Annotated in this window: 189 protein-coding genes and 4 pseudogenes (1 of these 193 cut by a window edge); 102 read left to right on the plus strand and 91 right to left on the minus strand. The window is 44.8% G+C overall.

The genetic code is table 11. From position 1 onward, the window contains the following. Positions 1 to 66: 66 nt before the first annotated feature. The gene (locus OH460_RS00005; RefSeq protein ID WP_171762518.1) at positions 67 to 504 is read right to left on the minus strand and encodes a MarR family winged helix-turn-helix transcriptional regulator; all 438 of its coding nucleotides are present in this window, start codon (positions 502 to 504) and stop codon (positions 67 to 69) included. A gap of 127 nt (positions 505 to 631) precedes the next feature. Between OH460_RS00005 and OH460_RS00010 the strand changes: the two genes are divergently transcribed. Then, a complete protein-coding gene (locus tag OH460_RS00010) occupies positions 632 to 1,054 on the plus strand; it encodes an organic hydroperoxide resistance protein (protein WP_008216630.1) in 423 nt (140 codons plus the stop codon). A 90-nt stretch (positions 1,055 to 1,144) separates the two neighbouring features. Here OH460_RS00010 and OH460_RS00015 read toward each other — a convergent pair whose 3' ends face one another. Beyond that, on the minus strand, positions 1,145 to 3,124 hold the full coding sequence (locus tag OH460_RS00015; protein ID WP_269993828.1) for a methyl-accepting chemotaxis protein: 1,980 nt from the start codon (positions 3,122 to 3,124) through the stop codon (positions 1,145 to 1,147). 394 nt (positions 3,125 to 3,518) lie between these two features. Here OH460_RS00015 and OH460_RS00020 point away from each other — a divergent pair, with 394 nt between their 5' ends. After that, positions 3,519 to 3,692, plus strand: coding sequence for a hypothetical protein (locus OH460_RS00020; protein ID WP_008216632.1), 174 nt, complete (start codon positions 3,519 to 3,521; stop codon positions 3,690 to 3,692). Here the strand turns inward: OH460_RS00020 and OH460_RS00025 are convergent. Both OH460_RS00025 and OH460_RS00030 read right to left on the minus strand, forming a co-directional pair. Next, complete coding sequence (locus OH460_RS00025; RefSeq protein WP_269993836.1) at positions 3,689 to 4,573, minus strand: SDR family oxidoreductase; 885 nt, start codon at positions 4,571 to 4,573, stop codon at positions 3,689 to 3,691. The genes OH460_RS00020 and OH460_RS00025 overlap by 4 nt on opposite strands. A 36-nt stretch (positions 4,574 to 4,609) precedes the next feature. After that, a complete protein-coding gene (locus OH460_RS00030; RefSeq protein ID WP_269993838.1) occupies positions 4,610 to 5,209 on the minus strand; it encodes a hypothetical protein in 600 nt (199 codons plus the stop codon). A 202-nt stretch (positions 5,210 to 5,411) separates the two neighbouring features. Here OH460_RS00030 and OH460_RS00035 point away from each other — a divergent pair, with 202 nt between their 5' ends. Together OH460_RS00035 and OH460_RS00040 are read left to right on the plus strand one after the other, a co-directional pair. Further along, complete coding sequence (locus OH460_RS00035) at positions 5,412 to 5,957, plus strand: TetR/AcrR family transcriptional regulator (RefSeq protein ID WP_269993840.1); 546 nt, start codon at positions 5,412 to 5,414, stop codon at positions 5,955 to 5,957. A 168-nt stretch (positions 5,958 to 6,125) separates the two neighbouring features. Further along, positions 6,126 to 6,710, plus strand: a complete 585-nt coding sequence (locus tag OH460_RS00040) for a TetR/AcrR family transcriptional regulator (protein ID WP_171731375.1) — start codon at positions 6,126 to 6,128, stop codon at positions 6,708 to 6,710. A 122-nt stretch (positions 6,711 to 6,832) separates the two neighbouring features. On the opposite strand, the gene OH460_RS00045 is transcribed toward OH460_RS00040, so the two are convergent. After that, positions 6,833 to 8,698 (minus strand): fructose-specific PTS transporter subunit EIIC, encoded by a 1,866-nt coding sequence (locus OH460_RS00045; RefSeq protein WP_269993846.1) that lies wholly within the window; start codon positions 8,696 to 8,698, stop codon positions 6,833 to 6,835. A gap of 305 nt (positions 8,699 to 9,003) precedes the next feature. On the opposite strand from OH460_RS00045, the gene OH460_RS00050 reads away from it, so the two are divergent. Next, entirely contained in the window at positions 9,004 to 9,306 is a 303-nt protein-coding gene (locus OH460_RS00050) for a PTS fructose transporter subunit IIB (protein ID WP_269993848.1), read from the plus strand. A gap of 7 nt (positions 9,307 to 9,313) precedes the next feature. Continuing rightward, on the plus strand, positions 9,314 to 10,087 hold the full coding sequence (locus OH460_RS00055; protein ID WP_269993850.1) for a PTS sugar transporter subunit IIA: 774 nt from the start codon (positions 9,314 to 9,316) through the stop codon (positions 10,085 to 10,087). Between the two features lie 148 nt (positions 10,088 to 10,235). On the opposite strand, the gene OH460_RS00060 is transcribed toward OH460_RS00055, so the two are convergent. Next, positions 10,236 to 12,014 (minus strand): sodium:solute symporter family transporter, encoded by a 1,779-nt coding sequence (locus OH460_RS00060; protein ID WP_102320883.1) that lies wholly within the window; start codon positions 12,012 to 12,014, stop codon positions 10,236 to 10,238. Positions 12,015 to 12,618: 604 nt separating this feature from the next. After that, on the minus strand, positions 12,619 to 13,458 hold the full coding sequence (locus tag OH460_RS00065) for a helix-turn-helix transcriptional regulator (protein ID WP_061033873.1): 840 nt from the start codon (positions 13,456 to 13,458) through the stop codon (positions 12,619 to 12,621). A gap of 378 nt (positions 13,459 to 13,836) precedes the next feature. Between OH460_RS00065 and OH460_RS00070 the strand changes: the two genes are divergently transcribed. From OH460_RS00070 to OH460_RS00085, 4 genes are all read left to right on the plus strand, one after another. Beyond that, complete coding sequence (locus OH460_RS00070) at positions 13,837 to 15,741, plus strand: PTS fructose transporter subunit IIABC (RefSeq protein WP_269993857.1); 1,905 nt, start codon at positions 13,837 to 13,839, stop codon at positions 15,739 to 15,741. A 93-nt stretch (positions 15,742 to 15,834) separates the two neighbouring features. Next, entirely contained in the window at positions 15,835 to 17,052 is a 1,218-nt protein-coding gene (gene manA / locus OH460_RS00075) for a mannose-6-phosphate isomerase, class I (protein ID WP_269993859.1), read from the plus strand. A gap of 246 nt (positions 17,053 to 17,298) precedes the next feature. Continuing rightward, positions 17,299 to 17,739 (plus strand): PTS sugar transporter subunit IIA, encoded by a 441-nt coding sequence (locus OH460_RS00080; protein WP_269993861.1) that lies wholly within the window; start codon positions 17,299 to 17,301, stop codon positions 17,737 to 17,739. A gap of 13 nt (positions 17,740 to 17,752) precedes the next feature. Next, on the plus strand, positions 17,753 to 19,180 hold the full coding sequence (locus tag OH460_RS00085; protein WP_269993863.1) for a fructose-specific PTS transporter subunit EIIC: 1,428 nt from the start codon (positions 17,753 to 17,755) through the stop codon (positions 19,178 to 19,180). Between the two features lie 75 nt (positions 19,181 to 19,255). On the opposite strand, the gene OH460_RS00090 is transcribed toward OH460_RS00085, so the two are convergent. Continuing rightward, entirely contained in the window at positions 19,256 to 20,032 is a 777-nt protein-coding gene (locus OH460_RS00090; RefSeq protein WP_050651339.1) for a transporter substrate-binding domain-containing protein, read from the minus strand. A 124-nt stretch (positions 20,033 to 20,156) separates the two neighbouring features. On the opposite strand from OH460_RS00090, the gene OH460_RS00095 reads away from it, so the two are divergent. Beyond that, positions 20,157 to 20,897 (plus strand): amino acid ABC transporter permease, encoded by a 741-nt coding sequence (locus OH460_RS00095; RefSeq protein ID WP_176678858.1) that lies wholly within the window; start codon positions 20,157 to 20,159, stop codon positions 20,895 to 20,897. 145 nt (positions 20,898 to 21,042) lie between these two features. Here the strand turns inward: OH460_RS00095 and OH460_RS00100 are convergent, their stop codons facing one another. The 8 genes from OH460_RS00100 to OH460_RS00135 all read right to left on the minus strand — a co-directional run bounded on the left by OH460_RS00100 (position 21,043) and on the right by OH460_RS00135 (position 30,443). After that, the gene (locus OH460_RS00100; protein ID WP_269993871.1) at positions 21,043 to 22,173 is read right to left on the minus strand and encodes an ABC transporter ATP-binding protein; all 1,131 of its coding nucleotides are present in this window, start codon (positions 22,171 to 22,173) and stop codon (positions 21,043 to 21,045) included. A gap of 57 nt (positions 22,174 to 22,230) precedes the next feature. Then, positions 22,231 to 22,965, minus strand: a complete 735-nt coding sequence (locus OH460_RS00105; protein ID WP_269994671.1) for an HAD family hydrolase — start codon at positions 22,963 to 22,965, stop codon at positions 22,231 to 22,233. Next, the gene (locus OH460_RS00110) at positions 22,955 to 24,424 is read right to left on the minus strand and encodes a CehA/McbA family metallohydrolase (protein ID WP_269993873.1); all 1,470 of its coding nucleotides are present in this window, start codon (positions 24,422 to 24,424) and stop codon (positions 22,955 to 22,957) included. The genes OH460_RS00105 and OH460_RS00110 overlap by 11 nt, the downstream gene beginning before the upstream one ends. 104 nt (positions 24,425 to 24,528) lie before the next feature. Continuing rightward, a complete protein-coding gene (locus tag OH460_RS00115; protein ID WP_269993875.1) occupies positions 24,529 to 25,809 on the minus strand; it encodes an extracellular solute-binding protein in 1,281 nt (426 codons plus the stop codon). A gap of 6 nt (positions 25,810 to 25,815) precedes the next feature. Next, positions 25,816 to 26,763 carry a carbohydrate ABC transporter permease gene (locus OH460_RS00120; RefSeq protein WP_269993877.1) on the minus strand — a complete coding sequence of 316 codons (948 nt, stop codon included), beginning with the start codon at positions 26,761 to 26,763 and terminating at the stop codon, positions 25,816 to 25,818. A gap of 23 nt (positions 26,764 to 26,786) precedes the next feature. After that, positions 26,787 to 27,671, minus strand: a complete 885-nt coding sequence (locus tag OH460_RS00125; RefSeq protein ID WP_017064953.1) for a carbohydrate ABC transporter permease — start codon at positions 27,669 to 27,671, stop codon at positions 26,787 to 26,789. Between the two features lie 84 nt (positions 27,672 to 27,755). Next, positions 27,756 to 28,658 (minus strand): LysR substrate-binding domain-containing protein, encoded by a 903-nt coding sequence (locus tag OH460_RS00130; protein ID WP_239848877.1) that lies wholly within the window; start codon positions 28,656 to 28,658, stop codon positions 27,756 to 27,758. Between the two features lie 159 nt (positions 28,659 to 28,817). Next, positions 28,818 to 30,443: an ABC transporter substrate-binding protein gene (locus tag OH460_RS00135; RefSeq protein ID WP_269993883.1), complete on the minus strand. Its 1,626-nt coding sequence runs from the start codon at positions 30,441 to 30,443 to the stop codon at positions 28,818 to 28,820. 144 nt (positions 30,444 to 30,587) lie between these two features. Here OH460_RS00135 and mpaA point away from each other — a divergent pair, with 144 nt between their 5' ends. Further along, positions 30,588 to 31,298 (plus strand): murein tripeptide amidase MpaA, encoded by a 711-nt coding sequence (gene mpaA, locus OH460_RS00140; protein WP_269993885.1) that lies wholly within the window; start codon positions 30,588 to 30,590, stop codon positions 31,296 to 31,298. A gap of 667 nt (positions 31,299 to 31,965) precedes the next feature. Here the strand turns inward: mpaA and OH460_RS00145 are convergent. From OH460_RS00145 to OH460_RS00155, 3 genes are read right to left on the minus strand one after another with little or no spacing between them, the layout of a single operon-like run. Then, positions 31,966 to 32,463, minus strand: coding sequence for a DUF4865 family protein (locus tag OH460_RS00145; RefSeq protein ID WP_269993887.1), 498 nt, complete (start codon positions 32,461 to 32,463; stop codon positions 31,966 to 31,968). Further along, the gene (locus OH460_RS00150; RefSeq protein WP_269993889.1) at positions 32,460 to 32,864 is read right to left on the minus strand and encodes a tautomerase family protein; all 405 of its coding nucleotides are present in this window, start codon (positions 32,862 to 32,864) and stop codon (positions 32,460 to 32,462) included. The genes OH460_RS00145 and OH460_RS00150 overlap by 4 nt, the downstream gene beginning before the upstream one ends. Beyond that, positions 32,855 to 33,190: a carboxymuconolactone decarboxylase family protein gene (locus OH460_RS00155; RefSeq protein ID WP_102431748.1), complete on the minus strand. Its 336-nt coding sequence runs from the start codon at positions 33,188 to 33,190 to the stop codon at positions 32,855 to 32,857. The genes OH460_RS00150 and OH460_RS00155 overlap by 10 nt, the downstream gene beginning before the upstream one ends. 106 nt (positions 33,191 to 33,296) lie before the next feature. Here OH460_RS00155 and OH460_RS00160 point away from each other — a divergent pair, with 106 nt between their 5' ends. Further along, complete coding sequence (locus OH460_RS00160) at positions 33,297 to 34,166, plus strand: LysR substrate-binding domain-containing protein (RefSeq protein ID WP_269993893.1); 870 nt, start codon at positions 33,297 to 33,299, stop codon at positions 34,164 to 34,166. Between the two features lie 160 nt (positions 34,167 to 34,326). On the opposite strand, the pseudogene OH460_RS00165 reads toward OH460_RS00160, so the two are convergent. The 3 genes and pseudogenes from OH460_RS00165 to OH460_RS00175 all read right to left on the minus strand — a co-directional run. After that, a pseudogene (locus tag OH460_RS00165) lies at positions 34,327 to 34,426 on the minus strand (QacE family quaternary ammonium compound efflux SMR transporter); the annotation flags it as partial. A 108-nt stretch (positions 34,427 to 34,534) separates the two neighbouring features. Next, complete coding sequence (pflB, locus tag OH460_RS00170; RefSeq protein ID WP_269993895.1) at positions 34,535 to 36,832, minus strand: formate C-acetyltransferase; 2,298 nt, start codon at positions 36,830 to 36,832, stop codon at positions 34,535 to 34,537. Positions 36,833 to 37,066: 234 nt separating this feature from the next. Then, a complete protein-coding gene (locus OH460_RS00175; RefSeq protein WP_269993897.1) occupies positions 37,067 to 37,411 on the minus strand; it encodes a DMT family transporter in 345 nt (114 codons plus the stop codon). A gap of 322 nt (positions 37,412 to 37,733) precedes the next feature. Between OH460_RS00175 and OH460_RS00180 the strand changes: the two genes are divergently transcribed. From OH460_RS00180 to OH460_RS00200, 5 genes are all read left to right on the plus strand, one after another. Further along, positions 37,734 to 38,882, plus strand: coding sequence for an S-(hydroxymethyl)glutathione dehydrogenase/class III alcohol dehydrogenase (locus OH460_RS00180; RefSeq protein ID WP_269993898.1), 1,149 nt, complete (start codon positions 37,734 to 37,736; stop codon positions 38,880 to 38,882). A 167-nt stretch (positions 38,883 to 39,049) separates the two neighbouring features. Further along, on the plus strand, positions 39,050 to 39,889 hold the full coding sequence (gene fghA / locus OH460_RS00185) for an S-formylglutathione hydrolase (RefSeq protein ID WP_269993900.1): 840 nt from the start codon (positions 39,050 to 39,052) through the stop codon (positions 39,887 to 39,889). A 149-nt stretch (positions 39,890 to 40,038) separates the two neighbouring features. Beyond that, complete coding sequence (locus OH460_RS00190) at positions 40,039 to 40,371, plus strand: DMT family transporter (protein WP_008218062.1); 333 nt, start codon at positions 40,039 to 40,041, stop codon at positions 40,369 to 40,371. 186 nt (positions 40,372 to 40,557) lie between these two features. Continuing rightward, a complete protein-coding gene (locus tag OH460_RS00195; protein WP_239936642.1) occupies positions 40,558 to 40,959 on the plus strand; it encodes a hypothetical protein in 402 nt (133 codons plus the stop codon). A gap of 187 nt (positions 40,960 to 41,146) precedes the next feature. Further along, entirely contained in the window at positions 41,147 to 41,884 is a 738-nt protein-coding gene (locus OH460_RS00200; protein ID WP_269993910.1) for an NUDIX hydrolase, read from the plus strand. Between the two features lie 83 nt (positions 41,885 to 41,967). Here OH460_RS00200 and OH460_RS00205 read toward each other — a convergent pair whose 3' ends face one another. The 3 genes from OH460_RS00205 to OH460_RS00215 all read right to left on the minus strand — a co-directional run bounded on the left by OH460_RS00205 (position 41,968) and on the right by OH460_RS00215 (position 45,457). Next, positions 41,968 to 42,669: a DUF1028 domain-containing protein gene (locus OH460_RS00205; RefSeq protein WP_269993913.1), complete on the minus strand. Its 702-nt coding sequence runs from the start codon at positions 42,667 to 42,669 to the stop codon at positions 41,968 to 41,970. A 21-nt stretch (positions 42,670 to 42,690) separates the two neighbouring features. Next, entirely contained in the window at positions 42,691 to 44,082 is a 1,392-nt protein-coding gene (locus OH460_RS00210) for a YfcC family protein (protein WP_269993915.1), read from the minus strand. 121 nt (positions 44,083 to 44,203) lie between these two features. After that, the gene (locus OH460_RS00215) at positions 44,204 to 45,457 is read right to left on the minus strand and encodes an allantoate amidohydrolase (protein ID WP_269993917.1); all 1,254 of its coding nucleotides are present in this window, start codon (positions 45,455 to 45,457) and stop codon (positions 44,204 to 44,206) included. 237 nt (positions 45,458 to 45,694) lie between these two features. Between OH460_RS00215 and OH460_RS00220 the strand changes: the two genes are divergently transcribed. Further along, entirely contained in the window at positions 45,695 to 46,441 is a 747-nt protein-coding gene (locus OH460_RS00220) for a FadR/GntR family transcriptional regulator (protein WP_268664329.1), read from the plus strand. Positions 46,442 to 46,596: 155 nt separating this feature from the next. Here the strand turns inward: OH460_RS00220 and exaC are convergent, their stop codons facing one another. Continuing rightward, the gene (gene exaC / locus OH460_RS00225) at positions 46,597 to 48,117 is read right to left on the minus strand and encodes an acetaldehyde dehydrogenase ExaC (RefSeq protein ID WP_060468983.1); all 1,521 of its coding nucleotides are present in this window, start codon (positions 48,115 to 48,117) and stop codon (positions 46,597 to 46,599) included. Between the two features lie 327 nt (positions 48,118 to 48,444). Between exaC and OH460_RS00230 the strand changes: the two genes are divergently transcribed. From OH460_RS00230 to OH460_RS00240, 3 genes are all read left to right on the plus strand, one after another. Beyond that, positions 48,445 to 50,232: a sigma-54-dependent Fis family transcriptional regulator gene (locus OH460_RS00230; protein WP_269993923.1), complete on the plus strand. Its 1,788-nt coding sequence runs from the start codon at positions 48,445 to 48,447 to the stop codon at positions 50,230 to 50,232. 112 nt (positions 50,233 to 50,344) lie between these two features. Beyond that, the gene (locus tag OH460_RS00235) at positions 50,345 to 51,838 is read left to right on the plus strand and encodes an FAD-binding domain-containing protein (RefSeq protein WP_269993925.1); all 1,494 of its coding nucleotides are present in this window, start codon (positions 50,345 to 50,347) and stop codon (positions 51,836 to 51,838) included. Positions 51,839 to 52,216: 378 nt separating this feature from the next. After that, positions 52,217 to 54,331: a methyl-accepting chemotaxis protein gene (locus tag OH460_RS00240; protein ID WP_269993927.1), complete on the plus strand. Its 2,115-nt coding sequence runs from the start codon at positions 52,217 to 52,219 to the stop codon at positions 54,329 to 54,331. A gap of 101 nt (positions 54,332 to 54,432) precedes the next feature. On the opposite strand, the gene OH460_RS00245 is transcribed toward OH460_RS00240, so the two are convergent. Continuing rightward, on the minus strand, positions 54,433 to 55,284 hold the full coding sequence (locus OH460_RS00245) for a LysR family transcriptional regulator (protein ID WP_269993930.1): 852 nt from the start codon (positions 55,282 to 55,284) through the stop codon (positions 54,433 to 54,435). A 98-nt stretch (positions 55,285 to 55,382) separates the two neighbouring features. Between OH460_RS00245 and OH460_RS00250 the strand changes: the two genes are divergently transcribed. Next, positions 55,383 to 56,030, plus strand: coding sequence for a glutathione S-transferase family protein (locus tag OH460_RS00250; RefSeq protein WP_269993932.1), 648 nt, complete (start codon positions 55,383 to 55,385; stop codon positions 56,028 to 56,030). Between the two features lie 71 nt (positions 56,031 to 56,101). On the opposite strand, the gene OH460_RS00255 is transcribed toward OH460_RS00250, so the two are convergent. Both OH460_RS00255 and OH460_RS00260 read right to left on the minus strand, forming a co-directional pair. Continuing rightward, positions 56,102 to 56,335, minus strand: a complete 234-nt coding sequence (locus tag OH460_RS00255; RefSeq protein ID WP_116870996.1) for a helix-turn-helix domain-containing protein — start codon at positions 56,333 to 56,335, stop codon at positions 56,102 to 56,104. 10 nt (positions 56,336 to 56,345) lie between these two features. Next, positions 56,346 to 56,894 (minus strand): DUF2975 domain-containing protein, encoded by a 549-nt coding sequence (locus OH460_RS00260; protein WP_269993936.1) that lies wholly within the window; start codon positions 56,892 to 56,894, stop codon positions 56,346 to 56,348. Between the two features lie 303 nt (positions 56,895 to 57,197). Here OH460_RS00260 and OH460_RS00265 point away from each other — a divergent pair, with 303 nt between their 5' ends. Further along, positions 57,198 to 58,640 (plus strand): N-acylglucosamine 2-epimerase, encoded by a 1,443-nt coding sequence (locus OH460_RS00265; RefSeq protein WP_269993938.1) that lies wholly within the window; start codon positions 57,198 to 57,200, stop codon positions 58,638 to 58,640. 71 nt (positions 58,641 to 58,711) lie between these two features. On the opposite strand, the gene OH460_RS00270 is transcribed toward OH460_RS00265, so the two are convergent. Further along, the gene (locus OH460_RS00270) at positions 58,712 to 59,119 is read right to left on the minus strand and encodes a hypothetical protein (RefSeq protein WP_102425500.1); all 408 of its coding nucleotides are present in this window, start codon (positions 59,117 to 59,119) and stop codon (positions 58,712 to 58,714) included. Positions 59,120 to 59,505: 386 nt separating this feature from the next. Between OH460_RS00270 and OH460_RS00275 the strand changes: the two genes are divergently transcribed. From OH460_RS00275 to OH460_RS00285, 3 genes are all read left to right on the plus strand, one after another. Then, positions 59,506 to 61,347: a carotenoid oxygenase family protein gene (locus OH460_RS00275; RefSeq protein ID WP_269993941.1), complete on the plus strand. Its 1,842-nt coding sequence runs from the start codon at positions 59,506 to 59,508 to the stop codon at positions 61,345 to 61,347. A 62-nt stretch (positions 61,348 to 61,409) separates the two neighbouring features. After that, positions 61,410 to 63,023 (plus strand): FAD-binding protein, encoded by a 1,614-nt coding sequence (locus OH460_RS00280; protein WP_269993943.1) that lies wholly within the window; start codon positions 61,410 to 61,412, stop codon positions 63,021 to 63,023. Between the two features lie 80 nt (positions 63,024 to 63,103). Next, positions 63,104 to 64,174, plus strand: coding sequence for a hypothetical protein (locus OH460_RS00285; RefSeq protein WP_269993945.1), 1,071 nt, complete (start codon positions 63,104 to 63,106; stop codon positions 64,172 to 64,174). Between the two features lie 99 nt (positions 64,175 to 64,273). Here the strand turns inward: OH460_RS00285 and OH460_RS00290 are convergent, their stop codons facing one another. Then, the gene (locus OH460_RS00290) at positions 64,274 to 65,605 is read right to left on the minus strand and encodes a ferredoxin reductase family protein (protein WP_269993946.1); all 1,332 of its coding nucleotides are present in this window, start codon (positions 65,603 to 65,605) and stop codon (positions 64,274 to 64,276) included. A gap of 261 nt (positions 65,606 to 65,866) precedes the next feature. Between OH460_RS00290 and OH460_RS00295 the strand changes: the two genes are divergently transcribed. The 3 genes from OH460_RS00295 to OH460_RS00305 all read left to right on the plus strand — a co-directional run bounded on the left by OH460_RS00295 (position 65,867) and on the right by OH460_RS00305 (position 67,889). Further along, a complete protein-coding gene (locus OH460_RS00295; protein WP_269993948.1) occupies positions 65,867 to 66,532 on the plus strand; it encodes a flavin reductase family protein in 666 nt (221 codons plus the stop codon). A 135-nt stretch (positions 66,533 to 66,667) separates the two neighbouring features. Further along, positions 66,668 to 67,459 (plus strand): CLCA_X family protein, encoded by a 792-nt coding sequence (locus tag OH460_RS00300; protein ID WP_269993950.1) that lies wholly within the window; start codon positions 66,668 to 66,670, stop codon positions 67,457 to 67,459. A 106-nt stretch (positions 67,460 to 67,565) separates the two neighbouring features. Beyond that, positions 67,566 to 67,889 (plus strand): DUF4144 domain-containing protein, encoded by a 324-nt coding sequence (locus tag OH460_RS00305; protein WP_269994673.1) that lies wholly within the window; start codon positions 67,566 to 67,568, stop codon positions 67,887 to 67,889. A 135-nt stretch (positions 67,890 to 68,024) separates the two neighbouring features. On the opposite strand, the gene OH460_RS00310 is transcribed toward OH460_RS00305, so the two are convergent. Beyond that, positions 68,025 to 69,353, minus strand: coding sequence for an anaerobic C4-dicarboxylate transporter (locus OH460_RS00310; protein ID WP_061033029.1), 1,329 nt, complete (start codon positions 69,351 to 69,353; stop codon positions 68,025 to 68,027). Positions 69,354 to 69,765: 412 nt separating this feature from the next. Here OH460_RS00310 and OH460_RS00315 point away from each other — a divergent pair, with 412 nt between their 5' ends. The 9 genes from OH460_RS00315 to guaD all read left to right on the plus strand — a co-directional run bounded on the left by OH460_RS00315 (position 69,766) and on the right by guaD (position 80,188). Further along, positions 69,766 to 70,425 carry an HAD family hydrolase gene (locus OH460_RS00315; RefSeq protein ID WP_269993954.1) on the plus strand — a complete coding sequence of 220 codons (660 nt, stop codon included), beginning with the start codon at positions 69,766 to 69,768 and terminating at the stop codon, positions 70,423 to 70,425. Positions 70,426 to 70,621: 196 nt separating this feature from the next. Then, a complete protein-coding gene (locus tag OH460_RS00320) occupies positions 70,622 to 71,248 on the plus strand; it encodes an HD domain-containing protein (RefSeq protein WP_269993956.1) in 627 nt (208 codons plus the stop codon). 53 nt (positions 71,249 to 71,301) lie between these two features. Further along, entirely contained in the window at positions 71,302 to 71,817 is a 516-nt protein-coding gene (locus OH460_RS00325; RefSeq protein ID WP_269993958.1) for a GNAT family N-acetyltransferase, read from the plus strand. A gap of 125 nt (positions 71,818 to 71,942) precedes the next feature. Beyond that, positions 71,943 to 72,629, plus strand: a complete 687-nt coding sequence (locus tag OH460_RS00330) for a DNA-3-methyladenine glycosylase I (protein WP_061033026.1) — start codon at positions 71,943 to 71,945, stop codon at positions 72,627 to 72,629. 193 nt (positions 72,630 to 72,822) lie between these two features. Then, complete coding sequence (locus OH460_RS00335) at positions 72,823 to 73,557, plus strand: GntR family transcriptional regulator (protein WP_269993961.1); 735 nt, start codon at positions 72,823 to 72,825, stop codon at positions 73,555 to 73,557. A gap of 459 nt (positions 73,558 to 74,016) precedes the next feature. Further along, on the plus strand, positions 74,017 to 75,462 hold the full coding sequence (gene xdhA / locus OH460_RS00340) for a xanthine dehydrogenase small subunit (RefSeq protein ID WP_269993963.1): 1,446 nt from the start codon (positions 74,017 to 74,019) through the stop codon (positions 75,460 to 75,462). Next, positions 75,455 to 77,845, plus strand: coding sequence for a xanthine dehydrogenase molybdopterin binding subunit (xdhB, locus tag OH460_RS00345; protein WP_269993965.1), 2,391 nt, complete (start codon positions 75,455 to 75,457; stop codon positions 77,843 to 77,845). Before xdhA ends, xdhB begins: the two co-directional genes overlap by 8 nt. A 67-nt stretch (positions 77,846 to 77,912) precedes the next feature. Further along, positions 77,913 to 78,794: a xanthine dehydrogenase accessory protein XdhC gene (xdhC, locus tag OH460_RS00350; RefSeq protein WP_239940647.1), complete on the plus strand. Its 882-nt coding sequence runs from the start codon at positions 77,913 to 77,915 to the stop codon at positions 78,792 to 78,794. A gap of 59 nt (positions 78,795 to 78,853) precedes the next feature. Further along, positions 78,854 to 80,188 (plus strand): guanine deaminase, encoded by a 1,335-nt coding sequence (guaD, locus tag OH460_RS00355; protein WP_269993971.1) that lies wholly within the window; start codon positions 78,854 to 78,856, stop codon positions 80,186 to 80,188. Positions 80,189 to 80,238: 50 nt separating this feature from the next. Here the strand turns inward: guaD and OH460_RS00360 are convergent, their stop codons facing one another. Together OH460_RS00360 and OH460_RS00365 are read right to left on the minus strand one after the other, a co-directional pair. Further along, entirely contained in the window at positions 80,239 to 81,066 is an 828-nt protein-coding gene (locus tag OH460_RS00360; protein WP_269993973.1) for a DUF3037 domain-containing protein, read from the minus strand. Continuing rightward, the gene (locus OH460_RS00365) at positions 81,066 to 81,860 is read right to left on the minus strand and encodes a hypothetical protein (RefSeq protein ID WP_269993975.1); all 795 of its coding nucleotides are present in this window, start codon (positions 81,858 to 81,860) and stop codon (positions 81,066 to 81,068) included. Before OH460_RS00365 ends, OH460_RS00360 begins: the two co-directional genes overlap by 1 nt. 282 nt (positions 81,861 to 82,142) lie before the next feature. Here OH460_RS00365 and OH460_RS00370 point away from each other — a divergent pair, with 282 nt between their 5' ends. From OH460_RS00370 to OH460_RS00385, 4 genes are all read left to right on the plus strand, one after another. Beyond that, entirely contained in the window at positions 82,143 to 83,024 is an 882-nt protein-coding gene (locus OH460_RS00370; RefSeq protein ID WP_269993977.1) for an AEC family transporter, read from the plus strand. A 241-nt stretch (positions 83,025 to 83,265) separates the two neighbouring features. Further along, positions 83,266 to 83,793: a hypothetical protein gene (locus tag OH460_RS00375; protein WP_116871013.1), complete on the plus strand. Its 528-nt coding sequence runs from the start codon at positions 83,266 to 83,268 to the stop codon at positions 83,791 to 83,793. Positions 83,794 to 83,952: 159 nt separating this feature from the next. Beyond that, positions 83,953 to 85,332 carry a metal-dependent hydrolase family protein gene (locus tag OH460_RS00380; RefSeq protein WP_269993980.1) on the plus strand — a complete coding sequence of 460 codons (1,380 nt, stop codon included), beginning with the start codon at positions 83,953 to 83,955 and terminating at the stop codon, positions 85,330 to 85,332. A gap of 108 nt (positions 85,333 to 85,440) precedes the next feature. Further along, positions 85,441 to 86,073 (plus strand): DUF3299 domain-containing protein, encoded by a 633-nt coding sequence (locus tag OH460_RS00385; RefSeq protein ID WP_269993981.1) that lies wholly within the window; start codon positions 85,441 to 85,443, stop codon positions 86,071 to 86,073. A 154-nt stretch (positions 86,074 to 86,227) separates the two neighbouring features. Here the strand turns inward: OH460_RS00385 and OH460_RS00390 are convergent, their stop codons facing one another. From OH460_RS00390 to puuE, 14 genes are all read right to left on the minus strand, one after another. Continuing rightward, positions 86,228 to 86,662, minus strand: a complete 435-nt coding sequence (locus OH460_RS00390; RefSeq protein WP_061033019.1) for an META domain-containing protein — start codon at positions 86,660 to 86,662, stop codon at positions 86,228 to 86,230. A 21-nt stretch (positions 86,663 to 86,683) separates the two neighbouring features. Further along, positions 86,684 to 87,340: a hypothetical protein gene (locus tag OH460_RS00395; RefSeq protein WP_269993984.1), complete on the minus strand. Its 657-nt coding sequence runs from the start codon at positions 87,338 to 87,340 to the stop codon at positions 86,684 to 86,686. Positions 87,341 to 87,796: 456 nt separating this feature from the next. Further along, positions 87,797 to 88,450: a hypothetical protein gene (locus OH460_RS00400; protein WP_269993985.1), complete on the minus strand. Its 654-nt coding sequence runs from the start codon at positions 88,448 to 88,450 to the stop codon at positions 87,797 to 87,799. A gap of 155 nt (positions 88,451 to 88,605) precedes the next feature. Then, a complete protein-coding gene (locus OH460_RS00405) occupies positions 88,606 to 89,079 on the minus strand; it encodes a GNAT family N-acetyltransferase (protein WP_269993987.1) in 474 nt (157 codons plus the stop codon). Between the two features lie 48 nt (positions 89,080 to 89,127). Further along, complete coding sequence (locus OH460_RS00410) at positions 89,128 to 90,363, minus strand: MFS transporter (protein ID WP_239931761.1); 1,236 nt, start codon at positions 90,361 to 90,363, stop codon at positions 89,128 to 89,130. Between the two features lie 40 nt (positions 90,364 to 90,403). Beyond that, positions 90,404 to 90,907, minus strand: a complete 504-nt coding sequence (locus OH460_RS00415; RefSeq protein ID WP_269993991.1) for an RDD family protein — start codon at positions 90,905 to 90,907, stop codon at positions 90,404 to 90,406. 343 nt (positions 90,908 to 91,250) lie between these two features. Then, complete coding sequence (locus OH460_RS00420) at positions 91,251 to 91,724, minus strand: GrpB family protein (RefSeq protein WP_269993993.1); 474 nt, start codon at positions 91,722 to 91,724, stop codon at positions 91,251 to 91,253. Positions 91,725 to 91,756: 32 nt separating this feature from the next. Continuing rightward, positions 91,757 to 91,996 (minus strand): hypothetical protein, encoded by a 240-nt coding sequence (locus OH460_RS27360; RefSeq protein WP_333482700.1) that lies wholly within the window; start codon positions 91,994 to 91,996, stop codon positions 91,757 to 91,759. Positions 91,997 to 92,106: 110 nt separating this feature from the next. After that, positions 92,107 to 92,493 (minus strand): hypothetical protein, encoded by a 387-nt coding sequence (locus tag OH460_RS00425; RefSeq protein WP_269993996.1) that lies wholly within the window; start codon positions 92,491 to 92,493, stop codon positions 92,107 to 92,109. Positions 92,494 to 92,738: 245 nt separating this feature from the next. After that, positions 92,739 to 94,058, minus strand: coding sequence for a urate hydroxylase PuuD (locus OH460_RS00430; RefSeq protein WP_269993998.1), 1,320 nt, complete (start codon positions 94,056 to 94,058; stop codon positions 92,739 to 92,741). Between the two features lie 14 nt (positions 94,059 to 94,072). After that, on the minus strand, positions 94,073 to 94,633 hold the full coding sequence (locus OH460_RS00435) for an ureidoglycolate lyase (RefSeq protein WP_102425350.1): 561 nt from the start codon (positions 94,631 to 94,633) through the stop codon (positions 94,073 to 94,075). A gap of 14 nt (positions 94,634 to 94,647) precedes the next feature. Then, positions 94,648 to 95,634 carry an allantoicase gene (gene alc, locus OH460_RS00440; protein WP_017069066.1) on the minus strand — a complete coding sequence of 329 codons (987 nt, stop codon included), beginning with the start codon at positions 95,632 to 95,634 and terminating at the stop codon, positions 94,648 to 94,650. Between the two features lie 122 nt (positions 95,635 to 95,756). Beyond that, positions 95,757 to 96,272, minus strand: coding sequence for a 2-oxo-4-hydroxy-4-carboxy-5-ureidoimidazoline decarboxylase (gene uraD / locus OH460_RS00445; RefSeq protein WP_061033009.1), 516 nt, complete (start codon positions 96,270 to 96,272; stop codon positions 95,757 to 95,759). A 23-nt stretch (positions 96,273 to 96,295) separates the two neighbouring features. Beyond that, entirely contained in the window at positions 96,296 to 97,216 is a 921-nt protein-coding gene (gene puuE / locus OH460_RS00450) for an allantoinase PuuE (RefSeq protein WP_105058770.1), read from the minus strand. 411 nt (positions 97,217 to 97,627) lie between these two features. On the opposite strand from puuE, the gene uraH reads away from it, so the two are divergent. From uraH to OH460_RS00480, 6 genes are all read left to right on the plus strand, one after another. Continuing rightward, entirely contained in the window at positions 97,628 to 97,981 is a 354-nt protein-coding gene (gene uraH / locus OH460_RS00455) for a hydroxyisourate hydrolase (protein WP_061033007.1), read from the plus strand. A gap of 244 nt (positions 97,982 to 98,225) precedes the next feature. Then, positions 98,226 to 99,569 carry an NCS2 family permease gene (locus tag OH460_RS00460; RefSeq protein WP_017065002.1) on the plus strand — a complete coding sequence of 448 codons (1,344 nt, stop codon included), beginning with the start codon at positions 98,226 to 98,228 and terminating at the stop codon, positions 99,567 to 99,569. 224 nt (positions 99,570 to 99,793) lie between these two features. Then, positions 99,794 to 101,245: a nucleobase:cation symporter-2 family protein gene (locus OH460_RS00465; protein ID WP_269994009.1), complete on the plus strand. Its 1,452-nt coding sequence runs from the start codon at positions 99,794 to 99,796 to the stop codon at positions 101,243 to 101,245. A 161-nt stretch (positions 101,246 to 101,406) separates the two neighbouring features. Continuing rightward, the gene (locus OH460_RS00470) at positions 101,407 to 102,771 is read left to right on the plus strand and encodes an 8-oxoguanine deaminase (RefSeq protein ID WP_269994011.1); all 1,365 of its coding nucleotides are present in this window, start codon (positions 101,407 to 101,409) and stop codon (positions 102,769 to 102,771) included. A gap of 688 nt (positions 102,772 to 103,459) precedes the next feature. Beyond that, positions 103,460 to 104,698, plus strand: a complete 1,239-nt coding sequence (locus tag OH460_RS00475) for an alpha-xenorhabdolysin family binary toxin subunit A (protein WP_136984156.1) — start codon at positions 103,460 to 103,462, stop codon at positions 104,696 to 104,698. Positions 104,699 to 104,865: 167 nt separating this feature from the next. Further along, a complete protein-coding gene (locus OH460_RS00480; protein WP_269994017.1) occupies positions 104,866 to 107,262 on the plus strand; it encodes a hypothetical protein in 2,397 nt (798 codons plus the stop codon). A gap of 95 nt (positions 107,263 to 107,357) precedes the next feature. Here the strand turns inward: OH460_RS00480 and OH460_RS00485 are convergent, their stop codons facing one another. From OH460_RS00485 to gcl, 6 genes are all read right to left on the minus strand, one after another. Then, positions 107,358 to 108,794 (minus strand): amidohydrolase, encoded by a 1,437-nt coding sequence (locus tag OH460_RS00485; RefSeq protein ID WP_269994019.1) that lies wholly within the window; start codon positions 108,792 to 108,794, stop codon positions 107,358 to 107,360. A gap of 268 nt (positions 108,795 to 109,062) precedes the next feature. After that, the gene (locus OH460_RS00490; RefSeq protein WP_269994021.1) at positions 109,063 to 109,671 is read right to left on the minus strand and encodes a TetR/AcrR family transcriptional regulator; all 609 of its coding nucleotides are present in this window, start codon (positions 109,669 to 109,671) and stop codon (positions 109,063 to 109,065) included. A gap of 147 nt (positions 109,672 to 109,818) precedes the next feature. Continuing rightward, positions 109,819 to 111,129 carry a glycerate kinase type-2 family protein gene (locus OH460_RS00495; RefSeq protein WP_269994023.1) on the minus strand — a complete coding sequence of 437 codons (1,311 nt, stop codon included), beginning with the start codon at positions 111,127 to 111,129 and terminating at the stop codon, positions 109,819 to 109,821. A gap of 258 nt (positions 111,130 to 111,387) precedes the next feature. After that, on the minus strand, positions 111,388 to 112,284 hold the full coding sequence (locus OH460_RS00500) for a 2-hydroxy-3-oxopropionate reductase (protein WP_008220968.1): 897 nt from the start codon (positions 112,282 to 112,284) through the stop codon (positions 111,388 to 111,390). 37 nt (positions 112,285 to 112,321) lie between these two features. Beyond that, positions 112,322 to 113,098, minus strand: coding sequence for a hydroxypyruvate isomerase (gene hyi, locus OH460_RS00505; RefSeq protein WP_269994027.1), 777 nt, complete (start codon positions 113,096 to 113,098; stop codon positions 112,322 to 112,324). Between the two features lie 114 nt (positions 113,099 to 113,212). Continuing rightward, positions 113,213 to 114,985 (minus strand): glyoxylate carboligase, encoded by a 1,773-nt coding sequence (gcl, locus tag OH460_RS00510; protein WP_061032996.1) that lies wholly within the window; start codon positions 114,983 to 114,985, stop codon positions 113,213 to 113,215. Positions 114,986 to 115,299: 314 nt separating this feature from the next. On the opposite strand from gcl, the gene aceB reads away from it, so the two are divergent. Next, positions 115,300 to 116,925: a malate synthase A gene (aceB, locus tag OH460_RS00515; protein WP_269994030.1), complete on the plus strand. Its 1,626-nt coding sequence runs from the start codon at positions 115,300 to 115,302 to the stop codon at positions 116,923 to 116,925. Between the two features lie 84 nt (positions 116,926 to 117,009). Further along, positions 117,010 to 117,450 carry a GlcG/HbpS family heme-binding protein gene (locus OH460_RS00520; RefSeq protein ID WP_017631066.1) on the plus strand — a complete coding sequence of 147 codons (441 nt, stop codon included), beginning with the start codon at positions 117,010 to 117,012 and terminating at the stop codon, positions 117,448 to 117,450. A gap of 83 nt (positions 117,451 to 117,533) precedes the next feature. Here OH460_RS00520 and OH460_RS00525 read toward each other — a convergent pair whose 3' ends face one another. Next, the gene (locus OH460_RS00525) at positions 117,534 to 118,016 is read right to left on the minus strand and encodes a MarR family winged helix-turn-helix transcriptional regulator (RefSeq protein WP_004737459.1); all 483 of its coding nucleotides are present in this window, start codon (positions 118,014 to 118,016) and stop codon (positions 117,534 to 117,536) included. A 123-nt stretch (positions 118,017 to 118,139) separates the two neighbouring features. Between OH460_RS00525 and OH460_RS00530 the strand changes: the two genes are divergently transcribed. Together OH460_RS00530 and OH460_RS00535 are read left to right on the plus strand one after the other, a co-directional pair. Then, positions 118,140 to 119,033 (plus strand): DMT family transporter, encoded by an 894-nt coding sequence (locus tag OH460_RS00530; RefSeq protein ID WP_004737458.1) that lies wholly within the window; start codon positions 118,140 to 118,142, stop codon positions 119,031 to 119,033. Between the two features lie 216 nt (positions 119,034 to 119,249). Beyond that, the gene (locus OH460_RS00535; protein WP_269994037.1) at positions 119,250 to 120,770 is read left to right on the plus strand and encodes a DUF1254 domain-containing protein; all 1,521 of its coding nucleotides are present in this window, start codon (positions 119,250 to 119,252) and stop codon (positions 120,768 to 120,770) included. Between the two features lie 102 nt (positions 120,771 to 120,872). On the opposite strand, the gene OH460_RS00540 is transcribed toward OH460_RS00535, so the two are convergent. After that, positions 120,873 to 121,781, minus strand: a complete 909-nt coding sequence (locus OH460_RS00540; protein ID WP_269994039.1) for a LysR family transcriptional regulator — start codon at positions 121,779 to 121,781, stop codon at positions 120,873 to 120,875. 382 nt (positions 121,782 to 122,163) lie between these two features. Between OH460_RS00540 and OH460_RS00545 the strand changes: the two genes are divergently transcribed. From OH460_RS00545 to OH460_RS00555, 3 genes are all read left to right on the plus strand, one after another. Further along, positions 122,164 to 123,081, plus strand: coding sequence for a DMT family transporter (locus tag OH460_RS00545; protein WP_269994041.1), 918 nt, complete (start codon positions 122,164 to 122,166; stop codon positions 123,079 to 123,081). A 239-nt stretch (positions 123,082 to 123,320) separates the two neighbouring features. Continuing rightward, entirely contained in the window at positions 123,321 to 124,163 is an 843-nt protein-coding gene (locus OH460_RS00550; RefSeq protein WP_032498301.1) for a helix-turn-helix domain-containing protein, read from the plus strand. Between the two features lie 100 nt (positions 124,164 to 124,263). Continuing rightward, the gene (locus tag OH460_RS00555) at positions 124,264 to 125,610 is read left to right on the plus strand and encodes an MATE family efflux transporter (protein ID WP_269994044.1); all 1,347 of its coding nucleotides are present in this window, start codon (positions 124,264 to 124,266) and stop codon (positions 125,608 to 125,610) included. A gap of 81 nt (positions 125,611 to 125,691) precedes the next feature. Here OH460_RS00555 and OH460_RS00560 read toward each other — a convergent pair. After that, positions 125,692 to 126,198 (minus strand): annotated as a pseudogene (locus tag OH460_RS00560) (MFS transporter); the annotation flags it as partial. A gap of 136 nt (positions 126,199 to 126,334) precedes the next feature. Here OH460_RS00560 and OH460_RS00565 point away from each other — a divergent pair. Genes OH460_RS00565 through OH460_RS00580 form a run of 4 tightly spaced genes read left to right on the plus strand, consistent with a single transcriptional unit; the run spans position 126,335 to position 131,936 of the window. Then, on the plus strand, positions 126,335 to 127,594 hold the full coding sequence (locus OH460_RS00565; RefSeq protein WP_269994046.1) for a tyrosine-type recombinase/integrase: 1,260 nt from the start codon (positions 126,335 to 126,337) through the stop codon (positions 127,592 to 127,594). Next, the gene (locus OH460_RS00570) at positions 127,587 to 129,236 is read left to right on the plus strand and encodes a hypothetical protein (RefSeq protein WP_269994048.1); all 1,650 of its coding nucleotides are present in this window, start codon (positions 127,587 to 127,589) and stop codon (positions 129,234 to 129,236) included. The genes OH460_RS00565 and OH460_RS00570 overlap by 8 nt, the downstream gene beginning before the upstream one ends. After that, positions 129,233 to 131,530, plus strand: a complete 2,298-nt coding sequence (locus tag OH460_RS00575) for a hypothetical protein (protein ID WP_269994050.1) — start codon at positions 129,233 to 129,235, stop codon at positions 131,528 to 131,530. Before OH460_RS00570 ends, OH460_RS00575 begins: the two co-directional genes overlap by 4 nt. A 1-nt stretch (position 131,531) precedes the next feature. After that, positions 131,532 to 131,936 (plus strand): hypothetical protein, encoded by a 405-nt coding sequence (locus OH460_RS00580; RefSeq protein ID WP_269994052.1) that lies wholly within the window; start codon positions 131,532 to 131,534, stop codon positions 131,934 to 131,936. Positions 131,937 to 132,203: 267 nt separating this feature from the next. Here OH460_RS00580 and OH460_RS00585 read toward each other — a convergent pair whose 3' ends face one another. Beyond that, positions 132,204 to 133,205: a WYL domain-containing protein gene (locus OH460_RS00585; RefSeq protein WP_269994054.1), complete on the minus strand. Its 1,002-nt coding sequence runs from the start codon at positions 133,203 to 133,205 to the stop codon at positions 132,204 to 132,206. 177 nt (positions 133,206 to 133,382) lie between these two features. Between OH460_RS00585 and OH460_RS00590 the strand changes: the two genes are divergently transcribed. From OH460_RS00590 to OH460_RS00605, 4 genes are read left to right on the plus strand one after another with little or no spacing between them, the layout of a single operon-like run. Next, positions 133,383 to 134,789, plus strand: coding sequence for a Wadjet anti-phage system protein JetA family protein (locus tag OH460_RS00590; protein ID WP_269994056.1), 1,407 nt, complete (start codon positions 133,383 to 133,385; stop codon positions 134,787 to 134,789). Further along, the gene (locus tag OH460_RS00595; protein ID WP_269994057.1) at positions 134,779 to 135,450 is read left to right on the plus strand and encodes a DUF4194 domain-containing protein; all 672 of its coding nucleotides are present in this window, start codon (positions 134,779 to 134,781) and stop codon (positions 135,448 to 135,450) included. The genes OH460_RS00590 and OH460_RS00595 overlap by 11 nt, the downstream gene beginning before the upstream one ends. Beyond that, entirely contained in the window at positions 135,434 to 138,946 is a 3,513-nt protein-coding gene (locus OH460_RS00600) for an SbcC/MukB-like Walker B domain-containing protein (RefSeq protein WP_269994059.1), read from the plus strand. The genes OH460_RS00595 and OH460_RS00600 overlap by 17 nt, the downstream gene beginning before the upstream one ends. Position 138,947: 1 nt before the next feature. Beyond that, positions 138,948 to 140,186, plus strand: coding sequence for a Wadjet anti-phage system protein JetD domain-containing protein (locus OH460_RS00605; RefSeq protein WP_269994061.1), 1,239 nt, complete (start codon positions 138,948 to 138,950; stop codon positions 140,184 to 140,186). Positions 140,187 to 140,481: 295 nt separating this feature from the next. Here OH460_RS00605 and OH460_RS00610 read toward each other — a convergent pair whose 3' ends face one another. The 3 genes and pseudogenes from OH460_RS00610 to OH460_RS00620 all read right to left on the minus strand — a co-directional run. Further along, the gene (locus OH460_RS00610) at positions 140,482 to 143,310 is read right to left on the minus strand and encodes a hypothetical protein (RefSeq protein WP_269994064.1); all 2,829 of its coding nucleotides are present in this window, start codon (positions 143,308 to 143,310) and stop codon (positions 140,482 to 140,484) included. Further along, complete coding sequence (locus tag OH460_RS00615; protein WP_269994066.1) at positions 143,303 to 144,223, minus strand: SIR2 family protein; 921 nt, start codon at positions 144,221 to 144,223, stop codon at positions 143,303 to 143,305. Before OH460_RS00615 ends, OH460_RS00610 begins: the two co-directional genes overlap by 8 nt. A gap of 452 nt (positions 144,224 to 144,675) precedes the next feature. After that, positions 144,676 to 145,024, minus strand: a pseudogene (locus OH460_RS00620) (transposase); the annotation flags it as partial. Positions 145,025 to 145,425: 401 nt separating this feature from the next. Between OH460_RS00620 and OH460_RS00625 the strand changes: the two are divergent. The 5 genes from OH460_RS00625 to OH460_RS00645 all read left to right on the plus strand — a co-directional run bounded on the left by OH460_RS00625 (position 145,426) and on the right by OH460_RS00645 (position 150,954). Further along, on the plus strand, positions 145,426 to 145,995 hold the full coding sequence (locus tag OH460_RS00625) for an SLATT domain-containing protein (protein ID WP_269994068.1): 570 nt from the start codon (positions 145,426 to 145,428) through the stop codon (positions 145,993 to 145,995). Positions 145,996 to 146,040: 45 nt separating this feature from the next. Continuing rightward, a complete protein-coding gene (locus tag OH460_RS00630; protein ID WP_269994070.1) occupies positions 146,041 to 147,249 on the plus strand; it encodes a hypothetical protein in 1,209 nt (402 codons plus the stop codon). Further along, complete coding sequence (locus tag OH460_RS00635; protein WP_269994072.1) at positions 147,246 to 149,051, plus strand: ATP-binding protein; 1,806 nt, start codon at positions 147,246 to 147,248, stop codon at positions 149,049 to 149,051. The genes OH460_RS00630 and OH460_RS00635 overlap by 4 nt, the downstream gene beginning before the upstream one ends. Before the next feature lie 92 nt (positions 149,052 to 149,143). Next, positions 149,144 to 149,881: a hypothetical protein gene (locus tag OH460_RS00640; protein WP_269994074.1), complete on the plus strand. Its 738-nt coding sequence runs from the start codon at positions 149,144 to 149,146 to the stop codon at positions 149,879 to 149,881. 35 nt (positions 149,882 to 149,916) lie between these two features. After that, positions 149,917 to 150,954, plus strand: coding sequence for a hypothetical protein (locus OH460_RS00645; RefSeq protein ID WP_269994076.1), 1,038 nt, complete (start codon positions 149,917 to 149,919; stop codon positions 150,952 to 150,954). Positions 150,955 to 151,200: 246 nt separating this feature from the next. Here OH460_RS00645 and OH460_RS00650 read toward each other — a convergent pair whose 3' ends face one another. Then, positions 151,201 to 152,211, minus strand: coding sequence for a DUF2971 domain-containing protein (locus OH460_RS00650; protein ID WP_269994078.1), 1,011 nt, complete (start codon positions 152,209 to 152,211; stop codon positions 151,201 to 151,203). Positions 152,212 to 153,051: 840 nt separating this feature from the next. On the opposite strand from OH460_RS00650, the gene OH460_RS00655 reads away from it, so the two are divergent. Continuing rightward, positions 153,052 to 153,366, plus strand: coding sequence for a hypothetical protein (locus tag OH460_RS00655; RefSeq protein ID WP_269994080.1), 315 nt, complete (start codon positions 153,052 to 153,054; stop codon positions 153,364 to 153,366). Here the strand turns inward: OH460_RS00655 and OH460_RS00660 are convergent. Beyond that, positions 153,352 to 154,020: a hypothetical protein gene (locus OH460_RS00660; protein WP_269994082.1), complete on the minus strand. Its 669-nt coding sequence runs from the start codon at positions 154,018 to 154,020 to the stop codon at positions 153,352 to 153,354. The two genes, OH460_RS00655 and OH460_RS00660, sit on opposite strands and share 15 nt — an antisense overlap. Before the next feature lie 129 nt (positions 154,021 to 154,149). Between OH460_RS00660 and OH460_RS00665 the strand changes: the two genes are divergently transcribed. The 3 genes from OH460_RS00665 (at position 154,150) to OH460_RS00675 (ending at position 157,259) form a co-directional block, all read left to right on the plus strand. Continuing rightward, complete coding sequence (locus OH460_RS00665) at positions 154,150 to 154,377, plus strand: hypothetical protein (RefSeq protein ID WP_269994084.1); 228 nt, start codon at positions 154,150 to 154,152, stop codon at positions 154,375 to 154,377. 376 nt (positions 154,378 to 154,753) lie between these two features. Beyond that, entirely contained in the window at positions 154,754 to 155,926 is a 1,173-nt protein-coding gene (locus tag OH460_RS00670) for a nucleoid-associated protein (RefSeq protein WP_269994086.1), read from the plus strand. Continuing rightward, complete coding sequence (locus OH460_RS00675) at positions 155,910 to 157,259, plus strand: hypothetical protein (RefSeq protein WP_269994088.1); 1,350 nt, start codon at positions 155,910 to 155,912, stop codon at positions 157,257 to 157,259. Before OH460_RS00670 ends, OH460_RS00675 begins: the two co-directional genes overlap by 17 nt. Before the next feature lie 128 nt (positions 157,260 to 157,387). On the opposite strand, the gene OH460_RS00680 is transcribed toward OH460_RS00675, so the two are convergent. From OH460_RS00680 to OH460_RS00690, 3 genes and pseudogenes are all read right to left on the minus strand, one after another. Further along, a complete protein-coding gene (locus OH460_RS00680) occupies positions 157,388 to 157,975 on the minus strand; it encodes a hypothetical protein (protein ID WP_269994090.1) in 588 nt (195 codons plus the stop codon). Between the two features lie 63 nt (positions 157,976 to 158,038). Further along, positions 158,039 to 158,761, minus strand: coding sequence for an HNH endonuclease signature motif containing protein (locus OH460_RS00685; protein ID WP_269994092.1), 723 nt, complete (start codon positions 158,759 to 158,761; stop codon positions 158,039 to 158,041). Positions 158,762 to 159,235: 474 nt separating this feature from the next. Next, positions 159,236 to 159,910, minus strand: a pseudogene (locus OH460_RS00690) (MFS transporter); the annotation flags it as partial. Between the two features lie 328 nt (positions 159,911 to 160,238). On the opposite strand from OH460_RS00690, the gene OH460_RS00695 reads away from it, so the two are divergent. Then, the gene (locus OH460_RS00695) at positions 160,239 to 161,453 is read left to right on the plus strand and encodes a multidrug effflux MFS transporter (protein ID WP_269994094.1); all 1,215 of its coding nucleotides are present in this window, start codon (positions 160,239 to 160,241) and stop codon (positions 161,451 to 161,453) included. A gap of 55 nt (positions 161,454 to 161,508) precedes the next feature. Here the strand turns inward: OH460_RS00695 and OH460_RS00700 are convergent, their stop codons facing one another. Next, the gene (locus OH460_RS00700) at positions 161,509 to 163,500 is read right to left on the minus strand and encodes a hypothetical protein (protein ID WP_269994675.1); all 1,992 of its coding nucleotides are present in this window, start codon (positions 163,498 to 163,500) and stop codon (positions 161,509 to 161,511) included. A 265-nt stretch (positions 163,501 to 163,765) separates the two neighbouring features. Between OH460_RS00700 and OH460_RS00705 the strand changes: the two genes are divergently transcribed. The 18 genes from OH460_RS00705 to dsbD all read left to right on the plus strand — a co-directional run bounded on the left by OH460_RS00705 (position 163,766) and on the right by dsbD (position 184,081). Next, positions 163,766 to 168,598, plus strand: coding sequence for a DUF1566 domain-containing protein (locus tag OH460_RS00705; RefSeq protein ID WP_269994677.1), 4,833 nt, complete (start codon positions 163,766 to 163,768; stop codon positions 168,596 to 168,598). Positions 168,599 to 168,666: 68 nt separating this feature from the next. Continuing rightward, positions 168,667 to 168,849, plus strand: coding sequence for a Flp family type IVb pilin (locus tag OH460_RS00710; protein ID WP_239833161.1), 183 nt, complete (start codon positions 168,667 to 168,669; stop codon positions 168,847 to 168,849). A gap of 30 nt (positions 168,850 to 168,879) precedes the next feature. Continuing rightward, complete coding sequence (gene cpaB / locus OH460_RS00715; RefSeq protein ID WP_269994097.1) at positions 168,880 to 169,761, plus strand: Flp pilus assembly protein CpaB; 882 nt, start codon at positions 168,880 to 168,882, stop codon at positions 169,759 to 169,761. Continuing rightward, entirely contained in the window at positions 169,754 to 171,148 is a 1,395-nt protein-coding gene (locus OH460_RS00720) for a type II and III secretion system protein family protein (RefSeq protein ID WP_269994098.1), read from the plus strand. Before cpaB ends, OH460_RS00720 begins: the two co-directional genes overlap by 8 nt. A 7-nt stretch (positions 171,149 to 171,155) precedes the next feature. Further along, positions 171,156 to 171,779: a CpaD family pilus assembly lipoprotein gene (locus OH460_RS00725; RefSeq protein WP_269994100.1), complete on the plus strand. Its 624-nt coding sequence runs from the start codon at positions 171,156 to 171,158 to the stop codon at positions 171,777 to 171,779. Continuing rightward, entirely contained in the window at positions 171,776 to 172,936 is a 1,161-nt protein-coding gene (locus tag OH460_RS00730; protein WP_269994122.1) for a P-loop NTPase, read from the plus strand. The genes OH460_RS00725 and OH460_RS00730 overlap by 4 nt, the downstream gene beginning before the upstream one ends. Then, positions 172,936 to 174,282, plus strand: coding sequence for a CpaF family protein (locus OH460_RS00735; RefSeq protein WP_269994124.1), 1,347 nt, complete (start codon positions 172,936 to 172,938; stop codon positions 174,280 to 174,282). Before OH460_RS00730 ends, OH460_RS00735 begins: the two co-directional genes overlap by 1 nt. Next, positions 174,279 to 175,193, plus strand: a complete 915-nt coding sequence (locus OH460_RS00740) for a type II secretion system F family protein (protein WP_269994126.1) — start codon at positions 174,279 to 174,281, stop codon at positions 175,191 to 175,193. Before OH460_RS00735 ends, OH460_RS00740 begins: the two co-directional genes overlap by 4 nt. Beyond that, positions 175,190 to 176,041, plus strand: a complete 852-nt coding sequence (locus OH460_RS00745; RefSeq protein WP_269994128.1) for a type II secretion system F family protein — start codon at positions 175,190 to 175,192, stop codon at positions 176,039 to 176,041. The genes OH460_RS00740 and OH460_RS00745 overlap by 4 nt, the downstream gene beginning before the upstream one ends. Continuing rightward, positions 176,038 to 176,778 carry a tetratricopeptide repeat protein gene (locus OH460_RS00750; protein ID WP_061032980.1) on the plus strand — a complete coding sequence of 247 codons (741 nt, stop codon included), beginning with the start codon at positions 176,038 to 176,040 and terminating at the stop codon, positions 176,776 to 176,778. Before OH460_RS00745 ends, OH460_RS00750 begins: the two co-directional genes overlap by 4 nt. Further along, positions 176,778 to 177,221, plus strand: a complete 444-nt coding sequence (locus OH460_RS00755) for a TadE/TadG family type IV pilus assembly protein (RefSeq protein ID WP_269994134.1) — start codon at positions 176,778 to 176,780, stop codon at positions 177,219 to 177,221. The genes OH460_RS00750 and OH460_RS00755 overlap by 1 nt, the downstream gene beginning before the upstream one ends. After that, a complete protein-coding gene (gene tadF / locus OH460_RS00760) occupies positions 177,211 to 177,771 on the plus strand; it encodes a tight adherence pilus pseudopilin TadF (protein WP_269994136.1) in 561 nt (186 codons plus the stop codon). Before OH460_RS00755 ends, tadF begins: the two co-directional genes overlap by 11 nt. After that, positions 177,764 to 178,969 carry a VWA domain-containing protein gene (locus OH460_RS00765; protein WP_333482701.1) on the plus strand — a complete coding sequence of 402 codons (1,206 nt, stop codon included), beginning with the start codon at positions 177,764 to 177,766 and terminating at the stop codon, positions 178,967 to 178,969. The genes tadF and OH460_RS00765 overlap by 8 nt, the downstream gene beginning before the upstream one ends. Positions 178,970 to 179,040: 71 nt before the next feature. Continuing rightward, the gene (locus OH460_RS00770; RefSeq protein WP_105058739.1) at positions 179,041 to 179,505 is read left to right on the plus strand and encodes a TlpA family protein disulfide reductase; all 465 of its coding nucleotides are present in this window, start codon (positions 179,041 to 179,043) and stop codon (positions 179,503 to 179,505) included. Further along, complete coding sequence (locus tag OH460_RS00775) at positions 179,505 to 180,005, plus strand: DUF4266 domain-containing protein (RefSeq protein ID WP_269994679.1); 501 nt, start codon at positions 179,505 to 179,507, stop codon at positions 180,003 to 180,005. The genes OH460_RS00770 and OH460_RS00775 overlap by 1 nt, the downstream gene beginning before the upstream one ends. An 89-nt stretch (positions 180,006 to 180,094) precedes the next feature. Beyond that, the gene (locus tag OH460_RS00780) at positions 180,095 to 181,321 is read left to right on the plus strand and encodes a DUF3570 domain-containing protein (RefSeq protein ID WP_105058737.1); all 1,227 of its coding nucleotides are present in this window, start codon (positions 180,095 to 180,097) and stop codon (positions 181,319 to 181,321) included. After that, a complete protein-coding gene (locus OH460_RS00785) occupies positions 181,311 to 182,288 on the plus strand; it encodes an FAD:protein FMN transferase (RefSeq protein ID WP_269994144.1) in 978 nt (325 codons plus the stop codon). The genes OH460_RS00780 and OH460_RS00785 overlap by 11 nt, the downstream gene beginning before the upstream one ends. Further along, entirely contained in the window at positions 182,285 to 184,081 is a 1,797-nt protein-coding gene (gene dsbD / locus OH460_RS00790; RefSeq protein ID WP_269994146.1) for a protein-disulfide reductase DsbD, read from the plus strand. Before OH460_RS00785 ends, dsbD begins: the two co-directional genes overlap by 4 nt. Before the next feature lie 77 nt (positions 184,082 to 184,158). Here the strand turns inward: dsbD and OH460_RS00795 are convergent, their stop codons facing one another. Both OH460_RS00795 and OH460_RS00800 read right to left on the minus strand, forming a co-directional pair. Next, the gene (locus OH460_RS00795) at positions 184,159 to 185,271 is read right to left on the minus strand and encodes a phosphotransferase (RefSeq protein WP_269994148.1); all 1,113 of its coding nucleotides are present in this window, start codon (positions 185,269 to 185,271) and stop codon (positions 184,159 to 184,161) included. A gap of 11 nt (positions 185,272 to 185,282) precedes the next feature. Continuing rightward, entirely contained in the window at positions 185,283 to 185,567 is a 285-nt protein-coding gene (locus OH460_RS00800; RefSeq protein WP_269994151.1) for a GNAT family N-acetyltransferase, read from the minus strand. 272 nt (positions 185,568 to 185,839) lie between these two features. Between OH460_RS00800 and OH460_RS00805 the strand changes: the two genes are divergently transcribed. Then, positions 185,840 to 186,586: a PilZ domain-containing protein gene (locus tag OH460_RS00805; RefSeq protein WP_061032969.1), complete on the plus strand. Its 747-nt coding sequence runs from the start codon at positions 185,840 to 185,842 to the stop codon at positions 186,584 to 186,586. 102 nt (positions 186,587 to 186,688) lie between these two features. Here the strand turns inward: OH460_RS00805 and OH460_RS00810 are convergent, their stop codons facing one another. Next, positions 186,689 to 189,049 (minus strand): Lon protease family protein, encoded by a 2,361-nt coding sequence (locus OH460_RS00810; protein ID WP_269994155.1) that lies wholly within the window; start codon positions 189,047 to 189,049, stop codon positions 186,689 to 186,691. Positions 189,050 to 189,290: 241 nt separating this feature from the next. Between OH460_RS00810 and OH460_RS00815 the strand changes: the two genes are divergently transcribed. Together OH460_RS00815 and OH460_RS00820 are read left to right on the plus strand one after the other, a co-directional pair. After that, positions 189,291 to 189,785 (plus strand): hypothetical protein, encoded by a 495-nt coding sequence (locus tag OH460_RS00815; RefSeq protein WP_008218112.1) that lies wholly within the window; start codon positions 189,291 to 189,293, stop codon positions 189,783 to 189,785. Between the two features lie 12 nt (positions 189,786 to 189,797). Next, positions 189,798 to 191,426 carry an ABC transporter ATP-binding protein gene (locus OH460_RS00820; RefSeq protein WP_269994156.1) on the plus strand — a complete coding sequence of 543 codons (1,629 nt, stop codon included), beginning with the start codon at positions 189,798 to 189,800 and terminating at the stop codon, positions 191,424 to 191,426. Positions 191,427 to 191,611: 185 nt separating this feature from the next. On the opposite strand, the gene OH460_RS00825 is transcribed toward OH460_RS00820, so the two are convergent. Together OH460_RS00825 and OH460_RS00830 are read right to left on the minus strand one after the other, a co-directional pair. Further along, positions 191,612 to 192,625 carry a LacI family DNA-binding transcriptional regulator gene (locus OH460_RS00825; protein WP_116871047.1) on the minus strand — a complete coding sequence of 338 codons (1,014 nt, stop codon included), beginning with the start codon at positions 192,623 to 192,625 and terminating at the stop codon, positions 191,612 to 191,614. Between the two features lie 94 nt (positions 192,626 to 192,719). Continuing rightward, positions 192,720 to 195,794, minus strand: coding sequence for a GH116 family glycosyl hydrolase (locus tag OH460_RS00830; protein ID WP_269994159.1), 3,075 nt, complete (start codon positions 195,792 to 195,794; stop codon positions 192,720 to 192,722). A gap of 64 nt (positions 195,795 to 195,858) precedes the next feature. Here OH460_RS00830 and OH460_RS00835 point away from each other — a divergent pair, with 64 nt between their 5' ends. Then, positions 195,859 to 196,806, plus strand: a complete 948-nt coding sequence (locus tag OH460_RS00835; protein ID WP_269994161.1) for an aldose 1-epimerase — start codon at positions 195,859 to 195,861, stop codon at positions 196,804 to 196,806. Positions 196,807 to 196,852: 46 nt separating this feature from the next. On the opposite strand, the gene OH460_RS00840 is transcribed toward OH460_RS00835, so the two are convergent. From OH460_RS00840 to OH460_RS00885, 10 genes are all read right to left on the minus strand, one after another. Then, complete coding sequence (locus OH460_RS00840) at positions 196,853 to 199,267, minus strand: GH36-type glycosyl hydrolase domain-containing protein (RefSeq protein WP_269994163.1); 2,415 nt, start codon at positions 199,265 to 199,267, stop codon at positions 196,853 to 196,855. Positions 199,268 to 199,375: 108 nt separating this feature from the next. Next, positions 199,376 to 200,467 carry an ABC transporter ATP-binding protein gene (locus OH460_RS00845; protein WP_269994165.1) on the minus strand — a complete coding sequence of 364 codons (1,092 nt, stop codon included), beginning with the start codon at positions 200,465 to 200,467 and terminating at the stop codon, positions 199,376 to 199,378. Beyond that, the gene (locus tag OH460_RS00850) at positions 200,467 to 201,816 is read right to left on the minus strand and encodes a GH1 family beta-glucosidase (RefSeq protein ID WP_269994167.1); all 1,350 of its coding nucleotides are present in this window, start codon (positions 201,814 to 201,816) and stop codon (positions 200,467 to 200,469) included. Before OH460_RS00850 ends, OH460_RS00845 begins: the two co-directional genes overlap by 1 nt. A gap of 17 nt (positions 201,817 to 201,833) precedes the next feature. Then, the gene (locus OH460_RS00855; RefSeq protein ID WP_017061568.1) at positions 201,834 to 202,682 is read right to left on the minus strand and encodes a carbohydrate ABC transporter permease; all 849 of its coding nucleotides are present in this window, start codon (positions 202,680 to 202,682) and stop codon (positions 201,834 to 201,836) included. Positions 202,683 to 202,728: 46 nt separating this feature from the next. Then, complete coding sequence (locus tag OH460_RS00860; RefSeq protein ID WP_050647510.1) at positions 202,729 to 203,715, minus strand: carbohydrate ABC transporter permease; 987 nt, start codon at positions 203,713 to 203,715, stop codon at positions 202,729 to 202,731. Between the two features lie 67 nt (positions 203,716 to 203,782). Further along, a complete protein-coding gene (locus OH460_RS00865) occupies positions 203,783 to 205,030 on the minus strand; it encodes an ABC transporter substrate-binding protein (protein ID WP_017631102.1) in 1,248 nt (415 codons plus the stop codon). Between the two features lie 18 nt (positions 205,031 to 205,048). Further along, on the minus strand, positions 205,049 to 206,056 hold the full coding sequence (locus tag OH460_RS00870; protein ID WP_269994172.1) for a LacI family DNA-binding transcriptional regulator: 1,008 nt from the start codon (positions 206,054 to 206,056) through the stop codon (positions 205,049 to 205,051). Between the two features lie 605 nt (positions 206,057 to 206,661). Further along, a complete protein-coding gene (locus OH460_RS00875; protein ID WP_269994174.1) occupies positions 206,662 to 208,002 on the minus strand; it encodes a carbohydrate porin in 1,341 nt (446 codons plus the stop codon). A 373-nt stretch (positions 208,003 to 208,375) separates the two neighbouring features. Then, positions 208,376 to 210,436 (minus strand): prolyl oligopeptidase family serine peptidase, encoded by a 2,061-nt coding sequence (locus tag OH460_RS00880; protein WP_269994176.1) that lies wholly within the window; start codon positions 210,434 to 210,436, stop codon positions 208,376 to 208,378. 11 nt (positions 210,437 to 210,447) lie between these two features. Further along, a complete protein-coding gene (locus OH460_RS00885; RefSeq protein WP_269994178.1) occupies positions 210,448 to 211,365 on the minus strand; it encodes a LysR family transcriptional regulator in 918 nt (305 codons plus the stop codon). Positions 211,366 to 211,599: 234 nt separating this feature from the next. On the opposite strand from OH460_RS00885, the gene OH460_RS00890 reads away from it, so the two are divergent. The 3 genes from OH460_RS00890 (at position 211,600) to OH460_RS00900 (ending at position 217,908) form a co-directional block, all read left to right on the plus strand. Next, positions 211,600 to 213,294 carry an L-lactate permease gene (locus OH460_RS00890; RefSeq protein WP_128163335.1) on the plus strand — a complete coding sequence of 565 codons (1,695 nt, stop codon included), beginning with the start codon at positions 211,600 to 211,602 and terminating at the stop codon, positions 213,292 to 213,294. A gap of 202 nt (positions 213,295 to 213,496) precedes the next feature. Next, positions 213,497 to 214,636: an FMN-dependent L-lactate dehydrogenase LldD gene (gene lldD, locus OH460_RS00895; RefSeq protein WP_269994183.1), complete on the plus strand. Its 1,140-nt coding sequence runs from the start codon at positions 213,497 to 213,499 to the stop codon at positions 214,634 to 214,636. A 416-nt stretch (positions 214,637 to 215,052) separates the two neighbouring features. Beyond that, entirely contained in the window at positions 215,053 to 217,908 is a 2,856-nt protein-coding gene (locus tag OH460_RS00900; protein ID WP_269994185.1) for an FAD-binding and (Fe-S)-binding domain-containing protein, read from the plus strand. Between the two features lie 106 nt (positions 217,909 to 218,014). Here the strand turns inward: OH460_RS00900 and OH460_RS00905 are convergent, their stop codons facing one another. The 7 genes from OH460_RS00905 to OH460_RS00935 all read right to left on the minus strand — a co-directional run bounded on the left by OH460_RS00905 (position 218,015) and on the right by OH460_RS00935 (position 225,921). Then, positions 218,015 to 218,257, minus strand: coding sequence for a hypothetical protein (locus OH460_RS00905; RefSeq protein ID WP_012601190.1), 243 nt, complete (start codon positions 218,255 to 218,257; stop codon positions 218,015 to 218,017). A gap of 113 nt (positions 218,258 to 218,370) precedes the next feature. Beyond that, positions 218,371 to 220,107 (minus strand): ABC transporter permease subunit, encoded by a 1,737-nt coding sequence (locus OH460_RS00910; RefSeq protein ID WP_269994191.1) that lies wholly within the window; start codon positions 220,105 to 220,107, stop codon positions 218,371 to 218,373. 4 nt (positions 220,108 to 220,111) lie between these two features. After that, the gene (locus tag OH460_RS00915; protein ID WP_269994193.1) at positions 220,112 to 221,641 is read right to left on the minus strand and encodes an ABC transporter substrate-binding protein; all 1,530 of its coding nucleotides are present in this window, start codon (positions 221,639 to 221,641) and stop codon (positions 220,112 to 220,114) included. A 47-nt stretch (positions 221,642 to 221,688) separates the two neighbouring features. Then, positions 221,689 to 222,540: an ABC transporter ATP-binding protein gene (locus tag OH460_RS00920; RefSeq protein WP_269994195.1), complete on the minus strand. Its 852-nt coding sequence runs from the start codon at positions 222,538 to 222,540 to the stop codon at positions 221,689 to 221,691. Next, positions 222,537 to 223,295, minus strand: coding sequence for an ATP-binding cassette domain-containing protein (locus OH460_RS00925; protein WP_269994197.1), 759 nt, complete (start codon positions 223,293 to 223,295; stop codon positions 222,537 to 222,539). Before OH460_RS00925 ends, OH460_RS00920 begins: the two co-directional genes overlap by 4 nt. 213 nt (positions 223,296 to 223,508) lie before the next feature. Then, positions 223,509 to 224,843 carry an MATE family efflux transporter gene (locus tag OH460_RS00930; protein WP_269994199.1) on the minus strand — a complete coding sequence of 445 codons (1,335 nt, stop codon included), beginning with the start codon at positions 224,841 to 224,843 and terminating at the stop codon, positions 223,509 to 223,511. A 208-nt stretch (positions 224,844 to 225,051) separates the two neighbouring features. Next, positions 225,052 to 225,921: an AraC family transcriptional regulator gene (locus OH460_RS00935; protein WP_269994201.1), complete on the minus strand. Its 870-nt coding sequence runs from the start codon at positions 225,919 to 225,921 to the stop codon at positions 225,052 to 225,054. A 115-nt stretch (positions 225,922 to 226,036) separates the two neighbouring features. Between OH460_RS00935 and OH460_RS00940 the strand changes: the two genes are divergently transcribed. The 3 genes from OH460_RS00940 to OH460_RS00950 all read left to right on the plus strand — a co-directional run bounded on the left by OH460_RS00940 (position 226,037) and on the right by OH460_RS00950 (position 228,849). Next, positions 226,037 to 227,185: an aminotransferase-like domain-containing protein gene (locus tag OH460_RS00940; RefSeq protein WP_102426002.1), complete on the plus strand. Its 1,149-nt coding sequence runs from the start codon at positions 226,037 to 226,039 to the stop codon at positions 227,183 to 227,185. A 260-nt stretch (positions 227,186 to 227,445) separates the two neighbouring features. After that, positions 227,446 to 228,435 carry an oxygen-dependent tRNA uridine(34) hydroxylase TrhO gene (gene trhO / locus OH460_RS00945; RefSeq protein ID WP_269994205.1) on the plus strand — a complete coding sequence of 330 codons (990 nt, stop codon included), beginning with the start codon at positions 227,446 to 227,448 and terminating at the stop codon, positions 228,433 to 228,435. A 156-nt stretch (positions 228,436 to 228,591) separates the two neighbouring features. Beyond that, complete coding sequence (locus tag OH460_RS00950; protein WP_032498145.1) at positions 228,592 to 228,849, plus strand: YdcH family protein; 258 nt, start codon at positions 228,592 to 228,594, stop codon at positions 228,847 to 228,849. 54 nt (positions 228,850 to 228,903) lie between these two features. Here OH460_RS00950 and OH460_RS00955 read toward each other — a convergent pair whose 3' ends face one another. Together OH460_RS00955 and OH460_RS00960 are read right to left on the minus strand one after the other, a co-directional pair. Continuing rightward, positions 228,904 to 230,178 (minus strand): sensor histidine kinase, encoded by a 1,275-nt coding sequence (locus OH460_RS00955; protein ID WP_269994209.1) that lies wholly within the window; start codon positions 230,176 to 230,178, stop codon positions 228,904 to 228,906. Continuing rightward, a protein-coding gene (locus tag OH460_RS00960; protein WP_269994211.1) for a response regulator transcription factor crosses the window boundary here: on the minus strand, positions 230,150 to 230,686 show its 3' portion. The gene runs 132 nt beyond the window's last position; 537 of the gene's 669 nt are visible here — the last part of the coding sequence; the start codon falls outside the window, past its right edge — the gene reads right to left on this strand; it ends in the stop codon at positions 230,150 to 230,152. Before OH460_RS00960 ends, OH460_RS00955 begins: the two co-directional genes overlap by 29 nt.

Below are 230,686 nucleotides of genomic sequence, written 5' to 3' on the forward strand. Positions count from 1 at the left end.
TAACAGTAGATACTCACTGGCTTTTTCAGTATTTGAACGTTATTACTGAGAATTAAAGAGACGTTCTTATTGAGTTAAGTTGTCAAGTAACTGCTCACATTGCGCTTTGAGCGATGTAAGTTCGTTTTCATTCATCTTAGACAAACAAAATATCTCTTCTGGGACAGTTTGCGCGCGCTCTTTAAGTTCAGTCCCTACAGGAGTTAGCGTAATTACTCGCACTCGTTCATCTTCAGCACTACGTTTACGAAGCACATAACCTTTTGCTTCTAAACGCTTAAGTAATGGAGTCAAGGTTCCTGAATCTAAATGTGTTTTAGCGCCTAACGCTTTGACATTTATCTCTTGTTGCTCCCAAAGCACCATCATCACAATGTACTGTAAATAAGTAAGATCAAGCGCTTTCAGCAGAGGTTGATAAGCTCGACTCATTGCATTTGAAGCACTGTAAAGTGCAAAGCACACCTGATTATCTAACTTTAGATATTCATCTTGGTCGCTCACGATCACCTCATCAATAAATTAAATTGCACACAATATACTTGCACACATAAGTTTTATCAATTAAGCTCACCTTAAAATAAAGTTGCGCGCAATTTAATTTTACACAACTATTTTAAGGATTAAGACAATGACAACACTCTACACTACTTCTGCTACTGCAATTGCTGGTCGTAACGGCCAAGTTTCTACTGACGATAATTTGCTTTCTGTTGCATTAAGCTACCCGAAGGAAATGGGCGGTTCAGGTGAAGCAACGAACCCTGAGCAACTGTTTGCTGCGGGCTACTCTGCGTGTTTCTCAAATGCTCTACTTCACGTAGCGAAAGAAATGAAAATCAAGATTGCATCGGCGCCAACAACTGCAACGGTTGGTATCGGTCCAAATGAAAATGGTGGTTTTGCTTTAACCGTTTCATTAGCGATTGAGCTCGACTTGGCTCAAGAAGAGGCTGTTACGCTGGTAAAAACCGCTCACCAAGTTTGCCCATATTCAAATGCGGTTCGCGGCAACATTGATGTGAAATTGTCGGTTAACGGACAAGCGCTTTAGTCGCTTTACCCAAAAATATCCCACTAAAAAAATGTCCCGCATTAGGCGGGACATTTTTATATAAGATGGAAAACTTTTAACTCTGAAAGATTAGCTCTTAAACGTACTAGCGATCTCTTTCAATGAAGCCGCCAGTTCAGCTTGTTCTTTGGCGGTTGCTGCAATTTGAGTTGCGCCTGTGGTCGACTCCGTCGATTTCTGCTCAACCGCCATCACGTTTTGCGCGATATCTTGAGTCACAACGGCTTGCTCTTCCGTTGCTGTGGCGATCTGTTCGGTCATGCTAAATATCTCGCTTACCGATGCTGAGATACCTTGTAAGGTGTGCTCAACCTCTTTTGAATCCTCAACCGCTTTAGACGACATCTTCTGGCTGTTATCAATAACATTGAACGCCGTCTGCACATCAGACTGTAGCGAGCTGATAAAGCCTTCAATTTCAGCTGTCGATTGCTGGGTGCGCTGCGCCAGTGTACGAACTTCATCGGCTACGACCGCAAACCCACGACCTTGCTCACCCGCTCTTGCCGCTTCAATTGCCGCGTTCAATGCTAACAAGTTAGTCTGTTCAGCGACGGACTTAATCACATCAATCACACTGTTAATGTTATTACTGCTCTCATGTAAGTGCGTGATCTTTTCCGCTAGATCATTAATTTCAGATGCCAGTTTTTCAATCGAGTGATAAGAATCCTGAACTGTACTCAAACCTTCTTGTGACTGCTCATCGACCATTTTAGCAGAGCTGGCTGTCTGCTGAGTTTTTGCCGCGACTTCATTTACCGTAGCCGATAACTCTTCTGTCGCCGTCGCAACTAAACCGATTTGATCTTGTTGTTGAACCAGCGTATTCGAGTTGTAATGGCAAGTTTGTGAGGTTTCTTCAGCGGCTGAAGCCAAAGTAAGGCTCGAGTGAGACAGGTTGTCGATAACGTTTGAAAACTTCTCTAGAGTTTCGTTCAGTGCCGAAGAGATCTGTCCAAGTTCGCTGTTACCAACGTACTTAGCACGAACCGTTAGATCGTTGTCATTACGAACTTTAGACAACATCACTGTCAAGTCTTTCACTCTCATCGTCAGGTCGCTGATCGCTTTAAAGCTCACGAAAGTCGCAAACAACGTAATCAAAGCAAATAGACCGATACTCATCATCATCGCAGATTGCGCCTGTGACATCTTTTTCTCAGTCAACGCAATCAGTGACTCAGCAAGGTGGTTTTCTGTTTTCTTTAGCTGAACAATACGAGCGGTAGATTGAGAGAACCAGTACACAGGGTCGACATCAAAGCCACTCATCTTAGATTCAGCCAAACTACGAAGTTTTTCTACTTCTGCTACAGAGCGATCGTTTAACTGTTGCTCAAAGAAACGAACGTTCGCTGGGTTGCTCAACACTTCAAAATTCGAAAAGTAGGTATTTTGCTCTGTCACCAAAGAGATGAATTTCACCAGCATACCCGGGCCAAATTCATTTTTAGAAAAGGTGTTATTTAGGACAGCACGCTCGATACCCGCTCGCTCTTTACCTTGCAAGAAGTTGTAATAAGCGATGGTTTCTGTAGTGATAGTAGCATCAGAACTTAGCTCAGCAATTAATGCCGATACGCTAAGCAACTTTGCATTCAATTGGGTGTAGTAACCCAAGGCCTCAGAAAGTGGTATCGACTGAGAATCCACTCGATTTCGAATCGTCGTTATCTGATTAAGGCTTTGGCTTATCTCTGTGTTCAGGCGATTGATCTGTGGCAGATTGATATTGGCAGACTGCCAGTAATCGTTTCTTTCATTACGTCGGTTGTCAGCGTTGTTTCTCTGCGCGGCTAATTCACTGACAAACTTAGTTCCTTGAGAGCCAATAAAGCCAGCTGTCATGCCTCGCTCTTTTTGTAACTCATGCACTAACTCACTGTACACAACCGAAAGGCGTGTCAGTTGATTTAATGAGGACATTTCAGTCTTTGTTTCTACGCCTTTGGATATCGCAGAAACACTGAGCCAGAGAAACCCTAAGATCGGTAAAATAAGCAAAGTGATGATTTTTTGCTTAAAAGACATATCGGTTAATTTCATTTTTATTTCCTAGCGGCTAACGAATCTTTATCTATCGTGTAATTAGACACACTTCTAAAACGGTGTACCTTTACTGAGATCATAATAATATTTAGTTTTATCAATTACCGTGCCATATTGGACGACAATCGATAACGCTAGCATTTAACCTTACAAAATTCATTGACTTATTTATAAAACTGTTAGCTATGCAACTTTAGAAAACACAAAAAACGTGCAACAACATTTTTCCGACGCAAGTGACTGAAAAATGACAGTTTTTCATAACCCTAAAGAGGTACAAACACACCCTTTATCACCTCAGTTGTCGCTACATGTTCAGCGCCAACTATGTATAATGCCGGACTCAAAAAGTTACGAATTCAACTAACGTAGAAGCATAATTAGAGGTTTTATGGACTGTCCCGCTTGCGAAGAACATATTGGATGGGAATGGGTAGAAGAAGCAGCAATCGAACCCAATGAAGAATTCGATTGCCCAGAGTGTGAAGAAACATTGATGTACACTATCGATGAAGGCACCTATTACGGCGCGCAGCATAAAACCGTCGAAGTGGTCGACGACTAGCCCTTATTTGACTCGTTATTAAGCTGGGAAAAATGGTCACTTAAATGATGTTTTCCCACGCATGGCGCAATGGCATCACTTTCCATTGCGCTTAAGAAAAACTCCGCAGGCCCAACCCGACTTTCCGGTAGCCGCCTTATCACCCATAAAGCCAGTTTCCTCACCCAATCGGGAACATAAGTCATTCGCGCTGTTTTACCCTGAGATTGAAAAGCAAGCTCAGCTATTTGTGTTGCACTGAGGATATCAGGACCGCCCACATCCAATTCTTTTTCGTCATTAGGTAACGAAGCCAAGATAAATTCGGCTAGATCTATGCCATGAATTGCATTCAAACGAACATCTCCTGAACCAAAAAGGTGCACCCTTCCCGACTTAGCCATATTGTAGAGCTCTTCGATGTCAGCAAAAAATCCATTCGGACGAATCACACAAGGCGCTAAATGTTCTGATGCCAATAATCGCTGAGCAAAGCGCTCTTTGGCTTCAAGTAAACGAACATTTTTGATCACGTTCGCCCTAAATGCCGATACATAAACAAACTTCTTAACGCCTGCTCTCTCCGCTTCTTCCAACAAATTCAGGTTGGCTTGATAATCGACATCCATGTAACTCAGGCCCTCTTTCTGACGTGTAATACCAACGCAAGAGATGACGATATCCACTCCATCGCAGCACCCTTTTAGGCTCTCGGCATCGGTCACTTGTGCGATCTGAATTTGAGAATCGTTCAGACCGAGATCCTTCAACTTCAAAGCACTACGAGCTTGTGCTTTGAAGTCAGCATCACGCGCTTGGAGCGCTTCGATAAGGTGGCGACCTAAGTACCCTGTCGCCCCAGCCACTAGAATTCGGCTTTTGGGCTCATTCGTTACGTTCATTTATAGATAACCCCATTTATTACAAAGCTTCATTGATTAGATAGTTTCGTTTTCCGGACGGTAAGGCTCTTCTCGTAGAATATGGCTGATTAATAACTTCAAATAGAACACAGGTAAGAACCACTCTAAGCCGACCGGTGATTCCACAACATAAAGCGATAAGATCAAACTCAGTGTATACAGAATCAAAGCAACTGGACGTTGTAGATAGAGTGCAGTTTTCAATACCAAGGCACACGCCAACATCATGTAACCACCGGTCACCGCTACCCACATCAGGTTCATATCCAAAAACAGCCAACTGAATACTGTTAACTGAATAAAGTGAATAGCGATAAAGGTCATGTGTTGCTTAAAGCCTTCCCCTTCTCTGTGAAACCAGCGCTTGGCACTTGATGTCGCGTTGGTGATCACGCCACCCAACATGTCGATGGTTAACAGAACCGCTGCTAGATATTGTCCCCAAGACCAGCCCAACTCGGCATGATTGGCATACGCGGCAATCAATGCGCCCGCTATAAACGGTATGTACAGTTGCAGGTTCTTCTCTGCTGATGTCGCACCGGGACCGATAAATTTATCTAGCCCGCCTAAGAAGCCCGCTCTGAATGGGGGCAGGTTCCAATCAATTCTCATAGTTACCTCGAATAATCGTCGTTTGATTTTTATTTAGAACACTTGGTCTTTTTAAATTAGAACGAAGTTTAACCACTGTAAAGAATTATTTTGACCACTTGGACTAATTTAAACTAAGATGGCACTCATCAGCTGCATTAAGCTATTGCTTCAGTTGCCTAAATTGACTGAACCTTCAACTAACTAACTCCGAGGAAGACTCATGCCAAAGATCGTCGATCATGACAAAAGACGCGAAGAGATCGCTCTGAAAGCCGCTGGTGTGTTTTTGGAGTTCGGTTATAAAGAATTGGGAATGAGACAGCTGTGCTCACACCTCAACATGAGCAAAAGCGCGGTTTATCACTATTACAAAAGTAAAGATGAGCTGTTCAAGGCGGCGACCGAAGCCATTGTTCGACACGATAGCGGTAACCTCGCCGACTTGCCTCTAGCTGTGGATGCCACAACTGAGCAGAAGATTGAAAACTTCGTCCATATCTTTCAAGCGATAGAGTCACGCTACTTCCAAGAGATGAAATTGGTCTTTGATTACATTGATGTGATTGGTCAAGAAGCTGTGGCTGAAGATGCCAGCATCGAAATTGCCAACAATAAGTATCAACAACTGCTCGCCCAATACATCGATGCCGAGAATGCGATTGAGCTGTATAGCATCCTTATCGGCCTGCTGACACACCAAACCTTATGTGGTGGCAAGCTTGAACCTGAGTATGTGCGTTCCGTGGCAAGCAAATACTTAGCCTAACCGGTCTCTCGAAAAGTAAGAACATAGCTAAACAGTATCAAAGGCTTAGTTACTTTAAGACGCTCAAGTAAGATCGATTGCCCTCAAGCGGATCTAATCACCGCTTTACTAGAACGAACGTTCAGCATAAAATATTGAACATATGTTCAGATTAATGAAGTAGATGTTATGGCCAAGACCGCGAAATTCGATAGACAAGACGTAGTAGATAAAGCAACGAACCTATATTGGGAAAAGGGCTTTCACGCGACTTCTATGCGTAACCTGCAAGACGTGATTGATATGCGTCCGGGTAGCATCTACGCGACATTTGGCAGCAAAGAAGGTTTGTTTAAAGAGACTCTTGCTCGCTATACCGAACTTGGCATTCTCAACCTGAACCGCTTTCGCAGCGAAACAGACTCACCAATCAAGGCGCTTGAAAGCTTCGTAAAACGTGCTGTGGTCGAATCAAAACAAAGTTCGCCAAATGGCATGTGTATGCTGGCAAAAACGGTAGCAGAACTGACTGATGAACACGCCGAATTATTAGAAGAAGCGAAGAAATCACTGAAGATCATGGAAGGTGAGTTCGCTAAGCTGATTGCCGAGGCTCAAGAGCTCGGTGAGATAAACAAAGAACGTGAACCGACTCAACTTGCTCGACATGTTCAAGTTCAGATCGCAGGCCTGCGTACCTACGCGAAAACCTGTGACGACATCGATCTACTTAACTCAATGGTTGAAGACGTATTTAAGTATCATCCTTTTTAAAAACTGAACTTGTTTTAGAAGCCATACAAAAAGACTCCACTGTTAGCCTAGAGCGCTAGAGCGGAGTCTTTTTAGTTTTGATCTAGTTAACTTAATAGATGATTAACTTTCGTGTTTAAGGGTTACACCTTTCTCATGATCAACGCCTGCGCATTAAGCATCGCCTCTTTGGTGCTGACATCTAACGTTTTGACGTTCGCAAAGCGCTCGACTTCTTTAATCGCCACATCGTGAGCGAAGATCACCAACCTCGCCCTTTCGATGTCTTTTGGTGTGATGCGATTACCAATCCCGTTAGCACCTTGTGTTTCGACTTTAATCCGAACCCCGAGATGATGCGCCGCTTTTTCTAAAGACTTAGCCGCCAAGAAAGTATGAGCAACACCTGATGGGCATGAAGTAATTGCCAACACATCCGCTTGCCCTTCTTCTGTTACCGAACCACCGGCAGACTGATAAGAAAGTTCGTCACCTTCTACCACATTCTTTTTAAGCAGTATCACGATGAATGCCGTGGTTAGCGCCCCCGCAAGTGTGCCAATAATGTAGCCAAGTTTGCCATCAACCACAGGCAGAACAATCCAACCGCCCCATGGTGCATGGTTTACCACATGGAACATAAAACCAACCACATTACCGACAATGCCACCAGCAACCACAGCAGGCAGCACTCGCGCAGGGTCGGCGGCAGCAAAAGGAATCGCACCTTCACTGATACCGATCATACCCATGATACCTGCGGCTTTGCCTGCTTCACGTTCGTCTCGCTTGAACTTCTTCGGTGAAAGGAAAGTCGCCAAAGCCATACCCAGTGGCGGCGTACAAATCGCAATGCCAACGCCACCCATCAACCAAGGCTGAGTATTCACCTGCGTTTGAGCAAACAGTGTAGCGACCTTGTTGATTGGGCCGCCCATATCAAAGGCCGTCATCGCGCCTAAAATACTACCGAGTACCATTTTTCCTGAGCCAGCCATACCCGTCAGCATTTGATTCATCTCAAGCATCACTTGGGCTATCGGGGAACCAATCACCCACATCACAGCACCACAGGTTACAAAGGTGCCAACTAACGGATAAATGAAAATAGAGCTCAGCGAGATCATGCTGTCTGGCAGCTTGATCCTTTTAAGTAGATTCACCACAAAGCCAGCAAAGAAGCCGACCACTATCGCCCCAAGAAAACCAGTGTTGTATTGGTTCACCGCCACCCAAGAACCAATCATACCGGGCGCTAAACCCGGTTTGTCGGCCATTGAGTACGCAATGTAGCCGCCTAGAACCGCAGTAAACAAGGTTAAACCTGCAATGCCCATCTGTGCGATATCTGCCAGAACACCGCTCTCTGGTACTGCACCATGACCTGAAATCATCACCGACAAAGACAACAACACACCGCCCGCGATCACGAACGGAATCATGTGCGAAGTGCCATACAGCAAATGCTCTTTCAAGCGATTAAGAGACTGCGCCCAAGGACTGAGCGGCTCAACGTACACTTCATGATGGCTAGAGGCATAGCTATCGAAAGAGTCGGAATTGGCTTCAAGAAACAGCTCTTGAGCCTCTTCGACCGACTCGACAGCCTTTAATTTTGTAACAAAGTCATCTTCAATCAGTTTGGTCGAGATCTGAGCCAGCACCTCGATATGGTGATCGTCATTGTTGTCTGGCGAAGCGAGCATAAAAAACACATCAGACAGCTCACCGCCATCGGCACCATAATCAATCCCCGTTCGGCTGATACCTACAGCAACAGCAGGTTTAGCAACGGCAGTACTTTTCGCATGTGGAATCGCAATACCATCATCAAATCCCGTATTGCCAATCGCCTCACGCTTCCAGATATCATCAAGGAATTCACTTTTATTCGAGAGCTTACCAGCACGATCGAGTAGTTCGACAAGCTCTTCAAATACCGCCTGTTTAGAGTCTGCTTGTAGTTCTAAGCAGATGATCTCGGGCTCGATAATGTTAGTGATATCCATGGTTTACTCTGCCTCGCCTGATTTCAGACTGAAGTAATTAGGTTCTTCCGACCTAAATTAAAATTCGATGTTAGTAGGATGAAAAGATTAGCGGTGTGTCGTTGATCATCATATAGGACGAAAGGTGCATTAACTGGATTATTGTAACCAAGAGCTCAGAGTGTGACTTTCACCTTGGAATAAAAAACGGCAATCCATAAAATCCACAGAACCCATAAACGTATCGCCCCTACGGTATGCTCCCGGTCTATACTGGGTTTTCCCATACCAAGTAGTAAAATGACGACATTAAGCCGAGAATAATAATGAGAATTGTAGCGGTAACTGCGTGCCCTACAGGCATTGCACACACCTATATGGCAGCTGATGCATTAAATAAAACAGCCCCTAAATTCAATGTTTCAATCAAGGTTGAAACACAAGGTGCTATGGGTATTGAAAACTTACTCTCTGCACAGGACATTACTCTCGCAGACAAAGTGTTGATCGTTTCAGATATCGACATCGAACAACCAAGCCGATTCGACCCAGTTAAAACCGTATTCATTCCTATGGAAGAAGTATTATTGAGTGTCGATAAGGTTTTCATCAAGTATTGTCGGGCTTAAGCCTTTCATGAACGAATATCAGATCACCTTCTTTGTTGCCGACCCAACGGCGAACTCACATGTCGCCCAGCCGCTTGCTCGCTTAGCGAAAAAGTTCAAAAGCAACATCCGCATTATCAACATCACTCAAAACCGAACGGCCGATCTCTCCAAATCGGTCGCGATGTTGCAAGTGGGTTTACTTCGTGGCGATTTGTGTCAGATAACCGCAGTCGGTATTGATGCCGAGCTGGCCTGTTTCGTTCTTAAAGATGTGGTTGCAGAGCATTACACCATGGTTGGCTCACAAGTGAACCATGAGTTCTCGAACGACTTAATCCAGCGCATGCCGCAGATATGCCCACCTTGTGACATCAAGTGGCACCATGCCAAAGCACAAACTCAACTGACCAAGTTTGAATGTCTAAAAGGGCTTGCTCATCTCGTGTATCCAGAAGATCCGGATGAACTGATTCTTGCATTTATTAAACGAGAGGAACGCTCGTCTACGTGTGTATCCCCAGGGATCGCATTGCCCCATGTGATGTTTGAATCGACCCAAGATCTCTCGATCGCAGTCATCGTCAGTGACGACCCGATTGATTGGGCTTCACGCATTGGTGAGGTGCACGTTGCCATCGCTTTGGTACTGCCTACCAAGCCACAGCGAGAACATATTGTGGCGGCCACCAACCTAACCAGAAACCTGCTTCACGATCAGGTCAATGAGCGTTTACAAAAGACTCGAAGCAGTGTCGACCTACAAGCTTTGCTCATGTACATCTCTTCTCGTCTGATTTAGTTCATTTCGCCCTTTTAAATTCATCTCCTTAATCAACTAAGTGACTCACTCCATTGGTTGTAACTCCATGGTTCACATAATAAAAAACGGCTGAGCAATCACGCTCAGCCGTTCTATTTTCAATGGCTCATCGAGTGGGTTTAGTTACCTAAGCCGTTTTGTTCTCTTGTTTCGCATCTTCCACCGAGTCGTCCACGGCTTTCACCAGCATCAGACCGACGATGAACACGATACCGCCACACAGTACGAACATCATTCTTCCCCAGAATGGGTTCGGTAGAGCAAACATCGCCATCACTGCCACACCAGACACTGCAATCAGTGAGCCCAGCATGTGACGTTGTTTGTTATCCAGTTTCTTCTGCGCTGTTGATTCAGAAACCAATGGCGTCGCAAGATTGTTGAAGAAGGTATCCACATCTTTCTGACGAGACGCCTCTAGTGGTTTGTAGAACAGAGTCGAAAGAACAAAGAAGCCGCCCGTAAACACTAGGTGTGCAATCAGACCTACTGCTACTTTCAAGTCAGACCATTCGCGGCTCGTTAGCGGCTCTAGGTTAAACAAGTTCTGTAGCATTTCGGCGGTAATCACGAAGCCAACGATGTAAGAAACAATCGCACCGACTACTAGCGTACCCCAACCTGCCCAGTCCGGAGTCTTCTTAAGGAAGAAGCCACAGAATGCTGGAATAGTCATTGGGAAGCCAATCAACGCACCCACATACATCATGGTGTCGAACAAGCTCAAACCTTTTAGCGAGTTAATGAACAGCGCGATAAGGATGATGGCAAGACCGAAGAAGGTAGACATCAACTTAGACACTATCATCAGCTCTTTCTCTGTCGCGTTTGGACGAAGAATCGGTTGGTAGAAGTTGATTACAAAGATACCTGAGTTACGGTTTAAGCCCGAGTCCATTGAAGACATGGTTGCTGCGAACATTGCTGCGATCAGAAGCCCCACCATACCTGCTGGCATGTATTGCTCTACGAAGTATAGATAAGCAAAGTCACCTGCTTTAGAACCTGCATCTGGGTAATGTGCTGCCAGGTCAACGCCTTGTCCTGCTACAAACCAAGGTGGCATGAACCAAATAATTGGACCGATGGTCATCAGGATACACGCCAACAGAGCCGCTTTTTTCGCGTTCTTCGAGTCTTTTGCCGCTAGGTAACGGTAAGAATTCAACATGTTGTTGGTGATACTGAACTGTTTGAAGAAGATGAAGAATGCCCAGATTCCGAAGATGCTTACGTAGTTCAGATTGTTACCAGAAACGAATGAAGCGCCTTCAGCTACTGGGAAGTCTTTAACGATTTCAGTAACGCCACCACCTTGCACGATAGCCACCGCAGCACACGTTACGGTTACCGCCATGATGATAACCATCTGCATGAAGTCAGACGCGATAACTGCCCATGAGCCGCCTGTCACCGACATAACAAGTACAACAAGACCAGTCAGAACGATGGTTGTCGTCATATCGAAGCCAAAGATGCCCGATGCGATGATCGCCAAACCGTTCAGCCAGATACCCGCAGAAACGATACTGTTCGGCATACCAGACCAAGTAAATACTTGCTCGTTGAAGCTACCAAAACGCATACGGATCGCGTCAATTGGTGTTACCACACGTAGTTGACGGAATTTCGGAGCGAAGTACAGGTAGTTCATCAGGTAACCAAATGCGTTCGCTAAGAAGATAACCGCGACAGCCATACCATCGGCATACGCTTTACCCGCTGCGCCAGTGAAGGTCCAAGCACTGAACTGAGTCATAAACGCAGTCGCACCAACCATCCACCAAAGCATGTTACCGCCCCCGCGGAAATAATCACTGGTTGTACTGGTGAACGTTCTAAACATCCAACCTATTGCTATAAGGAAAAGGAAATAAATTCCTACGATCAGAGTATTGAGTTCCATGTATAAGTCTTCTTTATTATTAATATCTGAAGAGCATATTATCCGTAGAAATTTTAATTTGTAGTATTATAAGTCAAGGTTGTGATAGACCGTATAAACTTGAATATTTGATTTTTAGGCATGAATGAAACATTAATAAATAAAGAATAGAGCACCATGAACTAAGCATTAAAAATCAATACCTTACAAACATTTAAATCAATAACCCAGCCAGAAACAATTAACTTTTGTCGTCTCGATAAATAGATTTTAATTTACTTAAAATTAATTTAATGCATCCAACTAATATCTGAATTATTAGACGTTTGATTCAATAAATAGAGCGAAAAAAACAATAAATAGCTCGCAAAACCACCTCTTATTGTTATTAATCGGCGTTATCTAGAGAATCGCGGAAAATACACAAACCATGAGAGTCGGTTTAGTAATAGATAAGAGAAAGCCGTTGAAAAGAGGAAACTTAGAGGAAAGCAAAAATCAAATTGATTACCACAACACAGGGTCAGTTACGGTAATCAAGTCATACAAAATACGGTCGTATAAGACCAGTTCGAGAAGCTAGTTTGAAACGGATAATTTGAAACAGTATCAGATTAAAACGGTATCAGATTGAACCGCGGTATTCGGTTGGGGTTCTTCCAGTACGGTTTTTAAAAACTCGGCAGAAGTAGTTCACGTCTTTAAAGCCGCAACGTACCGACACTTCATTGAGTTTGAAGTTGTATTTCTTAAGCATGAACTTGGCGCGGTCGACTCGCACGCGCGTGATGTACTCGGCCAACGTCATATGCCCTTGCTGGCGGAACATTCGTGACAAATGGTTGGATGAAATGCTAAAGCGCGAGGCGATACTGTCACGGGTGATATGGCGGTGGAAGTTCTCTTGAATGTAGATACAAATTCCCTGATACACATCCTGTACTCGGCTGTGAGATTTCTCGACGGGCGCATCTAGCATGGTTTTGCTGTATTGCAGCAGCGCTTGCAGTAATAGCTCATCCATCGGCTGCTTATTACTCTCCCTCGCGAGTGAGCTGAGCGCCTCTAGAATGTTATCAATCGCAAAACCCGAGCGAGTCTGAATACTGTGTTTTTGAATATCGTAAAAGCTCTCTTCTCCTTTGCGCTTGCTCACCAAACTTAAACCAAGCTGACGACGTCCAAACAACATACTCAGTACCGAACAATCAGTATCCCAGTTCGGCTTGTTCCAGCAGTTAGGCGGGATGAAAATCGCATCTCCTGCTTTCGCGACAACGTTGGTGATCTTACGATCATGACTCTCCATTTCATTAATATACTCACCGTCAAGCACCAGCTCTAAGCGCGGAAAGTTCACCTGATAGCTGAATGCTGATGGCGTGTGAAAATCTCCCGCAAACCAGATGTTGTGAAACGGTTCTCGCTCGTTTAATACCGACGAGATTAAGTCATGAAAAATCATTTATTCGAACTCTTATGGGCAGCAATAAGGCTACGGGAATAGATATACTCCTTAGTGAAACATAGCGCTATTGAGCAAAATCACAATTTGAGATCTAGGTTACAAAAATCCAGTAGTGGGAATAAATCTCCAGTCGAAAATCTGATATAGCACATTGTTCCCCCGATAACTCTACACGCCAAACCCCTTGTAAATAAAAGCCTCAAACAAGCTCAACCTATGTCAATAGAGGCCGAAAAACGCGCCACTAACCGATCAAAATCACACTCCATTTATAAGGCAACAATCATCCAGTAAATGCGTTTTTTCTTCACTACAGAAGGCAAGTAATCAATTTCAGAATACCCCTAACAAAATAAAAAAGAGTAGGGGTTCATTATGATCACAACATTGATCAATCAAGATTTGATTAAGCTTTCGCTTAGCGCCAATTCCAAAGAAGACGTATTTAAAGAGCTGATAGACGTGCTGTACGCACAAGGTCGCATTTCAAACAAAGCGCAGTTTCTTGCCGACATTAAAGCGCGAGAAGAACAAGGCAACACAGGGTTTGAAGAAGGCATCGCCCTACCACACGCGAAAAGCAGCGCAGTGATCAAACCTGCAGTTGTTATCGGTGTCCACAAAGAAGGGATCGAGTACGGTGCCGATGATGGTCAGCCATCAAAACTGTTCTTTATGATTGCCTCTCCCGATGGCGGCGACAACCACCACATCGAAGTATTGGCAGAGCTTTCTTCAAAACTGATTGAAGAAGGTTTTATCGAAAACTTCATGAATGCCGACTCTGAACAAGCGGCGTTAGAGCTACTGCTTACCAAACCTGAACCTGCTGAAACAGAAACCAATATTGAGAAACAAGGCTTCATCATTGGTGTGACAGGCTGCCCCGCTGGCGTCGCACACACCTATTTAGCAGCGGAAGCGCTAGAGAAAGGCGCAGCGGCGCTTGGTTACGATGTTAAGGTCGAAACCAACGGCTCTATCGGCGTTAAAAACAGCCCTACTCAAGAAGATATTGAACGTGCTGACGCAATTGTTGTGGCTTGTGACAAACAGGTCGACATGGCTCGCTTTGCTGGCAAACGCGTCATCTGCACTAACGTAAAAGCGCCAATCAAAGACGCACAAGGCTTGATCAAACAAGCTCTCAACGCACCAAGTTATCAAGCAGAACAAGCTCCAACCAACCAATCCGTTGCCGAAAAAGCATCACAAGCGCGTTCAGACCTTTATCGTTACTTGATGAATGGCGTATCACACATGATCCCATTCGTAGTGACGGGCGGCCTTTTGATTGCCCTAGCCTTAGCGATTGGTGGCGAGCCAAGTGAATCTGGCATGGCGATTCCTGCTGGCAGCATGTGGAACCAAATCCTAGAAGTGGGCGTGGTTGCCTTCACCCTAATGATCCCAATCTTGGCTGGCTACATTGCTTACGCGATTGCTGACCGTCCAGCTCTAACTCCAGGTCTAATTGGCGGTTGGATTGCCAACAACGGTTCTTTCTATGGCGCTGATGCTGGTACAGGCTTTATTGGCGCAATCATCGCAGGTCTATTAGTCGGTTACTTTGTTAAATGGATTACCTCGTTTAACTACCACAAGTTCGTTCAACCGCTTGTGCCTATCATGATCGCTCCGATCACTGGCTCTCTGTTTATTGCTGGTCTGTTCATCTTTGTTATCGGCGCTCCAATTGCTGGGCTGATGGATGCTCTTACTGCGCTACTTACTAGCATGAGCACAGGCAACGTGGTTTTGCTTGGCATCGTACTGGGTGGCATGGCTGGCTTTGATATGGGTGGCCCGTTCAACAAAGTGGCGTTCCTATTCTCAGTCGGCATGATTGCTAGCGGTCAAACTCAATTCATGGGTGCCATGGCGTGTGCAATCCCTGTCGCTCCACTGGGTATGGCTATCGCAACCAGACTCGGCCGTAAGTTCGACCTATTCGAATCTTCTGAAATTGAAGCGGGTAAAGCAGCAGGCGCGATGGGCTTAGTCGGTATCTCTGAAGGTGCGATTCCTTTCGCGGCTCAAGATCCAATGTCAGTTATCCCAGCCAACGTGCTTGGCTCAATGACTGCTGCGGTTATGGCGTTCTCATTTGGTATTACCAACAGTGTTGCTCACGGTGGCCCAGTAGTCGCTCTACTTGGCGCAATGAACTACCCAATGCTGGCGCTTCTGTGCATGGCATCAGGTGCGGGTGTTACTGCGGTTACTTGTATCGCGCTTAAAAATCTACGCAAAGCCAAGCTGACAGCAGCAGCGGCTTAAGCCATTTCAACTCCAATGGCTTGAGCCCTTCTACTCTTGAATTTCAGTAAAACAAGTAGAGCTCAAGCCATGTTTCCCTTCATGGTGATTTCGATGTCTGATTTTTCTTTAGCGAACGATTCGTTCGTACAACGCTTTTTCTACCCTATGACCAACGTGATTCAAAACTACGCATGGGGTAGCCCTTCTTCGTTCAGCCAATTGTTTGGTATTGATAACCAGTCTGGTGAGCCGCAAGCGGAGATCTGGATGGGCGCTCACCCGAATGGTTGCTCTATGGTCACTGACAACGGGCAGCAGACCACATTATCGAGCTTGATTTCTAAGAACCTAAACCTGTTTTTAAGCGAGAAAGTGGCGAGTCGTTTTGGCGAACTGCCGTACCTATTCAAAGTGTTAGCGGCGGAGAAAGCACTCTCTGTTCAAGTTCACCCAAACAAGCAACAAGCCGAATCTGGCTATGCTCTAGAAGAGCAGCAAGGCATTCCGATGACAGCGGGAAACCGTAACTACAAGGATCCTAATCACAAGCCAGAACTGGTGTATGCCCTAACCGACTACACGGCGATGAATGGCTTTAGGTCGATCAGTGAGATCCTTGAGCATTTTCATTACCTCGACATTCCTGAGTTATATTCGATGGTAAACGATCTCGCGGGCGATCAAACACCCAATGGCTTAGCCTGTTTTTTTGCAAGCTTATTGTCTTTGGAAGGTGAACAAAAAGGCATGGCGCTTACCATGTTGATCATGAAGGCTAAGCTTTCTGATAAACGTGTATTCCAATTGATTTCAGAACTGGAAGATCAATACCCAGGTGATGTCGGCCTGTTTGCTCCGCTACTATTGAACGTGATTACGCTAAAGCCGGGGCAAGCCATGTATCTAGATGCAGAAACGCCCCACGCTTACATCAAAGGCACTGGCCTAGAGATCATGGCGAACTCCGATAATGTACTGCGTGCCGGGTTAACGCCTAAGTACATGGACGTGAACGAGCTGGTTTCTTGTACTCGATTTAATGAAAAGCCTGCGGATAGATTACTGCTAAGCCCGATTGAGCAAGGTGATGTGATGGAGTACGAAATTCCAGTCGAGGATTTTAAGTTCTCTATCGTGCAAAATTCGCAGCAACGCCTGATCACAACCGAAGGCGCCGAGATCCTATTGCCGCTCGACGAATCTATGGTGCTCACTCATCAATGTGGTGAAACCTGCGTGATAGAGAAAGGCCAATCCGTGTTTATTCCTGCTTATGCTGAGAGTTACAAACTGGATTGCGTTGGACGCGTAGCGCGCGCTTACAGCTAGCTCCATCACCACTAATCACACTATCTATGCCCTGCTTTTGCGGGGCATTTTTGTTCCTACAGAAAGTTATTTCAACACCGAAATACACCATCAAATATGACCCATCTCACACTGGATGAATGATGCAAATCACACTTAATTTTGCTGGATACAAATGTACAGTGAAGGGCTTTTATTTGCTATTTCGCGAATCGGATTAATCCATTAATTTTAATTCAAGAACTTCAATAGTGAATGAGTTAATAAATGATCACACAACTAACTAACGTCAACTTAATTAATAACAACCTTCAAGCGAATAATAAAAAAGAACTGTTTGAAGAATTGGCAGGCATGTTATTTGAGAACAACCGAATCAGTAATAAAGAAGCCTTCTTGGCAGACATCGAAATTCGTGAATCTCAAAGCATCACCTCAATGGACGGCATCGCTTACCCACACTCAAAAAGCAAGGAGGTAACTGAGCCGGCAATCGCTGTCGGTGTTAAACGAGAAGGCATTGAGTATGGCGATGAAGACGGCATTAATCCAACCGTATTTTTTATGATTGCCTCTCCGGATAACGGTGCTGACCATCATATTTATGTACTACAAGAACTATTTGGAAAATTCAGCGATGAATTTATTCAAGATATCCATAACGCAAAAGATGAACATCAAATCCTTAATATTTTAATTAATTCATAAGGCGTAGACAATTATGAGCACCCTAGCAAACCAAGCTACGAATACCAGTAGCAATTCTAATAACAGAAATAGCAGTAGCGACTATAAAAAACTCCTTAGTACCATGAAAGGCCACCTGCTTTTCGGCACATCACACATGCTACCTTTCATTGTAGCCGGTGGTGTTCTGTTGGCGTTGGCGGTAATGGCATCGGGTAAAGGTGCGGTTCCAGCAGACGGCTTGCTGGCAGACATCTCCAACATCGGTATCAAGGGCCTTGTTCTTTTCCCAATCATTCTTGGCGGCTTTATTGGTTACTCAATTGCGGATAAACCAGCACTAGCACCAGCAATGATCTCTTCTGGCATCATGGCAGACATGGGCGGCGGCTTCCTTGGCTGTATAGTTGCTGGCTTCATCGCAGGTGGCGTGGTTCTTCAACTTAAGAAGATCCCGCTGTCTACCAACATGACAGCACTAGGTGCTTACTTCATCTACCCGCTTGTTGGTACGCTAATCTCTGCAGGTATCGTATTGTGGGGCATCGGTGAACCAATCAAACTGTTCATGGCTTCAATGAACGAGTTCCTAGCGTCAATGGCGGGTGCATCTAAGATGGTTCTTGGCACAATCCTTGGCGGTATGACGGCATTCGATATGGGCGGTCCAATCAACAAAGTAGCAACCCTATTCGCTCAAACTCAAGTAGACACGCAACCATGGCTAATGGGCGGTGTAGGCATCGCGATTTGTACACCACCTCTAGGTATGGCATTAGCGACATTCCTATTCAAAAACAAGTTCTCTAAACAAGAACAAGAAGCGGGTAAAGCAGCCGCAATCATGGGTTCTATCGGTATCTCTGAAGGTGCAATCCCATTCGCGGCAAACGACCCAATGCGCGTTCTTCCTTCAATCGTTGCTGGTGGTATCGTTGGCTGTGTGTTCGGCTTCATGACAGACATCCTACTTCACGCACCGTGGGGCGGCCTAATCACAGCGCCAGTATCAAGCAACATTCCAATGTACGTTGTGGGTATCGCACTAGGCTCTCTAACCACAGCGGTTATCGTTGGCTTCTGGAAACCAGTCGCAGTTGAAACCGAAGAAGAGACGGTTGAAGCAGCGCCAGTACAAGCTCAAACAGCACCTGTAGCAGGCGAAGGCGAGTATGACATCGTAGCTGTAACTTGTTGCCCATCTGGCGTAGCACACACCTTTATGGCAGCGAAAGCACTGGAAAAAGCAGGCTTAGCGGCAGGCCTTAAGATTAAGGTAGAAACACAAGGTCAAAACGGCATTCAAAACCGTATTACCGACCTAGATGTGGCGAACGCGAAACTGGTTATCTTGGCTCACGATATTCAAGTGAAAGACGCTCACCGCTTTGCAAACGCAAACGTGATTGAGTGTTCAACCAAAGAAGCGATGAAGAAAGCCGCAACACTGGTCGTCGCATAACCCAACGTCAAGTTAGCTCCCAACTCTAGAGCCCTACCCCCTAAGGGCTCTATTTTTCTCTTCTCTATGAGCTCGTTACATGCTCTTCAGTCCCCACTTCTCAGCGGTTTGCTTGAAGAAACCTTGCGTCTTTTTCAATTCAACCCAGTGGTTAATGTAGTTAATCCAAACCTGATCATCTTGTGGTAGTAGCATCGCAATTGGAGTTGGTTTACGTGGCTCTTTCACCGGAACTATCGCGAGTTGTTTAAACTTCTCGACTAAGGTTGCAGCCTCTACGTTTGAAGTCACGGAGACATCGGCGCGGCGAGCTAAAAGCTCTTGGAAATCCCGTGCTGGCGCTTCAATCACGATGTGTTGTGCCGATGGGAAAAAGTCCTTCACCATTTTTTCTTGTACTGTGCCGAGCGTGGCGGCAACTTTGATTTCTGCTTTGTCAAAGTCACTCCAATCAGAGAACTTCTCTATGTCTTTCTTTTGCACAACAGGGACGAAAGCCAGATAGAAATAGGGTTGGCTGTACCCCGCGACTTTTGCTCGAGACATGTTGAGCGATGCGCTGCCAGTCACGTCGTATTTGTTGGCTGTGATGCCATTCACCAAGGTTTTCCAGTCTGTTGCGACGTATTCCACTTTAACGCCTAGGTCCTTAGCCAACTCAGTCGTGACATCGATATCAAAGCCGCGGTAGCTATTGGTCGCTGGATCCTTCATTGTCATTGGGTTCCAATCCCCAGTTGTACCAACGCGAAGAACTCCGGCATCGAGTATCTCCTGCAAACGACTTTGTGCATGTGCAATTTGTGTAAAAGCAAGTAAGCACATTCCTAATGCAATTAAGCTTTTCTTCATTTTTTATTCCTTCAAAGAATGCTGATTTCTAAGTGATGAATGTAGATATTCTTCTTAATTATTAACCATTAAACAGATTTGGTTGTTAACATAGCAATAACAAATGGAGTTTTTGGGAGTAAATGTGAACTATCGTCACTTATCGCTAGTTTCTCTGCTGTTTCTGACAGGATGTTCAGACTACCAATGGGGATGGTATGTACTCGACCCGTCGACGGAGCAGGGGCGAACTAACATTCAGTTTTTGATGGCTGGTTTTAGCGAGACTATTCAGGTTTCGTTGCTAAGCATGTTTTTTGCTATGGCTCTGGGTCTATTGGTCGCCTTTCCAGCGCTTTCTAGTTCTCCAATACTCAGGGGGATTAATCGACTTTACGTAGAGGTGATGCGTTCTATCCCTGTATTGGTATTGCTATTGTGGGTGTATTACGGAATGCCGACATTACTCGATGTCTCTTTGAACCACTTCTGGGCAGGGGTAATCGCATTGACCATTGCCGAGAGCGCCTTTATGGCAGAAGTGTTCCGTGGGGGGATTCAAGCGATTAATCGTGGCCAACATGAAGCGGCCAAATCCTTGGGATTAACCTATTGGCAAAAAATGCGATTCGTTATCCTACCGCAGGCATTCCGTCAGATACTGCCGCCCTTGGGCAATCAGTTTGTTTATATCCTCAAGATGAGTTCGCTAGTGAGTGTGATTGGTTTGAGTGATTTAACAAGACGAGCAAATGAGCTGGTGGTGAACGAATATTTACCTTTAGAGATCTATACGTTTCTGGTTTTGGAGTACCTTGTTCTTATTTTGGTCGTATCACAAGCGGTTCGTTGGCTAGAAAAAAGAATTGCGATTCCGAGCCATTAAATGGTTCTAACCCTCAAGAGTGTTTAGCTATCTCCAACAAAAAAGCCTCGGGTACAGTCCCGAGCTCCTGTTGATACTCCTCCTAAGAAAAATCCCCACTCATCTGAGCGGGGATTTCTTTATTATGACTCTTCGACACATCAACTTATTCAGTCAGTGCTTCTTCTGTCTCTAAATCAAACAGGTGACACTGTGAAGTGTTGAAGTGAAGCATTGTCTCTTCGCCACTGTTTGCCGTGCGATCTGCATCGAAAGGTACGCGAGCCACCAGCTTATCAGCACCTAATTTGAAGTAGAGATACAGCTCATTGCCCATCGACTCAACCACATCAAGCCTGTGCGTTTGGGTATTCACCTCAGACAACGGCGCATCGTGATTAGCCAGTTGAATGTGCTCAGGACGAACACCGAACCACACCCACTCGCCCATCTTTTCACGAGCGATAATCTGCTTGTCTTGTGGCAGCATCCAACGAGTACCACTTTCAGAAACCACGTTCATCACACCATCAATCTCATCCAATCTCACCTTGAGAAGATTCATCGCTGGCGAACCAATAAAGCCTGCGACAAACTTGTTTGCTGGGTATTGATAAAGGTTCATTGGCGTATCGACCTGCATGATCTCACCTTGATTCAATACACAGATGCGATCGCCAAGGGTCATGGCTTCCACCTGATCGTGTGTCACGTAGATCATGGTGGCGTTCTGCCCTTCTTGCTTCAGGTTGTTATGTAGCTGCGCAATGCTGACTCGTGTTGAAACACGCAACTTTGCATCCAAGTTAGATAAAGGCTCATCAAACAAGAACACATCTGGCTTACGAACCATCGCACGACCAAGCGCCACACGCTGCCTTTGACCACCCGACATTTCACCCGGCTTATTATTTAGCAGGTGTTCGATATCGAGAGTCTTGGCTGCATCTTCAATACGCTCATTGATTTCATGCTTTGGTAGCTTCTGTTGTTTCAGGCCAAAAGCCATGTTTTCGTACACCGACATGTGCGGATAAAGCGCGTAGTTCTGAAACACCATCGAGATACCACGATCTTTAGGTGGCAATTCGTTTACACGCTTATCGCCAATGTAGACATCGCCTTCTGAGATATCTTCAAGGCCTGCGATCATACGAAGTGTGGTGGATTTTGCACAGCCAGACGGCCCAACAAACACCATGAATTCACCTTCGCGAATATTCAGATCGACACCGTGCACGGCCTTAAAACCATTTGGGTAGGTTTTTTCTACCCCTCTCAGTGTGACTTCAGCCATAACCTGTCCTTAAATCAATTCGTTAAATACTATCTTTGCAATCTGTCGTGAAACGTTTTAGCCACGTTCTTGCAGTTGATTGAGCTCAAAGTGGGCAACCGATGCGATGACCAGATCCGCCACAGGCTCTAACTCGCTGTGTTGTGCTGTGCCCGTCAGAACACCGACATTGATTGCGCCTGCGTTACGGCCAAACTCCATATCCGAAACCGTGTCCCCAAACATGATCACTTCGTGTGGCTCAATCCCGCACTGTTCGCAGAAGGCATTGAGCAGTGCTGGCGCTGGTTTAGGTTCGATATCGCCATCGGAATAACCAACATAATCGAACATCTCGCTCAAACCCGATTGCTCTAGTGTGTAGATCGTTGAGTCTTTGGTATCCGCTGTAGCGATGCCTAAAATCATGCCTTGTTGCTTGAACAGACCCAGCTTTTCGGTCACACCCGGTAGGGCTTCAATCCAACTTGGGTTCTCTTCCACTTCGTCATTGAAAGCGGCTTTGGTTACCTTAGTGAACTCAGCGAGTGAGACATTAGGTTGCAGCATGTTGAACCACGCTGTCGCGGTATCTTCCACTGGGTTTGAGGCTAATAGTCCATAGTTATCAACCACATCACCTTCCACGCCGATGGCCAAGAGTAACTCAGCAGGTGTGACAGTTTGATTACCTTGGTGCTGGTCACTGTAAGATTTCACACGCTCACAAGCACCACGAGAAACGTTAAGCCACATCTTGTGGAACTCTAACAATGTGCCGTCTTTATCAAATAACATCGCCTTAAACTTCATCACGGCTCATTCGCTCCATTAGTTCTCCCCAAGTACGCACTAGGGGTTGGTTAAATTCTGGTTGTTTGCCGTCGAATACGGCATTGATGCAGCCTTCAAACTCACGTTCGTCAGATGCAGGTTGAGTGCTGCTCATTAATGCTGAATAAAGCGCTCCGCGACGAATATCGACTCGGCACCAACGGTAGCCTTCATCAATATGGATACTTTGCAGCTCATCATTCAAAGTGATTCGATCGACAATCTCGCCATCCACCACGCACTCCGCGTAGTAAGGGTTTTCTGAGTCAGAGACAGCAATTCGGTATGTAAGCGCTTGTCCTTGAGAATCGTTGCCCGGTAACAAGTCCCCTAAGTTGATATCAAACTTCAAGCCGCAACGGCGCTCTAGGTAAACTTGCCCATTACGCAGACCAGACAAGATACCTTCGCCACTCAAACCATGGCTGTAAACGAAGGTGGATGGGTCGCCATAGATGGAAGGCTCATCCGATTTAGGATTGCGCTCATGCGGCTCAAGGTGTGAATCACTGCCGCCAATCGCGGTAATACGCTGACCACAATTCCACATTTCATTAAGAACCAATAACGCCTCTTCGGTCGCTTTTGGTGAAGTTGACCAAGTAGGGTCACAACACACTTCAAAGGTAGACACTTGGCTTAGATCCACTTGATCGTAATGCCAGTGCCACGGCTTCATCATTGGGTGATTAATGCCAAGAGAGCTGTGTCCGCTTTTGGCTAAATTCAATCCTGCTTCCATGGTCGCTTGGCTGCTGTGTTCAACGTCTCTAAGGTCCAAAGACTTAACCGGACCATGCACATTGAAGTGCCCGAGATCGGTTGTGACTTCTAACGCAGGTAAGAACAAGCACTGCTTTGATACTGGCAATTTAGGCTGGCAGATGTTGTGCTCTGTAAAGAAGAAAAAATCGAGCCCTTGTGATTCCACAATGTCTTTAGCCGCCGCTAAGGTATTGTGACCATCAGAAAGCTGAGTGTGAGCGTGTAAGTCACCACGATACCAACGAGAATCAGAACTCAGCATGTGGCTGTAATCAAACTCGCTATCGTGATCACTTGTCACCGTTGGGTTCAGTTCTAACTCAACATCGTTATTAACTAACTCATCAGAGCTAAGTACATCGACTTGATACTGCATCGCACGCTCGGTGCGAAACTCACCTTCAAGGTTATAAAGCTCTAAGAACCACTCGCCAGATGGAATCACGCCATCAATCGCGCCTAGGCCTGAGTTTTTCGGTTGGATAGTGAGTGACTTGTGCGCCTTTTCAAATAGCACTTTGCCACGAAATGCTTGGTTGGCATCATACGCCGCTGCGTACAAGAATCCTTTTGTCACCGTTGTGCCGATAATCGTTACGCTGTGAGAACCTGCTGGCACATCAAAGGGGATACGTACTCTGCCAAACGGCAGCTCACCTTGAAATTGGGTCATTGTCTTCACCAAGTTCGTCCTAATTGAAGGACTGGGTCAAAAAGAGGCCCACCCGAATAGATGGGCCTTGATGCATGCAAAGATAGTTTTGTTATCTTTACGGATTAAGAACGATTCGCTCGGTCTAGTGCACGTTGCGCTTTCTTAGCCGCTTGTTTTAGCGCTTTGTCAGCAGGCACGTTTTGGATTTGAATCTGATCCGCAGCCACCTTAAGAGCATCCATGATCTTACCGTTGGTAGGATCTAGGAAATCTTTGGTCGCCGTGTTCGCTTGCTTCAAAGGGATCAGAGCTTGTGGGTTATCTTTAGTGAACGCTTGGTATTCTGGAACTTCAGAAACACTGTTGCGCACTGGGATGTAACCTGTGAACATTGACCAAGCTGCCGTGTTTTTCGCGTTGGTGTAGAACTCAACAAACTCAAATGCACCTTTCGCCGCTGCGTCGTCTGTGCCTTTTGGCATTACGTAAACCAGCGCACCCGCTTGTGGTGCCGAAGGATTTGAGCCCCAACCCGGTTGTGTGGTTGCTGAAAGCTTAGTGAAGTCCAAGTCACCTTGATCACCCGATGAACCGGTGTAGCCTAGTGCGTTGTCTTTCATCACATCATCAATGGTTTTGTACCAGTATTCCCAGCCTTGACCACCGTAGTGAATACGCATGATTTGATCATCGTGGATCCACTTACGGAAGCTGTCCCACACCTCAACCCACTCAGGAGAGTCAATCAGCACTTTCTTACCGTCATCACTGATGATCTTAGCGCCGTTAGAGAATGCCGCGTCAATCATGTTGTCTTGACCCCACATTGGTTCCCAGCCGTAGAAGGTCACGTTACCTTTCTCGTCACGCTGTGTAACTTTCTCTGCGACCTTAGCCACACCTTGCCATGTGTTTAGGTCTTGCTCGGTAAAGCCGTTATCTGCCAACACCTGCTTGTTGTAGTAGAACACTTGAGTTGTACCGTAAGCAGGTAGGCCGATGATGGTGCCATCGTCTGCTGTCACTTGGTCTTTAAACGCGCCAATGAAATCAGAGAAGTTGAACTCTTCATCCATAAACGGCGTTAGGTCACGGCTCAAACCACGCCCATGCATCGCTTCCGCACGGCCTGAATCTAGCAGCACAAGTTCAGGTGCAGTTCTAGACGCTAGGCCTGCTTGCAGCTTCTGGTAGGTTTCTGTGTAGTTACCTTGCAATGCTGGCTTCACCACATACTCATCTTGGCTCGCATTGAACTCTTCGATGAGCTTAGTCATCATTTGCTGTGGCTTAGTACCACCGGAATACCAAAAGTTAACTTCGGTTGCGGCAAGAACACTGCTAGAGAACATAGACGCGCTTGCTGCGCCAGCACACACTAGTGCGAGAGTTTTTAATTTCATTTCCGTTTACTCTTTTACGCCGTTATCGGCGATACCTGAAAGAATCGTCTTTTGACAAATGACGAATAGAATTAACAAAGGCAAGACTGCAATGGTGCTCGCCGCCATGATTTGCGACCAGTTCAACCCATAGTTACCTTCGGCAATAAAGTAGTGACGAATACCAGTAGCGATCAGATTTAAATCCTGAGTTGTTATCACTAGGCTCGGCCACATGTAGCTGTTGTAATTGGTAATAAAAGTGATGAGGAACAGTGTTGCGACTGCTGCTCGGCATTGCGGTAAGATGATTGCCCATAAGATCTTGAGCTCACCTGCACCATCAATTCGTGCCGCTTCAATCAGCGACGGGTGCACCTTGATAAACACTTGGCGTAGATAGAACACACCGAAAACCGACGCCGCGTTCGACGCGACTAAGCCCATGTGAGAATCCAACAAACCCAGTTTTGCCAAGGTGATATAAGACGGAATGTAAGTCACTGCGCCCGGCAGCATGTAACAACCCATCACGATGAAATAGAGCACGGTCTTCGAACGAAACTTCAGCTGAGTCAACGCATAAGCAAACATCGCTGAGTTCACAATCACCAATAGGGTCGTGAACAAAGCCACGCTAAAGCTGTTGAAGATGTACAAACCAAACGGCGCGCTGTGAAAGGTTTCGACAAAGGTTTCCCAGCGGAACTGCTCTGGAATCAAGTCCAGTGGGTTAGCAAAGATCTCATCGTTGCTTTTCAGTGAACCAGACAGCATCCATAAGAACGGAAACACCATTATGGTTCCGCAGGTTGCCAAGAACAGGTGCTTCGCCAGTGCGATAAACGAGCGGCGATCCACTGAAGCTTTCTTTGACACAACCTCTGATTTAGTCGCTTTGGTTTGGGCTCTAACTTTGGTTTTCGCTGCGCTCTGATTTAATACTTGATTGGCATCCAATACTTGCGTGGTCATAAATCTGTCCTTTCAAAAATCGACTAGTAGTACACCCAGCGCTTGCCGATGTAGGTATTAATAAGTGCCAGCAATCCAGTAATCAGGAATATCACTAACGATGTCGCGGCCGCAGGTCCCATTTCGTAACGTTCGAACGCCTGTTGGTAGAACAAGTACAGCAAGGTACGTGTCTCACCACCCGGCCCGCCTTGCGTCAGGATCTGGAACTGATCGAACGCCTGCATTGCCGTAATAATGTTGACCACCACCAAGAAGAATGTGGTTGGGGAAATCAGTGGCAGCGTTATCTTCAAAAAGCGCGTTAAGCTGCTGCAACCATCAATCAAAGACGCCTCATACAGTGACTCTGGAATCTTGTTAAGCGCACTGATGTAGAACAGCATCGTCCAACCAATCGCCTGCCACACCGTCACGATAATCACCGCAATCAAGGCTGTGTTTCCGTTTTCTAACCATGGAATCGCGCTAAACCCTGCCGACTCCAATAAGTGGTTTGCCAAGCCCGACTTGGTCTCGAATACCCAAGACCACACAATCGACACCGCGACTGTGGGTGTGATCCAAGGGGAGAAGATCACCGCACGGTAAAATTGGCTGCCCTTGAAGTTTTTGTGCAGCAACATGGCAAACACAAGGCCAAGAATGATGGTTGGAATCACCACACCAACAGAGAACCAAAACGTGTTGAGCATCGCTTGGATGAACTCGTAGTCCTCAACCATGTACTCGTAATTTTCTAAACCGATGAACGAATAATCTGGCGAGATGTAATCCCAATCGGTGAAGCTGATGTAAATCGAATAACCAAATGGTACGAGCCAAAAAGTAAACAGTGGCACCAACAACGGTGCAGTAAATAGCAGTACCTTTAAGCGGTTTTTCATTGGTTCTGAGAAAGCACTCATGGTGACCTCGTCCTTATTTGTATGCGGTTAAATTAAGGGGTTTGTGTGACAGGTTAGTAAGAGCGCCCTTCATTTTTTTTATGGCTATCCATTAGAAAATCTTTCTTCCAGTTCACCGTCTTCCATCTGGTGATAAAGCCAATCACAGAAAAAGTTCACTTTGGCACTACGTCGGTGTTTGGTAATCAAATAATGGGCAGATTCAGCAGGCATCGAGGATTCCGTCGCCAAAACAAGATCGTTTTTCTCTAACAACTCAGACACCGCAAGCGAACGCACCAACAACACGCCAATGCCATGTTTGACCGCCTCTAAAGCGTGCAGAGAGTTACTCACTTCAAGTAGCACCTTCGGTAAAGTCATCTCGAATTGGTTGTGACTCAGCCATTGCAACCAGTTCTCTCGATAGCCTTTTACTTGCACGGTCGGCAGAGCAGAAAAATCATGTTCAACCAAGGAGTCTTGATATTGTTTTTTAAATTCTGGGCTACACACCAACTGCCAATGTTCTTGAAACAGTCGCTCACTATGAGTGTCTTCGCTTTCAACCTTGCCGTTGGTCAATTCGATATCGACATTCTGACAAGGGTTGGTTGATGGCCAGTCCACCAGCTGAATATCGAGCCTGATAAAAGGGTATTTTTGATAAAAAGACGGCAGGCGAGGTAACAGCCAGTTATGGCAAAAGGTGTGATTAACGCGCAGGCTCAACACGTCGGTTTCTTTTTCCCCGAACAGGATTTGAGTCTGTAATTTCAGGTGTGCTAATGAACCCGCAACAATCGGTTGATAATGCTGGGCAGCCGACGTCAGCTTTACGCCTTTGGAGCTGCGTTCAAACAGTGTGGTATCGAGAAAGGTTTCTAAACTTTTAAGCTGCTGACTCACCGCAGCTTGCGTAACACAAAGCTCTCGCGCAGCTGCGCCAATAGAACCGAGGCGGGCAACAGCTTCGAACGCAACAAGGGCACGTAGAGGGGGTAACATGGCTTCACCTGATTGAAATAAAAGTGAAAAATACTTCAGTCAGGTTTCAGTTTTTTGCGCTTACCGTTACAGATTAATGACGAAGGGACGTTAATCAGATATTTATGATCAACGTCCCTTTTCTCTATTTCAGGCTTTTTTGATATGTCAGAAGATCAATTACTCTTTGATGTAGAGATCCTTAGAGTAGATACGCCCTTCAACGTTGTTCTTCGCAAAACCACCAACACTTGGTCGCACTAAGCGAGCCTGCATGTAGTAGTAAATTGGCGCGATAGGCATGTCTTCTGCCAACAACTGTTCAGCTTGATCATAGAAACCTTGGCGGTCTTGTTCACTGGTTGCGGCCAATGCGCTGTCCATCGCTGCGTCGTACTTGTCATTGCTGTAGCGAGCAAAGTTACCCGAAGAACCAGAACGCAACAGGCTCAAGAAGGTTGATGCTTCGTTGTAATCACCACACCAAGAGGCGCGCATTACATCAAAATCACCTTGGCGACGAGAGACCAAGTAAGACTTCCACTCTTGGTTTTCCAGTTCAACTTGTGCACCTAGGTTACCTTTCAGCATTGACGCAATCGCCACTGCAATCGACTTATTCGACTCACTGGTGTTGTAAAGCAGTTTGAAGTCCAACGGATTAGACGCATCGTAGCCCGCTTCTTTCAATAGCTCCTTAGCCTTTTGGTCGCGCTCCTTCTGAGTCCAAGTACTATATTCAGGTTGTGTCGCATCAAAACCAGCCGTGTACTCGTGAGCAAAGGTATAAGCCGGTAAGTTGCCCACCTGAGTAACACCATTGGTGATGACGTCACGCATCATAGAATACGACACGGCTTTACGTACTCGCGCATCATCAAAAGGTGGTCGTGTGGTATTGAATGCGTAGTAGTAAGTGCACAGCAAAGGCACGGCGGTAAACGCATCTTGGTATTTGGTTTTTAGCTGCTGCGCCATATGTGTAGGCACATCTGAAGTGATATCGACCTCGCCCACCGCATAACGGTTAATCGAGGCATTCTGATTCTCAAACGGAATGTAAGTCACTTCAGTTAAATGCGTATCTGAACTGTCCCAGTATTTCGGGTTCTTCTTCAATTCAATGCGCTCGTTCACCACCCATTCGTCTAGCACAAACGCGCCGTTACCGATAAATTGCTTAGGGTCGCTCCACGGCTTGTCGCTACTTTCTAGGGCTGATTTATGCACTGGCATCATGGATGTGTGACCTGTCATTGCTACAAAGTAAGGCACTTTACTATCGAGTTCGAACTTAACCGTGTGTTTATCAACAGCCGACACGCCTAGCTCTTCAATCGGCTTCTTACCTTCTGCCACATCAGCAATATTGTTGATTTTGGTGAGCTTTAGATACCAAACATTCGGCGATGCCGTTTTAGGGTCTACCGCTCGTCTTATCGCATACACGAAATCATCGGCCGTCACCGGATCGCCATTCGACCATTGCGCGTCTTTACGCAGGTGGAATACAAAGGTCTGGTTGTCTTCGGTTTCCCAAGATTCCGCTACACCGGGGGTGATATTGCCATCGCGATCTTGAATCACTAAACCTTCAAACAGGTCACGTAGAATGTGCATTTCTGGCAGGCCTTCTGCTTTCGCAGGATCAAGTGTCGCAGCTTCCGCATCATTCGCACGCACTAAGTGTTGCTCTTTCGCCAGAGAAGTTCCCGCAGGCAATGTGTCAGCAACGGCAGTTACTGAGATAAAAGGGGTCAATAGAGATGAAATGAGTAAAGCCGTTGAATGTTTCTTAAAATCCATATGTTTTTGCTCTCCTAGCCTATCTTTGAAGCAAGTAATAAAATTAACAATGCGACTGTTGACGAGTTTTAACGCTTTAGTTTATTTAAGTAAGTTTGTGTAATCGTTAATACTTGATAGTACTTGATCAATCAGGAGATAAAGGTGAGTTTAATTCCAAGAACGGAAAGAGCTGCATTTTCAATAAAGCCGCTACCATATGGAAAATCGGTATTGGGCGCACCCTTGCTCTACTTCCCCGCGCAAGTAGAAAGCGAATCTCGAGGTCTCATCATAGCAGGCACACACGGTGATGAAACCGCATCTATCGCAGGTTTGTCTTGTGCGCTAAGAAGCCTGCCAGCCGCCAACTTACGACACGATGTGATTCTGTCGATGAACCCAGATGGCAATCAACTAGGCACTCGCGCTAACGCTAACCAAGTCGATCTAAACCGCGCCTTTCCGACTCAAAACTGGACAGAAGACGGCACCGTTTATCGCTGGAGTTCCCATACACCAGTCAGAGATGTAAAAGTGAAAACGGGACAAGCCGACCAGGTGGAACCGGAAGTGCAATCACTCATTAACCTTATCGAGCTGCGCAAACCCAAGTTCGTCATCTCTTTCCACGAACCACTCGCCATGGTCGACGACCCAACCCAATCAGAACTTGCCAATTGGTTAGGCAAGCAGTTCAACCTACCGCTCGTCGAAGACGTGGACTACGAAACCCCAGGCTCATTCGGCACCTGGTGCCAAGAAAGAAACCTACCGTGTATTACCGTAGAACTGCCACCAGTTTCTGCAGATCTGACTATCGAACAGTATTTAGATGCGTTTGTGGCTGTGTTGGGGTGTGAGAAGGTTGGTTAGACAAACTCGTTTTTGGACAGAAGCGAGTCAGTTACTTTTCTAATTTAGCTGCCCATGGATAACTTTTTGTATCACAAAACGCAACCAGGTACCGCTTAACGCAGTACCTGAGATGGAAGGAAGTGGGCAAAAGTATTTTACCACTTGCCGTAAATGAGCAGTTCACTGATGACAACAATAATCGAAAGTCGCTCAATTTGATGTCTCAATACAGCAGACAGTTTAGCTACATAATTTTCGAGTGGTGCACTGTTGATTGAAACCAGCGTATGAAGAAAAAGCCTTTTTATAAGCTGTAACTAGCTAGCGATTCCGATCTGGAGTAAAAAGTAAAACTAAGTTCAAAAGTAGAAATGCTAAAGATAATAAAAATAAAACAATGTTATCTGCATACATATCTAATCCGGCTAAGGATAATCCGCCTGGAATGATGGACATGACACCTAATAGACTTCTCCATTGCCATTTAATGAGAAAGTGAACCAGAGTGGCAATTACAGTCAGAATAAAAATCATCATTTACTACTTTTAATGCGTACCTTTACTTGGGTTTATTCGTACATTCAGCAATTTATAAAATCTTCTTGGTGACGAGCTTTTGGACAAAAGTGTGTTTTGGCTTAGGTCAAAACACACTTAATTATGTTAGTGAACCTAATGCATCTCATTACTCAATATTATTTTGACCATGAGCAACATACCCCATAGAGTAAACTTCACCGCTACTATCATCAATACCTTCTGAGCTACTCAACCACGTTAAACCGAGCGTTTCCCACGAGATATAATCTAAGCCGTGTACATCTGTATGTTGGTTGACTTTATTATGAACACACGCAAGAGAATGGTGCGAATCAGGAACGTTTGGCTCGTCGTCAACGAACCAAATATCAACCTTTGGGCGACCGAATTGTTCGCAAAGAGCTTTGAATCCATCACTTTGGAGAAATAAGACCATTGCGTGATGATCTCTCCAAACATAAAACGGGGCGTAGCTATTCATCTGATTTTCATAACTTTTCGCGTCTTTACGCGAATAAAGATAGGCTTTAAAAATTAACCCTGGGAACCCGTCTAATAAGTGACCTTTTTCCTTGATACGAGCTTCTATTTTTTCCATAGGATAATCAGACGGGAGAACGATTTTATATTGCATTGCTATCATTGTATTATCTCCATTTCATCTTTCCATGACTGACCAGAGGAAAAAGACCAGTCTTCTGGGCCATTGAATTGAACAATGACCATGATATCTTCTTTACGAATGGGGGTTTGGGCCTGAAGTTGCTCACACAACGCTTTGTACAAGGCTCGCTTTTGTTCATGGTCACGTGATTTTCCAGCGAATATGTGAAATAAAATTCCAGATTCACTACGACTTTGAGCCAGATTTGGATAATTCGAATTAAAAACCTTTTGCTGTGGGGCATGAATGTCGAATATTTGAAAACAGTCTCCATTCGGTACTGCAAAATAAGCTTCTAAACATTGCTGGAGAATGTATGAGATTTGATGCTTATATTTTTCAAATAACTCATTACCTATAGAAATTCGTGTCATTGGCATTTGTCATTCCTCTTGTGGTCCATCTCATCTAACCGCTCAAGTGCAGAAGCCGTTACAGGCCAACCTGCATAAAAAGCAAGATGAGTCATTGTTGCACTCAGTTCTTTTACTGTCAGCCCGTTGCTGAATGCCCGAGCTAAATGACCCGGTAGTTGTTCCACACGATTTAAGACCACTAACGCGGTGATGGTTATCAGACTTCTATCACGAGTGCTCAGACTCTCATCACGCCATATCTGTCCAAATAAGATATCTTCCGTAACTTTATGAAATTGTGGAGCAATTTCAGCAAACAGTTTCATTAAGTATTGCTCTTTTGTATCCATATATTTCCCCTGTTTTTTCGTCTACTGGAAAAGAATAAGTTGATTTTTTAATATAAAAAATCAAAACTATTTTGATATACAGTTTTGATTTTCAGGATGGTTGAACATGCGGAGTCTGGATTTAGATGCCTTACGATGTTTTGTCTTAGGAATTGAGTTAGGCAGCTTTGCAGCTGCAGCTGAACGACTTAATCGTTCACCCTCTGCGGCCAGTGCCCAGTTAAAAAAGCTCGAACAGCAGTGCCACACGTCATTAGTGACCAAAATCGGCCGCCATCTAGAGCCGACTGAAGCAGGTGAAATTATTCTGGCTTATGCCCGTCGCATGCTTCAGTTAAATGACGAAGCTTTAAACCAGTTAGTGGAAAATTCATTGACGGGGAAAGTGGTTTTTGGCTTACAAGAAGATTTTAGTGACGTACTATTGCCTCAGTTGCTAGGTATATTCTCTCGCTCACATCCAAATTTACAATTGCAATCCATTGTTGGGCGCCATCAGGAGTTGATGGATGGCATTCAATCTGGTGAGTTAGACTTTTCATTGGGCTGGAGAGGTGAAAAATCGGCGCCATATAGTGAACTTCTGGCAGAATTACCACTGTACTGGTATGGGCCATCAAATAAATATCTTAAAGAATCCATTAATATTTCTAAACCTGTACCACTAGTCATGCTTGATGGTTCTTGCATTATCAGACAACAAGCCATAGCAGCATTAGATCGCGAGGGGATTCCATGGAAAATTACCTTTGTTGGCCGAAGTCTGAGTAACTTATGGAGCGCTGTTGATGCTGGCTTAGGAGTTACGGTTCGCTCTTCTTTCAGTCACCCAGATACTATTAGTAAGTTGGATGGTTTGCCGGTCCTTGGAAAACTTAGGTTGTGCCTCGATCGTAATCAATATAAGTTAGAAAAAGTACAGGAACAATTGTATGACGAATTAAAACAACAGCTTACACTCTATATCAAAAAGTAAAGTGATTGAATTGCTGACAGAATTGTGGACATAAAAGTCCACACTATGAGCAAGCCTGGGTCAGATCTAATGATTAGGTAAACTAATCTAAAATCACATTAATTCGATGTGAATGAGTATTTGCTCTAACAAGCTTTGGGGCAAAAACGAGCTAGATACCCTAATGACTAACCGACGTCGAAAACAAATTAATAATCACCACACCTGCCAGAATCAAAGCAATGCCTATATCGGTTTTGCCCGAAGACCAACCAAGACAACTACTTGACGCCCAACAACATCATTACGCTATATTCGACGCACAAAAAGCGCGAGAGACTGATGTCATTCTCGCGCTTTTTTAGAACCGTATAACTCGAAGTTTTCGGTTAGATCTTAGCAGTAAACGTACGACTAATTACATCTTGTTGCTGCTCACGTGTTAGTGAGTTGAATCGCACAGCGTAACCCGATACTCGGATGGTTAACTGTGGGTACTTTTCAGGATGTTCGACGGCATCCAACAACATGTCACGGTTAAGCACATTCACGTTAAGATGTTGCCCACCCTCAACACGAATCGAACCTGCACTTTCCTCGTGGTGGAAGTAACCATCCATTAGTGCTGCCAGGTTCACTTTTTGGCTTAGGTCATCTTTACCTAGTGCATTTGGTACGATTGAGAAGGTGTAAGAAATACCATCTTTAGCGTATTCGAACGGCAGTTTGGCAACTGAAGACAGTGACGCCACCGCACCTTTCTCATCACGACCATGCATTGGGTTTGCACCTGGACCAAATGGCATACCAGCACGGCGACCATCCGGCGTGTTACCGGTTTTTTTACCATATACAACGTTTGAAGTAATGGTAAGAATAGACTGCGTTGGAACGGCCTCACGATAGGTATTCATTTTCTGAATTTTCTTCATAAAACGTTCAACCAAATCGCAAGCAATATCATCAACACGTGAATCGTTGTTGCCGAATTTCGGATATTCGCCGTCAATTTCAAAGTCGACTGCAATACCATCTTCGTTACGCACAGGTGTTACCTTCGCGTATTTAATAGCCGCTAGTGAGTCAGCAACAACCGATAACCCTGCAATGCCACAAGCCATTGTACGATGAACATCGCGATCCATTAATGCCATTAATGATGCTTCATAACTGTAACGGTCATGCGAGTAATGGATCACGTTCAATGCAGTGACGTATTGCGTTGCAAGCCAATCCATCATGTCATCAAAGCGAGGCATTATGCGGTCAAAATCGAGAACTTCATCTTCGATACGAGCAACTTGAGGACCAACCTGCATGTTAGATTTTTCATCAACACCACCGTTAATGGTGTAAAGCAACGCTTTAGCAAGGTTTGCACGAGCACCAAAGAACTGCATATGTTGGCCAACCACTTGCGGGCTCACACAACACGCAATCGCGTAATCGTCGTTATCAAAATCCGCACGCATTAGATCGTCGTTCTCATACTGAAGTGATGAGGTTTCGATAGACACTTTAGCCGCGTATTGTTTAAACGCGATAGGCAGTTGTTCAGACCATAGAACCGTCATATTCGGCTCTGGTGCTGGGCCCATCGTGTGCAATGTGTGCAAGTAGCGGAAAGTCGTTTTGCTAACAAGAGTACGACCATCAACGCCCATACCAGCCATTGCTTCTGTTGCCCAAATTGGGTCGCCAGAGAACAATGAATCGTATTCAGGAGTGCGTAAGAAACGAACCATACGAAGCTTCATGATGAAATGGTCAATCAACTCTTGCGCTTGTTTTTCATCAATCAGACCAAGTTTAAGGTCACGCTCAATGTAAACATCTAAGAAAGTTGATGTACGGCCTAGTGACATCGCTGCGCCATTTTGAGACTTAACCGCAGCTAAGTAGCCAAAATAGGTAAACTGGATTGCTTGTTGTGCAGTACGAGCAGGAGAAGACATATCAATGCCGTACTTCAAACCCATTTCTCGCATTTCATCAAGGGCACGAATTTGATCAGTAAGCTCTTCACGTAGGCGCAATGTCTTATCTAAATCCCCCCCTGTTTCAAGCATTTTCTGAGTCGATTTTAACTGCTCATTTTTGTCTGATTTTAGGAAGTCGATACCGTACAAAGCAAGACGACGATAATCGCCAATGATACGTCCACGACCATAAGCATCTGGCAGACCAGTAATAATCCCAGAACGGCGACATGCTTTAATTTCGTCAGTATAAAGATCGAACGCTACTTGGTTATGCGTTTTGCGGTACTCAGTGAAGATCTTTTCTATTTGTGGTTCTAATTCACGACCGTACACCTCGCACGACGTTTTCACCATCCGAATACCACCGTTAGCGATAATGCCGCGTTTCAGTGGTTTATCGGTTTGTAGACCCACGATTTTTTCGAGGTTTTTTGCAATGTAACCTGCATCATGTGAAGTGATAGTAGAAACGATATCAGTATCAAAATCGACCGGGGCATGAGTGCGGCTTTCTTCTTTAATACCCTCTAGCACAGATTCCCATAGCTGTGTCGTCGAATCCGACACGTCCGCAAGGAAAGATTCATCACCTTCATAAGGGGTGTAGTTTCGCTGAATAAAATCACGTGTATTAACGGATGTTTGCCACTCGCCAGCTTGAAATCCCGCCCAAGCTTCCATCATATCGGTTGTCGGAATAGTCATAATGACCTCCTAAGTTATTGATAAGCAGATAATATTGATGATTATTTATAATCATTGGTTTCTGCTGGCTATACTAAACCGACCAATCTATGAGTAAAGTGAGCTGTTTTCATGAAATGTATGCATGAAATGCATTTATTAAAATTACTATATTATATTCAATACCTTAAGTTGAATATTAACAATTTCTAGTATTCCAATTCGTTTGTTGTTTTAGAAGTAGGGAATTGTCTCTTAATGACTCACCGAACTCGAAAACAAGTTGATAATCACCACACCTGCCAGAATCAAAGCAATGCCGATGACTGCGTAGATATCGAGTTTTTGTCCGTAGACCAGCCAAGACAAAGCTGCGACTAGCACGATCCCTGCCCCACACCAAATCGCATACGCCACACCCAAAGACATGGTTTGCACTGTGAGAGACAACAGATAAAAAGCGCAACCGTAGCCAACTAGTACAGCGACAGTGGCAGGTAAAGAAGTAAACTGCTGCGTTTTAGGTAATAGAGAAGTGGCGACAACTTCGAGCACAATGGCAAGCGATAGCATTACAGGAGGTGGGAGAGAGAAAAGCATGTTCAAACCTACAACTAGAAAATAGGCGGCAAGCTTATGCTCTATTTATTTCCAGCAAATGTCCCTTCTACTTAGTTACTGTTTAGAGTCTCGATAGATTCTCTTAGCAACACCTTTCCTTTCACTCCCCCTTCAAACCCCATTAATTATTACAAATGCGTAATAATCATTTTCTATTTAAGGGGATTATCAAAACCTGTAGCCGCACATATACTAGCTCCAACAAAACGAGAGAGCGGAAACAATTAAGCTCGACTACGCTTAACGGGTTGAACTTAATTGCAAAGTTATCCGCTGTACTGACATATAAAGGAAGCATCCAATGACTATCGAAATCAAACTTGGTCAAACTCATATCCAATCCAAAGCTATGGTTGCTTGGAAAGCGGGCGAGCCACTAAAGCGTGAAACGGTTGACGTTGAACTGCCAAAGGCTGGTGAAGTACTTGTTCGTATCGTTGCTACTGGTGTTTGTCACACTGACGCATTCACATTATCAGGTGACGATCCAGAAGGTATCTTCCCTTCTATCCTTGGTCATGAAGGTGGCGGTATCGTTGAAATGGTTGGCGAAGGCGTAACAAGCGTTGAAGTTGGCGACCACGTTATCCCACTTTACACAGCTGAGTGTGGCGAATGTAAATTCTGTAAGTCTGGTAAAACTAACCTTTGTCAAGCGGTTCGTGAAACTCAAGGTAAAGGCCTAATGCCAGATGGCACAAGCCGTTTCTCTATCAACGGTGAGACAATCTTCCACTACATGGGTTGTTCGACTTTCTCTGAGTACACAGTACTTCCAGAAATTTCACTAGCGAAAGTAAGTAAAGAAGCACCACTTGAAGAAGTTTGTCTTCTAGGTTGTGGCGTTACAACTGGTATGGGCGCGGTACTGAACACAGCTAAAGTTGAAAAAGGCGACAACGTTGCTGTATTTGGCCTTGGTGGTATCGGTCTTTCTGCAATCATTGGTGCTCGCATGGCTGGTGCTGACCGCATCATCGGTGTTGACATCAACGAAAGCAAATTCGAGCTAGCGAAACAACTTGGCGCGACTGACTGCATCAACCCAATGAACTACGACAAGCCAATCCAAGACGTTATCGTTGAGATGACAGACGGTGGTGTTGAGTACTCTTTCGAATGTATTGGTAACGTAAACGTGATGCGTCAAGCGCTTGAATGTTGTCACAAAGGTTGGGGCGAATCTGTAATCATCGGTGTTGCAGGCGCAGGTCAAGAGATCTCAACTCGTCCATTCCAACTAGTAACAGGTCGTGTATGGCGTGGTTCTGCTTTCGGTGGTGTTAAAGGCCGCTCTGAGCTTCCAGAAATCGTAAACCGTTACATGGCGGGTGAGTTTGGTCTTCAAGAGTTCATCACTCACACAATGAGCCTTGACGAAGTAAACGACGCATTCGACCTAATGCACAAAGGCGAGTCTATCCGTACTGTTTTACACATGGACAGATAATTCTCCTTGGTCTCGGCACCTAACTGTCGAGACCACAGTTCTGACTTAAACGTCAGAGCGAAACTGTCTTCACCACCTCCTGCCCGGTGGGTGGTGAAACCTCTAGCTTAAGCTATAGAAAACAAATACATAAATTCCGAAACCATCAACCTAACGGAGCACAATAAATGACAATCGAAAACATTAGCCAAGCAAAGGTTGCTGGTGGTTGGCACAAACAATACACCCACTTTTCTGCAACGCTTGACTGCGATATGCGTTTCGCGATTTTCTTGCCACCCAATGCAAGCAAAGAAAACCCAGTTCCTGTTTTATATTGGTTATCAGGCTTAACCTGTACCGATGAAAACTTTATGCAAAAAGCCGGCGCATTTGAAGCTGCGGCTGAGCAAGGCATCGCTATTGTTGCACCAGATACAAGCCCACGTGGTGAGAACGTTGCTGACAATGAAAGCTACGACTTAGGCCAAGGTGCAGGCTTCTACGTGAATGCTACTCAAGCGCCATGGGACAGCCATTACCACATGTACGATTACGTGGTAACAGAGCTTCCTGCACTGATTGAGTCTTTCTTCCCTGTGACATCAGTGAAATCAATTTCTGGTCACAGCATGGGCGGACACGGTGCCCTTACGATTGGTATCAAGAACGAAGATAGCTACCGTTCTATCTCTGCGTTCAGCCCAATCAGTAACCCAATGCAATGTCCTTGGGGCCAAAAAGCATTTAACCAATATCTAGGCTTAGATATTGAAGAGTGGAAGCAGTACGACGCCTCTGAGCTTCTAAAAACCAAAGGCACTAAACTGCCAATGTTGGTTGACCAAGGCGAAGCGGATAACTTCCTAATTGAACAACTGAAACCTGAACAGTTAGTTGAAGCCGCTAAAGTAACCAATGCTGATTTAGAGCTACGTATGCAGCCTGGTTACGACCACAGCTACTACTTCATCTCTAGCTTTATTGATGAGCACATTGAGTTCCACGCAGCTTACCTAAACAAGTAGTCACACCTATTTAGCCTGCACCTTGCAAAAGCGTGAGGTGCGGGCTTTTTTGTGCCTGCTGTTTGGCTGCAACTATCTTAAACAACGATTAACACTTTTAAACTCCAACGCTATACCAACATAAACAATACAAAGATAAAGGTACGAATATGAGCTGGTTTTTCTTGATGATGGGCGTAATGGCTGAAGCACTTTCTCACGTTGCACTTAAAGCCACTGACGGGTTTAGTTTGTCTAAGCCAGTTCCCGCATTGCTGGTGATCTCAGGGCACTTGGCAGCATTTCTATTCTTAAGCCAAGCGATGAAGGGAATGCCAGTTGGTGTGGTGCACTCTCTATGGGCTGGATTAGCCATTTTGACAGTGAGCTTAATCTCGACCTTCGTTTACAGCCAACATCTGGACACTAAAGTTTGGATTGGCATGGGGCTTGTTGCCGCAGGCGTCATGTTGATCAACCTATCACAAGGCCACGCTCATTAATTGAACTATGAGTTGTCGTAAGGGGCTTACCCGTTCAGATTTACAAGCCACAAATTATGAACAGTGAGTCAATTTGTTCAAATTTCCTAACAGAGTGGTGCCGCCTTCACTTATTCATACTCTTACAATCAACAAATCAAACCTGTTACCATAGCGCCTTCAACATCACCTATTTTGAAGGTTGCTATGAAAGCAATTAAGACTCTTTTCTTCCTGATGGTTTTGGCTTGCGGCCTGTTTACCGCTTGGTTGTTTATTCCAATCCCCGCGACGATGGACAAGCAAACGCTCGATACTCCATTAACGGAACCGTTCAAGCTTGTGGCGTATCGCAGCAACCCAAATGACGCGAGCAAGCCATTTACTTATCACTACTACGTGATATCCGATGCCGTTGGTGTCGATGACATGGACCCGTTTTTGATTACGACCGATCAGTTTGTGAAGCTTGGTGACTTCGATGAAAACACATTCAAGTTAACGGTAAACGGCAAGATAGAGAGCTACACCAACGATTTGTGGATTGAAAAATCTGACGGTAAGCTTCAACACTGGTATGTCAGCGTTGATGCGAACTACGTTCGTTAGAGTCGAACTCAAATAACTCCAACTTTAAAACTGCGCTCTGGTTTCCAAGCGCAGTTTTTGTTTCTTACCTACCGCTTTCCCCAGCAATCTGCATGTCACCGGCTTTTCGGGTGTCATAACCTCTACATCTGTTATAAGCTCCCTCTATAAAAGGCTCTCAATAAATCAAAACAACAAAGGACCAACCGTGGAATTTACGCTCGACAAATTTAACGGCATCATCATCGACCCGCTGACAGCACCACACGATGCCGACTCATTCCACGCTGAGCTCAGCGAAATCACCGAGTTTTCAAAGCAAAATAACAAAGGCATTATCTGGATCAGTTTACCTATTTCACTGTCGCATCTTATCCCAGTAGCAACTGAACTCGGCTTTGTGTTCCACAACTGTTTAGAAGACGAGATAACGCTGATCCACAAATCCGAGATCGTCGAATTTGTACCTTTCATCCCTACCCATACTTTGGGTGCTGGCGCATTGATCACCAATGAGCATAACCAAGTGCTGATGATCAAAGAGCACGGTATGAAGGGCTACAAACTACCTGGCGGTCACATTGAACTTGGCGAGGGTATTGAAGAGTCTGTGGTTCGAGAGACAATGGAAGAGACAGGCATAGAAGCCACGTTCGTTTCAGTGGTTGGCATGGCAACGCGCCACCCATATCAATTTGGTAAATCGAACCTCTACTTTGTTTGCCACCTCGTTGCTCAAACTCAAGAGATTGAGATTCAAGACACGGATGAAATTGCAGAAGCTAAATGGGTGGATGTGGAAGAGTTCATCAACAACGCTGAGAACTACCCTTTCAACCGTCAGATGGTCGCTTCTTTGGTCGGCAAACAAGGTTTGCAGCTGACTCAACTCGAAGGCAATTCAGGTCCAACTCATAAGCCAGAAATTTTCTTTTCGAAGCACTAATGCTTAGTCGCCCAATGATTGAAAACAAAAAAGCCAAGTGGTTTGAAACTCACTTGGCTTTTATTTCGATTGAACCTTCATCCTTACCGGTTTGGTAGATTGTTTAGAAAATCTTGAAAGCCTGCCTCACGGACACGCCCCAGTACTTTTCGCAATTCACCAATTAAGCACCCATCAACCCAATCAACACGAATATCAATCGGCGCTTTAGTCAGGCTTTCTACTCGGAGTGATGCGGAAAAGGTTCCTCGCTTGTCTCCTCCCGCTTGCAACGCGGCTTCCAAGGCTGTTATCAATATTTCTGGTAGCTCTGCTTCATAGTTATCTCTATAAACAGGCGCTCCATCTTCTAAGATTGAGCTTGGATTCTGCGTCGTTTGAGCGATAAAGCTGTCAGAAAATGCCTGTAAAACCTTGTCACTTTCTAGCATGTTTCCAGCAACGGCAATCGTAGGGTAAGCAATCGCGCCAACATAAGGGATGTTGTCATCCCCATGAATGAAAGCGCTGTCGCCATTTTTATCCATCACCATACATTGGCGTTTTGAATATTCGGCATCGCCCGCTTTTAAAGACTCGACAACCTGAGCAGCCGTCTTACCGAGAATAAAGAACTCACGCGCCTTATCTGCATACCAAGGGTTAGTAAATAACCCTTGAGTTGCACACGCCCCGACACCTCGCCAGCTATGGTTTACATAGCCTCCGACTGAAACACCTCCTGTCGCAGAGATAGAAGCCGATAAACCGGTATTGGGATTAACGTGAATAAGTGAAATTGTCATAGATGTTCAACACCAAAAAAACTAGTAACCAATCATTTGTCCAATGAACAGTGCCACCCAACATAGGGCATAAACCACCAGCATAAATGGCACAATCGCTTTCAACCACTGCTCGTAAGAAACTCGACCCAGCGCAAGCATCGCTAGCGTGCCGCCAGAGGTTGGTACAATAAGGTTTGTTAGGCCATCACCCACTTGGAATGCAGTAACCATCAGCTGGCGACTCATACCTGCTAAGTCAGCAACCGGGATCATGATCGGCATGGTCACCATCGCCTGACCAGAACCACCAGGAATGAACAAGTTGATGATGCCTTGAACCACACTCGCCACAATGGCAGCTAACGCGATTGGCATATCTTGAATCAATGAACTCAGTGCGTTGACGATGGTATCGATGATCGACGCTTGGTTGAGGATCACTTGAATAGAGGCAGCAACACCGATCACCAATGCACCAGAAGTAACGCCCGACGCACCTTCCATCATCTGCTTAACAATAGCGTTTGCACCCAAGCCGTTCACAATACCAATCGCAATCGCCATCAATAAGAAGAGACCTGCGATCTCGTTGATGTACCAACCGTTAGCGAACACCCCGTAAAGCATGATACCTAAGCCAATAAGAAAAACGCCCAAAGTCATTTTGTCTTTCTTATTGAGTTGGTATTCTGAGATGTCTTTGCTTAGGCCACCAGCTGTCTCAGGCTCTTTGAACTCCATTTTAGTTACACGAGAACAAATGTAGTAAGACAGTAATGCCAAAGAAGACAGCACCATAACAGTACGTAACCAAGCACCAGAGAAGATTGGAAGCTCCGCGATACCTTGTGCAACACCAACTGTGTACGGGTTAATCGGTGACAGAGCGAAACCCACGCCGATACCACCTACTGCCATCACCGTGCCAACTAAGCTCGAGTATCCAACCGCCGCAGAGATCAGGACCGCAACAGGCACTAAGGCGATGTTGTTTTCAAAGCCAACCGCTACACCAAAGAAACCATAGATGAACGTGCCTATCGTAATGATTAGGTTACGGTTTTTAATTCCAGCTTTGTTGACTGCAACACCGATGGCATTTTCTAATGCGCCAGTGCGCTGCAAAATATGGAATAGACCGCCCGCGATAAACACAATAAACAAGTAAGGTGCTGCGCTAATCAATCCTTTAGGGATAGAGACGAAGATATCGAAGAAATGTACCGATGGTACACCTTCAATATAAGTAAATGAATCAGCAACAACTGTTGTTCTACCATCAACGATAACGCGCTCAAACTCACCGGCTGGCACGATAAAAGTAAGAAGGTAAGTGGCTACCAGTATAAAAAAGATAAGAACCATTGGGTCTGGTACGTTTTTATACCACGCCCTCTTCTCTGCTGTTTCCATTTTCTCTGTCATATCCATAACCAAATCTCTCCTTAGTATAGGGAGCGCCTAAGAGCTGCGCTCTGTGTTATTTGTAGCAGGCGATAACCAGAACTTTGTTCAGATACCGTTAAAGACTGCTACCAAAATCTCGAATCGTTTATTTTTGCTCTGCTTTCATCAATAGACAGAAGTGGTTTAACACTTCGACTGCGGCAACCAAATCTTGCTGAAGAATGGCTTCATCTGGGTGGTGGCTAATGCCATCAGTACAACGCATAAACAGCATCGCAATATCGGTGAGCTTACTCACTGCCAACCCGTCATGGCCTGCACCGCTGTATAGGTGTTTAGGTGTAATACCCGACAAACTTACCGCGTTACTTAAAACCGACGACAAAGATTCAGCGCAGGTCACGGCTGATTGCTCATAAGTCTGTTCATGACGGTAAGCCAAATTGTATTGATTCATCAGGCTTTCGATATCTGCCAGCATCTCTTCTCGTGCTTTAACACGAGAAGCATCATTTGGTGAACGAAGCTCAATCGTAATGTCTGTTTGTTGAGGGATTACATTGACGCCATTCGGGTAGTTAGCAATTTTGCCAACAACACCAACTAAGTCTTCTTCTCGCTTACACAGTTGGTCAAACATATGGATCACTTGAGCAGCACCCACCAAAGCATCTTGGCGTAAGTTCATCGGTACTGTGCCCGCATGGCTCGCTTTACCAATGATCGACAAGGTATGGCGCTCGATCCCAGTCATTGCCGTCACTACCCCTACAGGCAGGTTGGCTTGCTCTAACTGCGGGCCTTGCTCAATGTGCAGTTCAACAAAACCAAGCACATCTTCTTTCTCATAAGCGTCTTCACTGATGAGGTCTGGATTACAACCGAAAGACACCAAAGCATCTCGCATGCTTACGCCGTTTGCGTCTTGTGCTGTCAACATCGCAGGATCGAAGATGCCTGAAATCGCTTTTGAGCCTAACAGTGTCGATTGAAAGCGCGTGCCCTCTTCGTCACTAAAAGCAATCACATCAATATGAAACGGGAACTCTAACTGGTTGTTGTGAAAGTAATTAACCAATGCGATTGGCAGTATTACGCCCAAAATCCCATCATATTTACCCCCATTAGGCACCGTATCTTGGTGTGATCCAAAGATCAGTGTTTTGGCATATGGGTTAGCACTTGGGTAACGACCAATTAAGTTTGCCGCGTTGTCCATTCGAACTTCCATACCAGACATTGTCATCCAGTCATGCAGCTTTCGGTTTGCCTCTTCATGCTCTTTAGACGCACATAAACGCGTAACCCCTTCTTTATCGGGATCGGATGTTTGGCTGCATTGAGCAATAGACTCTAGCCATTCCCACGTTAAGCTGGCGGTTTCTTCGAATTTACCCATCTAAAATCATTCCATTCTGATCATGTACACCTAGGCAATTTATCATGATAAATATCAAATAAAAGCTATTTATCATGATAAATAAATATTTTGTGACTAAGATTCGATCAATAATCGGAGTGTTTCATAACCGAGCACTCCGATTTTTCCGGGGTTTTTAGGGCAAGAAAACAAGTGACATTCAGAGGAATTCCGTCAGAATTCAATAGGTACGGATAACACCCCAGCGAGGATAATGTGGCAAAAAGCGCGAAGAGACGTAGAACACAAGAATTAGCAGAATCGATCAAGAACTGGATCGTCGAACAAGCACTTCAGCCTGGGGATCGTTTACCTAACGAACTTGAGGTTATGGAGAAGTTTGACGCTTCAAAAGGAACGGTTCGTGAAAGTATGCGAATCTTGGAAGCACAAGGCATTTTGTCGACCAAAACCGGCCCGAATGGCGGTGTGTTCGTTAGTGAGATGAGCGAAAACAAAGCGCAATCACTCTTAAGTAACTACCTGTTTTTTAAGAACACTTCGATATCAGACTTATACCAAATGCGTTTGTCGCTTGAGCCCGAGATTGCGGCTTCCCTCGCGGGGAGACTAAACGAATCGCAACTGCAAGCACTGAGCGACCAAATCGACAAGTATCAAACGCCACCGGAAGATATTTATCAAGAACGCGAACACCACATCGCATCGCTAGAGTTCCACAGCTTACTGGCGAGCTATTCAGATAATGAGCTATTAAAGTTTGTGGTACGTTTTACCGCGCAAATGCTCACTGAGCTGACGATTTATCACAAGCTTTACGAGCCAGGAAACCACAAACTGTGGCGTACCGGCGTGCAAAGCCAACGCGACCTTGTGCAAGCGCTGAGCAAAAGTGACGCAGTAAAAGCGAAACAAATCATGCAGCAACACATGCTGACGGCACACCAACTTATGATTAAGCAAGAAGCACAAATCGCTAATAGCTTTATCGCCGAAGAGTAAATCCGAGCACATTCAACTTACCTAGCCCCCCTTACAAACACTAAAAAACGCCAAGCTCATAAGAACTTGGCGTTTTTCTTTTCATTTTACTTATATTAGTTAAACCAACTCGTTGTTAGTGACTCCTTGATAAAGCGCTTTAGAACATATCTATTTTAGAAAAAGCCTAGCGGATTAGTATCGTAGCTGATCAGCAGGTTCTTGGTGTTTTGGTAGTGATCGAGCATCATCTTATGTGTCTCACGACCAATTCCCGATTTCTTGTAACCACCAAACGCTGCATGTGCTGGGTAAGCATGGTAACAGTTAACCCAAATACGACCCGCTTCGATATTACGACCCATGCGGTAAGCAAGGTTGGCATCACGCGTCCATACACCTGCACCCAAACCATATTCGGTATCGTTGGCAATCTCTAGCGCTTCAGCCTCATCTTTAAAGGTAGTCACCGCGATAACTGGGCCAAAGATCTCTTCTTGGAAGACACGCATCTTATTGTTGCCTTCGAGCATGGTTGGTTGAATGTAGTAACCATTACCCAGGTCGTCTGGCTGCTGCGCAATCTCCCCACCAGTTAGCACTTTCGCACCCTCTTGGCGACCAATCTCTAGATAGCTAAGAATCTTATCGAACTGCTCTTGAGAAGCTTGTGCACCAACCTGGGTATCGGTATCTAGTGGGTTACCTTGTTTGATGGTTTGAGCGCGCTCGACCACTTTAGTGATGAACTTGTCGTAGACCGATTCGTGGATCAACACACGTGATGGACAGGTACACACTTCACCTTGGTTGAAGAACGCAAGCAGCATGCCTTCGACACACTTATCTAGGTACTCGTCTTCATGGTCAAAGATGTCTGGGAAGTAGATATTTGGAGATTTACCGCCCAGTTCAACGGTTGATGGAATCAAGCTTTCAGCCGCACATTTCAAAATATGGTGGCCGACTTCTGTTGAGCCCGTAAACGCCAACTTCGCTAAGCGATCACTGGTTGCTAACGCTTGACCCGCCTCACTACCAAAACCATTAACGATGTTGACCACGCCAGCAGGCAGGAGATCTGCAATTTTCTCCATCATAACCAAAATAGAAGTTGGAGTTTGCTCAGCAGGCTTCATCACCACACAACAACCTGCCGCCAGTGCGGGGGCCAATTTCCAAGCCGCCATTAAAATCGGGAAATTCCAAGGAATGATCTGCCCTACTACGCCAATTGGCTCTGGGAAGTGGTAGCTTGCAGTGTTTGAATCGAGCTCGGCTGCGCTGCCTTCTTGCGCTCGAATACACCCCGCAAAATAACGGAAGTGATCGACAACCAAAGGAATATCTGCCGCCAGAGTTTCACGAACTGGTTTGCCGTTTTCCCACGTTTCAGCGACTGCGATCTCTTCTAGGTTCGCTTCAATGCGGTCAGCAATTTTAAGTAGGATGTTCGAACGCTCTGTCACACTGGTCGCAGCCCAACTCGCACGAGCTGCATGCGCCGCATCGAGTGCTAAGCTAATGTCCGCCTCGGTTGAGCGCGCCACTTGGCAATACACCTGACCATTCACGGGAGACGTATTATCAAAATACTCGCCGCTGACAGGCTTCACCCACTCGCCACCAATAAAATTATCGTATTGGGCTTTAAAGTTCACTACTGCGTTGTCACTACCCGGCTGTGCGTAAATCATAATTAGATCCTTCTTAGATGTGTTGTTCGTTATTGAGCGAGAGCTGTCTTATTTTTGTGGCTACTTCTCTTGAGAAAAGAACTCATGACAAGACGCCTATGTTTATGCTTTCTGTTTAAAACACTGATAATTCGTGTTTTCTTCACAACAAGAACAACGCAAATCACACGCCACAACCTTAAAACTTGTTGTTAATAAATTGTAAAACTATGATTACCAAACATTTACAATCCAAAGTGAGTTGGCATTGAACGGCCGTATGGAAACCAATCCAGTGTTCAACTGTTCCAATTTGGTACACTCTCACTGTTACGACATGGAACAGTCATGCACCTTCAACAAGCAAACACCTCAGATTGGCTTTCATCGTCTTGGCACCGCAGCACCGAAGCGGGGCTGAAACAGAGACGTCTTCCCGAAGATATTCGCCTGCCACAATCAATTCTCAAGCAGCGACGTCATCAATCATCGAGCTTGATTCAAATCGTCGAGCGCAATGCACTGCCTCTGTTTAACCAGATGTTTGCACGTACCGACAGTCGTTTGATCTTGACCGACATTGAAGGGGTGATTCTGGCTAGTTGGGGACAAGAGCGGTTTAGGGAAAAACTGACTTCGATTGCACTCAGCTCTGGTGCGTGTTGGCAAGAGCAACTCAAAGGCACCAACGCCATCGGCACGGCGATTGTAGAAGCTAAACCCGTGACTATCATTGGTGAACAGCATTTCATCCACCAGCATCGGTTTATCAGCTGTTCAGCGAGCCCAGTGTTTGATCATCAAGGGCAAATGGTTGGCGTATTGGACATTACCAGTGAGCAGCAACAACACGACGGTTCGGTACAGCTACTTGTTCAAAATATGGTTCAGCTTATTGAGAACCAGCTATTGAGCCATATCCCACAAGGCACGACTCGTATTGATCTCGCGTGCGATAAATCGCTACTGCACAGCGGTTGGCAAGGGATTGTAATAGCCAACGAAGCTGGAGAGGTGGTCGCGCACAATCAGGTCGCCTCTCAACTGTTGGATCAAACCTCGATCGTCGGTGAGAGTATCGACACCCTCTTCAACCGAACTTCAATTGATTCCCCCTTTGTGTTTGAAAAACAGCACCTAAAACGCCCAACAGCCAAGCGCACACGCTCTATTTCAGCGTCGTGTGATTTACACCATGGTGAACAACAGATAGAGCACGCTTGGCAGCAGGCCAATAAGGTTATCGACAAAGGCATTAGCCTATTAATCCTTGGGGAAACAGGTGTCGGAAAGGGCGAGTTTGTTAAGGCGTTACACAAGCAGAGCCAACGTAAATCGTCGCCACTCGTGGCGGTAAATTGCGGTGCACTGCCAAAAGACCTTATCGAATCTGAACTGTTTGGTTACGCGCCTGGAGCTTTTACTGGTGCAAGCCACAAAGGTTTCCAAGGTAAGATCCGCCAAGCGGATAAGGGAATTCTGTTTCTCGATGAGATTGCCGACATGCCATTAGAGGCTCAGTGTCGATTGCTGCATGTTCTGCAAGATAAATCAGTGGTGCCCGTGGGTTCAAATCAGAGCTACCAAGTCGATTGTCAGATCATCGCTGCCACTCACAAAAACCTCGAGCAGTTAGTTGCGACAGGAGAATTTAGGCAAGACCTGTATTACAGACTCAACGGCTTAGCCTTTACCTTGCCAAGCCTACAACACCGACAAGACAAGCACGCTTTAATCGAGCACATTCACAATAAATACGCCGAAGACGAACAGACAATCTGCCCGCACTTGATGAGCTTGCTGTGCGCTTACGCTTGGCCGGGCAATATTCGTGAATTAGATAATCTACTGAAAGTCGCCGCTTTACTTGCGAGTGATGAACCACAACTCACACTAGAACATGTACCTAGCCATCTTGCTCAACACCTCACGTCGTTAGCGCATGATAATCAACACCAATCGACAACCTCTAATGCCATAAAAGGTACAGCGAGTAACGATTTAAGAAGCACCGTTGAAGAAACCTTGTTGCAAACTTATCAAGCCAACCAAGGCAACATCAGTAAGACGTCACGCATACTTGGTATCAGCCGTAATACGATTTATCGAAAACTAAAAAGCTTAGGCATTCTCTAATAATGAAAACAGGAGATCATAACCTGCCCTTTCATTATCGAAAATAAAACTCACTTCCAGTGAGACGTTTTGCCCTCTGATTCGTAATGCTTGAAAACGAAAGAGGGCTCAGATGCAAACAATCAACATAGTGTGGCTAAAGCGTGATTTAAGACTCACCGACCACGCACCTTTACAACACGCTTTATCAGATCAACACCCGACGATATTGCTCTATATTTTCGAACCCATGCTGCTAAGCAATGCCCACTATTCTGAGCGACATTGGCGGTTTGTTTGGCAGTCGCTGCAATGCATAAACCAGTCGCTGAAAGAGCATGGACATGAGGTTTCAATACTTCATGGCAGTGCGATGGACTGCTTCAAAGCGATCCAATCTCGTTACCGCATCAAAAACGTCTTCTCTCATCAAGAGATAGGGTTAAATTGCACCTTTGAGCGCGACATACAACTCTCTGCTTGGTTTAAAGAACACGGCATCCCATGGCAAGAGTTCGCACAAGGCGCTGTCGTGAGAGGATCGAAAGACAGAATCGGTTGGGACAAGCATTGGAACAGTGTGATGCGTGCTCCCATAGAAGAAAGCCAGTTAACGACAGAATCACTGCATACCCTTGTTCCTGAAGAGCTTGAACTCGCTATGGAACCTCCACAAGCATGGTTAACCAAAATTAACGGCATACAAACGGGCGGAAGTGCACTGGCATGGGCAACGTTACACGACTTCTTTGAGCGTCGTGGTCGAGATTACTACCGCAGCATCTCAAGCCCAGAAGCCTCGCGACATGCCTGTACTCGTTTATCCCCATATTTGGCTTGGGGCAACATATCGTTGCGTGAGGTTTATCAACACCTATTGAGGCACTGGCAGGTCGCGGGATTTCGTCGCAGTTTGATTGCGCTCTCCTCAAGGCTTCACTGGCATTGTCATTTCATGCAGAAGTTTGAATCAGAATGCGCGATGGAATATCGCTGTATCAATCACGCCTATGAAGCGCTCTTACAAAAAGAAACGGTAAAAGATCCGACACATCTTCAGGCATGGAAGATGGGGATGACAGGCGTGCCATTGGTCGATGCCTGTATGCGCTGCCTACATCATACGGGGTACATTAATTTCCGCATGCGCTCAATGCTGGTGAGCTTTCTCACTCACCATATGAACATGGACTGGCGTGATGGTGTCACTCATCTAGCCCAACAGTTCCTCGATTTTGAACCCGGCATTCATTACCCACAGTTTCAAATGCAAGCTGGAGTAACAGGCGTCAACACCATCCGAATTTATAACCCAACAAAGCAAGCCCTAGAACACGACTCCGATGGGGACTTCATCCGAAAATGGGTTCCAGAGCTCTCAGACATCCCCACTCCACTTCTGTTTGAGCCTTGGAAGATGACGCCAATGGAAATAATGATGCATGAACTTGAACCAGATTCCCCTTACCTTAATCCAATCGTCGATCTCGAAGTGAGCGCCAAAGAAGCACGAGTGCGTTTATGGTCATGGAGAAAGCTGACGGAAGTGAAACAAGAACGAAGTCGTATTTTGTCACGCCACGTTAGGCCACCGAAGAAACAGAGCAAAACAACACGGGCAAGCTAATACAACGCATTCCCTCTTCAAATTACTTATAAAAAGAGTGGTAATTCATTGAGTTAAATAAAATTAATTGTGACCGTCGTCATATAATGAGTAATAGACTCGCGGTCACAAACTAGATATGAAAAATAGCGGTCTTCCTAAAACATCAAACTCTCCTAACTATCATTAAAACTAATAAATACAGAAAGTTAGCGATTGCTAAATGATGATTTCCATCTTCCTTTAAGCGTTGCGATCAAAGCGAAAACTGAGCACTATGCAATCTTGTTTATATTTTTGATCTCCCTATTCTTTTTGTGTTCATTTTTTTGCATTTTCCGTTCACTTATCTTGTTTAAAATCTCTGCAAAACTACCACTATTTAGCTAGAGAGATCATATGTTTAACAGTATACGAACGCGAATTGCGGTGAGTGCGGGCGGGGCGATGGCTTTTACCCTGTTGATCGCAATGGGCATGACCACTAGCGCTTTTACTGATGTGAATAAACAAGTCACAGAGAAAGTAAAACTACAGTTAACCGATGCTACGACAACCGATTTACAAAATACGGCACTTCAGCAAGGGTTAAACATTTCCAACCAACTTAACCCGGTACTAGCCAACTTAACACAAGCACGTTCAATCATTGAGTTGAGTTCAAAAACGGACGCTAGCGCAGACCTTATCGTTAAACAGTTTACTGCCGCGCTAGAAGCACAAAACAAAGCCGTATTTGCCGGCTACATGGTGTGGGAAAACAAGACTTGGCCACAACAAACCAATCTCAATGACGAGATCAGCTTGGACAGCGAATTAGGCTTTAATAGTCAGGGCTACCTTGCCCCTTTCTTCTCTCCCAATGACGAAAACAGCTTTGACGCGGTCGCAATGGAGAGCTTCAGCAATACCGAGCTAAACAACAATGGTGAACGCAAAGACGACTGGCACTTAATGCCTTACCAAACCGGTAAAACATTCGTAATGGAACCGTACTTCTATCCGGTTCGTGGTAAGCAAGAACTTATTACTACAATCAGTCAGCCAATCAAACAGAACGGTAAGATCATTGGCTCACTTGGCTTCGATTTGTCACTTCATGAACTGCAAAGCCAGAGTGAAGGTCTTGCTCGTCACCTATTCGACGGACAAGGTAGAATCCTCATCACTTCGTGGAAAGGTATTACCCTAGCCAACAGCAGTGCTGGAAACATGGTTGGTAAGAAAGTCTCACCAGAGCTAGAAAAAGAGTGGTCGCGCGTTCAGTCTATCGCTAAACAGTCTGGGGCTGGGTTGGTGACATTTGGTGGTGAGGAGTACGCCATAACGGCTATCGAGACTAGCGACGCACCGTGGGTAGTCATGGTGTCGGTTCCCAGTAGTCACCTTGCAAAAAGTGTCGACGAGTACACCCAGTGGAGTGATGAACAGAATTCGAAAGCGCTTGAAAAAGGTGTGTGGGCGGGGATCGTCGCCGTTCTTCTAGGCATCATATCGATGGCATTGATCGCCAACTCACTGGGCAAAGTTCTTAATAACTTGGTCGAGCGATTCAAAGATGCCGCACAAGGGGAAGGCGATTTAACCTACCGCATCGAAGTAAAAGGGAAAGATGAGACCGCACAACTGGCTCACTGGTTTAATACCTTCCTATCTCGTATACAAGGGATGCTACTTACTGTAATGGCGACAGCAGACCAAGTCGATAAAAACGCGACTGAAGGTCAAGCGCGTGCAGAGGTATCTCGTGACCAGTTGAATGCTCAAGTAAATGAAGTGAACTCACTCGCCACTGCAATCAATGAGATGAGTGCAACTGCGCAAGAAGTGGCAAACTCAGCCGTGCAAGCCGCTGCCGCAGCGAGCCAAGTACAAAGTAATAGCCTTAACGGCATGACACGCATGGACAATGCTGCCAGCGCGGTTGATAGCTTAGCCATTCAAGTGAATGATGCGCAGCAACAAACGCAAAATTTGGTCGATTCGAGCACCGCGATTCAAGGCATTTTGAGCGAGATTGGAGGGATTGCAGAACAAACTAACTTGCTTGCACTGAATGCTGCCATTGAAGCTGCCCGCGCGGGCGAAGCAGGCCGAGGATTTGCCGTGGTTGCCGATGAAGTACGTAACCTAGCAAACCGTACTCAAGGTTCGACCGAAGAGATCCGTTCGATGCTAGCACGCCTAGAGCAAGAGACCCAATCTATCGTGGTCTTGATGGAGCAAAGTCAAAAGCAAGCGAATGATACCAAAGGCGAAACTCAAGCCGCTCATTTGGCGCTGTCTGAGATTAACCAAGCCATTGAAGTCATCAACGACATGAACAATCAAATCGCTTCTGCAGCTGAAGAGCAAAGTTCAGTATCTGAAGAGATTAACCGTAACGTAGTCATTATTAACGACACCGCCATGGAAGTGATGGACACCATGACATCCTCGGTAGAAATCAGTAATGAGCTGACAGTAAAAGCCGGAGATTTACACGGAGAATTGAGTAAATTTAAGCTCTCTTAGTTCGCTCTCTCTTCCATAAAAACAAGGCCGAGAAACGCAATGTTCTCGGCCTTTCTATTCATTGTTCACTCGCAGCATCAATGCCTCTCACCGAGCAAAATCTAATTGGAATCTAATTCAATCAGCTGATTGAGCACCTCTTTGTCCAACACAGGGTGATGCTTACTCGCGAGCAATAGTACGATATCCACCGCAGGTAACGGCGGCATATCATCGAGAATCTTCAAATCAGGCGTGACACTGAGCTTGCCCATCGCGCCAATTGCCAACCCAGCTTTGACGATTGCACGCTGCGCTGAAGCCGTATTACTGCACGCCAAAAGCTGATATGGCGTGTCTTGTTTGGTTAAACCATTCACCGCAGCAGCATGGTATTTACAATCCGTCTGGAACAGAGCTAGTGGGACAGGTTTAGAATCATCAAACACAAAATCAGGGCTGCTTATCCAAACGCCCACATCATTGGTTAGCCAATATCCCTCTTCACTATCGGGAGCGCGGGTCACAATCGCAGCATCAAGCCGACCATCATCAAGCCACTCTCTAAGCGTAATACTCGGCAAGCTAAATACTTGAATGGAACACGTAGGTTCTGCGTTTTGCAACAGCTTAATCACTTTCGGCAAGATGCTGTCGTTATAGTCTTCAGGGCAACCTAATCGTAGAGGCTGTTTGTCCTCATAACGTTTTACTTGTTTCAATGCCGTATTGTGGAGTGCTACGAGTTGCTCCGCATGAGAACGCAATGCCAAGCCCGCCTCAGTCAATACTAGGTTGCGTCCTTCCTTTTGAAACAGAGTAACGTTAAGTTCTTCCTCTAACTTTCGCATCTGAGCACTAAAGGCCGATTGGGTGCGATTAATCTGCTTTGCAGCACGTGTAAAACTGCTGGTCTCCACAAACGCAAGAAAGCCTCGCAACGCATCAATATCCATATTGAAATCACCATCCATCGTTTTTATTAATGTATTGCATCAAAATTATCCGTTAGTGCGCCGTAATACAATCCCTTAAGCTCAAATGCATACCCACCAAACGCAAGGAAGCATTTATGCAGCTTTATATCGCTAATCAGAACTACTCCACTTGGTCACTGCGCGCATGGCTAATATTCGATCACTACAACCTTAGCGCAGACGTCATCAAACTTAAGCTGTTCACCCCAGATTTCTACGACACGTTAGCGAAAGTGACACCCACTGCAAAAGTGCCGACTCTGGTTGATGGTGACGTTACAGTGTGGGATTCACTCGCCATTCTCGAATACGTTAACGATGCCTATTTGGACGGTGCGGCATGGCCAACTTCCGTTGCTGAACGCGCCTTAGCCCGAGCTATCTCGGCAGAAATGCATTCTGGTTTTTTCAGCATCAGAAATGAATTACCAATGAATTGCCGAGCCAAAAGAAAGCTGGTTTTGAGTGAAGGTGCACTAATAGACATCGCTCGCATCGATGCCATTTGGTCAGAACAAATGGAGAAATATCCAGAGGGCTGGCTATTTGGTGAATGGTCGATTGCTGATGCTATGTTTGCACCAGTAGCACTACGCGCAGAAACCTACGGCATCCAGCTTTCGGAAAAAGCCCAACAGTATCAACAACGTGTGTTGAATAGTCCGTCGATAAAGAAATGGTTGGCGGAGGCGAGTTTAGAAAAAGATATCGTTGAAGAAGACGAGGCAGGAGAGCCTGTTTAACATGTAGCGAATGAGTCTCGAATAACTTCGAGACTCATTGTTTTCATAAGGGAATACGATTTACTGGCTCGCTATTCAGCAGTAACGCTCTCTTGGTGAACGTTCGCTTCAAATTCCAATATGTCACCCGGTTGGCACTCTAACACTTCACACAACTTGTCTAGTGTCGATAGCCTTACCGCTTTGGCCTTGCCATTCTTTAACACCGACAAGTTGGCTTCGGTAATCCCAACCTCTTTTGCCAATGTCTTTAATCGCATTTTTCGCTTGGCCATCATAATGTCTAAATTAATGCGGATAGTCATGACAAGTCCTTTAAATCGTTTGGCTGTGCTCATCAGCCAGAATATAACCTTCTTTCATCACCCATGAGATGATCAAAATTATTATACCTAATATAAGTGTCAAAAAGTCCATCCCCACAAAACTAATCGCAAGGATACGCTCACCTGATGGATTATTGAACGACAAAATCACCGACATCAATGAGCCATAGATAACGGAGCCGAACACCCAATAGAACAAGCTATACCCTAGCTTCTGATAAGACATTGCATTTTCTAGAGAGAAGATTTCGCCTCGCTCATAGTTGCGGAATAAACGTATCAGAACGAGTAGTGCGTATATCAGGATGCTAGACATCGCTAAGCTTGTGAACGCAGCAACCATTCTTGTTGTCATAGTAAGTGGCAACATCGTGTAACTCCCGATGTCATAAGTGAGGTAAAAAATACCAGTCGAACTTATAAAGTCATAAGGAGTCTCAACGGTTAACCAGAAGTAGCACACCATGATAGGAGTAAGCACAAGAAAAGACTGCAATAGCATGCGAACACGTCGGCTTTGTTTTTGGATGTTAGACATAGTTAATGTTCCTGTTAAGTTTACAGGAGGATACTAAGATCAAAACAAACGATGATCAACAATAAATTATCGTTTCGCGATAATTTATTTCCTTTTAGCATCTTAACAAAGCAAATAAAAAAGTGTTAGATTTATCCGTTAATGATGAAGGTTCTAGCTCACTCTCGAGTCGATTCACTTAACCTCCAATCACCTGAACCTTTACCCATATCGCAATAATTTGGTCGATTGTGATCGCCGAATCACAATGTGCAGACCTGATTGTTTATATTCAAACAAAATCAAATTATTAAGATAAACATCATGTTACGAGCCTCTATCGCATTACTCAGTATCACGAGCTTAGCTGTATCTGCCAATGTCACCCTTCCCTCTGGACAAGACTGGATCAATCATGCTTCTGAAGGGCTTGCGCCTTATTGGATGATGCCGAGCGCTCAGGGAGAACCGATAGGCAACTTCCCGACTTTTCGTTGTGATGATGGAACATTGCTTGATGTGACTAATGTTTGTCCTGAATTGAACAGAGGCTGGATCACGCCACACTTCGGCAAAGAGTTCACTCGGATGAAGTCACGCCAAACCTATGCTTATGGCGTGCTCTACCACCTAACCGGAGACAGACAAGCATTAGCGCTCGCTAAGCAAGGGGCTTACTACCTCATTGAACACTTAGAAGATAAACAAAATGGTGGTTTCATCAGCTTCACCAAAGACGGCAAAGCAGGGCTTGAGTGGCAACAGCGAACGGCTCAAGATCAAGCATATGCGCTAGTTGGATTGGCAATGTACTACTACTTAACCCAAGACAAACAGGTAGAGGAAGCGCTCATTGCCCAACAAGCATTTATCTTAAATAAATATCGACTTAACGACAGCAGCGGCCTTGCGTGGGTGCTTGCCGACGGTGAAGATGGCAAAGTCACTCAGCGGGAATTAGTTGCACAGCTTGACCAGATTAACGGCTACATGCTGTTAATAGCTCCCCTACTGAAAGAGCCTACCAAGACAAAATGGCTTGATGATCTGAATTGGCTGACACAAACCATGATCGAGCACTACCACTACGAAGATGAACAACGCTTCTACGGTGCCATTCACAGCAAAGCAGCCATGATGCCGAACGCCAATCACAATGATTTTGGTCACACCATCAAAGCATATTGGATGACTTACCTTACCGGCCAAACTCTGGATAACTCCGAATGGAAAGAGTTCGGTATGCAAGGGATGAAGCACACTTTAGCCCAAGCGCAGTACCAGAAAGACTTCACCGATGTATCCCAATACTTTGGCGACAAGCTTCAAAAGGCATGGCAAGGACGAGAGATTACTGGCTGGCAAAGCAGACCAAACACACATTGGGCTTCGTCATGGGAATGGGCTGAGCTCGACCAAGCGGCAATGACGGTATCGCTTTTAGATGGTTCGATGAAAGAAACCCTACAATACACGTTGCCGACTTTTCACGATGTGTGGGTCGACCACAAATATGGTGGTGTAGGGCTTGAACCTAAGCGCACTAAGGCTTTTCATTGGGGCAACGGCTACCATCAATTTGAGCATGCGTTGATTGGTTACTTATATGCCAGACAAGTGGAAGGCAAACCTGCAGTGCTTCACTACGCGAGACCAGCCAACAGCGAGATACCAATGGAACCGTATTACTATCAAGGCGATGTGGTTAAGTTGGAGATGCTTGAGGGGGGAATGCAGAAGGTCAGCTTCAATAACATCCGACCTTAGCAGGTTTTCTTAAGCGCACAACGAAAATGAGCCCGTTCAAAGGGCTCATTTTGCTATCTTTTTTTGTTTTACTATCTTCTTTTGTTCTGCTCTACCAGCTTTTCATTCCATGCGGTGTTGCCATCACGCTTAGAGACATCGTACTCCGCACAGAACTGAGATATGGTCATATTGTTATCGCCAGTGGCAAGCTTAAGAGCCAACTGAACTTGTTGAAGCTTGCTTTGCAGTCGCAAGATTTGACCAGCATTTGGGCTTTTCTCTTTGGCGTATTTTAAAGCCGCATGCTTACGTTCTGCCGCGCCAGCTCTACGATCCGCTTCTGATAACAGATACTTTAACTGCGCAACACTCTTGCCCTTCTTAAAAGCAGGATCAAGCAGCTCAACGCACTCATCAAACGATGGGTTGATAACGTATGGGTCTACTTTATGTGCCTGTTGGCGCATCCACTCTAGTGCGAGTTTTTCATCTGACATAATCGAATCTTTTCCAAAGAAATAGCCCTATATGGTATCGCTCAATAGCGAATGGCTGCAATAGCAAATTAACTTATCTCACGCCTTTAAATACAACGCTACAGAAAGTATTGGTGCCACGCATCAAGAAGCACCCTCTCTTCAAATATTGGCGTTAGAAACGAAATAAAGAGCTAACCACACCGTTAAAACTCGCCAAACCAAACACAAGAAAAACGAAATTAAAAACATTTAAATCAATAGTTTATTGATATTAATCCGTGTAATTCACCCGTCAAATTACACGACTTCTTTGCACTCATTCATAGTTTTGTACATTACTCATTCTAGCCAATAAAACTCACCTACTTTGTTTATATGCATGGATAAACATATAAATCAGAGCAATGAAAAGACGTACATTTTTGAAAAGCGTAGCTGGGGCTGCCTTTGTACCAACCCAACTTTTGGCTTCGCAAGGCAACAATCCTTCCTTATTTCCGGTCTCAATTATGCAGGCTGGGCGCAGCGCAACCTCGGGAGATTTGCACCTTCTTAGTGGAGAATTACCAGCTGATATCCATGGTCATGTGTTTTTTTCTGAAGGGATACCATTGGAGCCAGACCACCTGAGTCCGAACGGCCGCGGCGCTCTAACCCGTCTCGACTTTTCGCCAAGCAAAGTTTCTTTCTTGCGTAAGATGATTGACACCCCGTCAGCCATCATGCAACAGCATATCTCCTATGGCTATGACAGCTTTAAATTACTCGGTGGTATGGCTTATTACAGCCCGACGATGGGATTCGTCAATTATTGTAATACCGCACCCAACTACCTGGGTGACAATCGTTTCGCGCTCAGCTACGAAGGTGGGGTTCCCTACGAATTTGATGCGCTGAGCTTAGACCTGGTCACACCGATTGGTCACTATGATGAGTGGCAGAGCAGTTTTCCACCTTGGATGAGCCCTTTTATTCCTGACAAATGGCTGTTTCCACAAGTACGCACCACAGGCCATCCGTATTTTGATCTCGAGTCGGATGAATGTTTCACCATTAACTACGGTGGAAACATTTCCAACACGGGTACTAAAAATGGATTTATACGGCTTTTGAAATGGGATAAGCACAGCCCTCTACAAGGCTGGAACATTATTGGCCGTAACGGTAAGCCTGCCTTTATCGCAGCAACCGCTCACTCTCTTGGTGTAACACGCCACCACATCCTCGTATTTGAAACTGCAGCGCAAGTCGAGCCGCTACGTATGATCGGTATATCGTCGGTTTATGCTCAGCAACATCGGACTCCAACTTGGATTATTCGTAAGAAAGATCTCTACCTCGGGCGCGATTATGTGGTTGCCGACTACCTAGAACTGGATTTCGATACCTCAGACATCATGTGTAATTACGATGACCATGACAACGAAATCACTCTATACGGTCAATACCTAGGAGCGATGGACAAATCGGAGCCCCAATACACGCGCGATAAGCGATGGTTTGGTGGAAGGACTCCGAGTCAATTGGCAGGTTACCCTGCAGCACCCATTGATGTCGGCGGCTTAGTACGCGCAAGGATCCAAATTCAACCGCAATCCGTCCGACACATAAATGAAGACTTCAGACTGATACGAGACGACCGACTTTTCTGGGATATGAATGATCCCGCGTACCGTGGACACTTTCAGTTCCCAGAGCAATTTGAACACATTTATTGGGCTGCCGTTGGCTACCGTAAAGACCATGTCATCAAGCGTGTCGCCGACGCCTATGAGCACTACCCCAATAGAAGATTCACCAACGATTCATTACCTCAAACCGACCAACCCTCGGCTTTAGTGCACATGGACTGCCTTTCGATGAATCTCGCCGATGCGTATCAATTTCCCTCAGATTGTGTGATGCGAACGCCTCAGTTTATGGCTCGCCCTAACAGCACCTCTCAAGACGACGGCTATATATTCACAGCCGTGGTTCGTAGCCACCCTACTCATGGCATTGGAAATGGCAAAGAGGTCTGGATCTTTGACGCACAAAACTTAGCACAAGGCCCACTAGCGATCTTAGGACATCCACAGCTCAACTTTGCGACTACAAATCATGCGCTCTGGGTGGCAGAGATAGGCCCTAGACCTGCCGATGCCTATAAAGCCAACGTCGGAGACTTTTTCCGTTCACGTTTATCAAGTCATCGCAGCGCTGTTCAAGAAGTCATTCAACAACACATTCTGCCTCGATTTGGCTAATCCATTCGATAAAGAAAACCACCGTTAAAAATCAATCTCGACTAAACCACAAGGAAGTCTTAATGAAAATAAAAACCATGGTACTTGGTAACGCTTTGCTTGCTGCCGTAATGGGGACAGCTTTCTCTCTTCATTCCAATGAACCGGAAAGAGAGATTTCTAACTACCAAGGAACATACACCTGCCACCCTGAAGCGATTTACGACCCACGTTCTATTGATGAAGTGCAGAACATCGTCCAAGACGCTCTGATACGCGGTAAGAAAGTGATGACGGGAAATCGCAAGTTCGCCAGCCAAATCGATGCCGCCTGCGCCGGTGACGACCAAGTTCAAATCACTCTGAAGAATATGAATAAGATCGTTCACTTCGATGCAACAAATAAGACCGTCACTGTTGAAGCTGGTATGCGGTTCAACGATCTCAATGACTTTTTACGTGGACAAGGTTACGCGATCAACATGGTGACTGAGTTAGCTATCTTTACCGTTGGTGGCATGCTGGGCAGTGGCACACACGGCTCTACGTTAGATAGACCAAGCAACATGCTCGCTGACTACGTTACCCAGCTAAAGATTGTTGATGGGCAAGGCGAGGTCAGAGTACTTGAGGGCGATTTACTGGACGCCGCAAGAGTGAACCTTGGTGTGCTTGGCGTAGTGGTTGAAGCGACATTAAAACTTGAAGATGCCTTTAAAGTGAAAGCAGAAGTCACCGGTTATCGAGATGATTCCGACCTTGAAGACGTGGTACTGGATATTGCACACAACAACTACTCAGCAAACATCGCATGGTTCCCTGGTCTAGGGCGTTACACCACCACACTTTACAACCCAGTACCAATCGAGACAGAAGGCCAAGCCTACAATGCACAAGCCGATGTCACAGATGCGGAAGAGTTTTTCTTCGGGCTACTGTTTAATGCCGCACACGAATTCCCGGGGGCTGGTTTGCAATGTCTTGCTGCCGTCGCTCGTTACAATGGCCGAGCAAACTCTTACTTCAGAGACAGCATCACCGGCAAGAAAGTTGATGAGCCTATCGGCTATTCAGACCAAATGCAGTACTTCGAGTGCAAAGATCCAAACAAATGTATTTGGGATCGCCTGCCTATCGCGCTTCAAGAAGTCGCTATCGATATTGAGCTCCTACCAAGCTGGATCAATGATGTCCGCCAGATCGTCGACGCACACCCACGTACTTGCTTCCCACTCAATGGTATTTACTTCCGATTTGGTAAAGCTTCTGACAGTTATTTAGGAATGAGCGCAGGGCGAGATACCGCTTTCGTCGGCATTGAATACACACTGCGTAAAGAGGGGAAGAAAGAACCTAAAAACTACTTCGTGAACCTAGAAATAGAGCAAATGTCACTGCGAAAATATGATGCGCGACCTCACTGGGGTAAAAACTCAGTCGCTATTTTTGAGGACATGCCCTCTCGCTTCCCGATGTGGCCTGAGTTCTTGCAAGCCAAAGCGCAGCTGGACCCTTTCGATACCTTCACCAACCCATTCTGGGAGCGTGTGAGTGGTGAAACGCCATTAGAAGATTATCTAAAACCAGGATGTAACGTGCGTGGCGAATGTTACTGTCAAGAAGATGCCCACTGTCAATCAGGGACGACTTGTCAATCTGGGCTCTACTTCACTGACGCTCGTATCTGCCGAAAATAAACGGCTCGTCAGGCATATAGCACTGCGCTCTATGCCTGATACTCGCTTTTCCAAAGGATCCCCAAAAGGACATCACTTCAATGAACCTCTGCCAACTACTGCGTTTAGGGCTAGCATGTTGCTGCCTGTTCGTAGCACAAGGATTTGCTACCACACTCGAGGATATACGCCCTCATACTCCATCATCTCAACAAACTTGGGCTGAACAATGGTTCTACAATATCGCCGTACCAGAGGTCGGCTACTTTAAAGTCAGCCTACAAACCTACATTGCTCCTGACTTTACTGACCCAACGCCTAAGGCATACGTGCATCTCGCGTTTACACCGGTAAACGGCAAGACAGTAAAATACGACATCTTTCGTGATGAGTTAATACTCCGCGGTTTTAACGACTCGGAACAGCTCCATTACGAAATACCGGGGATTGTCGTCGCCAATAAAGACACACTGAATGTAACTTTCGAAGACTTTCAATTCTCGATGCGTTGGGATGGCGAACATGCTCATTATTGGCGTGGCAGAAATCCGGGACAAACGCCTTTCGGTATTATTCCTGAACTACCGAGAGTCGGAGGTAAATGGTTTCTTTATACCGTCGGCACGCCGATTCAGTACAGTTTCTACGATGGTGAGCAATCTCTATTTGGAAGCGGATACGCTCAGCTTGATAAAGGGTGGTATGACAAAGAGTCTAGCGCAGGAATGATCTACACCATGGGACTTTCTGATGAACTCTACTACATGTTTACAGGTGCAAAAGTTGGAAACTCTAATATTGAACTGTGGGCTGGCCGCTATATCTCCCCTAATTATGACCTGATCTTCTACCCGGCGATTGGCAATATTTCACTGAAAAGAGAGGTAGATTCCTGCGCGGGATATTTAAAATTCGAAATGAACAAAATTAAGTACAAGATGGTCATGGAAGTAAAATCCGAACTGGAAAGCTTTTACCCGTTAGCCTTCCCTTCTGTGATTATCTTTGGCGGAGAGCAGAAGTACATGAAATCGATGAAGGCTGCGGTCAATGTCTCTTTATATGAGCACAACGTTTTGGCCGAAACCATAGAGATGCCGCAAGCCTTATTGGAGTTTAGTGGCCCTTTCTATTGCGATGCCTTGGATGATATTCAAAATGCAGCACTTTAAATCGGTTTAAACATACCGTTACTGCTCCTAGAAACAAAACAGCGGAGTAGCACTGTTATAGTGCTACTCCGCACAATTATCACGAATCTATTTCAAGCTTTAGCGCATCACAAACAACTCTTCGTGATAGTGCTTTTCGATATCAAATTGATAAGCGTCTAACTCTTTCTTCAATGATGTTGAGAACAACTCTGGTCCACAAAAATAGAGTTCATAATCATTCAGGTCACCACATTGGTTTGCGATTAGTCCGGCGTTTAGTCTTGGAGAATGCAAAGTATCAATAACGTTCAGCTTTACTCCCACCTCATGAGCTAAGCCTAGTAGCTCATCAACCAAATGATCGTCGATACCACGAGTACAGTAAAACAACTCGATTCGAGGGTGATCTGGTTCACTCTTGAGCGCTTCAAGTGTGGCAAAGAACGAAGCAATCCCGACACCACCAGCAACCCAAATTTGTGGCTTGCTCAAATCAAATTCAAGACGGCCATAAGGTCCTTCAACTCTTACAGTATCACCCGCTTTGACTCGCTCGTACAAGCCATCAGTAAAATCACCCAACTCTTTGATCAAGAAACGTAGCTCTGAATCTTCACTGCCAGAAACAATGGTAAACGGATGCGGGTCTTCATTACCGAAACGCAAGTAAGCAAACTGCCCTGCTTTGTGACCTTGCCAAGATGCATCCGGCTTTAACACAAGATCCATCACTTCAGCCTGTGGAAAATAGCGAGTCAAAGCGATAGTTGCTGAGTGACGATTACGACGCCCAACCAAACCCAACAAACTGTAAATCGCGGCGATAGATCCAACCAAAGCAAATGCCACCGTTAGGTAATAAATAGGCTCTCCCCAATACGCTCGTTTAAGCAGTATTACCGAGTGAAAAGCGATAAACAGATACGCGACCGACATCAGACGGTGCGACAATTTGAACGGTTTATACTTCACTACCGCCCATAGTGATGCCACAAGTAGAACGAGTAATAAGTAAAAACCCCATTCACCGATACTTTGAGCAATATCGCGCAGTTCGTTGACCCACATTTCCCAACCATTCAAGACCGTTTGTGGCCCTGAACCATCATGTCGAACAGGCTTAGCCAAGATGCCAAAAGTCACCAGCGACTTAGGAATTTGGTACCACAACCAGTGTGTGACACCCAATGCCACACCACCGATACCAAGCCATTTATGGACTCGATACGCTTTATCCATACCTTTGAGCCAATTCTCGACCATAGGCAAACGCATTGCCAAAACCATGGTAATGGACATTAACATCAGAGACAAAATACCGGAGTACTGAATCATGGCTGAGCGCCATTCAAAGACATTGTTTGAAGCGAATAATTGCGGTTCCATCGCAAACCAAAAGGCTGACATTGTGGCAATCATTGCCCAAATGATATTGCGGACTGTTTTCATTTTTTAACACTCTTAAAGACGACACCCTTACTTTAGATTGCGTGATGTAAAGCGACGTCAACATGCGTAAATCTATGCAAAGACGACTAACTACCATGTGCTAGCTGAACCACAGTTCCCGATTCGCGATTGAACTACATAACCGATCGCACCAAGTGGGCTCTCTGGGTTCGTGATTTCTTTGATCGATAAAAAGCCCATGTTCGTACATATAGGCTCATAAAAACGCAGGTTCATTTAATCAAGTAGGAAGAGAAAGGTATGAAGGACATCACCCTGTCAAAGAACGATCTTCAAGCCATGGAGCAGCGAGGGCGCACTCGACTAGTCAACTCATTATCGGGATTCAAGAGTGCAAATTTGATTGGTAGTTGTGACAGTCAAGGGGCAGTAAACTTGGCTGTGATAAGCTCGGTAGTACATTTAGGCTCTCACCCTCCGCTATTCGGATTCATTGTTCGCCCGTGTAAAAGACGCCGCCACACCTTAGACAACATTCTCGAAACCAAACAGTTCACGATTAACAGTATTGGCGCTGACTTTTTCAAGCAGGCTCACCAAACCTCTGCGCGATATCCTAAAGAAGTATCCGAATTCGAGTCGGTCGGCCTGACACCTTATTATGACGATGACTTCTCAGCGCCGTTTGTACTGGAAAGTGCTTTGAAAATTGGGTTGGAGTTGAAAGAACATATTCAGATAGAGAGTAATCACACCCAAATGCTGATTGGCGAAGTCGTCACGCTTCACGCCCCAAAAAGTGCCTTCATGCCCGATGGGTACTTGGATCTGGAGGCTTTAGACACAGTCACCATATCAGGCCTAGACAGTTATCACGTGACACAAAGGCTGCACCGACTAAGCTACGCCAAACCCGATGAACCTCTGTTTCCGTTAACTCGCGAAGGCGATCCCACCTCATGGTAGGTCCTTCAACCTAACTCAAAGTCATTTTATTCAGAAATTGGCTACGAAAAGTGGTAACTTCCTCGGCTTAGGTTTGTAAGGCTCTGGGCCGTACCTGATAGCATTTGCGTCATACACTCATTTCTAAGGAATCCTTTGAAGTTAACCCACTTTAAATACAAGACGCGCAAAGGCCCAGACTATCGACATGGCGATCAGGTGTCTTTTATGGACATTAAACAGACCTTCGGTATGGGCGGTATTCGTGTGGGCGCTTGGGTAACCAAAGAAGAGAAAGACTTGGCTGCGAACTTGATATTCGACTCTTTAGCGGACCTCGCTTATATCTTGGCTCTACCACCTGAAGCGATTGGTCTGCGCGGTACGTTAGGTTTAGCGTTCGGCAGTGGAGGCAGAAAAGGCGTGCAAGCGCATTACGCCCCCAACCAACGTGAACTAGCGCTCGCTAAAAACGCAGGTGCCGGTGCGCTCGCTCACGAGTTTTGGCATGCATTTGATCACTACATTGCTGAAAAAGCATTTGAGATTGGTGATACATCAGGGCCTCGTAAACACATCTTGTTTGCTAGCGATTGTTGGTTACACGATAGAAAGGTGCGACCTCATCCATTAAACGAGAGTCTGATGTCGCTGTTCGATGCCACGCTACTCAGCAAAAATCACTTGGATAAACACGATTACGTTGCCCGAAGTGTCATAGCCGACAAAGCGACGTCTGCTCGTTACTTCTCGTTACCAACAGAGATGATGGCGCGCGCTTTTGAATCTGCGATTGAATCCTGCTCTGATATCGAAAACTCGTACCTGGTCGATGGTACAACCAAGCCGAATATGTTCCCCCTCTATCCAGACCTCACGCATAGAGAAGAAATCTACAATGCGATGCAGGGGTATTTTGCACCGTTGGGCCGCTCTTTGAGCAAGTAGCTCTTTAAGTAAACAGCGTTTTGGTCAGATAGAACAATAGATGACCCAATCTTCAAAACTGTTTATAGTCAACACAAACTTCAACACACATGATTCAGAGGCAGTAATGATCCGTTGGCCATCTTTAGTAAAACTCGACGGCGATGATGAGCTTATTTACGTCGCATCCGAGAACGATTTTCAGGCAGAATGCTCAGACATGATCTTGGGTGAAGATGATTACCTCATCGATTCTGAAGGTGACAGCTACGCACTTCAATCGAACTCAAATCAACTGTCTTTAGCAAAACGACCTGAGCAGTATTCAGTAGAAAGCGTGACTAAGCTGATACGAAATCATGAATTCCAGAAAGCCGAAGTATGCCTGATGAAGATCCACTTCCTAACAATTGAAGATGCGATTCAGTCTTTGGTTTTTGAGCCTCGTTAAGAATGGTTATTAATTCAAAACCTAGATTCGAATCAGAACTTCCAAACAGAACAAACAAAAACAGCGCCAATTTAGGCGCTGTTTTTCGTTTCTTATCTCGTTATCGCTAGTTAAATTAAGCGACCGAAAGCTAGGTTAAGCGATAAAAATCTGTGCCAGAGCGTAGCCTAAGCAACATGCGCCTACTACACCGATTAAACCGACCGACATGAATGAGTGGTTGAAGTACCACTTACCAATCTTAGTGGTACCAGACACATCGAAGTTCACCGTTGCGATGTCAGATGGATAGTTCGGGATGAAGAAGTAACCGTAAACTGCGGGCATCAAGCCGATTAGCAAGGCTGGGTCTAACCCTAAACCAAGGCCAACCGGTAGCATCATACGTGCAGTAGCCGCTTGAGAGTTCACCACAACCGATACGATGAATAGTGCTAGTGCGAACGTCCAAGGATAGTTTGTTACCATTTCAACGATGCCCGATTTGAACTGAGGCATTGCGTATTGGAAATATGTATCCGACATCCAAGCGATACCAAAGATAGCAATGGCCGCCACCATACCCGATTTAAATACCACACCATTTGGCACATCACGTGGGTCAGTTTTGGTTGCCAGTAAAATGATACCGCCGAAGCAGAGCATCATCATTTGGATGATGACCGACATCTTGATTGGCTTGTCGCCGTCTACAATGGTTCTGATCTCTGGCACCATCGCCACAATTACGATCACGACAATAGAAAGTAGGAAAATTAATACCGCGTTACGAGCCGAGCTAGGTAGCACTTCATCTAGAGATGTTGCTGTGGTGCTCTCAATGCGCTTTTTCCACTCAGGATCTTTTAAGCGCTCTTGATAATCAGGATCGTCGTTCAGTTCTTTACCGCGTTTCAAGCTGTACAGAGAAAGTAACAACGTACCGAACAAGGTTGCAGGCACCGTCACCAATAGAATCGAAAGCAAAGTGATAGAGTGTTGAATATCCGATAGCTGCGCTAAGTAATAAACGACGGCTGCCGAGATTGGTGATGCGGTAATCGCAAGTTGAGATGCAACAGAAGCTGCCGCCATCGGGCGCTCAGGGCGAATCCCGTTCTTCAATGCCACATCGCCAATGATAGGCATGATCGAATAAACCGCGTGGCCAGTACCCAACAGGAACGTCATAGAATAGGTAACAAATGGGGCTATTAGGGTGACACGTTTCGGGTTCTTTCTTAGCACCCTTTCCGCCACTTGCAGCATGTATTTTAAGCCACCAGCCGCTTCCAGGATCGAGGCACAGGTTACCACCGCGAGAATGATCAGCATTACGGTGACAGGTGGTGACGTTGGTGGCATCTTGAAGATAAAGACTTCAATAACCAAACCAATACCAGAAACAACCCCTAAACCAATACCGCCATACCGAGAACCGATATAGAGAACGACAAGTAAAAATAGAAACTCAAAATACAACATAAGCAACCCTGCTAAAAATGTGGACTAGGGTTATTTTGTCTTTATGTTCAATGCGCTACTTATTGGTAGATCACACAATCATTGAGCGTTTTAATGGATTGTTTTTTATAAGATTAGGGTCACGATAACAGGCGATTAAGTATCTAAAATGTAATTTTTCACTCAAGTGAAACTCTAGGATTGTTATGCATTCTGATGTTCATTGTTTCTTTTAGAACGCCTCAATCTATAAAATTTAAATATCATAACTAAACGTTATCACCCATTCAGAAACCCATAACGGACTCTCCCTATTCTCCTCAATTTTTGTAATACGATTCTTGCCATTTTTACTTAACTCTAACTCGCCTATCCCCATACACTGTGTCAAAATACCCGCCCTTACGATGACAATACAGAAAGAACCACGAATATGAATTTTCAAGCTGCTATTTTTGATATGGATGGACTGCTGCTCGACACCGAGCGACTTTGTATGCAGGTTTTTGAAGAAGCATGTCACGCGCAAGGTGTTCCGTTTTTGCAAGATGTTTACCTAGGCATCATTGGTTGTAACGCAAAAACCATCGAACAGATTTTTCGAAATGGCTACGGTGAAAACCTAGACTACCCAGCACTGAATAATGAATGGCGCACCCGCTATAGTGCGATAGTTAAAAACCAAGCCATCCCAGTAAAAGATGGCGTGATTGAGCTGCTTGAATGGCTAAAGTCAAATGACATTCCAATCGCGGTAGCTACCTCAACTCAGCTAGATATCGCAAAGAAGAAGCTCGAGCTAGCAGGCCTAGATTCTTACTTCACTTCACTAAGCACAGGCTGCGAAGTGACTCACGGTAAGCCTCACCCAGAGATCTACTTATTGGCGGCAGAACGCCTAGGTGTTGCGCCTGAAACTTGCTTGGCGTTTGAAGATTCAAACAACGGCATTCGCGCTTCTATGGCAGCCAACATGATCAGCTTCCAGATCCCTGATTTAGTAGAGCCATGTGACGAAGTAAAAGCGCTTGGACACACCATCAGCCCTTCTCTACATGATGTGCTAGCACAGCTTCAACAAACTGCAGCTTAGGCTCTCACTGCCGTTGATAATGCTTTTATCAACGTAGTCAAGCCTCTCTATTAAGCCGACTCACAGAGTCGGTTTTTTTGTTGGTATAGTTTTTATAAAAGATAAAAACTCGCGCTTGAAACTGTTAAAGTCGCTTTGGGATAAATGCTAAGTAATCAGCAAGATTGCTAACATCTAAATATGGAGACAGAGACGCGTGAAGGAAAAGTTTGAAGACCAACTGCTTGAGTTTGCACAGCAAGAAATGACACAAGATGCAGCACACGACATCAGCCATATTAAGCGTGTCGTCAAAACCGCAAAAGCTTTGTGCGATCAAGAACAAGCTAAGCTTGAAGTCGTGTTACCTGCCGCTTATCTTCATGATTGCTTCACCTTTCCTAAGAACCACCCAGACAGAGCCCAAAGCTCAACAATGGCAGCAGATAAGGCGATCTCTTTCCTCAAATCTATCGACTATCCCGCGTCCTATCTTGATGAGATCCACCATGCCATTGTCACGCACAGCTACAGCGCCAACATCACACCTGAAACCTTAGAAGCTCAGATCGTCCAAGATGCCGATCGCCTTGATTCTCTCGGTGCAATTGGTATCGCTCGCTGTTTGTATGTGGGTCAGAGCTTTAACGCTGAACTCTATAATCACGAAGACCCGTTCGCGGAACATCGTGACTTAGATGACAAGCATTACAGCGTCGACCACTTCTACGTGAAGCTGTTTAAGCTCGCTGAAACCATGAATACAGAGTCCGCCAAGTTAGAAGCCAACAAGCGCACCGACTACATGCGTGGCTTTCTTGAGCAGTTGGGTGCGGAAGTTTAGCCGCTTAGAATTAGCAGCTTAGAAAAAGGACACACGACAAGGAGAAAAAGGATATGGAAATAAACCGCTTTAAAGCATCCGACGCCGACGAGATCGTCACTTGGTTTACATCCCTCGAAGACTACGTACTGTGGGGAGGGCGAACCTTTGGTTGGCCGTTAGAGGCCTCTTCCATCATCGAACGTTCTCAAGAGCCCCATGTCGAGCTCTATACCTTCTCTGAATCTAGTGCTCTCTCTGAACTGAGTTCGAATGGCAATCACACTGAACTGATCGGGCTTATGGAGTTTCAACGTATGTCAGACAATGAACTCCGATTCTGCCGAGTGGCCATTCACCCAAGTCAGCGTGGTAAAGGGTTTGGGCAGTCCATGATAGAAAGTGCATTAGAAACCGCAAAACAAATCCCTGATGTCACCACCATCAGCTTAGCTGTATTCCAACAGAATCACGGTGCGAAACGTTGCTACGACAAAGCGGGCTTTCAAGTGGTAGACAAAGAACCAAAATTCAAAGAATTCAATGGCAATACCTGGCCCTTGTATCAGATGGAATTAAAGCTCAGCTAGCGTGTTTTACTCGGCTTGATCGTTTTAATTAACAGACTTACTTTAGTTAACAGAATCGTTTTAATTGCCAGACTCGACCCCATATCATTAAGCATTGGCTACACAGATGTAATTTGGAACCTTCAATGACCCAAGAAAAATTCGACACCATTTACCAACGTGCCGCTCACCGTAAAGGTGGCGCAGCAGAGCTCGAAAAGATTGTTCGTGCGCCTCTTTCACAGACCGAGTTATCACAAATTACCGACGACCGTTGGCTAGCCGCTTTTACCGAGAAGGTATTCCAGTGTGGTATTTCGTGGAATGTGGTGAGAAAGAAATGGCCGCAATTTGAAGAAGTGTTCTTTGAATTCAATATCGAAAAAATGCTGATGCTGCCGAATGAGATGTGGGAACAAAAAGCGCAAGATCCACGCATTATTCGCCACCTCACCAAGGTGATGACCATCCCTGCCAACGCAATGATGATCCACAATGCCAAGCGTGAAGCGGATTCCTTCTCACAAATGGTTGCCGACTGGCCATCAGAACGCATCACAGAACTTTGGGATTATCTGAAGAAACACGGCAAGCGATTAGGTGGTAACACAGGTGCTTACACCTTGCGCCAAATGGGAAAAGACACGTTTATCTTATCTTCTGACGTTGAAGCGCACCTGCGCAGCACAGATGTGATTGATAGCGGTCGTAACACCAAACGAGCACAAGTCGCGGCAAGTAAGGCTTTCAACGAGTGGCAGCAGCAATCAGGTCGTACCCTGAGCGAAATAAGCCAGATCGTCGCCTACAGCTGTGGCGATAATCGCGTCTAGTTCAATAAGAATGGCTTAAAGCTTTAGATTGCACACCGTTCCCTGCAAACTAAATGTTATAAGTCATTAACAAATAAGCGTGCATCGCACTTTCATCCGGTGGCATTGTATAGATAAATGTATACAATATAGAGTAACACTCATGAATTATTCTCGACCAATCCAACTCGACTAAACAAGGGCCCTTATCTCTATGACAGCTCTCAAAAATTCTGTCTCCAAAGGTGTAAAAACAAAAGTAACAGGCCAGACTCAAGACGATGTTGTTTACTGCCATATCTTCGACGCAATACTAGAACAAAGGCTGCCACCAGCCACCAAATTAAGCGAAGAAGCGTTAGCAGAAATCTTTGGCGTTAGCCGCACTATCATTCGCCGTGCCTTGTTACGTCTCTCTTTAGAACAGGTTGTGGTGATCCGTCCAAACCGAGGGGCCATGATTGCAGCACCAACGGTAGACGAAGCCAAACAGATATTTAAAGCACGTGAAGTGATGGAGCTTGCAATCACAGAGCTTGCCGTAAAAAACGCAACCAAAGCTCAAATCGAAGATTGCAGAAAGTTGGTAGCGAAAGAGAACTGTGCCTTTGACCAAGGTGACTACGGCTCTGGATTACGTTTGTCTGGTGAGTTCCACATCAAACTGGCAGAAATGGCAGAAAATGCACCCCTGCTCGCTTTCCAACGCAGCCTAGTATCACAAACCTCACTGCTTATCGCTCAATACGAGACAGGTAATCACTCGAACTGTTCTTTGGATGAGCATGAAGGATTACTTGATGCCATTGAGTCTGGTGATGAAGAACAAGCCGTCGAATTGATGAAAGAGCATTTGAGCCACATTCGTTCTAAGCTCAACCTAGACAGCAGCACCGCATCGAGCGACCTGCATGTTGTGTTCTCAGATTTACTTAAGAACAAATCATAACGAGCTAACTATTCCAATCCAGCTCTAACAACTTTTTGTTAATAACTTTTTATTAACAAGACGGGAGAGAAGTAATCCTCTGTGTTTACTTCTCTTTTTTTATGCCTTTCCCATAATGACAGACGCGAAGATCGACTCATTTCACCTCAAACACTCTCTATTCTGCCCTAAATAGCGCTCTTAGCTTCTACAGTATTTGATCCATCAATGCCAAAACCTTGTCTTTATTTTGTATACATAGCTATTAATTCATTCACACCAAAAAACTCAGCACTTCCAATTTAAAGCCTAATAAAACAAACAACTACAGACAAAAACAAATTGTACACAATCCAACAATGTGCAACATTGTTGCATTTTTGTAAATAAATAGTTGACCACAGGGTCAGGATGGATAATTATTGACCTAGAAGTCAAAAAGAATACACATGGAACAATGTCGATTTACAAGGAGGTCTCTTGATTACTTTTTTGCTCAATCAGGAAATAAGACGTGAAGACAATCTGTCGCCGAATATGACAGTGCTCAATTACCTTCGTACCAAGGTTAATAAAACCGGTACCAAAGAAGGTTGTGGGTCGGGTGACTGTGCCGCATGTACCGTCGTTTTAGGTGAAGTGGTGGATGGACAGCTGCAATACCGCTCGGTGAACTCTTGCCTTACGTTCGTTTCAGCGCTGCACGGAAAACAGCTAATCACAGTAGAAGATCTACAAAACCGAGATAAGTCACTGCACCCTGTACAGAAAGCTGTGGTTGATTTTCACGGTTCACAGTGTGGTTACTGCACGCCGGGCTTCATCATGTCGATGTTTGCGCTAGGCAAAAACAAACCCGATGCGAGCAAAGAAGATGTCATGGAATCACTGGCGGGTAACCTATGTCGCTGTACAGGCTACAGGCCTATTGTTGATGCCGCGATGTCGCTTTCAACAGACCAACCTTTGATCGACCAATTTGCTGAACTTGAACGCAACACCATCAAGAAGCTAGAAGATATTCAAGACACCGAAGCCAACCTACGCCTTGGTCACCTCACCGCTTTTTCACCGAAAAGCACTGATGAGTTGGCCAAGCTTTTCCAAGCCCACCCGAACGCTAAGCTGGTTGCTGGCGGCACGGATTTAGCACTGGAAGTGACGCAATTCCACCGCGAGATAGAAACACTGATCAGCGTAAACCTTGTTGAAGACATGAAGGTATGTGAAGAGACAGACACCGACTTAATCATTGGTGCTAACCTTCCAATCAGTGACTCTTACTCACTACTGAAAAAACACTACCCAGATTTTGGTGAGCTGTTACACCGCTTTGCTTCGCTGCAAGTACGTAACCAAGGCACCATCGGCGGTAATGTTGCCAACGCCTCGCCTATCGGTGATACGCCTCCCCTGCTGATTGCGCTTAATGCGAAAATCAAACTGCGCTGTGGTGATGAGTCTCGCATCATGCCGATCGAAGATTACTTCATCAGCTACAAGGTAACAGCTCAAAAAGAGAGTGAGTTCATTGAGCAAATCATCATTCCTAAGCCAACCAACGACAGCTTCCGCGCTTACAAGTTGTCTAAACGTTTAGACGATGACATCTCTGCGGTATGTGGTGCGTTCGATATTCAAATTGAAGATGGCAAGGTGTCTTACGCTCGTATCGCCTTTGGCGGTATGGCTGCAACACCTAAGCGCGCGGTGCGTTGTGAAAATACGTTATTAGGCAAACCGTGGACAGACGCTAATATTAAGTTAGCGATGCAAGAACTGTATAACGACTTTGAACCGCTCTCTGATTTCCGTGCAAGCCAAGAATACCGTTCATTGTCGGCAGCAAATATGTTGCGTCGCTACTTCATTGAACAACAGAACAAAAACAACCAAATCGAAACAAGGGTAACGTCTTATGTCTAAATCACACGAGCATGCGATGACCCACGAAGAGATGGTTACCATTGCAAAACAAGATCTAAAAACTGGCGTCGGAAAAAGCGTTAAACACGACAGTGCAGCCAAGCAAGTAACGGGCGAAGCGGTATACATTGATGACCGCCTAGAGTTCCCAAATCAGCTGCACGTATACGCACGCCTGAGTACTCAAGCACACGCCAACATCACCAAAATAGACCTGTCACCGTGTTACGAATTCGAAGGCGTGGCAATTGCCATTCAAGCGAAAGACGTACCGGGTGAACTGGATATTGGTGCAATTCTTCCGGGTGACCCACTTCTTGCCGATGGCAAAGTCGAATATTACGGCCAACCTGTGATTGCTGTGGCAGCTAACGATTTAGAGACTGCACGCAAAGCCGCACACGCTGCAATCATTGAATATGAAGAACTGCCTGCGATTCTTGATGTAAAAGAAGCGCTAGACAAAAAACACTTCGTCACAGAGAGCCACACTCAACAGCGTGGTGACTCTAAAGCAGCGTTGGCAAAAGCGAAACACGTGATATCTGGAGACCTAGAGATCGGTGGCCAAGAGCACTTCTACCTAGAAACTCAAATCAGTAGCGTAATGCCAACCGAAGATGGCGGCATGATCGTCTACACATCAACTCAAAACCCGACCGAAGTTCAAAAGCTGGTTGCGGAAGTGATTGGCGTGCCGATGCACAAAGTCGTGATTGATATGCGTCGTATGGGTGGTGGTTTCGGTGGTAAAGAGACTCAAGCAGCCTCTCCTGCGTGTATGGCAGCGGTGATTGCGCACCTGACAGGCCGACCAACCAAAATGCGTTTGCTGCGCAGTGAAGACATGCAGCAAACCGGTAAACGACACCCGTTTTACAACCAATACACCGTCGGTTTTGACGACAATGGTGTGATTCAAGGTGCTGACATTACCGTTGCAGGTAACTGTGGTTACTCGCCAGACTTATCAAGCTCTATCGTCGACCGTGCGATGTTCCACTCGGACAACGCTTACTACCTAGGCGATGCAACCGTGGTTGGTCATCGATGCAAAACCAACACAGCATCGAACACTGCGTATCGTGGCTTTGGTGGCCCACAAGGCATGATGACTATCGAACACATCATGGACGAGATTGCGCGTTACCTGAAAAAAGATCCTTTGGAAGTACGTAAGGCGAACTACTACGGCGAAGAAGGCCGTAATGTAACCCATTACTACCAAACCGTTGAAGACAACTTTTTACCTGAGATAACCGAACAGCTTGAACACAGCAGTGACTATCACGCACGTCGTAAAGAAATTGCTGAGTTCAACAAGCAGAGCCCTATCTTGAAGAAAGGTCTTGCTATCACACCTGTGAAATTCGGCATCTCGTTTACTGCGACTTTCTTGAACCAAGCAGGTGCGCTTATCCATATCTACACCGATGGCAGTATTCATTTGAATCACGGTGGTACGGAAATGGGGCAAGGCTTGAACATCAAAGTGGCACAAATCGTTGCACAGGAGTTCCAAGTCGATGTCGAACGTATACAGATCACCGCTACAAACACAGACAAAGTTCCGAACACATCACCAACCGCAGCCTCATCGGGCGCCGACCTCAACGGTAAGGCCGCGCAAAACGCAGCAATAACCATTAAGCAGCGCCTGATCGACTTCGCTTCTGCACACTTCAAAGTGTCTCCAGAAGAGGTAGTGTTCAAGAACGGCATGGTGCAGATCCGCGATGAGATCATGGCCTTCAACTCATTTGTTGAACTGGCTTGGTTTAACCAAATCTCGCTATCGAGCACTGGCTTCTACCGCACTCCGAAGATCTATTACGATCACGAGAAGGCGCGCGGTCGTCCGTTCTACTACTACGCCTATGGTGCTTCTTGTTCAGAGGTCATCATCGATACTCTCACTGGCGAGAACAAGATTCTGCGAGTTGATATTCTGCATGACGTGGGCGCTTCACTGAACCCTGCGATTGACATCGGCCAAGTCGAAGGCGGCTTTGTGCAAGGTGTCGGCTGGTTGACGACAGAAGAGTTGGTATGGAACCAACAAGGTCGCTTAATGACCAATGGCCCAGCAAGCTACAAAATCCCTGCGATTGCTGATATGCCAATTGATTTCAGAACACACCTTTTGGAAAACCGCAGCAACCCAGAAGACACAGTATTCAACTCGAAAGCCGTGGGTGAACCACCTTTCATGTTGGGTATGTCGGTATGGAGTGCATTGAAAGATGCGATTAGCTATGTAGCCGTTGATGGTGCAATTCCAAAGCTCAACACACCAGCAACGCCAGAGCGTATTTTGATGGCGATTCAGGAAGTCTCTGAAAAAGCCCCGACCTCGGTCGATGCTCAATCAGAAACGGCTTAGAGCTGATAGATATGTCTTAGGGCGTAATAAACAGCTTAGGAAGCATAGAAGGGATTTAGGAGGACATATGTTTAAGGATAATTGGATTCACGAACTGGCAAAACTGGAAGAGAACTACGAACCATGTGTCATGGTGACAGTGCTTGAAGACAGAGGCTCAGTGCCACGTGATGCGGGTACCAAGATGCTTGTCACTCGTGACCGAATCATCGCTACAATTGGTGGTGGTCACCTTGAACATGTGGCCACTAAAATGGCGCGTGAAATGCTGATTGCTAGTGAAAAGTCGCTCAAAGTAGAACGCTTCAATCTAGGTGCTCGTTTAGGCCAATGTTGTGGCGGAATGGCAACATTAAGCTTTGAACCCATTGGTACTCAACAGAACCATCTCGTGCTGTTTGGCGCTGGCCATGTGGCAAAAGCGCTGCTACACATTGTCGCGACCCTGCCCTTCCGTGTGACCTGGATTGATGAACGTGAAGAAGTGTTCCCTGACACACTTCCTCACGGTGTCAAAAAGCTAGTCACAGACGATCCGGTTGGCGAAGTTAAACACATGCCGCCGAACAGCTACTACCTAGTGATGACCCACAACCACCAGCTTGATTTCGATTTAACGAAAGCCATTATCGACCGTGAAGACAGCCGTTACTTCGGCATGATCGGCTCGCTGACCAAGCGTAAGAAGTTTGACTTCCGCCTAGAGCAGCGTGGCTATAGCCAAGAGCAAATTGAAACTATGATTTGCCCGATTGGCATCAGCGCTGTGAATGGCAAACATCCCGCTGAAATCGCTGTATCGGTTGCGGGTGAACTGATCGCACACTATCAAGGGCAAGCGCTTGAACAAAAGCGCCCGACCAAACAATATCGAAATCAGGATTTGACCGAGCAACACAGTCAACCAAGCGATGTAGGCGAACCACCTTTGGAAGAGAAGATCGCCTAGTACAAGTCGCAAAGCTTCGGTAGCCATAACGTTACTGAAGTCATTAAAAGGAAGTAAACATGACAACGCAACGCAAAGCTTATCGCGCCAGTATTTTACACAGCGTAGCCGACCCAAAAGACGTTGGTATCGATGAGTCTTACGACTATTTTGAAGACGGTGTTTTAGTGGTTGAAAACGGCCACATCGTCGACTTAGGCCATGCCGATGACGTATTGGCGCGTCAGCCTAAAACACTCGAAGTAAGAGAATACAAAGACAAACTGATCACCTCTGGTTTTATTGATACGCACATCCACTACCCTCAAACGGGGATGATCGCGTCTTACGGTGAGCAGCTTCTTGATTGGTTAGAGAACTACACCTTCCCAGAAGAAAAACGTTTCAAAAACCCAGTCTACGCACACAAAGTGGCAAAACTATTTCTAGACGAACTGGCGAGCAACGGTACCACGACGGCACTCGTGTTCGGCACCGTGCACAAAGAGTCAGTCAACGTGTTCTTTGAAGAAGCAGAGAAACGTAACCTACGTATGATCGCAGGTAAGGTTTTAATGGATCGCAATGCGCCAGATTACCTAACCGATACACCCGAATCAGGCTATACAGACTCAAAAGAACTCATCGAAAAATGGCACAACCGTGGCCGCTTGTTGTATGCAGTGACACCGCGCTTTGCGCCAACCAGTACCTCGGAGCAACTGGCAACTGTAGGTAAATTATTAGAAGAGTACCCAGATGTGTACATGCACACTCACCTTTCAGAGAACGAGAAAGAGATTGAGTGGGTGAAGGCTCTATTCCCAGAACGTGACAGCTACCTAGATGTATACGATCACTATGGCTTACTGCACAAACGTTCAGTTTTCGCACACGGCATTCACTTGTCTGATTGCGAGTGTAAGCGCCTAGCGGACACCGAATCTGCTATCGCTTTCTGTCCAACCTCAAACCTATTCTTAGGCTCAGGTTTATTCCGATTACCAGAAATGGAAGAACACGGAATCCGTGTTGGTATGGGTACCGATGTGGGCGCAGGTACTAGCTTCTCTATTCTGCAGACCATGAGTGAAGCCTATAAGATCATGCAGCTTCAACATAAGAAATTGCACCCAGCTAAGTCGCTATTCTTAGCAACTTTAGGTGGCGCACGTTCTCTGCATTTAGAAGATAAAATCGGTAACTTGGAAGTGGGAAAAGAAGCGGATTTCGTGGTGTTGGACTTGCACGCTACCCAACTGATGCGCTTTAGAATGGAACAAGCGACCAAGCTTGAAGAAAAACTGTTTGTACTGATGAGCTTGGGTGACGACAGAACCGTCAGCGAGACTTACATCTACGGTGAAAAGGCGTACGACGCTAATTTCAAAGAATATAAAAAACTCGTCAGTTAATGTGAAAAGAATAATAAAGAAGCGCTCTACTACATTAGAGCGCTTTTAGTTTACTGAAGGTTTAAACTATCGTGATTCGTTAGCTTTATCATCAAGTCATAGTAGGAACTAGAGTCCTCGTCACTATTCATATTAAACATTCTATGACAGTTCCCCTCAACCAGCGCTAAATGACCTGATATTTGATACTCTGTTTTTGCATCTGCTGCATATACAAAATACTTTTGAATATGATCAGATATATTTTTTTCGCCTTCATGAAAACTTAAAACTTTGAGGGCTGTTTCCTTAAATTTGTTTGCCGTATCTGACACATTAAAATCTACAACGCTACTCATATGATAACAGCCATTCTTTAACATAAAATCAGCAGTTATTCCTGATTTTTCATTCAATACAAATGAAGGTATGACTTTATGATGGTATAGGTCATCCACATTGTTCGAAATCAAACTCTGCCGATTTAACCTTCTTTTAATATCTGAAACTAACCTACATGATGTCCTTCTTTTGCGAGGTTCTACTGCCGAGAAGGGTCTAACCAAATCATCATAAAGCTGTTGGATCTTTTGAGTATATGTTTCATGTGGCCTAAGTTGGAAAGTAGAAGACGTACTAATTTTGATACCGAGCATACTCTCATTGATTATCTCGATCGCATTATGTTGATCAGAGACAAACAGTTCATTTAAGTTCGTGGACAATCGATTTAAAGAGTTTTGATTCGACTCACCATCAAACATCCTAATCTTTGCATAACTGTCTAGCAGGCGAATATCCCAGCCATTAGGACCGTTAACAACCAATCCAATATTAATAACCTCTCCTCTTTTGAGGTTTGGAATATACTTAATAATTGAAAAATCATACCAATCCATTAGAACCCCTCCTGCTTAAGCTTTTCTATTCTTTCAAAGAAACTTTCGCTTCCCCACCAACTTAAAAATGTAGCTTTATTTTCATCTAGCATCCATTCTTCAGGCATCATCCCTAAAATAGACCGAATAGTATCAACTCTGATATTTTGAATTTCTTCAAGCGTTTTGGTGACTATCGCTTTTTTTAATTGCCTTTTATCACGAACATCCCACTTAGTGTCTTGGGTATTAGTTCCCCCCTCAAGAGCTTCAAAACGATCATACCCTGTCTCATACCAAGACTTATCAAAATCATATGCTACACCTATCTTGCCACTAAATACCTTGCGTACAAAGAGGTTCCCGCGATGCCTATCAATATTATTGACAAAAATATCTAAGGCGTAGACTTTACTAAAAAACTCAGCCCCATTTTTAATAGCATCTTTACCTGATAGGACTCTTAGGAAATCAGTTATGTTTTCTAGATACCCCGCGTTAGCGTCCCATTCAGAACCAAAAGCATAGGTTCCATCTTTCATACGAATAATTTGGTACTCGGGAACATTTACTTTTATGGTTCTCGCGAGTTCATAACAAAATAGTTCACATGCAGGCACGTAACCTTTGTGGCTGTTAGTCACTTCTTTAACAGCGTAATCACGATGGTTATCTGCACTTACAATACGTTTTAAATTGGTAGACGTTATTGACTCTTCTGATAATTCATGTATCTCTATCGCTTCCAAGGGTACTATCGATTGCTGGTAAGTGAATACTTGCTCTTGTATGTGCTCTAACACTGATACTGACATTTATAAACTACTAATTTAAATGGATTTTTATCCATTTATACTACTATAAAAAAGTTACAAATAACAAAACATATATACACACTGTTAGGGGGTTGGGTCCTACTTTCGTTTTAACCTTCATCACCCCATCATTTACTGTGTTGAACTCAAAAAAACACTAATTATAGTTCGTCAAATGCCCTGCACCCATGACTTAGATGCTTTAAGTTGGTAGGTTAAGAGTTAAACAAGTATTTATCAGTTTACAGCGAGATTTTCTCTACTCGCTTAGAAAGGAATTCTATGTTCGAACAGGTCGTTAGCATTCTGTTTCCCGTTTTTGCACTCGCCAGTGCTGGCTTTGCAGTCGGTCGTTGGCTTAAGCCCGATTTCAAGCCAATCAATCGCATTAACATGGATGTCTGTATTCCTGCTTTGGTGTTTGCATCGCTGACCACCATGCCACTCGACACCGAACAACTGCCGCTGATTTCAGCCTCTTTGGTTGCGGTGTTAGTGCCCGCACTGCTGATGATTCCGATCTGTAAGCTCTTTAAGCTCAATTTCAAAGCTTGGGCTCCGCCACACATGTTTCGCAATAGCGGCAACCTTGCGATTCCCCTATTCACGTATACCTTTGGCGAAAGTGCATTAGCCCCAGCGGTACTGCTGTTTGTGGTGTCGGCGTGTGTTCATATCAGTGTAGGCTTAGCGTTATTAAGCGAAGGTAACCCGATCAAACAGATCTTCAAGATGCCAATATTCTTGGCTGCTTTATTAGCAATGACACTAAATTTGTCCAGTATTGCAGTGTGGAATCCTATCTACGAAGCCACATCGCTGCTTGGGCAAGCTGCTGTTCCCATCATGCTGCTGTCGCTGGGGTCACAAATGGTCAACTTGAGGCTGAGCGGTCTGAAAGTCGGCTTGTTATGTACAGCGCAATCTCTGTTCACTGGAGCGATCGCTTTTACGATCATCTACTTCTTCATTCCTCTACCCACTCTACACTTGCAGATGATGGTGCTGTTCACCATGCTGCCACCTGCAGTGATGAATTACCTGTTTGCAGAAAGGTTCAACGTAGAGCCACCTAAGGTCGCCTCTATGGTGTTGTTCGGCAACTTCTTAAGCGTGGTAACGCTGCCTATACTGCTATCTTTTGCCTTGTCGATATCAAGTTGAAATCCAGGATTTATCTTACTTATCAAAGCAAAAAAGTGGGAGCGCGCCTCTCTAAAAGTGGATGACAATAATCGAGTCTACCATTCAGTTTTCCATTCAAGGCCTTGCTCCCTGAACAAAGCAGCGAAAGTGTGCAACGAAAAAATATTCTTACTTTGACTTTATTCCCATCTAACTTCATCTTCCTGAGATAACAATATATCTACGCATCACTCCACTGCTCTTAGTCTTTATAAGTCATATGAAAATTAAAAATTTAATACCTCTACTGCTATGTACCTTCTCTCACCAAGCATTGTCTGCTGCAAATTTCACTACCGATTTTGTAGAGCTTGGGATTCAAACAAAGCCAAATGGTATTAGTTTGGAAGGGGGGAGAGATATCAATGACAGCCTTGCGCTTCTGGGTGGGGTAAGCTCAAATGCCGATCTCGATGAAGACAACTATGACGTTTATATCGGGCCTCAAGTTTACGGGCCTATCAACCAAGCCATCGATCTCAATACTCAACTATTGCTTCACTACAACAAAGGATCTTACGCTCCAGGGAAAAGCAAAACCTTTATTGAATTCAACGCTGGGCTTAGAGCCTGGATTACCCAACGAGTAGAGGCAAATGTCATGGTAGGTGCAAATGGAGAGCATTCGATCTTTACGTTTGGCGCGAGATTCCATGCAACGGATAAAGCCGCATTCTCGATATCTTCTAAGAATAACGGGATTTATGGGCCTCAATTACAACTTGGTGTTAGATACAACTTTAATTAAGTAGCTGTAAGCAAGGGTTCTTAAAAGCAAAGTGACCATTTGGTGACACATCTCGTAATCAACATATTTATCACAGCAAAATCCCAATACACATCCTATATTTAACAGTGGCTTAAATTCAATAAGTACCGTTCTACGTTAATTATAAGGATATAAAAAATGAAGAAGACTTTGCTTGCCACTTCACTCGCATTGGTAGCGTCGTTTGCCTATGCCGAACAAGAGGCTCAACTACCACAAACGTTATTTCAAAATGTCGATGTCTTCAACGGCACTGAAAACAAGTTGTACGAAGACCATTTTGTACTGGTCGAAGGCAACATCATTACCTCCATTTCAGCGAAGGCAATTGATGTTCGCGACGATGCCGTTGTAATAGACGGTACAGGCAAAACCTTAACCCCAGGCTTTATCGAAAACCATGCGCATTTGATGCTAATGGGCCCAAGCTTGCCAACGATGGAATCGAACACCACATGGGAAGATTTCGCCATACACGGAACGCGTATGGCGGAGATGTACCTGATGCAAGGTTTCACCACAGTTCGTGACGCCGGTGGTGCCAACGGCGGCCTAAGAAGAGCCATCGATGCAGGGCAAATTATTGGTCCTCGTTATTACCCATCCGGTGCATTTTTAAGTACTCGCGGCGGACACGCTGACTTTGCTAACTACACCGCTCCTGTCGGTGAAGAAACCAACTTTAGCCGTTTGAATATGGCACAAGAAGTCGATAGCGTTGCCGAAGTGAAGAAGTACGCTCGTAACAACTTCCGCATGGGTGCAACTCAGTTGAAATACATGCAATCCGGTGGTGTGGTATCTGCCTTTGACCCGTGGCAATTACTGGCAGGTTCACCTGAAGAAGTCGGTGCAGCGGTTGAGGTAGCCGATACTTACGGCAGCTACGTAATGGCGCACTCCTATCGTAAAGAGGCGATCATTGGCGCACTAAACGCAGGCGTTAAATCGATCGAGCACGGCTTTATGTTCGACTGTGAGATTTCGGAGCTCATGGAAGAAAAAGGAGCGTACATCACCACCAACCTTACCGCGTTCGACCCTAACCTTCTTGAGATTCCTGCAGTTAAAAACGTTGCATCAAGTTTAGCCAAAGCAAAATCAGCTTCTGCAGCGTTTAAAGACTACATCCCGAATATGAAGAAGTGTCCAGCACCTCGTGGCTTCCAAACTGACTGTGTAGGCTCTGTTGATGCTTGTAACATTCAAATCGCTTACGAGAAAAAGCTAAACAACGACTTCTTTGGTCCTTACGAATCATTGAAAACTCTTACGTCTGTCGGTGGTGAAATTGCCACACTATCAGGTGACTTCATGAACCCATATCCGGATGCGAAACTGGGTGTGATTGAGAAAGGCGCATACGCAGATATTCTGCTGCTTGATGGTAACCCATTCGAAGACTTTTCTGTGGTAGGTACCGGTGACCAATGGTTTGGTGCCGATAAGCGACCAGACTCACCAGAAAGCATTAAGCTCATCATGAAAGATGGCGTTGTCTACAAAAACACACTTTAGACATCAAGTTTCAAAGTCATAGCTCATAGATAGAGCATGGTTCATCGGCTTTTACCGGCCGATGAATCACTTGAAACGACCTAACACCAACCAATAGCGAGCCAAACATTGAATAGATTTATCACCCTATTTGTATCCATAGTTTCGTTTGGTAGCCTAGCAAGTGAACCAACAGAACTCGATTGGAAAGACCTGAGACCAGTACATGCACAGAACCAAATGGTGTTGCCTGAGATCAGCTATCAACAAAAACTGACACTTCAAAAAATATTCACCTTAAGCCAGTACAACGATCCAAAGACTAATGATGAGTTAGCCACCCTCAAAGAAACATTGAAATCGGAAGGGCTAGACGCCGATGAATTACTGAAACTGCGTTCAGAGTACATCGCGAATCAACAGCGAGCATCAGAAACAGTGACTCAAGACTTTGACGGTAAGAAGGTGCGTATACCTGGGTTCCTGGTTCCAATTGCTTTCTCAGCGCCCCTCGTCGCTACCGAATTCTTGTTAGTTCCTACTGCTGGAGCATGTATACATATGCCACCACCACCAGCGAACCAAATTGTCAGAGTCTCTTACCCTGAAGGCTACAAAGTAGAAACCGTTCAGTATCCAGTCTGGGTAGAAGGCGTGATTTCGTCAAAACTGACCACCGACAATGTATATCTTGTCGATGGCGATACCGATGTCACCATGGGGTACGATATGAATGCTTCGTTGGTAGTGAATTACCACTAACTCAAATGGCGTAAATCACGAAGTGCTAATACTAGCTTTGGTTTCACCGACAACTCATAACCTATAACAAAAAGAGCCTCATCGAGGCTCTTTTTAACATCCAATCAATTCCAAACCACACTGTGGTTCTCCGCCAAATTAGACACAATCCAAACTAGCTTGATGGTTCGAAGACCAACGTATTGTCATGTCCGATGATCGTCAACTGTTCACCCGCATCGTCGTAAGCCACAGTAACGCTCTCTTCGAACGTATCAAAAATCAGATTCTCTTGAATCGCTTGAGTTCCACTACAGCCCATTCTTGTGCTGGCAATTGGTGTGAACGCCAAATAGCCTTGTTCAAATGTCGTCACTTGGGTAACGAAGTGGTTACAGCCCGTACGACCATAAATATTATCTCGTGCTATTTGTATTGATGCTTGGTGCGTCGGTTGCTCACCATTAACACGAATAAGATTCCAAGGCCCCATAACAGCCTGATGCATGGACGATAACTCACGAGATGTTTCTATTTCTTGCGCTTGAACGACTGTTCCTAACACTCCAGAAAATAACAACACACTAAGCGATAAAATTACTTTTTTCATTATTCTTTCCATTACTTATAATTACCAACGCGTGAATTTAATTGAGACTGCTTCACCCATTCCTAGCCCTAGTCCGCCAGCTTTAAGGTCAAAAATCTCGCCAGCTTCTCGGTCCCAAATTTTCACCTCATGGTAAAACAAGCCGCTGAAGTAGTGCCCCTTATTATCGAGTAATTCGATCTGTTCTCCCTTCTCAAGCTTATCGAAGAATCGCTCATCAATATAAGATGAACCAGAGAAAACAGGGATTGTTGTAATACCAGCGAAGCGCATCACTAGCTCACCATAATCACCAACAGCACAGGCAATCACAATACCTGCACCGCCACAGGTCGTGACACGATATTGCCAGCCAGAATCGGTAGTAAAAGCACGCTTGATCGTTCCTCGCCCTAATACACCATCTATTTGAATATGCACTTCTTCCGGCAATGTCGTGCCTTTAATTTCAAACATATGAGGTTGAGAGTTACGGAAGTAAGGTATAGACATACCTTGACTAACGAATCGCTTAGTTGGTGTGATAACTTTGATTCTTAACCTATCACCATCAATGTAACTAATGAGATTAGACAGGGAGCTTGGGTCATTCATATCAAGCTGTTCAATATCAATCCAAGCACCTTTATTAATTGAATAAAAGGCTTTCATCTCTTCGCTGCCACTTTCTCCAGACATGTCCAAGCTATTCTTGATAAATAACGTTGAACTTAGCACCGAGTTAGAAAACAGCAAGGTTAATAATAGAAATGTAAGTTTAATTTTCTCCAGCATATACTGACCTTAATATTTAATAAGTATTTTAGCTGGCAGAATATTATGTATAAAAAACAAGCAAAACAACACATGATAAAATAATATATTAGAATCAAGTTGGGGCGCATACTTTTTTACGGTTTATAATAATATAATTATCATACTTAGAACTAGAAATATAAAATTTAACAAGATCAGTAAGAAAAAAACCAATGAACACAAAATTATATAAATTAGGGGACGGTAATATTAGCCACATAATAATTTAAACTGGGTTGCGTATGGTTATTTATCAAATAATAAAATGACTAACACGGAAAAGAAAACGAGAGGCTTCCTCGTCAAAGAAAGCCATACCCACTGAATCTAAACGGTAGTTTACCCAAGCTTGTCTAGTTTAAGCTCCGCCGTCACCTTAGTAAGGCGCAGGGCTATCGCAAAGCAAACTAAATAAGGGCTTACATACCAAAAGAGACTTTCTAGTGGCTGCTTCACCTGTGCCTCTCTGGTCTTAATATACTGGTTTTTCTGTTTTTCATACTGGTTCAGCATACCACTCACCCACACAGCATCACTTTCTACTAATAAAACACTAGGCGCAGGAACCGTAAAATCAGCCGCATTTGGCAATAGAGTGAAATCCACATCTTTAAACGTCATCGCGGTGTTCAAATACCACAAACACGCTTCATGGTGCTGCCCATAATTGTCTAATGATGGTTGTCCATTGCAGACATCACTTCTTAACTTATCCAAAGAAAACTGCTGTACAGACTCTAAAATCGCCACCGCTCTGGTTTGTTCTGTTTCGACCCAGTCACCTGCAACTTTGGCACGAATTTCAGACACGGCACCGAGCATTCCAATACCCGCCAGTAGCGGCCACAAATAGTCCATCCGTTTCCATTTTCGTCGGCTCAAGTTGAACCCACACCAAAGAGGAAGGTGTAAAAGGAGCGTTAGCCCCAGTGATAACAAAACGAAATTCAAAGAGCTAGAGAGCATGAGTTCGCTATCGAAGAAGTTCTTCATAATGAGTTACTTGCTGTTAAACAAGGAGTGATTTGATACTAAGAGTGATATTAGAAAAGAGTGTAAGAGGAAAGTAAAAACAGCACAGAGAATTGGAGTTAGTGCTGTTTATTTGAACACATCAGGCATTAGCAGCATATCTAAGGAATCAAGCTTTAGCTTTTAATTAAATGCTTTTCCATCGGGATACAGTCGAGGCTGATACCTCTAGGAGAATGATAAGTGGAAAGCTCATCACCAATAAAGCCACACAAACGATAAAACGCTGCTGCATTCAAAGTCGATTCTAGTTTCATTAGAGGCAAGTTGTGTTGATTCGCTAGCCCCTCTAAGAATTGCAGCATCATTTTAGCTGCACCTTTACCGTAAAAATCAGGGTCTACGAAAATCGCATCGACCATACCCGTTTGAGTATTGATCTTACCGCTACCAATTACTTGACCATCCACTTCGGAAACGTAAAAGGTTGCTCCCACGTCAGCAATAAATGCCTCAGACATCCCGCCCGGTGTCCACAATGAAAGCTGTTCTTCCGAGTAATAAGCGGGGCACTGGTCAAGAATGGCACGACTGCGAATATCAAAAATATCCTTGGCATCAGATCTAGCTGCTTTCCTTATATTAATCATAATTAATCTCCAAAAATTAATAGATCGTGTTTGCTAACTGATAAAAAACTAGTCAATAGCTAATGCAGGCGAACGTTGCGCTTTAGCTGACATAAAATAGAAGCCAACCGCACTAGCAAGGGAAATTAAAACCACACTTAGCCAAGTAAAGGTGTAACCATAATCATCAATAAAATAGCCAATGACAACAAAGCTCGGCATAACAAAAAGCATTCTTAATGTAATCAACACTCCTTGAATACGTCCACGATGGCTCGACGGTGAGTTGTTTGCTAGGTATACCCCTTCTTTTGTTAAAAGGAGGACCTCGCCAGCAGAAAGAAATAACCAAGCAAAGAAATGAACAGGTATGGTTGGATACAACATCACCAGCATGTAACCAAGTGCAAACATCAAACCAGCGTAAGCAAGGCTAACTGTCTCTAGTTTCTTTGAGGTTAACCTCATTAAAATGGGTGTGATCAGCACCACTAAAACACAAGCGTAAGTCATTAGTTGCCCAAAAATGACAGGACCTTGCTCTCCGAACACGTGACTCAAGTACAGTGGGCTCGCCATTGTCATTTGATTCAATGAGTACCACAGCAATCCGCATAGAAAAGTGAATAGTAAAAGCCTTGGCCTTGCTCGTAGAACGGACCAAACAGAGCCTGAGACAGGCTGTTCAAGCTCGCTATCGTTGGCCGATTCTATTCCAGTTTGCACTCTCACAAACGTAGCAACAATAACAACACAGCAAAGAGCAGCCACCCCGTTACCAAAGAATATCCACTCAGTATGATTCCAAAACAGGTAACCAGCCATGATAGGACCAAGGGCTGAACCAAAGTTGTACGCTAAATAGCTGAGCGAAATAACTGCATCACGATTTTTAGGTGTGGAAAGATCAGCAACTAAAGCATTGCTCGCGGGCAGAGCTAAACCACCAAAGAAATAGGCTGACAACAACAGCGTAGGCACGATGACAGGATCATCAGCGAAAAAACCACAGACAATCAACAATACTGCAGAGGTAAACTCGCCAAAAACCATGATTCGTTTATGTCCCAACCTATCCGATAGCCTCCCACCTAAAAAGCTCCCGAAGAGGTATCCTCCCGTGCCCGCCATTGCTAAGGTGCCAGCTACCGTTGCAGAGTACCCCAACTTGTCAGTAAAAAGTAGGACAAGGAATGGCAGAATGAAGTTACCCATCCCTAAAATCATTCTAGCCACAGCTAAATAATAAATATTGTTTGGTAAGTTCCTGTACATTGCAGTGGCAGAGAATAGCTGATTGATCATAATATCCTTAAAGTAAAATCAAGTTTTTGGCAACTGTGTTTTATTCGATGGTGCTGAAATCGAGGTTTCTAGGCACGGCAACACTCACCACCTGAGTGCCTGCAATTAAGTCATGCAAACAGCGTCTGTCTTTACGTAAAGCAAACAGGTAATCAAGAGTCGATATATACTGACCAACAACAGGAATATAAACAAAGATACTCATCGGTAAGATTCGTTTGAGCACTATGTTGAATAAACCTAGTTGTTTGCCATCCATATCAACAATTGCAATTTCCATTACATTTTTACCGATCGTTTGTCCCTTATTTTGCAGTAAGTAGCCGTGACACAAGAGAAACATCACCCAGCCATAAACAAACACCATGATTTGTTCGTGTAGATCTATAGTTCCGTTAGAAGCAGCTCGATCGAACAAGTCGGTATACAAAACAACTGGAATCATAGCAGCCGCGTAAATGAGGCCATCAATAATAAAGGCCCAAAAACGAGACCATCGAGATGCGAGAACAACTATGGGTGTATTTGCTATGACTTCAGACATGCCCTTTCCTAAGGTAGTGTTGATTATTGATGTAGAGAGTGCGATTTCTGATAACTAAAGCTTCATTTATTGATAAAAAACGTAGAAATAGGTATGAAAAACACTTTGTTTTCAATAGATAAAGCCGCTTTATAAAATCAAGCAAAACATAGCACGAACAAATATCACAATAGGTATTCAATGCAGTTTATGTGAGTTTCATTGCATAAAAAAAGACAGAGACGTAATGATAGATTGGAAGGATACTTACGAAGGTAAACTTGGAAGTAAGAGGTGGGGACTTAATACGCTGTATAAATGCATTTTCACTAAATAGTGATACCAACAATGAAGACTATCGCGTCTACTCTAGCCCTAACACAGACTCAATAAAAGCTGACTTCTTTTCACGATATTTGTCTTGTGGCCAACCTTCACAAGACATTTTGAGTGTATTGTATTTTTCGACTAAATCGGTGCTTGCCCTCAGCCTGTCTCGAAACACTAAAAAGCACTCAAACTCAGAACCATTGGCGACCACTTGCAACGCCACATCATCAGAGTATATGGATTCCAACATACACAGTTCAGATGTTCTTAGCGTATCTAGCTTCTCTTTAAAGCCGAGTGCTGTGAGTCGCTCTGCGGCATCCTCAAGCTCGTTAAACTCAACACCAACGAAAATATCTAAATCGCCCTTAGATACAGCTAACGGAATGGATGATGCGCCGACGTGCTCAACTCTCGCGGTAGGGAGTAGCTTCTTAATATCACGCTCGTATCGTTCAAACATCTCACGGCAAGCAGCTTGGTATTGTTCTGCTGGGTAAAATTGCATGCATCCTCACTATTCAAATTAACACTAGTGCACTAAAGGCTATTAAATACGCCTATTGCTAAAAGAAACAGAACGATACTAATAATCCCAATATTAGATACTCGATCCCGCTCTTTTTCATCAGGTGTAAACGAAGGAAAACGCCCTAAAGTGAACACCTTGGATACAACCCACCCTACGCTAAAGCAAATGATATCCATAATGAAGAACTGGAAAAGCATGCGAAAGAACGCACCAACGAACCTAAAGAGTGTGAGTACTATGTCTTCCATTTTGTTTCCTAGCTAATGTCAATTTGGAATAGAAAGTGCCACGGGTAGAGATTCATATCAAGTACCTTATACAGGACTGTATATGTAAAAAACACTAATACGCGCGACGACTATAAATCCATTCCATATTGACTTAGGCAAACCTTAAAAGCATCGCGCTCACCAGTCGTATTGATCAATGCCGCTGCACTACTTTCCCACAACTCCACGTGACCGTTAGTTAGAACATCTGTACTAACAAGTAGCATTCTTCCACCAGCATAAGTTTCTACACGATAGCCATCTTTGCGAACCTGTTGCCTAGTATCTATATCAGTCAGCATTGAATGTGACCGAAGGAAACCATCATATACGCAGTTAGCAAACTCCAACACCGCACCTTTAGGAACCGTCCCACTCATCAACGATTCAAATTCTGCAGTGTCTAACCGTGTTGGTGCCGATGAACAACCGACCACGGAACTTAAAACTACAAAGGCCGTTATTAACTTCTTCATATAGTTACTCGTAAGTACAAAATTTATACCTGACGAACTTTAATTTCATATGCACACTTAGTCACTAACTAAATGATAATTCTGCATTTCCTTTGTCCAAAAACAAAAAGCCCCGGTTATAGGAACCGGGGAAACAGGGTGGGATGAGTTTGGCGCGTGCCCGTAAGACCAAACTCTCCCCAAGCCTCACCTAAGACTCATGCTCTTAGGTAAAGGATGCTGAGCACTGTTATTGAAAAGTACGGTTATTGAATCGTAGCGCCTTGTTCTACCCAAGTGCCGATGAGTGCTCGCTCTTCGTCGGTCATTTGAGTCATGTTACCAAGAGGCATCACCTGAGTTGTTACGGTTTGAGCAACGATCCTAGGTACATTAGCTTTGATTTCTTCTGGCGTATCAAGCATGACACCTGCTGGCGCAGCAGCAAAAGCGGCATGGCTAGGCGTTGCAGAGTGACACACTGAACAACGCTCTTGAATGACTTTGTTGATGGTTTCAAAGCTGACGCCTGCGCTCGCCGTTTGCATAGCATGGTCAGCAGACACTGTTTGAGAGTCTGTCGCCGTTGAAGCCGTATTGCTTGAAGCGAGCTCTTCTGGAGACGATTCGGTCGTGCTCACAGGTGCTTCTTGTACCACTGGTGCTTGCACTACCGGGGTCATCTGTTTTTTCGCGTAAGGTGAGGTAACAAACGCGAGAGTGATCATACCCAATGCCGCTACTGGCACTGTCCATGCGAACTTCTGACTGCCATGACGGGTGTTGAAGTAGTGACGAACCAATATACTGAAGACAGCTAAGCCTGCAAGAATCAACCAGTTGTATTCCGAGCCGTAAGTGCTTGGGAAGTGGTTACTGATCATGATGAACAGCACTGGCAGTGTCATGTAGTTATTGTGACGAGAGCGCAGTAGACCTTTCGCAGGCAGTGCCGGATCCGGTTCGCGTTTCTCTTCAATCGCTTTCACCAAGTTACGCTGCGCAGGCATGATGACGCGGAATACGTTACCCACCATGATGGTACCGATAATGGCGCCCACGTGGATATAAGCACCACGGCCACTGAACACTTGGGTTAGGCCATAGGTCGCAGCAACGAGCAGCACAAACAGCACAACGCCAAGCAACACCGGGGTTTTTCCTAATGGCGAGTCACACAGTAAGTCGTAGATAAACCAACCAGCAACGAATGAACCAATACCAATCGCGATTGCCGTTGTTGAATCAAGGCCAGAGCCCGGTGCAATCAGGTAGATTTCTGCGTTGAGGTAATAAACGACACCCAGTAGACACACGCCTGTGATCCATGTGAAGTAAGCTTCCCACTTGAACCAGTGTAGGTGCTCTGGCATTTCTGGTGGCGCAAGTTTGTACTTCTCTAGGTGATAAATACCACCGCCGTGAATCGCCCATAAGTCGCCTGAAAGGCCAGTTTTAGGGTTAACTCGGTTAAGGTTGTTCTCTAACCAAACAAAGTAAAATGATGCGCCTATCCACGCAACACCAACAATCATGTGAATCCAGCGAATCGCTAAATTCAACCACTCTGTAATATGCGGATCCATAATAAACTCCTGTATCACAACGCTTTAGCTAAGCGTTGCTCTTCCTTGTTGTCTTCCGTTGGCATATCTTCCAAATGCAATGCCACCAGGTCGTTCTCAAAATAAACTTCATCACAGTTATGTCCTTCTCCACCTCTATCGACGATCAAGAACTGGTCTTGATCCGTGAGTGCAAGAACCGGGTGATGCCACACCCCTTTGTGATAGTTCACTCCTTGACGGCCGTTGCTTAAGAAAGCTCGGCAATTGGCTAACGATGGGTTACCGCCTTTTGGGGCAACAACAATTAAATAGGGTTGACCTAGTAATGGAATGAATGCCTGAGAGCCAAGTGGATGACGCTCTAGCATTTTGATGGTCAGTGGGTAGCTCAACGGCGTAGCTTGGAAGATGCTGATGATCGCTTCTCCGCCCTGGTCTTGCACGTCCGTTGTCGCTAGCTTGTGGTAGCGACGTGTTGAGCCACTGTTGATCATGAAGAAATCACTATTATCAGACTCGATAACATCCCCAAACTCTGCAAAAGCCTGCTTAGTTAACGGTTCGATAGTTAAACGACGTATTCCATTACTCATACTGATTTCCTTACCTATTTCGCTTTCGTACCAAATAGACGCAAACGGCTAATACCACCATCTGGGAATATGTTTGCACGTACGTGGGTAATCGCACCAAGGTCGTTTACCTCAGAAATGAATTCGTGAATCTCGTGCGCTTGCAGCTTTTGTGCTGGCAAGAGTTCACGCCAAAATAGGCTTTGTGTTTCCACTTGATCATCGGTACCGCCTTTCACATAAGCCGCTTGGATTGAGCAGCTGTCTGGGTAGTTACCTTTAAAGTGCGCCGTATCCACAACGATACGTTCGATATTACCTGGATGGCCTAATGCCACGATTACCCAATCATTACCCGGCGTACGACGGCGCGCTGTTTCCCAGCCATCACCCATGTTTTCACCTCGGCCTGGGCCTAAGATGTTGGCTTTATTACCGTAGTGCTCATCGCTACATGCGAGTGCTCGGCCACCGTGCTCAACCGCTGCTAGGTCGACTTGTTGCTGAGAATCTATTGCGTCCCAATCAACGCTTGGTCGGCCGTAAACACGAAGGCGTGCGACACCGCCGTCTGGGTAGATGTTCAAACGTAGGTGCGTAAATACTTGGTCACTTTCGATGTCTTCAAGATGATGATGATCACCTTGTAGTGCCATTGAAGGTAGAATTTCTTGCCACTCTGTTGAGTCTGTTGGCTCACCCTGTGGTGAATAGCATGCGTCGATTGATGCCGAAGGTGGGAAGTTACCTGTGAAGAATGAGGTATCAATATCAACGCCAGCAATGGTGCCAGCTAGACCAAGGCGAACGACACAGTAATCGTAACCTTCGCCGCGTTTACGTCTGCTTTCCCAGCCGTCCATCCACTTGCCGTTGTCGTCATATAAGTCGTCTTTCCACTCTGGTGCTGCGTGGCTGAGTAGACGACTTTTATCGGCGAAAAAATCGTCTGTTGCGAAGATAGCTTCTGCGCCGAGTTTTTCGTCTGCAAGGTTTATGTACTGTTCAAATTTATGGGTCATGTCCGTGTAATCCTATGAAATTAATCAAGTAATAATAAAATGAGAACTTAGTGGCTTATGTTTTTACAAATCGAACCTTTAGGCACTAAGACTGGGCTGAGATAGCTGTTAACTCCGTTAACTTACATATCCCAGAGACGAAACATCGCGATCTTGTTGATCTCTTGAATCGCCGTAGCAAACTCAGTTTCACTATCATTTCCTAATCGCATCTCGAACGACTCAAGAATTTGGTAACGATTGGCTCCCTTCACCGCCATGATAAAAGGGAAATTGAAGCGACTTTTGTAGCTGTTGTTATAAGAAGTGAATTTTTCAAATTCTTCGGCGCTGCATTGGTCAATGCCCGCCCCCGCTTGTTCTTTTGTCGACGACTCAGTAAGTTCGCCGTTTACTGCTGCTCTGCCCGCTAAGTCTGGGTGAGCGTTGATCAAAGCCAACTGTTTGCCTTGGTCGGCATTCAACAAGGTCGATGCCATTTTTAGATGAAGATTCTCAATGTGGTCGTCTTCGGCATTCAAACCTTGGTCATATACCGCCTCAGCAACCCATGGGCTGTGCTCGTAAACATCAGCAAAGTGCGCGACAAAAGTGTCACGGTCCATGGTTGTTGGTTGGCAAGATCGAAATTCAGTCACGTTAAGCCTCCTTGCTGTTCGTTCTAATTTTGTTGTCCGTTGTATGGATGATGTTTGTGCCAGTGGTTGGCGATATCGATTCGACGACATAGCCACACGCTGTCATGCTGTTTTACGTAATCTAAGAAACGTCTTAATGCAGCAATACGACCGGGGCGACCAATAAGACGACAATGCAGTCCTACCGACATCATTTTCGGTGCGGTTTTGCCTTCCATATAAAGGGTGTCAAAAGTGTCTTTTAAATACTGGAAGAACTGCTCACCCGAGTTGAAGCCTTGCGCCGTTGAAAAACGCATATCGTTCACATCAAGTGTGTAAGGGATCACCAGTTGTGGATGACCGGTTTCGGTGTGCCAATAAGGCAGGTCATCGTCGTAGGCATCTGAGTCGTAAAGGAAGCCACCTTCTTCTGCAACTAAACGACGAGTATTCGGCCCTGTACGACCGGTATACCAACCTTGCGGGCGTTGACCCGTTACCTGTTGGATGATCTCAATCGCTTTGGTCATGTGGTCGCGCTCTTCTGACTCATCAATGTATTGATAGTCTATCCAGCGATAACCGTGGCTACAGATTTCGTGACCTGCTTCTACCATGGCTTCAGCTACGTCTGGGTGACGCTCAATTGCCATAGCGACCGCAAATACAGTCAGTGGAATTTCATATTCATCGAACAAGCGAAGAACACGCCACACACCCGCTCGGCTACCATACTCATAGATGGACTCCATGCTGATGTGACGCTCGCCTTTGATCGGCTGTGCTGACGGGATCTCTGAAAGAAAGGCTTCAGACTCGTCGTCTCCATGTAACAAACAACGCTCACCGCCCTCTTCATAGTTCAATACAAAAGAAACCGCGACGCGCGCATTACCTGGCCATTGAGGGTTGGGAGGATTCGCTCCGTAACCGATCAAATTTCTTGAATAATCCTTATTCATCCAAGTACTCCTAACATAAGTGGTTGGCTTAGCCGCTCTTCAACTGACCCATCGAAATGATTCAGCTATTGGTTATTTCAAAACCGAGCAACCTTACCCCTGTACATTTATTGTATACAATTATTTATCTCAATGTAAAGATTTTGTTATTCAAGTTAAATTTGAACCATTTTATCATCTAAAAACAATAATTTAACAAAACTCAACCTCACCAAAAAACGATAATAAGGATCGATAAAGTCAGAAAAAAAGATACAATGGTTAACATTTTTCCAACAATTCGCTTTACTAATTGTGTACAGTTCGTACATAGTTAGTGATAACAAAGTGACCAGTTGCACTCTTTTGCAAGGTCGAAATGGATACATAAACCACGGAACAGAGGAGCGCCAAAAGCGCTATTAAAGGACTATGGGAAGATTAACAACACACGTATTAGACACCACACACGGCTTGCCTGGCGCAGAGATCAAGGTAGAGCTTTATAAGGTAAACGAAGACTCAACAGAAAAGCTGGCGACCGTGCTCACCAACTCCGATGGCCGTACCGATGCGCCGATTCTGGCAGGAAATGATTTCCGCCCGGGGAAATATCAATTGGTGTTCTATGTAGCCGATTACTACAAAAGCAAAGGTGTCGAATTAGATGGCGTGCCTTTCCTAGACGATGTGGTTATTCGTTTCGGCTTAGATGATCCCGATGCGCACTACCACGTTCCGCTTTTAGTCTCACCATACAGTTTCTCGACTTATCGGGGCAGTTAGTCCCGATGCTTAGAATCCCGATCTAGGCTCAATCAACCAGTAATAAACAGATTCATGCGTGCATCTAAAAAGATGCATGCTCATTAAGCACGCTCACATAAAAATACTAACAACGTTAACAGTTAAAAAATGAGCCGCGCAAAGCTCATGAATAACGAGTTAGAGCTAGGAAAAACCTTAAAACTTAATATTGAAATCTCGCTGTATTCAATAAATGGATCACAACATAAAAGGACTTGCAGACATGAGTGAGAGTAAAACAGAAATACTCAACCAAGATGCGAACAACGGAATTTTAGAGAAGCTCTTTAAGATTAAGGCACACGGAAGCAGTGTAAAAAATGAGTTAGTCGGCGGTGTCACCACCTTCGCGACCATGGCTTATATCATCTTCGTTAACCCACAAATCATGGCCGCTTCAGGCATGGATGCAGGGGCAGTATTCGTCGCAACCTGTATTGGTGCTGCGATCGGCTGTTTGTTAATGGGGCTATTTGCCAACTGGCCTGTCGGCCTAGCACCGGGTATGGGTTTGAATGCGTTCTTCTCATTCACAGTAGTAAGCGAAATGGGTTATAGCTGGGAAGTGGCACTGGGTGCGGTGTTTATCTCCGGTATCTTGTTTGTCGGGATGAGTTTTTACAAAGTCCGCCAATGGATCATCGAGAGTATTCCTGAGAGCTTGCGATATTCCATGACTGCAGGTGTTGGTTTGTTCTTAGGTCTCATTGGCTTAAAAACAGCAGGTATCGTCGTCGAAAACCCAGCAACTTTGGTTTCTTTGGGTGACTTCACCAAACCAGAAGCTCTGCTTGCTGCGATTGCATTCTTGATCATTGCGGTTCTGAGTGAGCGTAAAGTGTTTGGCGCGGTGCTTATCGGTATTTTGAGTGTAACGCTAGTCGGCATGATGCTTGGCCTAGTTCACTACGATGGCTTCTTCGCTGCACCACCAAGCTTAGCTCCTACCTTTATGGCAATGGATATCGCAGGTGCACTAAACGTATCGATGATCAGCGTTATCTTGGCTTTCCTTTTTGTAAACATGTTTGATACAGCTGGTACCTTGATGGGCGTAGCTGAGCGTGCAAACCTGACCAACCCTGAAACGGGCAAGATTGAAGGCCTAAGCAAAGCACTGAAAGCCGACAGTATTTCAAGCGTGGCGGGTGCGTGTGTAGGCTGTCCGCCAGTAACCAGTTATGTAGAGAGTGCAGCCGGTGTTGCAGCAGGCGCACGTACTGGCCTATCTGCGATTGTGGTTGGTGTATTGTTCTTAGCGGCAATTTTCCTATCACCGTTAGCCGGTATGATCCCCGCTTACGCGACGTCTGGCGCTCTTATTTACGTCGCATTCGTGATGATGAGCAGCATGCAGCACGTCGATTGGAAAGACTTCACTAACGGTGCTCCAGCCGCGATTACCGCACTAATGATGCCACTGACCTTCTCTATCGCGAATGGTATCGCACTGGGTTTCATTACCTACACCGTGCTTAAGTTGGCGACAGGTAAAACCAAAGATGTGTCTATCTCGATGTACTTCCTAGCGGCTATCTTCATCGCCAAGCTAGTGTTCATCGGTTAACCCTAAAGCTCCTGAGCAGTCATTTCTTGATTGCTCACAACGTTGCTTGGCTGGTTCGCAAGCCAAGCAACAACATGATTTTTAAGAAAGCTAATTGCATTGATGACGAAAGAGTAGAAACCCTACCGATTCGGTGCACTTTTTTATGACCCTACGCAGTTTGTAGAAGTCATTATTTGACCGCCAATCGCCTGTAAACGGAAACGCAGGCAGAGGAATATCAAATGAAACTTCTGTACACCCTTAATGAAAGACCGCCCCATGGGCTAACCCTTCTACTCGCTTTACAGCACATGCTCGCCTCGATTGGTGGCATCGTCGCTGTCCCTCTTATTGTCGGTGCCTCCATCGGTCTACCCAACACAGAGATCGTTTCACTGATCAATGCGGCGCTATTGGCTTCTGGTATTGTGACTGTCGCGCAATGTCTCGGTTTTGGCCCTGTTGGTATTCGACTGCCTGTTGTAATGGGCTCAAGCTTTGCCTTTTTAGGGGTCGCTATTTCGATCGGCAACGAAGGTGGTGTCGCCGCTATCATGGGCTCGGCGCTTATCGGTTCATTCGTGGTAATTGGTGCCAGCTTCTACATGGACAAGGTTCGCAAGCTGTTCCCGACCGTGGTAAGTGGTGTGGTGGTTACCCTAATCGGTTTAACCATTTTACCGGTTGCCATGAACTGGGTTGGCGATTCTCCTGCCAACACGGAACAATTCGCCACCCTACCTAAACTGTTTCTCGCACTGGTTTCTTTGGGGATCGTGATTGGCGTATCGGTTTACTGTAAAGGCGCGGTTGCGGCCTCCGCTATCGTGATTGGCCTAGCAGGTGGTTACATTGTGGCGCTGTCACTCGGCATGGTCGATCTTGAGCAGATCAGCTCTGCTGCTTGGGTCGGTGGCCCAGAACCATTCAAGTATGGCTTTACGTTTTCTGCTAGTGCCATCATCAGCATGAGCTTGGTGTACATCGTGGTTATCGCTGAAGCAACCGGTGACTTCATGGCGCTTGGCAACAACTGCCAAACCCAAGTATCCGGTAAAGACTTAAAACGTGGTCTTCTAGGCGATGGTCTTGGTAGTACCTTGTCTTCGATTTTAACAGCGATGCCACTAGCGTCATTCAGCCAAAACGTCGGCATTGTTGGTATCACAGGTGTGGCAAGTCGCTATGTTGTAGCTGCAACCGGTGGTTTATTAATTTTAGGTGGTTTATTCCCGAAATTAGCCGCTATTGCCGTCACGATTCCGAAACCTGTTTTGGGTGGTGTGGGCTTTGTGATGTTCGGGATGATTGCTTACGCGGGTATCCGCATGTTGATCAAGGCCGCAGACACCAAGCGAAATGCCTTGGTAATCTGTGTAGGTTTAGCGTCTGGCTTAGCCGTCACCTTCGAACCAAGATTGCTTCAACATTTGCCACACGATTTAGCGAACTTCCTTCACTCTGGCATTACGACTGGCACCATCATGACGGTTGTTCTTAACCTTGTATTACCTAAATCTTCACGCGCAGAAGAACAAGAAGCGTTAGCCGAAAGCCAAGCGCAAGTTGAGCTAGAAATGAAAGAACAAGCTGAAGAAGAACTACACTCAAATGAGCAATTAGAAATTCAACAAGCAACAACAGAAACTGAAGTTCAAACGGCATCAGATAACCCTGAGCCAAAAACGAACTAGATAAATCGCTAACGAGCGTAAAACCGATTTCCGTAGAATCACGGGCGTGACGATAACACTGAATGTTTCATCGCCCTTGATTCGAATTTATCTTTTAACAACAAATACCAAATAAAGACCCTCTTCCCTGAAAAGGCTGAGATGGCTAAGGACTACTATGAATGGAAACCATCTGGATTAAGAATCCTCTCGCAATCTACACTGGCTCACTAGCTGATGCAGAAGGCGGAATTGTCATTAAAGGTAATAAAATCATTGAGCTGGTTGGCAAACACAAAGAGCCGACCTTACCCGTAGATTACAGCGTCGACGCCTCTCGCCATGTTGTAACACCAGGGCTTATCAATGCGCACCACCACTTCTATCAAACCCTAACGCGTGCCTACCCCGGCGCACTCAATAAAGAACTCTTCCATTGGCTACAAAGCCTCTACCCGGTTTGGGCCAACCTCGATTCTGAGATGATGAGTCTCGCAACCGAGCTCGCTTTGGTTGAGCTGATGATGTCGGGCTGTACTACAGCGTCGGACCATCATTACTTGCTGCCAAACGGGCTTGAACACGCCATTGATTTACAAGTCGAGGCGGCAGAGAAATTGGGCGTAAGGGCGATATTCACTCGCGGTTCCATGAGCCTTGGGGAGGATGAAGGTGGACTACCTCCACGACACACCATTCAAACCGAACAAACCATCATTGATGACAGCCAACGCTTGATTCGTGATTACCACCAGCGTGATGAAGGGGCGATGATTCAAATCGCACTCGCGCCTTGTTCGCCCTTCTCGGTCACAACAGATCTGATGAAAGAGACCGCCAAGATCAGTGAGCGTGAGAACGTAATGATGCACACCCACCTGTGCGAAACCTTAGACGAAGAAGACTTCTGTATTGAGAAGTTTGGCCTGCGCCCTGTCGATTACCTAGAAGATGTCGGCTGGCTCAATGAACGCACTTGGCTTGCTCATGGTATTCACTTCAACCCAGAAGAGATTAAGCGTTTGGGTAAAGCAGGAATAGGTATCAGCCACTGCCCAACTTCCAACATGATGTTGGCTTCCGGTATTTGTAAGAATAATGACCTCGAGGCCGCGGGTGTAAAGGTCGGGCTGGGTGTGGACGGTTCTGCTTCAAACGACGGCTCCAATATGATTGCCGAAGTTCGCATGGCGATGTATCTACAACGCCTGCAATATGGCTCTGCGAATGTTTCACACTTTGATGCATTGCGCTGGGCAACATCAGGCTCTGCTGCGGCAATGGGCAGAACCGACATTGGTACGCTAGAGGTCGGCAAACAAGCCGACATCGCGATGTTCAAGCTTAATGACATTCGCTTCTCTGGCAGCCACGATCCACTGGCAGCACTACTGCTCTGCGGTGCTCAACAAGCAGATAAGGTGATGGTTGCAGGTAAGTGGCGAGTTAACGATGGGGCAGTGATTGGCGTAGACATGGAGCAGTTAATACACCGTCACCACGCCGCTGCGATGAAACTCGGGAAACTGGCAATGAATAATAACTAACGCCAATGCTTGTCCATCAAACAGTGTGTACCTCACTATGATGGGCAAGCTTCCTTACTACTAATAAAAATTCAATTCTGACTGTTAAATACGCCGTCCTATTGGTTGTTCTTCCCCTAAATATTCAACCAAAATCCACTCTATAATTAATATCACTAATTTAATAATTACTAATTTAAATATGACTAATTTAATTAAAGCTAAATATTAAACCTATTATTTATTTGGCACAGGTCAAATTTAAAACGCTCGTTCTAATTATATAAACATCAATTCAATCAACAGATTTAGTAATAATCACAACAATTATGATAATTACATTTCTATCACTTAACTCATTGGTGAATAGAATAAAAATCTCCGATGCCTTTCTAGATATAGCCTGAAGAAAGAATAGAAACTAATGATTTAAATATCACTAAATTCAATAGATCAACAATCAAGCAATACGGATTCAAATATGTGATCTAAATAGAACTTTTCATTATAAATTTGCTATAGATTGACCAAATCTTATAAAAACAAAAAACATATTAATGGGGAGTATATTTAAAACCCACAAAATAATTACAAGAATAGCAATATAAACAATTCAATAAACCCGCATAAATATATAGGAATACCATTTCATGGTAGGGGATTTTATTGTCTCTAGAAAAGCTAATAACAAATCTAACAGGGATAAAACATGAAAAAAATCACACGAACGCTGGTATTATCTTCGATCTCGATTGGACTGCTTTCCTCTTTTGCTTTCACTTCTCAAGCAGCGCCAATTCAAGTCAATCAAGCGTCAGCCGAACAGAACATACCTCAAATCACCTACGATACGATCACCGGTGAAAATGGCGTTTTTATCGATCTAGAAACCGACAATTTCATCCTCAAACAGCAAGAGTGGTATCAGATTCAAGCGTATGTCGAGGGAGCACTGGCACTGCCCGTAACAGAAACCAGCATGAAATCGGCTTTTAGTATTCCTAACGACATCCCTTTTTCTAACTTCCAAGCCTTAGTTCAGCAATATTCCAATATCCATGACACTGCTTTCTACTGGAAAAAGGACCTGTATCCAAGCATCGTGAACCTCTCATTGAGCCTAGCGAACTACGTACAAATCAAAGACTACATGCTCAACCCTTTGAGCGACGCCCTTAATGAGATGTTGGCAAAAGCATTTTCACCGTTACCGGAAGATATCGAGGCTGTTGAACGCAATCGAAAAATGGCGATTGCTTATCTGAAAAGCCTGCAAAACTTTTCATTGAGATACCAGCAAGAGGTGTCCGATGTTGGTGACAACTTGTTGGACTTTTCTGCACAACTAGACACGCAAAAGCTACAACTTGAAGTGTTGGAAGGGACCCATAACGGGTATCTAACGGATGATGGCAGTGTACTTCAACAGCAAGTGAACGATATCAATGCCCGAATCGCACAACTCAACAAAGACTACACGCACTATGTCACGGTTGCCTCTACTGCCGTCACCTACGCGTGGTTCCCTTTAGTAGCCGTACCAATTATGGGTGTCTACGGAGATAAAGCAGAGAAAGCGCGTAAGCTTCGCAACGAACTGCAAAATGAAGTTAAAGATTTAGAAGAACAATTGTCTTACACACAAAAGGTATATAACTCTTACCATCGCTCTTCAGAAAGCATTGATCTTATATCTCAGCAAATTGAAGACGCTATCCCACATATTAATAAGCTGAAGTTAAATTGGCAGCAAATGAACACCGACTTCACATCACTGCTTGCTGCATTGGATGAAGCTCAAAACAATGCCGACATCATGAAAGACGACGCAATGCTTGGTGCTATTGGTGCATTAGCCAACACATCGGTTGCAGAAATGAACTGGAATAACATCAGCGAGAAAGCTAAGGCATTTGCAAATAATGCTTATATTCAAGAAATGGAGTAGTCCATACCCATCGACAAATAGCTCGGCAAAGCGAAGCCTCGCTATAAGTTAAACCAGTAAGACCAATAAAAACAAACTAACAACAGAACCCCACGCCTTATGAAAAATAAGGTGTTGGTTTCTGCTACCCAAAATTTGGCTAATACTCATTTCGACAGGACATTAATATGAGAATTCTACCGATTATTATTTCTCTTTCATTATCTCCACAAGCTTTTTCTAGTGACTGGCTAGAGCTTAATAACTTGCCTAATTCCATCGAGTACCCAACTTGGGTTCAGTCTGCCTATTCAGATGTCGATGTTCTCTCTCGCTCTACGTCGGACCTCCACATCAACCTCAGTGACTGGATTGCAGAGCAGAACCTTTACGTGACTAAGCCCTCCAAGATCGTCGTTTTTGCCGATACCATTGAGGTTCCAGAAAACTTCAACTTGGTGGTGAATAACCAAAACATTCTCATTTTTGCCCGTAAAATTGTCGGACAAGGCGCCCCGACTTTCGTTCTCGGGCAACAAGGCGCTGCGGCATCAGTGACTGTGATTGCAGGAGAGATCGAAACTCCAATTAATGTCCTCGCTTTCCAAAACGATGGCAGCATTACACGAGATGCCCTTTCAGCAGAAGATGGCGATGGAACCTCTGTGGTATTAGCAGGAGAACACTACCGCAGAACCACCATCGACTCGAACATTACTGGGCAAATGAAACTGGCGACCACACCTTTTACCGACATTGTTAACCGCTCTTTTGATATGGCTGCCAGCTTATTCGACACCAACCCAGAGCTTGGTCTCGAACTGATTAACTGGATCGAGCAGAGTTTGCGTCACGCAGGCTCAGTGGTGGAAGATGACCCTATCCTTTCAGACCTATACCTCCAAACCGTTGCTTTTAAACAATTCATTAGTTTCAGCACTAAAGAGAGCAACTATGTGCCTTATCTCGACAAGGTGCTCTACCAAGGCAAATACGAAGCGTACCTGAATGCAATGATCGCGTATCAAGCGCAGTGGGATGTCATTCAAGACAGAAGTACGGTGATCGAAGACAAGATTGAAGCTGCGAAGTTAGCACTCGCTAACGTTGAAGACGTTCTTAGAGCGAAAAACTCGATCATCACTCAAACTCAATCCAATATAGACAAAATAGGCGACAGCCTGACCGAAATCGACAGCCAATACAAAGCTCAGGAGCTTGTGACACTGAGTGCAAGAACCACTTACTTGGTCGGCGTGGAAAACTGGAAAACTCAGCAAGAGCTCAATGCCGCCTTGGCTATCTTCAAAGCCATCGCAGAGATTGGCAGTGCCGTCAGTGGTGTGTTCACAGGGAATCTATCTGGTGTGAACGACCTCACCGAGCAGTTGGCTAAAACGCCAGAAGCACTGGATAAAGCGAAAAACTTAGTCACCAATATCAAATCAGTCACGGGGATCATTGATAGCGTTACCAAGACCATTTCGGGCATCGCACAGCTCACCGCCGATGTGAAATCGACCATCAAACTTCATAAAATCTCCGAAGCGATGGATGGCTTTGACTTTAATATTCCGACTTTGAATGAGAGCAATCTAGCTTGGGATCTGATGATCACCGAGATCCGCAGTAATTTAAGGCTTGCTGATAGCTTGGGAATTAAAGGCGCAAGACAATATCTAGTCGAACTCGAAAAACAGGTGCTGTTAGGCAAAGCCATTAACACCACTCAACTTAACTTTGCGCAAGAGCAAGCTAAACTCGTCGACCTATTATTGACCAAAAACGTCACCGCTAATCAACAGCAAAGATTGAGTGATGCTATTGAGGGTTATCAGGTAGACAGTGGAAGTTTCGACTCCATCGAGCGTGAGCTTTCGCGAGTGCTAATGCACTTCAAACGTCCAATGTATGTGGCTTTGTCTAACTATGTTCAGGCATACGAATACTGGGCGTTAAAACCAAGTGAGATCACGCCTTCACTGAATAAAAGTTACTTGGACTACCAGTTTGACCTCGCGTCCATCGAAAGTGAGTATGTGAATGCGCTCTCTTCATTCCAACCAGCACCACAAGATTTCACTATCGACAACTACACCATCTCTAGCCCAGAGCAACTCGATAGCTTCGCAACCACTGGTGAGTTGAACTTCACCATTCCATTGGAACAGGCACAACTATGTTCATTCGACCGAGTCAGACTCTCTACAGTACGCGTGTTCTTAGAGGGGGAAAAATTACCTTATGGCAAGCAGCTCAACCTAAGAGTATCTAGCTCAGGTAACTATGCTGACCGATACCAGAATCAAGATTACCAATTCAGTTCTAACCCAGTCTCACGTGCGTTTTACTACCGCTTGGATGATCCAACCACCAATGACGTTAGCATCATCACCGATGGTGCAGTGGCGAATAAGTTCGAGTATGCGTACTTCCAACCAACTCCATTCTCGTCGTGGAATGTCACCCTCAACAACTTCGATGAGGCAGACCAAGCCAACAACCAATACCTAAAAGATGTCGAACAAATTAGGGTTGAGTTCTTAGGCAGTGGTATCCCGAATGGCAACAGTTGTTCTAACTGAAGTGAGAAATAACCAAGCTATCTAATAGCCATAAAAAGGCCGACATCTTGTCGGCCTTTTTGGTTTTATTCGATTAACTACTTAGCGTTTGGAGTCTAATCCATCAAACTCTTAGACTTAATCGCCTTCTTAGACAGTTCTTTGGCAAACTCGGTAATGTCGGCTTCAAACTCATCGACGCTTTGACGAATCTCATCCAGTTGAACAGTTTGCATCACGCGGTTTTCCATCACGATTTGGCCGTTCACAATCGTCGTATCGATGTTGCTCGGGTTCGCTTGATAAACCAAGGTTGCGTATGGGTCGTAGCTTGGCATCATGTTCGCTGACTGTGTTTCGACAATCACGATGTCCGCTTTCTTACCGACTTCCAGAGAACCAATTTGGTCTTCCATGTGTAAGGCTTTAGCGCCACCTAAAGTCGCCATCTCGATCACTTGCTCAGGAATCATGATGGTGCGATCTGAGTGCTTCAAACGTTGCATGTTCGCTGCGTAGCTTAGGGTACGCATAATATCGACTTGGTTTGAGCTCATTGGGCCGTCTGTTCCCAAACCGATTCGCATATCAGCACGGTACATATCCCATGCAGGTGCGATGCCGGTTGCACCTTTAGCGTTCGCCATTGGGTTGTATGAGATCCCTGCATCAGCTTGCTTTAGAAGCTTTTGATCGTTCTCTGAAAGGTGGATACCGTGAGCAATGACTACACGCTCATCCAGCACACCAATTTCATCCATGTATTCGACTGGCGACGTAGCCTTAGTTTCATCTTTGATACGCTTCTCTTCATTTGGGAATTCAGCAACGTGAATTAATACCGGCACATCGTATTGAGCAGACAGTTTGTTGATTTCTTGAAGCTTGTCTTTGCTCACTGTGTAGACCGCGTGTGGTGCATAAGCAGGTGTAATCAGCTCGTCGTTTTGGTACTGCTCAATAAAGCCTTTGGCATAATCAATACCGCCATAAGGTTCTTTAGCGTCTACCACAGGGAACTTAATCACGGTTTCGCCGAGTACCGCACGCAGGCCAACTTCTTTGGTCGCTTTTGCCATTTCATCCATGTGGTAATACATATCGGCGTAAGTCGTGACACCACTCTGTGCCAGCTCGATACTGCCCAGCTTGGTCGCGTTATAAATCAGTTCACGGCTTAGCTTTTCGGCTTCAAGCGGAAAGAAGTAAGCGAATAATCGGTTGGAAATCCCCTCTTCGCCTAGACCGCGAAATGCAATCATAGGAAGGTGGTTATGAGCATTGACCATGCCAGGCATAACAATGCCATCTTGAGCATCAATCACCTTTTCAGCTCGGTATTGAGTAATCAAGTCCTCATTACCCACCGCGATGATCTGGTCGTTTTTTACAACAACAACGCCATCTTCAATCACATCCATTTCAGAGTTGATCGTCAGAACTTGTCCATTAGTGATAATCAGATCGGCGTTGTATGTTTGAGTTGCCACTGTCGAACCACAGCCAGCCAGTAAAACGGCGCTGATGGTACATGCCAAGCTTTTAAGCGTCATTGCTAAACCTATATGTTGTGCGTGTAATATTGTTAGAAGCTTCACTTTGTTGTTCTTAGCTATTCGTGCTTGAGAACAACAATGCCGCAAATTTTCGCGACACTATACCCTTATCTTTAAATAAAATGGCATACCAAATCGAGCCAAACTCAAGAGAAATAAGTAATTGCACAACAGGTCACAAAAAGTGGCTTTACACTAGTCGTCACTCCTGTACAAAAACAAAAAAGGCCCGCAATCGCAGACCTAAATAAACCTTCAAATACCGTTAGCTTTTCACACCGCAACCTTTAATCACTAACTGGGTGATAAACTCAGCGGCTTCTTCGTAGTCTTTATCATCTAGCTTATCTTTCTGCATTACACTGCAAATCTGCCAGCCAAAATCAGCATAGGTTTGAGTCGCCGCCCAAATGGTAAACATGAGGTGGTGCGCAGGTACGTCGTCCATCAGCCCTTTTGCCGACCACGTCGAGAACTTATCGAGGATCATCTGCGATTGGTTATACAGCTCATCGCCGATCTCTTTCGGAAGCACTTTAGCGCTTGACATCACTTCATTAGCAAACACTTTGGATGCGTGTGGGTGGTCGCGCGAGATGATTAACTTAGTTTGAATATATTGAGATAAAGCTTCTACGGGATCGCTCAGCTCTTCAATAGGACGAGAGGCTTCAAGTAACGGTTGCGTGACGGTTTCTAGAACGGCATTGTAGAGCTTGTCTTTCGAGCTGAAGTAATAAAATACGTTGGGTTTGGGAATGTCGGCCGCCTTCGCGATATCCGCCATTTTGGTTGCGGCATAACCATGAGTAGCGAATTGTTCACACGCCACTTCGATGATTAAATCTTGATTCTTTTGTCTGATCCTAGACATATGACTTCCTTTACAGCTCATTACTTAAACCATAGTAATCAACGTGCTTCATTAGTCCAGAAGATAATTCAAGAACTCAAGGTCACCGCATTGATAACAAAAAAGGGTCGCCCCAATGCACTGAGGAGCGACCCTTTTATCCGGCTGCTAAAGAATCAATATTGCACGGAAGTCATTGACGTTAGTCAGCGTAGGCCCTGTCGTCAGCAGAACGCCCGTTTGCTTGAAAAAGTCATAACTATTATTCGCCTCTAGATAATCATCGGCTTTGAGTGTTAAGCGAGTACCTTCTTGCCAAGTTTCTGGTGTTATCCATGCCCCAGCATTGTCTTCCACACCGTCAATACCATCCGTATCAGCGGCCAGCGCGAATATGTTGTCCTGCCCTTTCAGTTCGTTGTACAAACTTAAAAGGAACTCACAATTGCGCCCACCACGACCGTTTCCTTTAACCGTTACTGTTGTTTCACCACCTGAAAGCAATACACAAGGAGTCTCGAATGGGTGCTTATTATTAGCGACTTGTTTAGCTAATGCTGCGTGCACCTTCGCTACTTCTCTCGCCTCTCCCTCGATACAATCACTCAACACATACGCAGGAATACCCAAACCTTCAGCCTCTGCCGCCGCAGACTCAAGTGCAGACATTGGAGTCGCGATAATATGGTGCTCGGCGTTCTTCCAACAAATGTCATCTGGCTTGACGGTTTCAGATTGTGGGTTATTCAGCCACTCAAATGCCGAGCCTGGTATTTCTATTTGGTAGCGTTCCAATATGGCGAGCGCATCGAAACGCGTGGTGGTGTCCGGTACGGTTGGTCCAGACGCAATCACACTGATGTCATCACCCGGCACATCTGAAATCGCCAATGACACTACTCTTGCTGGATACGCTGCTTTGGCTAGTCGCCCGCCCTTTATCGAAGATAGATGCTTACGAACACAGTTCATCTCATCAATGGCTGCACCAGATTTAAGCAGTGCTTTGTTGATTTGTTGCTTCTCTGCCAAGCTAATATCGCCACCAGGCAGACTCAGTAATGCGGAGCCACCTCCCGACAAGAGACATATCACTGTATCGTCTTCACTGAGGTTGCTCACCAACTCCAACATCCGGTGACTGACTTCAAGCCCGATCGCATCCGGAACGGGGTGCGCCGCTTCGATCACCTCGATGTACTCACATGGCGCGAGGTGTTCATAACGAGTCACAACCAAGCCTTCTAAATCACGTAGCGCAAGGTCTTGCTGTTTCTTGGCTTGCCATACGGCTTCTAATTCAGCGGCCATCGATGCTGCCGCTTTCCCTGCCCCGATAACGACAGTTCGCCCAGCTTGATTTGCCGAGCGATAAAATATGTCTTGAGGAAGAAAAGGGTCGATGTGATTTTTGGGTAGTGCCTGATTTACAGCACTTGAGAAAAGGGTTTGCAGAAACTGCTTAGCATCAATGTCCATCAGCCACTCCTTAGTTGACGGAGGAAAAAAGAACCCCAATACAAGGCCAAAGGGTGCCTGCTAAGATTAAGTTGGAAAGGAACAACTTCAACCTTTGCCTCGTATCGGGAACGCGTATAAAAGGAGACGAAACTACGCGATTTATAAACAAACTGTTTGAAACTGGGAGCTAACTTCTCGAAGCTAGCTCTGGTTCATTGGTTTTGGTTTCAGCAGAAACGACAAAACCAATTATTTAGACGAATTACTCGTTAAGGATTAGCGAATTGAGTGATCAGAACGCTTCTCTATCGCTTGAATCAGCGCAGAGTGGTCCCAACCTTCACCGCCCATTTCAGCACATTCGCCAAATAGCTCTTGCGCGATAGCTGTGTTTGGCAGCGCAACGCCTAGCTCTTGTGCCCCTGTTAGCGCAAGGTTTAGATCTTTCTGGTGAAGCGAGATTCTAAAGCCAGGGTCAAATGTGCCTTCCACCATTCGTTCACCATGTACCTCAAGGATCTTAGAATTAGCAAAGCCGCCCAGTAGCGCCTGACGAACTCGTGCTGGGTCAGCGCCGGCTTTTGATGCAAACACTAGCGCTTCAGAGACCGCTTCAATGTTCAATGCAACGATGATCTGGTTGGCAACCTTACAAGTTTGCCCTGCACCGTTATCCCCCACCAGCGTGATGTTTTTGCCCATCACTTCAAATAGAGGTCGAGCTTTATCAAAAGCGTCTTGCTCACCACCCACCATAATGGTCAGTGCAGCATTGATCGCGCCCACTTCACCACCAGAAACCGGGGCATCTAGGTATGACGCACCACCTTCGTTGATACGCGCTGCAATGGCTTTCGTCGCGATAGGTGAGATAGAACTCATATCGATGACTAACTTGCCCGTCGCACCACCAGCAGTAAGACCTTGCTCGACACCGTTATCACCAAACAGCACCTCTTCTACTTGAGGGGTGTTCGGCACCATAAGAATAATGACATCTGCCTGTTCCGCGGCTTCGGCTGGGGAATGACAAACCGTTGCGCCTGCTGCAACCAACTCGGCAGGAGCAGCGTTGAAATGATCCGACAGAATCAAGTCGTGACCCGCTTTTTGAAGGTTACTCGCCATAGGTTTACCCATGATGCCAGTTCCGATAAATGCAATTTTAGACATGTTGTTCTCCTTAACGTTTGAGGGTTACCAGGCGCAATTAACGGTACTGGTTCAGCCAACCAAGGCCTTCGGTCGTTGTCGTTTTCGGTTTGTATTCGCAGCCAACCCAGCCTTGATAGCCAAGCTCATCAAGGTAGTTAAGTACGAATGGGTAATTGATTTCTCCGGTACCAGGCTCGTGTCGACCAGGGTTATCAGCCAGCTGCACGTGAGCGATTTGACCAATATTCTGCTGCATGGTCGGCGTAAGATCGCCTTCCATAATCTGCATGTGATAGATATCGTATTGGATAGAAAGATTATCGCTCGCCACCTCTTTAATGATGGCTTTAGCTTGCTCTGTGGTGTTCAGGAAAAAGCCCGGAATATCGCGCGTGTTAATCGCTTCAATCACTAGGCTAATGCCTTCGGCAGCCAGAGCATTTGCGGCGTAGTGAAGGTTAATCACAAAGGTCGCCTGAGCATCTTGCGCAGTCACTCCCTGTGGGACAATGCCCGCCAAACAGTTCACCTGTTTACAGCCCAGTTTCTTGGCATAAGCTATCGCTTTAGGCACGCCAGCTTGAAACTCTTCAACGCGTGCTGGGTCAACCGCAATACCACGATCGCCTGCATCCCAATCACCAGCTGGCAAGTTAAATAGCACTTGCTCTAGATTATTAGCATCAAGCTTTTGTTTAATCTCATCCGCATCAAAGGCATATGGGAAAAGGTATTCGACGCCTTGAAAACCTGCCTCTGCGGCGGCTTCAAAACGGTCCATAAAATCAACTTCCGTGAATAACATTGACAAGTTTGCTGCAAATTTTGCCATGATTCTGTCCTTACTCTTTGTTTGATGAAGCTAATGTGGTTTGGTGAAGCCTCGCTCTATTGGAGGCTTTCCGTAGAGCTCAATCTCGCTCTACGGATACACATTACTTCGTGATTACTTGTACGCTAGCGCGGTTGGTGCATCGCTGCTGCTTTCTGCAAGCGGTTCAAATTCGTTGATGGCGTTGATCTCTACGCCCATAGAGATATTGGTCACGCGCTCCAAAATCAGCTCAACAACCACAGGCACTTTGTGCTTGTTCATTAGCTCTTTAGCTTGCTCAAACGCAGCTGCAATTTGGTCTGGTTCACGAACTCGAATCGCCTTACAACCAAGTCCTTCAACAACAGCAACATGGTCAACACCGTAGCCCTCAAGCTCTGGCGCATTCTGGTTATCAAATGCCAGTTGCACACAGTAATCGATATCAAACTGACGCTGCGCTTGGCGAATCAAGCCTAGATAGGAGTTGTTCACCAGCACATGGATATATGGCAGGTTGAATTGAGCACCTACTGCCAGTTCTTCAATCATGAATTGGAAGTCGTAGTCACCAGAGATAGCGACGATATCGCGGTCCGGATCCGCAGCTCGAACGCCCAGTGCAGCAGGTGTTGTCCAACCAAGCGGGCCAGCCTGACCACAGTTGATCCAATGTCGAGGCTTATACACATGAAGGAACTGCGCCGCAGCAATTTGAGACAAACCAATGGTGCTGACGTAGCAAGTATCACGACCAAAGGCTTTGTTCATCTCTTCATAAACGCGCATCGGTTTCATCGGTGCTTCATCGAAATTGGTTTTACGTAGCATGGTCGACTTGCGCTCCTGACACTCGCCAACCCAGCCACTTCGGTTTGGTAATTTACCTGCATCGCGCCACTCTTTAGCGACTTCAACCATGAGCTCAAGTGCCGACTTTGCGTCTGAAACAATGCCTAAATCAGGGCAGAACACGCGACCAATTTGGGTAGGTTCAATATCGACATGAACAAACTTACGACCTTCCGTGTAAACATCGACAGAGCCGGTGTGACGGTTTGCCCAACGGTTACCCACACCAAATACAAAATCAGAGTTCAGCATGGTTTCATTACCGTAACGGTGAGAGGTTTGTAGACCCACCATACCCGCCATTAACTCGTGGTCATCTGGGATAGAACCCCACCCCATCAAGGTTGGAATTACTGGTACACCTGTGATCTCAGCAAATTGCTGCAGCAGCTCAGATGCGCCTGCGTTGATAACACCACCACCTGAGACAATCAGAGGTTTTTCAGCTTGTGCCATCATGGTGAGTGCTTTCTCAACCTGTTCGCGAGTCGCTTTTGGTTTGTATGGTTCAAGCGGCTCGTAGGTATCAATATCGAACTCAATTTCGGCTAACTGTACATCTAGAGGTAGGTCAATCAGTACAGGGCCAGGACGTCCTGAACGCATCAAATGAAAGGCCTTTTGAAAAGCGCGTGGCACTTGAGCTGGCTCCAATACCGTGGTTGCCCACTTAGTAACAGGCTTGGCAATGGATTCGATGTCGACCGCTTGAAAGTCTTCTTTATGAAGGCGAGCACGTGGAGCCTGACCAGTAATACATAGGATAGGGATAGAGTCAGCCGATGCCGAATAAAGACCTGTGATCATATCCGTCCCTGCTGGACCTGAAGTACCAATACACACACCAATATTATCTTGATTCGTACGTGTGTAGCCTTCAGCCATGTGTGAGGCACCCTCTACATGTCGAGCTAAGACGTGATCGATCCCTCCGAGTTTTTTCATTGCTGCGTACATTGGGTTTATTGCTGCGCCGGGCACACCAAATGCGATGTCTACTCCTTCACGTTTAAGCACTTCAACCGCTGCTTCAATCGCTTTCATAATTGCCATTCGAACCTCCAGTTCAGATTGTATACAATTAAATTAACTTTTGTGTACTATGAATCATCCTCAGCATTTATCAAACCCAATTTGAAACAATTTTGTTACATCAACCTATCCTATTGAACAGCAAACAAGCCTGAAAACCTTACAATTCATTGCTTTACATAAAATATCTTTACGTAAAAATAAATTCCAAAAAGATCAAATGATAAATAAATGTTAAATACCATTTGCTTGTTTACAATTTCTACAATATAAATACCGTTAAAAATAAAATTTTGTATACAAAATGACATCGTATTGTGTAAAGGAGACAAACAATGATGAATGACGTGAAAGAAAGAGAAGAAACACTGTGTATGCAGGTACTTGGGAATATGGACAACCCCGAGTACAAAGAGATCTTGTCTAAAGATGCATTGAAGTTCTTAGAAGCTATCGTTAACAAGTTTGGAGATCGCCGTCATGCCCTGCTAAATGATCGCGACATAAAACAAGCGCAATATGATGATGGTGAGCTACCTAATTTTAGAAAAGACACTATCTCTATTCGTCAGAATAAAGAGTGGAAAGTCGCAACACCGCCACCAGAACTACTAGATCGTCGCGTAGAGATCACAGGCCCTATCGAGAGAAAGATGGTGATCAACGCATTAAACTCAGGTGCGAAAGTCTTCATGTGCTGTTTTGAGGATGCGTCTTCCCCAACTTGGGCCAACATGGTCGAAGGACAAATTAACTTAAGAGATGCCAATTTAGGCACCATCAGCTATTTCGATGAGAAGAAACAAAAGAACTACCAGTTAAACAGCGACCCTGCGTTGTTAATCGCTCGCCCTCGTGGAATCCATCTCCCTGAACAATCGATTCAATTCAACAATCAACCTATCGCGGGTTGTCTGATGGACTTTGCGTTGTACTTTTTCCACAACTATCAATCACGTGCGCAGCAAGGCTTGGGTGTTTACTACTACATTCCAAAGCTTGAGAGCATGGAAGAAGCACAATGGTGGGACGACATTTTCAGTTTCACCGAGAATTACTTCAACGTAGCAAAAGGCACCATCCGTGCGACCGTATTGATTGAAACGCTGCCGGCCGTTTTCCAAATGGAAGAGATCTTGTACGCCATGCGCGATCACATCGTTGCGATGAACTGCGGCCGTTGGGATTACATCTTTAGCTACATCAAAACACTGAAAAATCATAAAGATCGTATCTTGCCAGACCGTCACGGGATCGGCATGGATCAAGAGTTCCTTAACGCTTACAGCCAGCTGTTGGTTCGTACTTGTCACGCTCGTGGAGCATTGGCGATGGGGGGCATGTCAGCCTTCATTCCAGCAAAAGATCCGCAAGAGATGGGGCGTGTTACCGCTAAGGTTATTGAAGACAAACAAAGAGAATCGCAAAACGGCCACGATGGCACATGGGTCGCGCACCCAGCCTTAGTTGATTTAGCGATGTCGATCTTCGACAAGCACCTTGATGGCAAAGTGAATCAGATGGATTTCCAAAGCCCTGAACACACCATCAATGCCGACACCTTACTTAAACCATGTGAAGGCAGCCGCGACGAGGCCGGCGTACGCAAGAATATCCGTATTGCGTTGTATTACATCGAGGCTTGGATCCAAGGCTACGGCTGTGTACCTATTTACGGACTAATGGAAGATGCCGCCACCGCTGAGATCTCAAGAGCCAATATCTGGCAATGGATCCACCACGGGGTAACACTCGATGACGGCCAAACCTTTACCAAACAACTGTTCCACTCTTGGCTTTACCAAGAGTTAGACACAATAAAACACGAAGTCGGTGACTCGCGCTACGCAGCAGGTCGATTTGAAGAGACAGCCGATCTTTTCTATCAACTTTCTACAGCCGAAGAGTTCGCTGCCTTCCTAACTTTACCCAGCTATGGGCTTTTGCAAGAATCCAGCTAGGCGTCTTGCGGCGATTCAAACAGACCCTTAGCACTGATTAGGGTCTGTTTGAAATAGCCAAGCCCCTGAAAATTAGGAGATAACATGGGAAGTTTGACTCTACAACAAGCGTTAACCATCATAGATGGCACCTTTAAAGCAGGCAAAAAGATTCATACCGAGCCACTCACTGTTGCTGTGTTAGACAGCGGTGGCAAACTGATTTCTCTGCAACGTCAAGATGGCTCCAGCATGATGCGACCTGATATCGCCATCGCTAAAGCTTGGGGCGCACTCGCACTAGGGTGTTCCTCAAGAAAACTCGCCCAAGATGCTGACAACAGGCCAGCATTTATCTCCGCCGTGAACGTACTCGCACACGGAAACATGGTACCAGTACCAGGGGGCTTACTGATTCGAGACAAAGATAAAACGGTACTCGGTGCCATTGGCGTCAGCGGTGACATATCAGACATCGATGAAAGCTGCGCCATCAACGGAATTGGCTGCGCAGAGCTGTTTAGCGACGAGATGCTGCAAGCTTAATTCAGCAATAGAGATAACTTAAAAAAGAAAACCGAAGCCTTATGCTTCGGTTTTTTAATGAATCTAAAAAGAGATAAGCGAACCTACTCGTAAGCACTCAACCAAGTTTTTAAAAGTTGGTTAGTGTTTTTCTTCTGGCTAGCCGATAAAGACTTAACCAGCTTTTTCTGCATTTCGACATGCTCAGTCATCATCTCATCAATCAGCACTAAACCATCTTTGGTCAATTTCACGCTGACGCTTCGTCGGTCTTCTTTACTGTGCTCGCGGCTGATTAACCCTTTAGCTTCCAGTTTATCAAGACGATTAGTCATCGCACCTGATGTCAGCATCATTGATCCAATTAGCTCAGAGGGCGTTAGTCGGTATGGCTTGCCAGAGCGTCGCAAGGTCGCCAATACATCAAACTCGCCTAATTTCATGTCGTATTTTTTATGAAGGTCGGCAACTTGCGTCTCCATATACTTGGCAATACGCATAATCCGGCCCATCATTGCCATAGGCTCAGTTTCTAATTCGGGCTTTTCCTTTGCCCATTGCTCTACAACGCGGTCGATAGCATCCATTTGCAATCTAGCTCCGTTATTAGTCTGATTACTTTAAACTAGTTTAACATAAAGATACTTTACAACCACTAGTTCTCAGTATACAGTTCACACAATAGTTATCTTAACGTAAAGATATTTTAGATGAACATATTATTAGCAATGATTCCCGCATTCTTCTGGGGAACAACTTATGCAGTGACGCAATTTACGCTACAGGAGTGGCCACCACTATTACTAGGTGCTTTGCGTGCATTACCTGCTGGTTTGTTATTGCTAGCGGTAAAACCAACACTGCCGAAAAAAGGCGAGTGGCAAATCATTTTCACTCTAGGCCTGATCAACATCGCGACCTTCTTTGGTTTGATCTTCGTGATGGCACTGACGCTGCCTTCAGCGATTTCGGGCGTGGGTATGATCTCTGTGCCTGTGTTCGCAATGATCTTCCATTGGGTAGTGAAAAAGCAGCGCCCACATTTGATTCAAGCTTTGTCAGGTATCGGACTGGTCACCTTGGCATGGATTCTATTCAACCCAAGCCAAATCGCATTGAACCCTATCGGTTTAGGTGCCATGTTTGCCGCGATCATGTGTATCGTTATCGGCAGCAGCATTACCAAATCACTGGGTAATCGTATGCACTGGTGGAAGGTACTGACATGGCAGCTGATTCTGGGCGGGGCAATCTTGTCTGTCGCGTCCGGCGTTCATGCCTTCATTGACCCGCAGCCTTATGTGAATGCTGTGACTCATTTCGATACTCGCAACGCAATGGGCTTGGTTTGGGTGATTGGGCTAAACACAGCGCTTGGTTACGGTATGTATGTATGGCTACTACAGCGTATGACTGTGGTTGATTTTACCTTTGGTGGTATCGCCAACCCAGTAGCGGGCATCGTGACAGGTATGGTGTTAATGGGCGAATCCTTTACTGCGGTACAATACTCACTCATGACAGGCATGATCATCATGTCACTGCTACCACAACTGATTCTTGCAATCCGACAGTCCAAGACAGTCAAACCCGTTACTCAGTAAAAATCTAGATTACGACTCACAAGCCCGCCAAGTGCGGGCTTTGTTTTATCTATAGAACTAATTATTACAGCATTTCCACACCGATCTGAGAGCCTCTTCTAACCCTTTCGGATTGCTCCTCACTTTGAAACTCATTTTTGAGCCTATCGCGTATCAGATATGTTTTTTCGACTAACTTAAAGTAAGTGCATCGAAACGAAACTGAAAGGTGACATCATGATTAAGTCGAAGCTAAAAGCACTTGTGTTGGCGAGCAGTCTCTTTATCTCACATCAAGTACTGGCGACGGAAAACTACAATACCGATATCCCACCGAGCATTATGACGGCAGATACAGTCCAAACCAGCATCGGTGAGCTGAACTTTAAAGATGGTGCGCCAACGGCTGAAACCGCACAAAAACTGTATGACAACTTAGATACACTTCGCTCAACAGAAGTGTTCCTCAATGCAATTCCAATGGCTTCGGTAGAAGCATTGCGAGTTGGTCATGCCGAAATTGGTTCAACATCGTCAAACCAAGTGGTGGTATTTGATAACTTGATGGATTCGAACCCGCTATTTCTAACCGGTAACACCGACACGGTTTACGCTTCTGTTTTCCTAGACTTGGAGAAAGATGGCCCAACCGTCATTGAAGTGCCCGAAGGTATGGGACCAACTACGGTGAACGATGCGTTCTTCCGCTTTGTGACTGACCTAGGCATCGTAGGACCAGATAAAGGTAAAGGCGGTAAATATCTGATTTTACCTCCGGGTTATGAAGGCGAAGTGCCTGAAGGTTACTTTGTTTCACAATCCACCAGCTATACCAACTGGTTTATCGCTCGCGGATTTCTGAAAGATGGTAAAACCGATGCTGCAGTGAAGGCATATAAAGAGAAACTAAAAATCTACCCATTAGCGAAGAAAGATGATCAACCGAAAATGGAGTTCATCTCGGGTAGTGGCAAATCGTTTAATACCATTCATGCGAACGACGAGCACTTCTACTCAGAAATTAAAACCGTGTTGGACAAAGAGCCGGTGTCATTCATCGACCCTGAACTGCGCGGGCTGATGTCGAGCATTGGTATCCAAAAGAACAAACCTTTTGCACCCGATGAGCGCATGAAGAAGCTGATGAAAGATGGCGTCGCGATTGGCAATGCAACAGCAAGATCTCTTTACTTCCAGCCAAGAGACAAGAAGGCTTACATTTATGAAGATCGTTTATGGAAGACTGCATTTATTGGTGACGATTACCAATGGCTTGTTGACCAAGGTGAAGGCGGACGCAACCTAGATGCTCGCTCTTACTTCTTCTATGTTGCAACGGTGAATACCCCAGCAATGTCGCTCAAGCTAATAGAAAAAGGCTCTAAATACGCATTACTTGATCAAGCGAAAGACGGTGAATATTTTGATGGTGGTAAGCACTATAAGTTGAATATCCCAGCGAATGTTCCGGCTAAGAACTTCTGGTCGATTGTGGCTTACGACACACAAACGCGTTCAGAGCTACAAACCAGTCAGCCGCTGCCAAGCAAGAATAACCAGCGTGATGATTTTATTGAAAATGAAGATGGCTCGGTTGATTTGTTCTTTGGTCCAACAGCGCCAGAAGGCAAAGAAGCGAACTGGATAGAAACCGTTCCGGGCAAAGGCTGGTTTACGATTCTAAGACTCTACGGTCCTCAAGAAGCTTGGTATGACCAAACATGGAAGCCAAGCGACATTGAAGAAGTTAAGCTGTAACACTCAGTAGGTTCAATTAGACACCTGCAGACAGTAACTAAAACGCGCCTTCATCGGCGCGTTTTTTTGTTTCTATCATTCTTTGTATCATCCTTCAGCTCATCAACAGCTTTCTAAAGCCTCACTTAAGATCTGCTCAATCCGTTTGACTATCGGGTGCTGATAACAAGCACGGTGGTACTGAATCCCCACATCAAAAGTCACCGCTTCTCCGTTGAATAAAACAGGTCGTTTGATCAGTCCGCTAGGAATAGAGGCCAAATCCATATCAAAGCCAACGTAGACATACTGGCTGACTTGAACACATTCCAATGCGGAGGATACCGATGCAACAGTCAGTTTCTGTTGCAATACCAAGCCGGTGCGTTTTTTTAGGCGTTCGTAGTAGGAGTTAGCATCCAATGACCCCATCGAAACGCGCACCGTATCAAAGCTCTCTAGTTGATTGAGGTCAATGGCTTCGTTTTTTGCTAAAGGGTGAGTACCCGCCACATAAACAAACAATTCCAACGAGCCCACTTTGCGCTCAACAATGCGGTCATTGAGTTCATTTGGGTAGCCCGACACACCAATCGCTAAGGTGCCTGCTTTAGGGAATTCAACGCCATCTAAAGACCAATCCATCATCGATATCTTGGGCTTTGACTCCTCATTAGTCAGCCCTTGCAACAAAGGGACCGTAAACAGTGTGCTCAGCGGGTTGGCTGCGTGAAAAACATATTCGATGTTCGAATCGTTACCTATAAACGACTGCGATATTTGCTGCGCTTGCTCTAGCTTTTCCAGCGGTTCTTTTACCACTAGCATCAATTGCGTAGTGAACAAAGTCGGCGTATAAACACCTTTGGTTGCAATGAATAGCTCATTAGCAAACAAGTCTCGGCAATCTGAAAGATGACGATTAAACGTGGCGCGGCTGATATCCAGAATATGGCATACCTTCGCCTGAGATTGTTGCTCATAAAGCAGGTCCAAAAATCGATACAGATTTAAGTCGATTGTGTTTTTCAAATGCCCTACCTCATTTCCATGCTATGTCGGTCTTTGTTCAGTATGAACGTGAACCAAATAAACTTTAAACACTTAATACGATAACTTTGCTGCTAGTAACGGTTTTGTCGAGAAGAGAGTTAGGGAATAGAGCAATTAAGCGCCGCTAAATAGCTCAATTCTCAACCTAAATTAAACCTCACAAAGAATAATGTCTTTATATGACTATCAATTGATAAAAATATTTACTTTTCAATAGTTATATTAGAGATTTAATTTCTACACATCATGCCAATTAGAGACAAAAAGACAATTTTTTTCTCCGACGACCTCCTTATACTGTGCCACGTCATTAAGGCGCTACAAGCCTATGATTTAAAATAATTATTAATGAGTAGTCACCATGAATTCGAAGTCGCTAACTATCTTGCTTTTTGTCTCTGTTTGCTTAATTTGGGGAACCACTTGGTTCGCTATGGAAGTGGCATTGCATTCTATCCCACCAATTTTTGCTACTGGACTGCGCTTTTTACTTGCAGCCCCTCTGCTTGCAGTATTAGCAAAAGCCTTCAATCAACCTTTACTGTTCCCTAAGGGTAAGCGTCAATGGCTGCTTATTGTGGCACTGATGTATTTCGCTATTCCGTTCACTTTGATGATCTATGGTGAGCAATACATCTCTTCTGGTTTGGCTTCGATCATCTTCGCCAACATGCCAGTTGCTGTGATGCTGATGTCGGGTTTGTTCCTTGGTCTACGCTTAGCAAAACATCAAATATTCGGCCTAGTGACTGCGGTTGTGAGCCTATGTTTAATTCTTGGAAACGAAATGCAAATGGGCGGTGATGACTACTTTATCGGTACGGTTTGCCTGGGTCTTGCGGTTGCAATTCACGCGGTAATGTACGTGTTAGTTCAAAAACACTGTAAAGGCATCGAGGTACTGACTTACAACGCTGTACCAAGTTTCATTGCTGCGATTTTCTTGTTTGCAGTATCGGCAGTAGGTGAGAACGTGAACGTAGAATCTTTCACTTGGGATTCTATCTCAGCGGTCGTGTACCTCGGTTTTGTAGCGAGTGTCGGCGGTATTGTGGCTTACTTCAAACTAGGTCAGGTTTCGACACCGTTCCAAGCATCCATTTGTTTCCTTATCTTCCCAGTGGTTGCGCTGCTGATCTCTTGCTACATCAATGGTGAAGTGCTATCGGAACAGTCTCTGCTTATGATGATCCCTCTGCTTTGTGGCATCTTGCTAACTAAAGCACCAAAGAGCATCTTCAAGCTACGTTCAACGCTTAAAACGGCAAGCAGTAACTAAGCAGCTAAATACTAAGATAAACCGCATTCAAACTGCCCCAGAAGCTCACCATATGCTCCTGGGGTTTTGTTTAGCCCCAACACGCCTTCACAATTTACTGCCCCTTTACAGCCAACCCCTTCTCATATTGAACCGCTTACCAAGCGAATGACTTAAACATCGCAATCAACTACATTAGACTCAGCCATTATTGCCAGCTCTGGTTGATACCCTTAGTTATCTCTCCACAAAGGAATGTCATGAGTAATCCCATCAAACACATGCGTCTTGTCAAAGGTCAACCTTGTAGGGTTGAGGAACTGACGAATAACGACGATGCGTTCTTAGAACCGCACAGACATGAATACTGGGAGTTAGTATGGTGCGTGGATAATCATGGCAGTCAGAGCATTGATTTCGTTGACTACGACAATAAGATCGGCCGTATTTTCACCATTGCACCGGGCCAAGTACACCGCTCGGAGCTAGTCGGAGAAAGTGCTCGTTTACTGGTATTTACTCCTGGCTTTGTTAAAACCAATCACCGCAACACTCAGCTGGTCGATACTGTTTTTGCCATGCACCAAAGCCGCCCTCCCTATTTGGATTGCAGTGAAGAAGGCAACCGCTACCTGTTGCCTATTTTCGACATGCTGAAAGAAGAATGTGCACGAGAAGAAAGCGACTGGGACTTAGTAGAATCACTCATGAATAGCTTTTTGCGCTACATCCTGCGCTTTGCTAGCCAATCCTCATTGAAAGGTGAAGTACGCGATAGCCGAGTGAACAAGGTGGTTGATTTAATTGAGCAGCACTACGCCACCCATAAACATTGTGATTTTTATGCGCAAGCTCTGTCGATAACCAACAAACGCATTAACGAGATCGTCAAAGCTGAAAAAGGTAAAACCGTCACTCAATTGATCCACGATCGGATCATTTTAGAAGCGAATCGAGAACTGATCTTCTCAGCCAAGACCATCAAGACCATCGCTTTTGAACTCGGCTTCGAAGACCCGGCCTATTTCAGCCGTTTTTATCGCGGACAGATGAAAGAGTCACCAGCACAGTTTCGAGCTCGATGTGCAGATAGTGCAATATAATACGCAGATAATCCCTTTTTTAGCCTCAATTAAGTTCCGATAATGCTCCCTCTTTATCTATCCAATTTGGTTAAATCCAATTTTTTGGGAGCTTGTTCGAATGGCCATCAACCTAAAAACCGATCCAATATCTAAGTCCTTTTATCAATACCTTTGGCCAGCGCTAACCGGCATGGTGATCAAGTCCCTTTTCATAATGGGAGACGCTTGGTTCGTTGGGCATGGTGTCGGTCCTGATGGCTTGGGCGCTATCGCTCTCACCATCCCTGCTTTCTCAATATTCACTGCAATTGCCATGATGGTTGGTATTGGTGGTGCGGCTCTGATGTCTATTGAAGTGGGCAAAGGCAACGTAACCTCTGGGCAAACTCTGTTTAATCAATCGATGTTGATCACCGCTCTGTTTAGCACAGTGACCGTCAGCATTGCCTTGTATTGGCTCGATGAGATTATTGCGCTGATGGGGGCTTCTGGATACATGGCAGAGCTCACTCACGACTACCTATCTGTAATGCTGCAGTTCTTCGTGCTCTACTCGTTAGCTTGGGTTATGTCGTGCTTTGTGCGTAACGATACCAATCCAAAACTGGCGACTTACGCAATGTCGATTGGTGCTGTGGTCAACCTCGTGTTGGATTACTTCTTCGTCCTAAAATGGGGCTGGGGCATGAAAGGGGCCGCCTACGGCACAGCCATTGCCCAAGGTGTTATTGCTTGTATTTTATTGAGCCACTTTGTACGCAAACAAGGCACCTTAACGCTGAGTTTAAAAGGCATTGGATTTGATAAACTGCCAAGCATCCTGAAGATTGGCACTCCAACTTTCTTCATTGAAGTAACAGCAGCGATGACGATCTTGCTGTTCAACTATGTACTGTTAGATCAGTTTGGTGAGAACCATATTATCGCTTATGGTTTAACAGCCAACATCGGGGTCTTTGCTCTATTTGTGATGGTCGGTATCGCTCAAGCTTGTCAGCCTATCATTAGCTTCAACCATGGTGCGAACCAGCCAAATCGCATCGAAGAAATCTTCCGCTTAGGATTAAAAAGTGCGGTTGGCAGTGGCCTAGTATTTATGGGGATTGTGTATCTGTTCGCACCTCAAATCGCAGCGCTTTATCTGGGATCTTCAAGTGATTTGATTGGGCTATCCGCGACCGCACTCACTTTCTTTTTCTTTGGTGTGCCGCTGATGGGAATCAACTTAGTGATTGCCAACCTGTTTCAAGCGACTGCCAAACCTAAACAGGCAACGCTGATATCTCTTGCTCGCGGTTTTGTGTTCGTGGCTTTGGGTATCATCATTCTGCCAAAGCTGTTCCCAGAACAAGGGATTTGGGCAAGTATTCTGTTCGCGGAAACTCTAACGGCAATCGTCAGCTTTAGCATGTTACGCAGTTATAAGAAGCGCTTTGCTGACTCTTTAAAGCAACAAATCGTTTAGACGAGCGAACAGCAAAAACTAAAAAAGCTCCAATATCGCTATTGGAGCTTTTTATTTATCTCACGTTAGGTGACCATGACATTAGCGCCAGCTAAACATTCGTACTTCGTTGCCCTCTTCTGGCTTCTTCGGAATATTCAAAGACAGCGCCAAAGAAACCGCCGCCATTGCTGCACCAATGTAGAAGACAGTCGCAGGCGAAGAGAGCCAAATCACACCGAATACAACGGGAATGACAACAGCTGCAATATGGTTGATAGTGAAAGACACACCCGCTGTGGAAGCCATATCAGCCGGATCGGCAATCTTCTGGAAGTAGGTTTTGATTGCTAGAGCGAGAGCAAAGAATAGATGATCGACCACGTACAACGCTGCCGCCCATTCTGCACTTTGCACCAAGCCGTAACCGACAAACACACCAATCAAACCCACATACTCGAAGATAAGCGCTTTACGCTCACCCACTACACCAATGAACTTACCGATACGCTTAGCAAACAAGAAGTTAAACAGGTAATTAATTAAGAACAGTAGAGTAACGTCTGCCGCCGAGTAACCGAACTTCTCTACCATCAAAAAGCCTGCAAATTATTCTTTGTAAAAATATGTAAAGCAAACTACATTGATTAAACAACTAACAGTTCATATAGTTGGAATAAAAATCCTTAACGTTATAACCAATCAACCCATACTTACTTATTTTTATTAAGGGCATTTTTTTGTAATGAATACAACAGGTCGAGTGATTAGTTTTAAAACACAGTCTGGCGGGGGTGATATCAGCATTGTGGATGAAAATTTCATCCCCCTGTGCCCTTTTCTTACAACCTTTCTTGAACACTACAAAACTCTTAACACCAAGAAGAGCTATGCGAATCAGCTATTGTTCATACATCGTTACTTTGTCACAAAATCAATAGACTTACCTTCGAGAATTCGTGACGGTAGATACCTGACTATAGAGGAATATGAAGGTCTACATCGCCATTGCCATTATAAGAAATCGGAATGGATGGGAAGTGGGGGCAACGTTTCGTCATTCACCCAGTTTAGAGATAAGCAATTAGATAAATTAATACATGCTTCCAGGGCAGCGGATGACAAGGTTATTAATAATACAGTGAAAATAAGGCTAACCTTACTTATTGAATATATTGAACACCTTCATTACATGCATCATTTTTCTTCCAGCCCAGGCTCTGAGGCCCAGCATAAATTTGACCTGTTAATACACAAAGCCAAGAAAGATAGAAAACTATTAAAAGAAGAAAATTCGCAAGTTCGTGATCCCAATGAATCTGTACTCTCTGATGAAATATTTGATGAGCTTGTAAGAACTATCGACCCTAGCAGTCCAGACAACCCTTTTACAAATACAGCAAGGACAAGAAACTACCTCATCGTAAAGTTAGTAATGGAGGGAGGACTACGACGTGGTGCTGTCGCTAAGATTAAACTATCCGATGTTCATGATGATTGGCATAACCCTAGAATACGAATCACTAGAACACCAAATGATCCTACAGATCCAAGAAAAGATATCCCATCTCAAAAAACCAAACAACATGTAGTACCTGTTTCTAAAGACACTATGAAAAAGCTGCTGAATTATGTGGAGAATATTCGTGCATCGTTTACAGATTCGATCCAACACGAATTTGTCTTTGTGTCTGAAAAAGGGACTTGTGGACAGCCCCTAACTCTTGCTGGCTTCGATTATATTTTTACCAAAATCGGAAAGAATCTAGGCATTCACCTCACTCCCCACATGTTAAGACATAAATGGAATGAGCAGTTTGATGATGCTGCTGAGAAACTTGGTATTTCCGGAGAACAAAGAGAGGACATCCGCAAGGGGGCCATGGGCTGGAGTGAAAACAGTAATATGGGTGCGATCTACAACTCTAAAAATCTGGCTGTAAAAGCACAAAAAATTCATCAAGAAATGCAGTCTGCGCAAATTAATAGGTTGGCTTGTGATTAATAATACTTCCCACACTAAATCTAGTATTTATGATTTAAATACCGATAAGAAACTTCGACAGATTCATTATGCTAAAGATAAAGCGTTCTCTTTTATACCCATCGAAAATTCATGGGTATTAGGGTTAAAAAAATATAACGAATTCGACTTAAGCCGACTCCATAGTTCAAACTCAGAACTCAAATTGTCATATTTGGGGATCTTAATACATTGTGCAAAAACGCTATCGCTTAATACCTTTAGATCTTACTTACAAATTCTGAACTTATTGAATTACCCGTCAAACCTCCGAGAACTAAAGCAACTTTATCCACAATTAGATAATGGGGTTAAGCAAAATGTACCTTCAGTATTTAACAAAGGTCTTGAGCTTGGATACGCAGACTTTAAACCCCTATGTGAATTTCTTTCACAAGTCAAGGTAAAGAAAAGCAGATCTAGCTTTCTAGACGCCGAAAAAGGCGCTTATTCAGACGAAGAAAACCAGTCTATTTCTTATGCTATGAGAGTAACGACAGATGAATTCATAGCATTATTCAAAGATCGAAATAAAACATATACACCAACAGATTTAAATCAGCTAGGGGTTTTGATTGCGCATCATTTAATGAGAGGAATCCTAAGACGTCCTACTCAAATCACTAAATTGAAATGGTGTGATTTCCGCCCTATTGCATTGCCTTTCAGTGAAGATATTGAATCTCCTAAGCTTTCAGATATTGGCGCTTTACATGTCCGAATTTTCAAAGGAAAACGAGGTGATTTTCGTGGCTATGCAGAAAAACGTAGTATAAGACTAACTCCAGAATTATCTAACCTTGTTGGTTTATACCATCATCATTATCTACAATCATTTGTTAACACTCTAGCAAATCAAAATATTCACCTAAACAAACATGAGCTTCTTGAAATAAGAAACAAGCTACCTTTTTTGTTTGATCTAGAGCTTTTTTCAATAGAATTTTATAATAAGGAAGCATTGTTTAGGTCGTTATCTAATCATTCTCAATCGTTCCATAAAAGCGAAACTAATTTAAACTCTTTGCTTCAAGGGTTTACATCACGCTACTTTGTTAAGCACCTTCAGAGCGACCGTATTGATGCGTCAAAACTGAAGGTTACTAACAATAGAATAAGACACACAGCTTTAACAAATGGAGCACGCAAAGGAATGTCAAGTCCCGAATTGGCTTCAATGACAGGGGTTACACAAAAAGCAGTCGCATGTTATATCGACTTAACTAACGAAGCTAGATCTGAAATAGACAAAGCTTTAGCTGACAATCAAATCCTAAACAATTTTGGACGAATCTCTGTTGCTAACCTTCAGCAAACTGCAGGGTTTGTGCAATTAAATGAGTTTGACGAAGAGATTGCAGCTATTTCAAATCCTAATGAATGCAATAGCTGCAATTCTGCCCTTGGAAAACCACTCGCTTGCTACCCTTGTCCAAACTTCAAACCACTAGCTGATGCAAACCATCAATATTACCTTGATAAAGCTGAACGCAAGATGAAGCTTAATAAGATTAACGCCGAACCTATAACAACGCGGCGATTGCAAAAGATTGTTAGCTTTATCAGAGCAACTATTTTCGCCTGCGAATCATTTAATAATAAAGTTTTTAAGGACAAGGAATGATCTCTTTTAACACTTTCGAGAAAAACCGAAAAAATCTTGTGAAAGACATTTTAAGAACCGAGCTCATAGGTTATACGGATCAGCTAGGGAATAGCGCTTCATTTGATAATGTAGCATGGAAATATACTTACCCAAACGGACAAAAAATCAACATTTACTTTGCCAATTATTCACAAATCCCAACAAAAAAGCATATGTCGTTCGGGCATATTTCAGATAACTACAAAATCGAAGACTCGAAACGTTACCTGATGATGGCTTATACGTTCGATGTCATCGCAGAATGCACATCTGTAGAAACTAAAAGAGGCAAGCTAAGAGCATGCCGAAATTTCATGATTGAACTGGAATGTGAACTACATGAACTTACTCAGGAAAGATTAAACCAATTGTTCGAGGGGTTCAACACAACCTCAGGGCGGTACCGGAAGTCGTTTGTGAGATGGTTGGCTAAAAAACAACTGATCCCAATTAACTTAAAAACGTCAAGGTTAAGAGACTCTTATGATGGGTATGACAGAATCGAAGCCATCAAGGAAAAAATGCCTGAAGATAAATGTATTGCAGCGCTAGGTGCTATCTGTCATGAAGTCATTCCTTCTGATGAAGGTAAATGGGATTTATCTTTTACAAAAGAACGACGCTATGAATTTACTTGTACAATGGCAGCATTGGCTTTATCGTCCCCCAACCGTGTTGCCGCTGAACAAATAACCCTTAAAAATCAAAAAATAAAAACGAAAAAACTCCAAAATGGCCAATATATTCATTGGCTAGATTGGCAAGGCTCAAAAGGCTACAAAGATAATCAAAACCATTTGCTTGCAAATATGAATGAAACACTTACCAGAGCTTTAAAATATATAAGGGCTATAACCGAACCAGCTAGAATCCTGGCAAGATTTTACGAAACCCCTAATGAACCATTAAAAAATCTACTTGGTACATACCAAGTTTCTCAATCAAGAATAAAAAATGCCACAGCATCAGTGGATAAGCCTGTCAATTTAATACAACTCGGATATCTTCTCGGTTTTTTTGATGAAGACGCTGTGATTATTACCCCGCCAGAAACAACTGGTTCGGTAAGACCTAAAAGGAAAAGATATCACCGAAAGAAGATGTATTTATTGAAGCCAGAAGACCACGTCTATATAAGAGAAAACACATCTGCATACGAACTATTTGGTTCTAACATGAAACAAAGAGACATTGATCTATTTCTTGGATGTAAAGCAGTTGAAGAATCGGTGAGTGTTAAGGAGTTTCAAGTTAAGTGGATAAGCCATATATACAAATCCATACCAAGCTTCCCTTATTGTCTAATGGAGAGTGGTAATAAGGTTAAGTTTTGCTCTATGATGTTTGCCTTTACTGGTAGACAACTAAAACGTGACGATATCAAGGGCGGCAATGCTGGCCCTGGATCTTGTAGCTGGTTCTATTTAGGTACAGGAGAGCGGCTAGCAGGTGTATTTTCATCCATGTTAGGTTCTAGTAACCCAGCTTCTCGTTCAATCTTTTCAGAATTCGGCTTTAAAAAGGAGTTTAAGATCACACCTCACCAATTTCGCCATTGGTTAAATGATACTGGTGAACGATCAGGTATACCACATAAAATTTTAAACTTATGGTCTAAGCGAGTATCGGCTGAGCATATAATAAATTATCTTCATAGTAGTGAAGATGAACGTACTGGTACAGTCCGAGATATTATTTTTTCAGATGAAGAAGAACAGAAATCAATCAAGGTCTATTCAAGATCAGAATACGAAAAACTTACAGGTATCGCCGATGGCATATCTAGCTTGACTAGCACCGGGTTTTGCACTCAAAACTTGCTAACTTCGCCTTGTGAGTATATGAATGATCTTGAAACACAATGCACATTATGCTCTAGTGCTTGCCATGTGAAAGGGGATCATAACTCGTTAGACTTATTACAAAAGGACTACCAATATCAGGTGTTGCGATTGGACACCATAAAACAGAAATCTAACTTTTACCAAAGCAATCGCTTACAAAAATGGTTTGATATACATCATCGCAATACCCAACTTTTAAAAGAACTGATATCGCTAATGGAAAGTCCCAAAATCAATGATGGAAGCGTCATTAGAGTATTAGCCTCTATTAGCGAGATACGTATAACAGATGTTCAACTAAAGACTGTGACAACTAGCAAGTTGTCTTTACCTTGCTCTAAATCCGCTTTGGAAAAGACTATCGCGGAATTAAATATAGAAGATAACAACACTTTTTCTTCACTACTAGCAATGCTTCCGGAGGGCTAGAATGGCATTACCTTCTTTAACTAAAGAACAGCAGCGGGATATTACTCGAATACTTCACCGTTGGATAGGAAAGCTAACTTGGTGCATGCTTGTTGAACGAATTAGCAAATCGCTAGAAATTCATACAACAAGACAAACATTGAGTACTTACCCATCAATCAAAAACGCCTACAACGAAGCTAAAAATAGAAACCGTGGTAACGTAAAATCTGTTCAAGCTCTAGCTGAGCTTTCATGTAAGGAGGTTGACTTGGCAAAACAAAACTTAAGTTTGAAAGCAGAGGTTAAAGCCCTTGAAAAAACTGTCGATATCCAACTCGCATTCATTCAAGAAATCATCAAAGAATCTAGCATAAACCCTGCCCTTCTTCATGTATTAAAGGCCCTCCAACAAAAGTTAGGGTGATGACAACTTAGTATTTGAAACTTGGAAGTGGTAAGCCCCCTGAACTCTACACACTTTCCAGCCTCTAAATGCCCCCCCCACCATACTTGCTGACTAGCCACACTCCACCTATCTAACACTATGTGGTTGGATATAATGGTAGATATAGAGTTTCCAGCATATTAAAATGTACTTAAAGAATCTGAAAAGTCTTGATCAGTTGAGTTAACGTCTAACCTCGTTTCTGAGAAATTTACTTTCTCCTACAGGGTATTTTTCCACAAAGGATTAGTCGGGCTCAAACCCAAACTCGTGGGCTGGCCTATTTAAATCGGTCATAAAGGCAAATACAGGCCAAGCTTTAGGGTTCTCCTCAACTGCGAGGTTGTATTCAACTTCACTAGCAGGAATCCGATTATCAACTAAGAAATAACCAATTAGCGGCTTACGAAGTGCTATCCGCTTTAAGGCTCCCCCTTGCTCCAACTCATAATCAGTTATGATTAATGTCTGCTGATCTTGGCTAAGATGTGGATTAGGTCTTAACTCAAGTTCGATCATCTGTTCCCAGTCAGTATCATGTTCTGGTGGGATACCTCTACAACGCTCAAAAGCAGGCGCATTATCGCCCCAACCAGTCTCATTCATAGAGGGTTTAACCACCTTTGGGGTACTTTTGAAACGCCCAATAAGGAAATCACGATACGCCATGTTATCCCAACAAAAAGCGCGTACATGGTAACGATTATTAACAAACGCGATCGAAGACGGAGTTAATCGTCGACCACGCCCTTTGGGTGAGCTCATCGTTGCAACCACCGCTTCGATAGTACGCTGGTGTTCAATTGCCGAGAGTAATCGAGCGAGAACGCGTAGATTATGATGGCGTATCAGCATGGGTAATTCTGTGGTGTGTGAAGCTAAGGGCGGCGCATACTCTTCAATAGCCTGCCATTGCAAATTATCTTCGGACAACAGTACTGGCTCAAAACCTTCCGTGGGTTGATGGTAGGGAATACCCAACTGATAGGGCTTGATTGCCTTTGGTGCTAACTGCTGATAAAGCTTTACATCTTTCTGAGCCTGAGGACGTGAGATCCCAAAAGTCTCCATCAGCATGGTCGTTGTTAAGCGTCGCTCCCAGAGCAGTTGTCGCTCGATGTAACACAAGCGTAACCATTGAGGATGTGAGTATGCCCCAACTTCAAGCCGCTTGCTGGCGAACTCCATAACTGGAATCGCCTGCGTGCCCGATGCGATCGCGGGTTTGATGTACTGTGAATACTGCATATAGCGGCCCTTCTACTCATGCTTAGTTGCTCATACGTTTAAAAGTGTAATCCAGCACTGTATAAATATCTACTATATATATTTAATAAAGGGGTGTATAAAGTATATATGCACAAGGGTTTACATGGTGTTTTTTAGGTAGACTCAGGACGTAACAAAGGTTCACAGGATGATTCGATGAGCTTTGCCACAGTCAATACCAACCTCTTTAAACCAATCTCGGGCGAGAGTGGGCGATCGATGCTCGCGTTATTAGTTGAGCTCGATATATTTTTGGACCCAGCACAATTGGTGGATGAACCCGCCCCTCAACAAGTGCGAGTTTTTCTACGGGACTATATCGCGAATAAGAATCTGCGCCTTGAAATTGAGTCAGGTGAAGCGATACCTGGAAACTCATCTCCTGAACAGTACGTATACAACCGCCTGCGTGATACGGGGTGGATCCGGGAAGAGCGAGAGAGTGGATATCGATACGTTGTCTGGATGTCACAAGATGCGCGAAGACTTTTGCACTTTCTCGGCAGTATGAGTGCAGAGCACCCATCGTTAGGAGTGGTGTGTTTGGCTGTACGATCAAACCTCGCAGAAGTAGTTAAAGACCCTATTAATGGGTCGTTGGTGCGCAAAGCGGCTGATGACATGGAAAGTTTCTTAAATCGACTCAGAGCACTCGTGGGCAACATCCGCGAAATCCACCATGTGCTTTGCGGAGGTACGACCCAGGGTAGTAACAATTTCACATTTTACTTCGAAGAATACTTGGGCGAACTCTTTTTGCCCAATATTGAGAAGCTTGCTCTAAAAGGAAACCCTAACCTTCATGCCAGTAAGATCCGTAAACTGGTTAGTGATCTACGTTTCAGTCCAGATCGCCTTGAGGAGTGTGCGAGAGCCTATAAACGAGATGATATTTCGAATCCCTCAGTTCAGCTTGTGGAAGCAGACTTAGATCGCTTAAGCAAAGCATTTGACGGAATTGGTCCACTGTTTAATAAGACGCAGGAGTACGCACGCCGTATCACCAGGCGGGTACACGAAAAGATCAAGTATACCGTCCATACTCCTAGCAATATGGGGCAACAAATTCAAACTTTGCTTGATCGCATTGGGAGTCAAGCTTCCTTAGACGCCTTGCCTAGTCCTTCTATAGGAGAAGAACTTCTCGCTGATTGCCGATTGGCTCAACCGAAATCAAAGCCGGTACCACCTGTGCAGACGGCACGTAGGCAACAAAAACCACTGTGGGAAAAAAGAGCATACAACCAGCTGAAGCAAGAACACATCAGCTTCCAGAAATGTAAACCGGAGCGTGTTGAACACTTCATTGAAACGAATCTTGGAGGTCGAGTGGATATCACCACGAATGACCTTAAGATTAATACTGCCGATGACATGATGGCAGCACTTCATTTACGCCTTTTGGCACAAGGCGTACCCAAAACACATCCACTTTATCCCCTGCTGTCAAAGTACAGCGTTGAGTTTGATGAAAGAGAGTGGACTGACCTAGAACAGATGGCGGGACGTCGCTTGACAATCCGCCGAAACACCATCACGGAGAAAAACTCACATGGCCAGTGAAATTATGCTCAGAGAGCTCAAAGAGATCGAGTCGAAAACATCTGCCGATTATGCTGATAGCCTTCGCAATACGGCAGCGTATTTACTGAAGAAGCAGTGGGTATGGAAGGGTAAACGCGGCCAAAAAGAGCACTTCAAGTTGTGTGAGGATAATCAGACCTACTTTCACAAGCTTTTTGATGGGTTGAATATGATGTGGTACTACGATCGCAACTTCGGCTATGCGGGGATTTTACCACGAGGTTCCGGTAAGCGGTTAGATATAACCTCTACACTATTTCTGCTTATTCTACGAAAAATGTATGATGCTGAAGCTTCAATGGGGCGCACAGAACTTGGGCGAGTTAAACCGCCAACGGCAGAGCTTCTAAACCAGTACGAACAGGTAAAAGGGGAGAGGCTTCTCATAACAGAAACCAGTACAGCACTGGATAACTTGAGGAGAAAGGGAATTATTGAGCTCGGAAGCAGAGACCCTGATACCAAACTTCACGAGATAATTGTTCTCCCCAATATAACCCGTGTGGTTAACCCAGCATACTTAGAGACTCTCAATCGCTTCATAGATAGCGACACACCCGAACCTGTGTCTGATGAGGCTGTATATGAAGAAGCCGATAGTACAGAGAATGCGGAGGTGTCTGATGACAGAGCTAAATAACCTTAACTCGGCACATAGCCTTCATAATCTTGTCCTGGCTCAGTGGTACTTATTCGAGTTGGAGACCATTGACCTGAATGCGCCAGCTACACTGTTATCGGGAGAAAACGGGGCAGGGAAAACCACCATTTTTGATGCGATTCAGTTTGTATTAATGGGGGGTGACCAACGCAGAACCCGCTATAATTCAGCCTCTGATGGCAAAACCTCTGGACGATCTGCACGAAGTTATGCTCTGGGGGATTTTAAAGAAAATGATACAAATAGCTGCCAGCGCGAGAATGCTAACACCTACATATTTCTGAATTGGTACGACGATCATCAACGGCCTTATTCATTTGGGCTGTCTGTTTATGCCAATAACCAATCGCCAAACGTAGAAACCCGCGGCCATATCATCAAAGGCCGTCATATTATTGAAGCCGATCTTTTGTTAGGGGATGACACGTTTCTGCCGTGGCGTGAGTTTGTCGAGCGTATGAAGCTGACCACCAAAGAGCATCGCGGTGCAGTGAGCTATGAGATGATCGACAGTGCGAGGATGATACGAGAGAAAATCTCTGAGGTGATGTCGCTCAATCAGACGCGTAGTGCCAAGATCGAGCCTGACTTACTGGTTAAGACGTTATCCAATGCGCTGCAATTAAAAATGGACAGCCCGATCGATCTTTTTATCAGAGATTTTATCCTTCCACCGGACCCGATTGAAACCGAGCAGCTGCGTCAAGACCTTATCGTCCACCAACATATTGAAGAAGATATCGCTCGCGCCGAAAGTCACAAAGTTGAGCGAGAGGCATTGATCGCAGAAGCAAAGAAAGTAACTAAGCACCGTACCACTGCTCATCATGCGCTATGGGTTTCACAGGAGGCTGAGGCTGTTCGGCTCGATGAAGAGCTTGGTCACAAACAAGATGCCCAAGATGCAGCACAAGAGCAACTAGAAAAAGCTCAACGCACTATTGGTCGAGAGACACCGCGACAACCGAAACTTAAGCAGTGTCGTGATGATGCACTGATCGCGTGGAAAAACTCTGATGCCGCGAGCCTAAGCAAAACGGTTGAAGCTGCAAAGCAGACTGTCTCGCATTCCCGGACCAATCTCAACAAAGCAATACGTTCATTGCAGAAGGCGGTGGGTGAAGTCATCCGTCAACAATTTCCTGATACGCTGGGCATCCAGAGTTTTGAATTACTGGCTAAGCATTGGAACGCGTGTACGCACGCTCTCGGCCACGCTGGTGTCGACAGTTTATCCACATCGGAATCGGTGAACACGTTCAAGGTAACCGAGGAAGTTAAAGGCACAAAAATGCTTTTGACCGAGATGACCGAACGCGTAGAAGCCGCTGATAAGGATGTGAGCCGAGCGTTGGCAGATATCAGAACTCAGGGTGAGGCCTTACAAGGACGTATTGATCGACTAAAGCAAGGGCTGTCGGACATTAATCCGGCAACAAGCATGGCCATAGAACTTCTTAAACGTGAAGGTATCCAGTCCATACCTGTCTGTGATCTTTGTGAAATAACCGATAGAGATTGGCAGGAAGCAGTGGAGTCATATCTAGGCTCTAACCGAGAAGCGTTGGTCGTGAGTGTGCATGACTTTGACCACGCGCTTGAGGTGTATGAGACAGCCCAGATGCGAGAGCCTCGAATCAAACGCGCACGTATGATTAACCCTGATCATGCTCTACGTGCCAGCAAAAAGCCAACAAAGAGAATGGTTTCAACGCTGATTGATACCAGCGATTCGATCGCACGTGGCTTTATGAACATCGTTCTGGATAGAACAAAGATGGCAACAACGCGCGATGAACTTAGAAAAGAACGTAAAGCTCTAATGGCCTCAGGCCTAACGACCGGCGGTGGCACTGTGGGGGGAACCGCTCGAATCAAAGGTCTGTTGATTGGTAAGCATGCGAAAACGCAGCAACGTGAGCGCTTGGAAGCCGAACTGGATGTACTCGCGCAGCGTTTGGCTAGTTTTAGTTCACCGGCAACAATGCTCAGTCAGCTCAATCGTCAATGGGCAGGATTATCGGCATCTATCGTGGAAGGTACGGTGTCCGTTCAGGAACAAAACGTAGGCTTGGTGGCCGACGAAAAAGCACTGTCTATCGCACAAGAGCAGTTGAAACCACTGACATCCGAGGACGAACGACTCAAGGGTGCAAAAGATCAAGCAGAGAAGGATTATGCAGAGTGTAGTAAGGCGATCACTCAAGCCGAAAGTGATCAAACACATGCTTCCGAAATTTTGAAGAAATTGAGCGTTGAGATCAAACGTCTCTCAACAATGAGGGACGAGGCCGAGCAGATCCGCAGTGAAACAGAAAAGTTACCCCAGCATGATGCGGCTAAATCAGATGAGTTTTGGCAGACCTATGAGCAGAAATTTGAGGGCAAAGAAGGGCTCTACTCCCTAATTCGAAACGAAGCTCAAGGTAACGCTCAGTCTACACGAGAGAAAGAGCTCAGAGCACGCGGAGAACTACGAGAGAAAGTCGTTAGATTCACGACACACTTTGCGGAAGATATTGCGAACCGTCAAGAGTTACTAAAGGCAGCAAGACTCGAAAATGAGAATACAGAAGCGTATCACTTCATTGAGACCGACTGTGCGGACTGGGTTGAACGTATCCTCGCAGTACAACTTTTGGAGCACCGTCAAGCGGCTCAAGAAGCGGCTGAACAGATGGAGAAAAACTTCCGAGGCATCATTGTAGGTGAACTGCAAAGTCGCTTTGAGCAGATGAAATATACCTTTAATCAGCTTAATAACTTACTTAAGAAGACCCCCTTCCACGATAATATCTACAGCTTCCACTATAAAGCGCTTGAAACAGAGAGCCTGAATACCATCTACGAGTACATTACGACCGCAAGCAAGGAAGAGACGGAGTTAGTTGGTACTATGTTTGAGACCGCCTCTGATCACCCCGCTATAGATTTGTTGAAAGAGGCACTGATCAGTGGGGATGACCTTATCAATGAGATTAGGGACTATCGCAGTTTCTTCACCTACGATATGAAGATGCGCAACCCTGATATGGGTGGGGAGCGTCGGGTGACAGATATGCAACACACTGGTTCGGGCGGTGAGCAACAGACACCAGCATATATTGCTCTGGCAGCAAGCTTTATGAATGTTTACAAGATCCGTGACCACTCTTCTAGGGGCGCGTGTTTAGTGCTTCTTGATGAAGCATTCAACAACATGGATGGTGGGAATGCGAGTGCTGCGGTTTCCTTCCTCAAAAAAACTGGGCTGCAGCTGTTGATTGCAGCCCCGCCTGAAGTAACCTTGAAAATTGGTAAGGAAATGGATCAGATCTATACCATCTGTCGTGAAGACCGAGATGTGGTGATTGACCACACAAAGATATTCGAGGAGGGACAGGCGCTTATTGATCAACGCAACCCAATTTACCATCCAGAGCTTGTCACTGAACGTGCGGCAGAGTTAAAAGCGAAAGCCGAGGTGGTTGAATAATATGAGCCTTTACGTAGAGAAGTTCATCAACCAACTAATTAAGAAGATAGATAAGCCTGAAGGTGTGAAGCACGAGTGTAAGATACATGTCACCGAACACGCTTATCACTGGTACTTTGCACTCAACAATAGCACCAAAACGGCGCTGCATCAGACGCTAGGGTCTGTGACACACCTGAAGATCTATTACCAACGTAAAGTGGCTTTGGGGGCATTCAAGCATATTGAGTATGTCCAAATCACCAATGGGCAAGGGTTTATGGAGAGTCAGAAGATCACGCCGCTTTCTGATGAAATCCAAGTTTCATTTCAGCATTTAAGAAATGCCCAATTCAATGTGCCTTGGTGGGGTGATACAAAGTCAGATATTGCGCAAGTATGGTCGAATAATAAAGCGTTTTATGGTGTGAAGTGTAACCAAGCCGACCGACTCTTTGATGCAATGAAGCTTGTGGAGCGTATCGTACAGCCGCCTGGCATGGAGCCGATGCCTGACATACGTACCCTCAGTGCGCGACTGTATGGTGATTCCAAGAAGCTTGAGAATAAATCTTTTGCCAGCCTCATTCGAAAGCTGATGCTACCACATCTAGATGATGACGTGGTGGCTCTGGTTGAGGATGGAACTAAGCTACTAGAGTATTTAGGGATCAGCAAATACCCAATACCAATGCGTTTCAAAGCCACCGGACGGTTACATTGCCGGGGTGTCATCGATTTATCTGCACTCCACTATGGGATCGGAGTTTCCCCAGATGAAGTCAAAGATATTGAATGGAGCCAAAGGCCAGAGTATGTGCTTTTCATTGAAAACCGAGCCAGCTTTGAACGATATGTACGCGAGATAGATGATTCGGGCGTGATTATTTACACCGCAGGCTTTCCGCCGCGCTCTTGGATGCGTGCAATGGAGGTCATCATCACTGAACTTCGCGGTGCGGTACCGATTTATCACTGGGGCGATCGAGATGCGGGTGGCTATAGAATACTTGCGTTCTTGGCAAAGCGACTTAATACTGATATCCAACCGCACCTTATGGGTGTAGATGCGCAAACACAGACTTTGGCTGATGACGAAATTAAAGAGAAACCCGTGGTCGAGTTAATGCAGGCGCTTGAATCAGCAAGAGACTATCCCTCTATTTCAGCACTTTACGACGATCTGGCTAAATTCCCACTGGAGAATCTACCATGGATAGAGCAGGAACAGATCACTCCGCTCTGTCCATTGAAACTTTGAATCCTCAGCACAACGCAAAAGCCTTTTTGATGCAAGGATCTTGCACGGCGGTGACTATGAGCCCCGTTACGACGGCTAGAAACTAGCAGATCAAGGTCTATTGCTATTCGCATATTCAAGGTGAAACAATCTAACTGTCGGAGTAAAATATAGTTTGATCACTTTTAAACTAACTTTTGGACAAAACTGAGTTTACGGCTTTGATAAATTAGCACTTAACGGATTTCCTAGGGTATTGGAAAACGTCTAACCTCGCGGCCGACCTCAGTATTCCGCTGGACTACTAAGTTGATAACTATTCACCCTCAATTTCATTTACTACTTCTTGATATAAACTAACCTGCCTAGAGTCGCCTAATCTTAAATATTCATCAGCAATATCTTTAGCGTAACGCTCACCATCTGCGCCCATGTTAATTAGATTAACAAACAGTTTTTTAACGCTTTCATCCGAATATATAGAACAAGGACGAGAAAGCGCCTCCTTCCAAATTTCGTATGTATCCTGCGGATGCTTGTCGCTTAGACGCGCTAAATTTTCAACTAATGTATCAGCGTTGTAATCATACCCTGCATAAGGGGCGATGCTTATCAACCAATTTTTTGATTGCTTATCAATTTCGTCAATGAATTCAGACCACAATGACAATCTTGATGTAAATTGTTTCCCTTTATTCGTATTAGGATTTATCAGTGCAACTAATGAAGGGAACAAGGAGAACACTATTTCTCTAATCTTTATTTCTTGACTATCTCTTTGTGTCCAAAAAAACCAAACCATCGTCTCCAACTCAGAGTGATTAGCTCGTCTTATCAGGAGAGCAATCGCTCCGTCTTGTTCATCAACCTTTTCTAATTCATGAATACAAGCCACACAAACAAATTCGATATATCGATTCTTGGTTTCATCTTTAAGGTATTTGCTGTCTAGAAGCAGTTCAAAATAATTATGCTTTCTAAATAGAGCATAAATTTCTGGCCTCAAGTGACTTACATAACTGTAACCCTGTATCGCGCATAGCCAGCGTTGCAAATTCGATTGGTCAAATATCTTATCTAGATTTGTAAGAGTCCACTCTTCTGATAAATAGATGAAGTTAGGAAGATAGGTTCCTACAATCGCAGCAAACTCATACTCATTTACTGAGTCTGGTTTATCTAATTCACGAGCAAAAATAGGTTCGTAGGCGCCCCATACTTCTGAATGTTGAGTCGTTTCTTTGTTTGAGTTTCTACACTCATATAGCGCTAGGTTGACATAAGCCTCTAAACAACGTCCCCGCGGACTATTGATAGCAATAGATACAGCATCTGAATCAAGATTAAACTCTTCCCCTAGTTGGCGTTCTAAAATTAGTTCAAGAACACATTTGGCACGACTAGATTTATCTATTCCGAAAGCATGGGAGTCACTCTTACATCCCGATTCAATCAATCTGCTTAATGTGCCAATAACCCAATTAACATTACCGATGAAAGCGCCTTCGTTGTTACTGCCGTCATCATTCCAGAAGTGATCTGTTACCAATAATTTTTTTGAAAATGCTAAAATTTCATTCCATCTAGAATCCCAATCTAACGTTTTTTTAGCTTCCCAGAGGCTTGAATATACTGAAAATAGCTCATGTAAGTAATAAGGCTTCAATTGAATCAAGTGTTCAGAATGACTTAAAATAGTATCGCATTCTAGCGTGACTAATTCACCGAATTTTTTTACTAACCCCTCGATTCCAGGTTCACGAAAGTGTCCTTTTGATTTGTAATCATTAAGAGACTTAACCAGCTCCTCTGGTGTTTTCAGCAGTACTAATAGCTCATTAATCTCTATAGGTGACTCGTGCTGAACTGTTCCAACACTCATGTAACTTGAAAAATCAGGGTGATCAGGTTCTTTACCTGTTATTTCTGTGCATATTTCATATAAGACTTTGGCTTCTTCGTCTTGTTCTTTAATAGAATAATACCAAATAGACTGTCGATATGCCGTTGGCTTCGATTCGATACCACCCGATTCATCTGTATAAACCAGTTTGGAAATCACATCGTGAACTTGTTTTTTTTCATCAGCCGTCAAGTTAATGAAATTACCCTTTAAGAAATGCCAAAGTTCGTGACGATAGTGATCACTGAAAAAGCCTTCATTAAGGAGCTTTCCTCTTAATTCTCTTGATAGTTTGATGAAAGATTCACCTGCAATGTAGATAGCAACACGTTGAATTATTTGATATCTATTATCCAGCATACTGCAAAGCTTAATGTTTACAGCTTCGTCATGGCTTACATTGCAGTAACCTAGTAGTGCATCTCGAAAAAGTTTGAGCGTAATTGCTTCAACATCATTACGACTTGAGTTTTGTTCATGCTCTTCAACAGCACGTCGCCAAATAACAGACCATTGGTCGTTTCCTTCAATATCAATAGCTTGTTTAAACTTACTTTCAAACAATTCAACAACTTCAAGCCCTAAAAGTTCCCCCGCTTTTTTCGCTGATTTTTCAGCGATTGAGTTGGCCGTGTAACCATCCATATTAAGTCTAGGCTCACTTTTTTCTGAAGAGATTTTGCTTTCTGTAGAAGAAATATCAAATAAAAAATAAAAAATCTTAAGCGTAAGTTCGTTGTTATGCGCATTTGGCACTTCTAGTAAGTCAACGACCCAGTCGCCAATTTCTTTACTTACTAGTCGACTATCAAATCGATCAGAAAACCAGTAAGAGATAATCTCTACTTCCGAAATCGATATTAAATCTGACGGAATATTTCTTAATATCTTTGCAAACTGCCACCACGTACGATAGTTGCTAAAACTATGCTCAGAAGCATATGTCGTTACATCTACAATTAACTGCAAATATAACTTGGCATAATCCTCATTATCCTGATCGCAAAGATGCTGGGATGAGGAAACTAAGTATTGAGTAATAGGCCAAGAAGGAGTGTTCCAGTAATTTCCTTCGGTATTTACGGGACTAGGGTTTAGAGATGGGGCCAGTAGCCCTTTTTCACTAAAGGCCTTAAACCATTTCAGGCTCTTTACCTTAGAGAAAAAATGCGGCTGCAATTCAGGCTTTGCAATGACTCGCTCCAGAACCATTAGTTCATCTTGTGATAGCTCACTAATCATTTAATATCCTATCCATCAACGCAATATCATCAACCAAAGCGGGTGGCTGAACACTTAACTTACTAGACCAATGCTCTACTACATGTTCAAGCTGTTGATAGTCTTTTTCATCTCTCGTATAACCAATAAGGTGAACACCAAATGACCTTTGATGGTAAACCTTTAACCTATCATAAAGAGGTTGTTCACTTCTGAAGAATGGTTGAAGCAAAAAACGTTGTCGTTTATTGTCCAGTTCTTTGACACCTGAACGCCTCAAAATATGTTCTAGAATTTCTGACTCTTCAAGACCATAGCCAATAAATAGCACCACATAATTTTCAAACAACTCTGCTAAGAAATGCTGTACATTCTTCTCGTCATAATGAGCGAGATAATCACGAGTCGTAACTATCATAGTTTCAGGTTTTTCAATATCACCATGTAAATGAATAACTGTCCCTGGCTCTTTGAGATCTGCTGCATTTAAATTTGCTACGCCAGACTTTCGATTAACCTTTTGTTTTGTCTCTTTTTCAGACTGTTCTTCAAGAGGATCAGGATTAAGTTCGTGGTCATAATTCGTAGTGACACATGTGGCCTTAATTGAATTAATATTGGGGTAGATAGAGCTTTCAAATCGAGCTTTAAGGTTAGATCTAAGATCTAACTTTTGACCATTTTCTTGGCTAATGAAATCAGCGATGGAAAGCTGTTTCTTGGGGGCTAATTTCTTTAGCTGTTCAAGCTCTGCATAATCAATAAATCCATTATCGACTAAGCTACGAAGGGCATCATAAGCAAGACCTCCCCATGATGGCATTCCAACCATCATGGAAGCGCCAGCTCCAACAAAAAGTACTAAATTCCCATTTTGCGCGGCATTAACTATTTCATCTGGAACTGGAGGGAGGGCTTCAAGCTGGTCTGTCATTTTACACAAATCTTCCCAGAAAATTGAACATTCAATTAGACCTTTTTAAAGGTTTGTCTAGAGTCAGGCTATTGTTTTTTATGTCTGTTAATAGCTACTATGCGCATAGTGCAGGATTAGTAAAATTTGGTCAAAGAACAGCTATCTGAAATGTTACATGCGAAAGCTTTAAGGCACTTTGAAGTTAGCAAAGTGCCGACTGTAACGAACCTGGACAGAATGTATGGTACACCCGTTTTTGCAAGTGAAAAATCCAAATAACGGAGTTGATTTGCGCTAATGTATTCATAGTCTAATTGGACACCAATTAGTTAGCCCCAGCTCTACGATGAGGACAGCACCAGATTGTCCTCAAAAGCGTGAAAGCAATTTAGTTGCTGTTCTGCCCATCAGGTCTTCAATCTGGTGATCTATCCGTTTTATCATCTTTCATTATCATATGTAAATCTAGATTAAACTCTTACTTCAAAGAGCTTGTGACTTGTCATTATTGACCATGCAACTCTCGCTAGCTTATTTGCCACGCAACTAGAGCAACATTAAAAGGTTTTCGACGTTTCAAGTCCAATAACTATGAACCGAAATAGCGTTCAGCAGTTTCTTACCTCCACATCACTGCACGTGCAGTATGAACAAAGAGTTCTCTTAGCTCTTTATTTCCTCGCTTTGGAATCCCCAGCATCTGCCGTTTCCCTCTAGTAGAATACTAGAATGGTACAAACCCCATCCACACTGCAAAGTTTCGACCATTAGAAAACCTGAAGGATTTCCAACACACCACAAACAGCAAAATGCAGTCATCATTAGATAGGGCCAGGTCTTGCCTTTGCCATCCATTACTATTTGTATCTCAAAACTAGTAAACTTTCGGAAACAACAATTCGAGCCATAACTCATTTTTGGGGATTTCTGAGCTAGAAGTGCCCGCCATGAAGGCTCTGAATAGAAATCATGGATAACTACAGGTACGAAAAGTCGCTTAGCTTAGTGTCCAGTCTGGCTGGAGAAGAGCACAACTACAAATACCAGATTTATCAACACACAATCTACATCATCGCTTGATACCGCCATAGAATATCCCTAGCAATAAGTTCACTTCGTCGAACGGAGTAGACAATAGATGGCATTTTGACTTGATTGCATATCAAAAAAACTGAACATCTAGTAAACTGTACTCTTTTAAGTTCAACAAGTTATAAACGATGCAAGAAGAAGCGATAGAACAAAGTGAAAATACAGCGCCTCCGGTTGAGAGCGCATTGGTGTCGTGGCTACAACGTTGTAAAGATGCTCGTGATGGTCATTATAAGAGAGCAGAGAAGCTCTTCGATTTGTCGCAACTCCTTGGCTACGTGCTGATCTATTCAACTATATTTGTTACAGCTTTTTCATTTTTCACTCACAACCCTGAACAAGTTTTGTTTTGGTGTATTACTAAACAACACATTGTCATTTTCATTGGGTGTATCGCAGCGGTAATCTCAGGAATAGTGAGCCAAGCTAGATTCGGAGAAAGGGCTGAAATGCATCGTTCATCAGGAGCTCGCTACGCCAACTTAGCTCGGGATATCGAAGAGCTACAACTCAAACAAAAGATGGGGCTACTGCAGAACATTGAGCTGTCTACGCACATTAACTCAGTTATCAAAGAGTGGAATAACCTGTCAGAAGATTCGTTGTTGACTCCACACAACCCAACTCGAACAAACCAGTATGGTCACGTTTTGATAACGTTATTTTTCATCATTATGTTTTTCTCCGTCGCAGCCTGACACAGATTACAGTGCATTATATTTCGCCAAGAGGAATCACCCTAAATGGCAACAAGCATACATTTAACAGAAATCTACCAACGTAAACTCAATTTTCTTATTGGTTCCGGCGCCTCTAGTGGCTTGTTCCCTACTCTCTGGTTACCGCTAATAGATTCAGATGATGAAACTAAAAAAGAAACTATCGAGACACTAGCAACCAAGCTAGACAAGCTTGCGGAGAAAGATGCTCGATATAAGAATCATCATACTTTATTGTTCATGTACTACTACGAATACATCATTAAACCTATATGCCAGTTCAAGACTAGTGATTTACACACAGCTCAAGAACACCGATGCGCTGAGGGTTCTAGTTGTGAGGTTTGCGAGGAGTTTGAAGTTAAAAAGGATGTGCTACGAAATTATGAGTCATTTATAGAATCTATTATTCGTCTTCTACAGCATAAGAAACATTTTGAGAAGCGTTGTAACCTCTTTACTACAAATTATGATGGTTGCATTCCTCTGATCGCTGATGAGTTAATCCGGAAGGGGCATTTAGAGTTCCATATAAATGATGGAGCTAGCGGCTTTATCGATAGAACTCTCTCCGCTCGAAATTTCAACAATTATCTCTGTCAAACTGGTGTATTTGGTAGGAACACGTCTGATATACCACAAATTAACTTTATCAATCTTCATGGCTCTGGCTACTGGCAGAAATCAGAAGACGCCATTAAAGTCGATTATAACAATCTCGACCAGGCAATCGTAATCCCAGATGCGGCTAAAGAAGCTTTGGAACAGTTTGGTGAGATTATTAACGATGAGGGTAAGAAAACGATAGATTTAACGGAAGTTCATTTTGAATTAAATGAAGCTGACCGTTATGCGTTTTGGCATTCATACAATAAGTTACCTATTGTTAATCCAACAAAGTGGAAGTTTCACGAGACAGTCTTTGAAGAGCACTACTACCAAATGCTGCGACTGCTTAGTTACTCCCTGGAAGAACAGAATTCCGTTTTAATTAGCTTCGCTTTTTCATTCGCAGATGAGCATATTCGCAATCTAGTCAAACGTTCACTATCTAACCACTCGCTGCAAGTGTTTATCTGCTGTTTTAACGAAAAAGAGCATCAGATAATGCAGGAGTTTTTTGGTGGTTATAAAAACGTAATCTTAATCCATCTGGACGGTAAAGTTTTAGACTTCAACGCATTTAATACTGAGGTGTTTAACGCAGAAATACTAAAGGGTGTAATGCAATGAGTATTAATGTTGGTGAGGTCATTGCTGTTCGTGGGACACAAATTACGCTGCGAGTCTTTGATGAGTCTAGTCTTGAAACTATGTTCTATGATGGAAAGAAATACAAGGGGATATCGATACGAGAGTATATAGGGATTAAGCGTGGCTTTTGCCTAATTGTTTGTATCGTCGAGGGCGAGTACTTAGATGAAAAAAGATTCGAACTAGATGACAATAAGACCCAGTATATTCGAAAAGTAGAAGCTAAGCCCATTGGCTATTTTGAACAAAATCAGTTCAAAGAGGGTATAAAATTAATGCCGATGATAAAGGATGAAGTTTATCTACTTAATGAATCTCAAGTAATCAAGGTTTTTAGTCAGACAACTGATGGGAGGTTTAAAATTGGCTCGATGCTAAAGGAGGAGCTACCAGTTTCACTTCCTTGGGATAAAATTTTCAACAGTCATATTGGTATTTTTGGCAACACCGGTAGTGGTAAATCAAACACACTAACGAGGCTTTATGCTGAATTATTTCGTAATTTTGAAGATAAATTAGTGGGTAAAAGCCAGTTTCTTCTCGTAGATTTCAACGGAGAGTACACTGGTGACCAACTTATAAAAAAAACTGAAAACAAGAAGTCCTTCAACCTGAGCACAGGAAAAAGAGAGGGGCAAAAACTGCCTTTAGCAAGCGATCAGATTTGGAACACCGAGATCTTGGCATTGTTGTTTCAAGCAACTGCAAACACACAAACACCATTCATCAATCGAGTTATTGAAAAGCGAAAAAGTCAACTAAAGAACAATGATGATGTTAAAGATTTCGTCATAGGTACATTCTACTTATGTCTTGTTAACCCAGCTCAAAATAAAGAGTCTCTGATTCACCTAAAAGTTATCGCCAAACATCTTCAGAATGATGCCCTTATAAAGAAACTGAAGAATTTCATTTGGTTTGATAAGCATCAAGATAAAGCCAAGTTCGCAGATCCTAAAGCCTCTGGCAATTGGCACTTCTTTGACACACAAGCTGACTTTGACAAGAACTTAAGACCTATTTTAGACGAAATAGATGTAGACAAACTTGACGCTTTTGATGAGCTAATTGTACGGATAAATGTTCAGCTATTAAGGGATTTACTGTACGGAAACATTCAATTTGATCACATTCAACCTCTATTAAAGAGAGTAGAAAGTGCAGTTAATGACCTGAGAAAGATTTTTGATGTCAAAGACGACGTCAGAGACGAGTTCAAACTTTTAAATGTTGTTTCCTTGAGAAGCTGTAATCAAGCAACCAAAAAAATCGTTCCTTTGATTCTTGCGAAAATGTTCTATCAAGAGCACCGAGAGAAAGTTGAGGAAAAAGTAAGCAGTACTCTTCATTTCATAATTGATGAGGCTCATAACATCCTTTCCCAACAATCGAGCCGAGAACACGAGGTTTGGAAAGATTATAGACTTGAAATGTTTGAGGAAATTATTAAAGAAGGTCGTAAATTTGGCATGTTCTTAACGCTTGCCAGCCAAAGGCCAGCAGATATATCGCCAACGATAATGTCCCAACTTCATAACTTCTTCATTCATAGGCTAGTCAATGATAAGGACTTGTTCCTTATTGATAACACTATTAGCACTTTAGATCGTATGTCAAAGAGTTTGATACCTAACCTTTCAAAGGGGGCGTGTGTTGTCACTGGTACAGCTTTTGACTTACCGATAGTAATGCAGGTTGAGTATATAAAAGATAAAAAAAGTCGACCTGCAAGTGATGACGTTGACTTAGCTAAGTTGTGGGGGCTAGAGGAAAAAGAATAACCTCTATCTGGGTTACCAAACCCCCAAGTAGCACTGAAAGTATCTGAACATAATCTTCCGTATTAATACTGACAAATCTTAAAGAGTTTACAATGCAGGAACAGCAACAGAAAATTTACCAGCTAAGAAAGCGCATAGTCGCAATTGAAGGATTTGACCAAGCAGATTGGATTGCAATCGGTGATTTGACCGATTGCCAACATATCATCGAGAATCATCCTCGTTTGTTGAGAGCACTAGGTTTCAATGATCCGGACTACCCAACTGCCGTGGCTAGTGTACTCAAGAGTATGTTTACGTATCATCAAGACTCGCTAAATGATGTCACTGCTTTCTTAGATAAAAACCACCCTAACCCTGATATGGTTTCAGTTTCTACAGCACCAACGCAGTCAACAAAGTCTATTGTATTCACCCCCAGTATTTTCCAAATACCTAGTTCAGAAGTTGAGAGCAATTTAGTCTCAGTGATGATGCCTTTTGCTGGGTTTGATGGTGTTCATCAAGGGATAATTAGAGCGTGTAATCAGGCAGGCTACCGTTGCCAAAGAGCTGATGATATTTGGGAACACGCAACAATACTTCAAGACATATTCTCATTAATTTACCGCTCAAAAATAGTCATCGCTGATTTCTCTGGACGTAACCCTAACGTGATGTATGAAGTCGGTATTGCACATACTTTGGGCAAAATCGTAATTCCTATCAGCCAAACGCTGGAACATATCCCGTCAGATCTTCACGGTCATCGGGTACAACTCTATCTAAAAAATGGAGAAGGCATCAAGACCCTCGAAACAAACTTGACTAGTAAGTTGAGAAACATCTAGCAGTTTGATTTTTGAACAATCACCTCGGAGATATTATGGACAAGCACTTTGAATACGAAAGAGCTTATAAGAGCCGACCTCATGTCGTACTGCTTGGTGCTGGCGCAAGTGTAGCAGCTATACCAAATGGCGATAAAAACGGAATGAAAACTTCTGTAATGGGTGGCTTCTTGGATAAGCTAGGCATGAGTGAAGTAGTCGCTGGTTTAAACTTAACTACCACAAGCGATAACTTGGAGGATATTTATTCTGAAATTGCTGAAAGAGATGAGTACGCAGAAGTAAGAAATGAACTGGATAGACGAATTCGTAACTATTTCAGCGAGTTTGAAATCCCCGATGAGCCTACAATCTATGACTTTATTCTTCTTTCTTTAAGACAAAAAGATCTTGTAGCGACATTCAATTGGGACCCTCTACTAATCCAAGCTTACCAAAGAGCTGTCAGAATAACTGACGATTTACCCGATTTAGCGTTCTTACACGGCAATGTATTAGTTGGGTACTGCTTAAAACACCCTCGTGGTGGTAGTTTAGATAATAGATGCCCAGAGTGCGGCGAGTGGTTCTCTCCAAGCAGGCTTTTATATCCAATAGCAAAAAAGAACTACAATGATGACCCTTTTACCAGGGACAACTGGAAAGCACTAAAGAACTACTTAAGTAAAGCCTACTTAGTGACCATCTTTGGATATAGCGCTCCCAAAACTGACGTTGAAGCCATTGATATACTTAAAGATGCTTGGGGTGGTATCAACGAAAGAAGCATGGAGGACTTTGAGTTCATAGATATCCAATCGGAAGATGCTCTGATCGACACTTGGAAAGACTTTGTCCATACTCATCACTACGAATATATTAATAACTTTTTCAAATCCAGCTTGGCTAGGTTCCCTAGACGGACTACTGAGGAGCTGTTTGATCGTACACAAAACTGTATCTGGACATCACCTATAACTCAGTTCACTGAATCAAAGACGTTCTCAGATTTGCGTAACATCGTGAGCCGTTTAGTCAAAGAAGAACACGAACATAAAGACAGCTTTATTACTCTAAAAGATCCTGATGCCTAAACACTAAGTGACAGTTTGCAATGGTGGGCTGATGGGCTCCAAGTGAACAAAAAGGGTAAAGTCTTTTCTTTTACCTACCATTAGCTCAAGTATTGAAAAAGTAGCTCATCAAGACTTTCAATTTCTTCGACACTAACATAATTTTGGGGCATCAGTGATGCTAGCCACCAAGATCTAGTTGACTCAACGGTGGGCACAAATGTTTTAGGGGCGGCATTCCTTAAATGCTTTGTTCATTTTCTTACCCTACCTGCCAATTTTTCCCATAGCTTCCATATAAGCATCTAGCTGCCCAATTTGGTTTAGCATTCTGAAAGGATTCTTTTGAGCGGCAACTTCTTCGTCAACCTCATTTATACTACACCAAGGACAAAGGTCGTTAGCGATGACTAAGGGCTCAAAGCAACTAGAACAGTTTTGCAGTGATTGTTCTAATTCATTGTCTTTAAAAGTAAACACATCTCCCGCCTCATTTTTGACATATGGCTTAGGATGACTCTTTCCTATTACTAACTCATACCAATCCATATCGCCATTAGCTGCTAGCTCTTGAGAAATATCGAGTTTTTCTCCAACAAATTTAGGACCAACTATTAACGCAGTTACAAACTTTAGAGGTACATATAGAATGTCGTTACCCGCGACTTTTTCAGTTACTTTCATCATATCGACAAATCGACATTCCTTTTCATACGCCCATTCATCATATTTACTAAAGTAAGACTCAACAAATACAAATTCTTGCAGTTCATACGAGTGTCTAGGTTTCAATGTAGTAACCGCTCTCGCCAATATATTCTTTAAGTTTTTATGTGGTGCGCTACGATACGAAACCTCCCAAATCGGGTTACCTTCAAAATGTTTCTGTAAACCATCCACGTCAAACTCAAGTACAAAACCTGTATGATTATTCGCGTAGTGAGCCCACATTGGTGAAACTATCGGTGAATACGAAAAACAGGTCGTTGGGTTCTGTGGAATTTCGGATACAATATCATGATAAAATGCTAACTGATCTGGTGGCGTATTCAGATCCATGCCCAAAAATAGTTCATATGGATCATTATAATCTTTCGGTAAAGAGCATTTTATACCGCAGTAATCTTCTCTATCAAATACCAATTCTAGTACGTCATTACTAAAATATTTATAGATTTTCCCCATAGAACTAACCCCTTCATTTATATGATTTTTTCTAATGTCAAACAGGGCTTGCTTAAGCCTTTTTATTTTTATTTTTTTGCCAACTCGGCCCATCGGTAAACTTGCCTCCGGAGAACTAACGCTTGTTAGACAGAATCTTCCCGTTTTAGTTTTCCGTCTATATTGCGAGTATCTGGTATGTAACTCAAGGTATATCAGCGTATTATGTGATTACTACTTGCCTATTCGAGAAGAAACTACGGCGAGATTTTACGTAAAACTCTATTCAATACCACTACCTCTAGTAAGGCAAAAACCGATGAACAGGATGTGAACGAGCTTTGCATGAGTGGGAAAGGGGCAATAACGAGTCAATCCAGCTAGAGTTAAGGAATACTGTCATAACTCAGTTGTTGCAAAATTTGCAACAACTGCCGAGGATTCCCCGGTAGTTAGTAGAATAGAAAGTGACAATGTGAACTACTGAAGCATAGTTAATAGTTATCGGTGTTTTTCAAGATGATTGTCGCAGAAAAACATATTGGAACAACTGGAAAATATCACAGGCTTTAACGTTAGCTCCCTCGGAGCTCCTTGCTGTTTAACTATTCCCCCAAACGACTCGAACTCATGATACAGACTAGACATAACACTCACGGACCAGATACCAAACGACGCTATTATTCACATGACAATAGACATAGAATCGACATTTGGTTGATTCTATGTCGCTACATTAACCTTGATCTGATAGACATAAGATCGACAATGTGTCGATTCTACGTCGCTGTTCGATTGATAATGAAACCATATATTGGATATCTACCCTCTCAAATGTTAAGCCAAAACATACTACTACCTATGCTTTGCGCATTAAGGCTTGGTTAGGTTCAGGCATCTGTCGTAGAGGCGTTAAGATTTAATATAACGATCATGGATTAGGGAGAAGTATTGATGAATCAAAGGCTAGCCACCGGGCTAAAATCCGCCGAAACATTGTTGTTAAAATGGGGAGCCACCCATGAACAGATACAAGTTATTCTACCAACTGAAGAGGATAATCTTGAAATCAGAATCAGCCACATTTTAAATATCCATGCTACTTTAAGGACAATATTTAGCAATGAAGACAATGTATATGGCTTTATGAGTCATACAAACAATAACACCTTCTTCAATGGGCGAAGCCCAACTAGTATCATCGCTTCAGGACGCTTATCTGATTTGAAAGAAGTCAGAGAAAAGGTTGAGAGCTTAGTATTGAGTTGACAAAGGGTGTTCGACACTTACGTTCGACAGGTTCATAAGCTCATAATTTGGCGCATCCCGTCGATTTCCCTTCCATAATACAGAGGAAACACATTCCACATTTAGCATCGAGTTTTTCAGCTCTTCTACTATGTTTTTTTGAGATTCTACAGACGAATCACAGTCAATATTGACGCTTAGATATGTATGGCGAGCCAATTCTGCAGCATTCATGACATCTTTATAGCCTACTCCAGAGCTCCCCCCTTGAGTTAGAATTACGCTCGTAAATGATGATTTGAAGAGAGCCTGAGCCAACTGATGGTTGCTATGGCACTCGCTCCACCCCCACATGATAGAACCCGTCAATTCCTCAGAACTCTCTAGTCGAGCCAATGAGTCAAAGTATGGCCCATATTCGTCCTTGCGAGTTCCAAAGATTCTTACAACGAGAGGACGCTCTCCACACCTCATTAATTCTTTCTGTAGAACTCGTACAGTATGACGCTCACCACTCCCACCTTTCGTTCGTAAAACGGCATATACTTTTAATTCAGCACAACACTCCTGCCAAAAACTAACATCAATATCTTGCCGCGAAAAATCGGAAATAATGTTGAGCCCACCGCCTAAACTGCGCAGTCTAGTTTTCTGGTTTATTCTGCCACTACACATAGCAAGCTCCTAAGGTCGCGTTGAGTCCCGTTTATCATTTAGAACAACAAAGAGTCACCTAAATATTGATGCATGGCTTTGATTCATGCTACGTAACATAATAGCCTAACAAAAGGAAAGGAGAACTCTATGACAACAAATAAATCAACGTTACACTCAACACTAAACCCTTTTAATTTACCCAATGCTCCATTCAAAGTCATTGACCCAAATGAACTACCAACCACTTATAGAGTGGCTTTCGAAGAGTTTTTAGCTGGCTCATCTACATCACACCCTGTTTATGCCTATCAGCATGATTTTGAACGGTTCATTTTATTGATTGAACAAGGGCATATTAAAATAAAGGAATGCTAAGTTGTATGAAATGCAAATAGAGAAAGCGGCTAATGCCCCTTAAAGGTTTAGCATTGTAAGAGCTTAGCTTCACAGTCAAAACATACCAATCTGATATGTTGACACGTTGATGGAAAAGAATGAGCTAGATGCTTCACTCTGACTTTGTAAATTTAGATTAGGAAAAATAAGGCTGACAACGATAAGCAACGGTCTGTTTCCTACTTTTGCAACTCTACAATGCAAAACAGAACAATTCTCACATGTTCTGTTTGACCAGGAATTTCAACACCCTGTACTATTCATTACAGTGAAAAACGATCCATACTGTACTCATGTACAGTATTATGATATACAGTTTTAGATAGTCAAGCATACACTTGATTAAGGAATGAATGTGCTGAGTTGTGTTGAATGTGATTTTTCCTATGAGGATACTTTAGAAAAGTGCCCTCGTTGTGTTGAGTTAGAACAGGTTGAGCGACCAGAGTTTGTCGCTGTAGCAGCTATGACTGCGGAATTTATCACGCAAGCTGGTAGCTCCAAGCTTGAAGCTAAGATCGGTCATCTTTGGCCTAAGAATGATGATGTTAGTTTCAAACTCATATCTGAAGTAGAGAGAAAGTTTAAAGGTAAGAACAAGTTTCATAGCTATTTTACAGAGAACAACTCTCTGGGTTCTGCTCCTAACCTCCTGAAAACTTACATTGGCAAAAATATTACATTCTCAGCGCTGGTGAAAACGTTTATGGATTCCCTTGTTGCTGCTGCGAAGGAAGTCGGAGTACACAAAGTTGCAGGCGGTAATATCGTGTTCATGCACTATAAAGGCCATGAAGACACCGATATCGGTCGATTACTAGCCATCTGGGTGACCAAGAAAGATGGTTTCGATTTCGACGAGGAAAGCTTGGTCCCAAAGGACAGCAGTCACTTAAACCTTGACGCGTTAAGACAAGCTGCATTGTTTGACCTCACGTTATTTGACCAAGTCTATCCGAATGTACCGACTGATGATACTTACCTAAAGTTCATTAAGGGAACATCAACAGGTGCATTTTTTAAAACCGCATTTGGGTGTGATGAGAGAAACGTAGGTAACGTCGATTCAATCAAGAGTTTTCGCCATGCGGTAAGTGATTACCAAGATAGCTACCAGCTCTCTAACGATTTCTATATGGATGCTACCGCTAAAGTTGAAACACTGCTTGAAGCAGCCCAGAAGAGCGGAAAACCTATATCTTTATCGACTTTGTGTAATGCTGTTGATGGCTTACTTCCTGATGATTCACCATTGAAAGGAACATTTGAGTCTTTCATCAACAACAACGGATATGAGATCAATCATCATATCGAGCCTACTCTGAATAGTGTTAAGGCAGGGCAGTCAATAGAGCTGATTGCCGGAGATAAGAGCTTTTCAGCTAAGATTTTGAAAAAGCAAATTGGACCAGCGGGTTCAGGTCATGTAGTCGAGTATGAAGATGGTCGGCTAACATTTTTAATTGTTGATCAGGAGCAGAAAAAAGAGCTGATAAAGCTTGCAACTGCTAATGCCGAAGATGAATAGCGATAGTTTTCAGTCATTTGTCAATATTTTAAGTGGAAGCTCGCCATCGATTAATGATGGAGAACTGAAGGTTTCTTTGTCTTCAGAAGCTACAGCTCGTCAAATGGTTGAAGAAACATTAAAAAGCGTTGGGTACTCATTTGATGAAGTGAGAACTATTCGTCAAAACAATGCAAATATCTCACTTAATGCAGCGAACTGGTCAGGAAGCTGCCCGATTCACATTAGTTGGGATAACCTATTCTCAATAGTTGAAAATACGTCGAAGCTACCACCATACTTTTACGTCTTAGAGACGAATCAATCCTCATTTGACGATACGCAAAATAAGCGTGCACTAGAGCTATTTTGTGCGCTCAGGCAATTACTTGCTTCTTTAGCTGATCAATGTGAGCCACCTCAAGACGGATGTGCAAAAGGTTCTCGAAAATTATTCTATATCATCGAAACTGACGATGGTGTAGCTAAATACGACTTTAAACCTACCCTAAAGTGGAATGAACTAAAGGAAATACTGACCGAAAACGGGCAACTTTCTTTGGTTGAAAAGCTGCGTAAGTTAATTACTCTCGGTGATAGCCAAGATTCAGAAAGAAGATCTGTGATGCGTTCTGCATTTCATGAGATTATTTCTGCTTGTCATTCTAATTCAGAAATATTCAAAAAAATCTTAGGCTCTATTGAGAATTTCCATAAACGTTATGAGGAACACCACGATCTTTTTGTTAGGCGTTTTAGCATAAACAAAGTTCTTCATGAAATTAATGAGAAAGACTTAACTTACACCTCTAAGATAAATGAAATTTTATCTAGTGCTCAAAATAAAACCTTAACTATCCCTGGTGCTTTAATCGTAATTGGCGCAGTGATGAGAATTGATCAGATGGCAGATGGGATTGCAGTTGCAATTGGCATGCTGATGACAACTGTAATTGTGCATCGCTCTCTAGAGGTTCACAACAGTACATTCGAGCATATCGAGAAACAGGTTACAGCTGAGTTCAAACGATATGACGTCTTAAATGAAAAAGTAGAGATAAGACAGAGAGCAAAACAGACAATAACTGACCTTTCAGATTTACTAGGTAAGGCAAAGAAAAACTCTAGATTTATGAAAAAGTCTATCTGGTTTATCTGCTTCCTAGCTGTAGCCTTTATTGTTGTTGTGCTTAATAGAGACGATGCAAACGTAGTTCAAGCACAAGCCCCTCAACAATCAATCAGTAATACAATACCTAAAAATAGCGAGCCTAAAACTGATGAGATAGTTCCAAAGGCTGTTATTTCTAAACCAGTGTCAGCTGCAAACAGCTCTGTTTCTAACGCTTCCTAAAACATCAGTATTGGTCTGATAAATAAGTTACTTATGAATAAAAACTAAGCTAGAGAATGTAATCTAGCTTAGTTAACCTGTTTATGTTAAAAGCACATCTAGCCTCAAGATAGTGTTTACTATGTCTATTACTTGATTGACAGGCGGAGATGAGCAATCTCAATAGATGCTATAAAACAAAAGTTGACTAGGATTAGAGTAGTTTTATCCTCTTCACTCTTGAACGTGGTGAGTAGGTCTAGCTTTTCTGGCGAGGTGTTCTTAACATACGCATGCATTTGAGGAAATTGCGATGGTGAAAAACCAGAGACTCGTATATCGTGTGCTAGTTCGTTTCGAGCTCGTCTTATTTCATGTAGAGGCGAGATTAGCTTTCTATACTCTCTTTTTTCACTACGATCTTCGAAGTCATATGTTTTTATGAAGTCCTTGAATGTCCCTATCTTAGCACCGAACGTTTTGTCTGCAATATCGGCATCAAAGCTATTTAACAACAAATCTAACTTATGTTCGAGTAAAAGAACAATACTAAGAAATCGTCCGATCTGCTCATTTGCCTCAGTAGTTCTTTGATGAATCCATTTGTTACCGTCGACTACAAACTTACGACATTCTTCCGTATTCTCTTTCGGAGACAAAGGCTCTTTATACTGTATTGGTGCATACTCGCTTCTTTTTCGTATCGAGTAGCCGAAAAACTTGAGTAACTTTTCCACTGGCTTCCTCTGTAGTGCTTAACGTTTTCAGTAAATAGCTGTTAGGTATTTATATTGTTTTTATCAGGGTATTATCGTTGTGATCTGCCCAGATACATCACAACCCACGTCATCCCTCAAGCGTTTTAGCTGAATACCGACTCTACCTCTTAATACCTGCAAATATGCGTCAATCAAAGTTGTGTCTCTAGACAGCTCATTCATAAATTCTCTGTTCGCATCTTGAATTAGGCGGAAGATTTCTTTAAGCTTTTTGTCTGAGTCTATATCACGGACTTCTTTTTGAATTAGTTTTCTGACTTGGTCGATAGAACTAATGACATGTACGGGATCTTCAATTGCGGCTGGTTGAAAGTAGACCCCTTTACTAGATATATAATCAACGATATTTTGAGCAACCTTCCTGTTTGAACTCTGTCTCGATATTAAAGGCATTGGACTCTTATGAGTTCTAAGTAATACCGAAATTGTATCCTCATGGTCTTTTTTCCACTGGAATAATAGTGATTCTGAATAATCAATCCCATAGTTCTTATCGATCAACGTATGGCAGTTAGCACATAACCACAAGCCATTTTCCTCACCGTGGATATCGATACTCGCATTTGAGTTATGTCTTGCTGACCCACTTTTTTCTCCAATTATATGTGCTGCTTCTCCTTTTTTATTTTTAAATTTTGGGTCAGCCATCGCAGGTCCGATGGTTAAGGTATTACAGTCAGGATTACTGCATATATATGCGGCCCTATAGGCGATCATTTCTGCGACTTTTGGTTTGAAAGCCATTTCCCCTCCACAAAACCAAATACTATTAGCAAAATAAAAACTATATTAATAAGAGATCTATATCATAAAAATGATTTAACATCTTGGGATATTTCCACTTAGTCTTGTGAGTGTGTGTGCATAAATACTTATTCTCTTCTGCACACACTAAACGTTACACTTCATCTGGATAGTAGTTATCCTCATCGTATAGCTTACCTCCGCAAGGCTCGATTTCTGGTGGCATCATGATAAGGCAGTAATTCAGCAAGATGGGATTAATAAAAATGTGTGGGTAAATAATTGATTACTGCTGATGAGCTTGCAGAAAGTGTAAAGAATGATCTCAAATGAGCTAAAAAATCAAAATAATTTACATAAAGCAATGATTATGTAAAGTATATGGCAAGAAAAACCTTCTACATACCATACAGCGTGGTACGTAGAGAGCTTTACCGCATATCAAGCAAGTCTAGTTACTCTGTATAACGGCAATACCGTGAATATCTGTCTTCTGGCACCACTCATAAATGTCAGCGCGTAGTAAAGCCAGTAACGCTTTCTCAGCACCAACTTCTTATTTTGCTGGGTCTTCGTTTGAAATTCAGGGAAGCCAAAAGTCATCACAAGTACTAGAACAAAACCTATGCCGCCAGTAATGCCATATACCCAAACGAAATCGAGCTTTAACTGCTCCAACATCACCCAGATAGAGCCGTAAGTAAGCAGAGATGCTAACGCACCAACCGAGATCATTTTACCTAGCATCTCTGGCGCTTCTTCTTTACTCAGCCATTGTAGGGATAAAGATTGCTTGAGGGTTTCAAAATAATGAAAGCCCGTCGACATCAAAATGGTGGTAAACAAAAGGCCAGTAAGTGAAGGGAACAAGCCAGTAATCGCCGTCCCGATAGTGAGCATAGCCAGCGATACCAACATGAAGCGCTGCTCGCGGATGAAAGCCAGCACAAACACCACAGTAAAAGCTAAAAAGCCCGGAATTTCACGAACACTTTGTAGTAAGCCGATATCGGCACCGTCAAAATTCGCTTTCTCTATCACGAAGTTGTTCAACAGAGCCATCCAGCTCGAAAACGCGATAGGTACAACAATCGAAATCAATAATAAAAAGTTTTGCGGCGTTTTCCAGCTCGCCTTCGATGCACTCATAGCAGCCAAATCCTAAATAGTAATCCAGTATCATACTCCGGTTTTATGCCAAGTAACAAATGGTTAACTTCTTAGGATAAAAGCAACATTACATGACTTTCATCGTTTGCATAGGGGAGCGTGAAAACAGCAATCGACACCTTGAAAAGATGAAACATTATGTTACATTTGCATCATACTTGATCACAACCAAGTGACGGGAATGACAACCCTGCGTAACACTCCTCTCTACTACGCGCATCCCAATATCCAAATTTCATTCTAAGCCTACCTGCACTTGCAGCGTCTGCGCTTCTGACTTTTATAATAATAACTCATTGGATTAACTATGTTTCCCATCTCTCATGAGGGGAAGTGGTTTCGATTTTTAATGGTATTCATATTCCTTGGTGCTGCCATGGAGACGGATATCTATCTACCCACATTTCCCGATATATTGAAGGACTTCAACACTGACGCGGTTATGGTGCAGCGCATTCTGAGCTATAACTTTATCGGCATCTGTATTGGTTCCTTACTCTATGGACCACTATCGGATCATTTTGGTCGCCGAAAGATACTAATGTTTGGTTTTAGTGTCTTCCTTGCTGCAAGTATCGGCTGCATTTTTGCTTCAAGTATCGAGCAATTATTAGCGTTTCGACTGCTCCAAGGCTTCGGTAGTTCAGCGTGCGTAATCGTTGGTACCGCAATGATCTTTGATCTGTTCGATGAAGAACCCGCCGCCAAACTGATTGCCGACCTCAACACTTTAGTGGTCAGCTTGATGGCTTTTGCACCTCTTATTGGCGGCTGGATAAGCCTCCATATGGGGTATAAAGCAAACTTTGTCTTTATCGCCATTTTAGTACTGCTTTCTGCAACCAAATGTTTCTTCTTCTTGCCTGAATCTTTGAGTAAAGATAAACGGAAGAAGGTCGCGCCTAAGCGAATAGCAAGCGACTATAAAACCCTATTGTCTTCGTCAGCCTTTTGGTACAACACGCTAGTGACGAGCTTAATTCTTGCCGCTTATATGATTTGTGTTTCCAACATGTCGTTATTGTATATAGAGCAATTAGAAGTCAGCCCTGATCAGTTCCCGTTTTTCCAAATGGCAACACTGGGCACATTCGTCTTGGTGAGTCTGAATAACGCACGCTTAATCGACAGGTTTGGTACCGATAAATTAAAAAGTACTGGGCTTGGCTTAATATTTACCACCACGCTCATCTTTTTCTTATTACCGTCTGAGCAACTCAACTCACCGTTCATCCTAACAGGGACGATGTGCTTGTTTTCAATAGGTGCAGGGTTATCGATTGGATTGTTCTTTGCGAAATCGATGCAAGTTTTTCCAGATCTAACAGGGATCGCAGCATCACTGGTGACAGCTATTCGTCTATTTATCGTTTCTGCTGCGATTGATTTAGGCAGCAATGCGTATGAAGGGACGTCGGAGTCAGTCATACATGTGATGACCGCTGTCGTTGTCTTTTTAGCTGCTATCTCCTCGGTCAATTACTGGCGTCAAAGCCGATTGAAACAGGCTGAGAATATGTAGTAAGTATCTGAGTAAAGAAGGGAGTTAGCCTCCCTTCTTTATTGATTGAATGCCTTTAAAGGGCTTTATAAAAGGTTAACCACTCACCTCGTTCTAAGCCGCTAACGTTCACTCCTGTGATGCCACTCGAGGTTGTTGCGTTAGAAGGAGAGAATGAAAGGTTAACATTTTTGAATTTATCAGAAATGCTACTTTCCGTTCCTGTTTGAGAAAGAATGTAGCCCAAGTTAGTAGAGTTCCAGCTTGAGTTTCCACTGTCTTCCCATTTTTTGAGGAGTTCTTTTGTTACCAGTTGGCTGCCAACTTTAAGAGCCGGACCACTAATATTTCGGAATTGATAGTAATCCACCCCTGAAGAAGTCAGCGCAATCACTTTTTCAGCCAATACATACAAAGAGTTGATTGCCGAACTGCTCAACACCTCTTTCACTACCAAGGTTCTATTCGTGTTATCAACGATATAGAGAGTGTTCGCTGTAGCAACCGCACTTATTTTGCCATCCTTCGATGTTGCTATCTTACTGATGGTGGAATCGACACCCAACTCCCCGAGTACCGTTTGCTGAATCGAGTTTGAAACCCATTCAAGCTTGTTACTGTCTAGCCCCAACAAAATTTGCTGGTTCGCTACAATATTGGCTGTTTTCAGGTTCAATTTATCAATCGTCATCTTGGTGGATAAGTTAGTTGTATTAATAACCTCAGCCGCTAAATTGGCGCTCGTAAAATAATTCTTATAAACAATCAAAGCTTCACTTTGGTCGTAAGATGGCATGATCTGAGGCGAAGAGGACTTGAGTGCGTGGCGCCAATTATTCATCGCTAACTTGTCAGCACTTAGTAATCTAAGCTCTTTCTGCGAGTAAATCGAACTACCGGTATTTTTAACTGCCAATAACGAGCCGCTTTGCAGCAGTGGAATCACTTTTGTAAAGTTATCGTTGATACATGATTGACTAGAATCAGGAGTTTCAGCAGGTTTAGGTTTCGGCGTAGGAATTGGCGGCAGCGTTCCTCCGCTTCGGCTACTGTAGCTATCAATCTTAAACGCCTTTGCACCACTATTATTGGTACTCGTTAGACTCGATAAGAAGATGCCATTGGCACCTTTACTATTACAAATATCACTCTCCGTCGGTGAGGCGTAAGACGTAGGCTTATAAACTTTATAGGCTTGGCTACCATTCAATGTAGGTACTAACTGAATGATTTCATTAGACTCTACCGGTATCTCTACGCCACCAGTTCCGCCTCCATGGTGGTCGTCATCGTCATCGTCATCATGATCGTCGTAATCGTCGTCATGAGAACGAATACTAATCAAGCCAGAATTAGCTTGGGACGCCAAACCATTATCAAGAGTCACTGGCTTATTACGTGAAGAGCTATCGATTTGCATCACGACATCATTCGCCGTTAGAAACACTATCTGACTACTCGCTGGATTCAGAGCGATAGATTTGGCACCAGAGAATTCTGGCACCGATTGAGAACCGCGAACAACCAGAGCATCCTCTATTTGCAAGTGCCTCGAAGCAGTTCCCGCGACATCGACGCCTGAAAGGTCCAACGTTTTATGCTCGATCATGAGGTCGAGAGCATGGGCAATATTTGTGTATGCAGCTTGCTTTCCGTCAGTTTGTGCCTTTTTCAGCGATTTTAGCAACACATTAGACTTATCTTTAGGTCCATACGTTGTGTCTAGTGAGGCAAAATTCACACCGACATGATCACCTAATTTACTTTGAAGCGATGCTTTAGCCTGTTCTATATCGTTGCTAATCGTTGGATTAAACATCATTTCGCTATGAATCAAAGTAGTGAAAGGCGTCACCAGCTCCATACCAGGAGAAGCGGTTAAAATTGCACCATCATATTGCCTCTGTTGTGCATACCCGGAAACGTCTGTAATGAGTTTTTCTTGCTCACTGCATACACCATTCAGATCTGCATCAGCACATACTAATGAACTTTGAAAAGCATGGCCTGAAGTGGTCGCTCCAACTGGATTCTCTCCATCAGAACTCCCCCCACACCCTGCGACCATTAGGGCACTAGATATAGCTAGTGACAATTTGCATACTAAAAATTTATTGCGCATTTTTTCGACCGATTCACCTAGTTTATTGTTGTATGAGTAGTATTTTATTTTGCTATTAAATCACTTAACCAAATAAAAGATCAAATGATATTGATAACTACTATCATTTAAATTAATATTCTCAGCCTTTCTAGCAGGTAATTTATAAATCTTTGGAGTTCAAGTGGTAAGGAATCCATACAAATTGGCGGGTGTTTCACTCGTTTCTACAATGCTTGTTGCTTGTGGTGGTGCAGACTCAGATCCCAAGCTTAGCCAGTCACAAACTCAGCCAAAATCCTCGAATATTTCTGGTATAGCGTTAGATGGTTATTTGCACAAAGCCAAGGTCTGTTTAGACAAAAATGGCAATGCGATGTGTGATTCTGCCGATGGAGACATTGCGACAACGGACGCCAAAGGACAATTCCAACTTGATGTCGATGATGATCTGGCTCAATACAAAGTGCTGGTTGAAGCCGTAGCAGGCATAACCGTAGATATGGACTCCCCCAACCAAGCAATTGAGTCTGGGTTTACCTTAGAAGTACCAAGCAACAACTCGGACGTCGTAAGCCCGGTTACCTCACTGATTGCCAGTGTGTCAAAGACCAGCGGTATCAGCTTCGATGATGCGACTGAGCTTGTTGCCAACGACCTAGGGATCGACAAAAGCCTAGCATTAGGTGATTACTCTGCTTCAAATTCAGCAAAAAGCCGTGAAGTGCATATGTTTGCGCGCGGTGTGACTCGCGTACTTCAAGAAGCCCAAAAAGCTTCGGTAGACGCAGGTGTCGACCAAGTTAACGCCCGTAAAGGTGCAATGTATAAACTTGCTGATCTTGATTTGGTCGAGTTCAAAGCCAAAACAGACCGACTTTCACACGGTGCTTCTGGAACGGACAGTGCTCTGGAGCAACTCGGCAAGGAGTACCGAGAGCAGCTCAAAGTCTCGCAAGAAGATATCGACGGTAGTGAAATCGTGGTTAAGCCACCAGCGCCCAAGCACGGTAAAGTCAATGATGCATCAGATACTTTCAACTGGCAGTTTGTACGTGGATTCAACCAAAACACAGATTACGAATATTCCTTAGATTCCGGTAGCACCTGGTCGACTGTCATTCGCAAACCGATCGTGGTTGGAAAACAGGCATTCGATAAAGGCGCTATTCAGGTTCGAGTCGCAGCCTCTAGTGCGCGCAATACTCCAGCAGGTAAACCGCTTCTTTCACACAAAGCATTTACGCTAACGACAGTTCCAGCAGCACCCGCTTGGGTCACCGTGGACAATGCGAGCAACGAATTTGATTGGGCGCTGGTCGATTCTTTTAATGAATTATCTCTTTACGAGTACTCTTTAGATAACGGTGCTAACTGGGTAAAAGCAACCGAAAAACCTCAACGCATTCAAGACTTAGATATTCCAGTTGGGCATCTAAAAGTACGTATCGCGAAGGACGACTCCCTAGGTCACCCGACCGGCTTAAGTGCTATTTCAGACAAACCGATGACAGTAACCCCAGCGCAACCAGTAAAACCTGTGCTGGATTTTGCAAACGACAGCACTAATCAGATCAACTGGCTTTGGGTCTCTGGGTATGATGCGCCATCTTTCTACGAGATTAATCTAGGTAACGGTTGGAATACTGTCACTGAACTTCCATATGTGGTTGGCAACGTTTCACTTCCGGCTAACAGCATCTCTATCCGTGTAAAATCCAATGTGCAAGATGCTCGCCCTGCAGGCAATCCACTAGTGATTGGTACAGCTTTCACTCGCTCAGAAAACCAACCTGTTGCACCAACCCTGCCGATTATTGATGATGCTGAAAACACGTTTGCGTGGACAGAACTTACAGAGTTTGCAGGCAATGACTTCTACGAATACTCACTAGACAGAGGTCTTACATTTAGCCCAGTAACTAGCAACCCACAAGCAGTCCCAGATGAGACGTTTGCTAAGGGGCAGGTCTGTGTAAGAGTGAAAGCAGGAACAGATCCTCAACATGATCCTGGTGAAACGCTGTGCTCAGATAAGCCATATTCAGTAACACCTGACAAGCCATCGGCACCAACATCTCCAATCACTCACGATGGGTTAGACACATTTGATTGGGCATTCGTAACAGGCTTCTCAGAAGCTGCGGATTACGAGATCAATGTACTCAACACGGGTTGGGCAACGGTTACTCAGAAACCTTATCAATTAAACGATCAAGCTTACGCTATTGACTCAATTCAAGTGCGAGTCAAAAGAGACCCAATTACCGGTCGTCCTAGTGGATCAGAGCTGACAAATGATGCTGCGTTTACCGTTCGTCCATCTGCACCCAATGCTCCAACAGGCCTAGTGGTGAACGATACAGACAACACGCTAGATTGGACATACTTTGCCGAATTCACACAACCAGAGCATTTCGAAATCACGCTCGACTCAGGTTCGACTTGGACTAAAGTCACCGCAAAACCAGTTGTGATCGGTAATATCGATAAAAGTATCGGTGAGGTTCAAATACGCGTCGCTCAAAACCCGACGAATGGCATGCCTCATGGCGTAGCAGCATTAACCGCACAAGCCTTCACCAAAGTGTTTGAGATTCCAGCACCAACATCGCCTGAGATAACCAACACTTTTACAGGCTCAAACCCAATCAAGACCAATGGTTTTGAATGGGACTACTTAACGGCTAACGTTGATGGTCAATCTGTTCGCTTTGATGAAGCCGAATACTATGAATTCACCAACGACAAAGGCCTGACTTGGCACCCTGCGGTTTCAAACCCACAGTTCATTGGCCCTGAAGCATATGACAAGGCTAATGTCGGTATCCGACTAAAAGCACATGCGAAAGAAGGTGTCGCAAACTCGACCAGTGACACGCTTTGGGCAACAGCAGCAAGCAGTCGCTTTACCGCCCTAAAATTCGTACCAATGAAAACCCGTTCACAAGCTGCTGATTTTGGTTACGGTGGATCATGGAATACGTACTCGCTCAATTGTATTGCTGAATACGATGATAAAGGGCAAGGGGAGCCGACGTTTTGGGCGGAGCGATTCTCTTCAGAAACCGATACCGCCTTCGATAAAGTCGCTCGACTGATTGCTTGTGATATCACTGGTTGGACGCTTCCAGATACTAGTGAAGTAATCACGTTATCGCAGAGAGATCCTGCAACACTGCCATCAAATCTAAGAAGTGGTTACTTGGTATCGAATCAGTCAGTGAATGTGCTAGCGGATAAAAATGGCGTCGCTGTCACTATCAACAAAGGCCAAGAATCTGTTGAGCAGTATTACTCCAAATACGCATACGCTAAATGGCAATTGCCATCAGGTGCAGAGTTACTCACTGGTGTAGATAGCGCTACGACTGAAATAGCCGCCTTTCTGAGTACACAAGACACGAAGATTAACGCTACGGAGCTTTATTTAGAAACCTGGCTAACCGCCAACCAATCTAAGAGCAAAGGTTACGCTGCATTAGAAACGGAAGCTCAAGCTAAAGTAGTAGAACTGCAGGCTTTAACCCAACCATGGGCAGATGATCTTAAGAATACGAAGCTAAAGCTAAAAGCGCTTGAATTTCAAGCATCTGTTGCTCAAAGCCGAACTGATGCTGAGAGCCTTGAATTCATTAACAAGGTCAAAGCGTATAAGGAGCAAGTCGCTAAATTAGAGCAAAACACCGTTGTACTAAGCGCATTAGTCTCTGGTTCTGAATTTGCTCAAAAGTTGGCGTTCATGCAGCAAAAGTCCGTAACTCTATCAAGCTCAACCAACGCACTAAGCTCAGCGTCATTGGCTAAGGATATTCACCAGGCAAGTTTAGACCTGTACAAGGCTATCTCAGACCTCGAGCATCAATATGGAATGGTTAATTCGTTCGTAAGCGAGCTGAATACATCAACACAAACGCTAGGCTCGGAGTTTGCCACCCTAAGTACATTGTTCCAGAAGTTTGTCACTGAGATGAACACGACGGCCACAATCCACAACCTAGTACAATCAAAAGTGCTAGCAAAAGATGGACTGAAACTAGCAAAAGACAATGGCTTTAGCGTTTCTCAAGCAGATGCGACCGTAAGCAGCCGCTTCGCTAAATTGGACGAATTAGGCAACTACCTACCAAAAAGCACTACCTACCAACAAGGCTGGCGTTGTGTTGAGGACACTAACATCACAGGCAAACGCCGAGTTTGGACACTGCTCAAAGACGGCCGACCAAAAGGTGCTGACGATCTTGCTTATGACGCTTCGGCATCAGGTGTCGCGAGTGTCTTAGGCAGTAACGGCCTGCTAGAAAGCACTAATGATGCGAACTTATGTGGCTTCAACGATTGGAAAGTACCAGCGCTGTCTCAGCTACTTTCACTACAAACTAAAGCAATCTCTAGCTCAAACTCGACCATAACAATCGATAAAGATGCATTCCCTCATCACCGAGGGCTGGACCCGGAGTATGACAAATCTAGCTATTACGGTGGTGTGATTTTTTACTACTGGTCGAATCAAGCAAAAGACACCAAACAATACATCACAAACTACAGCTCTGAGCGCAGCTACCAAGATGTCCGTCGTTCGGCAGTCGGTGGTACTGAAGATGCCGTCATCTTAGGACGCCTTGTTAGAGAAAAAGCGACAACATACCAGTATCTAGATATGCAAGGAAACGTTGTCGCCGATCGCCAAAATGCCATTTGCGCGCAAGACACTGACAGCAAGCTCGTTTGGCAACTGTTTACCAACGGAGACAGCAGTCGTTTCAAGAAATACGTAGAGGTAACACCTTTAATTTCAACACGAAATACACAAAAGGTGTGTGGCAAAGCGAGCTGGCGCTACCCATCGAAAGCAGAGCTGTATGGATTACTTCCTATCAATGCGGATGTCTTTAAGTTTAACGAAGTAACTGGTGGAGGTTATTCCAACCATAGCTCCTATATCACCAGCGATCCCGCTCCTTATGGTCGTGTCCTCGGTTTGAATATGACCACCATGGATGAGAGCCAAGTTGGTACTCAAAGTTACGACGGCCGCTACCTATACCGACTTGTTGCCAAATAAGCACTAAAACCTCTTTTTAATTACTACAACAGCCTCTGCTGAGGCTGTTTTCATCTAGGAAACAAGAAATGTTGAACAAGAAAAAGCAACGCGGTGCAGCCGCAATCGAATACGCCATTCTCGCAGCAGCAATGGCAGTCGTACTACTCAATTTTGTTGGCGGTGAGAACGGTGAGCTAACCACAGCTATCAGTGACGCCTACGGTACTGTAGTCGACCAACTAAAAAACGCACAACAAGCCTCAGAGTAAGCCCGTTTATTGCATATTAAAGGAATAGTTATGACTGCCAAGCGACTCATGTTGCTGTCGTTATTTTGCTCGGTGCTCGGAATATCCGTTTTGCTGTTGAGCCAAACCAATAGCGAGTCTGCGACCACCTCTTCTAAACACGCCGTTAAGCAAACGGTCAAAGTGCTGGTTCCAACTCGCACGATAGAGATAGGTCAAGCCTACACACCAAACTCGTTCCGATGGAAAGAAGTCCCACAACAAGAGTTGGAGAACTACATCGACCATGTGACACCGGAAGATATTTCTGCTGATCACTCTATGTCGGGGCTTGCGCGTACAAAGCTTGTCAAAGACTCGATATTGTCGAAAGCGGATATTACCGAGCCAGAAGGCGGCTACTCGCTTTCATTAAAGCTACAACCAGGTTATCGCGCTATATCAGTGCCTGTTGATCAGGTGACATCAAATTCGGGATTTATTGAACCGGGCGACCACGTGGATATTCTCCTGCTCGGTTCACAAGATGGTGAGCTACTTCGTTATGGCAATTCATCGCAGGGTTTGTATGTCACAACGATCGCTCACGATGTGAGAGTCTTGGCATTTAATGACAAACAAACAGCTGAGTCTTATCAAAAGGCCCGCGAATCTAATCATTATGAAAACGGTATCCCCGATGACAGCAGTGTCTCTTTAGAGGTAACACCCGAGCAAGCAAACCAAGTTGTTTTGGCTAAGCAATTAGGCAAGTTAACGCTTGTCTTACGCGGACAAAACGAAGACCCAAATCAAACTCAGCACGCAAATTCAGCGACGCTGAAAGCCATCTCACCAGACACAACTCAGGTATTGCCTGACGTCGGTTTGGTGGAGTTTAGAGCCGACAACAAAACGATCAACAATAAAACCGGAGCTGATAACAATGGCTAGTACCTGTCGTTGGTGGGGGATTCTCCTACTATCAAGCCTGTGCCTATCTTTCGCATCAGCAGCATCTGCGCTTGATGTGACAATCAATGAGGCAAAAATGATTCGCTTACCAGAAAAAGCGAAGTCGATTTTCATCTCTAGCACCCATATTGCGGATTACCAGACCTTAACCAACACCAAGGTAATGGTATTTGGTAAGCGAGCTGGTAGTGCCACTATCACTGTTTTGAACGAGCAAGAGCGAGTCATTTATACCAATAAGATTCGCGTGACTCACAACAGCCGCGAGTTCAATGACTTGGTCAAAAACAAGTTCCCAGAAGCGTCCGTAAACGCGGAATCTCTGGGTGGAAAGCTATGGCTAAAAGGGCAAGTACCTTCACCTATGATGGCACATAATATCGTGTCCTTAGCGAAAGGCTACCTGTCTCCTATTGTTGACCAAACCGAGCAACAAGAAAGCTCGAGCACTCAAAACGGTGCAGGTAGCAGCAATACGACGACTAAAGATCAACCAATGCAATCCAATGAAGATGAGCTGATCAATCAATTGGTTGTCACCATGCCAAACCAGGTCAACATTCGAGTGAAAATCGCTGAAGTATCGAGAAATGTTTCTAACAAGTTGGGTATCAAGTGGGGCTCTATCGCAGGTGGTGTTGGACAGTTTTCATTCTCAAAGCTGCCGAACGTCAGCAGCTGGGGCAAACCAAGTATTACCGCACTGATTGATGCACTAGCGACAAACGGCATGATGTCTGTACTGGCTGAGCCTAACTTGACGGCGATGTCCGGCGAAGACGCTGAGTTTCTGGTGGGTGGTCAGGTTCCATTGCCTTTGATCACTGCTGATACCACTCAAATCGAGTACAAAGACTTCGGTGTAAAACTGAACTTCACTCCAACGGTGCTCAGCCAAAATCGCATCAGTTTAAAAGTGAACCCTGAGGTCAGTAACGTCTCCATCGAAAGCCAACAAGTGATACATGGGACTAACTTCCCCTCTTTTACTACCCGTAGTGCAGCGACCACCATCGAATTAGCCAGTGGACAGAGCTTTGCCTTGGGCGGCTTATTGAAATCAGAAGACATTGAACAACTGCAAAAAGTGCCGCTTATCGGTGAAGTACCTGTGCTAGGCAGTCTGTTCCGCTCAACTGAATTCACTCGCCGAGAAACAGAGTTGATCATCATTGTCACAGCTTACCTAGTGCAGCCAACTCGTTCAGATTCAATGCAGCTACCAACCGACGGTCTCATTCCACTAAGCGATGTAGAACGTCTTCTAGCATTGCCAAGAATTCAGCGTAAAAGAACACACGACCAAGACACATACACCGACAACCACAAGCCTCGCTTGCTGGGTGACAACGGGTTCTATTACTGAGGACATCATGAATAAATTATCCTTATTGCTCCCTGCCCTATTTGTGTTGGCGGGATGCGCACCTACACCAACCACTCAACAACCATCGGTCGATGTGGTGTCTGTGACTAACAAGTTCTCTCTAACGCTTGCCGGGAAAACACTGTCAACTCAGGAAAAAGCGGATATTTCTGACTTTATCGCTCGTCGAGGCAGCGCGAGTAGTTTGATGGTCAAAATAGAAAAAACAACTCCGAAAGGTGAAAAGCAGCTCGAGAAAGTAAGGCTTCACCTTATCGAATCAGGTCTCTACCCATCACAAATTTGGGTAGCAGACGAAGCAACAGAAGGTAAAGGCGACATCACTATTTTAGTCGAATCTTACCGCGCCAAAGTCACAGCCTGTGACGCGGGTAAAACGCCAAGAACCACGCTCAACGCCTACCGCACTCAGCGCAATTTTGGGTGTGCAAATGCCAATACACTTGCACAAATGGTAGCCAACCCTAAAGACCTGATCGTCGGTCAGCCGATTAATGGTGCTCAAGGGCAGAAAGCTGTCTCTAGTATCGATAACTACTTTGCTCCACCAGCCCAAAACCAACAGCCAAATAATGGTTCTTCGACGACCACGCAAGGAGGTACGCTATGAATCAAATACACCAGTTAACGGTACTGATCGCAGCGTCTGAGCAACTCGATGCCCTAGCGCTTACGCACACACTGAATGACTTTGGTATCCACAACATCACTGTCTCTTCAAATCAAGAAGACGACGTAGTACGACACGTTCTGAAGCATGGCATCAAGACGATATTTCTCGATGTGTTGAATTGTGAACTGGCTGAGTCAAAACAAGCCGTGCAGCGCTTGATTAAGCGTACAGGTTGTCAAATTATCGCTATCGGCCATTCAGGTGAAATTTTCATCTACCGTGGCATGCTGGCATCAGGCGCGAGTGACTATCTAGTACCTCCTGTGACTCCGCAAGATCTGGAACACGTTTCTTTCGCGGCTTTACAAAACAACAGCGAAAAACGAAATGAAAAAGTCATCTCGGTTGTCAGTACAAAAGGTGGTTCAGGCAGCAGTACCATTACTGCAACCCTTGCACAGCAAATTGCGGAGCTCGATAAGAAAGTGGCTTGTCTAGACCTAGACTTTTCAATGGGCGACTTAGATCTGCTACTCAATGTTGAGGGAAACTCAGCATTGATCGAGCTTTTACAATATCCAGAGAGACTAGACCCGTTAGTTTTCGAACGCAGTGGGATCAGCATATCTGCAAAGCACACCCTCTTTACTGGCTATCTACCTTTAGATGCCACACCATTCTGGCCACAAAAGAGTGCTTTGGACCAATTTACTAAGTTTTGCCTACAAAACTCAGACTACCTATTAGTGGATATACCAACTTACTCTTTGCGTGATCAAGTGGGCTTTGACGCACTGAAAAGTGCCGATATCCGAGTGATTGTCGTTGAACCTACACTCGGCTCTATCCGCAATGCCGGCCAGATCATCAAACGACTTCAGAATCAAACCGACTCCCAAACGCTTGTTGTGCTCAATCACACCAAGTCCGATTCAGGCTCAATGATTTCAGTTAACGATGTGAAAAAGTCGTTAGGTGTCCCGGTAGACGTAGTCATTCCATTCTCCCCGAACCACTTTTTGAGCAAGTCATCACTTGGTCAACCTGCCCACAAAGGCAACAGAAAAGTGAAAGTGGCGTTCAACTCTTTGGTTGAATTAATCACAGGTGAATCGCAGCAAAGCAGCCGCCGTTTTTGGAAGCGAGGTGCATAATGTTTGGTCAAAAAGCAAACATAGTTGATCCTATTGAAGTCAGCCAAGCTCGGTTGCATGAAACGTTAACATCCGCTCCTTCGCTACGTGATCATTATCATGTGATTCATGAAGAGATCATCAAGGCAATCGATCCATCAGCGGTTGTGAGTTTAAGTGCGTCCGATCTTGAAGCTCGAATTTCAGAAATGGTATCGGAAATTGTGGTTTCTAAGCAGCTACCACTCGGTCATCAGGATGTGACTCATTCTGTAGAACAGCTCTTAAATGAATTTCTAGGTTTGGGACCACTACAACCACTGATTGAAGACCAAACGGTCACTGACATCATGGTCAATGGTTACCGTGAAGTTTACGTCGAGCGTTCAGGCAAACTGCAAAAAACTACGGTCCAATTCCGTAATGAAGAGCAGCTTCTCAACTTAGCTCGACGCATCGTGAGCAAAGTAGGTCGCCGAATCGATGAATCGAATCCATTAGTCGATGCAAGGCTAGACGACGGCAGCCGTGTCAATGTCATGATCCCGCCGCTCGCGCTTGATGGAACCTACATATCTATCCGTAAGTTCAATGAAAAGAAGCTGACACTGAGCCAATTGGCACAGTTTGGTGCGATGTCGAATTCGATGATTAAGCTTATTGATATTATCGTTCGCTCTCGCCTCAACGTTCTTGTCGCGGGTGGTACCGGTGCAGGTAAAACCACCCTGCTTAACGCGATGTCTTTCAGCATCTCGCCTCAAGAGCGCATCATCACCATTGAAGACACAGCTGAACTGCGCCTGCAACAACCCCATGTGGTGCGTGCAGAAACTCGCCCAGCCAATGCAGAAGGTTTAACGCCGATTACTCAAAGAGAGTTAGTACGAAATGCCCTACGTATGCGACCAGATCGCATCATTTTAGGCGAAGTTCGTGGCGATGAAGCCTTTGAGATGATGCAAGCAATGAACACAGGCCACGATGGTTCGCTGTGTACACTTCACGCCAATTCTGCAACAGATGCACTGGTGCGCATGGAGAATATGCTAATGATGAGCCAGGCAACGCTGCCTCTCTTTTCACTGCGTCGCCAAATCGCCGACACCATTGATGTGGTTATCCAAGTAGAGCGAATGCGCGATGGCAAGCGACGCATTGTTTCAATAACCGAGGTACAAGGATTAGAGGGCGAGCAATACGTCACTCAGGAACTGTTCGCCTTTAAAACGCTATCGGAAGACCAGCAAGGCAAGCTAATTGGTGAATATAAGAGTGCCAAGTGCGTACCAAGCTTCAACGAGAAAGCGAAATATCACCAGCTAGACGCTCAACTAAGGGTGGCAATGGAGCTTGAAGTCGGATGATTCTTGTTCTTGCTATTTCTGCGCTGCTGGCTACGGTTTGGCTAATAACGCTCAACTCAAAACAAGCCATTGTTAATAAGCGACTGTCCTTGGTATCTGGTTCATACAAAGCAAGCCCAGCAGACGTTTCTATCAAAAAGTCGAGCCACCAGCGCACCAACAAACTGCATGCGTTCTTCCTGCGAATCAATGCCTTGCTGCCTGTTTGGGATAAGTATTTTATCGCCTCAATGATTTTCGGCTTTCCAGTTACTGGTTACCTGTTAGTACCAGAGCTTCCAGTACATCTTCGATTGCTTGCAGCAGTTGGGCTGTGGCTCATATGTACCTGTGCCATAGTGTTTTATCGCAGAAAGAGACAAGTAGAAGAGTTTGAAAAAGACATCATCAACGTCCTTGGATTGATTTCTAGAGCGGTTTCAGCAGGGTTATCCATCCCACAAGCGATTGATCAAGTGGCACAAACGCAACCTGGTTTGCTAGGACGCGAGTTCTCTTACCTTCGCGATAATCTCGCGCTTGGCCTTAGTCTTCGCCAGAGTCTCGATGACGCGTGCATTCGTCTTCCTTACAGCAGCTTTCGTTATTTCTCTGTTGCACTGATCCTTAACCAATCGAATGGTGGTCAACTGCGCGACATTCTTCATAGCTTAAGCCGAACCATGCATGACAACCGAGCGATGAGAAAGAAGGTGAAGAGCCTAACCTCAGAGCCTCGCATCACAGCATTGTTTCTCTCTGTCTTACCCATCGGGTTGCTAGGTGGCATCTATTTAATTGAGCCCTACATGATCAAGCAGCTGTTTAACACTGAACTAGGTCAACGAGTGCTGACCTATGCATTAATTAGCATCAGCATCGGTACCTTAATTTTGAATGCTCTGACTCGCAATAAGAGGTTCTCATCATGATGTATGTTGCCATGTTGCTGTTGGGATTAGCTGTTCTTCTCACCCTGATTGCACACCTATCTTCGTTCAAACGAGACGTTGTGGCTGAGCGACTAAATCGCGTATCAAGCTATTCTTCAAAGTACAAAAACACGTCGAGCAAGTGGCGCTTCCAAGGTGAGAAATCTCGACGTCAAAAGCTGGTTCTGATTGGCTGGATTAACCCAAATGCAGAGATGTACTTTTTAGGGCTTAGATTAATCACCATGACCGTAGGTGCTGTTACTTGGTATGCGACTCGCATTCCAGTGCTAACGATGAATTCGGCGGCAGAGTGTATCGCTATCGGCATCGTGGTCGGCATCCTATTCGATCGCGTTCTTGAATGGCGTGTGAACCAAGTTCGAATGCAGATCAGCCGAGTAATACCCGATGCCGTCGACCTAATGGTGGTGTGTGTTGCATCTGGCTTAACACTCGAAGCGGTATTTCGCTGCGTTGGTGAAGAGATGCGTTCGATCTCTCCAGCCTTGTCACGAGAATGGCTGTTAACCGCAACTGAGATCTCTGTTCTCGATTCACCACAAACGGCACTCAACAACTTAGACAAACGTGTCCAACTGTCTGACATCAACAACGTTGTCACTACCATGAACCAAGCATTGCAATACGGTACGCCTATGGCTGATGCCCTCAAACTGATCGCTTCGGATAGCCGTCAATACCACTTCTTAGAGCTGGAAGAGTGGGTGGGAAAAATACCAGCCAAGATGTCATTCCCTTTGGTGGTTTTCATCATGCTACCTGTGGTGGGCATCATCGTCGTGCCAATCATGTTATCTCTTACACAAACTCTGGGGGGCTTATGAGAACCATCCCGTTATTCTTTTTGTCGCTGATATTGTTCGGCTGTCAATCAACCAACCACGTTGAAAAAGATACCGCCGAAAACATGAAGGTGGCAGAAGTTGCGTTAATGAATGGTAAGCCAGAGAGCGCCATGGATCTCTACCGAAAAATGTTGGTATCGAAGCCCAATGACCCGCAGTTACTGCTGTTGATGGGCTCCGCAGCTAATCAAGCCAGTCGTTATGACGAAGCACTGCATTACTTAAAGCGTGGTATCGAGCTTAATCAATCCAATGCGATTTACCGTGAGTTAGGCCGTTCATGGTTAGCTTTAGGTGAGCTTGAACAAGCGACCTCGGCTCTTGAAGAGTCTGTTCGACTAGAAGCGTCCGATGACGTTGCTCAAAATAGCTTAGGAGTCAGTTACTCGCTCAATAAGCAGTATTCCAAAGCGAGAGAGTGTTACTCAAATGCGCTTAGCTTAATGCCTTCAAGCAACGAATACCGAAACAACCTCGCTATGGCTTGGATACTCGATGGTAAACCAGATCAAGGGATTCGTATTCTGCACCCGATCTTTGTCAGAGGTGAAGCTAGCGTAAAACTCCAGCTTAACCTTGCTTTGGCTTACGCACTTTCTGGTGACAGCGAGTCTGCAAAAGCAATCGCTCGTGAACACTTATCGCAACCGGAATACGCTAACAATAGCTTGTATTACCAAGCCCTAGCCGCTCACGCTGATCGAGGAGAACAATAATGCTCTCTCGTCAGAAAGGTGCGAATAGCGTTGAGTTTCTAATGATCACCCTACCGTTTCTATTGCTGATACTTGGGTTCTTTGAGATCTGCCGCTTGCTGCTAGTCAACATCATCTTCGATGTCGCCGTTCATGCAGGTGCTCGAGAAGTCAAAACTCAACCATTTGGTCCCATATCAAACCAAGTTTTCATCGACACTATCGACAGTTTCCCACTGATCGAACACAGCAAGATCAAGTTGTCTCAACCTTTGTACGTTGAAAACCTACCGGACTTAGTTAACAGAAAAGCGGCACCGATAAGCAAAGCAGTATTGGGGGAATACACGGTGTCTTACGCATTTTCATTCGCTCTACTGCCTAGCCTTTCAACTCGTTTTTTAGAACGTACCGGCCAAATGACAACCTTGGAAAGAAAGGTATTGGTGAGTTATGACGGTTAATAACACACACACCAAAAAACAAGCGGGATCAGCAGCCGTGGAATTCCCATTTGTCGTACTCGCGATGATGATCATTCTGTGGGGGTTCGTTGCTGTCTACCGCTTATTCAGCCTGCAGACTCAGTTAGACAATGTTACCTACAACTTAGTGAATGCGATTTCTTCAACTCAACTCAAACCTGAGCAAGGTAAGAATGGTTTACCCGAGACTCTAAAAGGTCCATTGATCGTACTCGCTGAAAATTACCTGCCGAGTAGCATTGCCCGTAGCAATATTGGGCTTTTACTTGAAAGTCGTGTCTTTGATATTGCTACTTCAACGTGGGAATACAAACATCTGTATGCGGGAAGCGACTGCCAAAGTGATCGACCGATTGAACAGCTTACGGACATGCTCGTTGTGGGCAGCGGCGATCCTGCGTTGGATGGAAGACCGTCCACCTTGGTTCAGCTGACCTTATGCGTGGATACACCATTTAGCTACGAACGGCTCGCTCTTCCAAAAAGCTTAAAAAGCTCATCAGTAGTGGTAGGTAAGCACTATGGTTAACTCAATGTTTAGCGGCCTGGCCCGTCAGCAAAAAGGTTCGATCACCCTTTCCTTCTTGGCACTGCTGACCCCTGCACTATTTATCGCCGTCGGCACTTTGATGATATCGGCGCAAGTGATGGTTTCTAATCGAGCCGCTCAAGCCGCCGACTCTGCCGCATTAGCTTGTGCTTTTGCTGATGAGGCGACTCTGAGAATGATGCGCGCGTACCAAGATTACTATCACCCGACACTGAAAGGTGTTAGTGGATTAACGCCGAAAAACCAAGAGTGTCGAATTAGCCTAGGTTACTCCGTTACACCGTTATTGCCTCATTTCAGCTATAGACGCGATGACCAAAAGGTGACTGCAACAGGTGGAGGCTTTAAGGGGGTGGTTGAAAGCAAACACTCTGCGATTCCAACAGAGTTGGTACTAGTGCTCGACGTATCTGGCTCCATGGGCTCAAACATGTCGTCACTAAAATCTATTTTGTCTAATGCATTGAATACGATTCAATCTCAGAGCGATAACGCTAACGATTTGGATTCAGTGAGTATTTCTATCGTTCCTTTTGACTCTGGGGTGGCAACACATCGCCCGCCCTGGTTATCCGAAGAAACAGCCGGAATCTACTGTATCGATGGACTTAGCTATCGTAATAGCGATTTCTCTGCGGCGCTGACCGTAGATAACCTCGCGACGCTGCATTCAGAGCGACCTGTGAAGTTTACGCCGCCAAGTAAGTGGTTAAGCGACTGCAATCAAGACTCACCAATGTTGCCCTTGACCAACGTATTTTCCCGCGTCCAAAACTCGATAAACAGCCTAACTGCAAACGGTGGTACTCGCTCTTATCAAGGTTTGGTATGGGGAGTGAGACAGCTTATCCCAAGTTGGCAACAAGCATGGGGAATAAACGTAAGCACTGTACCCGAAACCAGAAGAAAACTGGTGTTATTCACCGATGGCGCTGACGAAGGAGACGCGTTCAATCAATTGGTGAACGCTGGTTTTTGCACTACGGCTATCAAGCAATACGGCATCGAAATGAATTTCATCGGCTATGGCGTCAGCCCATCTCGAATTACTCAATTCGAGAACTGTGCAGGAAATCCTTTACGCGTATTCAGTGCCACCAACACGACACAACTCGACAAGTACTTTTCCGACATTTTGGCGGTTGAATACTCGGCAAGCATCCGACTCACTCGCTAATTCAAACAAAGCGTTTGATTCAAAAGCATCGAATTTAAAACAGATAAATTAAAAACAATATGGAGAAACACATGTTTACACGAGCCCTAGCGTTATTGGCGCTGTGCCTTTCTTTACCTGCATTGGCTTATCAAGAAGGTGATGCTTTATCGCAAGACGTTATCAAGAAACTGCAACTCAACAACGAGGAGCTCACCATTGTCGACTTCTTTGCTGAATGGTGCGTTTCTTGCCGAGAAGAGCTTCCAGAAGTAAACCAACTCTACAAAGAACTTAAAGGCACCGGCGTGACGTTTAAAGGCGTTGATGTCGATGAGGATGTTGAAGTTGGCCTTGAGTTTCAAAAGCAGCTCGGATTGGAATTCCCAGTAGTGAACGATCCAGAGCAAGCATTGATCGCTGAGTTTAAGCCTATCGGTATGCCTGCACTTTATTACATCTACCAAGGCAAGGTTATCAAGATTCGCTTTGGCGCAATCAACCACATTGGCGACGTCATTACTGATGACCTAGTGAAAATGGGAGTGCAGCTGTGATGTTGATGAAAGCCACCCTTGTTGGATTGCTCGCTATTCCAATGACCGCGAACGCCTCTCTTGAACTTGACCTTAGTGGTTTAGGAAAAAAGCCCGTTGAACAGCAAACCAGTAAGAACAGCACTAATAGCGATGGTCCTATCGTAGAAGAAGAGATCATCTCGAGCACGGTTTACTCCAGTGGCGGCACACACTCAAACCAAACTACCAAGAGCGCAACAAGACGCAACATCGATATGGTTACACCAAAGGCAAAGCAGCTGGTTATCAAAGAGAAAGCGCCAGAAGAGACTAACAAGCCTTCAGCGTTGGCGTTCGTCGATGAATTTCTTGGCATTGAGCCGGTAAAGCCTTGGGAAAAAGGAACACTAGCTCAAAAAGAGATGAAACCGGGCGGCCCTGTGCCTGAATTCGATGTTTTCTCTGAAAAAGTCTTTGCCTACAAACAAGGCTCTGTGGGTGGCAGCGGTGTTGGCGGTGGCGGCTGCGGCTGTAACTAACCATTAAATCGACCCAAAAAACTCAATCGACAAAAAACACTCAATCAATAAAAAAATATTCAGTACTTCAAAAACAAAATAAGAACAAAATGAAAAAACTACCAATTACGCTGCTCAGTGCAGCGGCAGTGGCTAATGTGGCATTAGCTGAAGATCATGTCTCTGTGCATTACCTGAACTATGAAGAGTATGACGACAGAGTTTCAGCTAAGGACACCATGGTTTCGATTGAAAAAAGTATCGGCTTAGATTGGACCCTAAACGCAGAAATAAGCTACGACAGTGTTTCAGGTGCTTCTCCAGCATGGGGCCCTACGACGCCTCCAGCTTCGGATGCCGACAAAATAAATCGCGCCCTGAAAACTCAGCAAGCTCAAGACAAAACTAACGAGGTCATTCGTGCGGGTTACGATCCTCACCGAGACAGTTATGAGGTCCAGAAAGTCGGCCTAGAAGACACAAGAAAAGCACTCAGCTTGAGTGCCACCTACCGTGACAGACTGCGTAATGAATGGACCTTTGGTGGCAATGTATCCCAAGAAGAAGACTACGAGAGCATTGGTATCAATGGTAAAGGCTTGATTTATGCTGATAGCGCTAAAAACCGTTCGTACAGCTTAGGGGGCTCTGCTCTTTTCGACCAAACTCAGGCATTTGGCAAATACGTTTTAGGCTCTTCTAACAGCCAGAGCTGGGAAGACATCTTCACTGGCAGCTTAGAAGCGGGGTTATCTCAAACCTTTACACCAAATCTGTACAGCATTTTTACCGCTTATGCAGGCTACCGTAGCGGTTACTTGAGCAACCACTATTTAACGGTGCTTCGCGAAGTCGATATTAACGACGATGGCAAAATCGATGATGACGAAGTGTTCTTGGGGCAAGACTCTAGACCAGATACCCGAGTCTCTGGCGGTATTAATCTTCAGGCCTTTTACTCTTTGTCAGACAGTATAAAAATCCGACCTCGATACAAATGGTTCATGGATGACTGGGGGGTAATGTCTCATCAAATAGGCGGCAAATTATCTTGGCGTGTCAGTGAGTGGCTAACCCTAGCACCAGGTTATTTCTGGTATACACAAGATGCGGCAGATTTCTATCGCGACCCTAGCAGCGCTGATCCTTCTTTTGCTTCGACAGGTTACGCGACTTCTGACCTTCGCTTAGGTAACTTCACCGCGAATGCTTATGAGCTTGGCGCGAGCGTTAAGGTCCATAAAACTGTGCGTTTAAATGCGCTTGCGGCTTACTACGAACAGAGCAACGGATTTGAAGCGCAGTGGTGGGCGGTTGGAGCAACTTATGAATTCTAAGCTGCCCTTTGTCCATCGCTTTCATGCCATGACAGTACCTTGCGAAGTACAGATCTTATCGCTTGATTTTACCCACTTCCCAAAGGCGTGCGCAAAAAGCATCGCTGATGAGATAGAGCAAAACACACATCGCTTAGAAGGCAAATATAACTTCTACAGCGATGATTCATGGCTAACGCGACATATCAATCAGCGTACAGCCAATGAAGTCGAGCTCGATTCAGAGTCTGCGGAAGTTTTTGAGCATCTCGACCGATTAAGCCAACTGACATTCGACACGTTTGATACCACTGTTGGCAGCATCAAACACCTTTTACAACAGAAGCCGAAGATGTCACACAGCCATGCCTTTCAAGCCCTCTCTTCCGCGCTAGGCAAACAAGCTTGGGAGCTAAAAGGGGCAATAGGTCTAGAAGATACAATGGTTCGAGAAGGAACTGTCGATCTACAAAGTGAAGTCGACTTACAAAGGACAAGGCTACACATCCCTGATCCACGCACTCGCTTCGATTTTGGTGGCGTAATCAAAGAGTACGCGGTCGATCAAGCAGTAAAGATAGGCAAGCGACTTGGTGCAACTTCAATGTTGGTAAATTTTGGCGGCGATATCTATGCATTGGGTACAAAGCCAGATGGTTCACCATTCAATATTGCAGTTCTGGATCCAAGAGACAACAAGACGCCATTTTTTGCCGTTCCGATTACCGACGCGGCGCTGACCACATCTGCTCACAGTGAACGTCAGATGCAGTTCGGCGATAAAACCACGTCTCATATTTTGTCGAAACAAGACGTAGAAAAGAAGATTTTGTCTGTTACGGCAATAGCTTCTTCCACTTTGGAAGCGGGTGTACTTAGCACTTCCTTGACGCTCAACCCGAACATTTCAGTACCGGAAGAGAGTGCTGTTATTTACATCGACGATCAATTACACATTCACCAAAGCACGGAGTTTTTGCATTCATGAAAAACTACCTACTCACGTTAATTCTATTGTTTAGCAGCTTTTTGCATGCTCAAGACAGCGAGTTTCTTCCAGTTGAAGAAGCCTTCCCGGTTACATGGGAAGCCACGGACCAAGGCGCGGTTATCCGCTTTGATACACACCCGGGATACTATCTTTACCAATCACGCTTCTCGTTTAAAGAAGAGTCCTCATTATCGACACAAGATCCTCAATACTCGCTGCCAGGTGAAGAAAAACATGACCCTAACTTCGGCAATGTAGTGGTGTTTCACGAACCGCTTACCGTTACCGTGCCTTACACCGGAAGTGGCAAGCTCACCGTCCGCTATCAGGGCTGTGCAGACAAAGGGCTTTGCTACCTGCCACAAAAGCTAGTGTTGGATTTACCTACGCTCAAGGCGTTAACAGAAGTCACTAGTGAGAAGCCATCAAGCTCTCTGGTTCAAACACTAGGTGAGATCAGTGATGATACCAATGGCTTGTCGTCGTTCCTCTCTCAAGCAGGTAAGTTACAGGCTCTGCTTGTGTTCTTCTTGCTTGGCTTAGGTCTGTCTCTCACGCCGTGCGTGCTGCCTATGATTCCTATCTTAGCCAGCATCATAGGTGGTGAAAAAGCGATGACAGGCAAGAAAGGTGCAGCGCTTTCTAGCTCGTACGTTCTGGGTATGGCGACCAGTTATGCCATGACGGGAATTCTGGTCACCACATTAGCAAAAGGCATCAATTTACAAGCAGCCATGCAACAACCTTGGTTGCTCAGCATTTTTGCCGCCGTGTTCGTTTTACTAGCGTTAGCTATGTTCGGTTTCTATGAGCTTCAACTCCCTGCCGCACTGCAGCAGAAACTCAACAGTGGCTCAGACAAGTTGGGCGGCGGTAAAATTGCTAGCGTATTCGCGATGGGCGCGATTTCTGCACTAGTGGTTTCACCTTGTGTTAGTGCGCCACTAGCTGGTGCATTGCTTTATGTATCCACTACTCAAGACTGGATGTTTGGTGGTGCTACCCTGTTTGTCATGGCTCTAGGCATGGGTGTTCCGCTTATCGCGATCGGTGGTAGTGGCGGACGCTTACTGTTAAGAAGTGGCGCTTGGATGGTATCGGTTAAGCAAGTATTTGGCGTACTGCTACTCGCGGTGGCTATCGTCTTATTAAGCCGCTTCGTTGACCCATCAATCATTATGATCTTGTGGGCGCTCCTTGCTATTGGTACGGGTGTACACTTCGGCGCGTTAGAAGCGGCACAACCGGGCTGGGCACGTACTCGTAAGTTTTCTGCACTATTGCCACTGAGCTATGGCTTGATTCTATTTGTGGGTTATTTCCTAGGAAATTCCGATCCTCTCAACCCGCTTGCGAACCGAGAGTCCGCACAACCTATGGCCATCACGTCTTTTGAGAAAACCGATTCAGTCACTCACTTAGAGCAGCAATTACAAGCTGCAGCCAATGCTAAACAAAAGGTGCTAGTCGACCTTTATGCAGAATGGTGTGTCTCTTGTAAAGTGATTGAGACCAACGTGTTTAACGATCAACAAATCAGCCAAAAACTGAAAGAGTGGCAGACCATAAAACTGGATGTGACAGAAAGCTCGCCAGAACAAATGGCATGGCTCAACAATAAGAATGTGTTTGGCCCACCCGCTATTTTCTTTTACTCACCCGCTAACGGTGAGTTAGAACCAGCGCGAGTCATGGGGGATATCGACAAAGCTGGCTTTAACAGCAAGCTCAAACTTGCCAATCAGCTTGTAGCAGCCCGCGCAACGGAGCCAGACAGCCAAACAAATTAGACCGTCACTCAACAACCCAAAACGCCCAATCAATGATTGGGCGTTTTTGTTTGATCCATTGACGATAAGCCTATTACTCAGCTCTCTAACTGTTTGACAACCTTTTGGGTCAGCTGCTCAGTATACGGGTTAATCTTCCAATGCTCTGGACTCCAGCCTTTTACGAAACGTTGGAAATCGGCCCACGCCACGTAAAACATTGGTCGCCATGCGCGTTCGACGTCTTCAAATGAGAGCTGAGGCTGATAGTGCGCTAATGCTTCTTTCAAATGTTGGAAGTAAATATCTAAGACCTCTTGCTCGTACTCTTGGCAATCTTGCGGCCTAACCGCGCTGCTCATAAACAGAGCTACGTCTTTCATCGCACAGCCGTGACCGACGTATTGGAAATCGACTGCAGCCGCGTTTTCACTTTCAGGATCAAAGCAGAAGTTGGCGAGCTTGGCATCGCCGTGCACTAAGGTGGGATACGGACACTCTTTCAATAGACGATCGATACATTGCGCTTGTTGTTTCAAAGGTAAGTCCGCTAAGGCACTTAGCTCATCAGGACGTGTGTCTAAATGCCAATAAGTACCGACTGGCCACAATGATGCCGACTGATCTTGATTGATGTTGATGTGCTTTGCGTGAAAGTTAGCCAACCATTTTAAGCAAGCATTTCGCTGTTTGACCTCAACAGAGGTATAAGCATGATGCTGATCGCCTGAAGTTGGTTCATCAGAAGCGGCCAGTACATCAAACTGAGAAGTTAATGGGAAACCGCTATCGGCTAAGTCTTGCATTACGATAAGCCATTCGTTTTCAGCTAATTCGCATTGCAAACCCACAGGCACGGGGCAGCGCTCATCCCATTGTTGAGTGAACGATTGATACCACGCTGTCTCTACTTGATAGGAATGCACTTTACGCTGATGAGACAGCTTAGTGTTCCATCCTTTCGGGTGTTCAGTTTTATCGGGCAACGCGACATGTTTAACGATAACGCTGTTGAATCCAGCATCACTACTATCTGTGAAGACTAAGCGTACTAACTCGCCATACCCACCCCACAAGCGTTGAATCACGTGAATATCGAACCCTTGATGGCAACCGAGTGACGTGGCTATTTTTTGATAAAGCTCAGGAGATTGCTGACTGGAATTAACATCGGATTCGACAGACTGTTTTGAAGGTATTGATTGAGACATATAACTCGTTGCTACGCCTTATCAGCTAAAAGGTGTGACCATTGTGGCTGTCTATTCATGTAATGAACAACATAACTGCATACCGGGATAATTGTGTAACCCGCACGCTCAATTTCAGGGAGTACCGACTCCATCATCACCTTACCAAAACCCTTGCCTTGCAGTTCATCAGGGATTCGAGTTGAGGTGATATGCAGTACATCGCCATCCTTTTTATACTTAACAACCGCAAATTGATCTGGTTCCAACTCAACCGTGATCTGGTTCGCATCTTGATACCATTTAACTGCCTGCATTCTCAACTCCTGCAAATAATGGATACGACAAACAATTAAAGTTTGAAGTATGAATTCCTTGTAATAGACTAACGCAAGTGCATATAAATAAAACTAAGTACTTACAAACAAAGAAAATATTATTATAGCGTGTGGTTATAAATAAAATTCAAACCAATTAAAAGCACTCTATAAATTGCGTTAGTACACCTACTAAATCTAGCACGTAACAACCCCTTGTTAGCAAGTTATCAATATCTAACAGACGCATGTTGGCACATGGAGAACCTATAATGAACGCACCACTGAAGAAGCCTTTGGAGCATAATCAGGCACTGCAAGACCCTCGAAATCGAACCGTCACCACTATTAATAGCACCGATGCGCTGGCTATGATTGAGCATGGCAGTGAGCTGACATTAAATGTATCGACACCTGTTGGCACCAAGTTTCTCGCTACCACCAAATTTATCGGCACTCACAGTGATAACTGTATCCTGATTGAGGTGCCGGAAGTATCCAGTGATGACCTGCGCTTTTTCTTTCAGGAAGGCTTTTGGATGACGGCTCGTGCCTACTCTTTGCGAGGCGAAGGTGCTCTGATCCACTTTAGGTCTCAGATTCACCACACCATTGGCGAACCCTTTCCTATCATCGTGCTTTCCACGCCAAGTACCATGCAAGTCACGCAACTGCGTAAAGAAACGCGCTATGAAGTGAACCTAAGCTCTCGCGTGATCTTTGATGATCAACGCATGAACTGCGAGATCAGAGACCTCTCGAAGAGTGGCTGTCGCTTTGTCACATCGCCAACCTCTCGTCCAATTCAAGTTGCCGACCGAGTCTCTATCGAAATTACACCCGAGAACTACAATGGTCCGCTGATTCCGCCACTTAGAGGGATTGTGTGTAATCTGCAAAGATCAACGCACTATGCGCGTTATGGTGTCGAATTTGATGATATCGGTAAGGCCAATGCCAAAAACCTGCTCAGTAAGCTGAAGTTCGACGGCACCAAACTTCGTTTGCGTAACGCTTAAGCGCTAGAGATTGTAAGAATCAAAAAAACAGCCATCGATAATATCGATGGCTGTTTCGTTTAAGGTTAACGGTTATTTAGCTAATCTACTTAAAGCGTTAAGCTATTTACGCAGTGCGTTGAGTTTAGCCTGAGCGATACCAAAGATAGTATCGATTGGGTAGCTTCCCTCATCACTCGGTTCACCAGCGGCTTTACCCGTGAACAGCTCAATCGCCTCTGTCACATGATCAATCGCCCAGATATTGAACTCGCCCTTTTCCACCGCTTTAACGATGTCACTGCGCAGCATCAGGTTATGAACATTAGAGCGCGGGATGATAACCCCTTGCTCATTAGAACGACCTTTTATTTCACATACATCAAAGAAGCCTTCAATCTTCTCGTTCACCCCACCAATTGGCTGAGACTCACCGAACTGGTTCATCGAGCCGGTAATCGCAATGTCTTGACGGTTTGGCTGCTTAGAGAATGCAGATACAACGGCACAGAATTCCGCCATACTCGCACTATCGCCATCAACGCCACCATATGACTGCTCGAAAGTGATGTTAGTAGTAAGCGGGACTTTAGCCGTCTTACCAAACACAGAAGAGAGATATGCCGACAAGATCATCACCCCTTTCGAGTGAATGCTGCCACCAAGGTCTACGTTTCTTTCAATATCAATCACTTCACCGTCACCATAAGCGGTGGTTGCCGTGATTCGGTTTGGCGCACCAAACATGTGATCCGTTGTGCTTAATACCGACAGCGCATTGACCTGCCCTACAGCTTTACCATCGACATGAATCAAAGTTGTGCCGTTGGTAAAGGTTTCCATTACGCTGTCTTGCAGTCGTCCAACACGCATCTGTTGGTTCGATAACGCTTGGTCGACGTGCGATGCGCGAATCAGATTCGATTTCGAACCTCTCGCAACGTAGTTGGATTCACGAAGCAGATTAGCAATGTGTGCTGAGTGCAGTGACAACTTACCTTGGTCACCCGCCTGACGAGAACTGTGTTCAATGATGCGAGCAATCGCCTTGCGGTCACAGTGGAGCATGTTGTTGTCATGGACGATGCTCGAAATGAAGCGCGCATAATGCATTTCAGAGTCAGCAGTCCGCTTCATCTCATCTTCAAAGTCGGCCGTCACACGGAACAGCTCACCAAACTCCGCATCATAATGCTGCAGCAGTTGGTATGTGCGATAGTCACCAAACAAGATGATCTTAACGTCCAGAGGAATAGGTTCTGGGTCGAGCGATACCGCTCCCGTTAACGTCACCTCTTTCTCTAATGAAGTGAAGCTTAACTGACGAGAGCGCAGCGCACGCTTCAGGCCTTCCCATACGTAAGGTTGCTCTAGCACTTTTACCGCGTCCATCAACAGCACGCCACCGTTCGCTCGATGTAAGCTACCTGCACGAATCAATGAGAAATCAGTAAATACAGTGCCTTTAAAGGTTGCCGTTTCTACATAACCAAACAGAGAGTGATAGTTCGGATTCTCCTCGACCACAATCGGTAGAGTGTCTTCCTTCTGGCTCACAATCACGTTCACTTTGTAACGACGCGGCATTTTCTTATCCAAAGAAGCCGTCGCAACTTCGGCCTGCTCAGTACTCTCTTCTAAGAAAATATCAGCGTTATCGACGATGTCTTTACGCAGTGCGGTTAGGTACTTTTTAATGTCTGGGTATTGGCTGTAATCCTTCTTCAATTGCTTGATGAAGTGCGTTATCACATCTCGCGCCGTATCATCATTAAGCTTTTGAATCTTTTCAGTATACGTCTCTTCAAGCTCCGTCAGTTCACGAGAAATGGTTCGCAGTCCAACTTCCAGCGCATCGATGGTTTTATCAAACTGATCTTGCTCTTCAGGTGACAGCAAGTCAAAGCTCTCTTCGGTATGAAGCTCGTCGCCGTTCATCGCCACAAATTGGTAATCACCTTGAGTGGTGATCGTCAGGTTCACGCCGTTCTTTTTTGCTTCTTGGCTAATCGCTTCTAACGCTGCTTGTTGCTTGGCTGCTAGCTGATTCTTTAATCGATCAGCACGGCTGAAGTACATCTCATTGTCGAACGCGAGTGGCATCGCTTTGATGAGTTTGCGCATCAGCTTTTCAATATCTTGCTTTAAGCTACTTCCCACGCCACGCGGAAGTTTCAATACCTTAGGTGTGCGAATATCTTCGAAATTCGCGATGTAACACCAGTCAAAAAGCTCCTCCACTTCATGAGTGTGTCGGTTGAGATAACGCAAGATCATGGTGCGCTTGCCCAGACCATTGCGTCCTATCGCATAAATGTTGTAACCCTTTTCCTTAATTGACATCGCGAACTCAACGGCTTTTTGCGCACGTTCTTGCCCGACGATTTCGTCAATTGGAGCCAGTTCTTTGGTCGACTTGCATGGTAGCTTTTCGAGTTCTGCTACCTGATACAGTTGTTCTGCATTGAGTCTTTGAATCGCCATCGCCGCCTCCTTAGTCCTTTATTTCTTGGGTGTAGATAAATTCAGTGTAGATGTAATTGCCTATAAATTTAGTGACTTACGCTACATCGCTGTTCAACCGAACAAATAACACACAATTTAATGCAATTTTACGAATAACAAGCCATTTAATTCACCAAACCTAACATCTGAATGATTTTAATTTGCAATTGATAATAAATATCATTAACATTTTAAAATATTATAAATCGAGGATGTGGATATGGAAATTGAACGATGCTGGATGCACTACCTAAAAGCTGAGCAGTTAATGGAGCAAGGTCACTGGCCAGAAGCACAGCGCCTTTATGGTGATGTTCTCAATTCTCTTCCTCACCACATTCAAGATGCGGCATACCAAAGCGATATCAAGCCTTGCCAATTTGCCTGTCTACTTGCAGGACTCAGAGATGCAAGCGTGGCTCAATCTGAGATTCTCAACCGTTTAGGGCAACACCAACAAGCCTTTGATACATTGAATCAGTCTTATGCGTTAATGCAATTTATCTCTCTTGAGAGCACAGAGCTGATTCAACGCACCCACGGGTTACTGGAAAAGCAGAGTGAAGATCTACTTAACCACTTAATCGCATTTTGTAGCGCGCAACGCAGTTCACATTGGATGCTCGAACTAGAACAAATTCAACGTGCTCATCACCATTTTGGGCAACTTAAAACAACGTCAGAAGTTCAATCTTCACCAAACGTCTTAAATTGATAAGGATATATCATGTCGGACCGGGCTCTTCTTAAAGTCAATAACCTCTCCGTTAGCTTCAAAACCAACGATGGAATCGTTGATGCGGTGAAAAAGGTTAACTTTACCCTTAAATCTAGCGAAACCTTGGCCATTGTTGGTGAATCAGGTTCTGGTAAATCTGTCTCTTCTAACGCACTGATGCGTCTACTTCCAGACAACGCCATTATTGATCCTCAGTCTCAAATTGAGTTTGAAGGCGAGTCTGTTCTCGAAAAATCAGAGCGTGAAATGCAGTCGATTCGTGGCGACAGAATCGGCATGATCTTTCAAGAGCCGATGACATCTTTGAACCCATATCTGCGCGTCGGTATTCAAGTGGCAGAAGCCATTATGTGTCACCGTAAAGTGTCAAAGTCTCAAGCCAAACAGCGAGTGATTGAACTGTTTAATCTTGTGCACTTACCAATGCCAGAAAAGTCGTACACCAAGTACCCTCACGAATTTTCGGGTGGTCAGTTGCAACGCATCATGATTGCAATGGCGCTGATTAATGAACCGGATATCCTGATTGCGGACGAACCGACAACAGCACTCGATGTAACGGTTCAAGCTGAAGTGCTTTCTCTTATCAAAGAGATCCAAGGCAAGATGGGCATGGCAATTTTGTTCATCACCCATGACTTAGGTGTGGTGAGACACTTCGCCGATCGCGTGCTAGTGATGTGTAAAGGTGAACTCGTAGAAGAAGGGATGACTCAATCTCTGTTCGACAATCCTAAACATGACTACACACGAATGCTCATTAACTCGATACCTAAAGGGGCGAAAGATCCGGTAAGCGCCGCAGCGCCAGAGCTTCTGTCTGCTGAAGATATTCGCGTTAAGTTCTTGGTGAAACCGCACTTCATTAAGTCAAAAAACCAGTACTTTGAAGCGGTGAAAGGCATCTCGTTGAACCTAAAACAAGGTGAAACCCTCGGTATTGTGGGTGAGTCAGGTTCAGGTAAATCAACTCTTGGACGTGCGTTAATCGGCTTATTGCCAAGCTCAGGTCGTATTGTTTATAAGGGACAAGACGTCAGCTTACTCAACGACAAGCAGCGTCATAACCTGAAAAAAGATGTTCAAATGGTATTCCAAGACCCTTATGGTTCTTTATCGCCACGTATGACGGTTGGGGAGATCATCACCGAAGGCTTAACGGTGCATCAACCTCACTTGTCAAAACAAGAACGTTTAGAAAGAGCTCGTAAAGCACTGATTGAGGTTCGTCTGGAGCCAAACTCAATCAACCGCTACCCGCATGAGTTCTCTGGCGGACAAAGACAACGTATCGCGATTGCTCGTGCGTTGATTCTTGAGCCCTCTTTCATACTATTGGATGAACCGACGTCAGCTCTCGATCGCTCAGTACAACTGACCGTGATTGACCTGCTCAAAGACATCCAAACTAAGCACAATATCGGCTTCCTATTCATCAGCCACGACCTTTCGGTAGTCAAAGCACTTTCGGATCGTGTATTGGTGATGCAGAAGGGTGAAGTGATGGAAGAAGGGTCTGCAGAAGAGATTTTCAATGCGCCGAAAAACGACTACACCAAGAAACTCATCGCAGCGTCATTCGATTTAGAAAATAATTCGGAAAAAAATGCCGCTTAAAGGGAACTAATCAAGATTAACAGCGTCTTATAAGTACATTCTGAATAATCTCCTAATGGATTGCACTCTAGAATGAATATAGCAAAACTGGTTTGGCCGCCAAAAGAGAAATGTCGCATGGATGCGACATTTTTCGTTTCTGAAGGGAAATAACGTGCACTCCCTACGATTCAAACACTTCACAACTAACGATACAAAGATTTGGTCGACTCTCTGACAATTAAATCAATGGGTGGCAATCGCGCTTCATGCCTCTCACCAGATAACAAGTTCAAGATCGACTGAGCACACACCTCGCCAATCTCTTCAATTGGCTGCCTTAATGTTGTTAACGCGGGTGTGAAATACTTTGACGTTGGCAAGTCATCAAACCCAATCACAGACACATCTTCTGGCACTTTGTAACCGTGATCATGGAGCGCCTTAATCGCACCGTAAGCCGTTTGATCATTGGCGGCAAACAGGCCAGAAAAATGAATCTTAGATTCAATTAATTCCACGGTTTTCTCATAGCCAGTTTCACTACTGAAATCCCCTTGCTTGACGAGCTTTGGCATCACCTTAATGCCCGCTTCTTGAAGCGCTTTCTTATAGCCTTCAAAACGATTACCTGCGTCTGGCTGACTTGAAAGCCCTTTGATATGAGCAATATTCACATGCCCCTGTTGGAGCAAGTGGAGGGTTGCCATGTAACCACCCAACACATTATCAATGTTAATTGAGCGAACATTATCTGCAACCATGTCATAGCCCACCGCAACCACCGGAATGTCTTGCGCATACTTCGCGATGTCTTCTTTGGTAATGCTGCCTGTCACGATGATCATGCCATCGACATTGCTCTTAGCCAGATACTCTAAGGCGTGTATCTCGAGCTTTTTTTGCCAATGTCCGGTTGCTATCACTAACGAATAGCCTTGAGCTATCAGGGTTTTCTCCATATCGTTGAGGATGCGGCTGGTATAAGGGCTGTCAGGGTGTTGTACCAAGACGCCTATCGTGAGTGAACGGCGATTAATGTTCTCCTGCATTTGAAAATTTGGTTTGTAGCCGGTGTCTTTGATCGCCTGTTCGATATTTTGGCTTTTATCATCCGACACATAGGTTGTTCGATTAAGAAAACGAGAAACCGTGCTTGGTGAAACGCCAGCTAGCCTCGCTACATCGTATACGGTGGTTTTTTTAGTTTTAGTGCGCATCTCGATACCCTAACCCAGTGACATTAAGGGGAGCCCTAAAGCTCCCCATCAGTTTCAACTCAACATTGCTTAAGTTGAAACTCATACTATTTAATTAATATAAGTAGGCGAAAATCATCCCCGGTCGGAAGTAGCGACCTGCGGTATACTTCAAACCAGTGCTCAGAAGCCACTTGTGAAGAACCGTAGCTTGCTCCGCTGAAATTTCGCCTTGCAGCATACTAACAAATTTATCACTGTCTTTAGTCAGCTCAGGATTAACTCGACCGTCAGACAGCACACACTTTTGCAATTTAAGTGCAGTAAGCCACTTTTTCGCATCATTTTGTGACAATTCAAAAGATTCTGTAAGATCTTGCTCAGTGAAAGAGACAGAACAGTTGAACCCTTCTGGTGCGGCAAATGGAATTTTTGAATAGTCATACAACGCGGTATACACGGTATCCATCAATGTTTCTGCTTGCTGCGATTTACCCGCTAGGCTCAACGCAGTTGCGACACTAAACTGCACGCCGATCCACACGTCTTGCGCCTGAAAAGCCTCATGCGGCGAACCATCGGCGAGCGTCATGTTCGCTACCCCAAGTTTAGGGCTGTTAATCTCGAAGTTATGTTTATAAACATAGTCCAATGCACGCTGAATGCGCTGTTGCGGGAAAATACCCTCTAGGCCAATCAGTTTGAGATAGCTATCTGCAAGCAGTGCATCACCAAAGCTATTGTCTGAATCGGGTACTAGCTCTAGATACTCTTTAGTAAAGGCTTGAGGCGCTGTCTCACTCAATAAGCGTTTCTTAGAGACTCTTTGAGCTACCTTATTGATGTTTATTGAAGTATCGGTTTGGTTTAGATAGTCGTTAAGCATATTCTTATCGGCAATCGCATCACCCGTTAAAACTAGCCCCAGAGTTTCCAAAGCTTGATAACCTTCACCGGTAAGATGCTTGGCTTGGACAGGCGTCACAAAGAAGTGGTAATAACCTTCTTTCTCATCCCACAAGCTCTGCTCAACTGTTGCTAATGCCTTTTTCGAACGTGTTAGGTAACCCGCGCCTAGATCGTGTTCGCCCATCAACTTTGCAAGCTCACTTGCAGCTTGAAGGCCGGCAACCCAGAGGCTCGCACAGTAAATAGAGATACCATGAGAAGCGAGGTTATCGAAGGTGTCGTCTGTACCTCGGGTTAGCGGTAAATCGTCACCTTCAGCAATCAAGTTCGACAAGAAATCGATACTCTCAGTCACAGCCTGCCAGCACTCTTTAACCACAGACATATCTTGTGTGTTTTGGTAGTGACGGTACACCATTAGAATGTATTTCGGTGCTAAGTCCTTCCATTCCTTAACATTATGCCAGCTATACGCGTCAGGCTGAATGTCGAACGGGCTACCCAAATCGTGGATTACTGCACCTCGAATTGCACGCACACCTTGGTACTTTTCATCAATCAATTCAGCATTCGGTGTCGCTTCATATTCCCAGTAACGGCGCTGAGTAAAGTCTTCAGCCAAAATCGCTTTTGAGAACTCTTTCATTACGCAGCCATCAAGCTCCGGCAGCAAGTAAAGCAGTGAAAATGAGCCGTAAAAATACACATCCAGTGAATTAAAGAATGGGTAATCAACACACTCTTTCACTAGGAACTTATCTTCTTTATCCCATACCGTAGATTCGGCTAAAAACGATAGTGAGTTCATCGCCATCGTCGCATAGCGTAGCGCTGATTCAGGCTGTGATATTTTGCTTTGAGCTTGCTCTAGGAAAGCGGTCTGTTGCTCAATAATCTTCTGCTCAATCACCTCAAGCTTTGGCAAAACATCTTGTAACATCGGTAAGGCAGGCTTTGCTTGTGGGTAGAATTGCGTGTAAGCCTTGTCTGAGTGCCAGCCATTGAGCATCACTTTACTGTATGCCATCACCTGTGCGAAACGCAGGTCAACGGATTCGCCCGGCTCCAACTCAACCTGAACCACGACCAATGCACTCAATGCTTCGCGCCCAGTGTAGATCCCAGTTTGGAATTCTGTATTAGTACGGCCTGTTTTCAGTGCGAACTCAGTTTGCTGGGTCACTTTCGAAGTATAAAGCGTTGGCTTAACAGACACCGATACCTTGCCAGATTTAGTCAAACGGTTTTCGGCTTGAACACCAAACACCACCTCACCCTCAATGTCACTTTGATAAGGGGACTGACTAGTGAGCTGAACACCGGTAAAACCGTGGCTTTCATCATTGACCTTCACCGCTTTATGCTGCTGAGCAATCGGGTTTTGAGATAAGGTACACGCCGAATCTTGAATCCCATCACGACCTTTTCGGTAGGTTGAACCAATCAAGTTTTGTAGAGGTTGAGCAAGAGTAATCACGCGTGTTTGCTGTGATTCATTAGTAATCTGGAAGTGGTTCCAGTGCATCGGCATAGAACAGAGGCGCTTATCCTCTTTAACGATCGGCGAGACTACCTTTCGCTTTATATTAATACCATCAAAACTATTATATTTATATTCAGCTAATGGATATAAAGCCTTATATTCGATATCGCTACCATTAACACTTTCTATATCACTATTATTTCCCGCAGTTAGTGATAGCTGTCTCGTTGTATCATTTATTAATAATCCATTAAAGAAATCTAAGGCTACATATAATTGACAAATAATCGACGATGAATCCGACTCAATTAATAATTGAGTCTTATTAGAAAACTCAACATTCCACTTTATAAAGCTCTCTCTATTTTCTTTATAGAAGTTGCCAGTTTTTAATGCGTTACGAATGATGTTAATCGCATTAGAAATGTTTTCTTTATCTATCTTCTTTCCATCGAATAGCGCTGGGTAAAAATTCAGATGAACACTAAGCTCTTGCTCGTTAACAACCTGAAGCGCTTCAATGGTCGGCACATCCATCACTGACGCATAAAAATCATTAAAATTAACAACTTGCTCTGAGCAATCGACAAATATTCCTGGAATAAAACTGAAGTTTGGCGTGTTACCATTTGGCGTCAGTGTAAAGGTATTACCGATACCACCGATCGCCATACCTGTATTTTCTGGTGTCGTAGAAATTGGCGTGTACCAAGGTTGAATAAATTCAACTGCATCACCTTTTTTACACAAGTGTTCTGAATTTCCTGAATAGCTTGAATATGGAATTTTATTATTCATGTTAAAACCGCCATTGAATATTTTTTTCTTCTTGTTAATATCTTTCAAAAATGGAGACATCAACATGTTTAAAATTATAAATGAAAAATTTGGAAATATTGACTCTGTCACATTAATAAATCAGCAGCATGGTATAGAACTTCAAATAATCAATGGGTTTGGTGCTGTTATAAATAAATACATTGTAAATAACAGTCCATTCTCGTTTATTTGTGGCTATCAGAATTATGATGAACTGATCAACCAACATCCGTTCTTTTCCCGCAGTGCTAAATTATTTCCTTTTCCAAACCGTTTAAACTTAGGTCGCTACAGTTTCGACAACCAAAACCATCAACTCCCAGCTAACTTTCCTTGGTCTGATCACGCCGTACATGGCCTGCTCTACAACCAACCTTTTTCAATCACAAACAGCGTGGCCAATGATCAGTCAGCCAGTGTGACGCTGCAATATCAGACATCATCTTTGCACCCTGCTTTCCCGTTTGCTTTTAACCTTGAAACTACCTTCACCATCGACACAACGGGTAAGCTCTCTTGCTCAACAACTGTCTCTAATTGTGGTGATTTCGCCTTCCCATTCGGTGATGCTTGGCACCCTTATTTCTCGCTCGGCAATGACCTAGAACAGTGTGAATTGACTATGTCGCCTTGCGCTGAGGTCGTACATGAGAACGACCTACCCAATGGTGAAAAACAGGCTTTTGACCGTTTGTCTTTGGATGACTCCCTGACCAGTCAAAGCCTAAACCACTGCTTTGAATTTGACTCTAAGACAACCAACCAACTGACTTTGACACGTTCAGATTCATCAGCTGCAATTCATTATCAACAAGACGCGAGCTACCCATTTGTTCAGCTCTACACTCCAACAAGTGAGCAAAGTATTGCAATAGAGCCCATGACTTGCCCTGCCGATGCATTCAATAACCAGATTGGCTTATTAACCCTTAGCCCGAACCAGTCTCAAACCTTCATTTGGCAATGCCAAGCCACCTATCAACCAAAATAACCAAACGAAAGAGCAATAAAGGGCGCATAAAGCGCCCTTCTCTTTGTTAACCTAAAACCACTTCTACCGTGTGCTCACCCGATGTAAATACCGGTGCTTTATTGCCTGAAATCAGGTCACCATTGACCTTCATCTCAACCACGCCCTTACACACGTTATTCGGGTTCGTGACATGAATATGATAAGTCGCACCACGGAACTGACGACGGACTTTGAATTCAGGCCACTCAGCCGGAATACAAGGATCCACCAGCAAGCCATCAATTTCAGGTCGAACACCCAGAATCCACTGTGTACCCGCAACGTATGTCCAAGATGAAGTACCAGACAGCCATGCATTACGACCTAAGCCGAACTGTTTATGTTCGTCACCCAAGATGTTTTGTGGATAGCAGTATGGCTCCGATTCGAAGGTATCAATGTCGTCGTTCTTCGAAGCCGGGTTAATTTGACGGTAGTACTCGTAAGCACGCTCGCCATTTCCCATTTTCGCTTCTGCGATCATCACCCATGGATTTGAATGCAGGAAGATGCCGCCGTTCTCTTTCGCACCCGGTGGATATGTCGAAACGCCACCAAGTTGTGGATCAAAGCCGTTGTAACCAGGAGTTGAAAGCTTGATACCATTGGTCGTGTTCAGCTTGTTGTAAACCGAATCTAGCGCTTGTGTAGCGCGCTCTTGCGTCGCAAAACCAGAAATCACAGGCCAGCTTTGACCGTTAGTGTAGATCTGTCCCTGTTCATTCTTATGAGAGCCAATTGGCATGCCTTGCTCATCAAAGTAACGCACAAACCATTCGCCATCCCAACCGCACTCATTCACTGTGCTCTGCATTTGTTGGTATTGCTCTTTGAACTGAGCTGTTAGTTGTTCCTCACCACGTAGCTCACAAAGGTCGAGCATATCAAGCAGGGCTTTACCGTACATGTTAGCGACCATCATCGACTCAGCACCCGTTGGCAGGTTCACCGTGTCATTCCAGTCTGCAAAACCTAATAACGGTAGGCCGTGCTCACCCGTATTGGTGTAGGTAAACTCGATCGCGCGACACAAGTGATCCCAAACGATACCTGTTTCCACAGGGTTGCCCGCTTTGTCTTTTTGGTAGAACGGAATATCTTTGTTCAAGAAATCGGCATTGCCTGTCTCTTTCACATATTGGGTCACTGCGTAGATGATCCACAGATGATCGTCACCGTAGTAATCCGGGCGATCTTCCTCTTCACGTGAGTCACCAGCGTTCGCTTCCATGGTTGATGGGAAGAACTGGTGCATCGCAGAACCATTGATGTTTTGCACTGATAGTAAGCGCTCAATGAACTCGCGCGCTTCTTCTGGCATGTGAGTAATTACGCCTAAAGTATCTTGCGAAGAATCACGGAAACCGATGCCACGTGCGCCATAGCCAAGCTGATACAGAGACAAATAACGAGACCAGTTTTTGGTGGTGTGACATTGGCGTGGGTTATGTACGTTCAACATCGAGTTCATTGCCGGATCTGGCGTTTCAACCTGAACCGCTTGTAGGTAACCATCCCAATGTTCAGCCAGTTCAGCGAAAGCCGAATCGACCACTTGATGGTCACGGTATTTAGCCAATAGAGGCAGTGCTGCTTCTAGGCTCTGCTCTTGTGCGATTTGTACAATCGTACGTTCAGTCTTCTCTGGAGATAACCAACCCAAACGCAGGTTAAGCGCACCAATATTGTCGCCACGCAGACACTCGGTGTTGCCTAGTTCATCATTGTTTAGTGCTTCTGGCGCTGCCCATGTACCGTAGCCCAAATTACCTAGGAACGATTGGCGGTCACCATCAAAAGACGTCGCAGGGCGATCCGCTGTCATCAGGTTCACCGCGTAGTCACGCTTCATAAAAGCATACTGCTCAAGCACGGTATGACCCGATTCTTGTTGGTGCGCTTTAAGCGTCATGGTTTGTGGCACCCAGTCTGCATTCAGTAGTTGCTTAAGTGCATCAAAGTGTGTGAACTCGTATACAGGCACCACATCAACGTGCAGTGCTTTGTCTGAAATGTTGGTCACTTTGATGTCTTGTAGCAGTACTTGGTCAGCTTTTGGCACGAAGAAAGTCGCTTCACAACACACACCAAACGCTTCTGCAATGATGGTGGTGTAAGACAAACCTGTGTGGTTTTCAAACTTATCAAGCGGCTTCAGAGTCGGCGTGTAAAAAGGTGAGAACACCTCTACGTTGCCCGCTTCATCACGCACTTTTAGGTAAAGGGTCGAGCCTTTAAAATCAGAGTTTGGCAGTTGTGCAATGTACTTAGTGATACGGTTGAGTGCCGGATCGCCCTTACACAACAGCACACCGCCGTTGCTATCAACAATGCCACCGAAATCTAATGTGCCTACATAATTACACCATTTGATCGGTGTGCACGGTGTGGTTGCTACGTATTCTTTGTTTTTATCGTCAAAATATCCGAATTTCATCATCACTATCCCTAGCCCCTCCCAAATCAGGAGGAGCCAAAACAATTTGTCGTAAGTTGGTTGGTGTCAGCTCAATGGCTGATTTGAATTGACTGGCTAGCTCGTAATTGACTAGCTCGCTAGCGAGTTCTCACTCAGTGCATCAAACAGGTGGAAAGCATCCAAGTCCAAGTAAAGTGTCAGCTCTTTCACATCCACTTCAGCGGCTTGGGTTTCAACCATCAGCGGTTGACCACCAATTTCTGTTTTCAGAAGAATGCTCGCGCCAAGTAGTTCCTTGTCTTTAATTTTCACAGGGAATGGCAGTACGCGATCGTGGTCGACTTGCTCAGCACGAAGGTGGATATCTGTTGGACGAACACCAAAGTGAAGCGCTAAGTTTTTAGAGGCCAGAGACTTAAAGCGATCTGGCAGTGGGATATGAACATCGCCAAGTTCAACGAAGTACTCACTCTCTTTTTCAATCAATTTCGCTTCCAACATGTTCATTGACGGGTTACCAATGAATTGCGCGACAAACTTATTGGCTGGGCGTTGGAAAACCTCGGTTGGTGTGCCCACTTGAGCAACGTAGCCGTCTTTTAGGATCACGATGCGATCTGCTAGCGTCATCGCTTCGATCTGATCGTGTGTTACGTAGATCGTGGTGGTTTTAAGTTCACGGTGTAGGTGTTTGATCTCTTCTCGCATCACACCACGAAGTTTTGCATCTAGGTTAGATAACGGCTCATCAAACAAGAACACTTTAGGTGTACGAACCATCGCTCGGCCCATTGCTACACGCTGACGCTGACCACCAGAAAGTTCTTTTGGCTTACGATTCAGTAGTGGATCAAGCTCTAGCATCTTCGCCGCTTTTAGTACTTCTACGTCGATTTCCGCTTTCGGCATGCCTTTCAGTTTTAGAGCAAAAGCGATGTTCTCGTGCACCGTCATGTGTGGGTACAGCGCGTAGCTTTGGAATACCATCGCTAAGTCACGATCTTTAGCATCGACCTTGTTCATCACTTTGCCACCAACGACGATATCACCAGAGCTGATGCTCTCTAGGCCTGCAAGCATGCGTAGTGTTGTCGACTTACCACAGCCAGATGGGCCAAGGAAAACCACGAACTCGCCGTCTTCAACCGTAAAATCAAACTCTTTTACAACTTCAACATCGCCGAATGATTTTTTGATGTTCTTAAATTCTACTTTAGCCATTATCTGTTCTCCTCAGCGCGCTCTTGAAGCATGTTTCGGTACGCAATTGCGCTCTGTTTCAGTGTTCTTTCTTGAGTGGTGTAATCAACATGGACGATGCCAAAACGTTGGCAGTAGCCGAATGCCCACTCAAAGTTATCCATCAGACTCCAAGCGAAGTAACCATCCACTTTCACACCGGCTTCAACTGCGTTGTGAACTGCTTCGATGTGGCCTTGGAAGTAGCGAACACGTTGGTCATCCATCACTTGTCCGTTAACACGCTCGTCATTACCTGCAGCACCGTTCTCTGTAATGTAGATAGGCGGCATATTTTCGTAACGAGCATCCAGTCTTACCAATAAGTCGGTTAAACCTTGTGGGTTGATCTCCCAGCCGATGTAAGTGTGTTCAGCGTCAGTCTGTTTTACTGATTCAATGTCGCCGTTCTCGTTGAAGCGAGCGACATTGCGTGTGTAGTAATTGATACCGATGTAATCAACTGGTGCACTGATGATGTCTAGATCGCCTTCTAGAATCATCGGCATGTTCATCGCTTGGCGCTCGACAACTAGCTGTGGGTATTCACCTTTCAGTACAGGGTCGATGAACCAGTGGTAGTTCTCTGCTTCACAGTAGTCTGCAGCGCCTTGATCTTGCGGTGTCAGTGGGTAAGCCGGAGTCGCGTTAAATACCACACCATGCTTAGCATGAGGCGCGTTCTTACGAAGAATCGGCATCGCCAAACCATGGCCTAGCATTAGGTGGTGAGACGCTAAGTAACCCTCTTTGTCACCCTTGATGCCTGGTGCGTGTTCGCCCCAACGGTAGCCTAGGAATGCAGACACAAACGGTTCGTTCAGCGTTGTGTAAACATCAATCTTGTCACCAAAGTAGTTACTCACCACTTCTGCGTATTCTGCAAACTTGTAAGACGTTTCACGGTTCAGCCAACCACCTTTGTCTTCAAGGTATTGCGGCAGATCCCAGTGATAAAGCGTTACGTAAACCTTCATCCCACGAGCATGACACTCATCGATGATCTGCTCATAAAACTCTAGGCCTTGCTGATTCACCACACCGTCTTGCGGCAGGATACGTGGCCAAGCAATGGACAGGCGGTAAGCATCAACACCTAAGCCTTGAATCATCTCGATATCTTGTTGCCACAGATGGTAGTGGTCGCACGCCACATCACCACTGTCGCCGTTATCTACCTTACCTGGTGTCTTACAAAACGTGTCCCAGATAGACGGTGTACGACCGCCCTCTTCAACGCCGCCTTCAATTTGGTATGAAGATGTCGCGACACCGAATACAAATTCCTTACTGCGTAACTTTGAATCACTTGGAAGTTGAAATTTATTCATTGTTATAACCCTTAAACCTAACCTTTAACTGCGCCGGACGTTAAACCACTGATCATCTGTTTCGATGCGAACAGGTATGTAATCACGAGTGGTAAAATAGAAATTGTGGTACCTAGCATTACCGCGCCCCATGGCGTATTCGGAATACCTTGAACACTTCGTAGTGCTTGTGTGATGACGTAATTGTCAGGGTTGTTCAGCACAACAAGAGGCTGCATAAACATGTTCCAGAAGAAGACGAACTGCACGATAGCGAGTGTTGCTAGTGCCGGTTTCATCAGTGGCAGTACCACACTCCAGTACGTTCTGAACTCACCTGCGCCATCTAACTTCGCCGCTTCTAATAGCTCTTTAGGAATCGATGCAATCACGTGCTGACGCATCAAAAAGATACCAAATGGCGTGGTTGTGAACGGTAGCCATACCGCCATGTGGTTATCTAGCAAGCCTAAGAATTTCACGATCATGAAGTAAGGGATCAAGCTAAGCACAGGCGGAATCGCCATTGAGCCAACCAGCATGCCGAACAACACGTTCTTTCCGCGGAACTTAAACACAGCAAATGCGTAGCCACCCATGCTACAAAACAGCAGCGAGATGGTGGTGCCTAAGAAAGCCACGTAAATCGAGTTAAACATCGCTTTCCAGAACGGCATGATTTCCAGCAGTTTTGCATAGTTCACCATCAGGCTGTCGCCAATCGCAAAGCTGATGCCTGAACCGAAGATTTCCGAACGGTCACGTGTTGAAAGCAGTGCTGACCACACAAACGGGAACACCGTAATGATTGCAGAAACAATCAGTAATATGCCGAGCATGACCATCAAGATCTTAGTCATGATGTACATGGTGCGTTCGCTTGGCATTAGGCCACTTAATGGTGAGGTATTTGTCTTAATTGATGTCGACATCTTAATGTTCCCCTAAGCCTTTCTTACCGAAGAATAAAAATTGAACCAAGGTACACGTTGCGATGAGTGCAAACAGAAGCCATGAAATCGCTGATGCTGTGCCCATTTCTAACCATTCCCAACCCACTTTGTAGAGGTACATCGAGATAGTTAAACCAGATTGACCTGTACCACCTGTACCACGCGTTAGAACGAACGGTTCTTCAAACATTTGCAGGTTACCGATGATGGTCATGGTGATTGCAAAGAAGATGAATGGACGAATCATTGGTAATGAGATGTTCCAGAAGCGGCGGAAGGCATTGGCACCGTCCATACGAGCAGCTTCTAAAATGTCTTTAGGAATCGTCATTAAACCTGTGGTGTAAAGGACGATGTTAAAACCGGTGTATTTCCAGAAAACCATGATCGCGATAGACGGCTTCACCATAGTGGCATCGTCTAACCAGCGGATTGGTTGAAAATCGTTAACCCAAGCAAATGCCCAACCAAACAGTGTGCTATCAGCCAGTGCCATTAGCGTTTGGTTAATGATTCCTGAGTTAGGAGAGTACATGTTGAAGAAAATCAGTGACGCTGCGACCGTTGATGTGATGAACGGTAGAAAGTACGCCGATGTTAGCCAGTGACGCATACGGTCACCCATTGAAACCAACATGTAAGCCACTGGAATAGCGACTAAGTGCTGAGCCACACCTGACGTGATTGCTAACCATAATGTGTTCTTTAATGAGCGCCATAACCATGGGTCAGTTAAAGCAATGTGATAGTTCTCAAAACCCACAAACTCCATCGCATCCATACCCCTCACAGGGTTCCATTCATGGAACGAAAGATAAACAGAGAACAACAGCGGGAAGATCCCAAATACAGAAAAAATGATCAGAAACGGCAGAAGAAATCCATACGGTGTAAGCGCTTTCAAATTCAGACGAGAAAAAAAGCTTTGCTCCGAAGGTTCTATAGTTGTGCTCGCTGTATGATTCATAGTAACGACCTCTTAAAAAAGGAAGCGCGTTGTCCACGCTTCCTCACTTACTCAAAGTAATAACAAATTAAAGATTACGCGTACGACGCTTGATTAGGCGCTCTGCCTCTTTAAGTGCTGTCTCGATGTCCTTGCCTTCATCAAGCACTTCCATCAATGCGTTCTCTAAAATAATAGAACGTGCTACGTGGTCGCCTTGAGCTGGAGATACTGGCTTGATGTTCTGTGCCACTTCAGCAAATAGTAGACGTGCTTTCTGTCCACCTAGGAATTCCATCTCTTCTTGAAAAAGCTCATCGTCATATGTCGTTACGTTCGCAGGGAAAGCCGCAATCGTTTCGAAGTGCTTAAGTTGAACATCACGATCCGTCGTCATGTATTCAATAAGTGCCCATGCTTCATCTGGGTTGTCAGATTGAGTTGGAATCGATAGGAATGAACCACCCCAGCTGCCGTAGATGCCATCAGGCAGGTTTTCTACCGCCCACTTACCTTTGGTTTCAGGAGCGATCCAGTTGTTTAGGTGACCAAGTAGCCAAGCGCCAGAAAGTTGAGTTGCAAATGTGCCGTTGCGGAAGCCTTCGTACCATTCGTTAGACCAAGCCAGAATGCGACCGTCTAAGCCTTTGTCGCGAATCTCTTTTGCTACTTCAAAAGCGTGAACAAAACGCTCAGATGTCACAACTGGGTTGCCATCTTTATCAAAGTAAAGACCTTCGCCTTCAGGAACTGTGGTGAAGATGATCGCTTGTGCCACGTCGGCTGCTGAAGCGATAAGTTGTACGTTTTGCTCTTTCAGTTTTTCACCCGCAGCGATGTATGAATCCCAATCTTTGATTGCGTCTTCTACATTGATGCCGGCTTTTTCAAACACGTCGGTACGGTAATACATAACACCTGGACCAAGGTCGACAGGGATTCCGTACATGTCACCGTCAGCGCCTTTGCCTTGTGCCCATGCGTAAGGTGCGAATCGTTCTTCGTATTTATCTGCACCGTAGTTTTCAGATAGGTTAACTAGGCCGCCAGAGCCAACGAATGGACCGATTTTCTCAACGTCCACAACAATCACATCACCTGCACCAGAACCCGTTGCTAGGTTAGTCGTTAGTTTTGTGTGGTGGTCACCGTGGTTATTCATAAGGTAATCAACTTTAATCCCTGTTTCCTTTTCGAAATCAGGCAGTAATACCTTCAGGCTGCTATCGAAATCAGGGAAACCGTCGAAACGAATCTCTTTGTCAGCCGCGTTTACCGCTGTTGTACCTAATCCTAAAGCAACCGCGCATGAAAGCGCCAAGGTCTTAAATTTCATGTTCTATCCTTAATATTTTTATAGGGTAACGAGTAAATCCGATACCGAGTTTCTAGTGACCAACGTCGGCAGCAATTTAAAGTTCACGTCATGTTTGATTTTTTTTAGCTTCTGTAGAGTGAGCTGTACTGCTTCAACGCTCATCTCTTCAATAGGGAAATTAATGGTGGTCAAACTAGGGGTCAGATAACGCGCGAAGATGGTGTTATCGAAGCCCACCAGTGATACATCTTTCGGAACTGACAGCCCCTCTTGATGCAGCACCTCAAAGGCACCAAATGCCATGTGATCATTCGAAGCAAATACCGCCGTAAAGTGGCATTTTCTGTTGATCAACTTCTTCATGGCGCTGATGCCTGTCTCTTCAGTAAATCCCGCCTCAGAGACTAAGGCTTCATCGTATGGCACACCGGCTTCTTCCAGTGCCTTGCGATACCCCTGCAAACGCCCCCTAGCGTCGGCTTTATCTAAAGGCCCGGTAATACACGCGATATCTGTATGTCCCTTTTGCAAAAGATATTGAGTAGCGAGTAGCCCCCCGACTTCGTTATCAATATCAATGCAACTCATCGCCATTTCTGGGATGAAGCGGTTAATTAAAACCACAGGGGTCCCCTGTTCTTCCAATTCAATTAAATAGTCATCACTGAGCAGTTGAGTATGAAGAATCAAAGCATCGACACGACGCCCCAACAGAAACTCCACCGACTCGCGCTGCCCTTGTTCGGTGTTCGAACCCGCTGTAACCACAGCGTGGTAACCGAAGCGGCGTAGGTTTTCCTCTATGCAGTGCAAGATGCCTGAATAGAAAGATCCGCCCAGTTCTGGAACAACAACACCCACACTTCCGGTACGACTTGAAGCTAAAGCCTGAGCGATAGAGTTCGGGCGATAACCCAGTTCTTTGATCGCCTTTTCAACCTTTAACTTCTTGTCGTGGCTCACTCTACTGGTGCCGTTAATCACTCTAGACACTGTCGCTTGAGACACACCTGCATGCTCTGATACGTGTTTAATTGTTGCCACTCGAACCTCGATACTTCATTAGCTTGTAACCGCTTACAAAACGATTATTAAGAAATTACGTTTTAGTTGAAGTGAGTGTCATCACACTAAACTTGGAGGTAAAAAGGCTGGATTTGGAAATCTTGAAAGCGCTTACAGATTCACTTCACGCCATGAAACTGTTTCATGGAATCATGAATCCATAGTGAGTCAGACTTGTTAAAAGCCTTAGTTTCGTGAAGGGGTTTCAACACACCTATTGGCGTATCAAATACGATGGATATCGAGTATTTCCCACTATCTAGGCTATTGATATGCAAGGGCTACGACGCAAATTAGTAATTACAATTACTAGGGCTAAAGAAGGGTACGCGAGATAGATTAAAATAATATGAAACGAGGTATTGAAGATGTCATGGAGAGCAGAGGGAGAGGCAATCCAAAATGATAGAACAGATATTCAAGACGAAAAAAAGGGCACAAAAATGTGCCCAAGAATGGAGTTAATTGAAACGTACCCTAATTAATCTGCCTTTAGGGCTAAAATGGACAGTCTTTACTACTTTTAAACACAGGCTCTTTGAAAATATGCCGAATTCAAAGAGCCGCTCTTTCTATATTGGTAATTACCACCAAGCTTCAAACATTGCGCCGAACGACAATGTGTCAACATTCGTTGTCTTCACTGTGTTGCCTTTGGTTTCTACATCACCCACGGTTGTGTAGAAACGAAGCATTGGACGGCTCCAAGGTAAGCCACCTAGAGAAACGTTTTGAGAAAGCGTTACTTTCCATGCGTTCTCTTCACCGTCGTCATCGTAATCAACCATGCCGTAGCCCGCTTCTAACCATGTAGAATGAACATCATCCCATTGGTACTGTGGACGAACGATACCTGCGTATTCTGTGTTCTCGCGGTCTAGATCTGAACCAGAGTTGTCTTTGTACGACACTAAGTAATCGATGATGAAGTTATCTGTTGCTGCGTAGCTACCTTCCAAACTTGCGTAGAAGGTTTGGTAATCACCTTTCAGCTCAAATACAGATGAGTCTGCACCGTCACCATACTTCATAACTAACTTGTTAGACTCGCCTAGACCTAAAGTCGCACCGATTAAGTATGCTGTTTCATCACTGACTTTTTGACCCGGTGTTACCACTGGTTCCATTTTGTCTGTAAGAGGGTTATATACATACTCAGTCGTAGTAGAAGCATCAGCTTCATCAGAAGCAAAACCGTAGTTTGCGTAAAGATCTAGGTTACCGATACCAGCGTTGATGCTATGCAGTTTTGCAGTCACAGCGTATCGACCGTTGTCGTTCACTAGGCCGCCTTTCACTTGGCCTACGAAGCCCATGTCTAGCTTGGCACCGCCGAAATCTAGGTTGTTAAAACCAGCACCTTGACCATCGTGTGTCATCCAGAAGTAATCGTTCAAACCTTGTTGCGGACGTTGATGGAAGTCACGACCAGCCCACATGTAAAGCTCAGGCTGGCTTTCAAATACATTGGTTACACCAGCGTACATTTTTTTCATGCTCAGGCCACCGTCATCAGCCCATGCGTCTGCTTCCCAGTGGTCAGCCATGAATACGATGTCCCAGATAGCGCCGTTGTCAGCTTGGAAAAGCTTAGCTAACTGAACTTCACCACCATTCGCTTCGTTACCTAAACGACCAACAGAGCGGCCTGTTGTACCGATGTCTACATAACGCTCATCACCACTTTTGTAGTGAGCGCCGTAACGAGCGTAACCAGAGAAGACGATACCGTCTGGCACAGTTGTTTCTGAAGTTAGAACCGCTTGTTGCTGATCATCAACATACTTGATGTCCCCAACTTGAGATTCCAACTCTTGGATTCGTTGCTCGAGAGCAGCAAGATCCGTTTCTGCAGCAAAAGAAGAAAGTGAAGCAAGCGAAGCCGCCACTGCGACCGTTATTGGCAAAAGCTTAAATTTTTGCATTGTAATTCCCTATTATTTTTTTGAGTTTTCATCGAACAGGGAAATATTAAGCAATGAAAGCGTTGAAAAGTTGGTCGCTGTTCACACTGATAAATTAGGTCGAGAGCCATGAAACTTTTAGAAAAGTCATACCCAAAACTATTAATTTAATATCAGAAACTTAGGAAAGGAAACGCGTGAAATATCAGCTTGAAATCGCTTTCATTTCATCAATAATGGCGGGGTCTATCACGGAAAAGTGTATGTAAAAATGAAGGAAATATGGTGCAGTTTTGATAAGTTTTCATATATATGAAAAGCCTCAAAATCTAAGGTCGATTTTGAGGCTATTTAGTCTGAGTCAAACACCCAATTATCTAGAATCAAGCATTATCTAAAACGAATCTAGAGATTCAACGCCCATATTAAACAACGTAAACGCATAGATATCGGCAGTGAGATCGATCGCTTTACTCAGTGGCATTCCGGCGCCATGGCCCGCATTTACGTCGATACGAATCATCACAGGCGCACCACCTTCATGCTTATCTTGCAGCTCTGCGATAAACTTATAAGAGTGTGCTGGCACCACGCGGTCATCATGATCCGCGGTCGTGACCAAAGTTGCTGGGTAGTCGACACCACGAACCACATTGTGCACCGGAGAATAGCCAAGCAGGTATTCAAACATCTCTTTGCTTTGCGCGGAGGTACCATAGTCGTACGCCCAACCTTCGCCAGACGTAAAGGTATGGTAACGCAGCATATCTAACACCCCAACAGCAGGTAGAGCCACTTGGAAAAGCTCCGGCCTCTGTGTCATACACGTACCCACCAGCAATCCACCGTTAGAGCCGCCACGAATCGCCAACTTGTCGCTGCTGGTGTAGTTTTCTGCGATTAAGAACTCTGCAGCGGCGATGAAATCATCAAACACATTCTGCTTTTGCTGCTGAGTACCGGCTTTGTGCCACGCATTACCGTACTCACCACCACCTCGCAGGTTTGGCACAGCATACACGCCCCCCAGTTCCAGCCAGCTTCCCACAGTCCCCGAGAAAGAAGGGGTTAGACTGACATTAAAGCCGCCATAGGCGTACAACATGGTTGGGTTATTGCCATCGATCTGTAACCCCTTCTTATAAGAGATAAGCATCGGAACCTGAGTACCATCTTTTGAGGTATAGAAGACCTGCTTAGACTCGAACTTGTCCGATTCAAACGGAGACTCAGAGCGCTGATAGATTTCCGAGCTGCCAGATTCAACATCAAAAGAGAAAATTGTTGGCGGCGTAACATAGTTGGTAAAGGTGTAATAAAGCTGAGTTTGCTCTTTTTTACCACCCAAGCCACTGACCGTTCCCAGCCCTGGCATGTGGAGCTCTCGAACTAGGTTACCTTGGTAATCAAGCTGCTCAATTTTCGACACCACATCCACCATGTAGTGGGCAAACAAGTAACCACCACCAGTACTGATGTCTAATGGCTGTGGCTTCTCTGAGATGATATCTCGCCACTGCCCAGTGCCGCTATCAAAGCTCACAACCTTGCCGTTCGGCGCATCAAGATTGGTGTACAGAATGAACGTCTCATCCTGGTTATCGATGAGATACGTGTCGCTATCTACATGATCAATCAGTGTATTCAAAGACTGCTCTGATAATTTTAAATCGATATAAAACAGTCGGTTACCTGATGTCGACTCTTTGCCAAGGATGATCAAGTATCGATCGTCTTCAGTAGTGTAGCCGGACACATAGCGGTGCTGCTCATCGTTGCTTTCACCAAAGATCACCTTGTCATTGGCTTGCTCTGTACCTAATTCATGGAAGTACAATTTGTGTTGCTCAGTGCGAGCAGAAAGTTCACTACCATCAGGCTTATCATAACTGGAGTAGTAAAATCCGCGATTGCCTAACCAAGAGATGCCGGTAAATTTGGCGTCGGTAATTTCCGTTTCGAGCTGCTGCTTAGTCTCAGTATCAATCACGAAGATCTTGCGCCAGTCACTACCGCCCTCAGAAATACTGTACGCCACTAAGCTATAGTCTTTCGAAAACGACACTGAGCCCAGAGATGTGGTGCCATCTTCCGAGAAGGTATTCGGGTCTAGGAATACTTCAACCGACTGCCCCTCTTTCTGACGATAGAGAATACTGTGGTTCTGCAAGCCATCATTCTTGTAGAAGTAGGTGTAATCGCCTCGAACAAACGGCTGAGAGCTCTTTTTGTAGTCTTGCGCATTTGCTAAACGCTCTCGCAGTTCTGCGCGGTAGGGAATTTGAGCGAGGTAATCAAACGTGACTGCATTTTGGCTCGCTACCCACTGCGCGGTTTCTTCACTTCTGTCGTCTTCTAGCCAGCGATAAGGGTCTTCGATTATCTGACCGAAGTAGTCATCGCTGACGATCTGTTTGTTGGTGACTGGATATTGATACTCTTTTAAATAGCTCATCGTGATCCTTATTAAAAATAGTGTGAAATCGTCAGGTAACGCGTTCTGATGTGTTCAATCAATAACTTAATCTTGTTGGGCGGCTGACGAGTAAAAGGGTACACCGCATAAATACCCAGCTTCTTGCCCACTAAGTCAGGGAATATATCCACCAGCTGACCGTTGCGAATATCGTGATAAACCAGACAACGCGGCACATACGCCACACCATGCCCGCCTAATGCGGCCTTTCTTAGCGCAGTCGCGTTGTCAGTCGAAAAAGAGCCCGAAACACGGACGATGTATTTGTCGTTGTCGGTACAACCGTCTTTGCTATGCAGAAACTGCCACTCACTAGCGCCTGTGGTTTGATAAGCGTATTGCAAGCAGTTGTGCTCAACTAAGTCTTTGGGCTGCAGTGGTTTACCGTTCTTGGCAATATAAGAGGGCGAAGCACACACCACCCATTGAGAATCCAATATGTGTCGCGCAATCAAGCTGGAGTCTTCTAGGTAACCGGTACGAATCACCAAGTCCAAACCATCCTCTACTAAGTCAACAAAGCGATTGTCCAGTGACATATCGACTGTTAAACCTGGATGCATATTACAAAACTCAGCAACGGCGTCTGCCAGAATCAAATCTCCAGAGATAGTAGGCACTGACATTTTGATATGACCGCTGACATTTTCACCAAAGCCTGAAACTGCGTCCATAGCCTCTTGAGTCGCCTGCTTCACATTTTTGGCTCCGTGCAAAATTGCCTTGCCCGCCTCAGTCAGGGTCAATTTACGCGTCGTTCGATATAATAATTGCACGCCAATCTCTTCCTCTAGGCGTGCAATTCTTTTACTAACCACCGAATTTGTAAGGTTATTTTGCTCTGCCACCTTACTAAAACTGCCCAGCTCTACTACCTGTGAAAACAGGATCAAATCGTCTGCTCGCATCTGATTATGCCAATTTTGGAATTAATTATTTTCATTATTTCCCTATATCAATAAAAAATAAAGGGGTAAATTCACGCCAAATTAACAAAACAATTACAAAAGAGTCATTCCAATTACAAGATTCGCACCCAAATGGTTCCCGCTTAGAGGCCAATAGCGAGTCAAAAAATGACAACCCATAACGTGTTATCTACTTCAAACATGAACGTTTGAAAACAGTACGAGGAAGTACCCATGAGTGAAACTCTACTAGCTCTATTGGCCTTTTCACCAATAGTTGTTGCAGCGATTCTGCTGGTCGGCCTGAACTGGCCTGCGAAAAAAGCGATGCCAGTGGCATTTGCATTAACCGTTGCTATTGCCCTATTTGCTTGGGATATGTCTGGCACTCGCGTGTTGGCCTCTGTATTCCAAGGTTTCGGCATTACCGTGTCGGTTCTCTGGATTGTGTTCGGCGCCATCTTCTTATTAAACACTTTGAAACACACCGGAGCCATCACCACCATCCGTAACGGCTTCACGGACATATCCGCTGACCGTCGTGTTCAGGCGATCATCATTGCTTGGTGTTTCGGCTCCTTCATTGAGGGCGCATCTGGCTTCGGCACACCTGCAGCTATTGCAGCACCGTTACTGGTTGCGATCGGCTTCCCTGCGCTTGCTGCGGTACTGATGGGCATGATGATCCAATCGACACCAGTATCGTTCGGTGCGGTAGGTACACCTATCATCGTTGGTGTGAACAAAGGTTTGGACACACATAACATCGGTGAAAGCCTGATTGCTCACGGTTCTACTTGGGACGCTTACCTGCAACAAATCACCTCAAGTGTGGCACTGATTCACGCCTCTGTGGGTGTGATGATGCCAGTACTAATGGCAATGATGCTGACTCGCTTCTTCGGTAAGAACAAAAGTTGGACGGAAGGTTTAGACATTCTACCGTTCGCACTGTTTGCTGGTGCAGCGTTCACCATCCCTTACGCACTAACAGGTGTCTTCCTAGGTGCTGAGTTCCCGTCTCTAATTGGTGGTCTGGTTGGCCTTGCAATTGTTGTTACAGCAGCAAAACGTGGCTTCCTAGTACCGAAATCAAAATGGGACTTTGAGAGCGAAGACAAATGGCCAGCTGAATGGTTAGGTTCTCTGAAAATTGACCTTGATGACAACAATCAAGGCCATAAGAAGATGAGCATGGCGATGGCATGGGCACCATACGTGCTGCTGGCTGTGACTTTGGTTGCGAGCCGCGTGAGCCCTGAGTTTAAAGGTCTCTTGAAGAGCGTTAGCCTATCGTTCAGCAACATCCTTGGCGAAACCGGTGTGAGCACTGCGATTCAACCTCTTTACCTACCGGGCGGTATCTTAGTATTCGTGGCATTGGTTGCCGTTCTGATTCAAGGTCGCAGCGCAGCGCCACTGGCAAAAGCGTTCGGTGAATCAAGCAAAACACTGATTGGTGCTGGTTTTGTACTGGTGTTCACCATCCCTATGGTTCGTATCTTCATCAACTCAGGTGTCAATGCAGCTGACCTCGCGAGTATGCCGGTAACAACAGCAAACTTCGCCGCTGACCTTGTTGGCTCTGCTTTCCCTGCATTGAGTGCAACCGTCGGTGCTCTGGGTGCCTTCATTGCAGGTTCGAACACAGTATCAAACATGATGTTCAGCCAGTTCCAATTCGAAGTAGCGCAAACTCTGACTATCTCAAGTGCAGTCGTCGTTGCCTTACAAGCCGTTGGTGCTGCAGCCGGTAACATGATTGCAATTCACAACGTGGTAGCCGCTTCGGCAACGGTAGGCCTACTAGGGCGTGAAGGTGCAACACTACGTAAAACCGTTATCCCTACGTTCTACTACTTGGTGATGACAGGCATCATCGGCCTAGTGGTTATCTATGGCTTCAATATGACAGACGCACTTATGTAGACCATAAGCCGTCACCAAAGCACTTGGCGTTAATACTCAATTCCCCGACAGCGACACCGTCTAATAAGACAGTTGATGAGTTCCGGGATGGACACTAGAACACATCAACACCCACGGGTATTAACGCCATTTTCCCGAATTAAAGCAGCCCAAACCAAGCTCTCAAAGAAGAGCAACATCCCAAGAATTTAGGACTGAAATTATGATCATATCCGCATCGACTGATTACCGCGCCGCAGCAAAATCGAAATTACCTCCGTTTCTTTTCCACTACATTGATGGTGGTTCTTACGGAGAACACACCTTACGCCGCAACACGGCTGACCTTGCTGAGATTGCGCTAAAGCAGCGCGTACTCAACGACATGTCGGATCTAAACTTAGAAACCGAGTTATTTGGCGAGAAGCTAGCGATGCCAATCGCACTGGCGCCTGTTGGTTTAACGGGTATGTACGCAAGACGCGGTGAAGTACAAGCCGCCAAAGCTGCAGACAACAAAGGCATTCCGTTTACCATGTCGACCGTGTCGGTGTGCCCGATTGAAGAAGTAGCCCCTAAGATTGAACGTCCAATGTGGTTCCAACTTTACGTTCTCAAAGATCGTGGCTTCATGAAGAACGTACTAGAGCGTGCAAAAGCGGCAGGCGTGACCACACTGGTCTTCACGGTTGATATGCCCGTACCCGGAGCACGCTACCGTGACATGCATTCCGGAATGAGTGGACCAAATGCAGCAGTACGCCGCGTATTCCAATCTATGCGTCATCCTAGTTGGGCAGTTGATGTCGGTTTGCTGGGTAAACCACACGACCTAGGCAACATCTCTACTTATCGTGGTTCTCCTACCAAGCTGGAAGACTACATCGGTTGGTTAGGAGATAACTTCGACCCGTCGATTTCATGGAAAGACCTAGAGTGGATTCGTGATTTCTGGGACGGTCCTATGGTCATCAAAGGTATTCTCGACGAAGAAGATGCAAAAGACGCGGTGAGATTTGGCGCAGACGGTATCGTCGTTTCAAACCACGGTGGTCGTCAGCTTGACGGCGTTCTATCAAGTGCCAAAGCGCTGCCTTCGATTGCTGATGCAGTGAAAGGCGATACCAAGATTCTGGTCGACTCTGGCATTCGAACTGGCTTAGATGTGGTTCGCATGATGGCACTTGGCGCAGACTGCACCTTGCTTGGCCGCTCTTTCGTATACGCATTAGCAGCTCAAGGACAAGCCGGCGTTGAGAACCTACTCGACCTTTACGACAAAGAGATGCGCGTTGCGATGACATTAACTGGCGCAAAGACAATCAAAGACTTAACTCGTGAATCTTTGGTGGGTTTAGATTAAGTCCGTTAATTCACAGTAATGCTTTGGTCTACTTAGACTGAAGTTCAATCGGTGTCACAACAATTCCACTGCCGTTGTGACACCGTTTAAGCACTGGAAAATAAAACAATAAAACTAGGGCGTGTTGACCTTTCGAGCTGATTTTTGCAGCGAGTTGCTGGGTGTTTATACAAGGCAGAGGCGTCGATGTGTAGCTAGCCTACATGAGAAGCCGATAACGTAGTAGAAATGACCAGCAAACGCTGCCCGAAGGGTTCGGCTAAAAGCGTTTTACTCTTTGTTGAGGGAGATTTACTTAGAATACTAGGCTACTTCCCCCTCGCCGCGATTAAAACGCTTTTATCTCGAACAAAATTTAACCACGAAAGGTCAACACGCCCTGATCAGTGCCAAATAAGAAGCACAAGGAAGCAAAGATGGAAACAAACACATCCCATGAGCGGGTAATTGACGCGAAGGCTTATCAGCAGCTTGAGGCGGTACTGGCTCAAAGAATAGAAACGGAACGCATTGTCACGCAAGAGGCGAAGCGCTTGGCTTACGGCACCGATGCGAGTTTTTATCGCTTGGTGCCGAAAATGGTTCTAAGGCTTAAAAACTTAGACGAAGTGATATTCACGATTCAACGCTGTCGTGAACTGGGCATTCATTTTACCTTTCGCGCAGCAGGTACCAGCCTTTCTGGGCAAGCGGTTTCAGACTCGGTACTCATCACCTTGACCGACGACTGGCGCGGCCATGAGATTGTCGATAACGGCAATCAAATCATTCTTCAACCCGGTGTGATTGGCGCTGATGCCAATAAATACCTAGCCCCTTTCCAGCGTAAAATCGGTCCAGATCCAGCTTCCATCAACACCTGTAAAATCGGCGGTATTGCCGCGAACAACGCCAGTGGTATGTGTTGTGGTACTGCGCAGAACTCCTATCGCACTGTAGAAAGCATGAAAGTCGTGTTGAGCGATGGCACCCTGCTCGATACCGCAGACAGTGCTAGCGTTGAGGCATTCAAGCAATCACACAAAACGCTGTTTGATGGCATTGTTGAATTGCACCGTCAAACCAGCTCGAATAAAGAACTCGCCGACAGAATCCGCCACAAGTACCGCCTTAAAAACACCACGGGCTACGCGCTCAATGCATTGGTCGATTACCACGACCCAATCGAAATCATCAAACACCTGATGATCGGCTCCGAAGGTACGTTAGGCTTCATCGCTGAGATCACTTACAACACAGTCATTGAACACCCGAATAAAGCCTCAGCTCTGTTGGTGTTTGCCGACATAGAACAAGCAAGCAAAGCCGTAACTACACTGTCCAAAACTCCGGTTGCTGCGGTTGAGTTAATGGACGGCAGAGCGCTACGTTCTGTCGCGGATAAACCGGGTATGCCGGCATTTATGCCGAGCCTAGATTTAGAAGCGGCGGCGATTTTGGTGGAATCACACGCCAGCTCCCAGCAGGACTTAGATTTACAATGTAAATCAATTTTGGATGCATTAGCTGATTACACGATTGTCGAATCTGTCCCTTTCACGTCCGATCCTAAGACTGTCGCGACTCTTTGGGGCATCCGTAAAGGCATGTTCCCGGCCGTTGGCGCAGTGCGTGAAGTAGGAACGACGGTCATCATTGAAGATGTTGCTTTCCCAGTAGAGAACCTTGCAAATGGCATTCGAGAGCTGCAAGAGCTGTTCGATAAATACGACTACAGCGAGGCGATCATTTTCGGCCATGCACTCGAAGGCAACCTGCACTTTGTATTTACCCAAGGCTTTGACAGCCAAGAAGAGATCGACCGTTACGGTGGTTTCATGGATGACGTAGCCGAGCTCGTCGCCGTGAAATATCAAGGTTCTCTGAAAGCGGAACACGGCACGGGCCGTAACATGGCACCTTACGTAGAGTTGGAATGGGGCAAAGACGGTTATGCCTTGATGCAACAGATCAAAGCACTATTCGACCCAGAAAGGTTGCTCAACCCTGGCGTTATCATCAACGACAACCCAAACTCCCACATCACCGACTTAAAGCCAATGCCAGCTGCCGACGATCTTGTCGACCGCTGTATTGAGTGTGGATTCTGTGAGCCAGTCTGCCCGTCTCGCACACTGACCTTGTCACCTCGCCAACGCATCGTGTTGTACCGAGAACTGCAACGCCGCCGAGAAGCCGGTGAAGAGATAGAAGCCAGCGAACTAGAAAAAACCTTTGAATACCAAGGCATTGATACCTGTGCGGCAACAGGCCTGTGTGCCGAGCGTTGTCCGGTAGGCATTAATACGGGAGACTTGGTGAAGAAACTTCGTGTTGCCAAGTATGAGAAGTTCACACCAATCGCCAAATGGACAGCGGATCATTTCTCGACCACCACTAAGCTGACCAAAGCCGGCCTCAAAACCAATCAAGTAGCGAGTAAAGTTCTGGGCGCAAACACGGTCGGCAAACTTACCAATGGCCTGCGCTCAGTGACCAAAGGCGCAACGCCTGTTTGGATGCCAGAGATGCCGCAGTCCAACAGTCACTCTCTCACGGCTTCACCAATGACAGCCGAAACTTCTAATGACGCAAAGAAAGTGGTTTACCTCCCGTCGTGTGCTAGCCGAACCATGGGGCAACAGAGCGATGCGGGAGATCAACGCTCTCTTACTGAAGTGACCATGTCTTTGCTCAACAAAGCTGGATTTGAAGTCATCCTGCCGAAAAAATTAGACGATCAATGTTGCGGTATGCCTTACGACAGCAAAGGGATGAACGATCTAGCCCAATCGAAAGCACAACAGCTCGAAGAAGTGTTGTGGCAAGCGAGTCGTCAGGGTAAATACCCAGTATTGATGGACACCAGCCCATGCGCCAAACGCAGTATTGAGCAGTTCACCAAGCCCTTAGAAGTTCTGGAGCCGACAGGCTTTGTGAATCAATATTTGCTTGAACATCTGACGCTTGAGCCACTGAAAGAGACCGTGATGCTTCATGTAACTTGTAGCTCTCGCCGAATGGGCTTAGAAGGCGCGATGTTAAACCTCGCTAAGGCCTGTACCGAAGAAGTGATTGTTCCAGAACATATACAATGTTGTGGCTGGGCGGGTGATAAAGGCTTCACGACACCAGAACTGAATGAAGCAGCGGTGCACCCACTTAAGGAACAAGTACCGAGCAACTGCACTCGTGGTTTCAGTAACAGCCGAACTTGTGAGATCGGTTTGTCACATCACAGTGGGATTCCGTATCAATCAATCTTGTACTTGGTGGACGAGGTGGCGCAGTAGCTTTATTCTCATTGCTAGTGACGAGCTCTAGCTTAAAACGAAAAATGGCAGCCTAATCAGGCTGCCATTTCTTTATTCGATTTAAAACGTGCTACTGAGCTTACAGTTAGAGAGCTAAACGCATCAACTCTTCTGGCGAGTAGTGTTCTGCTTCTGCGCCTTTGGCGATCAGGTCAATCACTTGGAACTCACTCATATCACCAAATTCCTTGGTCAAGTAATCACGAAACGCTTTCTCATTTGGCCATTTACCTCGCACGATATAGCCCTCTTCTTTGTCGAAATCTTCCGTCTCAAAGAAAGAAAAATCAGTCATACCAATGTTGTGGCAATACAAAACGAGATACATGTTGAATCCTTTACACTTAACTAGGGTCTATTGAACTTTCGAGCAGTTCTAAAAGCAGGCCTAAGGTTACAACATAAAGAGCCTACCGAAAACTCAAGTCCCTTGCTGATTCGTTAGTCGTCAAACATCATGTTGATGGCAGCACCCAACAGAATTAGTCCAATAATTGGTCCCATCACAGCCAATGGCGCGCGCTCAATGTATGGCAAGTTCTCTGCGATCATCAAACCCCACTCCGGAGTTGGTGGTTTTGCCCCTAACCCGATGAAACTCAGTGATGTCAGGCTTAGAGTGATGACTGGCAACCTCAACAACGCGTGTCTTAGTAGCGGCGGTAACACATAAGGAAGCAAGTAGAAGCGGAAGATGCTCAGCTTGCTAGTACCCCACAATGGCGCGAGGTGCGTATAAGGCTGAGCCTTAGCTTCCACAATTAAACTTGAACAGTGCGCCGCTAATGGCGCCCAAGATACTAGTACAATCGCGATTAATGCGCTGTTCGGGTTCATCCCTGTTAAGCCCGCAACCAACAGGCCAGCAATGATGTAAGGGATGCCCTTAGTGATCTCTATAAGGCCTTGGCTAAAACGTGTGTTGAAGCCCATGATGATGCCCGTCACCAAGCTCAAGAAGGTTGCCAAGATACCCGCTTGGAAGGTCGCGACCATACCAGAACCGATTCTCGCTAACAGGTCTCGCCCAATGCCATCGGCCCCCAAAGGTGCATGCCAGCTCGGTGATGCCAAACGTGCAAATTGACTGGTGTATGGGTCTCGGAATGCCGCCCATACCACGATAGCAATTAGGAATGAGAAGATCGCAAAAGCAGTGACACGCTTGGCGCGGCTCTGGGTAAAACGAAACGAAGAGTGACTACTGATGAGCTTGCCGCTTTTCAGGCTGTGACCCAGAATCAACTGCTGAACAAATAAACTGATGCTGCTTACTGCAATCGAAAACAGCAGCAATACTAATAAGCCACCTTGCAGCATAGGTAGATCTTGCGCCTTCGCAGCACCAAGAATCATGCGCCCAATACCCGGAATCGAGAAGATAAGCTCAACCGCGACTGCGCCACCCGTCAAGCCAATCACGATCATCGCGATTTGTGGGATCAGGCTGCTCAGCGCTCTTTTCAGCGCAAAGCGAATAATTTGATTGGAGTGAACGTTGGCACTGAGCCAAGTGATCACCCAAGGTTCATTAAGAACGCGTTGTAAACTGTCTCTGAGTAGACGACTAAACAGACCGCTAGCTGGCAGTGCGAGCGCTAAACTCGGTAGCCAAATGTCTTGCCAGCCTTGCCAACCATACGGTGGTAACCAACCTAACCAGATTGAGAACACCAGTATTAATACCGAGGCCACCACGTACTCTGGCAAGGATATTAATACGGTGCTTAAACTGCTGTAACTCTGCCCTAATTTACCCTTCTTCCAACTGCGCAAGGTAACAAGCAAACCTGCACCGCAAAGTACGAAAGTCATCACTAGTGCGCTAGACATCAAAAACAGAGATGTAGACGCTGTTTTTTGGATACCTAATGCAACCGAAGAGCCATCTATCCATGATGTACCTAAGTCCCCAGAGAAGGCACTTCCTATCCAGTCGATCAGGCGCTCACTTGCCGAACGGTCAAGCTGAAGATCAGCACGTACCGCCGCTAAAGCTTCAGGCGTAAGCAGGTGTTGTTGCCCCGCCCTCGCTCGCAGGATGGATTGACTTGGGTCGATGCCGGCAATGTCAGGCATCAAGCCAACAAGGATCACCACCACAATCAGTGAGGCGATTCTTGATAGCCAAGGCGTCAAGATAAATAAGGTTCGACGCAGAGTCTCAGCAGATAGCATTTATTTAGTTAACCTGTGTTGCCGAGTTAACTTGAGTCGCTTTTTTAACCTGTGTAGTTTGGTCAACCAAGCGACGCTCACTTGGGTCACGAACTACATTGCTTACACGCTCGCTTTCACCTTGAATCACACGTTCGTGAAGCAGTGGAATAGCAGCGAAGTCGTTCAGGATTTTTTGCTCAGCTTCGATGATCGCTTGCTGACGCAATGCACCTAGTGGTTGCAGATCTGCATGAGTCAATGCTTGGTCGACTTCTTGAGAACAGAATTGGCCAAGGTTGAATGAACCCTTACAGCCAAAGTCACTCATCATGTAAGCCACTGGGTCACCCGAATCTAGAACGGTTGCACGAGAAAGGATGAACGCATCAAACTTGCCAGACAATGCATCGTTCTCAATCTGAGCGTATTCACGGATATCCAGCTCAACTTTGAAACCAGCTGCTTCAAGTTGCTGTTTAAGTAGTGCAGCGACTTCTGGAAGCTCAGCACGATCAGTAAAGGTACCGATAACAATGCTTTCACCGTTTGCTTTTAGCGTTTTATCTACTGCCTGACCTTCAGGTCGAATCGGCTCAGCCCAAGCAAGTGCAGGACCTAACAGACCTTGCGCGATATCCGCGTGATTTTCGTACACGGTCTTCACGATTTGCTCACGGTCCACAGCCGCAGCAGCGACTTTACGTAGGTTGATATCGCTAAATACACCCGATTTGTTGTTCAGGTAAAGCGTGTTAGTACGAGGCATGGCTACTTCGTAAAGCAGGTTAGAGTCAATGGTCGCGATTTGTGAAACTGGCACCGCTTCAACGACGTCTGCAGTACCCGTTCGTAGAGCTGCGGCACGAGCGAAGCCATTTGGAACATACTCTGCAATCACAGATTCAATTCTCGCCTTTTCGCCCCAGTAGTCATCAAATCGCTGGAGCTTAGCACTTGTTGTTCCGTTAATTTCAGTCAACTCAAACGGGCCCGTACCTGCGCCAGTTGGGATTACACGACCATCCTCTTGGTAAGCGCTTGCTGCAAGAATCGCTAGCTGAGGGCTTGATAGACGGCTTGGTAAAAGAGGGTCATCAAAGCTGGTTTTGATCTCTACGCGGTAGTTGTCCATCGCTTTCACTTCTAACTCTACACCATCTAGGATGCGTGGCTTAGGTGCCGCTTCTAGAGCTTTCTGTAGTGAGTTCACAACAGACTCTGCGGTTAATGTCGAACCATCGTGGAATTTAACACCTTGGCGAACCGTGAATTGCCAAGTCAGTGGATCCACCTGTTGCCAATCCGTAGCCAGCATTGGCCCAGCTTCTGAAGTTGGACTCAGGTTAACTAGCGTTTCAGCCGTGCTCCAACGCGATAACTTAAACGCATCATCAGAAAGTGGCGATAGGCCCGTTCTTGGTGGCTGCATCATCGCAACACGGATTTCAGATTTGACCGCGGCTTCGCTCGACTCTGGTTTAGAGTCAAAACAGCCTGTCAAAGGCAGCGCTAGCGCAAGTGCGCAAGCCAATTTGATTGAATTAAAACGCATAGTTATTTTTCTCTATAGCTGTATTTTATTAATTAGTAAGGTTGTGTTTAACAAGTAGATTTCGACAGAGGCTGAGATTCGATCAGCATCTGAGTTGCTGGATGAGCAGGAATGCTCATCACTTGATAGGTCGATCCGTGCTCCACCATTTCACCATGGTCGAGGACCAGAATTTCTTCACAAAGTGCCTTTGCTGCGCCTAGGTCGTGCGTCACCAAAATAAGGCGCATATCGCGCTTCTTTTTTAATGAATTCAATAAGTCGAGTAGCCTCTGACGATTCACCGGATCTAGGCTACTGGTTGGCTCATCGGCAACTAATACTGCGGGTCTAACGACAAGCGCCCGAGCAATCGCCACACGTTGAGCTTGGCCTGTAGATAGCTGATTGGGTTTCAGTGATAACAAAGTGGCAGGTAAGCCAACGTCCAATAGCGTATCTTCAATGATGCTTTCATGATTGCCAGAAACATCTAGATTGCTTAGCGGCTCGGCTAAGATCTGTCGAACGGTGTAGTAAGGGTTAAGACTGGTGTGTGGTTCTTGTGGCACCAATTGGATCAAGCGACACACAATGGCTTGCGCTTTGCTATTACGAATAGGCAGTGAATGACCAAACAAGCTGATACTACCGAGAGTCGGCGCTTTCAAGCCAAACAGCAGTTCAATCAGCGTAGATTTACCGGCACCAGAACGCCCAACAATAGCCAGGCTTTTGTCTTCAACATTGAGGTCGATGTTCTGTAGCGCTTTGAACGCCTTACCACCCAACCAACTCGGCACTGAGTAATAGTGAACCCCGACATTCTCGAACTTAATCTCAATCGGTGTTTGTGTTTCTGAATCAATCACAGGCATTGACGGTGAGACTTCTGAATTTAGTGATAAGGTCGAGCTCATTCGATTAGGTCTCTCAATGAACAGCAGAAAACGTGAGAGCTCGATTCAAGCGCGTGTTTCGGTGCACCATAGGCCACCACACCGCCATCATCGATCACCAATAACTTGTCACACGCTAAAGCACTGTGCAGGTCATGGGTAATAAGCAAACCACCAATTTGGCGTTGCTTTACATTGTCTCGAATCAGCTTAAGTATCTCTTGCTCTGTCACCGGATCTAACGCGCTAGTCGGTTCATCTGCAATGATGATATCGGCGTTACTCAACAAGCCAATCGCAATACACACTCGTTGACGTTGTCCTCCGGAGATTTGGCTCGGATACAACGGCAAGATGGTTTCTGGATTTGGGAACCCTAACTGCACCAACAGTTCGGTGAGCTTGGTTTTGTCTTGTGATTTAAGCTTAGTGCGAGTCCCCGTCAATGCCAAACTGAGTTGGCCTTCAATGGAAACAAGGGGGTTTAACGCTTGAAGTGCATCTTGGAAGATAACCGCTGGCCTTTGTGCTGCCGTTCTTTGCAACATCGGCAAACCACACACCGCTTCACCAGATAGAGAGATATGCCCTTCAGCCTCAACCGTTTCTGGCATAAAGCCCGCGATCGCACGTGAAAGCATCGACTTACCAATGCCTGAAGGACCCATGATCGCCAACAGCTCACCGCGATAAACATCGAAGTGGATATCTTGGAAAAGTGTTCTTGAAGAGGTTTTGATAGTTAGTCGGTCAACAGACAATAGTGGGGCGTTCACGCAGGCACTCATAGATAGATGTTATAACATAACAACTTTATCATTTAGCTGGAGTGATGAAAAGAGAACATTGAACCGTATCGCATTTTATTTGCCGTTTAATTAACCTTTTTGAATAATTCATTAAGAACAAAAAAGCGCCCACTAAATTTATTGTTCATAAATAGTAAAGCGCTTTCATAAAGTCTAAGAAATGACGATGGTCGTTCTACATTAATGACACGCCGCTGAGGTATCTTCTGTTGGGAAACACTTCTGTTTAACCTGAGAGATGAACGGGTACAAGAATGCAATGCGCCCAAGGTAGAACAGAGTAAACGCTAGCCACAAACCATGATTGCCCCAAGCTCCGACCGCAAACGTTTGAACAGCTAAGAACACCAATAAAGTCGCAATACTTGAATCTCGAACCGGACGTGTGGTTCCTGTTCCGGTAAAAATGCCGTAAACCGTTAAGCCAAAGCCTGCCACCAGCGGGAACACAATCAACCACGGAGCCATCTCTTGATACAAGGCAACCAGCGCTGGAATATCGGTAAACAAGAAAACAATCATGTCTTTGAATATCAAGGTTAAAAGCGTCAGCGCAGCAATAAAACCTGCGGTCCATTGGAAGTTAAGCCTTAATACACGATCCAACATCGACGCATTTTTCTGACCGACCGCTTTACCCGCAAACACACTTGATGCGTTAGCAATTCCATCAAACATGTAACTGACGATAAAGGTCACCTGCATCAAGATCGCGTTAGCGGCCAGAACATCGGTACCCAGTTTAGAGCCAGTACGCGCCATCATGTTGAAGAACACTAAGATACAAATTGTACGTAACAGTAGGTCAGTGTTCGAAGAAATGATTGTCGACAGGTCTTTCTTGGTCATCTTCGAACCTTGCAGGAACTCAGAGACCGAGATATTGCTCGTCTTCATAACCAGCGTCATACCAATCGCAAAAGTGGTGATTTGTGCAATCAAACTTGCGTATGCCACACCCGCGACACCTAAGTCGAAATAGAGTACGAACACCGCATCCAAGACAATATTCAACACGTTGCCAAATACTTGTGTGTAAAGGACTTCTTTGGCTTTCGCCTGCCCCATCAACCAACCGATAATGGTATAGTTGAGCAGCACCAAAGGCGCACCATAAATCAAAATACTGAAGTAGATATGCGCTTGTTCAGCCACGTTCACTTCAGGCTCTATCACCCACATCGCACCTTGCCAGATAAGGGGTTGTATCAAGATAAAGATCAAACCCACCAAACCAGACAACACGAACGGACGCATCAGGCTGCCTGCTAGCTCAGAGCGATTCCCTTTCCCCAATGCCATCGCACTTTGCCCTGTCGTGCTGACACGGAAAAAGCCAAACAGCCAATACATGGTGTTCATTATGATGGTGCCGATCGCCACACCACCGATCAGTTCAGCAATACCAAGCTGACCAATTACGGCGGTATCCACCGCACCAAGCAGAGGCTGAGTCACCGTTGAGATGATGAAAGGGAAAGCGATTTTTAGATAATCTTTGTGGGTAATGGTCATATTCTATCGAGTGATATTAAGAACTATTTGCAATTAGAAATGGATGCTATCGTTTAATCCGTACGTTGTCATCATTTACTGGGGCAAATTATCAACAAAGCATCTTTATCTTAGCCCACCTGCATAGAATAGTTGGCAGCTATTGCTCGTGCTAATTTGTCTCAACAAAAGAGCAAAGTCTGGTTCAACAAAACAGCACAACCATCGATTAGTAAAAACTCACGGGAAGATAGAAATCAAGTTCAAACACTTCATCACTATTAAGGAAATGATTCTGATGATAATGCACATAAGCCGGGGTCGAACGTTGCTTGAAGCCAGACGTAGGTAGCCACTTCTCCAGTACCATACTGATCTGTGGTAGCAATTCTCCATAACGACCATTCAGCCGAAACACCGCATGCAAGCCACCGGGAATCACCATCTGATTAACCACACTGCGATACTTAATCGGTTCATTAATCGCGATACAAGCCACATAGCGACACTGATCCATCTCGACCCAAGCAGGGTTTGAATGGTGCAAACCAAACTGAGTCGAAAAATCACGCTGTTCTGAATTCGCCCACGCTTTCAATATTAACCACGCATTTCGAATAGAACGGTTATAGCCAGTGTGTCGAACATAGGCTGCCATGCGTTCAGGTGTTTCCACTATTTTGGGTTCGGGTAGCTTGCGCTGTGCGACATTTTGATAACCCGTCGCCACTTCAGGATCTTTCAAATAAGGCTTTTCGGCGATCTGCAAATCGTGCTTGCGCCACTCGCCCGGAGACATATTAAAGGTCGCTTTAAACGCCCGGCTAAACGAAGACACCGAACTAAAACCACATTTATTGGCTATCTCAACCACCGACGAGCGGGTATCGAACATCAACTGATTAGCGGCATACTCCATTCGGGTACGTCGAATGTATTGATGTAACGACTCCCCCACCACACTTTTGAACGTGCGATGAAAATGTTGCTCTGAGTAAGCCGCAATCTCAGATAGCGCTTTGGCAGACAACGGCTGACTGATGTCTTGATGAATATGGAACAGAACATCATTGATTCGAGATATATGTTGACGTGACATCGTTTAAATAGCATAAATGGACATGTTTAAGAGCATAAATGGACACGCTAGTTTTTACAATTGCCGTGTAATATCAAGCGATAGAATAAAAACGAAAAACGACGAGACACAACACATGGAAATCGCACAGTCATTACAACAAATTCAATCTTCATATATTCGAGAGATCCTCGCTGCAGCAAGCGATCCAAACGTCATCTCGTTAGCAGGTGGTCTGCCGGATGAGAAAACATTCCCAATCGATTTAATGAAGCCAACGCTAGAAAATCTAGCGAACATGCCTGAAGTTTTCCAATACGGCTCTACGGCTGGTTACGGCCCATTGCTTGACCATCTAACGCAAAGCTACCAATTGCCAGACACTCACACTGCGATGATCTGTACTGGCTCTCAGCAGGGTTTGGATTTGATTGCTCGTGCGTATGTTGATCCGAATGATGTAGTGGTAATGGAAGCGCCGAGCTACTTAGGTGCGATGCAAGTGTTTGGCTTGGTTCAAGCAAACATTGTGACTGTGTCTCAAACTGAATTTGGCCCTAACCTAGATGAACTAGAAACGTGCTTTGCCGAGCAATCGCCAAAGATGTTCTACGCGGTGCCAGATTTCCACAACCCAACAGGCGTATGTTGGACAACAGAAACTCGCCAAAAAGTGGCAGAGCTGTGTATCAAATACAACGTCGCGTTCATTGAAGATGCACCATACCGAGAGCTACGTTTCACAGGCACAGAGCTGCCGTTGGTTTCATCTTTCTGCCCTGACAACTCTATCGTTCTTCGTTCATTCTCTAAAATTGCATCGCCAGGCTTACGTATTGGTGCGGTGACAGGTAAACGCAGCTACCTTGAGCCACTGATTAAAGTGAAGCAAGGCGCAGATTTACACTCAAGCGTTCCTATGCAAGCCTTACTGCTTGGCCTTCTAAAACACCAAGACTTTAACGTACACATGGAAAGCATTCGTTCACTGTACAAGTCTCGCTATGAAGTGCTGTTTTCAGAACTAGAAAAACAACTACCTGCTAACTGTGTATTGAAAGCGGTCGACGGCGGGATGTTCATTTGGGTTGAGATTCCAGAGTGCGATACTTTTGAATTGGCTAAGACCCTACTTTCAAATGGTGTAGCCGTTGTACCAAGCCCAGTATTCTATCCAAAGCCAGATGGAGCAAAAGCCGCACTGCGCTTGAACTTCACTAACGCTAATCCAGAAGAGCTGACTGAAGCAGTGAAGCGCTTAGCGGAAGTACTTAACCAAGCGTAGTCGCTAATTAAGTAAGACAGATTCAACACAAGCCCTGCTGTATTTGTACAGCAGGGCTTTTTCGTTCCTCAAACCATAAATCCACAATAAAACAGGTGATAAATAGCCCTACACTTGGTTGGTTTTTGTCCTACATCGCCTTAGTTATACTGCGGCGGATTTTAATAAGCCATCATGACGAGCTAGGCTTCAATGTCCAGCTATGATCAGAATAGGCAACCGCTCTGGATTTACGTTCCAGCTCGCAGAAAGGAAAAACCATGTCTCAATATGTTGTATGTGCTCTGTATAAATTCGTAGCACTTGATGATTACCAAGAAATTCGCCAACCGCTAACTGAGCTGCTAGAAGCTAATAACATTCGCGGTACTTTGTTACTTGCAAGTGAAGGTATCAACGGTACCGTTGCAGGTAAGCGCGAATCTATCGACGCTCTTCTTCAATGGTTCAAGCAAGACACTCGCTTAGCGGATGTTGTTTACAAAGAGTCGTTCAACGAAGAACAACCATTCAACCGCACCAAGGTTAAGCTTAAGAAAGAGATCGTAACCATGGGTGTTGAAGGCATCGACCCTCGCCATGTTGTTGGTACTTACGTTAAGCCAAACGAATGGAATGACCTTATCTCTGATCCAGATGTGATCTTGGTTGATACTCGTAACGACTACGAAGTCGATATCGGCACATTCAAAAACGCAGTAAACCCGAATACGGAAACTTTCCGTGAATTCCCTCAATACGTTGAAGATAACCTAGACCCGAAGAAGCACAAGAAAGTCGCGATGTTCTGTACAGGTGGTATTCGTTGTGAAAAATCAACAGCCTACATGAAAGAACAAGGCTTTGAAGAGGTTTACCACCTTGAAGGTGGCATTCTAAAGTACCTAGAAGAAGTACCAGAAGAAGAGAGCATGTGGGAAGGCGATTGCTACGTGTTTGATGGTCGTGTTGCCGTTAACCACCAGCTAGAAAAGAGTGGCTACGATGTATGTAACGCTTGTCGTCTACCAATCACAGAAGAAGACAAAGCCTCTGAGCATTTCGAGAAAGGCGTAAGCTGTCCTAAGTGTTTTGATAAGCACTCTGAAGAGCAGAAAGCGCGTTTCCGTGAACGTGAAAAGCAAGTACAGCTATCAAATGCGCGTGGTGAAACCCACGTAGGTGGCGATGCTGCTCACCTAATCGAACAGCGTAAAAAAGAAAAACTGGCACACAAAGAGCAACAACGTTCTGGTAAGAAAGCTCAGTAATATTTGATTCTGCTGAAATAACAAAGGGCATGAACGTATCCACAATGGAAGGTTAGTGCCCTTTTTTGATCCTACTCTCGCTTTGTGTTTAGGGACACATTTATCTTCAAAAATAGGTTCTATACTGAAGTTAATTTGATGAAAGAGGAAGTGCCAATGCTCAATGAAAACCATGCCTTTATCTTAGATTTCCCAGAGCTAAAATTAGACATTGTTCAACTCAATCACGACGACGAAACCTTCAAAGCGGACATGCAGAAATACCATCAACTCGACTACGACATCCGTCAGCTTGAGATCTCTGGTAGTCCAATTGATGACGACAGCATGCACAACCTCAAAGTAGAACGCATGGAGCTCAAAGACTCGCTTCACAAGCAACTCACTCGACATCACGCCCTGAAAATGGTGTAGCCATACAAACACTTAGTGTGGCCGCAATCGTCACACTAAGTGATTAGCCAAACGTTAAGTTACCTTATTCCCATCAGAAAAATTCAAATAGGTATGAAACCTCTCGCCATCATCTCGGGTTTCAAAATGCCAATTCATACGCTCACAAATACGCTGAACAATAATCAGACCACAGCCGTAGCCTGCGTTATAGGTTTCATTACCATCATGCCTATTGACGATCACCAACTCTTTCTCAGTCAATTGAATATCAATGTCGCCGATACTGTAGCTAAATGCATTCTTGATTAAGTTGTTCATGACGACGGTGATGAAGCTTTCAGGCGCATACACGGTAGCTGATCTTGAAACGTTAAGGCGGTAGCTCGCATCCTGTTTGGCAAACAAAATTGCCAACTCTTTCAGTTGCTGTCGGACCATGGTTTCTAAATCATGCTCAGAGAAGCGGTGTTCATCGACACTTTCTTTCCCAAGCAGCAAAAACATCTCAGTCAGAACACGCATTTGTTCACTGGCTTCTTGAACTCGATTGATAGCTTTCAACGCCACAGGAGGCTGGTTGTCGACTTTGGCGAGTAAATCTGCAGAACCTTGAATTACCATGATTGGCGTACGAAGTTCATGAGCGGCAAAGCGACTAAACTCCTCTTCTCGCTGAAAGTAGCCCGATATATCGTTTTTAGAATCGAGTAGAGTTTGTTCGATATGACGGGTTTCCGCGTAACCAGTTGTCACCTCAAAAGAGGGCTGGTCGGGCTGCATTAAACTGATTTTTTGCTCTATCTGATTCAGTGGACGTGACAATGAACGCACGACATAAACACTATAAAAAACCATAGCCAAGGAAATAAAGCCCCCCAACAGCATGGTGTAATAGTGGAGGTTCCACTCGTAGTTATCTAGGTAATCATCTGCATCATCTTGAAAGACGATGTACATCATCCCCTTGCCCGAAGGATGCTTCAAAACGATGAAATGTTTGTCCTCCGCCCCCAGAAGGTATTCATAGAAGCCTGGTGTTTTATAGTAACTTAACCAACGGGGTAATTCGTTCTCGCTCCAATAGGTGGAGAACTCATTCGGATTGGGCAATAAGGTATCTTCACCATATAACTCATACTCTGCGGTATAGCGGCTCGCTTCGGTATCTAACCAGTGGTGTAAGCTAATGACTTCCATCTGGTTTTCGGCCAAATAAATGGCTGTCCAGAACATGCTGAACATAACAAGTGTCATGATCCCAAAGCTTCTACGAATTTTCTTGTAGATACTTGGGTACGTGCTTTCTTTGACTGAGCTGTTACGCTTTAAGTCGGTATCCTTGTCCATGAATCGTCTCTAATCTTGAATGCTCAAAACCCTTATCAAGCGCATTACGTAACCCATAAATGTGGCTTCTTAATGCATCACTCGATGGCGATTCGTCTCCCCAAACTGAGTCAATCACCTCTCTGCGCGACACTATCGCCGGGGCGTGTCGAATAAGCACTTTCAATATTTTCAATTGAATACGACTCAACTTGATCGGCGTGTCACCACGAAACACTTCATCGGTCTGGGAGTCCATCGTGATATCGGCAAAGCGCACCTTACCAACATCTAGCCTAGGACCACGGCTTGCCAATGCGTGCAGTCGTAAACTCAATTCTTGCATCGCGAAAGGTTTTAACAAGTAGTCATCACCACCCGCTTGGAATACTGCAATTTTATCGTCCAGCTGCTCTTTTGCTGTCAGAAACAGAATAGGAGTACGACATGCTTGCTCTTGTCGCAGCTTTCTGACCGCCGAAATGCCATCTAATTTTGGCATCATGATATCCATAATAATGACATCGTA

The sequence above is a fragment of the Vibrio sp. Makdt genome (assembly GCF_027587015.1).
GTDB lineage: Bacteria > Pseudomonadota > Gammaproteobacteria > Enterobacterales > Vibrionaceae > Vibrio > Vibrio chagasii_B.

Coding starts and splice junctions, on each gene's coding strand:
- OH460_RS00835 (WP_269994161.1), top strand. CDS start 195,859: ATGTTTAAAATTATAAATGAAAAATTTGGAAATATTGACTCTGTCACA.
- OH460_RS00065 (WP_061033873.1), bottom strand. CDS start 13,458: ATGATTTTTCATGACTTAATCTCGTCGGTATTAAACGAGCGAGAACCG.
- OH460_RS00070 (WP_269993857.1), top strand. CDS start 13,837: ATGATCACAACATTGATCAATCAAGATTTGATTAAGCTTTCGCTTAGC.
- OH460_RS00260 (WP_269993936.1), bottom strand. CDS start 56,894: ATGTCTAACATCCAAAAACAAAGCCGACGTGTTCGCATGCTATTGCAG.
- OH460_RS00805 (WP_061032969.1), top strand. CDS start 185,840: ATGAACGCACCACTGAAGAAGCCTTTGGAGCATAATCAGGCACTGCAA.
- OH460_RS00860 (WP_050647510.1), bottom strand. CDS start 203,715: ATGAATCATACAGCGAGCACAACTATAGAACCTTCGGAGCAAAGCTTT.
- alc (WP_017069066.1), bottom strand. CDS start 95,634: ATGACCCATAAATTTGAACAGTACATAAACCTTGCAGACGAAAAACTC.
- OH460_RS00135 (WP_269993883.1), bottom strand. CDS start 30,443: ATGGATTTTAAGAAACATTCAACGGCTTTACTCATTTCATCTCTATTG.
- OH460_RS00545 (WP_269994041.1), top strand. CDS start 122,164: ATGAATTCGAAGTCGCTAACTATCTTGCTTTTTGTCTCTGTTTGCTTA.
- OH460_RS00400 (WP_269993985.1), bottom strand. CDS start 88,450: ATGAAGAACTTCTTCGATAGCGAACTCATGCTCTCTAGCTCTTTGAAT.
- OH460_RS00840 (WP_269994163.1), bottom strand. CDS start 199,267: ATGATGAAATTCGGATATTTTGACGATAAAAACAAAGAATACGTAGCA.
- OH460_RS00735 (WP_269994124.1), top strand. CDS start 172,936: ATGTTTGGTCAAAAAGCAAACATAGTTGATCCTATTGAAGTCAGCCAA.
- OH460_RS00280 (WP_269993943.1), top strand. CDS start 61,410: ATGAAAATAAAAACCATGGTACTTGGTAACGCTTTGCTTGCTGCCGTA.
- OH460_RS00485 (WP_269994019.1), bottom strand. CDS start 108,794: ATGACGCTTAAAAGCTTGGCATGTACCATCAGCGCCGTTTTACTGGCT.
- OH460_RS00585 (WP_269994054.1), bottom strand. CDS start 133,205: ATGCAGTATTCACAGTACATCAAACCCGCGATCGCATCGGGCACGCAG.
- OH460_RS00325 (WP_269993958.1), top strand. CDS start 71,302: ATGGAAATAAACCGCTTTAAAGCATCCGACGCCGACGAGATCGTCACT.
- OH460_RS00635 (WP_269994072.1), top strand. CDS start 147,246: ATGAGTATTAATGTTGGTGAGGTCATTGCTGTTCGTGGGACACAAATT.
- OH460_RS00655 (WP_269994080.1), top strand. CDS start 153,052: ATGAATCAAAGGCTAGCCACCGGGCTAAAATCCGCCGAAACATTGTTG.
- OH460_RS00810 (WP_269994155.1), bottom strand. CDS start 189,049: ATGGCGATTCAAAGACTCAATGCAGAACAACTGTATCAGGTAGCAGAA.
- OH460_RS00475 (WP_136984156.1), top strand. CDS start 103,460: ATGAAAAAAATCACACGAACGCTGGTATTATCTTCGATCTCGATTGGA.
- OH460_RS00405 (WP_269993987.1), bottom strand. CDS start 89,079: ATGATTAATATAAGGAAAGCAGCTAGATCTGATGCCAAGGATATTTTT.
- OH460_RS00370 (WP_269993977.1), top strand. CDS start 82,143: ATGTTCGAACAGGTCGTTAGCATTCTGTTTCCCGTTTTTGCACTCGCC.
- fghA (WP_269993900.1), top strand. CDS start 39,050: ATGACAATCGAAAACATTAGCCAAGCAAAGGTTGCTGGTGGTTGGCAC.
- OH460_RS00335 (WP_269993961.1), top strand. CDS start 72,823: ATGACAGCTCTCAAAAATTCTGTCTCCAAAGGTGTAAAAACAAAAGTA.
- OH460_RS00080 (WP_269993861.1), top strand. CDS start 17,299: ATGATCACACAACTAACTAACGTCAACTTAATTAATAACAACCTTCAA.
- OH460_RS00230 (WP_269993923.1), top strand. CDS start 48,445: ATGCACCTTCAACAAGCAAACACCTCAGATTGGCTTTCATCGTCTTGG.
- OH460_RS00830 (WP_269994159.1), bottom strand. CDS start 195,794: ATGAATAATAAAATTCCATATTCAAGCTATTCAGGAAATTCAGAACAC.
- OH460_RS00055 (WP_269993850.1), top strand. CDS start 9,314: ATGAACGAATATCAGATCACCTTCTTTGTTGCCGACCCAACGGCGAAC.
- OH460_RS00665 (WP_269994084.1), top strand. CDS start 154,150: ATGACAACAAATAAATCAACGTTACACTCAACACTAAACCCTTTTAAT.
- OH460_RS00880 (WP_269994176.1), bottom strand. CDS start 210,436: ATGAGCTATTTAAAAGAGTATCAATATCCAGTCACCAACAAACAGATC.
- OH460_RS00705 (WP_269994677.1), top strand. CDS start 163,766: ATGCTTGTTGCTTGTGGTGGTGCAGACTCAGATCCCAAGCTTAGCCAG.
- OH460_RS00695 (WP_269994094.1), top strand. CDS start 160,239: ATGTTTCCCATCTCTCATGAGGGGAAGTGGTTTCGATTTTTAATGGTA.
- OH460_RS00275 (WP_269993941.1), top strand. CDS start 59,506: ATGAAAAGACGTACATTTTTGAAAAGCGTAGCTGGGGCTGCCTTTGTA.
- OH460_RS00910 (WP_269994191.1), bottom strand. CDS start 220,107: ATGCTATCTGCTGAGACTCTGCGTCGAACCTTATTTATCTTGACGCCT.
- OH460_RS00315 (WP_269993954.1), top strand. CDS start 69,766: ATGAATTTTCAAGCTGCTATTTTTGATATGGATGGACTGCTGCTCGAC.
- OH460_RS00115 (WP_269993875.1), bottom strand. CDS start 25,809: ATGAAATTAAAAACTCTCGCACTAGTGTGTGCTGGCGCAGCAAGCGCG.
- OH460_RS00210 (WP_269993915.1), bottom strand. CDS start 44,082: ATGGATATGACAGAGAAAATGGAAACAGCAGAGAAGAGGGCGTGGTAT.
- OH460_RS00950 (WP_032498145.1), top strand. CDS start 228,592: ATGCTCAATGAAAACCATGCCTTTATCTTAGATTTCCCAGAGCTAAAA.
- OH460_RS00125 (WP_017064953.1), bottom strand. CDS start 27,671: ATGAGTGCTTTCTCAGAACCAATGAAAAACCGCTTAAAGGTACTGCTA.
- OH460_RS00205 (WP_269993913.1), bottom strand. CDS start 42,669: ATGACAATTTCACTTATTCACGTTAATCCCAATACCGGTTTATCGGCT.
- trhO (WP_269994205.1), top strand. CDS start 227,446: ATGTCTCAATATGTTGTATGTGCTCTGTATAAATTCGTAGCACTTGAT.
- OH460_RS00155 (WP_102431748.1), bottom strand. CDS start 33,190: ATGGATACAAAAGAGCAATACTTAATGAAACTGTTTGCTGAAATTGCT.
- OH460_RS00625 (WP_269994068.1), top strand. CDS start 145,426: ATGCAAGAAGAAGCGATAGAACAAAGTGAAAATACAGCGCCTCCGGTT.
- OH460_RS00460 (WP_017065002.1), top strand. CDS start 98,226: ATGAGTGAGAGTAAAACAGAAATACTCAACCAAGATGCGAACAACGGA.
- OH460_RS00815 (WP_008218112.1), top strand. CDS start 189,291: ATGGAAATTGAACGATGCTGGATGCACTACCTAAAAGCTGAGCAGTTA.
- OH460_RS27360 (WP_333482700.1), bottom strand. CDS start 91,996: ATGGAAGACATAGTACTCACACTCTTTAGGTTCGTTGGTGCGTTCTTT.
- OH460_RS00265 (WP_269993938.1), top strand. CDS start 57,198: ATGTTACGAGCCTCTATCGCATTACTCAGTATCACGAGCTTAGCTGTA.
- OH460_RS00130 (WP_239848877.1), bottom strand. CDS start 28,658: ATGTTACCCCCTCTACGTGCCCTTGTTGCGTTCGAAGCTGTTGCCCGC.
- OH460_RS00360 (WP_269993973.1), bottom strand. CDS start 81,066: ATGGATTGGTATGATTTTTCAATTATTAAGTATATTCCAAACCTCAAA.
- OH460_RS00800 (WP_269994151.1), bottom strand. CDS start 185,567: ATGCAGGCAGTTAAATGGTATCAAGATGCGAACCAGATCACGGTTGAG.
- exaC (WP_060468983.1), bottom strand. CDS start 48,117: ATGATTTACGCACAGCCGGGTAGTGACAACGCAGTAGTGAACTTTAAA.
- OH460_RS00425 (WP_269993996.1), bottom strand. CDS start 92,493: ATGAAGAAGTTAATAACGGCCTTTGTAGTTTTAAGTTCCGTGGTCGGT.
- OH460_RS00890 (WP_128163335.1), top strand. CDS start 211,600: ATGAGTGAAACTCTACTAGCTCTATTGGCCTTTTCACCAATAGTTGTT.
- OH460_RS00410 (WP_239931761.1), bottom strand. CDS start 90,363: ATGATCAATCAGCTATTCTCTGCCACTGCAATGTACAGGAACTTACCA.
- OH460_RS00525 (WP_004737459.1), bottom strand. CDS start 118,016: ATGGATGCTATCGACCGCGTTGTAGAGCAATGGGCAAAGGAAAAGCCC.
- OH460_RS00575 (WP_269994050.1), top strand. CDS start 129,233: ATGATCTCTTTTAACACTTTCGAGAAAAACCGAAAAAATCTTGTGAAA.
- OH460_RS00175 (WP_269993897.1), bottom strand. CDS start 37,411: ATGCTTTTCTCTCTCCCACCTCCTGTAATGCTATCGCTTGCCATTGTG.
- OH460_RS00435 (WP_102425350.1), bottom strand. CDS start 94,633: ATGAGTAATGGAATACGTCGTTTAACTATCGAACCGTTAACTAAGCAG.
- OH460_RS00685 (WP_269994092.1), bottom strand. CDS start 158,761: ATGGCTTTCAAACCAAAAGTCGCAGAAATGATCGCCTATAGGGCCGCA.
- OH460_RS00250 (WP_269993932.1), top strand. CDS start 55,383: ATGCAGCTTTATATCGCTAATCAGAACTACTCCACTTGGTCACTGCGC.
- OH460_RS00380 (WP_269993980.1), top strand. CDS start 83,953: ATGAAGAAGACTTTGCTTGCCACTTCACTCGCATTGGTAGCGTCGTTT.
- OH460_RS00615 (WP_269994066.1), bottom strand. CDS start 144,223: ATGACAGACCAGCTTGAAGCCCTCCCTCCAGTTCCAGATGAAATAGTT.
- OH460_RS00085 (WP_269993863.1), top strand. CDS start 17,753: ATGAGCACCCTAGCAAACCAAGCTACGAATACCAGTAGCAATTCTAAT.
- OH460_RS00060 (WP_102320883.1), bottom strand. CDS start 12,014: ATGGAACTCAATACTCTGATCGTAGGAATTTATTTCCTTTTCCTTATA.
- OH460_RS00530 (WP_004737458.1), top strand. CDS start 118,140: ATGAACATATTATTAGCAATGATTCCCGCATTCTTCTGGGGAACAACT.
- OH460_RS00030 (WP_269993838.1), bottom strand. CDS start 5,209: ATGAGAATTGATTGGAACCTGCCCCCATTCAGAGCGGGCTTCTTAGGC.
- OH460_RS00640 (WP_269994074.1), top strand. CDS start 149,144: ATGCAGGAACAGCAACAGAAAATTTACCAGCTAAGAAAGCGCATAGTC.
- OH460_RS00285 (WP_269993945.1), top strand. CDS start 63,104: ATGAACCTCTGCCAACTACTGCGTTTAGGGCTAGCATGTTGCTGCCTG.
- OH460_RS00825 (WP_116871047.1), bottom strand. CDS start 192,625: ATGCGCACTAAAACTAAAAAAACCACCGTATACGATGTAGCGAGGCTA.
- OH460_RS00330 (WP_061033026.1), top strand. CDS start 71,943: ATGACCCAAGAAAAATTCGACACCATTTACCAACGTGCCGCTCACCGT.
- OH460_RS00045 (WP_269993846.1), bottom strand. CDS start 8,698: ATGGATATCACTAACATTATCGAGCCCGAGATCATCTGCTTAGAACTA.
- OH460_RS00730 (WP_269994122.1), top strand. CDS start 171,776: ATGAATCAAATACACCAGTTAACGGTACTGATCGCAGCGTCTGAGCAA.
- guaD (WP_269993971.1), top strand. CDS start 78,854: ATGACAACGCAACGCAAAGCTTATCGCGCCAGTATTTTACACAGCGTA.
- OH460_RS00740 (WP_269994126.1), top strand. CDS start 174,279: ATGATTCTTGTTCTTGCTATTTCTGCGCTGCTGGCTACGGTTTGGCTA.
- OH460_RS00535 (WP_269994037.1), top strand. CDS start 119,250: ATGATTAAGTCGAAGCTAAAAGCACTTGTGTTGGCGAGCAGTCTCTTT.
- OH460_RS00850 (WP_269994167.1), bottom strand. CDS start 201,816: ATGAATAAATTTCAACTTCCAAGTGATTCAAAGTTACGCAGTAAGGAA.
- OH460_RS00290 (WP_269993946.1), bottom strand. CDS start 65,605: ATGAAAACAGTCCGCAATATCATTTGGGCAATGATTGCCACAATGTCA.
- xdhC (WP_239940647.1), top strand. CDS start 77,913: ATGTTTAAGGATAATTGGATTCACGAACTGGCAAAACTGGAAGAGAAC.
- OH460_RS00395 (WP_269993984.1), bottom strand. CDS start 87,340: ATGTCTGGAGAAAGTGGCAGCGAAGAGATGAAAGCCTTTTATTCAATT.
- OH460_RS00035 (WP_269993840.1), top strand. CDS start 5,412: ATGCCAAAGATCGTCGATCATGACAAAAGACGCGAAGAGATCGCTCTG.
- OH460_RS00295 (WP_269993948.1), top strand. CDS start 65,867: ATGAAGGACATCACCCTGTCAAAGAACGATCTTCAAGCCATGGAGCAG.
- OH460_RS00500 (WP_008220968.1), bottom strand. CDS start 112,284: ATGTCTAAAATTGCATTTATCGGAACTGGCATCATGGGTAAACCTATG.
- OH460_RS00700 (WP_269994675.1), bottom strand. CDS start 163,500: ATGGTCGCAGGGTGTGGGGGGAGTTCTGATGGAGAGAATCCAGTTGGA.
- OH460_RS00875 (WP_269994174.1), bottom strand. CDS start 208,002: ATGCAAAAATTTAAGCTTTTGCCAATAACGGTCGCAGTGGCGGCTTCG.
- OH460_RS00675 (WP_269994088.1), top strand. CDS start 155,910: ATGCCGAAGATGAATAGCGATAGTTTTCAGTCATTTGTCAATATTTTA.
- OH460_RS00920 (WP_269994195.1), bottom strand. CDS start 222,540: ATGAGCTCGACCTTATCACTAAATTCAGAAGTCTCACCGTCAATGCCT.
- OH460_RS00725 (WP_269994100.1), top strand. CDS start 171,156: ATGAATAAATTATCCTTATTGCTCCCTGCCCTATTTGTGTTGGCGGGA.
- OH460_RS00190 (WP_008218062.1), top strand. CDS start 40,039: ATGAGCTGGTTTTTCTTGATGATGGGCGTAATGGCTGAAGCACTTTCT.
- OH460_RS00720 (WP_269994098.1), top strand. CDS start 169,754: ATGGCTAGTACCTGTCGTTGGTGGGGGATTCTCCTACTATCAAGCCTG.
- OH460_RS00755 (WP_269994134.1), top strand. CDS start 176,778: ATGCTCTCTCGTCAGAAAGGTGCGAATAGCGTTGAGTTTCTAATGATC.
- OH460_RS00375 (WP_116871013.1), top strand. CDS start 83,266: ATGAAAATTAAAAATTTAATACCTCTACTGCTATGTACCTTCTCTCAC.
- OH460_RS00240 (WP_269993927.1), top strand. CDS start 52,217: ATGTTTAACAGTATACGAACGCGAATTGCGGTGAGTGCGGGCGGGGCG.
- OH460_RS00565 (WP_269994046.1), top strand. CDS start 126,335: ATGAATACAACAGGTCGAGTGATTAGTTTTAAAACACAGTCTGGCGGG.
- OH460_RS00795 (WP_269994148.1), bottom strand. CDS start 185,271: ATGTCTCAATCAATACCTTCAAAACAGTCTGTCGAATCCGATGTTAAT.
- OH460_RS00780 (WP_105058737.1), top strand. CDS start 180,095: ATGAAAAAACTACCAATTACGCTGCTCAGTGCAGCGGCAGTGGCTAAT.
- OH460_RS00465 (WP_269994009.1), top strand. CDS start 99,794: ATGAAACTTCTGTACACCCTTAATGAAAGACCGCCCCATGGGCTAACC.
- OH460_RS00900 (WP_269994185.1), top strand. CDS start 215,053: ATGGAAACAAACACATCCCATGAGCGGGTAATTGACGCGAAGGCTTAT.
- OH460_RS00855 (WP_017061568.1), bottom strand. CDS start 202,682: ATGCCAAGCGAACGCACCATGTACATCATGACTAAGATCTTGATGGTC.
- OH460_RS00195 (WP_239936642.1), top strand. CDS start 40,558: ATGAAAGCAATTAAGACTCTTTTCTTCCTGATGGTTTTGGCTTGCGGC.
- OH460_RS00775 (WP_269994679.1), top strand. CDS start 179,505: ATGTTGATGAAAGCCACCCTTGTTGGATTGCTCGCTATTCCAATGACC.
- OH460_RS00905 (WP_012601190.1), bottom strand. CDS start 218,257: ATGTATCTCGTTTTGTATTGCCACAACATTGGTATGACTGATTTTTCT.
- OH460_RS00935 (WP_269994201.1), bottom strand. CDS start 225,921: ATGTCACGTCAACATATATCTCGAATCAATGATGTTCTGTTCCATATT.
- OH460_RS00015 (WP_269993828.1), bottom strand. CDS start 3,124: ATGAAATTAACCGATATGTCTTTTAAGCAAAAAATCATCACTTTGCTT.
- OH460_RS00495 (WP_269994023.1), bottom strand. CDS start 111,129: ATGGACATTGATGCTAAGCAGTTTCTGCAAACCCTTTTCTCAAGTGCT.
- OH460_RS00785 (WP_269994144.1), top strand. CDS start 181,311: ATGAATTCTAAGCTGCCCTTTGTCCATCGCTTTCATGCCATGACAGTA.
- OH460_RS00010 (WP_008216630.1), top strand. CDS start 632: ATGACAACACTCTACACTACTTCTGCTACTGCAATTGCTGGTCGTAAC.
- OH460_RS00305 (WP_269994673.1), top strand. CDS start 67,566: ATGATCCGTTGGCCATCTTTAGTAAAACTCGACGGCGATGATGAGCTT.
- OH460_RS00645 (WP_269994076.1), top strand. CDS start 149,917: ATGGACAAGCACTTTGAATACGAAAGAGCTTATAAGAGCCGACCTCAT.
- OH460_RS00550 (WP_032498301.1), top strand. CDS start 123,321: ATGAGTAATCCCATCAAACACATGCGTCTTGTCAAAGGTCAACCTTGT.
- OH460_RS00050 (WP_269993848.1), top strand. CDS start 9,004: ATGAGAATTGTAGCGGTAACTGCGTGCCCTACAGGCATTGCACACACC.
- OH460_RS00745 (WP_269994128.1), top strand. CDS start 175,190: ATGATGTATGTTGCCATGTTGCTGTTGGGATTAGCTGTTCTTCTCACC.
- OH460_RS00610 (WP_269994064.1), bottom strand. CDS start 143,310: ATGATTAGTGAGCTATCACAAGATGAACTAATGGTTCTGGAGCGAGTC.
- OH460_RS00590 (WP_269994056.1), top strand. CDS start 133,383: ATGAGCTTTGCCACAGTCAATACCAACCTCTTTAAACCAATCTCGGGC.
- tadF (WP_269994136.1), top strand. CDS start 177,211: ATGACGGTTAATAACACACACACCAAAAAACAAGCGGGATCAGCAGCC.
- OH460_RS00955 (WP_269994209.1), bottom strand. CDS start 230,178: ATGGACAAGGATACCGACTTAAAGCGTAACAGCTCAGTCAAAGAAAGC.
- OH460_RS00160 (WP_269993893.1), top strand. CDS start 33,297: ATGCGGAGTCTGGATTTAGATGCCTTACGATGTTTTGTCTTAGGAATT.
- manA (WP_269993859.1), top strand. CDS start 15,835: ATGTCTGATTTTTCTTTAGCGAACGATTCGTTCGTACAACGCTTTTTC.
- OH460_RS00600 (WP_269994059.1), top strand. CDS start 135,434: ATGACAGAGCTAAATAACCTTAACTCGGCACATAGCCTTCATAATCTT.
- OH460_RS00420 (WP_269993993.1), bottom strand. CDS start 91,724: ATGCAATTTTACCCAGCAGAACAATACCAAGCTGCTTGCCGTGAGATG.
- cpaB (WP_269994097.1), top strand. CDS start 168,880: ATGACTGCCAAGCGACTCATGTTGCTGTCGTTATTTTGCTCGGTGCTC.
- OH460_RS00520 (WP_017631066.1), top strand. CDS start 117,010: ATGGGAAGTTTGACTCTACAACAAGCGTTAACCATCATAGATGGCACC.
- OH460_RS00915 (WP_269994193.1), bottom strand. CDS start 221,641: ATGCGTTTTAATTCAATCAAATTGGCTTGCGCACTTGCGCTAGCGCTG.
- OH460_RS00235 (WP_269993925.1), top strand. CDS start 50,345: ATGCAAACAATCAACATAGTGTGGCTAAAGCGTGATTTAAGACTCACC.
- OH460_RS00110 (WP_269993873.1), bottom strand. CDS start 24,424: ATGACCCAATTTCAAGGTGAGCTGCCGTTTGGCAGAGTACGTATCCCC.
- OH460_RS00580 (WP_269994052.1), top strand. CDS start 131,532: ATGGCATTACCTTCTTTAACTAAAGAACAGCAGCGGGATATTACTCGA.
- OH460_RS00020 (WP_008216632.1), top strand. CDS start 3,519: ATGGACTGTCCCGCTTGCGAAGAACATATTGGATGGGAATGGGTAGAA.
- OH460_RS00025 (WP_269993836.1), bottom strand. CDS start 4,573: ATGAACGTAACGAATGAGCCCAAAAGCCGAATTCTAGTGGCTGGGGCG.
- OH460_RS00595 (WP_269994057.1), top strand. CDS start 134,779: ATGGCCAGTGAAATTATGCTCAGAGAGCTCAAAGAGATCGAGTCGAAA.
- OH460_RS00180 (WP_269993898.1), top strand. CDS start 37,734: ATGACTATCGAAATCAAACTTGGTCAAACTCATATCCAATCCAAAGCT.
- OH460_RS00845 (WP_269994165.1), bottom strand. CDS start 200,467: ATGGCTAAAGTAGAATTTAAGAACATCAAAAAATCATTCGGCGATGTT.
- OH460_RS00770 (WP_105058739.1), top strand. CDS start 179,041: ATGTTTACACGAGCCCTAGCGTTATTGGCGCTGTGCCTTTCTTTACCT.
- OH460_RS00040 (WP_171731375.1), top strand. CDS start 6,126: ATGGCCAAGACCGCGAAATTCGATAGACAAGACGTAGTAGATAAAGCA.
- OH460_RS00120 (WP_269993877.1), bottom strand. CDS start 26,763: ATGACCACGCAAGTATTGGATGCCAATCAAGTATTAAATCAGAGCGCA.
- OH460_RS00820 (WP_269994156.1), top strand. CDS start 189,798: ATGTCGGACCGGGCTCTTCTTAAAGTCAATAACCTCTCCGTTAGCTTC.
- lldD (WP_269994183.1), top strand. CDS start 213,497: ATGATCATATCCGCATCGACTGATTACCGCGCCGCAGCAAAATCGAAA.
- OH460_RS00245 (WP_269993930.1), bottom strand. CDS start 55,284: ATGGATGGTGATTTCAATATGGATATTGATGCGTTGCGAGGCTTTCTT.
- OH460_RS00490 (WP_269994021.1), bottom strand. CDS start 109,671: ATGTCTAGGATCAGACAAAAGAATCAAGATTTAATCATCGAAGTGGCG.
- OH460_RS00215 (WP_269993917.1), bottom strand. CDS start 45,457: ATGGGTAAATTCGAAGAAACCGCCAGCTTAACGTGGGAATGGCTAGAG.
- OH460_RS00105 (WP_269994671.1), bottom strand. CDS start 22,965: ATGAAGTTTAAGGCGATGTTATTTGATAAAGACGGCACATTGTTAGAG.
- OH460_RS00390 (WP_061033019.1), bottom strand. CDS start 86,662: ATGAAAAAAGTAATTTTATCGCTTAGTGTGTTGTTATTTTCTGGAGTG.
- OH460_RS00930 (WP_269994199.1), bottom strand. CDS start 224,843: ATGACCATTACCCACAAAGATTATCTAAAAATCGCTTTCCCTTTCATC.
- OH460_RS00660 (WP_269994082.1), bottom strand. CDS start 154,020: ATGTGTAGTGGCAGAATAAACCAGAAAACTAGACTGCGCAGTTTAGGC.
- gcl (WP_061032996.1), bottom strand. CDS start 114,985: ATGGCAATTATGAAAGCGATTGAAGCAGCGGTTGAAGTGCTTAAACGT.
- dsbD (WP_269994146.1), top strand. CDS start 182,285: ATGAAAAACTACCTACTCACGTTAATTCTATTGTTTAGCAGCTTTTTG.
- OH460_RS00940 (WP_102426002.1), top strand. CDS start 226,037: ATGGAAATCGCACAGTCATTACAACAAATTCAATCTTCATATATTCGA.
- OH460_RS00470 (WP_269994011.1), top strand. CDS start 101,407: ATGGAAACCATCTGGATTAAGAATCCTCTCGCAATCTACACTGGCTCA.
- OH460_RS00710 (WP_239833161.1), top strand. CDS start 168,667: ATGTTGAACAAGAAAAAGCAACGCGGTGCAGCCGCAATCGAATACGCC.
- OH460_RS00150 (WP_269993889.1), bottom strand. CDS start 32,864: ATGCCAATGACACGAATTTCTATAGGTAATGAGTTATTTGAAAAATAT.
- OH460_RS00555 (WP_269994044.1), top strand. CDS start 124,264: ATGGCCATCAACCTAAAAACCGATCCAATATCTAAGTCCTTTTATCAA.
- pflB (WP_269993895.1), bottom strand. CDS start 36,832: ATGACTATTCCGACAACCGATATGATGGAAGCTTGGGCGGGATTTCAA.
- OH460_RS00605 (WP_269994061.1), top strand. CDS start 138,948: ATGAGCCTTTACGTAGAGAAGTTCATCAACCAACTAATTAAGAAGATA.
- OH460_RS00365 (WP_269993975.1), bottom strand. CDS start 81,860: ATGTCAGTATCAGTGTTAGAGCACATACAAGAGCAAGTATTCACTTAC.
- OH460_RS00270 (WP_102425500.1), bottom strand. CDS start 59,119: ATGTCAGATGAAAAACTCGCACTAGAGTGGATGCGCCAACAGGCACAT.
- OH460_RS00430 (WP_269993998.1), bottom strand. CDS start 94,058: ATGGATCCGCATATTACAGAGTGGTTGAATTTAGCGATTCGCTGGATT.
- OH460_RS00630 (WP_269994070.1), top strand. CDS start 146,041: ATGGCAACAAGCATACATTTAACAGAAATCTACCAACGTAAACTCAAT.
- OH460_RS00090 (WP_050651339.1), bottom strand. CDS start 20,032: ATGAAGAAAAGCTTAATTGCATTAGGAATGTGCTTACTTGCTTTTACA.
- OH460_RS00100 (WP_269993871.1), bottom strand. CDS start 22,173: ATGGCTGAAGTCACACTGAGAGGGGTAGAAAAAACCTACCCAAATGGT.
- OH460_RS00650 (WP_269994078.1), bottom strand. CDS start 152,211: ATGGGCCGAGTTGGCAAAAAAATAAAAATAAAAAGGCTTAAGCAAGCC.
- OH460_RS00885 (WP_269994178.1), bottom strand. CDS start 211,365: ATGCGAGCAGACGATTTGATCCTGTTTTCACAGGTAGTAGAGCTGGGC.
- OH460_RS00750 (WP_061032980.1), top strand. CDS start 176,038: ATGAGAACCATCCCGTTATTCTTTTTGTCGCTGATATTGTTCGGCTGT.
- hyi (WP_269994027.1), bottom strand. CDS start 113,098: ATGGCAAAATTTGCAGCAAACTTGTCAATGTTATTCACGGAAGTTGAT.
- uraH (WP_061033007.1), top strand. CDS start 97,628: ATGGGAAGATTAACAACACACGTATTAGACACCACACACGGCTTGCCT.
- xdhB (WP_269993965.1), top strand. CDS start 75,455: ATGTCTAAATCACACGAGCATGCGATGACCCACGAAGAGATGGTTACC.
- puuE (WP_105058770.1), bottom strand. CDS start 97,216: ATGAATAAGGATTATTCAAGAAATTTGATCGGTTACGGAGCGAATCCT.
- OH460_RS00310 (WP_061033029.1), bottom strand. CDS start 69,353: ATGTTGTATTTTGAGTTTCTATTTTTACTTGTCGTTCTCTATATCGGT.
- OH460_RS00255 (WP_116870996.1), bottom strand. CDS start 56,335: ATGACTATCCGCATTAATTTAGACATTATGATGGCCAAGCGAAAAATG.
- OH460_RS00865 (WP_017631102.1), bottom strand. CDS start 205,030: ATGAAATTTAAGACCTTGGCGCTTTCATGCGCGGTTGCTTTAGGATTA.
- OH460_RS00765 (WP_333482701.1), top strand. CDS start 177,764: ATGGTTAACTCAATGTTTAGCGGCCTGGCCCGTCAGCAAAAAGGTTCG.
- OH460_RS00415 (WP_269993991.1), bottom strand. CDS start 90,907: ATGTCTGAAGTCATAGCAAATACACCCATAGTTGTTCTCGCATCTCGA.
- aceB (WP_269994030.1), top strand. CDS start 115,300: ATGATGAATGACGTGAAAGAAAGAGAAGAAACACTGTGTATGCAGGTA.
- OH460_RS00480 (WP_269994017.1), top strand. CDS start 104,866: ATGAGAATTCTACCGATTATTATTTCTCTTTCATTATCTCCACAAGCT.
- OH460_RS00145 (WP_269993887.1), bottom strand. CDS start 32,463: ATGATAGCAATGCAATATAAAATCGTTCTCCCGTCTGATTATCCTATG.